Origin of the sequence: Aeromonas hydrophila subsp. hydrophila ATCC 7966 (assembly GCF_000014805.1) — a bacterium.
Lineage (GTDB): Bacteria > Pseudomonadota > Gammaproteobacteria > Enterobacterales > Aeromonadaceae > Aeromonas > Aeromonas hydrophila.
Genome location: NC_008570.1, coordinates 3,344,959 through 3,574,023, shown reverse-complemented (window position 1 = coordinate 3,574,023; position 229,065 = coordinate 3,344,959). Strand labels below are relative to the sequence as shown.

Here is a 229,065-nt window from a genome sequence, read left to right as displayed (position 1 = left end):
GACTCGAGCCCATGATCCTGCGCGGGGAGTATTTCTCCGATCAGGCACGGGAGGTGGGTATGGCGGAGGTGTCGCTCATCCCCGAATCCCGCCTGCTTGGCAAGAGCATCCGCGAGGTGGCGTTTCGCTCCCACTACGGCCTCAACGTGGTGGGCATTCGCCGCGCCGGCGAGGCGCTTGGTGGCAAGCTGGTGGACGAGGCGCTGCAGTTGGGGGATACCCTGCTGGTGGTGGGCAACTGGAGCCTGATCCGCCTGCTGCAGACCCACAGCCGCGACTTCCTGTTGCTGGGGTTGCCGGCCGAGGTGGACGAGATGGCGCCGGCCCGCAGCCAGGCCATTCACGCCCTCATCTGCCTCGGGGTGATGATCGCCCTGATGGTGACCGATCCGGTGCCCAACGTGATCGCGGCGCTGATCGCCTGCCTGCTGATGGGCAAATTCCGCTGCATCGACATGGAGAGCGCCTACAAGTCCATCCACTGGCCGACCCTGATCCTCATCGTCGGCATGCTGCCCTTCGCGCTGGCGCTGCAAAAGACCGGCGGGGTGGATCTCATCGTCGGCGCGCTGATCTCGGCGGTAGGGGAGATGGGGCCGCGGGTAATGCTGGCCAGCCTGTTCGCCCTGTGCGCCATCATAGGGCTGTTCATCTCCAACACCGCGACGGCGGTACTGATGGCGCCGATTGCGCTGGGCACGGCGCAGCAGATGGGGATCTCCCCCTATCCGTTCGCCATGACCATCGCCATCGCCGCCTCGGCGGCCTTCATGACGCCGGTCTCCTCGCCGGTCAACACCCTGGTGCTGGGCCCCGGCAACTACCGGTTCGTGGATTTCGTGCGCATCGGCGTGCCCTTCACCCTGCTGGTGATGGTGGTGAGCGTCATCGCCATTCCCTGGTTCTTCCCGTTCTGACGACAGCAAACGACATGGCGGCCTGCGGGCCGCCTTTTTATTGCCCGCAATGCTCTGACATGAAAAGGATGGCGAAAGCCGTGCATCAGCGCCGTCGCAGAGGAGGGCACGAGACACAATCATTGATATATGGCAGGCGTTGCCGGTTTGCGACGGCATGGAGAGGGGGAGGAAAACGGCAAACGCCGGATACAAAAAAACCAGCCTGAGCTGGTCTGTTTGGTACTGCTTTTGATGGTGCGGAAGGAGAGACTCGAACTCTCACGCCTAGGGCGCCAGAACCTAAATCTGGTGCGTCTACCAATTTCGCCACTTCCGCAGGAGTAATGGTGGCTATGACGGGATTCGAACCTGTGACCCCCGCATTATGAGTGCGATGCTCTAACCAACTGAGCTACATAGCCTTCTTGTGCACGACTCGCGTCGAATACAAGCAAAAATGGCTGGGGCACTAGGATTCGAACCTAGGTATGGCGAGATCAAAACCCGCTGCCTTACCGCTTGGCGATGCCCCAACAGTGTTCTTTGCAATCAGATGATTGAAGGAACGTTTTCAAAAATGGTGGCTATGACGGGATTCGAACCTGTGACCCCCGCATTATGAGTGCGATGCTCTAACCAACTGAGCTACATAGCCGTTTGTTGTCAACCACGGTGTGGAAGAGAACAGAATAATGGCTGGGGTACTAGGATTCGAACCTAGGGATGGCGAGATCAAAACCCGCTGCCTTACCGCTTGGCGATACCCCAACAGCAATGCCTGACAGAGACTATCAAACATCTTTTAAAAATGGCTGGGGCACTAGGATTCGAACCTAGGTATGGCGAGATCAAAACCCGCTGCCTTACCGCTTGGCGATGCCCCAACAGCGATGCCTGACAGAGTCTATCAAACATCTTTTAACAGTGGCCGGGATACCAGGATTTGAACCTGGGCACACTGACGAGTTCAACACCCATCACTGCTTCCCTTGACCCGTCACCGGCACGTGAATGCCGACAACTGAAATAATGGCTGGGGTACTAGGATTCGAACCTAGGGATGGCGAGATCAAAACCCGCTGCCTTACCGCTTGGCGATACCCCAACTAGAGATGGTGGCTATGACGGGATTCGAACCTGTGACCCCCGCATTATGAGTGCGATGCTCTAACCAACTGAGCTACATAGCCAACCTTGCTTCCAGTGCCTCGTTGCCTCGTCACTGTGCGGGCCGAATTATGCGTATCTGGCTCTGGGGCGTCAACCCTTTTTTTGTTTGAAAAACCGAATTTGGGTGCGTTTGGCGAGTTATTGGTCGCTGTCGTGCAAAAGCCCAACAATCTGGTTTTTTTTACGACATTTGCCAGCAGATACGGGCCTTGGCCAGTTAAAAAAGAGGCCAGCAAATGCTGGCCTCTCATGGGATTAGACGTTGAACAGGAAGTTCATGATATCGCCGTCTTTGACGATGTACTCTTTCCCTTCGGCGCGCATCTTGCCCGCTTCCTTGGCACCTTGCTCACCCTTGTAGGTGATAAAGTCTTCGAAGGCGATGGTTTGGGCACGAATAAAGCCTTTTTCGAAGTCGGTGTGGATCTTGCCGGCCGCCTGCGGAGCGGTGGCGCCGACCGGGATGGTCCAGGCACGCACCTCTTTCACGCCGGCGGTGAAGTAGGTCTGCAGCTTGAGCAGCTCGTAACCGGAGCGGATCACCCGGTTCAGGCCCGGCTCTTCGATGCCAAGGTCAGCCATGAACTCGGTGCGGTCGGCATCGTCCAGCTCGGCGATGTCAGCCTCGATGGCGCAGCAGACGACTACCACAACCGCGTTCTCGGCGGCGGCGATTTCGCGCACCTTGTCGAGGTAGGGATTGTTCTCGAAGCCATCTTCCGCCACGTTGGCGATGTACATGGTGGGTTTGAGGGTCAGGAAGTTGAGGTGGCTGACGGCGGCCAGCTCATCCTTGTCCAGCTTCATGCCGCGGATCATCTGGCCGTTTTCCAGCGCCACCTTGATCTTCTCCAGCACTTCCACTTCCAGCTTGGCATCCTTGTCGCCGCCCTTGGCGCGCTTGGACTGGCGGTTGATGGCGCGTTCGCAGGCATCCAGGTCGGAGAGGGCCAGCTCGGTGTTGATCACCTCGATGTCGTCGGCCGGGGAGACCTTGCCGGCGACGTGGACGATGTTCTCGTCATCAAAGCAGCGCACCACGTGACCGATAGCCTCGGTTTCACGGATGTTGGCCAGGAACTGGTTGCCCAGACCTTCACCCTTGGAGGCACCGGCCACCAGGCCGGCGATGTCCACGAATTCCATGGTGGTCGGCACAACGCGCTGCGGATTGATGATGGCCGCCAGCTGATCGAGGCGGGGATCCGGCATCGGTACCACGCCGGTGTTCGGCTCGATGGTGCAGAACGGGAAGTTGGCGGCTTCGATGCCGGCCTTGGTCAGCGCATTGAACAGGGTGGATTTGCCTACATTGGGCAGGCCCACGATACCGCATTTAAAACCCATGGATTGTTACCTTACGTGATGGATGCTGTGTGAGGGCCGCAGAACCTGTCCATGCTCTTGCTGCGAGGCTGTGATCAAGGCTCATGTGCTGCTCGGAATCCTCACGTATGACTATACGCTCCGGTTCCTGCGCTGCGCTTTACCTTGCTGACAACCTCTCGTTACAGAGCATGAACAGGTTCTTGGGCGACCCCGTCATATTGTTCGACCCTGACGCGTGTCAGGCATCTGTATTCAGACTTTCTCGGCCTTGAAGCTGTGCAGCCGGTTCATGGCCTTGGTCATGTCCTGCTTGAACAGAATGTCGGTGGCGCGCAGGGACTCGTCCAGTGCGGCGTCGATCAGGCTCTGTTCGCTGCTGGGGGCCTTGGTCAGCACGAAACCGGCGACCAGCTCCTTGGTGCCCGGGTGACCTATCCCCAGCCGCAGCCGGAAGAAATTATTGTTGTTGCCCATCCTGGCAATGATGTCCTTGAGGCCGTTGTGGCCACCGTGGCCGCCGCCCTGCTTGAATTTGGCGATGCCGGGGGGCAGGTCCAGCTCATCGTGGGCCACCAGCATGGCTTCCGGCTCGATCTGGTAGAAGCGGGCCAGTGCGGCCACCGCCTTGCCGGAGAGGTTCATGTAGGTGTTCGGGATGAGCAGGCGCACATCCTGGCCATCCACCTGGATGCGGGCGGTGTGGCCGAAGAACTTGGGCTCTTCGCGCAGGCTGACGTTGTGCCAGCGTGCCAGTTGCTCCACATACCAGGCCCCGGCATTGTGGCGGGTCTTGGCATATTCCGGGCCGGGATTGCCCAGACCCACGATCAGTTTGATTTGGCTTGTCACGCTTGATTTCTTCACTCGCTGCTTGCAATGGGCCGACTGCCCAGGGCAATGGGACGCAATATTCTAGCCGCCGACTGGCGATCACTCAACCAAAGCTCGGCCAGCGCCGGGGAAAAGCGGGAGAACCAGCGGCCAACGGCAGCAAAACGGGCCCCTGCGTGGGGCCCGTGGTGTGGCTTGCCGGTGGCAGAGCCGACTTACTGGACGGCCCGCACCAGGGTGACGGTCTCTTCCGCCAGCGCCGTCAGAGTCGGGCGCTGTTCGCGCACATACTGCACGAAGGAGGCGGCGTCGGTGCCGCAATCCATGCCGCTTGCCTTGCAGTCAAGCTGATGGCCGGCGGCATAGCGGGCGCTGAGCTGATCGCCGCTCTGCTCCACCCGCTCGACCGGGAACGCCGTCAACTTGCCATCCTGCCAGGCGAGATCCTGGCGCTCGGCGTGCTGGGCCTGGGCGCGAGCCAGCGCTTGCCAGCCGTCGTTGCCGTTGGCGCTGTAGGCGTTCATCACCACCCGGTAGCGCGTCGCATCCACCAGATCCTGCCACTGGCCGTCAGCGTCCTGCCACTGCAGCTGGGTCAGAGTGCCGCGCTTGCCCGGTGTGGTCTCGGTGAAGGTGTAGCGCAGGTGACCACCGTAGGGGAACTTGCCGGCGTGGGCGCTGGCGGGCAGGGTGGCGGTGATGGTCTCGGTCAAGAGGGCGCGCACGTCGGCGCCGGTCAGGGTGAGCACCGAGAGCTGGTTCTTGAACGGCAGCAGGGTGAGCGCCGCATCCCCTTCGCGCAGCTCGCCGGCCGGCAGATCGGCGCGCACGCCGCCCACCGCCAGCAGGGCGAAGTGGACCGGGCCGCCGGTCAGCGCCTGCACCGCCGGGGTATTGGCCCAGTAGTACTGACCCTCGGCCACCAGCGGGGCGACGTCGGAGCCGTGGCTGTCGCTGCCGTTGTCACCGGGGCGACGGGCATTTTGCAGGGCGGCCGGCAGGGTGGCGATGACGGGGCCGAAGGCCTGCTCGAGGGCGGGCTTGTAGTGGCTGTCGATGATGCCGCGCAGGCGGGGATCCTCATCCACGGTCACCAGGTTGGGCTGGGCGTCGATGAACTTGGCTGCCTGCTTGCCGCGGGCCTCGTCCAGTGCCTGCTTGCGAGCGGGATCGGCGAAGAAGTCGCGGCTGGCCAGCAGCTGGTTCTGGCCCTTGCAGGCGATGACCCGGCCCTGGGCATCGAAGCTCACCTGAGCCAGTCCGATGGCCTGGGCGTAGGAGCCGGCCTGCACCACGCAGGTCATGCCGACCCCGTCCGGGTTGGTGACAAGCGCCGCGTACTCGCCGGTGTTGCCCCAGCCGATGTTGCGAAAATCGCCGAGCAGGCTGTGGGAGTGACCACCGACGATGGCGTCGATGCCGTTCACCTTGGCCGCCAGCGCCAGATCCCGCTGGTTGCCGATGTGGGTAAGTGCCACGATCTGGTTGATGCCGTGCTGGCGCAGCAGGTCCACCGTCGCCTGGGCGGAGGTGATTTCGTTGCCAAAGCGCAGCTTGCCGACGTTGGGGGAGATGTTGGCCATGTCCTCCAGCACCAGCCCCATCACGGCGACCAGCTGCTTGCCCTGGGGCAGGTTGTTGAGATCGCTGACCGGGCTCTTCTGGTTGCCGTCGAAGGCGTAGATGACGAACGGCTTGAGATTGGCGGCGTGGCGCAGATCCGGATCGTCGCGGGTATCCAGGTTGGCGGCCAGCACCGGGAAGTTGACCCCCTGGATGAAGCGGGCGAGTTTCTGGTTGTCGAGATCGAACTCGTGGTTGCCAAGGGCCATGGCGTCGAGACCAAACTGGCTCAGCAGCTCGGCGTTGGCCATCCCCTCGTTGAGCTTGAAGTAGCCGCTGCCCTGCCAGGCATCGCCGCCGTGCAGCAGCAGGATCGGCTGGTTCTTGGCCAGCGCATCGGCCTGGAAGGATTTCGCCATGGTGAGCAGGCGCGGATAGCCGCCGAAGCGGGTGTAGAGGGTGTCGGTTTCCCCCTGCTTGCCAAAGATGGGCCCCTTCAGCTCGGCGTTGACCGGGTCAAACTGGGAGTGAGTGTCGTTCATGTGAGCCAGGGTCAGCACGAAGGGCTGGCCTTCATTGCCGGGCTGACAGGCGAACAGGAAGCTGCAGAAGGCAAGGAGCAGCAGCGGGCGCAAGCGATTCATGGAACAATCCTTAACCTGCGACGGGGCAGGGCAGTACCGGGTGTAACTGGGACTAAAAAGACAAAAACCGCCAGCTGGCGGTTTTTGTCACAACAGGGTCTATCAATGCTCAAACATGGCAGAGATGGACTCTTCGTTGCTGATGCGGCGAATGGCTTCGGCCAGCACGGAAGAGAGCGTCAGCTGCTTGACCTTGTCGACCGCCTTCATCTCCGCGGTGAGCGGGATGGAGTCGGTGATGATCAGTTCGTCGATCACGGAGTTCTTGATGTTCTCCACGGCGGAACCGGAGAAGACCGGGTGAGTGGCGTAGGCGAATACACGCTTGGCGCCGCGCTCCTTGAGGGCTTCTGCGGCTTTGCACAGGGTGCCGCCGGTGTCGATCATGTCGTCGACGATGATGCAGTCGCGGCCGGCCACGTCACCGATCAGGTGCATGACCTGGGAGACGTTCGGGCGGGGACGACGTTTGTCGATGATGGCGATGTCGGTATCGTCCAGCAGCTTGGCGATGGCACGGGCACGTACCACGCCGCCGATGTCCGGCGACACGACCACGGGGGATTCGAGGTTCTTGGACTTCATGTCTTCCAGCAGCACCGGGCTGCCGAACACGTTGTCGACCGGGACGTCGAAGAAGCCCTGGATTTGTTCGGCATGCAGGTCAACGGTCAGCACGCGATCCACACCGACGCTGGAGAGGAAGTCGGCGACGACCTTGGCGGTGATGGGAACACGGGCAGAGCGGACGCGGCGGTCCTGACGGGCATAACCAAAGTAGGGAATAACGGCAGTAATACGGCCAGCTGAAGCACGACGCAGAGCATCCACCATCACGATCAATTCCATCAAATTGTCGTTGGTCGGGGCACAGGTGGATTGAATGATGAAGATATCGCCACCACGTACATTCTCGTTGATCTGTACGCTGATCTCGCCGTCGCTAAAGCGACCTACGGCAGCATTGCCGAGTTTGATAAACAGGCGATCTGCGATCTTCTGGGCTAGTTCCGGCGTTGCGTTACCAGCAAACAGCTTCATGTCAGGCACGGTTTGAAACCTCGGGGTTGCATCCAGTATGTGGGGAGTCTTATTCAGACCCTTATCGTTTTGGGGCAAACGATTTATCAAGTTGACGGGTCAGACCACTATAGGCTGCTTTCAGGCCAGGTGCCTACGTTGCATGCGGCAAGTCGGTTGAGCGTCGTGCTGGTCGACGCCCCGTCATCCATGATGACCAGTGACCTTCCGACAACGAGAGGGTAACGATGGATGCTGCAACCGGCGAGGGGGAGTGTGCACTCCCGGCAAGACTGCTGCGGCAGGTGAATCGATATACCCTGTTCGATGTTCAGGAGATGGCTGGGGTACTAGGATTCGAACCTAGGAATGGCGAGATCAAAACCCGCTGCCTTACCGCTTGGCGATACCCCAATCACTGACTTGTTGCAATGCAGCGAAGAGTGGTGATATGTTCTCGCCCTTGGCGACAAACCCATCCCATCCTTTCGGCACTTTTGCCAACACTTCCCGAGCAGCCACTTCGTCTTCAAACTGAGCAAAGACGCAGGCTCCTGTGCCCGTCATTCTTGACGGCGCGTATTCTAGCAACCAGCCGAGCGCATTGGCAACCTCGGGGTGGCGCTTTTTCACCAGCAATTCGCAATCGTTTTTCCACTCCCCTTCCAGCAGATTGTGCAATGCCATTTTCGGGGTATCTCTGGGCAGGTCCGGATCCTGGAACACGGCGGCGGTCGCCACATGGCAATCGGGCTTGAGCACCAGATACCAGGCACTCGGCAGCTCGACCGGCTGCAACCGTTCACCGACCCCCTCGGCAAAGGCCGCCTTGCCGCGCACGAACACCGGCACGTCGGCGCCCAGCTGCACGCCGAGCTCGGCCAGCTCGTCTTCGCTCAAACCGGCCTGCCACAGGTGGTTGAGGGCGACCAGGGTGGTGGCGGCGTCCGACGAACCGCCGCCGATGCCGCCGCCCATGGGCAGCACCTTCTCCAGCCGGATATGGGCTCCCTGCTGGCTTGGCAGCCTGGCCTGCAGCAGGCGGGCGGCGCGGATGATCAGGTTCTGTTCGTCGGGCACGCCGGGAATGGCCGGGCTCAGGGTGAGCAAGTCGGTATCGGTGAGCGGCTCGAATTCGAGCCAGTCGCCGTGGTTGAGGAAGATGAACAGGGTCTGCAGCTCGTGGTAGCCGTCCGGGCGACGGCCGTTGACGTGCAAAAAGAGATTCAGTTTGGCCGGAGCCGGCCAGCGCATGGCGCTCATGGGGGAGTCCTTGTCGATGGCCGCCATCAGCGGGTGATGGTCCACTGGTTGATCTGCAGCTTGAGGCGACTGCCCTGGCCGGTCATGGTGAGCAGGTGCGGCAGGCGGTAGCCGTCCTGATCCCGGTAGTCGCCATAGACGATCTGCCACTGACCGTCACGGACGCTGGCCAGACTGCGGTCGGGGTTGAGCTCGAATTCGGCCTGGCCCGGCAAGCCCTTGATCCACTCCGGCAACCCGGCCACCGGAATGTTCCAGCCGGTGAGCTGATAGATGAGCGCCTCGGCATCCTGGCTCTGGTGCGGGTTGCCCTCGTTGTCGATCAGGGTGATCTCGCCCTTGCTGCGGGAGAGCTCGAGGATGTGAGTGCCGATCAGGCTGGTGAGGTTGAGGCGGTAGTCGTCGCCATCCTGCTGCCAGTTGACCCGGGCGCTGCCCTTCTGCTGGGCGGTGATGATGGCCATCTTGCCGGACAGCTGCCAGTGGCTGAGCTGCTCGAGGCGGGTACGTTCCTGCTGCCAGTTGACCTGATCACGCTGGGGTTGGGTAGTGGCGCAACCGGCCAGCAACAGCAGGCAGCCAAGGGTGAAAAGACGCAACAACAAGGTCATGCTCCGGAAAAGGTGATTTGCCACAGTATACGGGGCGGCCGTATTGCTTTTAAAGACTTACCCTTTCTCGTACAATTGGCAGCCTTTACTCCCAGCGCACAGATACGATCCACGCCCACTCATGAGTTTGCTTGCCCTCGGAATCAACCACAACACCGCCAGTGTCGCCTTGCGGGAGCGGGTCGCCTTCGGCCCGGACTGCATCGATCGCGCCTTGCGTGAGCTGGTCGCCCAACCCGGTGTAAGCGAGGCGGTGATCGTCTCGACCTGCAACCGCACCGAGCTTTACTGCAGCCTGGCGCAGGGGCAGGGCGAGCAGGTGTTGCAGTGGCTGCAGCGTTTCCACGGTCTGGATGCGGCCGAGGTGGTCTCCGCCATCTACCAGCATCAGGACGAGGAGGCGGTCCGTCACCTGATGCGGGTGGCCTGCGGGCTCGACTCCCTGGTGCTGGGAGAGCCGCAGATCCTGGGGCAGATCAAGCAATCCTACGCCCATGCCCAGCAGTCCGAGGCGGTGAAGGGATCGCTGGAGCGTTTGTTCCAGAAATCCTTCTCGGTGGCCAAGCGGGTGCGTACCGATACCGAGATCGGCGCCAGCGCCGTATCGGTGGCCTTTGCCGCAGTGAGCCTGGGGCGGCGGATCTTCTCCGATCTCTCCCAGACCAAGGTGCTGCTGGTCGGCGCCGGCGAGACCATCGAACTGGTGGCCCGCCACCTGCGCGAGCAGAACGTCACCCAGATGATGGTGGCCAACCGCACCCTGCAGCGGGCCCAGCTGCTGGCCGAGGAGTTCGGCGCCCAGGTGATGACCCTGGAAGAGATCCCGGACTACCTGCACGAGGCGGACATCGTCATCAGCTCTACCGCGAGCCCCCTGCCCATCATCGGCAAGGGCATGGTGGAGCGCGCCCTCAAGGCCCGCCGCTTCAAGCCCATGTTCCTGGTGGACATCGCCGTGCCCCGCGACATCGAGGCGGAGGTGGACGAGCTCTCGGACGCTTATCTCTACACGGTGGACGACCTGCAGGGCATCATCGAGCAGAATCTCGAGACCCGTAAACGGGCCGCCGCCGAGGCCGAGCTCATCGTGCAGGAAGAGCGCGACGACTTCATGGGCTGGTATCGCAGCCAGCACTCGGTGGATCTCATCCGCGATTACCGCCACCAGTCCCAACAGGTGGCCGACGAAGAGCTGCAGCGCGCCCTGTTGGCCCTGCAGCAGGGCGAGAATGCCGAGCAGGCGCTCAAGGCGCTGGCCCACCGCCTCACCAACAAGTTGATCCACGCACCGACCCAGGCCCTGCGCCATGCCGCGGCCCAGGGGGATCACCACCAGCTGGCCCAGTTGCGCCAGATGCTGGGGTTGTCACAAGAGTCATAGTTTTGGGGCGACCAGCCGGTCGTCCCGTCCTCCATCGAGAACACAAGATTTATGAACCCGTCACTGATCAGAAAGCTGGAAGGCCTCATCGAGCGCCACGAAGAAGTACAGGCCATGCTCGGCGAGCCGGACGTGGCCGCGGATCAGGATCGCTACCGCGCCCTGACCCGGGAATATGCCCAGCTGGAAGATATCGTTCACGCTTTCCAGCAATTCCGCCAGGCCGAAGAGAACCTGGACGCCACCCGCCAGATGCTGGAAGAGGATGATGCCGACCTGCGCGAGATGGCGCAGGAGGAGCTGCCGCTGGCCAAGGCGACCTTCGAGGAGCAGGAGCAGGCGCTGCAGGTGATGCTGCTGCCGCGCGACCCCAAGGATGACAACAACTGCTATCTGGAGATCCGCGCCGGTGCCGGTGGTGACGAGGCGGCGATCTTTGCGGGCGATCTGTTTCGCATGTATTCGCGCTACGCCGAGCGCCAGGGCTGGCGGGTTTCCATCGTCAGCTGCAACGATGGCGAGCATGGCGGCTACAAGGAGGTTATCGCCAAGGTGGAGGGCGAGCACGTCTACGGTCGCCTCAAGTTTGAATCCGGTGGTCACCGGGTGCAGCGGGTGCCGGAAACCGAATCCCAGGGTCGGGTGCACACCTCCGCCTGTACCGTCGCCGTGTTGCCGGAAGTGCCGGAAGCCGAGCAGATCGAGATCAACCCCTCGGAGCTGAAGATCGACACCTTCCGCGCCTCCGGGGCCGGCGGTCAGCACGTCAACAAGACCGACTCCGCCATCCGCATCACCCACCTGCCCACCGGGCTGGTGGTGGAGTGCCAGGATGAGCGCTCCCAGCACAAGAACCGCGCCAAGGCGATGTCGGTGCTCTCCGCCCGTCTGCAGGCGGCCGAGGATGAGCGCCACCGCGCCGCCGAGCAGAGCACCCGCCGCAACCTAGTGGGGTCGGGAGATCGCTCCGAGCGTATCCGCACCTACAACTACCCGCAGGGGCGCCTCTCCGAGCATCGCATCAACCTCACCCTCTATCGTCTCGGCGAGATCATGGAAGGGGACCTGGACTGCGTCATCAGCCCGATGATCCAGGAGTACCAGGCCGATCAGCTCGCCTCCCTGGCCGAGAGCAACTGATGCAGATCCAGCAGGCTCGCGCCCACATCATGGCGACCCTGGCAGGGGGGGAATCCCCCCGCGCCGATGCCGATGCGCTGCTCTGCCATCTGCTGGAGTGTCGGCGCAGCTACTTGATGACTTGGCCGGAGCGCGAGCTCGATGCCGCCCAGCTGGCGACCCTGCAGGGCTGGCTCGAACGCCGTCTCAATGGCGAACCCATCGCCCACCTGATCGGCGAGCGGGAGTTCTGGTCGCTGCCGCTCAAGGTGAGCCCGGCCACCCTGATCCCGCGCCCCGATACCGAGGTGCTGGTCGAGCAGGCGCTGGGGCGGCTGCCCGCAGGCCCCTGCGCCGTGCTGGATCTGGGCACCGGCACCGGCGCCATTGCCCTGGCGCTCAAGTCGGAGCGACCCGATGCCGATGTATGGGCGGTGGACAGGATGCCGGCAGCGGCAGCCCTGGCCCGTGCCAACAGCGCCGCCCTTGGCCTGCCCATCGAGGTGCGCGACGGCAGCTGGTTTGAGCCGCTGGTCGAGCCTTCGTCAAGCAAGGCGCCGCGCTTTGCCATGATCGTCTCCAACCCGCCCTACATCGACGGGGCGGATCCGCACCTCGATGAGGGGGACGTGCGCTTCGAACCCCGCTCCGCCCTGGTGGCGGACGAGCAAGGGCTGGCCGACATCCGGCTGATCGTGGCGGGCGCGCCGGCCCATCTGCTGCCGGGCGGCTGGCTGTTGCTGGAGCATGGCTGGCAGCAGGGGGAGGCGGTGCGTCAACTCCTGCTGCAACAGGGCTACCTTCAGGTGGAAACCGTGCGCGATTACGGCGATAACGAGCGGGTGACCCTGGGGCGGCTGGCTCAGTGATGATGACGGGCAGGCCGGACCTGCCTTTGTTCAAGGACACGTTATGTATTTTGCTATCAAACATCTGCACCTGCTGCTGATCGGCTTGGCCGTGCTGATGTTCATGTTGCGCTTCTATTGGCTGCAGACCGGCTCGAGCCGCGCGGCCAGCACCCGTACCCTCAGGTTGAGCGGCTGGCTCAACGGCCTGGTGGTGCTCTCCGGCGTGCTGCTGTGCATGGTGCTGGATCTCAACCCGCTCAACAACGCCACCCCCTGGCTCAGCGAAAAGCTGACCGCCATCCTGGTGGTGGCCTTTCTGGCCATGATGGCACTGCGCCTGGCCCGCAGTAACGGCATCCGCTGGTTTGCGTTTCTGGGAGCCCTCGGCTGGGTCTTCTTCATCGCCAAGCTGGCCGTCTACAAGCAGGCCAGCCTGTTCGGTTAAGGATGATGACGATGATACGCGTAGACGAATGGACCGATTTCGAAGCCCATGACATCGCCGAGCTGGCGCTGTCGGTGAGTGACGAGATCCATGGCATCAGCGGCCGCGGGACGGCTGAGCTGGCCCGGCTCGACGCCTGGCTGGACGAGGCCATCGAGGAAGGGGATTGCGACCAGGTGCGCCGCCAGCTGCTGCAGGGCTTCTACCAGACCCTAGGGTTTCACGGCGACTGGCAGGACTACTTCTCGGTGGCCAACTGCGATCTGGCCGAGGTTCTGGCCCGCAAGCAGGGCATCCCGGTCAGCCTTGGCATCCTCATCATTCAGCTGGGGCGCAAGCTCGGGCTGGACGTGGAGGGGATCTGCTTCCCCGGCCACTTCCTGGTGAGTTTTGCCGGCAGCGAGGGAGAGGTCTATGTGGACCCCTTCACCGGTGACGAGCTGAGCCTGCACCACATCGAGCTGCTGCTGCGCGGGGCCCTCGGCAACCTGGCCACCCTCAGTTCGGATCACCTGCAGCCTGCCGGCCAGTGGGAGATCATCGAGCGGCTGCTCAACGTCAGCAAGGGCGCTTTGCTGCGGGAAGACCGGATGACCGAGGCGCTGCGCTGCAGCGAACTGCTGCTGCGGATGAAGCCCGGCGACCCGCTGGAGACACGGGATCGCGGCTTCATCTACGAGCAGCTCGACTGCCCGCGCTTTGCCGCCGACGATTTTGAATACTTTATTGAACAGTGCCCGGACGATCCGGTGGCCGACGTGCTCAAGGCCCAGCTGGCCGCACTGGATCTGAGCCCCAAGCCCCTCCACTGAGGGGCGGGTAACGGCCCCGCTGCATGGCGAGGCACTGGCCGAATGAAGAGTCCCATGCCGTTGCATGCAAGGCATGGGAGATGCAACAGACGAGTATCGAGGTCGCGCTGCTTTGGGCAGCGCGGCCGGATGTGGATTCAAGCCCTGCAAGCCCTTTTACCTAAGGAAGCCTGAGATGGAACAGAAGAATATCAAGGTCAATGGCATCGACGTTGCCAACGACAAACCGTTCGTGTTGTTCGGCGGCATGAACGTGCTGGAATCGCGCGACATGGCGATGGCGGTGTGCGAGAAGTACGTGGAAGTGACCTCCAAGCTGGGTATCCCGTTTGTGTTCAAGGCGAGCTGGGACAAGGCCAACCGCTCCTCCATCCACTCCTACCGCGGTCCGGGTCTGGAAGAGGGGATGAAGATCTTCCAGGAGCTGAAAGCGACCTTCGGCATGCCGGTCATCTCCGATCTGCATGAGCCCCATCAGGCCAAACCGGTGGCCGAGGTGGTCGACGTCATTCAGCTGCCCGCCTTCCTGGCGCGCCAGACCGATCTGGTGGAGGCCATGGCCCGCACCGGCAACGTCATCAACATCAAGAAGCCGCAGTTCCTGAGCCCAAGCCAGATGAAGAACATCACCGACAAGTTCGAGGAGTGCGGCAACGACCGTCTGATCCTGTGCGAGCGCGGTGCCAACTTCGGGTATGACAACCTGGTGGTGGACATGCTGGGGCTGGGCGTGATGAAGAAGAGCACCGGCGGCTACCCGGTCATCTTCGACGTGACCCACTCCCTGCAGTGCCGCGATCCCATGGGCGCTGCCTCCGGCGGTCGCCGCGAGCAGGTGACCGAGCTGGCCCGTGCCGGCATGGCGGTCGGTCTGGCCGGTCTGTTCATTGAATCTCACCCGGACCCCAAGATTGCCCGTTGCGACGGCCCGAGCGCGCTGCCGCTGGAGAAGCTGGAAGGCTTCCTCAAGCAGATGAAGGCCATCGACGATCTCATCAAGGGCTTCGAGCCGCTCGATACTTCCATCTGAGTCAGGCCCCGCTGGCCCAATAAAAATGCCCCGCACTGCGGGGCATTTTTGTTTGCGGCCTGTTTTTATTTCTTTGGGCAGCATAAATCAATCGCAGAATAAATACAGCCAGGTTTCCGTGGTGTTAATGTTGTTAAATCTGTTGTGTGATTGATGTCTATTAATTGCTTTTTTTAACATGGGAAAGTAACCCCTGTTGTGATGAGGGAACGGCACGAACCTGGCGAGATAACACTATTTCGTCACGGATTGCTGCATGCGTATTTCTGCCATGACACATCTCATTAAATTGACAGGACGTTAAGAATGCAGAAAAGAATAGTCAGCAGCCTGTACTTTCAGGTGTTGTTAGCGATCACCCTCGGGGTCATTCTGGGACATATATATCCCGACCTCGGTGCGGACATGAAACCGCTGGGGGATGGTTTCGTTAAATTAATCAAAATGATCATCGCCCCGGTTATATTCTGCACGGTGGTGACCGGTATTGCCGGCATGGAGAGCATGAAAGCGGTGGGTAAAACCGGCGCCATCGCGCTGCTCTATTTTGAAGTGGTCAGCACCATCGCCCTCATCATCGGGCTGTGCGTGGTCAACCTGCTGCAACCGGGGGCGGGCATGAACGTCGACCCCGCCACGCTGGACGCCAGCGCCATCTCCGCCTACGCCGAGCAGGCCAAGGCTCAGGGCATCATCCCCTTCCTGCTGGACGTGATCCCGGGCAGCGTGATCGGCGCCTTCGCCAGTGGCAACATTCTGCAGGTGCTGTTATTTGCGGTGCTGTTCGGCTTCTCCCTGCACCATATCGGCGAGAAGGGCAAAGTGATATTCAATGTCATCGACAGCTTCTCCCAGGTTATTTTCGGGATCATCAACATGATCATGCGGCTGGCACCGGTTGGGGCATTTGGTGCGATGGCCTTTACCATTGGGAAATATGGTATCGGCTCGCTGGTTCAGCTCGGACAATTAATTGCCTGTTTCTACATGACCTGCCTGCTGTTTATTTTCCTGGTGCTGGGCAGTATTGCCAGAGCGAATGGATTCAGCATCCTGCGCTTTATTTCCTATATCCGGGAAGAGCTGCTGATCGTGCTGGGAACTTCCTCTTCTGAATCCGTATTGCCGCGCATGCTGGTGAAGATGGAGGCGCTCGGCTGCAAGAAGTCGGTGGTGGGGCTGGTGATCCCGACCGGTTACTCCTTCAACCTGGACGGCACCTCCATCTATCTGACCATGGCGGCCATCTTTATCGCTCAGGCCACCAACACCCCGCTCGATCTGTTCCAGCAGATCACCCTGCTGGTGGTGCTGCTCATCTCCTCGAAGGGAGCCGCCGGGGTGACCGGCAGCGGCTTCATCGTGCTGGCGGCCACCATCTCGGCGGTGGGCCACCTGCCGCTGGCCGGGCTGGCGCTGATCCTCGGCATCGATCGCTTCATGTCGGAGGCCCGTGCCCTGACCAACCTCATCGGCAACGGGGTGGCAACCCTGGTGGTGGCCCGTTACTGCGATCAGCTCAATGAGCAGCAGATGCACGAGGCGCTGAGCAACCCGCCGCAAGTCGTGAAGCTGGATCAGCATTGAGCCGCCGATGCCCGCACCGTGCGCTGCCAGCCTGTCGAGCAAGGACCGCCAACGCGGGTAGGTGAATTCAAGCCATAAAAAAACGGCCCGTTTGGGCCGTTTTTCATGATACCGGTTGGTGCAGAGCGACTTACAGGCTCTGGGTGAAGGTACGGGTCACCACATCACGCTGCTGTTCCGGGGTCAGTGCGTTGAAGCGCACGGCGTAGCCGGAGACACGGATGGTCAGCTGCGGGTACTTTTCCGGGTTGGCGATGGCGTCTTCCAGGGTCTCGCGACGCAGGACGTTGACGTTCAGGTGCTGGCCACCTTCGACAGCCGGCTCGGCTTGTACCGGCAGTTCACGGTATTCGAACTGGCCCAGGTCAGAGACGCTGACTTCCTGATCGGCGGCGAAGGTGTCGCCTTTGGCGCAGATGCAACGAGCCTGTTGCTTCTCTTCGTCCAGCAGCCAGAACGAGTTCAGCAGAGCGGCGTTGGCAGACTGGGTGATTTGGATGCCCTTGATCATGGTATGACTCCTCATAGGAAAGCGGATTCAACTGTAAGGAAATTACCCTGATGTATTTAAACCACCGGGATGATTTAAAGGGCCCTTGCCTTACACCTTTACTTTGTTGGGTCATATATACCACGATGGTAATATTACGAAAATTGATCTAAATCAAAAAATGCGCGGTTTGCGCGAGCAAGAAGGGATTAAATTATTGAGATTAATCAAAAAGAGGTCATTTTTCTGATTATGTAAGATATCTGAATTATGCATCTTCTATTAATTAAATCTAGTAATTTAACTACATGTTTTAAGGTTTGTGTCATGCATGAGCCGACCTCATCTCCTCTGTGGGGGCATCAGGGCCAAGCCTGCGGTGAAGGTGCCAGGTTTGCCCTCTCTATGCTGCTCACACTGCTATATAAGGTTGCCCTGGCATAAGGCTGTCTCAGTCGAGCGATTGCTACGGTCATCATGACCCCGCTGCCCGCAGTGGCCGGGAGAGCTGGGTGCGCGGGAGGTTGTCATACCGTTGCGATGCAGTTGCCATTCGGGGCAAGGGGACTCGGAAGAGGGTGCCAAGGTTGCGTCCCGGGGGCTGGCCCCCTATCCTGAGCCCCTTGCCGCATTAATGAGGGCATGGTGACGCCAGCACTGGGCCCAGCACCATGTCTTGCCGCATTCAGCGAGGATGGCGGCGTGCTTGCTCGCATGGCCCGGCATGGGCCAAGCCGCATGCCGCAAAACCCGCCGTATTCATCGAGGATGGTGGCGCGCCGACCCGCATCAGGCGGTGTGACCCTGCACGGGGTTACAGGGCGTCCATCCGGACAGATTCAATGAGGAGATTGGGGTGCAGACCTGGACTGATGTAATTGGCTCCGAGAAGGAGCAGGACTATTTCAAGGCGACCCTGGCGACCGTCAGGAGTGAGCGGGAGGCGGGCAAGGTGATCTATCCGCCAGCGACCGACGTGTTCAATGCCTTCAAGCTGACCGAGCTGGATCAGGTCAAGGTGGTGATCCTGGGTCAGGACCCCTATCACGGCCCCAATCAGGCGCACGGTCTCTGCTTCTCGGTGTTGCCGGGGGTGCGCACGCCCCCCTCGCTGGTCAACATCTACAAGGAGATGCAGCGGGATCTGCCGGGTTTTGTCACACCCAGTCACGGCTTTCTGGAGTCCTGGGCCAAACAGGGGGTGCTGCTGCTCAATACCGTGCTGACGGTCCAGGCGGGCCAGGCCCACTCCCATGCCCATCTGGGTTGGGAGACCTTCACCGACCGGGTCATCGAGCAGATCAATGCCAGCTGTCAGGGAGTGGTCTTCCTGCTGTGGGGCGCCCATGCCCAGAAGAAGGGTCGCTTCATCGACAGGCAGCGTCATCATGTGCTGAGCGCGCCGCATCCCAGCCCGCTCTCTGCTCATCGCGGCTTCATCGGCTGCGGCCACTTCTCCGAAACCAACCGGCTGCTGAGCCAGCAGGGGATGAGCCCCATCAACTGGCACTCGGTCTGCGAGTGAGGGGCCCGACGGCTGGCGAGCGGGGGCATGAACAGGGGGTGGCATTGTGCGTTACCCGCTGTTTTGTCTGCAGATGACTTGATTGAGTGCAAAGTTGGCGCGATAAATGACCGTATACTCGAAACAGGATCGTCTCATTTCAGCGCAAGGAGTGCCCATGCTAGCCAGTCTGCACAAGGACCATCTCAACATCGCCAGGTTGCTGGATCTGCTCAAACACAAGCTCGCCGCCATTCGCGACGAACAGCGGGTCAGCTATTTCCTGATCCGCGATGTGGTGGATTACCTGAGGGAGGTGTCGGACAAGTATCACCATCCGAAGGAAGACATCATTTATGACTACTACCTCAAGTACCGGGTCGTGGAGGGGGACGTCGCCAACCGGCTGCAGGCTGAGCATGCCAAGTTGCTGGAAGCCGGCGCCGAACTCAAGGAGATGGTGGAGATGATCCTGATGGATGCGGTGATCCCGCTCGATCAGTTTACCGCCAAGCTGGAGCAGTTCGTGGCGCTGCAGGAGGCGCACATGAACTACGAGGAGGGGGTCATCTTCCCTCATCTGCGCGATTCGCTGACCGAGGATGACTGGCGTCACCTCGAACAGATCTGGCAGAACCGCGCCATCGGGGATCCCCTGTTCGGGCCCGAGATCAGCCAGCACTTTCAGGCACTGGCCAAGCGCCTGTCGCTGCCGCTCTCTTCCTGAGGGGTGACACTCTCTTAAAAAACAAGGCCCCGGTTAACCGGGGCCTTGTTTTTACAGTTCGATCTCGTCTGAGAGACCTTCGTAGGCGATGTCGATGGATTGCAGCTCCTTCTGCAGGCGGTGCTTGTCTTTCAACGCCTCAATCTCACGCCATTTACGTTTCTTTCCCGTTGTCCCGCGGCTACGTGAACCGAGCTCAACTACATCGTCATATTCGAAGTTGAACATTTCCATGGCTCCCTCCTTGGTTATTCTCGTTTTCACCATCCGTATAACATAACGGCATTGAAAATAAAACGTTTTCGTGACGAACACATGACAAGGATCCGGCGTCCAAAAAAAACCGGGTTCCCTTGCGGGAACCCGGTTTTCATCGGCTCATGACGGCTCTCATCAGAGGCGGCTGGCCAGCATGGTTTCCAGCTTGCCCTGGTCGATAGCAAACATGCGGATGCCTTCGCCCAGCTTCTCGTGGGCCATGGCGTCCTGGTTCAGTTCCCAGCGGAATTCGGCCTCGGTCATCGGAGCCGGTTTCGCTTTGCGCTCGCCGGTGTAGTTCAGCTTGCGAACCACGGCGCCTTCGGTCTTGCTCAGCTCTTCCAGCAGGGCCGGGCCAATGGTCAGACGGTCGCAGCCGGCCAGTTCCAGGATCTCGCCGGTGTTGCGGAAGCTGGCGCCCATGACCACGGTCGGGTAGTCGTGCTGCTTGTAGTAGTCGTAGATGGAGGTGACGGAAACCACGCCCGGATCTTCGCTGGCGGTGTAGTCACGGTTGTGCTTGGCCTTGTACCAGTCGAGGATGCGACCGACGAACGGGGAGATCAGGAAGGCGCCGGCTTCGGCACAGGCACGGGCCTGGGCGAAGGAGAACAGCAGGGTCAGGTTGCACTGGATACCCTCTTTCTCCAGCACCTCGGCGGCACGGATGCCTTCCCAGGTGGAAGCCAGCTTGATCAGGATGCGATCATTGCTGATACCGGCTTCGTTGTAGAGACGGATCAGTTTGCGGGCCTTGGCGATGCTGGCCTGGGTATCGAAGGAGAGACGGGCGTCCACTTCGGTGGAGATGCGGCCCGGGACGATTTTCAGTACTTCCAGGCCGATGTTGACCGCCAGCTTGTCGCCCGCGTCGATGATTTGCTGTGCCTTGTCCTGGCTCTGGGCTTTGGCCCAGTTGATGGCGTCTTCGATCAGCGCCGCGTATTCGGGGATCTCGGATGCCTTCAACACCAGAGAGGGGTTGGTGGTGGCATCGATGGGCTGGTAGCGCTTGATGGCTTCGATATCACCGGTGTCGGCGACAACTGTGGTCAGGGCTTTCAGCTGGGTTAATTTATCGGCCATGGCAAATATCATCTCTTTATGAGGGCGCACTCTCCTGCGGAGGGTGCTGGCTCGGGGGTGGCGGGCGTGAGACGACAGTTCTGAAATAAAATTACAAAATCCCGGCGACTCAGGCTCAGAAAAGCGCGATGGGTATGCCCCATCGTCATTGCCTGCCTAATTAATACGGATGTGGCTCATCCTGCAATAGGGGGGGCTGTATGCTTATCAGCCACTCCCTGGCCGCAGTGGGAAAGAGTGGCTAAAAGTATTTGATAAAAAACGACTTTTATCCTTTTTGCCAGAGTGAATCTAGCGGCCACCAAAAACAACTTTTTTGGTTGATTATCGGTTTTGTGGCATCGATCACACAAATTGTCCGATCAGCCTCTTGAAATTTTATTACGTGTAAAACGTTTGGCGAAACAAAGGGGTTTTGGTTGCCCGGATGGGTAAACGCTTGCGTAATGGTTTGCCCCCTTCTCTGCTTGCTCTACCTCTATGTAGATAATTGCCAAAAAGTGCTCTTTTGGGTCTAATTTGTCGGCTGATTGATTGGATTCTCAGTTTTGTTGAAATTTTGCGAGTTAAATGAAGCTTTAATGCACTGGATCGCTCGTTTTTTGTTTCCGCAGTGATCCCGATCACTATTCTGAACTCCCTCGCTATGCTAGATTCCGCCCCTTTAGTGAACCGCAAATTCAGAAACAGACAGCAAGGGGTCAGCGCAGACTGGCCATGGATGTGATAACAACGAGAGAAATATGGACACCTTGATCGCAATGATTAACGACCTGATGTGGGGAGCCGTGCTCATCTACCTGCTCATCGGCGTCGGCATCTTCTTCACCTTCCGCCTGGGTTTTATCCAGATCCGCCACTTCGGCCACATGTTCTCCGTCTTGCGCAACAGCCGCAAATCAGACAACGCCGGCATCTCCTCCTTCCAGGCCCTCTGTACCAGCCTTGCCGCCCGCGTGGGTACCGGCAATCTGGCCGGGGTGGCGGTGGCCATCTATCTGGGTGGCCCGGGGGCCATCTTCTGGATGTGGCTGATCGCTTTCATCGGCATGGCGACCGCCTTCGTCGAGAGCACCCTGGCCCAGCTCTACAAGGTCAAGGATGAGGACGGCAACTACCGTGGCGGCCCCGCCTACTACATGGAGAAGGGGCTCGGCATGCGCTGGATGGGGGTGCTGTTCTCGCTCTGCCTGATCCTGGCGTTCGGTCTGGTGTTCAACGCGGTACAAGCCAACTCCATCAGCCTGGCTATGAACGTGGCCTTCGGCATCCCCGACTGGGTCAGCGGTCTGGCACTGGTGGTGCTCTCCGGTCTCATCATCTTCGGCGGCATTCGCGGCATCGCCCGTTTCGCCGAGCTGGTCGTGCCCTTCATGGCGCTGGCCTACATCCTGATGGCGCTGTTCGTGGTCGCCATGAACATCAGCGAGCTGCCGGGGGTATTCAGCCTCATCATCAAGTCCGCCTTCGGTCTTGAGCAGGCCGGCTCCGGTGCACTGGGCTACGCCATCTCCCAGGCGATGATCAACGGCATCAAGCGCGGTCTCTTCTCCAACGAAGCCGGTATGGGCTCCGCTCCCAACGCCGCCGCGACCGCGACCCCCTATCCGCCGCACCCGGCCTCTCAGGGTTACGTGCAGATGCTGGGGGTGTTCCTCGATACCATCGTCATCTGTACCTGTACTGCCGCCATCATCCTGATGTCCGGCCAGTTTGAACCGGGCTCCGGCATCACCGGGGTGGAGCTGACCCAGCGGGCGCTCTCCTCCCAGATCGGTGGCGGTGGCAACATCTTCATCGCGGCGGCCATCTTCTTCTTCGCCTTCACCTCCATCGTGGCGAACTACTCCTACGCCGAGACCAACCTGGTGTTCCTCGAGCACAACCACAAGGGCGGTCTGATGCTGTTCCGGATGTTCGTGCTGGGCATGGTGATGTTCGGTTCGGTGGGCGAGCTGCCGACGGTGTGGGCCATGGCGGACGTCTCCATGGGGCTGATGGCCATCGTCAATCTGGTGGCGATTCTGCTGCTCTCCGGGGTGGCCATCAAGCTGGCGCGGGACTACAACGACCAGCTCAAGCTGGGCAAGGTGCCCACCTTCGACGCCAACAAGTACCCCGAGATCCGCAGCCAGCTGGAAGAGGGGATCTGGGACAATCCGGCGCAAAACAGCAAGCAGGCATAAGCCTCGCAGTCGCCGTTGTCTGACAACAAGGGGAGCCACTGGCTCCCCTTTCGTTTGGGAGTTGTTTTCACCGCCGTCAGCTGTGGGCATCCCAATGCCGGCAGATCTGGTGCAACCGTCGCCGCACCTTGTGCAAGGTGTGTTGACGCTGCACTGCCGTCAGTGGCGGGCATCCCAGCGCCGGCAGATTTGGCGCAGCCGTCGTTGCAGCTGGCGCAAGGTGGGTTGACGCTACACCGCCGTCAGTACCGGGCATCCCAGCGCTGGCAGATCTGGCGCAGTCGTCGTCGCAGCTGGCGCAAGGTGCGGTGACGCTGAGCCGCCGACAAGGGGGCATAACGCCAGCGCCGGTAGAGCCAGGCGCCCTGTTGCAGCGGCCGCGCCAAGGCAGGTCTGAGGCCGGCGAGGCGCTCACACCAGCTGGCCAGGCTCTCCCCCGCCAAGGGCTGCCAGCCATGGCGGGCGGCGCGCCGGCGCAGGGGTTGCCATAGCCGCAGGGGCAGTGGAGTCGGGCCGCGCCAGATCAGCAGGCCACCCACCAGGCTGGCCACCCCCAGCACGGCGGCCAGGATCAGCCAGTGAGTATGGCCGGCCAGCACTGGCCAACGTTGTCCCAGCTGCTGCCACAGGCTGGCGGCATCATAGTTGAGCACCCAGCGGGTCCATTGGTAATCGAGATTGGCCCCCCACCAGCGCAGCTGGTTGAGCAGGGCCCAGTTGCGATAACGCTGCAAGGAGAGCGGGTCAGCGGCGGCGAACTCGCCGCCAAGGGCCGCCGGCATGCCCCCCTCGATGCGCTGAGGGGCCACTGCGGCGGTGGGATCGAGCCGCTGCCAGCGGTTTTGCTCATCCAGATACTCCACCCAGGCGTGGGCATCGAACTGATGCACCTCCAGATAGTTGCCCCTCGGATTCCACTCGCCGCCGAGGTAGCCGGTCACCAGCCGGGCCGGGATGCCGGCCGCCCGCAGCACGAAGGCGGTGGCCGTGGCGTAGTGACCGCAAAAGCCGCGCCGGCTCTCGAACAGAAAGTCATCCACCGCGTCTTGTCCCAGCCGCGGCGGCTGCAGGGTGTAGTAGAAGTCGCCTTGGCGAAACTCGCCCAGCAGGGCGGCGGCCAGCGCCTCTGGCGTCGGATGGCGAGCCTTGAGCGCCAGGGCGTGGGCCCGGGCCTTGGGGTTGCCACCGGCGGGCAACTGCAGGTTGAGGCGACGGGCAGCGTTATCGGCAGGTGGCGCCATGGCGGCCGTGCTGACCCGGTAACTGACGCGGCCATCCCCCCGATCCTGACGATAGAGGGTGGCGAGGGGGCTCAAGGTGACCGGGCCGCTCAACACCTCGGGGTCGGCCAGAGCCAGGGTCCAGCGCAGGCGCTGGGGCTCGGCGATCACCTGATAGCTACCGGGCGGCAGCGGGGTCGCCGGATTGGCCGCCGGCAGCATCTGCACGGATTGGGATTGTTGCCAGCGGCGCACCTGCTCGCTGAGCAACCAGCGCCGGCCATCGAACAGCTCCTGGCGCATCAGCGGGAAGTAGCGCTCCTTCGGCGGGGGCGGCGCAGCGGCGAAGGTGATGCGAAAGGCCAGCTCGGAGGAGTTGACCAGCTCGCTGATGTCGCCGGGGGCCACCTCCTCCGAGAGGCCGGAGAGGGCCCGGCTGCTGCTCGGCATCTGCCACAGCGGTGCCAGCCTTGGCAGCAGCAGAAACAGGGTGAGCAGCAGGGGGATGGTCAGCAGCAGGATGAGCCCGGCCCGGCGCCACAGCCGCTGGCCGAGGGGCTGCACCGCCGCCAGCAAGGTGGTGACCGCCAGCCAGAGCGCCCCCGTCATCGCCAGGGCCCACCCCATGCTTTGCCGCTGCACCAGTGCCAGCGCGACGAGAAAGAAGGCGAGCAGCAGCACCTGCTCCACATCCCGCTCTCGCCGTACCTCGATGAGCTTGAGGCCGTAGCCGAGCCAGAGCAGGTTGATGAGAGCCGGCAGGGTGCCGAGCTGGCGCCACTGCCAGCCAAGCAGCGCCACACCCAGCATGGCCAGCAGTGCCAGCGCGGCAGCGGGCGGCGGGCGCCAGCCCCGCCACAGCATCATGGCCCGCCCGCCCAGGGTGAGCAGTGAAACGGCCACCACCCAGAGTTGCAGCTGGGGCCAGAGTGCCGGGATCAGCAGCAGTTGCAGCAGGGCGAGCAGCGGCAGCAGGCGCCGGTTATCGAGCAGCATCGAGGTCGGTCTCCAGCGGCGGCTCCACGGCATCGACGCGGGCCAGCGCCAGCCGGCAGCGCTGCAAAAAGGCGGCGCCGCTGTCCGGCCCGAGCGTCTGGCCCGCCAGCGTCAGGCTGAAGGGAATGCCCCGCTTGGCATAGTCGTCACACCACCAGGCGAGTACCGCCAGCCGCTGCTCCAGATCCCGCCCGCCGACCCGCGGCAGGCTGAGGTGAGTATCGTCCTGCCCCGGCTCGCAGAACTGCTTCACCAGCAGGCCACGTCCCTGAGCGAGCTGCTTCCAGGCGACCCGGCTCAGCGGCTCCCCGCTCTGGTGGGCCCGCAGCATGTCGAAATCCCCCATCGATGCCGAGGTAGGCTGCCCCCGGTTGCCCGCCGCATCGGCCACTGCCTCCCCGCGCAGGGGGCCATACTCGGGGGCGGGGGCGAGCCAGCCTTCCAGTTGCAGGTCCAGCAGCGTCCAGCAGCGAAACAGGCCGAGGGGGTTGCGGCTCTCCACCCGTAGCCTCTCCAGCGGCAGGCGTCCGCGCCGGGGGCCCAGCACCGGCAGGAGCAGGGGTTGGGGCACCGCATCCACCTGCGCCAGCCAGAGCCGCCCTTCATTGAGGGAAAATTGCAGTGCCTGCAGCGGCCGTTCGCTGCGCACCGTGATGGGGGTGGGCAGGGGGCTGCCCGCCTCTCCCAGCACGGCGGGCCCCCCCAGCAGAGACAGCCCCAGCAGGTTGCGGTGGGTGAGCCACATGGCCACCATGAACAGGCTGCCGAGGCCGTAGGCCACCAGCAACACCAGGTTGTTCTGGTAGTTGGTGCCGAGAAGATAGATGGCAAGCATCAACAGCAGATACCAGAGGCCGAGCCGGGTGGGCAGGATGAACAGGCAGCGCCCCTGCAGGGTGATCTGGCGGGCCGGCGGGATGCGCCGGGCCAGCCAGCCTTGTTGCCACCTGGCCCTGCGCTGGCGCCAGTTCATCAGGGGCGATCCGGATCGACCCGGGCCAGCAGGCGCTGGCTCAGCGGGCAGGCTTCGCCGCGCTGCACCCCGAAGCTGCCCCTGAGCCTGTGTTCGGCCACGTAGGGGAAGACCGCCTGCACATCTTCCACGCTGACGAAGCGGCGGCCCGCCACCAGCGCCCAGGCCCGGCTCACCGCCAGCAGGGTCTGGGCGGCGCGGGGCGAGAGTGGTTGCGGCAGGTCGGCGTCGAAGCGGCTCTGCTGCACCAGCGCCAGCAGGTAGTCGAGGCTGGCATCGGAGAGGTGGATCTGCGTCGCCTCGGCCTGCAGGGCGGCCAGCTCGGCGGCGCTCAGCTGCCGCTCGAGGGGTGCGCTCTGGCTGGCCCCGCGCAGCAGTCGACGCTCCGCTTCCAGCGTGGGAAAACCGAGGGAGAGGCGCACCGCGAAGCGATCGAGCTGGGATTCCGGCAGGGGGTAGGTGCCCGCCTGATCCGCCGGGTTCTGGGTGGCGATGACGAAGAAGGGGGAGGGCAGCGGGTGGCTCTCTCCCTCTATGCTCACCTTGCCTTCGGCCATGGCCTCCAGCAGGGCGCTCTGCACCTTGGGGCTGGCGCGGTTGATCTCGTCCGCCAACAGCACTTGGGCAAAGACGGGGCCCGGGTGAAAGCGAAACTGCTGCTGGTGGGGATCAAAGATTTGCAGCCCCAGCAGATCGGCCGGCAGCAGATCGGCGGTGAACTGCACCCGCCGGCAGTCGAGCCCCAGCACCTGCGCCAGGGCATGGGCCAGGGTGGTCTTGCCCATGCCGGGCAGATCCTCGATCAGCAGGTGGCCGCGGGCCAGCAGGGTCACCAGCGCTATCTTGAGCTGCAACGGCTTGCCGAGGATCACCTGCTCCAGTGCCGTCAGCAGCCGGGTTATCTGTGGTTGTGTCTGCACGTGCGCCTCCCTGTGTGATGCCGCCCCTACAGCTTACACGCCAGCCGCATGGCAAGGAGGACAAGTCATGGATAACCCATTGAATCTGTATGATTTGGTGGGCGACTTCACACAGACTTCACCCTGCTTCATGCTTGGCACACGCTGGCCGGTTAGGCTGGCAGCTCCTGAACATACTGAGATTCTTGCCATGAAACAGACCAGAGCCCTGCCACTGCTGGCCCTCGGCACCCTGCTGCTTGCCCCGCTCTCCCTGGCGGCCCCCGTCGATCCGCTGAAGGCGGTGGTGGATGACGCCATCCGCCCCGTGCTCAAGCAGCACAGGATCCCGGGCATGGCGGTCGCCGTGCTGAAGGGGGGGCAGGCCCACTACTTCAACTACGGGCTGGCCGATGTGGCGACCGGGGCCAAGGTCAATGAGCAGACCCTGTTCGAGATTGGCTCGGTCAGCAAGACCTATACCGCCACCCTTGGCGCCTACGCCGTGGTCAAGGGGGGCTTCAAGCTCGATGACCAGGTGAGCGGGCACGCACCCTGGCTCAAGGGCTCCGCCTTCGATGGCATCACCATGGCGGAACTTGCCACCTACAGTGCCGGGGGGCTGCCGCTGCAATTCCCCGACGAGGTTGATTCGAGCGATACCATGCGGGCCTATTACCGGCACTGGACGCCGCCATATCAGGCGGGAACCCAGCGCCAATACTCCAATCCCAGCATCGGCCTGTTCGGCCATCTGGCGGCGAGCAGCCTGCAGCAGCCGTTTTCCACGTTGATGGAGCAGACCCTGCTGCCAGCACTCGGGTTGGAGCACACCTATCTGCAGGTGCCCGAGGCCGCCATGGCTCGCTACGCCTTCGGCTACTCGAAGGAGGACAAACCCATCAGGGTCAACCCTGGCATGCTGGCCGACGAGGCCTACGGCATCAAGACCGGCTCGGCGGATCTGCTCGCCTTCGTGAAGGCCAATATCAGCGGGGTTGATGACAAGGCGTTGCAACAGGCGATCGCCCTGACCCACACCGGTTTTTATCGGATAGGGGAGATGAGCCAGGGGCTGGGCTGGGAGAGCTACGCCTACCCGGTCAGCGAGCAGACGCTGCTGGCGGGCAACTCCCCGGCGGTGAGCCTCAAGGCCAATCCGGTCACTAAGTTCGAGACGCCAGCCGCGCCCGGGGCTATGCGCCTCTACAACAAGACCGGGTCGACCGGTGGCTTCGGCGCCTACGTGGCCTTCGTGCCCGCCAAAGGGATCGGCATCGTCATGCTGGCCAATCGCAATTATCCCATCGAGGCCAGAGTCAGCGCGGCCCATGCCATTTTGAGCCAGCTGGCACCCTGAGCCGGGGCTGCGAAGGGCAACCGGCCCGATCGGTGCAAGAGATGGATACAGAACAACGCCGGGCAAGTCCCGGCGTTGTTGCCTCATGGCCTCACCCTGTCGGGGCACCTTGAACCTGCTTTCCCGGTTTGCCCGCCCTCCTTGCGGCGCATTTTCATCACGAGATGAGCCCGATTTTATTGTTGCGCCATTCGGTGCGATATTTGTTGCGCAACAATATGGCGCGTCAACATATTCACGCAGTCTGATAAATGGCATACATGAATATGTTCCAAATGAAGCAATGTGACGATTCGCCTATTCAATGAATATAAAGATGCCACCTCGCAGCCAGTGATCTGGTGGTGGTTGGCATAGCTGTATTTATCACACAAACGTGCAACATCATGTCTGAAATGGAATGTTTTGACTTCTCTTTTTGTTATAGACGGCGACAGGGCACAACGACATACTTGTCGCCATCATAAAAATATATTTTGCCGCGTGTGGATATATACCGGCATACAGGCTGAACCGCTATTTTCTTACATCTCTTTTTAAATAATGGTCACATGCCGGCAGCATGTTGATGGCCAGTGTCGTCTGTATCTGAAAAACAGCCATTTGATAATTAACTTGATTGTAATGTGCGATGCTGTCGCATCTCTTGGTGTACCTGTCACCGGGTATCTATCTGTAAAGTTTGGTATCTCCTCCTGACCTCACATGAAAGGTTGTATGAATGTTTGTTGGCAAATATTCCGTTGTCCTGTTTCTGGCGATCCTGAGTGGTGGCTGTGCCAAACAGGTCATTGATGTGAATGCCTCGCAGCGGTTCGAGCTTGGCTCTGCCAGGCCGGTCAATTCCACCGAGATAACCAGCCACTTTTTCTTTTCCGATATCGACCTTGGCTTGAATGAAAAAGTTGATGCGGCAGCCATCTGTCATGGTGTCGAAAATATCATCAGCATTGAGACAAACGTTAGCTTTCTGGATTCCATGCTCAGTGGCATTACCTACGGTTTTTATACTCCACGATCGGCCAGGATCTATTGCGCCGCGTGATGACGATATAACAAGAAAGGAGAAAGGCTTGTGAAGAAGATCAACGGTCTGCTGCTGGCCGGCATCTGTGCCGGTTCGCTTTATGGATGCGGCGGGAGTGACGATAAAGGGGCTGATCCAGCCAATTCGGTACCGCCGGGCAAATCATTCGAGGTGGAACATGTGACTGTGCCCAACGCTGTGCTCTATCAGGCGAATTACATGAGCGCCGATGGTAAGGCCGGTCCGAGTGGTTATGCCCTGCAGTATGAAAAACGAGATGGCGGGACTTACCCGCGCTGGAGTGCCTGGGCCAATAACGGCGTGGTAGCCAGTTGGTGGTGGTTGAACGACGGGGATGAGACAACGACCAGCAAGCCGGCCACCGCTCGGCTTCATCGTACGAGTTACCTGGAGAGAGACAATGGCATTGCTGCAGCCCAGGCTATCCGGCAGGCCGATGTCGTTTACGAGCGTACCGTACATGCGCAACCACAGATTGTCACTGAACACCCGGTGGTCGGGGTGGCCAGCAATATTGAGCTCAATATTGCCGCAACCGGGACCGATAGCTACCCCACCTGGTCGGGCAAGGTTGTGCTGACCGAGCTCAAGACCCGGGGCGTCAATACGGGCAGCTGGCATGCAAACAACGGATATGGCACCGAGCTGCTGGGTAATGTGGAGAGCACGCGCAATGGCGACAAGGTAACCATCACGATGGAACTGCTGGCCGTCGGATGCACGCTGACGGGGGAGGGGATCTCATCCGGCCATACCCGCTTCGATCGTCTGCAGTTTACCGGTTTTGAGCGGTGCCGATTTGATCCCGCCAAGGGGGCGGATTGGACGGCGGTGGATTATCACCATAACGCCGCGCTGGCCAAGGCTAAAGAGAGTGCCCTCGGCTATGTCGCCACTTTCAAAAGTGACCATGGCTCCCGGCTGCTGGTGGTGGGCTTTCCCGAGCTGGATGGCCTGGTATGGCTGGTCAATCCGCGCTGACTGGGCGTAAAACCGCCGATTGTTGAGGGTTGGAGGTGGGCGCTATCGCATCGCGATGATCGGCCATGTACCCTGTGAAGGGAGCCTCCGGCATATTTGGTGTGCCGCAAGCTGCGGCGCGGCACACGCAGCCCGGATGAGCGGTGCCGTGACAGGAGGCCTTGAGGAGGGGAAGCATGCGAACACTGAGTGAGCTCGACTTGAATCTGCTGGTGGTGTTCAAATACCTGATGGCGGAGCGCAGCGTGGCGGGCACGGCCAAACAGCTCAGTGTGACGCCTTCCACGGTGAGCAAGGCGCTCGCCAAGCTGCGGGAGTGGTTTGCCGACCCGCTGTTCGTGCGCGGGCGCAAGGGGTTGCAGCCCACCAACCTGGCGTTGACCCTGGAAGAGGAGTTGACGGTCTGGTTCCAGCTCACCGAGCGGATCGCCGCCCTCAACAGCGAAGCGATCCCCGATGGCGCCCGCTTTAATCTGGTGATGCAGTCCCCCTTCTACAACAGCCTGCTGAGCGATCTGCCCATGACCATACATGGGACCTATCCCAACTCCGTGGTCAAGATGCTGGGCTGGAATCGCAACTCGCTGGATGACATCGTCAACGGCGATGCGGATCTCGGCGTCTGCGTGCGGGAGAGCTACAGCCGCTCCCAGCTCAAACTTCGCAATCTGCCTTACTACATCGATCATGAGGTGCTGTTCTGCGACAGGCCCGTGGTCTTCCTGCGCAAGGATCACCCGCTGCTGCTGCAGGAGTGGTCACTGGAGCACTTTCTGGATTGCCCTCACAGCAGCGTGGTGCTGGAGGTACTGGAGACCTGGGGGCTGGATCTGCTGCTGGAAGACGAGGGGCTGGCACGCCGAGTGCCGGTGATGGTCTCCAGCTTCGAGCAATCCCTGCACATTGCCTCCCAGGCCGACAATGACCTGATCGCCGTGGCTCCCTCCTATTGCGCCGGTTATGCCGCCAAATATCACCCCAACCTGATGGCCATGCCGCTCCCTCTGCCAGAGGCGCTCTATCAGCAATTGGAGTTGACCTTCATCCTGCTCTGGCACAAGCGCCACAACCAGGATGCCAAGGTGATGTGGCTGCTCAACGAGATCCGGCGGCTCTACCACCGGGAATCGAGCCCCCTGGCGCCCTGAACCTGGCGGCGTATCGGGCGCCGCACGGTTTTCCCCCAGGCCCCATAGCAAGGCTCACACTCCCATGCAGTGAGCCATCTGAAGACACCTCATACACACAACGGCAGCGAATGCATGTCTCGAGTGAACCTCTTTTCACGAGAAAAACTTATCCGCCAGAATTAGAAAATGTCACGCAATGTATAGTTACAAGTGTGATCTGTGGTTAATTCGCTTAAATTGCGGTGGATTATCATAAATAGTGACGATAGTTCGGCTTTTTAATTTAAAGCGAAAATGCCGAGCCATTTTGATGAAAGCGTGTCGCGACAGGAAAGAAAGGTCCGTTCGATGCCCGGTTCTGTGTCTGCCCGCCGACGATCAGGCAAGCAGTCATGGCGGCGCCGATGACCTGGCCGGAGAGATGGACTGTGTTGAAGCAGGTTGTCCACCCTGGCGCAACAGGCACCTTGTTCACGTCGCTCGATCCACAGCAACAAGTTTGTGACCCAGGCCGGGTAGGCTGCGGGCCCTTGATAAATAAAAAAATACATACAGACAGGTAGGTTAGCATGCGTCCATCGGCCCCGACCGGGTTGTTGCAACAGCCCAAACCCTTTTTCATGATCTTCTTCGTCGAACTCTGGGAGCGCTTCGGTTATTACGGCGTCCAGGGGATCCTGGCGGTGTTCTTCGTCCAGCAGCTGGGATTTTCACAGGAGCAGTCGTTCATCACCTTCGGTGCCTTCTCGGCGCTGGTATATGGCCTCATCTCGGTGGGCGGCTATGTGGGCGACCACGTGCTGGGCACCAAGCGCACCATGGTGCTGGGGGCCATCGTGCTGGTCATCGGCTATTTCATGACCGGCATGTCCATCTACAATCCCGACCTCATCTTCTATGCACTGGGCACCATCGCGGTCGGCAACTGCCTGTTCAAGGCCAACCCTGCCAGCCTGCTCGCCAAGTGCTATGAGCGCGGCGATCCCCGGCTGGATGGGGCCTTCACCCTGTTCTACATGTCGATCAACATCGGCTCGCTCATCTCGCTGTCGCTGGCGCCGGTCATCGCCGATCACTACGGCTATACGGTGACCTACAACCTGTGCGGGGTGGGCCTGGTCATCGCGCTGCTGACCTTCTTCGCCTGTCGTCACATGGTCAGGGACATCGGCTCCGAGCCCGACCATCTGCCGCTCGATTACGGCAAGCTGCTGCTGGTCTTGCTGGGATCGGTGGCGCTGGTCTTCTTCTGCGCCTGGCTGATGCACCACGTGGTGATCGCCAACATGGTGCTGATGACGGTGACCCTGGCCGTGGTGATCTTCTTCTTTCGCGAGGCCTTCAAGCTCGATGCGGTGGCCCGCAACAAGATGTACGTGGCCTTCGTGCTGATGCTGGAAGCCGTGGTGTTCTACGTGCTCTACGCCCAGATGCCGACCTCGCTCAACTTCTTTGCCATCAACAACATGCATCACGAGATGCTGGGGATGAGCGTCAACCCCATCAGCTTTCAGGCGCTCAACCCCTTCTGGGTGGTGGTAGGCAGCCCGGTGCTGGCGATGATCTATACCCGGCTGGGCAGCAAGGGGCGGGATCTCACCATGCCCCTCAAGTTCACCCTGGGCATGCTGTTCTGCTCCCTCGGCTTTCTCACCGCGGCGGCTTCCGGCATCTGGTTTGCCGATGCACAGGGGCTCACCTCACCCTGGTTCATGGTGCTCATTTATCTGTTCCAGAGTCTGGGAGAGCTGATGATCAGCGCCCTGGGGCTGGCGATGGTGGCGGCATTGGTGCCGCAGCGGCTGATGGGTTTTATCCTGGGGATGTGGTTCCTGACCCAGGCGATGGCCTCTTTGCTGGGGGGCTATGTGGCGACCTTTACCGCCGTGCCGCAAGGGGTCACCGATCCGCTGCAGACCCTACCCATCTACACGGACGTGTTTGGCAAGATTGGGCTGGTGACGCTGCTGGTGGCGGTGGTGATGGCGCTGATGGTGCCCTGGCTCAACCGCATGATGCATGCCGGTCAGGGTGAAGAAGGGGAGGATTTGCTCTCGCAACAGGCCAAGGCCTGATACAGGCATGGGGAGGGGCAGGATTGACCTGCCTCTCCCCCGTCTGTCAACCGTACTGCTCTTCCATCCAGGCTTCCAGGATCAGCTGGGCGGAGACTCCGTCCACGCTGCCTTTCTCCAGCGCCCGATAACCCCCCCGCTCGAACAGACGCGCCCGCGCATCCGTGGTGGTGAGCCGCTCGTCCTTGAACTCCACCTGCTTGCCGAAGCGGCCGTGCAGCCGGTTGCCGAATTTGCGGGCCCGTACCGTGATCTCCTGTTCGGTGCCGTCCATGTTGAGCGGCAGGCCGACAACCAGCAGATCCGGTTGCCACTCCTTGAGCAGCTTGTCGATGTCGTCCCAGTTGGGGATGCCGTCGTTGGCCTTGATGGCGCGCAGGGGTTGGGCCGTGCCGGTAAGCTCCTGACCGATGGCTACCCCTATGCTTTTGGTGCCGTAGTCAAAGCCCATGATACTGCGTGATGACATTGCATTGATTCCTCAAAATGCCTCGCGAAATGCGTGGCAAACGGCATCAGCTGTGGCCGATGTCGCTGGATAGATGGATGGGGTTGACCCCTATGCTGGCGGCGGCCTGCTGCCAACGCTGATGGATCGGGGTCTTGAACACCAGATCCGGATTGGGCGGGATCACCAGCCAGGCACCGTCGACCAGCTCCTGCTCCAGCTGGCCGGCGCTCCAGCCGGCATACCCGAGCGCCACCAGCCAGTGGGCGGGGGCCTCCTCGGTACCGAGGGTTTCCAATATATCCTTGGAAGTGGTGACCATGAGCTCGTCTCCCACCTGCAGGGTGGAGTTGAAGCCGGGTCGGAAGCTGTGCAGCACGAAACCGCGGTCGGCGTGCACCGGTCCTCCCTGCAGCACCGGCTGTTTGAGCTCGGGGCTGGGGGGCGGCGCCAGCTTGAGCTGGGTCAGCATGGCATCCAGCGACATGTCCACCGGGATGTTGACTACCAGCCCCATGGCGCCCTCTTCGCTGTGTTCGCACAGGTAGACCAGCGAACGCTCGAAATAGGGATCGGAGAGGCTCGGCATGGCGAGCAGGAAGTGATTTTGCAGTGTTTGCATATGGGCCAAATATTGCAAAGGTATTTGGGTCAATTATGGCAGTTCGCCGGGGCGGGCAAAACCGCTTTTTACCGCTTGCGGGCCGGTTCCCCGCCGCAGCCAGGATGGAGATAACACCATGGAAGGTATTTCGATCAGACAGAAGTTGATCCTGGGCTGTGTGGTACCCCTGCTGGCACTGGTGCTGCTGGTGATCGGGGCTGTCCAGGCGATGTCCCAGCTGATGACTGGCATGAACAGCATGTATCAGGGGGAGGTGGTGCAGCTCAAGGAGCTCAAGCAGATCGCCGATCTCTACGCGGTCAAGGTGATCGATGCGGCCAACAAGGCCAATGTGGGGGGCTTTGACCCCGCCAGATCGCGCGCAGACATGAGTGCCGCCCAGCAGGAGATCAAGCGCATCTGGCAGGGCTACCGCAGCCAGCCGATGAGCCAGGCCGAGCAGCGGGAAGCCGACCAGATGCAGGGGCTGTTTGCGGCGGCAGACCAGGAGATTGAGGCGGTGATGCAGATCCTGGCCGACATGCAGGGGAGCAATCAGGGTCAGCTGGCCGCCCATATCATGCCGCTCTATCGAGTGATCGACCCGGTCAGCGACGGGATCAGCGCCCTGGTGGAGTACCAGCTGAAGGAGGCCGAGAAGAACATGACCGAGCTCAACGGGCTCAGGGTGCAGCTCAACCGGCTGTTTATCTTGCTGCTGGTGGTTGGCGGCGCCTGCATCCTGTTCTTCGGGGTGTGGGCCGGGCGCAGCGTCAGCCAGCCCCTGGCCGCCATGGGCGGGATCTTGCGCGGCATGCAGCGGGATCTCGATCTGAGCAAGCTGGCGCCGGTGCTGCGCAAGGACGAGATGGGCGGGCTGGCCCACTCCCTCAACGACGTGATCTGCCATTTTCGCGAGCTCATCACCCAGATCAACGGCATGGCGGAGCAGCTCGCCAGGGAGTCGGCCCAGCTGGCTCATATCGGCGTCGAGAGCCGCCAGCGCTTCGCCCAGCAGCAGGCCGAGACCGATCAGACCGCGACGGCCATGAACCAGATGAGCGCGACCGTGGCGGAAGTGGCCAACAGCTCCAACAACGCTGCCGATGCGGCGCGCCATGCCGACGGGAGTGCCCGCCACGGTCACCAGATAGTGGCGGACGCCATTCAGTGCATGTCCGGCCTGTCGTCCCAGATCCAGAACACCGCCGCCATGATCACCCAGCTGGCCGACGACAGCCGCAATATCAGCAGCGTGATGGATGCCATTCGCGGCATCGCCGAGCAGACCAACCTGCTGGCGCTCAATGCCGCCATCGAGGCGGCGCGGGCCGGTGATCAGGGGCGGGGGTTTGCGGTGGTGGCCGACGAGGTGCGCACCCTGGCCCAGCGTACCCAGCGCTCCACCGAGGAGATCGGCAAGACCATCGTCAAGCTGCAGCAGGGGGCCACTCAGGCGGCGTCCAGCATGGAGCTGGGACTGGATCAGGTGGAGCAGTCCAACCGCACCGTGCTGGCCTGTGGTCAGGCGCTTGGCGAGATAGTCAGTTCGGTCAACGTGATCAACGAGATGAATACCCACATCGCCACGGCGGCGGAGGAGCAGAGCAAGGTGGCTGAGGATATCAGCCGCAACGTGGTCAATATCGCCCACATCGCCAGCGAATCGACACAGGCCGCCTCCCAGTTGAACCAGAGTTGCCACGAGCTGGAACAGCTATCCTGCGAACTCAAGGTGAAGGTGGGGCAGTTCCGCTGCTGACGGGAAGAGGCAGGAAAGAGCAAAGGCAGGATAGAAAAGAGGCGGCCCGGGGCCGCCTCTTTTTATTACCGTTCGCTCACTAGAGCGGGCAGCAATTTAACTGTGGCTGGCTCAGGCCTTGGCCAGCCGGCGCTCGATGGCATCCATCAGCATGCCGGTGATGTGCACGTCGAAGGCCGCTTCAATCTCGCGGATGCAGGTCGGGCTGGTGACGTTAATCTCGGTCAGCCGATCGCCGATGATGTCGAGGCCGACGAAGATGAGCCCCTTCTCTTTCAACGTCGGGCCCACTGCACGGGCGATGGCCCAGTCCGCTTCGCTCAGGGGACGCGCTTCGCCACGGCCGCCGGCCGCCAGGTTGCCACGGGTCTCCCCCTGGGCCGGGATGCGGGCCAGGCAGTAGGGTACCGGCTCACCGTCCACCACCAGCACCCGCTTGTCGCCATCCTTGATGGCGGGCAGATAGGTCTGCGCCATGCAGTACTGGCTGCCGTGGGCGGTCAGGGTCTCGATGATGACGCCGACGTTGGCGTCATCCTCCTTCATGCGGAAGATGGAGGCGCCGCCCATACCGTCCAGCGGCTTGAGGATCACGTCTTTGTGCTTGGCGTGGAAGGCACGCAACTTGTCGGCTCTGCGAGTGACGAGCGTGGTCGGGGTGTGCTCGGCAAACCAGGCGGTGTAGAGCTTCTCGTTGGCGTCGCGCAGGCTCTGCGGCTTGTTGACGATGAGGCAACCCTCATCCTCGGCCCGCTCCAGCATGTAGGTGGCGTAGATGAACTCGGTGTCGAAGGGGGGATCCTTGCGCATCAGGATCACGTCCAGGCTGGAGAGCGGTTGATCCACCACCTCGCCCAGCGTGTACCAGTCGGCATAGTCATATTTGACGGTGAGCGGGCGCATGGTACCGAAGGCGCGACCGGCCTCCATGTAGAGGTCTTTCATCTCCAGATAGAACAGCTCGTAGCCGCGCTTTTGCGCCTCTTCGAGCATGGCGAAGCTGGAGTCCTTCTTGATGTTGATGGCCGAGATGGGGTCCATCACGATGCCGAGTTTAATGGTCATCCGCTGTTCCTTCTTAATGGCTCGAGGGGGTTGTAGGGTCGATTAGCGCAGCGTAATCGGCCGCTTGCGGCTGCATCGAGGTTGCCATGGGGCTGCTCGATGCGGCCCATGGTATCAAGCGAGATCGCCAAAGCGGCACTGCAGCGCAGTAATCGCCGTCAGGGCGGCGGTTTCGGTGCGCAGCACCCGCGGCCCCAGCAGCATCTCTTTGAAATCTTCCTGCACGGTACGGGCGATCTCGTCGCTCGACAAGCCCCCTTCCGGGCCGATCAGCAGGCGCACGCCGTGCTCAGGGATGGGCAGGGTGTTGATGCTGTAGGGCGCGCGCGGGTGCAGGTTGAGCTTGAGTTCGTTGGTCTCTTCCGCCAGCCAGGCGTCGAGCTCCATCGGCATGCGCACCTCGGGCACGGTATTGCGGCCGCACTGCTCGCAGGCGCTGATCACCACCTTCTGCCACTGCTCGCGTTTTTTCTCCAGCCGATCAGCGGGCAGCTTGACGCCGCAGCGCTCGGAGAAGAGCGGAGTGATGCAGGTGACGCCCAGCTCCACCGATTTCTGGATGGTGAAGTCCATCTTGTCGCCGCGGCTGATCACCTGACCGAGGTGGATGGCCAGCGGGGATTCCACCGAGTGGGTGTCGCAGCGGTCGATGGTCACTTCCACCGACTTCTTGCCCACATTGGCGATGGTGGCGGGGTACTGGTTGCCGTCGCCGTTGAACAGCTCGAGCTGCTGACCCGGCTGCATGCGCAGCACCCGGCCGATGTGGTTGGCACCGTCTTCCGACAGGGCGAGGGTCTGGCCCACCTGCAGGGCGGCCGGTTCATAGATACGTGGAATGCGCATGGCTCAGTGTCAGTCTCTGGTTCAAGAAGAGGGATTTTAAATCCCTTGTGTCCATAGATGGGGTTATCGGCACTGCTTTTCAATAAAGGGGTTGGTATTGCCCTGCAGCTTGCCGATGCGGCGGTTGCGCTCGCACTCCCAGCCGTCGGCCGGGTACTGCCTATCCCAGGCTTCGAACAGTTTACGCTGTTGCGCCGCCAGACGCAGCCCATACTGCTGGCTCATGTAGAGGTAGGCGCGGGCGATCTGGCCGCGTACCAGCCCCTTGGGCGGCTGCACCTGGCGATTTTTGAAGTCCACCAGCATCCGGCACTGGCCGTACTGATCCGGGGTGCCATTCCAGTCGGAGAAGCGGAAGTTGGCCCGATCACCGTTCACCTCGCCGATGGCGGGGAAGAGGTTGTGCATGTCCCCCTCCATCTGGTTGAACTCGTCGCTCTTGCCGCAATTCTTGCGACCGCCCTGCTGCCAGCACTGCAGCTGGTGGCCGAACTCCCAGGCCGGTACCACGTGTTCCCACTCGATGCGGGCGGCGCGCTTGGGCTGCTTGCGCGGCTCATAGCCGCAACTGGCCAGATCCGGGCTCATTTTCTTGCCCTGATAGTCAATCTTGCAGCCGCAATAGAAGGTGACCGGGTGATCCTGATAGAGGCGGTTCAGATCCTGTTTGGCGGCGCGAAAAGTCTGGGCATGCAGGGGCAGGCTGACCAGCAGGGCCAGGGTGAACGAAAACAGGGGACGAAACATGAAGATCCTTGGCAAATGAGATGGTTGGCGGAAAAAGCAGAGAGGCACCCTAGCACAGGGACGCGACACCGGCTGGCTTACTGCGACGAGCCAACCCGCTCCAGCGGCTGCTTGCAGCGGCGGCAGTGATAGCGGGCCTCGCCGCGCACCACCTTGTTGTGGCGGCGCACCGACAGCTGATGCTGCTGGCAGAGGCAGCGATAGGGGATGGTCGGCTGCGCCAGTACCGCCAGATCGAAGCTGTGGGTGGTGCTGGGCTCAAGGCCGAACACCTCCCGCATCACCGATTGCCACTGGCGGCCGTGGGGCAGCACCCGCGATCTGCCACGCCCTTCGCCCCACAGGGCATAAACCAGCAGGTGGGCCACCTCGTGGGGCACCACCTCGGCCAGAAATGCCGGCTGGTTGGCCTGGTAGAGGGCGGGGTTGAAGCGCAGCTCCCAGGTTTGCAGCCGCGCCGATCCTGCCGCCCGACCGCGCATGTTGCAATGGACTTGCGGGCGGGGAAAGGGGCGGCCAAGGCGCGTTTCGGCCTGCACAAAACAGGCGTCGACACGGGCGAGCAACTGCTGGTACAGGGCGGGATCGAGGCGGGTAGCGGTGACGGACATCGGGTTCTCGGCAAATGGCGGACAAGCAAAAGGGGAGCCAGGCTCCCCTTTATACCACAAGCGTGACGCTTACAGACCGGCGGCGGAACGCAGCAGTTCGGCCTTGTCGGTCTGCTCCCACGGGAACTCGTTGCGACCGAAGTGACCGTAGGCGGCAGTGGCCTGGTAGATCGGGCGCTTCAGATCCAGCATCTGGATCAGGCCGTACGGACGCAGTTCGAAGTGCTCGCGAACCAGCTTGACCAGCAGATCCTCGGCCACCTTGGCAGTGCCGAAGGTTTCGACGCTGATGGAGGTCGGCTCGGCCACGCCGATGGCGTAGGAGATCTGGATTTCACAGCGATCGGCCAGACCGGCGGCGACGATGTTCTTGGCCACGTAGCGGGCGGCGTAGGCAGCGGAGCGGTCAACTTTGGACGGATCCTTGCCGGAGAAGGCGCCACCACCGTGACGGGCCATGCCGCCGTAGGTGTCGACGATGATCTTGCGACCGGTCAGACCGCAGTCACCCATCGGGCCGCCGATGACGAAACGGCCGGTCGGGTTGATGAAGTATTTGGTGTCCTTGTTGACCCACTCGGCCGGCAGTACCGGCTTGATGATCTCTTCGCGCACCGCTTCCACCAGATCCTTGTGGCTGATGGATTCGGCGTGCTGGGTAGACAGCACCACGGCATCCACACCGATGATCTTGCCGGCGTCGTCGTAGGCGAAGGTCAGCTGGCTCTTGGCATCCGGACGCAGCCACGGCAGGGTGCCGTTCTTGCGCACTTCAGCCTGACGCTTCACCAGCAGGTGAGAGTAGGTGATGGGGGCCGGCATCAGCACGTCGGTTTCGTTGGTGGCGTAGCCGAACATCAGGCCCTGGTCGCCCGCGCCCTGCTCCAGCGGATCGCTGCGGTCAACGCCCTGGTTGATGTCCGGAGACTGTTTGCCGATGGCGTTCAGCACGGCGCAGGAGTCGGCGTCGAAGCCCATGTCGGAGTGGGTGTAGCCGATGTCGCGCACGGTGTCGCGCACGATCTGCTCGATGTCTACCCAGGCGGTGGTGGTTACTTCACCGGCCACCATGACCATGCCGGTCTTGACCAGGGTCTCGCAGGCGACGCGGGCCTTGGTGTCTTGCTTGAGGATGGCGTCCAGGACCGCATCGGAGATCTGGTCCGCAATCTTGTCGGGATGGCCTTCGGAGACCGACTCGGAAGTAAACAGCTTTGCCATGATGGGATTCTCAGCTTGTCTGGGGTTATCGCCGCAGCAATAACCGGGTGATGATAGGATGATTGTAGAGGTATCTACATCTGGACGTCCATTTTAGTTAGCGCCCCCCTCGATTGCCAGCACTATTTTGGTTTTACCGCCCCCTGGCCGAACAAGATCCGCGCTTTACCCCATTTGGGGTGTAAAGCGGTTACGGCTCAATCGTTTGCCCCGTCAAGAAAAGCGATTGAGCTCCCAAAGCTACTTTATTCGCCCAGATAATATTTGCACGCCGCGCCCCCTGCTGGGACAATAACGCGCCTTAATCTTGGCCATCAAATGAAGCAATCGCAGGAGATACAGATGCCTTCTCGTAAAGAGCTTGCCAATGCCATTCGCGCATTGAGTATGGATGCCGTTCAAAAAGCCAACTCCGGTCACCCGGGCGCCCCCATGGGAATGGCGGATATCGCCGAAGTGTTGTGGCGCAGCCACCTCAAACATAACCCGAACAACCCCAAGTGGGCCGACCGCGACCGTTTCATTCTCTCCAACGGCCACGGTTCCATGCTGCTGTACTCCCTGCTGCACCTCTCCGGTTATGACCTCTCCATCGACGATCTGAAAAACTTCCGCCAGCTGCACTCTCGCACCCCGGGTCACCCGGAGTACGGTTACGCGCCGGGCGTTGAAACCACGACCGGTCCGCTGGGCCAGGGCATCACCAACGCCGTGGGCATGGCGATCGCCGAGAAGGCCATGGCCGAGCAGTTCAACCAGCCGGGTCACGACATCGTCGACCACTACACCTACGCCTTCATGGGCGACGGCTGCCTGATGGAAGGTATCTCCCACGAAGCCTGCTCCCTGGCCGGTACCCTGCAACTGGGCAAACTGATCGCGTTCTGGGATGACAACGGCATCTCCATCGACGGTCACGTGGAAGGCTGGTTCACCGACGACACCGTCAAGCGCTTCGAAGCCTACGGCTGGCACGTGATTGCCGCCGTTGACGGCCACAGCCCGGAAGCGATCAACGCTGCCATCGAAGCCGCCAAGGCCGAGACCGGCAAGCCGACCCTGATCTGCTGCCGCACCATCATCGGTTACGGTTCCCCGAACAAGTCCGGCTCCCACGACTGCCACGGTTCACCGCTGGGCAATGACGAGATCGCCGCTGCCCGTGCCTTCCTGAAGTGGGACCACGCGCCGTTCGTTATCCCGTCCGACATCGCTGCCGAGTGGAACGGTCAGGAGAAAGGCGCCAAGCTGGAAGCCGACTGGGCTGCCAAGTTCGCCGCCTATGAAGCTGCTCACCCGACCCTGGCTGCCGAATTCAAGCGCCGTACCGCTGGCGAGCTGCCGGCCAACTGGGCCGCTGAATCCGCCAAGATCATCGAAACCCTGCAAGCCAACCCGGCCAAGATCGCAACCCGCAAAGCCTCCCAGAATTCGCTGGAAGCCTTCGGCAAGCTGCTGCCGGAGTTCATGGGTGGCTCTGCCGACCTGGCGCCGTCCAACCTGACCATGTGGTCCGGCTCCAAGTCCCTGACCAACGACGATGCCTCCGGCAACTACATCCACTACGGTGTACGCGAGTTCGGCATGTCCGCCATCATGAACGGTATCGCCCTGCACGGTGGTTTCATCCCCTACGGCGCTACCTTCCTGATGTTCATGGAATACGCCCGCAACGCCCTGCGCATGGCCGCCCTGATGAAGCAGCGTGCCATCTTCGTTTACACCCACGACTCCATCGGTCTGGGTGAAGATGGCCCGACTCACCAGCCGGTCGAGCAGATCGCGTCCCTGCGTCTGACCCCGAACATGAGCACCTGGCGCCCGTGTGACCAGGTTGAATCCGCCATCGCCTGGAAGCACGCCATCGAGCGTACCGACGGCCCGACTGCGCTGATCTTCTCTCGTCAGAACCTGGCTCAGATGGACCGCAGCGCCCAGCAGCTGGCCAATACCGCCAAGGGTGGCTACGTGCTGAAGGATTGCGCTGGCAAGCCTGAGCTGATCCTGATCGCCACCGGTTCCGAAGTGGAACTGGCCGTTGCCGCCTATGAGCAGCTGACTGCCAAGGGCCGTGCCGTGCGCGTGGTCTCCATGCCGGCCACCGACGTGTTCGACGCCCAGTCTGCCGAGTACAAAGAGTCCGTTCTGCCAGCCTCCGTCACCAAGCGTGTGGCCATCGAAGCCGGCATCGCCGACTACTGGTACAAGTACGTCGGTTTCGGCGGCAAGATCATCGGTATGACCACCTTCGGTGAGTCCGCACCGGCCGAGCTGCTGTTCAAGGAATTCGGCTTTACCGTGGAAAACGTGGTTGCGACCGCAGAGTCCCTGTAACAGCCCCTGTAATTCCTGAACGTTGGGCCACTCTGGCCCAATAGCCGGAACGATAAAACGCCCTCCATCGCAAGATGGGGGGCGTTTTTTATGGCTGTTTGGGGATGACGAAATAGCGTGTGAGCCGATACGGGAGGTATTCAGATCGATTACTTGATCAATCTCGCTTTTTCTTTTGAATTTGCTTTCAAGTTTGGCGTCATACGATACCATGCTGGGCGGCTTACCCCCTTCATTACAAGGTATGAACCAATATTCGGTAGCGTCCATTGAACAAGCCTGGTTGGCAACGTTCGGGCTATTTGATGGTTGCTGGCTGCTTGGTGTCATGCAGCAGGGTTGTCGGGATGGTGGTCAGTTTTTCATGAAGAGTTCTTGATTATAAAAATGTCATGTGACGTATATCTGAAATGGAGTTTCCCATGTCTTGTTCCATTGTCATCAATCAGTCAGCACAGAAACTACAAGTCAATAAGGACAGCTACGATCTGGGAAGAATATCGAACGTACAGGTTCGGGTCCTTTCCTGGAAAGACAAAATACTCAATATGATTATGTTGGGGGCCATTGCTTCCAGTCTACTGTTCATATTTGTGCCAACGGATGCACAAGGTCAGGTTATTACGTGGATTCTTCCTGCTATCGCATTTTTGATTGGTGCATGTCTGGCACTGGTGATAAGTACCAAGTATGAGTTTCGGTTGGAGTTCAGGCATTCTGATGAGGTAGGGGTGCAATGGTTCACGGCTGCCAAGAGTCGAGCCGAGGGTGACTTTACATTGTTCAAACAGTGGGAAGCTGAACTGAAGCACCATATTCGATAGCGTGTTATTGGCCCGCAGGTTCGATTGGCGAAGCCTCATCGAACGTTCGCGCATCTGCGTCGATGCCATAAAAATAATATCCCTTCCTGTTACCAAAAAAGAGACCGGCCATTAGCCGGTCTCTTTTTATTATTTAAAACAAATCTTACGCCTGCGGCGGGGTACTTTCCGCATTGGAGAGCACGGCATCCATCTGCACCAGGGCGCCGGCAGGCAGTTCGCTCACGGCAATCACGGTGCGGGCGGGCAGATAGGCCGGGAAGTATTTGGTGTAGATGGCATCCACATCTGCCAGATCCGCGATGTTCTTCACCTGGATATTGACCTTGACGATATCGTCCATCACGTGGCCGATGCTCTCGACGATGGTCTTGATATGGCCGAGGCACTGGGCGGTCTGCTCCTTGACACAACCGGTCAGGATCTTGCCGGTGGTCAGATCAACCGGCAGCTGGCCGGCGATGTGGTTGTAGTGGGAGAAGGCGACGGTCTGGGTGTGCAGCGGGCTGCGCGGTGCCTTGTCGGTATTGCGGGCGCTGATCACCAGATTGTGTCTGTCTTCCACCAGTTGCGGCGGGGTGCCGTCACCGTGGGAAATGACCGCATCCATCTGCACCCGGGCGCCCAGCGGCAGGGCGGAGGCCACGATCACGCTGCGGGCCGGCAGGTAGGCGACGGCACGGGCAATGGCTGAGTCCGGGAAGAAGGTGGTGTAGACCTCGTTGACGGCGTCCAGATCGGCCAGGCTGGTCAGATAGACGGTGACCTTGACGATATCGTCAAACGGCACATCGATGCTCTCCAGCACGTGCTTGATGTTGCGCAGGCACTGGCCAGCCTGCTGCTGGATGCCGCCGGCGACCAGTTGGCCCGACGCGGCATCGACCGGCAGCTGGGCACCGATATTGTTGTAGTGGGAGAAGGCGACGGTGTGGGTCGAGAGCGGATCCTGCGGTGCCTTGTCGCTGTTGCGGGAGAGCTTCAGCAGCGGGCAGGGAGCCTGCGGGAAGGTACCTTCACCGTTGGAGATGAGCGCGTCCATCTGCACGGCGGCGCCGAGCGGCAGACCGGCCACCGCCAGCACGGTGCGGGTCGGCAGCAGGCGCGGGAAGAACTCGCCATAGACGGCGTTGACCGCGTCGAGATCGGCGATCTCTTTGAGAAACACCGTGATTTTGACCACGTCATCCATCACATGATCGATGCTCTCGACGATGGCCTTGATATTGGTGAGGCACTGTCTGGCCTGCACCTTGATATCCCCTGCGACCAGCGCGCCCGTTTTCGGGTCGACCGGCAGCTGGGCGGAGATATTGTTGTAGTGGGAGAACGCCACGCTCTGGGTGCTGGGGCTCAGATCCTGCGGTGCATTGGCGGTATTTCTGGCTGACTTGATGATGGTACCACTCATGGCGATACTCCTTTTTCGTTTTTGATGTAGGGTCAGGCCGCGTTGCTCTTCCCTGGCCGAATACGTCGCGCGGGGCGATACCCATGATGGCGGCAACAGTTGCCCGTTCCCGCCGCAGGGCGACGGGGCAAGGGACCATGGTCATCACTGTGTAAAGCCTTGTGCCGGTGCCGCAGGCGCGTGCAAACGGATAAGGGAGAAATAAATCGGCTTGATGATTCAGACGGGAGGATTCTAGGGGGCGTTCGCCAGCGGATGCAAACCGGGATCCGGTTTCTATGAGGTGGCTCAACAGAGTGAAATATATTCACTTTGCTATTCAATGCATGACCAGAATGACCAATAAAGGTGATGGCGCTCCCACTTTTTGCGATGCAGGCGGCTGATGGTGCCTTTATTCGCGTCGGTTCAGGTTACCAGCTGTAAATTCCAGGTTAATTATTCTGACCAACTTGCAGGATATTATCCCGGTTTTGCATAGCTATTTATTTTTCAGCCTGGTGAAGGGCTTTTCAGAAGGCCAAAAATATGCCTGAAGTGAGCCACAAGAGAGCCATTGAAATAACATTCAGTCCATCTGCATGGCAATAAGCTGGGGTGGCAAGAGCGGATGGAAATGAGGGGCGCCGTTCACTGCCGGATGCGGCAACCAGGCGGGCAGGACGCCACCCTGCATATGCCATATATTTTCAGCGGCGCGAACAGGACCTGACTGCGTGGGCGCCGTGCGTCAGCGCCCTGTCAGAGGGAAGGGCGCTGCGCATTTACCCGGCCCCTGACAGTCAATACTGTGTGAGCGAGTCAACCCATGATGGAGAGAGTCCCATGACCGAGAAGCTGATTGACGACAAGCAACCGACCCCGGATCCGGCGGAGCAGAATGCCTTTTTCCCTTCCCCCTATTCATTGAGCCAGTTCACTTCGCGCAAGTCGGATCTGGCGGGGGCCGACTATCCCGCCCCCTATCGTGGCGGCCGCTGGAAGATCCTGCTGATCGGGGCCGATGAGCGCTATCTGCTCACCGACAACGGCACCCTGTTCTCTACCGGCAACCATCCGGTGGAAACCCTGCTGCCCATGTATCACCTCGACAAGGCGGGTTTTGCCTTTGAGGTGGCCACCCTGTCGGGCAATCCGGTCAAGTTCGAGTGGTGGGCCATGCCGATGGAGGATGAGGCGGTGGTGGGGCTCTATGGCAAATACCAGGGGCAGTTTCGCCAGCCGGCCAAACTGGCGGATCTGCTGGCCCAGGTGCAGGCCCCCGACTCGGACTACCTCGGCGTGTTCATTCCCGGCGGGCACGGCGCCCTGATGGGGCTGCCCGAGAGTGCCGAGGTCAAGGCGCTGCTGGAGTGGGCGATGGCCCACGAGCGTTTCATCATCACCCTCTGCCACGGGCCGGCGGCCTTGCTGGCGGTAGCCAATCCGCACACCTTCGCCGGCTACCAGATCTGCGCCTTCCCCGATGCGCTGGATGAGCAGACGCCGGCGATTGGCTACATGCCGGGCCGGCTCACCTGGAAGTTTGGCGAACGGCTCAAGGGGATGGGATTTGAGATCGTCAACAGCGGCATCTCGGGGGAGGTGTGTCGGGATCGCAATCTGCTGACCGGTGACAGCCCGCTGGCCGGCAATCCGCTCGGCAAGTTGGCCGCCACTACCCTGCTGGAGGCAGTGAGCCGCCAATAGCGTCACGCCTTTGCAAGAGGGGCTGGCAGCGCTGAACAGGCAGGAGATGAAACAGCAGGGCCGTCGAGTGACGGCCCTGCTCTATTGGGTCAGGCAGGATAGAGGGCACCCAGCACGGCGGGGCGGCTGGCACCGGTGACGGCCGGCAGGTTGCCGGGTTGGCGGTGGATAAAGCGCTGCGCCAGCCAGGCAAACGCCGCGCCTTCCATCCAGTCGGGAGCGATCCCCAGCTCGGCCGTGTTGGCGATGCGCCAGCCGGGCAGCAGGCTGGCCAGCTCCGCCAGCAGCGGGGCGTTATGGGCGCCGCCGCCGCAGACATACAGCTCGGGCCGGCTCTGCGCATCCGCCAGTGTGGGCAGCTGGCGGGCGATGCTGTGGCAGGTGAGCGCCTGCAGGGTGCGCTGCACATCCGCCGGGGCATGGGCGTGGCCGGCCAGCTCGCCATCGAGCCACGCCAGGGTGAACATCTCGCGCCCGGTGCTCTTGGGGTGGGGGGCGGCAAAGTAGGGGTGGGCCAGCAGCTGCTCCAGCAGTGCAGGGATAAGCCTGCCGCTGGCCGCCCACTGGCCGCCGGCATCATAGCCGGCCCCCTGGGGGTGATGGCGGCGATACCAGCCGTCGAGCAGGGTGTTGGCCGGGCCGGTATCAAAGCCATAGACGCCGTCTGCCTGACCCGGCAGCACCGAAATATTGGCGATGCCACCGAGGTTGAGCACCACCCGCAGGGCGCCGGGGCGGGCAAAGAAGGCCTGATGGAAGGCGGGCACCAGCGGCGCCCCCTGGCCGCCGAGGGCCATGTCCATGGTGCGAAAGTCGGCCACCACATCGATGCCGGTCAGCGCCGCCAGCAGGGCCGCGTTGCCGATCTGCAGGGTAAAGCCCAGCTGGGGGCGGTGGCGGATGGTCTGGCCGTGGCTGCCGAGGGCGCGAATATCCTTGGGAGTCAGCCCCGCTTTGGCCAGCAGGGCGTGGGTGGCGGCGGCAAACTCGCGGGCGACCAGGTTGTCGGCGACCCCCATGCGGTCGATCTCGTTGTCGCCCGGGGTGCAGAGGGCGTGCAGCTCGTGCGCAGTGGGCCAGGGATGGCTGAGGGCCGCCTCGACCCGCAGTTCATCCCCCTCGATCAGCACCAGCACGGCATCGATACCGTCCATGCTGGTACCGGACATCAAGCCTATATAGCGTTCAGTCATGGGGTTTCCTTACTTGCAGGTCGGGAAAAAGTACGTGAGAGAGGAAGCGGCCCCGATCCCATGCCGTATTCTGGTACCCGGCATCAAGCCGATATAACGCTCGCTCATGACTGCTCCTTGTGGGTCTCTGGCATGGTGGCTCAGCTGCCGCCGTTGGCCCGCTTGTTCTGGGCCAGCTGCAGCTCCGGGCTGTCCAGCTTGGCCAGCTGGGGCATGGCCTGCGCCTTGAAGCTGGCCAGCGCCCGTCCGCTCAGCGTTTCGGCCTGGGGCAGGTTGAGGGTGCGCGGGTTCTTGTGCACGCCGCCCACCACGAATTCATAGTGCAGGTGCGGCCCGGTGACCCGTCCGGTCCCCCCCAGATTGCCGATGGTCTGGCCCTGTTTCACGCGCTGCCCCTTGTTGACGGTGCGCTTGGAGAGGTGCAGGTACTTGGTCACGTAGTTGCCGGCGTGCTTGATGAAGACGTAGTTGCCGTTGAACTGGTTGTAGCCGGCGGCCACCACGCTGCCTGAGCCCGCCGCCATGATGGGGGTGCCCACCGGCGCCACGTAGTCGATGCCGTTGTGGGGACGCACCTTGCCGGTGACCGGGTGCAGCCGGCGCGGATTGAAGTTGGAGCTGATGTATTTGAAGTTGACCGGCGCGCGCAGGAAGCTCTTGCGCATCGCCTTGCCATCCGGGGTGTAGTAGTTGCCATCCTCGTTCAGCACGGCGCGATAGGTGGCACCCTGGTTGACGAACTCGGCGGCCAGGATGTCGCCGGAGGCAACCCGCTCGTCATCCTGATACTTCTCTTCGTAGACCACCCGGAAGCTGTCGCCCGGCTGCAAGTCCTGGGCGAAGTCGATGTCCCAGCCGAAGATGGCGGCCAAGTCCATGATCTGATCCTCGGTCATGCCGGCGTCGACGGCGGCGCCCCAGAAGCTGGAGCGGATCTCGCCCTTGGCCACCTGTTCGCGGGTGTCGAGTTCGAGTTTGACCGGTCTGGCCACGAAGCTGTCGGCCTTGCGGCTCACCTTGAGCGCCTGCTCCAGGCTGTGGGGGTAGTAGAGGCTGTGCAGCTCGCCGCCCTTGGTGAGCTTGAAGGTGAGCTCCTGGCCTGGCTTGAGCAAGCGCAGGGTATCCGTGCCCTCGAGCTGGTCGATGAGGTGCAGATCCGTGGTGCTGAGGCCGAGGCGCTGGAAGATGACCCCCATGTTGTCGCCGCTGCGTACCTTCACCTGCTTGGTGATGTAGCTCGGCTTGGGGGGGGCGACGGGCTTGGCTTCGGCCAGCAGCGCCTCCTCGTCGACCTGCTGCTCCATGGCCAGCTCGTTGCCGTTGTCATCGACCCGGGTGGCGACCGCCTGTTCGCTGGGCCAGGCCGCCAGCATCATCACCATGATGCTCAGGATCAGCACCATCTTGCGGTGCCAGTGAGGGAGAGAGTTGAAGGCGTGCCAAATGACCATGAGAAGCAGACGAAGTTGAGCCGGGAAGAATGTCGGAGTTTACCGCCTTTCCAATTGGCCCGCCATTCCAGTAATATGTCTGGCCCTGTGGAATCGTGATTGGAGAGTCAAAAAATGTCCCAGCTCGAGGTGGCGCTAGCCGAGATCAAGCGCGGAGCGGAAGAAATTCTGGTGGAAGAAGAACTGGTCGCCAAGTTGAAGGAAGGGCGCCCGCTGCGCATCAAGTTGGGGATGGACCCGACGGCTCCCGACATTCATCTGGGTCATACCGTGATCCTCAACAAGCTGAAGACCTTCCAGGATCTGGGCCATGAAGTGATCCTGCTGATCGGTGACTTCACCGCCATGGTGGGTGACCCCTCCGGCAAGAACGCCACCCGTCCGCCGCTCTCCGAAGAGGCCATCAAGCACAACGCCCTGACCTATGCCGAGCAGGCGTTCAAGATCCTCGATCCCGCCAAGACCCGCATCGAGTACAACTCGACCTGGCTGAGCGAGCTGGGCGCGACCGGCATGATCAAGCTGGCGGCCAAGCAGACCGTGGCCCGCATGATGGAGCGCGACGACTTCAAGAAGCGCTACAGCAACGGCCAGTCCATCGCCATTCACGAATTCCTCTATCCGCTGCTGCAAGGCTATGACTCGGTCGCGCTGAAGGCGGACGTCGAGCTGGGCGGTACCGATCAGAAGTTCAACCTGCTGATGGGCCGCGAGCTGCAAAAAGATGCCGGCATGGCGACCCAGTGCGTGCTGATGATGCCGCTCTTGGTGGGCCTGGACGGCGTCAAGAAGATGTCCAAGTCCGCTGCCAACTACATCGGCGTGCACGATGCCCCGGGCGAGATGTTCGGCAAGATCATGTCCATCACCGACGATCTGATGTGGAATTACTACGAGCTGCTCTCCTTCCGTCCGCTGGCTGAAATTGAAGAGTTCAAGGCGGGCATCGCCGCCGGTACCCTCAACCCGCGTGACGTGAAGATCTGGCTGGCCAAAGAGATCATCGCCCGTTATCACGACGAAGCGGCAGCCGAAGCGGCCCACGAAGACTTCACCCAGCGCTTCTCCAAGAACGCCATTCCGGACGAAATGCCGGAAGTCGAGCTGGCACTGGAAGGCGAAGGGCTGGCCATTGCCAACCTGCTGAAAGATGCCGATCTGGTGGCCACCACCTCCGAAGCGCTGCGGATGATCAAGCAGGGCGCGGTCAAGGTTGACGGCGAGAAGCTGGAAGATGGCAAGGCACTCATCGGTGCCGGTACCGCCGTCTACCAGGTCGGCAAGCGCAAGTTTGCCCGGGTGACCGTCAAGTAAGTCGCCACCTGCGGCGGCGCCATAAGAAAGGCCTCCCTTGCGGAGGCCTTTTTGTTGGCTCATTCCTGCAAAGAGGGATCAACCCTCTGTTTTCAGGAAGTTGCGGTAGAGCATATAGAGGTGGGCCGAGCTCCAGCTGAAGTTGCTGGCCCCCTGCATGGCGCCGGTCTCCGGGTTGTAGTTCTCGCGGATGGGGCCGCTGCCCGCCAGCCCCTCGGCGTTGGCAAACAGCTTGTTGACCAGCGTCTGGGCATCGCTGCGATAGCCGTAGTTCTCCAGCCCCTTCACCCCGAAGTAGAACTGATCCAGCCAGACCCGGCCGCGCCAGTAGATGTCGGGGTCGTAGGCCGGGTTGGTCAGCGCCGCCGTGCCGAGCGGCACCTTGGTGTTGAACTCCTGGGCATTGAGCATCACCTCGCGCACCCGCGCCGCTTTCTCCTTGTCCGCCACCTCGGCCCAGAGCGGGCTCCACCCTTCCGGGCCACGGCCGCGGGCGGTCAACAGCTTGCCGACGCAGCCGTTGGCGTCGGGCAGATCCCCTTGGGCTATCTGGCGGTCGTAATAGAAGCCGGAGGCCTCATCGAACAGGCAGCTGTTGATATAGCCGGCCAGCTGGGTCGCCCCTTCGCGGTAGCGGCTCGCCTCGTCCGGCTTGCCGAGCAGCTCGGCCATGTCGGCCAGGATGCGCTTCTCCTTGGCGAGGAAGGCGTTGAGCTCCACCGACTCCTGATCGATGGAGAAGCCGATGAGGCTGCCGTCGTCCTGATGGTTTTCGAAGAAGAAGACGTTCCAGTCCTGGCGCGCCTTGGCCATGTCGCCGCCATAGGTCTTGTCGGCATAGCGCTTGAGCTGATCCGGCTCGATAAAGCCGAAGCGGGCGGCGTTGTCCATGCCGGACTCCCAGCCTGCGCCGTGCTGGGCGCCGATATCCATGTCGGCGTAGCCACCAACGCTCAATACCTGCTGATAGAGCGCCATGCCGGCGCAGCCATACCTGCCATCTCCTTCATCGGTACAGCTCGACAGATCCAGCCCGATCGGTGCTCCCGTCGGGTATTGCACCTTGAAGGTGATGTTGCCGAACTCGTCGTTGTGTTCGACGTGGCGGGTGGCGCCATATTCGATGATGCCGTTGCGGTTGTTGTCCCGCGCCCGGTACCACCAGTCGTGATAGGCCTGGATCTTCGGATACATCTCGGCGATGAAGGCTTTGTCCTTGGTGGCGCTGTAGATCTCCCAGATGGCCCAGGCGGAGAGGGGCGGCTTGGTGTCGCGCTCGTTCCAGTTGCCGCCGTCGCCACCGCGATCGGCGAGCTTGTTGTAGAAGACGGCGTCGATCACCATGCCGGCATCCTGCGGACGGACCGGGTCATCGGCCTGGATCTGGTAGTCATACATGGCGCGTACGTTGTTCTTGGCCACCTCGGGGTTGAAGTGGGCCATGGCGTAGGCGTGCTTCCAGCTGTCCCAGGCCCAGACCCCGTCGAACCAGCGAGCGGTGTTGGAGGGGGTCACCCCGTCGTGCAGGATGGCGCCGGCCGGTGAGCGCCAGTTGCCGTTGAGGGTCTCCATCGCCTTGACCGCGATGCGTCGCTCCGATTCCGGGATCCCCTGATTGGAGAGGCCGCGCGCCAGGTAATCCTCCCAGCGGCGGATGGAGTCGTCAAAATGACTGGCGGGGTCGGCCAGCAGCGCCTGGCGGCTCTGCTCGAAACGACTCGCTTCAGCACTGCTGTGGACATAGCTCTGCAGGGTGTAGATATCCTGCTGGCCCTTGGCGGCCAGGGTGAGGCTGGCCTCGCTCACGTAGCCGAGCCCCTGCTCGTCGAGGGTGGTACGGCTGGGCAGGGTGCGATCGATGCGGTAGCTGGCGCTGCCGCTTTGCATGATGTTCCAGGTGCTGCGCAGTTTGCCGAACTGGAATGCCACGCCGCGCTCGGTCTGGCTGATGGTGCGGGTCCAGGCGGGGTACTGCTCGGCGACCGTCTTGTTGGCATCCCACTGGTTGAGCAGCTCCCCCTGCCAGTTGAGCTTAAGGGTGAGGGGGGCGTCAGTGTGGTTGATGAGGCGGGTGCGAACCAGCGCAGTGCGGGCATCGCCGTAGCGCAGCTCCAGCTCCAGGGTGAAGGGGTCAAATTCGAAGCGCTGCACCAGCGCCCCCGGGATGGCGTACAGCGCCTGCTTGCTGGCGCTGGTGAGCGGGAAGGCGCGGCCGCTCTCGTCGCTCAGGGTCAGCTTGTCCAATTCGCTGGCGAAGAACAGGCTGTACTCCTCGGCGATGACCATGGGGCCGGTAAAGCCGCCCCACTCGCTGTCGCTGGCGGGCAGCAGGAAGCCGTGCCAGGCGCCGAGATCGAGCAGCGGGTTGTATTTGAGGTTGGAGTAGCTGTCAAAGTCACGAAACTGGAGCGGGGTGCCGCTGCGGTCGATCACGTTCTGATACTGGTTCGCCAGGGTGGCGCTGGGGGCGGCCGGGCTGCTGGAGTCATTGCCGTTGCAGGCAGTGAGGCCGAACAGGGCGACGCTCAGGGTGACGGATAGTAAACTTTTACGAAACATTTCTCGCTCCAATGACAGTTTTTGTAGGTTAAGGAAGGTGTTTTTTAGTGTTTATTTTAGTGAAAGCGTTTGCGAGAGCCATTATAGGGCGATTTTGAGGGGATTATTGGCGCTGCGTCACAGTGCAGGAGGGGGAGATGTGAGCCGGATCACCCGGTTACACGAGGTTACATAGCTTGGTATTTTAGTAACTATTTACTTTTCTGGTGGCAGCCAGCGCTAGGGAGGAGGGACAGGTACGCAGGTATTGATAGGGGGTCAGGCCGAACTCTTGCTTGAAGCGGGCGGCAAAGCGGCTGGGGGAGTCGTAGCCACAGGCGAGGGCCGTCTCCAGCGGCACCAGACCCTGCTGCAGCAGGGTGAGGGCGTGGCTCATGCGCACCTGGGTCAGCAGCTGGCGAAAGCTGCGCCCCTCGGCGGCCAGCTTGCGCGCCATGGAGGCGCGACTCATGGCGAAGTGCGGTGCCACCCCCTCCAGGGTGTGATCGGCGCCCGGCTCCACCCCAAGGTAGCGGGCCAGCCGCTCGCCGAGGGTCATGGTATGGGCGGGAAACAGCAGGTCGAGCCCGCCGGCGGCCTGCAGCTCGGCATAGAAGCCCTGCAGCAGCTGGGCCTGGGTGGCCTCATTGAGTCGCCGATCCGCCATGGAGCAGACCAGCTCGAAACAGAAAGCCAGCGCCGGACTGACCGTCAGGCGCGGCTCCCTGAGCGGGCCGGCCTGGGTGGCGCCGAGCCATTCGACGGGGGGCGGGGTCAGCAGGGTCAGCGCGCGGGAGCGAAACTTGCCCTGCTCCGGCTGGTTGACGAAGGTGAGCTGGTGACCGGCCGGGATCAGCAGCCAGCTCGCCTGATCAAATGCCAGGCGCTTCTCCTGCCACCACAACTGCTTGTGACCCTGCTCCACCCAGATGATGGTGGGGGCGTAGATGAGCACCCGGTGCAGCGGCTGCTGGCGGATCCCGAGATAGTGGTGCAGTTGCAGCAGCGGCGTGCTCATCCGGCTGGCTCCTAGGGGGTGACGAAGGTGGCGGTCAGGGTGGCCTTGCCAAGGGCCATGCTGTTGAGCATGTAGCCTACCATGGCGGGCGGGGTGTCTGCCTTCACCTCCAGGGCCTGGGGCAGGGCCCAGACTGTGAACTGGTAGCGGTGCATGCCGTGGCCAGCGGGCGGGCAGGGGCCGCCGTAACCCTGACTGCCGAAGTCGGTCTTAAGCTCCAGCCCCTGCTTGAGCTTGCCCGAGACATTGCTCGGCAGCTCGCTCTGACTGGCCGGCAGGTTCACCACCAGCCAGTGCCACCAGCCGCTGCCGGTGGGGGCGTCGGGGTCATAGGCGGTGATGGCGACGCTCTTGGTGCCGGCAGGCAGATCCTGCCAGCTCAGCTGGGGCGAGCGGTTGTCACCGCTGCAGCCAAAGCCGTTGAAGCTGAAGGCCTTGTCCATCAGCTGGCCTTCGTGGATGTCGCTGCTCTTTAGGGTCATGGCACTGGCGGGCAGGGCCGCCACGCACAGCAGGGAGAGCAGGGTGGTACGCTTGGCAATCTTCATGGTGAGGCTCCTCGGTGGATGATGGGATCAGTCTAGCGAAGAGGGGGAAGAGGTGAGTAACCCAACCGCTCAATATGGCCTGCTTGCTGCCATGATATGAGTCGTTGTGTTGATTGCTGGTGAGCGCTGCGAAAGTGTGGTGGCGCGCCCGGGCATAAAAAAACCGGCATCCTGGATGCCGGTTTTTTACTGTGCTGACAGTTGATCGCGCGACTTAGCGCAGGATCATCTCGTCACGGCCCGGGCCGACGGAGACCATCGGCACCGGTACGCCCAGGAGCTCTTCGATGCGCAGTACGTACTGCTGAGCCGCTTTGGGCAGCTCGGCGAAGGTACGGCAGCCGGTGATGTCTTCGCTCCAGCTTTCCATCACTTCGTAAACCGGCTTCAGACCGGCAGTTTGCGGCCAGATCGGGTTCTCGGTGTGGGCACCTTCGTAGGCGACGCAGATCTTCAGATCCGGGAGACCGGTCAGGCAGTCCAGCTTGGTCAGCGCCACTTCGTTGGCAGCCTGCAGCTCGACACCATTCTTGGTGGCGACGGCGTCGAAGTAGCCGACGTCACGGGGACGACCGGTGGTGGCGCCGAACTCGTTGGCGATCTTGCGGAACTCGTCCTGGTTTTCCATGGCGGTCAGCAGGGTGCCGGTACCGACGGAGGTGCTGAATGCCTTGGCGACGGCGATGACGCGCTCGGGACGCAGACCCGGCAGGCCGCCACCGATGCCGGCATAGGCGCCGGACACGTGGGAGGAGGTCACCCAGGGGTATTCGCCGTAGATCAGGTCACGACCGGCGCCCAGCTGGGCTTCGAACAGCAGGGTCTTGCCTTCGGCCTGCAGCGCTTTGAGCGGCATGCTGACGTTGCAGACGGAGTCGATCCAGGGGGCGGACACTTCCAGCAGCCAGTCAGCCATCTCCTGGGCGGTCTGGTTGAATTCGAAGGTCGGGTAGAGCGCTTTGAGCTGCGGCAGTTTCCAGTCGAGGAAGAATTGAATGCGCTCGACCAGTACTTCCGGCTGTTTCAGCCAGCCCACCAGGATCGCTTTCTTCATGACGCGATCGCCATAGGCGGGAGCGATGCCCTGACGGGTGGAACCGTAGGCGCCGTCGCCCAGGCGCTGCTCTTCCAGGGTATCTTCCATGGCGTGCAGCGGCAGGCAGAGGGTGGCACGATCAGAGATGGCCAGCTTGGGAGTGACGCCGGAGGCTTTCACTTCGTCCAGCTCGACGGTCAGTTTCTCGGGGCTGATCACCATGCCAGGGCCGAGCACGACCAGGCAATCCGGGTTGAACACACCGCTCGGAACCTGGTGCAGCTTGAAGGTGCCAAGGTCGTTGACGACGGTATGGCCGGCGTTGTTGCCGCCCTGGAAGCGAATGCTGGCGCCTGCTTGGCCTGCCAGATAATCCACGATGCGGCCTTTGCCTTCATCACCCCAGTTGGCACCTACGACTACGATAGACGACATGACTCTTTCTCCTAAGACGTTAGGCGATCATCCTAGGAGGCTCAGGAGGATTAGAAAAATTAATTATCTTTATAATTCCGATAAGAGAGTCATATAATTGCGGTGAATTTATCGGCAAACCGCCCCGCTGCCGTGCCGGCATCCCTGTCAGGGGCCCGTTCGGCCGTGGCGGCACAAGAGGATCCCCATGCTGGATATTCACTGGCTGCACACCTTCGTCACCCTGGCCCGGCTGCAGCACTTCGGCCAGACCGCCACCGAACTGCACATGACCCAGCCCAATGTGAGCCTGCACCTCAAGAATCTGGAGCAGGCCACCCGGGTCAAACTCATCGAGCGCAGCCCGTTTCGGCTGACCCAGGCCGGCGAGCGGCTGCTGCAAAGTGCCGAACGCGCCATCGCCGAGCTGCAGCTCTGCCAGTCCGATCTCAACGCTCTCAACCAGTTGAGTCAGGGAACGCTGGCCATCGCCGCCAGCGACATCATCTCGCGCCTGTTGCTCATTCAGCCCTTTCAGCGCTTCAAGCAGGAGTTCCCCGGCATCGACCTCACCCTATTCAACACCACCTCGGATCAGGCGGCTGAGCTGGTCAAGGCGGGCAAGGCGGATCTGGGCTTCGTGATGGCGCAAAAGCGCAGCGAGCCGTTGTTCTACACCGAGTTGCAGCAGGTGACCTGGTGCGCGCTGGGCCACGGTCTCGCTCGCTGGCAGGCGCGGGCAAAGGCGGGGGAGAGCGATCCCCTCGACGAGCCGACCCTGATCCTGCTGGGCCACGACACCCGTACCCGGGCGCTCATTGACCCCTCTTTGCCGCTGCTCGGTCTGCCCAGCTGCCGCATCATGGAAGTAGGCAGCGTGGACGCCCAGCTCGACTGGGCCGAGGCGGGTTTCGGGGTGGCCATAGTGCCGGACTTTTCCATTCACCCGCGGCTCAAGCTGACCGCCCCGGTGACCCGGCTCACCGATTTCCCCGGCACCAGCTTGGGGTACGTGGTGCGCCAGAACCAGGTGCTGTCGCGCGCCATCAAGCAACTGCTGCACTGGGTGGAGCAGGAGATCCAGCGCCCGCAGCCGTTGCCGGACGCCAGGGCTTGAGCCCACCCAATATCGAAACAAAAAGAGGCCACCCTTGGGTGGCCTCTGTCGTTGTGGCTGTTTGGCGGCCTTACTGGGCTGGCACGCCGTCCCCGGTCGGTGAGGCGGCGCTTGGTGTGGCCGGTGCCGGTGCTGTTGATGCCGGTTCGGCGGGGGCCGGCGAGGCGGGTTGTTCCCCGCTCATCACAGCAGAGGGGCTGGGTGCGGCCGTGCCCGTCAGCGTGCCGCCCTGCTCCACGGCGGCCCCTTCGAGCACGCTACTCGCACTCGGCTCAGTGGCGACGGCTGCCGAGGGGGTCGGCAGCAGGGCGCCAGGGGTCTGCCCGGACGAGGTGGCGGGCGTACCTTCCGGGGAGGGGGCGCCCGTCTCGCCGGCGGGTTGTGCCGCGTCCTCACCGGCGGGGTGTTCCACTTCGGTGGGCTGCGCCGCTGAGGTTGCCAGGGCTTCCGAGGCCGCCGGAGCCGGGTTCAGGGCTTCGGGCAGCAGGGCGGGCGGGGCATCCGCCATGCCGGCGTGGCGCGGTACTTCCGCCTCGCCCTGCATCCCCTCCAGGGTGAGGGCGGTGAGAGCCGGATGGAGGCGGGTGAACTGCTTGAGTCGCCCGCTCAGCACGTCGCGCACGGTGCGCACCTCGCCCTCCGGCAGGCTGGCCAGCGCCACCAGCTCGGCGGTGACGGCGAAGGTGTTGACGCCGCTAGGCTGGCCCGGGTAGAGGTTGGCGCCGATGCGGCTGCGCTGATAGTAGGGATGCTGTTTGAGCAGCGCGTCGACCTGCTCCCCTTCGATGGGGATGAGGCGCGCCTTGCAGCGGCCGGTGAGATCGCCGATGGCCTGATTGGGGTGGCCCGCCACCACGAAGGCAGCGTCCAGGGTGCCGTCACAGAGCCCCTCCAGCCGGTTGTTGGCCGCGGCGGGGATGACGGGGGCAAAGCTCTTGGCCTGCCAGCTCATGGCATCAAGCAGGGCCTGGCTGGTGATGTGCTCGCCGGAGCCCGGGTTGCCCAGATCGACCCGTTTACCCTCGATGTCGGCCAGGGTGTTGATGCTGCTGTTGGCGCTGGCGAGCAGGGTCAGCGACTCCTGATGAAGCCGGTAGAGGCTGCGCAGCTGCTCGTCGGGCGCCTGACCCATGAAGGGGCCGGTGCTGTGGGCGGCATGGTGCACCACATCGGACTGCACCAGCGCCAGCTGCACTTTCCCTTGATGCAGCGCCTTCAGGTTGGCAAGGGAGCCGGAGGTGCTCTGCACCGAGCAGTGCAGGCCATGGCTGGCCGTCTCTTCATTGAGCAGCCGGCAAATGGCGCCACCGGTCGGGTAGTAGACGCCGTTGAGCGGCCCAGTACCGATGGTGAGATAGGCAGGCGTGGCTGCCTGCAGGGGCAGCGCCAGGGCCGCCGCCAGCCAGGGCAGGGTGCGGCGAAGCAGGGTCGGCAAATGGTGCAAGGCTGGTTGGGGCATAGTGAACCGGATCAATGGCTGATAAAAGGGATGGGGCTGGCCCATCCCGGTTGGCATTCGGCCGCGCCAGCTGCTGGCGGCGGCACTGCACCGTATTCGGCGCCATCGACATCCCGGGTTGCGGGGCCGTGGCGGCATGTTGCGAAAATATACCCTATTGCGATCGGATACGGATCTGGCTGACTTCAATATATTGCGGGGCCGGCTGCTGCCGGCCCCGTCACTGCCCATAGGGTGAGGCCATGGGGGAGAAAGGGCGTGTTCAGCGCGCCAGAATGGCCTTCTCCATGCGGGCCAGCGCCTCGACGAGGCGAGCCCGGGTACAGCCGAAGTTGAGCCGCACGAACTGGCCGTCACCAAACTGGGCACCGGGGGAGAGCCCCACCCCGGCCTGTTCGAAGAAGGCGATGGGATCGTCCAGCCCGAGTGCGCTCATGTCGATCCAGGCGAGGTAGGTGGCCTGGTGGCGCGCCAGCTTGATGCCGGGCCAGCGGGCGACCGCCTGCTCGATCAGGGCCAGGTTGGCGGCCAGGTAGTCGAGCTGTTCGCTGAGCCACTGCTCACCGCCTTCGTAGGCCGCCTCTGCCGCCACGAAGCCCAGCAGGTTGACGTCGGCACTGATGCCGCGCATCGCCTGCTGCAGTTTGAGGCGCAGACGGGCATTGGGCACCACCGCGAAGGAGCAGCAGAGCCCGGCGATGTTGAAGGTCTTGCTCGGGGCCATCATCACCGCCGAGCGCTCGGCCGCCGCCGGGCTGATGGCGCCGTAGGGGATGTGGCGGGCGTCCTTGTCCAGCAGCAGGTCGCAGTGAATTTCATCGGAGCAGATCACCAGGTTGTGGCGCTCGGCGATGGCGTCGATGGCCAGCAGCTCCTCGCGGGTGAACACGGTGCCGCCGGGGTTGTGGGGGTTGCACAGCAGCAGCAGATCCGCCGCCGGCGCCTGGCGTTCCAGCTCCTCGATATCCAGCACCCAGCGACCGGCCTCTTCCACCATGGGCACGGTGAGCAGCGGCCGGTCGTTGAAGCCCGGCGCCTGCAGGAAGGGGTAGTAGACCGGCTTGGGGGTGATGATGCCGCGCCCGTGCTGGCTCCAGGCCTTGCAGGCGAGGTTGAGACCGGGCACCACGCCGGGCAGGAAGACGATCCACTCGGGCTGGATGGTCCAGCCATAGCGGCTGGCCAGCCGCGCGATGATGAGTTCGATCAGCCGGGGAGAGGGGCGCGAGTAGCCGAAGATGCCGTGGGCGACCCGTTGGGTGAGGGCCTCGATGACGGTAGGGGGGGAGACGAAGTCGGTGTCGGCAACCCACATGGGCAGCACGTCCTGTCCCTTGTACTTGTCCCATTTCAGGCTCATGGTGCCGCTGCGATCTATTTCCCGGTCAAAATCAAACATGTGAAATCCTTATGCTGGCCAGTGGGCTTTCACTGTACGGGGTCGGGGACGGGGTCGCAAGCCTTGAGGTGGCTCTTGATAATGACATAAAATAAGCGACGCCATTTCATGCACTTGCCGAATTTTGGCCAGTTTTCCTCCCTCCAATCAGTGGTAATTCTATGCGCTTGCTGACCGCCGCTCGCAACAGGACGGACCCCGTCTCTCTCTCTTTTCTGGCCGTGACCTTTATGACCGGGGTGGCGGTGGCACTGCAGGTGCCCACCTTGAGCCTGTTCCTGGCCGAGGAGGTGCAGGTGCGCCCCTTCCTGGTGGGGCTCTTCTATACCGTCAACGCGGTGATCGGCATCCTCATCAGCCAGTGGCTGGGCCATCGCTCCGACAACAAGGGGGATCGCAAGCGGCTGATCCTGCGCTGCTGCTTCGCCGGCGTGGTGCTCTCCTTGCTGTTTGCCTGGAACCGGCAGTACTGGCTGCTGGTGAGCCTGGGGGTGCTGCTGGCGAGCCTGGCCGCCACCGCCAGCCCCCAGCTGTTCGCGCTGGCACGGGAATACGCCGACAGCCGCAACAAGCGGGCCGACATGTTCAGCTCGGTGCTGCGGGCCCAGTTCTCGCTGGCCTGGGTGATAGGGCCCCCCATCGCCTTCGCGCTGGCCATCGGTTATGGCTTCGAGGTGATGTACCTCGCCTCCGCAGTGGCCTATCTGCTCTGCGCCTTCGTGGTGTGGCGCTGGCTGCCCTCGTTGCCGCTGCCGGTGATGGACAGCGAGGTGGAGCGGGTCAGCAGCTGGCGGGATCCGTCGGTGCGGGCGCTCTTCATCGCCTCCACCCTGATGTGGACCTGCAACAGCATGTACCTCATCAACATGCCGCTCTACATCACCCGCGAACTGGGGCTGGAGGAGAAGCTGGCCGGGGTGCTGATGGGCACGGCGGCGGCCCTCGAGATCCCCTTCATGCTGCTGGCGGGCCACTACACCCAGCGTTTTGGCAAGCGCCCCATGATGCTGCTGGCTGTGCTGGCCGGGGTCGGCTTCTACGTGGGGCTGGTGACCCTGTCGAGCCAGCATGCCCTCATTGCACTGCAACTGCTCAACGCCATCTTCATCGGCATCGTCGCCGGCATCGGCATGTCCTATTTCCAGGACCTGATGCCGGGTCGCGCCGGGGTGGCGACCACCCTGTTCGCCAACAGCATCCGCACCGGCTCCATCATGGCGGGGGCGATAGCGGGGACTGTGGCGGAGATCTGGAGTTTCCACGGGGTCTTCATGGTGGCCATGGGCCTGGCGTTGCTGGCGCTGGCCGCCTGCTGGCGGGTGCCGAACGTCTGAAGCGGAAAGGGTGAGGGGGCGAGCGGGTCGGCCCGCCTCAATGTCTGATGGCGGCGGGGAGGCGCTCTAGCGGTCGTTGTCGTTCTGGTATTCGTTGCGCAGGCAGCGCAGCAGCAGCTCGGTGGCCGGGCCCAGCGCGTCGGCCGACGGAGTCAGCAGATAGGTATAGAGGTGGCGCTCGTTGCCGCTCGCCAGATCCAGCGGTACCAGGGCGCCGCTTGTCAGCTCTTCCTGCACCAGGTGGCGCGGCAGCCAGGCGTAGCCGAGGCCGAGCTTGAGCATGGCGATCACCTCGTGGTAGTGGGTTGCCTTCCAGCCGGTGTCGTCCGCGTCGTTCCAGTCCACCGAGCGGTGAATGGGGGGATGCAGGCTGATCTGGTTGTGGCTGGCCAGCTCCTCGGCGGCGATGGCACCGCCCTGGGTGGCGAGCGGGTGCTCGGCCGAGCAGAGTGGCAGCAGGCACACCTCGTCCAGCGGCAGGCCGGTGCGATCGTGGGGCAGGTGTTCGGAGAGCATCAGATCCCCCACCTGCAGGGCGTTGAAGTGGCAGTGGATGCGCTCGTGCAGATTGACCCGGCAACCCCGGCTGCGGGGATAGAAGTGGGCCAGCGCCCGATAGAGTCGCTCGCGCGGCTGCAGCACCGACACATAGAGGTTGATCTGCGGCTCCCACTGCCGCTCCAGGTTGTTGGCCAGGTTCTCCAGCTCTTCCACCTGCTGGCTGAGCTGACGCGCCCGCTTGAGGAAGATCTCCCCCGCCGGCGTCAATACCGCCTTGCGCCCTCTCACCTCCAGCAGAGCCACACCCAGACTCTGCTGCAGCTTGGCTACCGCATGATTGAGAGAGGATTGGCTCTTGTTCAGCGCCTCAGCGGCCTGGGCGTAGCCGCCACAGTCCACCACGGCCTGAAAGATCCGCCATTGCTCAAACGTGCTCTTGGGACGAAACATATCTCAACCTGATAAGGGAGCGGATGTTGCAACAGGGTGCCGACGGCACCCTATTGAATGTAACCCCATGCGGCGCAGGGTTGCGGTTATTTTGTTGATTTATTTGGGCTGGGCCACAAAGGTCTGGCCGGTTTTGCCCCGGCTGTCCGCGCCCATCAGATAGAGATAGAGCGGCATCAGGTCGGCCGGGGTCTTGAGGTTCATCGGATCTTCGGCCGGGAAGGCACTGGCCCGCATCTTGGTGCGGGTGCCGCCCGGGTTGAGGGTGTTGACCCGCACGCCGGTATTTTCCAGCTCGTCCGCCAGCACTTCCATCATCCCTTCGATGGCGAACTTGGAGATGGCATAGGTGCCCCAGTAGGCGCGGCCATTGCGGCCCACGCTGGAGGAGGTGTAGACGATGGAGGCATCGCCCTGCTCCTTGGCGGTCTGGCGGATGAGCGGCAGCAGCGCCTGGGTCAGCAGGAATTCGGATTTGACGTTGACCTGCATCACCTCGTCCCACTCCTGCTCCTGGATGTGTTCGAACGGCGACAGGGTGCCGAGCAGGCCGGCGTTGAACAGCACGCCGTCGAGGCGGCCGAACTGCTGGGCGAAGGTCTCGGCCATGCCAAGGTAGTGGCTCTTGGTCGCCCCTTTCAGATCCACCGGCACGATGGCGGGCAGCGGGTGGCCGGCGGCCTCGATCTGGTCGTAGACCGCCTCCAGCTTGGCGCTGGTGCGGCCGAGCAGGATCACGGTAGCGCCGTGGGCCGCATAGGTGAGCGCCGCTTCGCGGCCGATACCGTCACCGGCACCCGTGACCAGAATGACCTTGTCCTTGAGCAGATCCCGGGGGGCCTGATAGTTGAACATGACAACTCCTGTTAACAATTCGTGGCAGATGCGCGCGGCAAATAGAGGGGCAAGTGTACTGATCCCGCACGGCGTTTGACCAGTATGAGATGGCAAAAATGTGAATAAATCAGAGGGGTTGTGATTGTCGATTGGCATTTTTGACGGGTTGACGCAGAGTTTTTGCGCACACCGGGCAAACTCCCTAGAATGTGAAAAAATCGTCCCCCCGGGGCACACCAGTGGAGCATCAAGTGGCATTTTTGACCGAATACGGCCTGTTCCTGGCCAAGACCCTCACCCTACTGCTCGCCATCGGCGCCGTTATCCTGATGGTGGTGAGCAGCCGTCAGCCCAAATCCCGCAAGGGGGAGCTGGTGGTGACCGATCTCTCCAGCGAGCTGGAGCAGGGACGTCACCAGTTGCAGGCCGCGCTGGCCGGCAAGGCGGAGCGCAAGCAGCTGGAGAAGGTGCGCAAGGCCGAGCACAAGGCGCGGGCCAAGAGCGAAGATGCCCGCAGCCGGCTGTTCGTCATCGATTTTCACGGCAGCATGGATGCCAAGGAGGTGGCCTCCCTGCGCGAAGAGGTGAGCGCCGTGATAGGGGTGGCCCAGCCGGGCGACGAGGTGTTGCTGCGGCTCGAATCCGGCGGCGGCGTGGTGCACGGCTACGGCCTGGCTGCTTCCCAGTTGCAGCGGCTGCGGGATCGTGACATCAAGCTTACCGTGGCCATCGACAAGGTGGCGGCGAGCGGTGGCTACATGATGGCGTGCGTGGCGGATCAGATCCTGGCGGCGCCGTTCGCCATCGTCGGCTCCATCGGGGTGATCGCCCAGCTGCCGAACTTCAACAAGCTGCTCAAAAAGCACGACATCGAGTTCGAGATGCACACCGCCGGCCAGTACAAGCGCACCATCACCATGTTCGGCGAGAACGACGAGCAGGGGCGCGAGAAGTTTCGCGAGGAGCTGGGCGCCATTCACGAGCGCTTCAAGGCATTCGTGGCCGAGCACAGACCCAACCTCGACATCGACAGCGTCACCACCGGCGAGCATTGGCTGGCGAGCCAGGCCAAGCAGCTCGGGCTGGTGGACAGCCTCTGCACCAGCGATGACTATCTGCTGGCCCAGGCCAGCCAGCACAAGGTGGTCGGCATTCGCTACAGCAAGCCAAAAAGCCTGACCCAGAAGCTCGGCCAGCAGGCCGCCGTGGCGTTGGAGTCCGGTCTTGGTCGGCTGTGGCAGCAGGGCCCCTGGCGCTGAATCAGGGCAACGTAAAACCAAATGAAAAAGCCGGGCACTTGCCCGGCTTTTTTGATGGCGTCGGCGCAGCAGGCCGATGGCGCGTCTCAGCGCTGGAACGGGTAGACGGAGCCGAGTTTGAGGATCTGGGTCAGCTCGTCCAGCGCGGTGCGGGACTCCATGACCAGCGCCGGATCCCGCAGGTCGTCCAGCGCCAGGCTGTCGCGGTAGTGGCGATCGACCCAGCCATCGAGGCGGGCAAACTGGCTGTCGGTGATGAGGCAGGCTGGGTTGACCGCAGCCAGCTCGGTGTCGTTCATGGCCACCCGCAGCCGCAGGCAGGCGGGGCCGCCGCCGTTGCGCATGCTCTGCTTCACGTCCATGTAGTGCACCCCCTTGATCGGGGTCCCCAGGGTCACCAGCTTGGTCAGATAGGCCGACACCGCCGGGTTGTCGCGACATTCGGTGGGGGCGATGATCGCCATCTCGCCGGAGGGCAGGGTGAGGATCTGGGTGTTGAACAGATAGGACTTCACCGCATCCTGTACCGACACCTCGGCAGTCGGCACCTCGATAAAGTGAAGCTCGCCGTCGCCGAACTTGGTGCGCACCTCGGCCAGCGCCGAGGCGGTGTTGAGAAACGCCTGCTGGTGGAAGAACAGCACGTTCTGGTTGCCCACCGCGATCACGTCGTTGTGGAACACCCCCTGATCGATGACATCCGGGTTTTGCTGGATGAAGACCGCGCTCTCGTCCCCCAGGCCGTGCAGGCGGGCGATGGCCTGGCTCGCTTCCAGGGTCTGGCGGGCCGGGTAGCGTTTGGGGGCGGGCTGGGAGACGTCGAAGGCGCTGCGGCCATAGACGAACAGCTCGACCCCGGACTCGCCGTAGGCGCGGCACAGCCGGGTGTGGTTGGCGGCCCCCTCGTCACCGAAGTGGTCGTTCTCCGGCAGGTGCTGATGGTGATAGAAGTGGCGGTCGTTGTTGAACACGGCGCGCAGGATGCGGCCGGTCACCTCGGGTTCGAGGGAGCGGTGAAACTTGTTGGTCAGGTTGGCGGGGGTGAAGTGGATGCGGCCATCCTGGGTATCGGCACTCGGAGAGACGGTGGCGGCGTTGGCGGTCCACATGCTGGAGGCCGAATAGCAGGCGGCCAGCACGGCGGGTGCCTGCTTGGCGGCCTGGGCCAGCACGCTGGCATCGTTGCCGGTGAAGCCGAGGCGGCGCAGGGTGGCGAGATCCGGTCGCTCCTGCGGGGCCAGCACTCCCTGGGTCATGCCGAGCTCGGTCAGTGCCTTCATCTTGCGCAGACCCTGCTTGGCCGCCTCCTTCGGATTGGACGCCTCTTTGGCATTGTTCTGGGAGGCGACGTTGCCATAGGACAAGCCGGCATAGTTGTGAGTCGGGCCGACCAGGCCGTCGAAGTTGACCTCGAAGTGCTTCATTGAGTACATCCTTTCGATTTTTATATGGGTAGCGGTTCCTTCCGCGCACAATGCTGCGGGATGCAGCCATTATAAGGAGATTTTGTCTTTTGTAACAAGCTGATAACGAAACTGGTTTGTTATGTTACAAGAGCGGTTGGTTATGTCGTTTCAAATATAAAAAGAGGGTGGATATAGCATAAAAATAAAAAAGCGGTTGCTTCCCGCGGCTCGGCTTCGCATTAATAAATAAAGAAACAAAGTGGTTCGGGCTGCCGGGCAAATTTGCTCACAAGATTGCTTTTTCCCGTCAAATCTCTTATACAGCCCCACAAAACCGCACACCAACCCCGTCGGGTGCAATGAGGATAATAGTTACAGCATGGGCAAATCACTGGTCATAGTGGAGTCTCCGGCCAAGGCCAAGACCATCAACAAATATTTGGGCAAGGACTACGTGGTGAAATCCAGCGTCGGTCACGTGCGCGATCTGCCCACCAGCGGCAGCGCCAGCAACGAGCCCAAAAAACCTGTCATTCGCGGCATCAAGCTGAGCGAAGCAGAGAAGGCTGCCAAGGATCGCAATGCCCTGTTCTCACGGATGGGGATCAATCCGACCGCAGGCTGGCAGGCCAACTACCAGATTTTGCCCGGCAAGGAAAAAGTGGTCAGCGAGTTGCAGAGTCTGGCCGAGAAGGCCGACACCATCTATCTCGCAACCGACTTGGATAGAGAGGGAGAAGCGATCGCCTGGCACCTGCGCGAGATCATCGGCGGCGACGACAGCCGCTACAAGCGCGTGGTGTTCAACGAGATCACCAAGACCGCCATCCAGGAGGCGTTTGCCCAGCCATCCGAGCTGAACATTCACCGCGTCAATGCCCAGCAGGCACGTCGTTTCCTCGACCGGGTGGTGGGTTACATGGTCTCCCCGCTGCTCTGGAAGAAGCTGGCCCGCGGCCTCTCCGCCGGTCGGGTACAGTCCGTCGCGGTGCGCCTCATCGTCGATAAAGAGCGCGAAATCAAGGCGTTCGTGCCGGTCGAGTTCTGGGATCTCAACGCCGATCTGCTGACCGCCGACAAGAGCGATCTGCGGATGGAAGTGGTCAGCCGCAATGGTGTCGACTTCAAGCCGGTGACCCAGGCCGAGACCTTCGCCGCCGTGGCCGCCCTGGAAGGGGTCGACTACAAGGTGGTGAACCGGGAAGACAAGCCGACCGGCTCCAAGCCGTCCGCTCCCTTCATCACTTCTACCCTGCAGCAGGCAGCCTCAACCCGGCTGAGCTTCGGGGTCAAGAAGACCATGATGATGGCCCAGCGCCTCTATGAAGCGGGTTACATCACCTACATGCGTACCGACTCCACCAACCTCAGCAAAGAGGCGGTCGAGGCGGTGCGGGAATACATCGGCGAGCAGTATGGCGCCGCTTATCTGCCGAGCGATCCGAACCTGTACGGCGCCAAGGCCAATGCCCAGGAGGCCCACGAGGCGATCCGCCCCTCCAGCGTGCTGGTGACTGCCGAGATGCTGGAAGGGATGGAGCCGGACGCCATGCGGCTGTATGACCTCATCTGGCGTCAGTTTGTCGCCTGTCAGATGACGCCGGCCCAGTACGACTCCTCCACCCTGACCGTCAAGGCGGGCGAGTTCGAGCTCAAGGCGCGCGGTCGTACCCTGCGCTTCGCCGGTTGGACCAAGGCGTTGCCGCCGATGGGCCGCAAGGGCGAAGACAGCCAGCTGCCGGCGGTGACCGTCGGTGAGATCCTCAAACTCGTCAAGCTGGATCCGCGCCAGCACTTCACCAAGCCGCCTGCACGTTTTACCGAAGCGGCGCTGGTACGCGAGCTGGAGAAGCGCGGCATCGGCCGTCCGTCTACCTACGCCTCCATCATCTCCACCATCGTCGACCGTGGTTATGTACGGGTCGAGAGCCGCCGTTTCTTCGCCGAGAAGATGGGTGAGATCGTCACCGACCGGCTGGTGGAAAACTTCGTCGAGCTGATGAACTACGAGTTCACCGCCAAGATGGAAGACAAGCTCGATGGCATCGCCGAAGGGAGCCTGGAGTGGAAGAAGGTGCTGGATGCCTTCTACGCCGAGTTCACCCAGGAGCTGGAGAAAGCGGACAAGGCGCCGGAAGAGGGGGGCATGCGTGCCAACCAGATGGTGCTGACCGACATCGACTGCCCGGATTGCGGCCGCAAGATGGGCATCCGTACCGCCACCACCGGGGTGTTCCTCGGCTGTTCCGGCTACGCACTGCCGCCCAAAGAGCGCTGCAAGAAGACCATCAACCTGGTCTCCGCCGACGAGTTCGTCTCCGCCACCGACGGTGAAGAGGCCGAAACCGAGGCGCTGCGTGCCAAGCACCGCTGCACCATTTGCGGCACCGCCATGGATGCCTACATCATCGACGACAGCCGCAAGCTGCACGTCTGTGGTCGCAACCCGGATTGCGATGGCTACGAAATCGAAAAAGGCCAGTTCAAGCTCAAGGGTTACGAAGGGCCGAGCATCGAGTGTGACCGCTGCGGATCCGAGATGCAGCTCAAGAACGGCCGCTTCGGCAAGTACATGGGTTGCACCAACGATACCTGCAAGAACACCCGTAAGATCCTGAAAAACGGTGACATCGCGCCGCCGAAGGAAGATCCGGTCCCGCTGCCGGAGCTCAAGTGCACCCAGTCCGACGCCCACTTCGTGCTGCGTGACGGAGCGGCCGGCCTGTTCCTGGCCGCCAGCAACTTCCCGAAATCCCGCGAGACCCGTGCGCCGCTGGTGGAAGAGCTCAAGCGCTTCAAGGAGCGTCTGTCGCCCAAGCACCAGTATCTGGCCGATGCCCCGGCGTCAGATCCTGACGGAAACGCCGCCATCGTGCGCTTCAGTCGCAAGACCAAGGAGCAGTACGTGATGACCGAGGTCAACGGCAAGGCGACCGGCTGGACGGCGCACTACGACAACGGCAAGTGGCAGGAGAGCCTGGCCAAGTCGAAGAAGGCGTGATTGCGCGCAGTTCACACTCTGATGAAAGAGGCCCCTCGCAGGGGCCTTTTTGTTTTCGGATGGCGGTATACTGAAACCGCTGCAAGGATGGCAGCGCTGGACACGGAGGTTGTGATGGAGATTAACGAGATCCGGCCGGGAATGACCTGTCTGACCCGGGAAGGAACCGCCTATGTGCTGGAAGTGGACAAGCAGAGTCTGCTGGTGCTGCTGCAGCGGGAGTACGAAACCATCCCGGTGCAGGTGCGCAGCGACGAAATCCTGGCCCCCATCACCCGGTGAGGCGGGCCGCCATCGTCAAAAGGGCAGCAGAAACAGCAGCTCGGCGAGGTCGGGCTGCCACTGCCACTCCCGCATCCTGACCCGCCCGCCAATCACGGGCACCCCCTCTTCCTGCAGCAATCCCGCCTGTCTGTCGAAGCCTGCCGACCCCTTGGGCAGTGAAATGGTGCCCGCCGCGCCCAGCACCCGGTGCCAGGGCAGCATCTTGTCGGTCTCCCGCAGCACCTTGCCCACCAGCCTGGCCCGACCGGGCAGCCCCGCCAGATCCGCCACCTGGCCGTAACTCACCACGCGACCGGCCGGGATCAGGGCGAGGATTGCCTCGATGCGGGCAACCTTGTTCAGTGGGGCAGGGGCCGATTCCATTCTCATCCGGATCACTCGTCAATAACGACAGAAGCGCCATTGTGGCGCTTCTGTCGGGTGGCTGGCAAATGGGTCAGCCGAAGGTCTGGCTGAGCCCCTTGAGCTGCTTGGCCCGCTCCAGCAGCTCCTGACTGGAGTCGTCGACCTCCTGCATCTTCTGGCTGTTGGCGTGGGAGTACTCGGAGATCTGGTTGATGCTGCGGCTGATGTCCTCCACCACCGTCTGCTGCTGCTCGGCGGCGGCGGCGATCTGGGTGGAGAACTCGGTGACCAGCTCGATCTCCTGCAGCACGGTATGCAGGCTGCTGGAGCCCTGGCGGGTCATCTCGGCGCATTCGCGGGTCTGCTGCAGGTTCTCCTGCATCATCCCCTTCCAGCGGCCCAGGGTGTGCTGGATCTGCTGGATGCTGCCCTGGATCTGCTCGGTCGCCTTGTGGGTGCGGGTCGACAGGGTACGCACCTCGTCGGCCACCACCGCAAAGCCGCGCCCCTGCTCGCCGGCCCGGGCCGCCTCGATGGCGGCGTTCAGCGCCAGCAGGTTGGTCTGGTCGGCGATGCCCTGGATCTCCCCCATCACGCTGCCGATCCGCTCCGACTCGCTGGCCAGCTCCACCGCCGAGTTGAAGGCCAGCTCCGCCTGTCTGGCGAGCTGTTCGATGCGCTGCTCGGTCTGGGCCAGCTGCTTGTCCGTGTGCTGGCAGCGGCTGCGCGCCTCGCTGACCTGACCGTTGGAGTCCTGGATGTTGCGGGCAATCTCGTGGGCCGTGCTGGCCATCTGGGTCATGGCGGCGGCCATCTGCTGGGTCTGGGCATCCTGCTCGTTGATGTCGAGGCAGGCCTGATGGGAGGCCTGTTTCAGGTTGGTGGCCAGGGTTTGCAACGGATTGGTCGCATCGTTGACCCGCCCCAGCACGGTGCGGATGCGGGCCTGCAGCATCTTGATGTGAAAGTCGGCGATGGCGCCGGGGCCGTCCCCTGAGTAGACCAGCCGGGTCAGGCTGTCGTATTCGCGACCCAGCTGCTGCAGATAGAGCGGCAGGGCGAAGAGCTCGCGCCAGTAGACACCGCCGATGAGCAGCAGGGGCAGCAGCATCAGCAGGGCGATCATCGGGCCCTGACTGCTGGCGGCCCAGCCCAGCAGGCCGAGCAGCAACAGCGCGAGCAGCGGCAGGCGGGCACGGGCGAGGGAGGGGAGGCGGCTGCTGGTGCCGCGCTCCGCCTTGAGCAGGGCCTGGTAGGTCTGGCTGGCGATGCGCTTGAGCTGGGGAGCCGGCTTGCAGCGCACCGACTGGTAGCCGCTGATCCGGTTGCCCTCGTAGATGGGGGTCACATAGGCATCGACCCAGTAGTAGCGGCCATCCTTGCAGCGGTTCTTCACCATGCCGCGCCAGGGTTTGCCCTCCTTGAGGCGGGCCCAGAGATCGGCGAAGGCGGCCTTGGGCATGTCGGGGTGGCGTACCAGGTTGTGATTGTGGCCGACCAGCTCCTCGACGGGGTAGCCGGCGATGCGGCAGAAGGCGGGGTTGGCGTAGGTGATCACCCCGCGCAGATCCGTGGTGGAAACCAGTTGTTCGTCGGCAGGAAACTCCACTTCGCTGTCCAGGGTATGGACGTCTCTGCGGGCCATAGGAATACGCTCCGATGTTCTTGTTGATAACTTTGTCGTTGTTATTGTGGCAGATCTGGAGGTGGCTGCAGGCTCGCGCCAGCAGGCGGCAGACCGGCTTCATAGGGGGCTGAATTTTGCCAACAATGGCGGATGAATGGTAGGGGCAAGTTGATGTTTTGTTGGCGAATCGTAAAAAAAAGGCGGCCATCGGGCCGCCAAGGAAAAAAGATAACACTACCTCTGTGGTACCCGGTAACGCACCTGAAGCTGGTCGAGGATCTGCAGCTGGCCCGGCAGACGGGCGGCGAAGTGCTCCCACGCCTTGCGGGCGGGGTCGCTCCAGGCCACCTCGGCGGTCGCCAGCATGCGCGGGAACAACATATAGTCGAGGCGATCGCGAGAGGTGATCAGCTCCGACCATAAGGGGCTCAGCACCCCCAGGATGTTATCGTTGGCATGGAAATCGGCTGGGGCCGGGTCACATGCGTAGACCTGCGCCAGATTGAGGGTGCCCGCCCAGTAGAGGCCGGGTTCATGGATGTCCTGGCTCCAGGCGAGATCCAGATAGAGGTGCTGGGCCGGTGCCATCACCACCGGATAACCGGCGGTGGCCGCGTCGAGCCCGGCCTGGAAGCTGGTCCAGGCGAAGATGGTGGCGTCCCGGCTCACCTTATCGCCGTGCAAAATCTCCTCCCAGCCCAGCATCCGCTTGCCCTTGCCGGCCAGGTACTGCTGGCAGTGACGCAGCAGGTGGCCCTGCAGCTCGCGGCAATCCTGATACCCCTGCTGCTTCATCAACTGCTGGCAGGCGGGACTGTCGGTCCAGACCCCGGCGGGCACCTCGTCCCCCCCCATGTGCACCAGCGGCCCAGGGAACAGTTCGCATACCTCGTCCATCACGGCTTCCAGGAAGCGGTAGGTGCCGGGCAGCGCCGGGTTGAGCACGTTGTCGTCGAAATATTGCACCGACAGGTAGCGGGAGCGGTCGGCCTCCTCCACCAGCAGCTCGGGCAGCGCCTTGATGGCGGCATGGCAGTGACCCGGGATGTCTATTTCCGGAATGATGGTGATGCCGAGCCCGGCGCCGTAGGCCACCAGCTCGCGCACCTCGCTCTGGGTGTAGTAGCCGCCGTAGGGTTCTGGGCCGCCGCTCAGCTGGGGCCCCACCGGCAGGGCGTGACCGCGCCAGGCGGCCAGCTCGGTCAGCTGGGGGAAGGCCTTGATCTCGAGTCGCCACCCCTCGTCATCGGTCAGGTGCCAGTGGAAGCGGTTGAACTTGTAGAGGCTCATCAGCCTGAGCAGGCGCTTGAGGGTGGCGAGAGAGTGAAAGTGGCGGGCACAGTCGAGAAAGATGCCGCGAAAACCGAAGCGCGGTGCATCGCTGAGCTCGATGCAGGGCAGGCTCTCGCCGTGCTGCAGATACCACTGGGCCAGGCTGACGAGGCCGTGGCGCCAGCCCGCCTCGCCGCTGGCGGCAATCACTATCTCCTCCGGGGTGATGGTCAGCCGGTAGGCCTCCGGGCCCAGACCGCTTTCAACCAGCCGGATCTCGGCGTCGTGATCCTGCGCCAGCGCGAGCCCGGTCAGTTCGTTGAAGTGGGCCAGCAGCGGGCCGAGCAGGGGGCTCGGGCCGCTAACGTGGGCGCGCTCCGCCAGCCGGAAGTTGCCCTCCAGCAACAACAGCCGATCCGGCTGGGGCACGATGCCGGCGAGGGGTTCCACCTCGGGCAGATCCGGCGCCGCAGCGGCGGATTGCGGCAGGCCCAGCTCCTCGCCGGTCAGTTCCACCGGCATCAGCTGGGGGCCGCCGTTGGCCTGGGGCAGGCTCAGGAAGAAGCCGCGCGGCATGTCGGAGAGGCGCTTGATGGGGGTGTTGCGGCAGCAGAAGCACAGCTCGCTGGCCCCCGTTTGCGGGATCAAGACCTTGTAGCTGCCGCTCTGGCGCTCCAGCTCACCCCCCTCTACCGAGCCGGGGTCGATGTGGCGGGCCAGGCAGAAGTGGAGTTTCCAAGGGGCATCCGGCAGCTGGCTCAGGCTGAAACGAAACCAGACGTCGTCACCGTCGCGTCGGTCGACCCGGGTGTGGATCAGGGGTGCAGACATGAAAATTCCTCTGATGGAGTGAAGGGGACGAACAGCCAGACAGCGTCCTTGTGGTATTGGTCAACCCCGGCAGGGAGCCGCAGGGCTGACATGGGCACCCCTCGCAGCGGGCAGACCGGGGTCAGGCCCGCACTTTGGGGTGGGGTGAATGGGGACAGATTCAGGGGTGCAGACACGGGTAGGCCTCCGATCGGGCAAACAGGATGGCCCCCTCCAGCGCGTCGGCGCCGGGACTGACCAGCGGCAGGTGTGCCAGACGGGGGGCGAGGCGCATGCCGATGCCGCCGAGCAGGGCTATCCGGTCGGCGCCCAGCTGGCGCATCCCCTCCAGCAGGGAGGCCAGCTGCTGGCAGGTCTCATCCAGCAGCTGGCAGGCAAGCTCGTCGCCGTCGCTGGCGGCATCGAACACCCAGGGAGCGAAGCGGCCGTAGTCGGCGGGAATGGCGCGGGCGGCCCAGCGCACCACCTCGGCCTGATCCCGCTTGAAGTGATCGAGCAAGCGGATGGCCAGCGTGCTGGGGGGCAGGATGCCGTCGTGGCAGAGCAGGGATTGCTGGATGGCGCGCAGCCCCAGCCAGGCGCCGCTGCCCAGATCCGAGATGGGAAAACCGCGGCCGGAGCAGGTGTGCAGCTGGCCGTGGCGATAGATGAGCCCGGCCGAGCCGGTGCCGGCGATGAGGATGGCACCCTCCTCGCCGCCAAAGGCGCCCAGACAGGCGCCGAAAGCGTCAGAGGTTAGCCGCACGCTCGCAAAGGGGAAGGGCATGGTCAGCATGGCGTGATAGCAGTCGGCCAACTCGGCGGAGGCGAGCGCCAGCCCGACCCCCATCCGTTGCTGGGCATCCTCAGCCAGGCCGGCCTCGATACGGGCCTGCTCGATAGCGGCCAGCACGTTGCCGTGGGCGAGCGCGATGCCGAGCTCCAGATTGGAGCCGGCGGCACGCCCCTCGCCGAGCAGCTTGCCGGCCCGATCCCGAATGCGGGCACGGGTGTGGGTGCCGCCGCCATCAACCCCGACCCAGTACTCAATCATGTCGACCTCCATTTCCCTGCGCACTCTGCCAGCTGATGGCCAGGGCAAACCAGGCGGCGTGGGGGATCCACTGCTCGCCCCAGCGCCAGTTCTGATCCAGCCGATCCTTGTACGCCTCTGGAATGAATGCGATCTCCGCCTCGTCATCGAAACCGGCGGTGATGCCGTTGCAGATCCCCCCCAGCGCATTGGGATAACCGGCGGTGTAGGCGGGGTTGTTGCTGCCATGGCCTGCCAGCATGCAGGCGTTGAAGGGATTCTGCCCCAGGATCCAGTCGAGCTGGTGCTGACCGAAGGTGAGAAGCGGCTTGCGCTGGCGCGGCAGCTGGGCAGCGGCGGCAAACGCCATGGCGGCCAGCGACGCCAGCCGTGCGTTCTCCCCCTGCCACCAGTAACCCGACTCGTTGTTGTGGGGCATGAAAAAGCTCACCCGGGGCGCCTCATCGACCCCCTTCACATACTGGCGGGCGAGGGTGAAGGGGTTGCCGGGGCGGGCGCAAAGTGCCAGCTCGGCGGCCAGCGCCTGTTCGATGACGCGCTGGGCCGTCCCCTGGCGCGCCGGATCCGGCTCGATGGCGAGATACTCCAGCAGCGCCAGCACTGGCAGGCCCGCCTCGGCGGCGTGGTAGTAGGGGCGCGAGCCATCCTCGTTGGCTGACCAGTAGTGGCCGAGCTCAGGGTGAGGGCGCTGGCGGGCGCACAGCCTGTCGGCCCGCACTCTGGCCTCTGCCAGCCACTCGGGGCCCAAGGTGCGGGTCAGTTCGATGGCGGCCAGCAGGGCGCAGTAGTCATCGATGATGTTCTCGACCCCGTCGTCCAGATAGGCCAGGTTTTGTTCACGCAGGTGCAGGTAGCCGCGGCGGGCCGCCTCGGCATAACGGCTGGCATCAACGTCGCCGCTGACGCTCTCGCGGGCGGCGCGGGCCAGCGCCGCGATGGCCATGCCGCCCCCTTGTCGAAAACCGGCCTGCCAGCTGGTGGACTTGAGCCCCTGCTGGGTGGCGTAGGCGCACAGCTCGCGCTGGGCGGGATCCTTGCTCCACTTGTCGAACAGGGTCATGTAGAAGAAGCCCGACTTATCCTGCATCCGGCAGAGAAAATCCGCGCCGTGCAGCGCCTCGTCGTTGAGCCGCTTGCAGAGGTTGACCCCGTCGATGTCCTGGCGCGGGGCCAAGAGTTCCCGGCACTTGAGCAGGGACCAGACCACCATGGGGGTCTGCTGGGGGTTGAGGTAGTTGGCGTAGGAGAGGTGGCTCAGGTACTTGCTCACATCCCCGCTGGCGTCATACCAGCCGCCGTGCACGTCTTTGCGCTGCTCGCTGCCAAACAGGCGGGCGCTGCGGTCGGCCCGATCGAAGGCGCCGCTGGCGCGCTGTCCCTTGAAGTAGTGAATGACATCGGAGAGGCAGCGGCTGGCCAGCAGATCCTGGCCGATGGTGAAGGGGGCGGTGCGCACGATGCGCTCCTTGGCGCCCGTCTGGATGAGGGCCTCCAGCCGGTAGTGACCGGGCTCTTTGCAGGGGGAGAAGTCGGCACGCCAGTAGTGGCGCCCCTGCCAGCCCTCGACTTGGCCGGCCGGCTGCAACGGGACTTCCAGCAGGATGCGTTCATCATCCTGGCGCAGCAGCCTGACATGGCCGCTGATAGCCAGCTGGGTGGTGGTCTGCAGCAGGGCAATCTTCTCCCCGTCGCACTGGTAACCCACCTGATTGATCAAGAGTTCCATCAACGTCTTACTCCTGTGGCTCGCCTGGCGTGGCAAGGCACATTGCGGGGCCCTGACGGCCCCGTGGCGAGGCGTGGCCGGACGCCGTGTCCGGCCAATCTGTCATTGGTAGAGGTAGCAGCGCACGAAGTGGTTGTCGGCGAGCTTGCTGACGGGGGGCAGGGTCTCCTTGCAGCGGGGCATCGCCTGATTGCAGCGCCCGGCAAAGGGGCAACCGCAGGACTCCGGCGTCCAGAGCGGGATCTCCCCTTTTCGTCCGCCCTCAAGCTCGGCGTGGATGCTCTTCTCGGGGTCGGGCACCGCCGAGATGAGCAGCTGGGTGTAGGGGTGCTGCGGGTGGTGCAGGATCTCGTCCACCTCGCCCCACTCCACCATGTGCCCCACGTACATTACCGCCAGATCTTCCGCCACATAGCGGGCGGTGGCGATGTCGTGGGTGATGTAGAGCATGGAGACCCCGAGCTCATCCTTCATCTGCTCCATCAGGTTGAGGATGCCGATGCGAATGGAGACGTCGAGCATGGAGGTGGGCTCGTCCGCCAGCACCACTTCGGCCTCCACCGCCAGGTTGCGGGCGATGTTGACCCGTTGGCGCTGGCCGCCGGAGAGCTGGTGCGGATACTTGGCCGCCGTTGCCTTGGCGGGGGTGAGTCCCACCTTCTCCAGCAGGCCATAGACCATGTCGGGCAGATCTTTCTTGTCGATCACCTTGCTGTGCAGCAGCAGGGGGCGGGCGATGTGGTGGTAGATGGTGTGGGTCGGGTTCAGCGAACCGAACGGATCTTGCCACACCATTTGCACGCTCTGACGGTAGTCGAGCAGGGCGGTGCCCTTGTTGAACTCCTCGAGGTCGCGGCCGCGATAGAGGATACGGCCGCCAGAGAGCTTGTACATCTTGGCGATGATCTTGGCGATGGTGCTCTTGCCGGAGCCGGACTCTCCCACCACCGCCAGGGCGCGGCCCCGGTGCAGGTTGAAGGTGATGTCCGAGAGGGCCCGCATCTTGCCGCTCTTGATGGCGTTGGAGTTGACGGGGAAGTCCTTGTAGAGGTGCTGGACTTCGATAATGGGGGCGTCGGTTTTGGCGATTTGCATGACAGACATCCTTAACAGCCAGCGGCCTTGTCCAGATAGATCAGGGGATCTTGTTGCTCATCCTGCGCCTCATAGAGGTGGCAGGCGGTTTGTTGGCCGGGGCGGATCTCGGCCAGTTTGGTGTACTGCTGGCGGCAGCGCTCGTGCACCCTGGCGCAGCGGGCCTGAAAGCGGCAGCCCACCGGCACCTCCAGCAGGTTGAGCGGGGTGCCCGGGATCCCTTCCAGCACCGTCTTGGGCCCGTGCAGGGGCGGGAAGGAGTTGCCGAGCCCCTTGGTATAGGGGTGCAGCGGCGCGGTCAGGATCGCCTTGGCCGGCGCCACCTCCACCAGTTCACCGGCATACATGATGCCGATGCGATCGCAGAACTCGACCATCAAGGAGAGGTCGTGGGTGATGAACAGAATGGAGAAGTTGAACTTCTCTTTCAGGGCATAGACCTTCTGCAGGATCTCCCGCTGCACCACCACGTCGAGCGCCGTGGTCGGCTCGTCCATGATGAGCAGCTCAGGGTTGAGCGCCATGGCGATGGCGATCACCAGCCGCTGGCGCATGCCGCCGGAGAACTGGTGCGGGTAGTCCTTGAGCCGGCTCGGGTGGATGTCGACGATGGCGAGCAGCTCCTGGGCGCGCTTGATCGCCTCGTAGCGGGTCAGCCCCGGGTTGTGGGCCAGCAGCACGTCGCAGAACTGCTCCTCCATGCGCAGCACCGGGTTGAGCGCGTTCATGGCGGACTGGAACACCACCGACACCTGCTGCCAGCGGTAGGATCGCAGGCGTTCGTCGCCGTAGTGGAGGATGTTCTCCCCCTTGAACAGGATCTCGCCGCCGCTGATGTAGGCGGGCGGCTTGTGCAGCCGCGCCACCGAGAAGGCGACGGTGGACTTGCCGCAGCCCGATTCGCCGGCCAGGCCGAACACTTCACCGGGGGCGATGTCGAAGCTGACCGAGTTGACGGCGCGCACGTCGCCGTTCTCGGTGATGTAGTCGACGCAGAGGTTGCGTACCGACAGCAGGGGTTGTTGCGATCTCATGCTGTCTTCTCCTGTACGGCCGGCACCGGCGTGGTGACGGGGGCGGCGAGTTTCTTCCAGCGATTGAGCCCCTTGTGGGAGCGCAGCTGCGGGTTGGCGATTTCGTCGATGGCGAAGTTGAGCAGGGCCAGGCCGGCGCCCAAGGTGGCGATGGCGAAGCAGGGGGCCAGGATCTCCCACCAGGCGCCGACCAGGATGGCGCTGGAGGTCTGGGCGTTGTAGAGCATGATGCCCCAGCTCACTACGGTGGGGTCGCCCAGGCCGAGGAACTCCAAGGTCGCTTCGGTGACGATGGCGTAGATGATGGAGCCGATGAAGCTCACCCCGATGATGGAGATGAGGTTCGGCAGTATCTCCACCAGGATGATGCGCCAGGCCGGCTCGCCCAGCACCTCGGCGGCGATGACGAACTCTTTTTCGCGCAGCGCCAGGGTCTGGGCCCGGATGACGCGCGCGCCATAGGCCCAGGAGGTAAAGCCTATGATGAGCGCGATCACCGTCGGTGACGCCTCCCCGATAAAGCTTGCCAGCACCAGCAGCAAGGGGAGGTTGGGGATCACCAGCACCACGTTCATCAGGAAGGTGAGGCACTCGTCTATGACGCCACCGAAGTAGCCGGCGGTGATGCCGACCGTGATGGCGAGGGCGCACACCAGAATGCCGGCACCGAACCCCACCATCAGGGAGATGCGGGCGCCGTTGGTGAACTGGGCCCAGATGTCGTGACCCATGCGGGTGGTGCCCATCACGTACTCGGCACTGGGCGGCTGGTGCGGGCGGGAGACTCGCTTGGTCGGCTCGTAGCTGGCCAGCAGCGGGGCGAACAGCGCCATCAGCACGAAGCTGACCACGATGAAGAGGCCGCAGGCGGCCTTCTTGTTGCCCAGCAGGATTTTCAGAATAGTCGGCATGCGCATCTTATTTGCCTCCGGTACGCAGACGGGGATCCAGGAAGACGTAGAGCACGTCGGCCAGGAAGTTGAAGCTGAGCATGGTGATGGTCATGATGAGCAGCTGCCCCTGAATGAGCGGGTAGTCGCGGGCCAGAATGCCCTGATAGAGGGTCAGACCCAGTCCCGGGTAGTTGAAGATCACCTCGGTGATGAGGGAGCCGCCGATGACGAAGCCCAGCGCCATGGAGAGGGCGGTGACGCTCGGCAAGATGGCGTTGCGGGCGCCGTAGTTGAAGATCACCCGGTTGCTGGAGAGCCCCTTGGCCTTGGCCATGGTGATGTAGTCTTCGCCCAGCAGGTTGATCATGTTGTTGCGCATGGTGATGAGAAAGCCCCCCACCTGCACCATGGCCAGGGTGCCCACCGGCATGATGGCGTGGGTCAGGATGCTCTTGATGTGCTCCCAGCCCCAGTCAGGCTTGATCTCCGGGCTGTAGGCGTAGCCGATGGGCAGCCATTCCAGGCTCACTCCGAACAGGAAGAGCGCCAGCAACGAAATGACCACCGGCGGAATGGCCTGCATCACCAGGGTGAGCGGGGAGAGGAAGCTGTCCATGCGTCCGCCCCGGTGCCAGGCGGCGAAGATGCCGACGATGGAACCGATGGAGAAGCTCAGAATGGTGGAGGTGCCCACCAGGAACAGGGTCCAGCCGATGGCGCGGCCGAGCACGTCGGCGACCGGTTGGGGGTAGTAGCGCACCGAGGTGCCGAGATCCCAGGTGAAGACACTCTTCACATAGGTGAGAAATTGGGTGCCGATGGGGCCGTCCACGAACCCGAAGGTGGCCTTGAGGGCTTCCAGGGCGGCGGGTTCCATCATGGCGCCGGCCCGGGCAAACATGACGGAGACGGGATCCCCCGGCATGGCTCTGGGTAGCAGGAAGTTGATGGTGGCGGCCACCAGAAAGGCGACCAGATAGAAGGAAAAGCGTCTCAGTATGAATCCCATGATGATACCTTTTACTGCTGGTCCGCCCCGCGCCGGGCATAGTTACCCCAACCCCGGCAGAGCCGGGAAAAAAGGGGGATGGGCGGGGAAGAGGGCCCCCCGCAGGGGGCCGGGATTGATTAGCTGTTCGGCTTGAGTGACAACACGTGCAGCAGACGCTCCGGGGTGTCCGGGTGAACCTGCGGCTTGGCGACCGGGTTGTCGGCACTGAACCAGCCGTGGAAACGCTTGGTGCTGTATTCGTACCAGGTCGGGTTGTTGAATACCGGGATGATGGTCTGGTTGGCACCGACCCTGTCCTGGATCTCGAACATGATCTCCTTCTGCTTGGCGGCATCGGCGGTCTGGGTAAAGTCGTCGATCAGCTTGTCCAGCGCTGGATCCTTGTAGCGGGGCGCCGCAAAGCGGTTGCCGCGCTCACCCATGTTGCGGGAGTGGAAGGCCGTTTCGAAGTACTTGTGCGGGTTGGCACCGGCAAAGTAACCCTGCAGGGCGACGTCGAAGTCACCGGTGATGAGGTTTTCAGTCCAGACGGTGGCTTCCGGGGTGGCGGTCTTGGCGTTCAGGCCCAGTGCTTGCAGCCCTTCCACGCCGATCTGGGCGGTGTTGACCCAGTCGGTCCAGCCGTTCGGTACCAGCACCTTGAACTCGATCTTCTGGCAGGTGGGGGTGTCGAGGAACTTGTCGCCGTCACAATCCTTGTAGCCGGCCTGTTTCAGCAGGGCCTTGGCGCCTTCCAGATCGAACTTGTTGTACTTGCCGTACTTCTTGTCCACTTCCGGGTTGTTCCAGGAGTCAAAGGCTTTGCCGAGCCCTGACGGGTACTCGTTGACGGTGGGGTAGCCATAGCCCGCGATATCCACCATGGACTGGCGATCCATCGCCATGGAGAAGGCGCGACGGAAGTTGATGTCGTTGAAGGCTTCGTGGTTGCCCGGTTTCTTGGCCTGGAAGTTGACGTTGAACGCCACCGTGCCGGAGGCCGGGAACCAGTACTTGTTGTTCTTCGGATCGTTGCCGACGTAGAGGCGCTCGATGTCCGGCACGAAGGAGCCGAACCAGTCCACGTCACCCTTCATCACCGCGGCCAGTACCTGGTCGTTGGTGGCCATCTGCGGCATGCGCAGGCAGTCGATGGAGAGGTTGGCGTTGTCCCAGTAGTGCGGGTTGCGGCACTGGGTGTAGAGCTGGGCGGAGAAGTTGTCCACTTCGGTGAAGGGACCGGTGCCGACCGGCTTGTCGTTGGTGAAGGCGACCGGATCTTTCACCGATTTCCACTGGTGCTCGGGCACGATGGGTACCAGTACCAGATCGTTCACCACGTTGGTGTTGACGTCGGTCAGCTCGAACTTGACCTTGTTGGGGGCCAGCTTCTCGACGCTCTTGATCTGGGTCCAGATTGAGCGCTCGTCCAGCGCCTTGTTGGCCTTGACCAGATTGAAGGAGAACAGGATGTCATCGGCGGTAAACGGCTGACCGTCCGACCACTTCACGCCGTCACGCAGATCGAAGGTGACGGACTTGAGGTCCTTGCTGAACTCGTAGTGGGTGGCCAGACGATAGACGGGTTTGCCACCCTGCATATCGTTGAAGATCACCAGCGGTTCATAGATGAAGTGACGAGTGGTGTGCAACAGACCCGCTTGCAGGAAGGGGTTGAAGTTTTTGACCCACGCGGTCTCCTGTTGTGCGACCAGGGTCAGCACCGTCTTGTTGTCGGCCGCCATGGCGTTGCCGGCAGCGCCGGCAAGCATCATGGTGCCCAGCATTACAGCAGTAGAGATTTTGGATACTTTGGCAAGCATATTATTTCCTTTCTTATTTATATTCCTTGTTTGGATTTGAGCACCGACTTCGCATGCTGGGGAGGTCGGCCCTCAATGTTGGCCAGGTTTTGCACCCTTGTAGTTGTGTCATCCAACGTCCCTAGCAAAGCAGAGTTAACAGGAAAACAACAACTGTTCAGATCGTCGATATCGTAAAAATCGACGCCCTCACGTCAATTTCGTCAAAACCGCTTTTAACTCGATTTAAATCATAAGGTTATGTTAATTACTTTGGCGTAATAAGTCCCTGTCAATCGACCTTCCATGACAATTGTGTGAATTGGATCGGCTCTCGTTTTGACGTATGGCGAAGGCTTAATTCTGCACAAAAAAAAACCGCCCTGGCAAGTGTGAGCCAGGGCGCAGATTGGGCGGTGGATATCAGGGCTTGCGGTTGGCGAGCTGACGCAGGGTCTGGGCGCTGTGGTGCAGCTGCTGGCGCTGTGCCTCGTTGAGTGGGCCGTGGCTCAGCACATACTCGGCGGTGGCGACCACCGTTTTCCAGCGCGGCGCCTTGGGCAGAGTATCCAGGCTCAGGTACTTGTCGAGGGTGCGGGTCTGCGGGCTGGAGCGGTCCATGTAGACCCGCCACAGCTTGCTCTTCTCCGCCAGCACTATCTTGCCCTTGCCGGTGCTCTGCTGCCAGGCATCCAGGGTGAGCCGCATGGTGTCCACCAGGGCGCGGCGCAAGGGCTCGTCATCCTGCTGGCGGATGAGGTCGTCGGCGAGCGAGCGGAACTCCCCGCCCAGCCGGCTCAGCTCGCCCAGCAGCTGGCCATCTTCGATGATGGCCTGGCGGGACAGGCTCTTGAGGGCGTTCTCCAGCGCCATCACCCGGTTCTCGTCCTGCCGCAGCTCGGTGCTGAGGGTGAGGGCAAAGGCGGCCTGGCCCCCCAGGCTGATGGGCAGGGCGCGGGCATTGAGCTCGTCTTTCTGGCCGGCCACCAGAAACGCCAGCTGCTGCTCCCCCCGATCGTGCAGATCGGGCCACTGGCTGGTCAGCGGGCTGGCCAGCCAGTCGTCAAGCGGTTGCCCCTCCATGGCTTCCGGCTCCTGGCCCAGCAGGCGGGCCAGCGCCCGCGAGGCGAACAGCACTGTGCTCTGACCATCGATGAACACCATGGGGTCGGCCCCTTCGCCGAGCAGACCCAGCAGTCGCTCCTGATCCTGATGCAACTGCTCCTGCAGCAGCAGACGGTGCTCTATCTCCTGCTTGAGCAAGCGGTTCTCTACCAGAGAAGCGCGCCCGGCGCTGGCTTCCAGCAGGGCCCTGACCCGGGCGAACAGCTCCTCCTTGCAGAAGGGTTTGACGAGATAGTCGTTGGCGCCGGCGTTGAAGCCCTCCTCGATGTCCTTGGGCTGGTTGAGGGCGGTGAGCAGCAGTACCGGCAGCTTCTCCTTCGGGTGCTGCTGGCGCAGCCGGCGGCAGACGTCGAAACCGGAGAGGGTGGGCATCATCACGTCCAGCAGGATGAGGTCGACCGGCTCCTGGGCCAGCTTGGCCAGCGCATCGTGGCCGTCGCTGCTGGGCAGGATGCGATAACCGCAGGGCTGCAGCAGGTGGCGCAGGATGTGCAAATTGATGGGCTCGTCGTCCACCACCAGGATGAGGGGCGCATCCTCGGGGGGAGGGGGGAGGTCATCGCTCTCCCAGTCCGGCAGGATCAGCGGCTGCTGGCGCACCAGCTGGTGTTCGATCTGGCGGCTGTCGAGGGTCAGGCTGCCCGCCTTGCCACTGGCGAGCGGCAGGGTGAAGGCGAAGGTGGAGCCGACGCTCGGCTCGCTCTCCACGAACAGCTCGCCCCCCATCAGGTGCACCAGCTGGCGGGTGATGGAGAGGCCGAGGCCGGCCCCCTGCTTGCTGACCTCCGGGCTCATCTGCACCAGCGGCTCGAAGATGTGCTCCAGGTGATCCGGGGCTATGCCGATACCGGTGTCGGTCACCTTGATGCGCAGGAAATTGCCCTCCACCAGGGCGCTCAGCACCACCTTGCCCTGCGGCGTGTACTTGATGGCGTTGCCCACCAGGTTGTAGAGCACCTGTTCGAGCCGCTGCTCGTCGGCCAGCACCGGCGGCAGCTCCACCGGGCTGATGTCCACCAGAGTCAGTGGCTTGGCCTGTACCAGGTGCTGGCAGAGATCCAGCACCAGCCGGATGACCCCCTTGGAGGAGACCGGCTGGGGGTGGATCTCCAGCTGGCCGTAACGCATCTGGTGGTAGTCGAGCAGATCGTCCACCAGCCGGGCCAGGCCGTCGGCGCTTTTGATGATGAGCCCCAGCTGTTTTTGCTGCCCTTCGGTCAAATCCTGCTGGCTGGCAAGCATGGACTCGGCCATCCCCTTGATGCCGTGAATAGGGGTGCGCAGCTCGTGAGAGGTGTTGGCCAGCAGTTCATCCTTGAGCTTGTCCGCCTGCTGCAGACTGAGGTTCTGCTTGTGGGTCAGCTTGACCTGCTGCTGCAGCTCCTGGGTCTGGCGCTCGATGAGTTCGATCTTGTCCTTCACCGAGCGCTGCATGTGGCGAAACGCCTGGGCGAGCCGGTCGATGTCATCGTCGGTACGTTCGATGGCGATGGGGTGATCCAGCGCGCCGTCGGCCACCTGTTCGGCGGCGGCGGTGAGGGAGCGCAGCGGCGCCGTGATGGAGTGGGAGAGCCAGCGGGAGAAGAGGATCAGCAGCAGCAGGGAGCCGGCCCCCAGCAGGATCACCAGGGTCTCCAGCTGGCGGATGGGGCGATAAGCCTCGCTGGTGGAGATCTCGGCGATGAAGGCCCACTCGGTGTCGAACACCTTCACCTGGGTGTAGGCGGCCAGCACCTCGTCATCGTGGTAGGAGCGAAACAGCCCGACCCCCTGCTCGCCGGAGAGTGCCTTGACCACCAGCGGGGTCTGCAGCGGCCGGAAGTTGGGGCGAAAGCTATTCTCCACGCTGAATTCAGGTGCCAGCCAGGCGTTGGCCCGCATCCGCTTGTCCGGGCCGATGAGGATGGTTTCGCCGGTCTCGCCGAGCCCTTCCCGCTCCGCCATGATCTGGTTGAGCTTGTCAGGCAGCAGCTCGAAGATCACCACGCCGCGCACATAGTCGTATTGCATCACTGGGGCCGCCATGTAGGCGACCACCTGGCCGGTCAGCTCGTTGCGGCCAAAATCGGTGAACTCGAAGATCTGCTGCGGCTTCTGGCCACCGTCGAGGCGGCGCTTGATCTTGGCAAAGGTGCTGCCAAGGCCGCTCGACTGGTAGGGGCCGGAGAGCAGGTTGGTGGCGAAGTTGGCGTGCTTGGTGACCGAATAGACCACGTCGCCGTTGAGATCGATGAGAAAGATGTCGCTGTAGTTGGACTTGCGCACCATGTCGGCGTAGCCGCGGTGAAAGCGCTGGTGCACCCGGCCATACATCTCGTCCGCCAGGATCAGGGCGCTGATGGAGGGTTCGATGTCGCTGGTGCTGTCGGGTTTTTGCAGCTGATCCCAGGAGCCCGGCACATAGCGGGCCTGGGCACGGGCGCGGGCCTCCTGCGGTGTGGTGCCGAGTTTCTCGAAGGCACCGGTGAAGCCATAGAAGCGACCGATACTGTTGCCGGCAAAATCCTGCTGGGAGAAGTTGATGATCTGCTCTTTGAGGTTGCCGAAATAGTCTTCCAGCTGGTTCTTCTTGATGTTGCGAACGGAAACCAGATGGTTGGAAGTCTGGGTGGTGAGATCCTTGCCGTGGCTATAGAGGAAAAACAGGGTGACGACCAGGAAGGGCACCATGGCTAGCATGAAAAATGCCAGCATCAGCTGCGGCCTGAGCCCACGGGGCTTGAAGATCCATTTCATCGGGTGATTTTCAATTGAGAATCCGGTTACTAACCGCAGCAAGTCTCTGACTAAAGGCTAATCATTTCAATGACTTTATCTCAAATTCGCCTGTGGGGTCACAGCCTGGTGCGGATTTTTTGGGCAAGCCGTCTAAACCCTGAGCAAACAGCACGGGAAAGGGCTCAAAGTGCGAAAAAAGGGTTGTGCCCGCGCTCGGGGTACGTATAATGCGCCTCGTTGTCAGGTAACTGGCAGCAAGCAGTACAGGCGGGAATAGCTCAGTTGGTAGAGCACGACCTTGCCAAGGTCGGGGTCGCGAGTTCGAGTCTCGTTTCCCGCTCCAATTTTCCATGGCACCAATCATGGATATCACTTTCAAGGCAATGCCTTGTCAGCATGGCGCGTTAGCAAAGCGGTTATGCAGCGGATTGCAAATCCGTTTAGTCCGGTTCGACTCCGGAACGTGCCTCCATCTTCTTGTTTCATCCCATAACGCATTCTCATCACAACAGCCCGGTGCGGATCGCTCTGCTCAATATCCTTGCTGCAACAACAGCTGCTCACAGCCCTGCTGCTGCCACTCCCGCTCCAGATAGCGGTTGACCTGCGTCAGGTCCTGTCCCCGGTATTGAAACTGCACTTCGGCCGAGTGTTCGGTCACATCCATCATCTTCTGTTTCAACTGGCCGCATTGCCACATGCTGACGGTCGGTGCTCCCTTGTAGGCCAGCGTGATGCTGTCGGCCTGGTTGAGCTGCCAATCCTGCCATTCCGACCAGAGCAGCAGGCCCAGTATCCCTATGATCGCCATTTCTGCGGGTTTCATCGCACCGACTCCATCTTGAGTGCCAACTCATTAAATCTGGTCGACGGGAGCTGCTTTGCCAGCTTTTGTTGCCTGTAAGTTAATGGATGTAACCCAATTTCACTTTAAGGCTTTTAAGGGATCTTTTTGCAAAAAAATGGGAATCTTGGTGTAGTAATCCTACAAATTGTGGAGTAATCTTTGCTCAGTGGTCTTACCAGTAAGGAGTTCTATCATGTTTCATCCCTATTCCCTGACTCAGATAATTCTTCGTCGCATCTATGTGCTGCTGGTGGGTATGCTGGCTTTCCCCGTGATGCTGTTTCGCAGCGATCGGGCCCGTTTCTACAGCTATCTGCACCGGATCTGGAACAAGACCAGCACCAAGCCGGTATGGCTCAAGATGAGCGAGCGTGGCGAGCGGATCTTCTACTAAGTCAGGTTTCAATTGAAAAAGACAGCTGCGGCTGTCTTTTTTGTCATTAAGTCCCGGCCGCCGATGCCTGCACGGTTGTATCGTGCCAATCAGACCCCGCCCTGTGGCGGGGTTTTTTATTGCCTGCATCCCTGGGATTGGCGGAAACAGGGTTGCGTAGAACACATCTTCATGGCGAAAGGACATTTGAAAGATGAATGAGATAACCCTTTAAAAACAGCCTGTTGCCAATTGTGTTTTTTATAGATGTGCCGATTTTGCATTTTTTTTGAAATCAATTCGCCGGCGCCCCGGTTCTATGGAGGGCATCCGGTCGTGACCGATCGGGCACACCACACACAATCAGAAGGAACAGAGAATGAACGTTAAAAAGAGCACTGCCATCGCCTCCGCCATGACCGGTCTGCTGGCCCTCGGCGCCCAGTTTATCGCCGCCCCTGCCATGGCGGCCGATGAGAAGGAGAAGTGCTACGGGGTGGTGAAGGCGAGCAAGAACGACTGCGCGACCAAAACCAGTTCCTGCGCCGGTACCGCCAAGATGGATGCTCAGGGTGACGCCTTCGTGGTGGTGCCCAAGGGGCTGTGCGAGAAGCTGGCAGGCGGCTCGCTGCAACCCAAGTAAGGCTGGGTGCCACGGTGTTGCCTCAGGGGCACCGTGGCCTTCTTTTGGCTGGTTTGCAGCGAGGCTTTGCGATGAACCCCTTGATTGGTATTGGATTGCGCACGCCCCATTACGACGAGATATTGCGCACCCTGCCGGCGGTTGGCTGGCTGGAGGTGCACAGCGAAAATTACTTTGAACGTCACAGCCGGGGTTTTCAGGTGCTGAGCGAGCTGGCCCGGCACTATCCCGTCAGCCTGCACGGCGTCGGCATGTCCTTGGGCTCGGCCGATGCACTCGACCTTGATCACCTCGCCAGCCTCTCGGCCCTGGCCCGCGCCATCAAACCGGTGCGCATCTCGGAGCACCTCAGCTGGGGCAGTATTGGAGGGCGCCACTTCAACGATCTGCTGCCGGTCCCCTATACCCGGGAGAGCCTGCTCAACATGAGCGACAAGATCATGCAGGTGCAGCAGGCGCTCGGCTGTCGGCTGCTGATCGAGAACCCCTCTTCATACCTGCAACTGGCGGGGGAGATGCCGGAGTGGGAGTTTCTGGCGGAGCTGCAGCGGCGCAGCGACTGCGCCATCCTGCTCGATCTCAACAACCTCTATGTCAGTGCCTTCAACCACGGCTTTGCGTGCAGCGACTATCTGGCTGCCATCGACATCGCTACTGTGGGCGAAATTCACCTGGCCGGTTTTATCGATCAGTCCCTGCCGCAGGGGCACCTCTATATCGACACCCACAGCGCGCCGGTGAGCGAACCTGTGTGGGCACTCTATGCCGAGATCTGCCGCCAGCGCGCCATTCCCACCCTGATCGAGTGGGATCTCGAGATACCGCCGCTCCCCGTGCTGTTGGCAGAGGCCGAGCGCGCGAGCGCCATGCTGGATGCCGCCATGGCCACCCATCTTGTGCCGGAGGCCGCCCATGTCTGAACTGGCTTGCCGGCAGCAACAGTTTGCCGAGGGGTTGCTTGGCCAGAGCGTGGCCATCCTGCCCCATATCCACTCCCGTCTCTTTACGGCGGATGCCGTGCTGCAGGTCTATCGCAACCACTTCATCCTGAGCCTTGGCGAGGTGCTGGCGGGTAGCTACCCGGCCGTCAAAGCCATGGTGGGGGAGGCGTTTTTCGACGCCGCGGCGCGCGGCTTCGTGCTGGCAGAGCCGCTCTGCGAAGGGAGCGTGATGCACTACGGTGCCGGCTTCGGCGACTGGCTTTCCCGGCTGCCGACCACCGCTGAACTGCCTTGGCTGGGGGAGCTGGCCCGCTTCGAGTGGGCACTGGAGCGCACCAGTTTGCTGGCCCCCGAGCTGCGCCGCTGGCCGGCCGAGCGGGTAGCCGCCCTGTCGCCAGCGGCCTGGCAGACGCTGGTGCTGATCCCGGCCTGCGATCTGTCTCTTTTCGACAGTCCGCGCCCGGTTGATGCCCTCTGGCAGATGGCCCTGCACAAGGGCGAGACAGTGCAGGATCTGGCGGCTCCCGCCTGGCTTGCCCTCAAGAAACAGCCCGATTGCCGGGTCTTGCCGCTGAGCCTGAGCGAAGGAGAGTGGCGTCTGCTGGATGGCTGCAGCCAGGGCATTGCCCTGTCGGCCCTGCTGGCGCGGGACTCGCAGGCTGCAGAGTCTCTGACTCGCCTCGTCACCCTGGGCCTGCTGGTCGATGTGACCTCAACGCTGGAGTAAATTCGATGACAAATCACAAGTGGACACTGATGCAACCGGTGGGCCCCGCCGTTCCCTGGTGGCTGAGCGGCGCCCTGTTGCTGCTGGCCAGGTGCTGGGCGGCGGTGGCCTTCTTTCGTTCCGGCTGGCTCAAGCTGAGCGCCTGGGACAGCACCCTCTATCTGTTCGAGTTCGAGTATCAGGTGCCCCTGCTGCCCTGGCAGTGGGCGGCCTGGCTTGGCACGGCCACCGAGCTGCTGCTGCCGGTGCTGCTGCTGGTCGGGCTCTTTACCCGGCCGGTCGCCGCCCTGTTGTTTGCCTTCAACATGGTGGCGGTGATCTCCTATCCCACCCTCTGGGCCGGCGGCTTTTACGATCACCAGTTGTGGGGCTGGATGCTGCTGACCCTGGTCGTCTGGGGCGCGGGGCCGCTGGCCTGGGACCAGTGGCACCTTGCCAGGCGGGCGTGATGTCTCCACACTGGCGCTTTGTTCAGGCGCCCGTAGGGTGCCTGTTCACCTCAACGAGCATCACAAGGAGAAGCGCCGATGATCATCCGTCAGGCAACGCAGGCAGACATTTCCGCGCTGGTGACCTTGCGCATGGCACTGTTTTGCGAGGTGGGGGAGCTGAGCGAACCGCTGGCTGACCTCGATCTCTGGCAGGCGACCAGCCGCTACTTCAGCACGGCGCAGGCCGAGGAGAGCGCCCGCTCCTGGGTGGCGGAAGTGGATGGCGAAGTGGTGGCGAGCGCGACCCTGGCCCTCTTCGTGCGCCCGCCCTATCCCGGCAACCTGGCGGGGAGGGAGGGCTATCTGCTCAACATGTATACCCTGCCGGCCCACCGCCGGCAGGGGCTGGCCGGCGCCCTGCTGGATCAGATGGCGGACTATGCCAGGGCGCAGCAACTGGGCCGGGTCTGGCTGCACGCCAGCGACGAGGGGCGCCCGCTCTATGAGCGGATCGGTTTTGTGGCCAATCCGGCTTATCTGGAGTGGCAGCCCGGGTGATCCCTCGCCGGGCCTTGCACGTATCAGGCGCAGGCTGCACTGCGAGCCCCTCGCCGGCTGTGGCAAAATCTCGGCCAAATTCTGATCGCACCACAGTGCTCAACTAAGATCAGCCTCAACAGGCTCGTGACGGTTCACCCAGCGCCGAGTCTTGTGCCCGTATCCACCTTGTCAGTACAGAGGTATGACATCCATGTTCAACAACAAGCTGAAGGCGCAGTTGCAGGCCTGCCAGGCACAGCTGGCCGAATCCCAGGGCTTCGTGGAGGCGGTCAAGGAAGGGATCGCGACCATCATGTTCACCCCGGATGGCGAGATCCTGGAGGCCAACCAGCCATTCTTGAGCCTGATGGGTTACAGCGCGATGGAGTTGCAGGGGCAGCATCACCGAATGTTTTGCAGCCCGGAGCTGACCCGTTCTGCCGATTACCAGCAGTTCTGGGCCCAGCTCAAGCAGGGTCGGGTCAAGTCCGGCATTTTCTCGCGCCTCAACAAGCGGGGCGAGTTGGTCTGGCTGGAGGCGAGCTACTTCCCGGTCAAGTCGCAGGGGCGGGTGACCCGGGTGATCAAGATCGCCAGCGACATTACTGACAAGCATCAAGAACTGTTGAGCCAGCAGGCGATCACCAAGGCGCTGGAACGTTCGCTGGCGATGATCGAGTTCACCCCCAATGGCGACATCATTTCGGCCAATCCCAACTTCCTGAGCTGTCTCGGCTACACCCTGGCTGAGATAAAGGGGCGCAATCACCGCATGTTCTGTGATGACGCCTTCTATGAAGAGCACCCCCGCTTCTGGGAGGAGCTGGCTCAGGGCCAGTTCAAGTCCGGGCTCTTCTTGCGGCGCAACAGCCATGGCGATGCGATCTGGCTGGAGGCAACCTACAACCCGATCCGCGACGAAAGCGGCAAGGTGAACCGGGTCATCAAGTTTGCCAGCGACATCACCGAGCGGGTCACCAAGAGCCACGCGGTGCGCGATGCCGCCCAGGTGGCCCATGCCACGGCGCAGGAGACCCTGCGCAGTGCCGAGCAAGGGGCGGATCTGCTGCGCTCTGTGGTGGACACCTCGTCGCTCATCAGCGAGCAGGTGGACAAGACCATCCTGCTCATCAATCAGCTCAACGAGCAGTCCAAAAACATCGAGGCCATCGTCTCCACCATCAGCAGCATTGCCGATCAGACCAATCTACTGGCCCTCAATGCGGCCATCGAGGCGGCTCGGGCCGGGGATCAGGGGCGCGGTTTCGCAGTGGTGGCCGACGAGGTGCGCCAGCTGGCGGCACGCACGTCGCTCTCCACCGACGAGATTGCCAAGGTGGTGCAGAAGAACCGCGAGCTGACCGCCAGGGTGACCGACGACATGGCCAGGGTGGCCGGCAGCGCCGAGCTCGGCAAGCAGCAGATCGACAAGGTCAACGAGGTGATGGCGGAGATCCGGGAGGAGGCCAACAACGTCTCGGCGACCGTCTCCAGCCTCTCCATCTGATGCCGGTCGGGGGGCCTGCCTTGTCAGAGGCAGGCTGTCACCCTGACCGTTATTTCGACAGGCTGTATGAATGGTGAGCAGTCGATATCCCAGTCTGAACCCCCGCTGTATCGCTCCCTGCTTGTGAATTGCCCGTCGGCGGCGGCCTGTTTAGGCTTGCCGCCTCATTATTTCTGGAGCAAGCGAAGACGATGGCAACGAGAAGACATGGCAGGGCACTGGCGCTGCTGGCGGGCATGGTGGCAAGCGTGGGGCTGAGCGGCTGCATGGGGCAGATGGGGCTCTCCTCCATGGTGACCAAGGGCAACCTCAGCGTGGTGGACAACCGTTACGGTCGGGCCGGGGTCTTCGTCCTGCTCTCGCCGGTCTACGGCCTGGCGGCCACCGCCGATCTGTTCGTGTTCAACACCATCGAATTCTGGTCTGGCAAGAACCCCATCACCGGCAAGTCGCCTGCGCTGGTGGATCAGCAGCTGGACGCCCTGATCAAGGTCAACCAGCACCTGGATCCGTCCCTCAACAAGGTGCCGCTGGCCATGCTGCCGCAAGGGGTGCGCGAGGTGGAGGTGAGCTACCCGGACGAGCGCACCGCCCAGATGGAGGTGCACTACCTGGACGGGCGCAGCAGTCTGATGCGTGGCGAGAAGCGCGGCGAGCTGCTGGACATCTACTTCGACGGCCGGCTGGTGTCGACCCTGACCCCGGCCCAGCTGGAGGAAAAAGCCCGGACTGGCAGCGCCGAGGTGTAAATTCATCTGAATCCAGATCTATTCCTCTCTGGATAAGGTATACCTAGTCAGCAGGCAAGATCGCCATGATGTCCAAGGGAGCAGGCTATGACGGTGAATGGATTGCGGTTGGCAGAGTTGATTGGTTCCCTCAGTCATGCACTCGACATGACCGAGGGGCAACCAAGAGGGCACTGCATTCGCTGTTGCTGGATAGGTTCCCGGCTGGCCGAGCGGTTGGCGCTGGATGCCCGGCAGCGCCATGATCTCTATTACATGCTGCTGCTCAAGGATCTGGGGTGCAGCAGCAATGCGGCCCGTATCTGCGAGCTCTATCTCACCGACGATCTTCACTTCAAACGCGACTTCAAGCTGGTGGATGGCTCCCTCTCGGAGGTGGTCAACTTCGTGCTGGGCCACACCGGCCTGCAGGCGGACCTGCTGGGGCGTTTTCGCAGCCTGTTCCATATCTTTCGCAACGGCGATCAGATAGCCAACGAACTGATCCAGACCCGTTGTCATCGGGGGGCGGACATCGCTCGCCAGCTGCGGTTCAGTGAAGAGGTCGCCGCCGGCATCCTCTCTCTGGACGAGCACTGGAACGGCAAAGGTCGACCGTTGCAACTGGCCGGTGACGCGATTCCGCTCTTCTCCCGCATTGCCCTGCTCTGCCAGGTGGTGGATGTGTTTCACGCCGCAGCTGGTCCAGATGCAGCCCTCAAAGAGCTGCGTGAGCGCAGCGGCAGCTGGTTTGATCCTCAATTGGTTAGCGAGTTTGAAGCGTTGGCTGATGACGACTTCTGGCAAGGACTGGCGGACCCCGGTTTGGCCGAGTGGGTGTTCGTTCACCCGGCCGGGCAGGGTGAAGTCGCTCTGGATGAAGATTATCTGGACGAGATCGCGGCGGCGTTCGGCCAGGTAGTGGACTCCAAAAGTCCCTACACCGCCGGTCATAGTGGCCGGGTGGCGCTCTATACCGACATCCTCGCCACCCAGATGGGCCTGTCCGAGCAGCGACGACGCTGGCTCAAGCGCGGCGCTTTGCTCCACGACGTGGGCAAGTTGGGGGTAAGCAACGCCATTCTCGACAAGCCGGGCAAGCTGGATGCGCAGGAGTGGGCCGCCGTGCAGATGCATGCCGCCTATACCGAGGAGATCCTGAGTCGCATCGGGGCGTTCGAGGAGCTGGCGCAAGTGGCGGGTGCCCACCATGAGCGCCTCGATGGCAAGGGTTACCCCAAAGGATTGAAAGGGGACGAGATAGCCTTGGAGACCCGCATCATCACCACGGCCGACATTTTTGATGCCATTACGGCCAAACGGCCCTATCGCGGCGCCATCCCGGTACCCCAGGCGCTGGAGATGATGGCCGAGACGCTGGGGTCGGCCATTGATCCGGACTGCTTTGCTGCCCTGCAGGCGGGGATCCAGGATTTTTCCCTCTACCTCCCGCTTGAGCAGCCGCTGGCAAACGCCAGCTAATGTTGCCGCCATACCGGGCCTCAAGTCATTGGCCTTTTAACGACAACGCCCCGCTTTGCGGGGCGTTTTGCTATGGGTGGCTCTGGCTGCGGGGCGGGTGCATCACCAGGCCCAGCAGCCTGCGCAGGTGGATGAGCTGTTCGGTGAGCTGCAGATTGAGCCACAGATAGCCGCTGATGGCGGCTTCGCCACCGGCATCGATCCGCACTCTACCGGCCGCCTCCTGCAGACGGCTGATGGCCAGCTCCGAGCCCTGCAGGTCGCCGCTCTTGAGCATCAGCGCCAGCTCGCTCATCAGCGCCTCGGTCGCCTGCTGGCAGGCGCGCAGCTCCGGGGTGCTCTGCATCAGAAAGTGGCTCTGGCGATCGCGCCAGTAGGTGTTGGCCAGCATCTCCAGGGTGCAGAGGGTGTTGCGCATGGTGGTCTGGATCGCTTCGAACAGGGCGCTGCCAAGGCGGGTCTCCTTGACGGCCGGGGTCAGCAGGGGACGCAGACTCACCATCTTGGAAAGCAATCTGGCGTGGCTGTGGGCGAGGCGTGGCCGCTCCAGCACGTTGGGGGAGAGGTGGGTGTGATAGAGCCGCTGTGCCTGCTGCAGGGTGTCGTGCATCTGCAGCCGCCAGTGGCTGTAGGCGCGCTGGGGATAGATGCTGCAAAACAGCAGCGCCAGCAATGAGCCCAGGATCACGTCTGCACTGCGCCACAGGGCGGTCTCGATGTCGCCGGGCATGGCCCCCATGGTGACGCCGAGGGTGATGCCGATGAGCAGCCCCACATAGGGGCGCTTGCCGAGCGCCAGATAGCCGCACAGAAACATGATGCAGCCGCACCACAGCAGCATCAGCGGCAGGGAGTAGAGCTCGAGATAGAGCGCCACCACCCCGCAGCTGGCGCCGAAGATGGTGCCGACCACCCGCTGCAGGGCGCGCGACAGCACATTGCCCCAGAACGAGATGGGGCCCATCACCACCACCAGGGTGATGAGGGGCCAGGTGCTTTCCGGCAGCTTGAGCTCGCGGGTCAGCAGAAAGGTGAGCATGAAGGCGAGCGCGATGCGCAGGCCATGGACGATGCGGTAGTGACCGTAGATCAGCAGATCGAGTCGGGAGAGGGGGGCATTCAGGCGCAAGGGACAAGCCTCGGATTCATGGGGGCAGCCACCCCGCCACGCCCGGCGGGGTGGAGACCGGTATCAGGCCACTCGTCCCTGGAGTGGGTGGATCCAGACCCGCTCGCCGACCGCGATGGCCGGCTGGGCGGGGACGATTTCAATCAGGCAGTTGGCATCGGCCATGGAGCTGAGGATGCCGGAGCCCTGCGGCCCGGTGGTGCGTACCCGCAGTACGCCGCTGGCATCCTGATGGAAGATGCCGCGCAGGAATTCGGTACGCCCCGGCCGGCTCTTCATCTGCTGCTCGGCCAGCGCCGAGAGGCGCAGCGGCTGCCACACCCGGCCCTGCAGGCGGGCGATGGCGGGCTCGACGAATTGCAGGAAGCAGATCATGGCGGCCACCGGGTTGCCGGGCAGGCCGAAGAAGGGGGTCTGCCCCAGCTTGCCGAAGGCGAGCGGACGGCCCGGCCGCATCTGGATGCGCCAGAAGGCGATCTGGCCAAGCTCGGCCAGCACCTGCTTGATGAAGTCGGCATTGCCCACCGACACCCCGCCCGAGCTCAGCACCAGGTCGGCATCGCCCGCGGCCTGTGCCAGCTGCTGGCGCAGGATGGCGGGATCATCGGGGATGATGCCAAGGTCCATCACCTCGCAGCCGGCCCCGGCGATGAGCGCCATCAGGGTGAAGCGGTTGCTGTCGAAGATGTGGCCGGGGGCGAGCGTCTCGCCCGGTGCCTGCACCTCGTCGCCGGTGCTGAACAGCGCCACCTTGAGCGGTGCGCGCACCGTCAGCGTTGCCTGCCCCAGAGAAGCTGCAAGCCCGAGCTGAGGGGCGCCGAGGCGGGTGCCGGCCGCGATGGCGACCGCGCCCAGCGCCAGATCTTCCCCGGCCTGGCGCACGTTCTGCCCCGCCTTGACGGGGGCGCTGACGCTGACCCATTCACCGTCAAGCCGGGTCTCTTCGCGCATCACCACGGTGTCGACGCCGGGGGGGAGCGGGGCGCCGGTCATGATCTGCACCGCCTGTCCGGCCAGTACCGGCGCGCTGCGCGGCTGGCCCGCCAGCACTTCTCCCACCAGCTGCCAGCGGCCGGCGGCGAGATCGTCGCTGCGCAGGCCAATGCCATCCATCGCCGAGTTGGCGTGGGGCGGCACATTGATGGGGCTGACGAGATCCCCCGCCAGCACGGCGCCGTGGCAGCGGGCGAGCGGCAGGTCGATGCTGCGGGTGGCGGGCTCGAGAGTGTCGAGGATGGCCTGGCGCGCCCCCTCGACCGACAGGAAACCGGCCCCCGGCGCCTGCTCCTGCTGCCGGCTCTGTACCAGGTAGGCGCAGACGAAGTCGGCGATGGCCTCCAGATCATTGATGTCGAGTCGGGGCAGGGTGGTCTCTGCGGGCTGATCGCTGGCCACGGCGATGATGTCGCGATCAAGCGGGAACAGCAGCGGCTTGCCGATGGCGGCGCGGTGCAGCTCGATTTTCGGGAAGTGCTCGTGCTTGAACCCTTCCACCAGCAGCAGGTCGAGGCTGCGTTGATCGAAGCTGGCCAGCAGCTCGCGAAAATCGGCCTCACCCAGATCGGTTTCGATGATGCGGGCGTGACGGCGGCGGGAGGCCACCATCATCTGGCTGGCACCGGCCTGGCGCAGGCGGTGACTGTCTTTGCCCGGCTGGTCGATGTCAAAGTCGTGGTGGGCGTGCTTGAGCACCCCGAGGCGCAGGCCGCGGCTCACCAGCAGGGGGATGAGTTGCTCGAGCAGGGTGGTCTTGCCGGTGCCGCTCCAGGCGGCAAAGCCGAGCAGGGGCAGGGTGGGGGCCGGGGTCATGAGGTGGCTCCTTGTCCGGTCGCGGCGTCTGGCAGGCGCGCCTCGTAGGCGGCCAGCTCGTCCGGGCTGTTGAGATTGATGAAGGCATCCGGCTGGTCGGCAAAGCTCACCACCGCCATCTGGTGGCGGGCAAACCAGATATCGATTTTGCGCTCTCCCTCCGCCAGCGCGGCGGACAGGGAGGGGAGCAGGGACTTGTGCAGCAGGGCCACCACGGGTTGCAGCCAGTCGCCGTCATGGGCCACCACCAGCTCGGTCTGCGGGGTCAGGGCGGCGCGAAAGCGGCTCATCAGATCGCGGGGCAGGGCGGGGCCGTCGCAGGGCACGAACAGCACCCAGTCGTGGCGGGCGGCGGCAAGGCCGGCCTGCATGCCCGCCAGCGGGCCGAGATAGTCGGGGCTGTCATCGCCGATGACCGGGGCCAGCGCCTGGTAGCGGGCCTGGCTGCGGTTGGCGTTGATCAGGATCTCGTCCACCTGGGGTCTTAGCCGGTCAAGCACGTGGTCGATGAGCGGGCGTCCCGCCAACTCGACCCAGCCCTTGTCGGCGCCCCCCATGCGGGTGGCACGGCCGCCGGCCAGCACCACGGCGGAGACGGGAAAGCGGTCAGTACGAGGTTCGCTGTTTGAGGTCATGTCGCTCGATGATTTTCAAAGGAGTGGGTTCGTGCAGCCGGCCCCGGGCGAGGGTCCATTGCCGCTCGCACAGGTCGGTCAGATCGTTGCTCTGGTGGCTGATGATGACCAGGCCGCTGCCCTGTTCCCGCAGATCTTGCGCCATGGCGGCCATCAGGGCAACCGAATGTGCATCCAGATTGGCTGTGGGCTCGTCCATCAGCAAAAAGGCGGGCTGCAGCGCCCAGGCGCGGGCCATGGCCAGCCGCTGGCGCTCGCCGCCAGACAAAATGCTGATGTGCTCGCGCGCCAGGCTCTCCAGTTCGACCCGGCGCAGCGCCTCGAACACCCGCACCTCGTCGGCGGCGCGATGGCCGAGGGCCCAGGCCACGTTGTCGTGCACGCTGCGATCAAACAGGTAGGGGGTCTGGTGCAGGTAGGTGACCCGGCCCGGCCCCGGATCGCGCTTGAGCCACTGGCCGAGCTTGCCGCGCCAGCCAGAGGGGAGGTTGGTGTGGCCCCGGGTCGGGGTGAGCAGGCCTGCTAGGATCTTGAGCAAGGTGGTCTTGCCCACCCCGTTCGCGCCGCGCAGCCAGATGGCGTCGCCGGCCGCGATGGAGAGCTGCTCAATCTGGAACAGGTCGCGCTCGCCAAAGCGCATCATCAGCTGGTGGGCGGTCAGGGCCATGGCGTACTCCGGTGGATGGACGGTGGGGGCATGGTCGGTTCTTCACACAACCGTGACCGCGACAGCGGTGGGGTCAACAGCATTTGGTTATGGATAATAGTGCGCTGCGCCATGGTCAGTTCTTCAGATAGCTGTGACCACGGCACGCGGTCAGCAACAGGTTGAGCAGCAGGGCCAGGGCCAGCAGCACGATGCCGAGCGCCACCCCCTGGGTGAAGGCCCCTTTCTGGGTCTCCAGCGCGATGGCGGTGGGGATGTTGCGGGTGAAGTGCAAAATGTTGCCCCCCACCATCATGGAGCAGCCCACCTCGGTGACGATGCGACTGAAGGCGCCGATCACCGCCGCCAACAGGCCGAAGCGGCACTCGCGCATCAGCCCGAGCAGCGCCCTGGGCCAGGAGAGCCCCAGGGTGCGGGCGGTCTCCCAGGCGCGCCGATCGCTCTGCACGAACGCCGCGTGGGCCATGGTGGCGATCACCGGAAAGGCGATCAGCATCTGCCCCACCACCATGGCCTGCTGGGTGAACAGCATCTTCCAGTCGCCGAAGGGGCCGGCCCGCGACAGCAGCATGTAGAGCAACAGGCCAATCACCACGGTCGGCACCGACTGCAGGGTATTGATGCAGGAGAGCCAGAGCCAGCGGGCCGGGATCGGCAGGTAGGCCAGCGCGAAGCCGAGCAGCAGGGCCGGCAGCAGCACCAGCCCGAGTGCGAGACTCGACACCGAGAAGGAGACCCCCACCACTTGCCACAGCTCGGTGTCACCACTGAACAGCAGCGAAAGCGCCGCCAGTGTGGTTTCGATCAGGGTCGGCACCGGGCGCCTCCGTCACTCAAGGTGGCGAGGGGCGCCAGGGGCAGGTCGGGCAGGGTCGGCCGTGGCATCACTGCGGCTTGGCGTCGGCCACGAACAGCGGCTGGCCGGCCACCTTGAAGTCACCGATAAGCTGCTGACCATGCTGGGAGACCAGCCAGTTCTTCAGGGTGCGGGCCCCTTCGGTGTTGAGATCCGGGTAGCGCTTGGGGTTGACCAGGATCACCTGGTAGGGATTGAACAGGCGCTTGTCCCCCTCCAGCAGCACGGCGAGATCCAGTTTGCTCTGGTAGGCGAGCCAGGTGCCGCGGTCGGTCAGGGTGTAGGCACCCAGCTCCGAAGCCATGGTCAGGGTCGGCCCCATGCCCTGGCCGATGGACTTGTAGCCGGCGAACTCAGGCTTGACGTCGGCCGCCTGCCACAGGGTCTTCTCCTTGATGTGGGTGCCGGACTCGTCCCCGCGGGAGATAAAGGTCTGCCCCTTTTCTTTGATGGCCTCCAGCGCCTTGGCGGCGTCGTGCAGCTTGCCAAGACCGGCCGGATCTTTCGCCGGGCCGACGATGACGAAGTCGTTGTACATCAGGTGCTCAGGCTCGATGCCAAAGCCCGCCTCGACGAAGGCCTTCTCGGCAGAGGGGGCATGGGTCATCACCAGATCCGCGTCGCCGTTCTCGCCCATTTTCAGGCTCTGGCCGGTACCGGCCGCCATCACCTGCACCGGGTAGCCGGTCTCCTTGGTGAACTGGGGCAGCAGCCAGCCCAGCAGGCCGGACTGTTCGGTGCTGGTGGTGGTGGCGAGGCGGATGGGCGCCTTGGTCTCGGCATGGCTGGCAGCGCTCCAGAGCGGCAGGCTGAGCAGCAGGGCGGAGGAGAGGGCAAGGGCGAGGCGTTTACGCACTGTGGCTGTGATCATGATGTCAGGGTACCCGGTGATGGAGAGAGGGCAGGACTAAGCAAGCAGGGTGCCAAGCTGACCGCATGCTTTGTTCGGACCGGTTTTTAATGTGAAAACAGTCGGTTAAGCGCACTAATTGCGTGATGGCACCGTCGCTTTTAATAAACGGAGTTGGCACTTGGGGCCGGTTAGCGACAAAATGTCCCACAGTTTATAAGGTCGGTGGGACAATCCCGGAACCTTGTCGAATCTGAGGTACTTTTTTCATGACTGCACCCGCCAGCCGCTGGTCCGCCCTCTCCCTGCTCATCGTCGACGACGAACCCGGCATGCGCAGCTTCCTCGCCAAGGCGCTGGCCCGCCGCTTCGCCCAGATAGAGACGGCCGCCAGCGTGGAGGAGGCCGAAGCCCTGCGCTGCCGCCTGCATTTTGATCTCATCATCGCCGATATCCGCCTGCCGGGGCGCTCCGGCATCGAGTGGCACGAGGCCATCGACCCCGCCACCCGGCGCAGCGACATCATCTTCATGACCGGTTTCGGCGACATGGAGACCGCCCTCAAGGCGTTGCGGCTCGGCGCCAGCGACTTCATTCTCAAACCCTTCAACCTGGATCAGATGGTGCAGGCGGTGGACCGGGTCATCGAGCGCCGCCAGATGGAGCGGGAGAACCTGCTGCTGCGCCGGGAGGTGAGCAAGCTGTTCCCGCCCACCCTGATCGGCGACAGCGCCAAGACCCGCGAGCTCAAGACGCTGATCGCCCGGGTCGCCTCCTCCAACGCCGCCGTGCTGGTGGAGGGGGAGTCCGGCACGGGCAAGGAGCTGGTGGCCCGCGCCCTGCACCAGCTCTCCGGCCGGATGGGGGCCTTCGTGCCGCTCAACTGCGCCTCCATCGCCCCCGAGCTGCTCGAAAGCGAGCTGTTCGGCCACGTGCAGGGGGCCTTTACCGGCGCCCGCAAGGGGCGCGACGGCCTGTTCCGGGTCGCCCACCAGGGGACGCTGTTTCTGGACGAGATCGGCGAGATGCCGCTCGCCATGCAGGCTTCCCTGCTGCGGGCGCTGGAGCAGAAAGCCATCCGCCCGGTGGGGGCAGAGCGGGAGCTTTCGGTGGACGTGCGCATCGTCGCCGCCACCAACCGCAACCTGAAGGCGGAGGTGGAGGCGGGCCGTTTTCGTGAAGACCTCTTCTATCGCCTCAACGTGGTGGCGCTGCCGGTGGCCCCCCTGCGCGAGCGCATCGACGACATCCCCGCCCTGGTGCACCACTTCACCCGCCAGCTCACCGCCGAGATGGGCATGGGCGCCCTGCACTGGACCCACGAGGACGTGGTGGCCATGCAGGCCTACCCCTGGCCCGGCAACGTGCGCGAGCTGCGCAACCTCATCGAGCGCTGCCTGCTGCTGGGCAAGCCGCCCGCCGAATACTGGCAGAGCGCCAAGCCTGCCGAGTCGGCACGGGGGGAGGAGGGCTATCCGCTGGAGTGGGCGCTGGCCGAGGTGGAGAAGGCCCACATCCTGCAGGTGGTGGCGAGCCATGATGGCAACAAGTCGGCCGCCTCCCGGGTACTGGGGGTGGCGCGCAAGACCCTGGAGCGCAAGTTCAAGGAGTGGGCCATCGAATGAGTCGGCTCGCCCCTTGCCGCCGGAGTGAGTCATGAGGCTGGCGCAGATCCCTGGGTTGCTCAGAACCAAGGTGCGCTGGCGTCTGCTGCTGCTCACCTCGGTGCCCATCATGCTGACCCTGGCCGGCATGATCGGGCTGACGCTTTACTGGACCCTCACCTACAGCTGGCAGAATCTGCTCACCACGGTGCGCAGCGACCTTGGCGTCGCCCACCACGCGGTGAGCGTGCAGCAGCAGCGCCAGGCCGAGCACCTCGAGCACCTGCGCGATGCCTGGGCCTTCCAGCTGCAGCTGCGTGAATCCCCCGCCCGTTTGCGCCAATGGGTGATGCCGCTGGCCGCCAACTACGGCCTCGATTTTTTGCGCCTGCGCAGCGGCAGCGAGCTGGATCTGCTGCCGGCGCAGGATCGCGCGGCCCTCGCCGCCGGGCGCAGCGTCAGCCACTTCGTGGTCTGGTCGCGGGAGCAACTGCTGGCGCTCTCGCCCGCGCTGGCCAGCCGCGCCGTGCTGGAGCGGGAATATGATCCGGTGGCGGGGCAGGAGACCCGCGGCCTGGTCAGTCTCTCGCTGACCCCGGTGATGGGGCGGGACGGCAACCTCTGGGGCGTGCTGGAGGGGGGCGAGCTCATCAACGGCAGCACCCGGCTGGTGGATGAGCTCAAGGGCCAGGTGTTTGCCAAGAACACCCTGCCGGCCGGCAGCATCGGCACCGTCACCCTGTTTCTCGGCGATCTGCGGGTGAGCACCAACGTGCCCGCCAGCAGCAGTCGCCAGCTGGGGCGGGCGGTGGGCACCCGGGTGTCGGCGCCGGTGCGCGAGCAGGTGCTGGGACGCGGTGAGCCCTGGATTGATCGCGCCTTCGTGCACGACGCCTGGTATGTGTCGGGCTACGAGCCGCTCTTGGGCGCCAATGGCGAGCGCATCGGCATGCTCTACGTCGGTTTTCTCGAGTGGCCCATCATCCGTACCTACCTCACCAACCTGCTGGAGCTGGGCTCCGGCGTGGTGGTGTTGCTGCTGCTCTCCGGCCTGCTGGTCTATCGCGGCGCGCGGGACTTGTTCACCCCCATCGAGCGGATGCACAAGGTGGTGCGCCAGGTGCAGGCGGGTCAACCGGCCCGCATCGGCGTGCTGGCCCTCGACCCCGATCACGAGCTGGCCCAGCTCGGGCGCCAGTTCGACGCCATGCTGGACCAGCAGGCGGCGCACCAGCAGCAGCTGGCCCGCAGCGCCGACGAGCTGGAGCAGAAGGTGGCCGAGCGCACCCAGAGCCTTGAGCAGAAGACCGCCGAGCTCGAGCACCACATCCACATGCTGACCCAGGCCCGCCAGCAGCTGCTGATCAGCGAGAAGCTGGCGGCCCTCGGCGAGCTCTGCGCCGGGGTGGCCCACGAGATCAACAACCCGCTGGCGGTGATCCTCGGCAATGTGGAGCTGATGAAGCTGGAGCTGGGGGAGGCGGCAGAGCCGGTGAGCGAGGAGCTGGCGCTGGTGCTGGCCCAGATCGAGCGCATTCGCGCCATCACCCGCAGCCTGCTGCAATATTCGCGCCCCGGCGACTACGAGACGGCGCCGGTGTGGCAGCACCTCACCCCCATCATTGAGGAGAGCCTGACCCTGGTGCGCTCCGCCCTGCGCCAGCAACAGGTGAACCTGGTGGCCGATCTCAGGGCCCAGCAGCCCATCGAGGCGGATCGCCAGCAGTTGCTGCAGGTGCTGATAAACCTCTTGGTCAACGCCAGCCATGCGCTGGGGGAGCAGGGGGAGATCCGGGTCGAGAGCCGCGACTGGCTGGATGACGCCGGGGCCCTGCAGGGGGCCGAAGTGCGGGTCATCGACAACGGCAGCGGCATCGAGGCGGCCATCATCGACAAGATCTTCGACCCCTTCTTCACTACCCGCGCCACCGGCACCGGGCTGGGGCTGGCCCTGAGCCACCGCATCATCAGCCGCTGGGGCGGGGAGCTGTTGGTGGATTCCTCCCCGGGGCAGGGTAGCTGTTTTACCATTCGCCTGCGCAGCCACGCCCGGCTGGCCAGCGGCGGCGAAAGCACCCGGCTGGAGGGGTGGCGCATCGCCCTCAACGCCGAGGGGCGTGAGGCCGGTGGCGACCACCCGTCTTAACCACGCCAGTCACAAAAAAGCCCGCCGAACTTGAAGGGCGCGCATTGCCCTCAATGAGGAGTGGGACTGTCGCAATTGAGAGTGAGGCACAAAAAAGCCCGCCGAACTTGAAGGGCGCGCATTGCCCTCAAGGGGAGGGGGACTGTCGCAATTGAGAGTGAGGCACAAAAAAGCCCGTCAATATTGGTCTTGGCGGGCTTTTTTACGGGCGAGTGAGGGGATACTTACTGCGGGCTCCACACCAGCTTGCCACTCTGGGTCAGGTCATAGCCGCCGAGGCGGGCCGCCAGCTCGCGCCCCTCGGGGGATTGCAGCCAGCCGATCAGCTGCTGCAGCAGGGTGCGAAAGAAGACCCCCTGCGGCATCACCAGATCGAAGCACTCCTGGGAGAGCGGCATGAAGTCGAGGCCGAACTCGGTGGCGGTGCTCTGGGCGCCGGGCCCGACTTCGGCATCGCCGCGGCTGATGGCGGCGGCCAGCTCTCGCTCGCTGTTGACCTCGATAATACGCTCCAGCCGGGTCAGCGACTCCCCCTGGGTTTGCAGCCACTCCTGCAGGGCGCGCTGGCTGCCGGCCCCCTCCTGGCGCATGGCCCAGCGCCAGTCGAGCGCCTGTCTCGCCTCTTTCGGTTGCAAGCCCCGGCGCAGCACCAGCCCCTGCACCCGCCGAAATCCATGAACGATCACCCATTGCCGGTGGCCCTGATACTGCTGTACCAGCGCCGGATGGCGCAGGTGGGCCTCTTCGGCCTGGCCCCAGTGGATGGCGCAGAGATCCACATGGCCGCGCGCCAGCATCGCCAACCCCTGACGGGTGCCGCACGGGGTGTAGCCCACCAGTGCCTGGGTGCCGAGCTGCTGGGCCAAACGGCTGCTGGCGTAGTGGAGCAGCACGTCGTCGGAGCCCGCCAGCAGCAGCCGGTCGTTCATCACCCCCTCGTGGCAGCTGCCAAGCAGCCAGCGATCGAGCAGGGAGCGGGGAAACAGCCACTTGCCGGTCGCCTTGGTGGCGGGGATGCGCGCCTCGTTGGCGAGCTGGTAGACCTTCTTCTCGTTGAGATCGAGGTATTCCGCCACCTGCTTCACGTTCATAAACTCGTTCATGGCTTGCGTTTGGCCCTCTGGCTGGTCTGATCGAGATACAGCGCGATCTGCTGGGTACTCATCAACTCGTTCATGATTTAATCCCGCATCCCGCGACCGGCTGAACCGGGCGCCAGCACCGGCGGCTTCTCGTCCAGCACGAGATGGTCGTGGCCGCTGAATACCTCGAAGTGGCGTCCCTTGGCGCGGGCAATCATGGTGATGCCGAGCTGACGGGCGAGATCCAGCCCCATCTGGGTGACGCCGGAGCGCGACAGCAGCACCGGAATGCCCATCTGCGCCACCTTGATCACCATCTCCGAGGTGAGCCGCCCGGTGGTGTAGAAGATCTTGTCGTGGCCTGCCTCGCCGCGCATCCAGAGCTCGCCCGCCAGGGTATCCACCGCATTGTGGCGCCCCACGTCTTCGACAAAGGAGAGGATCTCAGCGCCGCGACAGATGGCGCAACCATGCACGGCCCCCGCCATCTTGTAGGTTTCGTTATGGGCCGACAGCGCCTTGAGCAGGGCGTAGAGGGTGCTCTGTTTAAGCTCGGGCGCCGCCAAGACCACCCCTTCGAGCTTCTTCATCACGCTGCCATACATGGTGCCCTGACCGCAGCCGGAGGTGACCGTCTTCTTCTCCAGGGATTTGTCGAGATCGGCGGCCTGCTGGCTGCTCACCACGGCGGCGGCCTCGCTCTCCCAGTCGACGATCACCGATTCGATGGCCGCAATATCCTCGATAAAGCCCTGATTTTTGAGATAACCCAGCACCAGCGCCTCGGGGCGGGCCCCCAGCGTCATCAGGGTTACGATTTCCTTCCAGTTGAGGTAGACCGTCAGTGGTCGCTCACAGGCGATTTGGCGGGTTTGCAACTGCCCCTGCTCATCCATCACCTCGACGGCCATGGTGAGCTGGGCTGCGGCATTGCTTTTGATAAAGGTCGGTGTCATGGGCCCCTCGCGACCGGTTGCCGGGATCTAAGGGGAGGGATACAGCAAGTTTTGTTCCAGATTACTGATACAGAGTATCGATTAGGGTATTTAAGATTCATAGTCACAGGCTATAAAAACTCGAAAGTATATAAATGCTAAAATTTTCTACCTATTTATTGAGAGTGTTGATAATGTTGACAGAACGTTAGGTCGATATACTGATGTTTCGACTACCTAGCATCATTTTTAAATAAGGATATTAAGGGTGTTTATATATGGATTTTTTGAAGTTTGATTTTTGCAAACTAAATGAACAGGATGTTAGAGAGGAAATAATTGCGCCTTTGTTGAGAGAGTTGGGATATCGTTCTGGAACATCTAATAATATAATCCGAGAGCAGACATTAACATATGCCAAGTCATCTCTAGGGCGTAAAAAAGCAACAGACCCATATTTAAAAGGTCGAGCAGATTATATACTAGAGACTGAGAATAATGTCAGATGGATAATTGAGGCAAAGTCGCCAAGCTCTGACATAACCGAAGAGGATATTCAACAAGCATGGACTTATGCAAACCACCCTGAAGTTAGAGCTTATTACTATGTCTTGTGCAATGGTCTTTTTTTATATGTTTATATAACCAATAAAGGGCCTCAGAATGGAGTCATTTTTTCCTCCAGTTACGATGATCTTTCAGAAAAATTCATTCAATTGAAAAACATACTATCACCAGAAGCTATAATTCGTGATCTGAAGGACATTGAGTTGGATCTTGAGCCACCGATAGGTGAGGGGCTTAGGTCTACTGCAACAGTTGTGAATGGCCAAATAGTGTTTCGTAGTAACTCACTTCAGATGTCACATTTACAAGGGCTGACTTTATCGGTGAAAAGTGGCTTTATAAAGAGAGGGGAAGATAATAACATTATTGCTGACATACATACAGTATCACCATTTCATCAGTTACAAGAAATAAATGAAAGGCTGGGTCTGCACAAAATAAAAGCTATAGGTAAGGTTGGCACCCTATCTTCCAACAAAAACTTATTGACTGAGCTTGAGTACTTTACATCAAGTACGCTTCTTCAAGGAGAGTCAATGTTAGACTTGTCAACTATGAATACAGTAATTTTACCTATCGCAATTAATGTCGAGACAAGTACATATATTTCTGGTTTTTTAGAAAAAAGTGAATTTAAAGGTCGCTTTAGTTCGACAATGAATTATGTTGGGATAATGAGAGTATCTTTAGATGGTGAATTTAATATATTGCTGTCGTAATTGTTGATGGCGATTCGATAATTGCCATTATCTAGCTCAAGCACCGGTTGATGGGTTTTACGCCGCATATTGGGCTTCGCTGCGCTTAGCGCCAACCCATGTCCTGCACAAGGCCCTAACCCGCATCAAAGCCCCATCAACCACCAAACCGGCCTTGGCCCCACTCTTGCTAAGTCTTATCCCATTGATGGCCGTGGCTGCCCTGAATCTCCTGCTCTGATCCGCCCCGACTGGGGCTGAGCAAGAGGGAGGGCAGCCCGGCAGAGACATTCTGATGGGAGCCGTGACAGTGCAAGACACAACCAATACCTTGCCCCCGCAGCGCTGGCTGCAACTGGAGTTAAAGGCCATCGACAGCCAGGTTGGCCGCTGGCAGAGCCGCCGTTTCGAGATTGCGGCGCTCCACCCCGCCGAACCCGAGGCTGCCGGTGCCTTGCCCCTTACCCTGTTTCGCGACGAGCGGGGGGATTATCGCTTCAATTTGAGCTCCGGCTCGCCCCGCCTCTTTGTCACCGGAAGCCGCGTGGACAATGGCTTTGTGGCCGACGGCCTCACCCTGAGTCAGACCGTGGCCGCCGCCTATATGGATGGCGAGCGGCAGGTGCTCTCCTGCCCGCTGCCCGAAGCGCTGCAAGCCTGGGTGGAGGCCTTTATCGGTCGTCACGGTGAGCTGCTGGAGGCTCGTCGCAAGGGCAAGAAGGGCAAGGGGCGGGCGCAGGATCAGCTCGGTGTCGATAGCCAGGATCAAGCCAGCTGTGGCGCCGTCAAGGCCACCGGCCCCGATGGCCGCGAGCGTGGCTGCAATGCTGGAAACAGTGCCGGAACCTGTGCCGGAAACAAGGCCGGAAACAGCGCCCATGAGTGAGTTCCTCAAGCGCTGGTCGTCTCGCAAGAGTGAGGCGCGCAAGCATCAGCCATTGCAGCCACGAGAAAAAGCCATTCCCGAGGTGGTTGCAGCCCCCATCGAAGGCAGTGGTGAAGGTGAAACGCCAGTTACAGAGCTGGATGGCCGCGTAGTCAGTACTTACAGTGGGAGTGATGTTCCGCTCCCCCTCGAAGGGGACAAGCCGCGCGGATCAGAGCCGAAAACGGCCCCTTCAGAGAAGCCGGCACTCCCTGACAGGGAGGCGCTGCGCGCCATGTTTCGCAGCCACAAGCCGGATGGGCTCGACGACTACACCCAGGATTTCAGTCAGCCCGAATTGCTGCCCGCAGCCCTGAGCGCCGGGCTGCGCAACTGGCTGGTGGAGCAGGCAACGGCGCCCGATGGTGAAGCGCCTCACTTATCCTCCGCCGCACCCGAATCGGCGATTGTGGCCGCCACGGCCATAACCAGCGAGCCGCAAGGGTTGGCTGATAACCATTCTCAAAACCCTACCGACGATCGGGACATTTTGGTTGACCATGATGGACAAAATGTCCCAACCAAGGGTAGGGGAATGGAGCATTTGGGATCCTGACTCCCTGCCAGTCACTTTTTTCCTGGGGGAGTTGGCTCGGCTCTTGCTCTCCCAGCTGACCAACAAGCACGCCATCCCACGAGGTGGCGCGCACAGGAGTGCATGTGAGCATCGAACAACCCATAACAACATCCGTCACAACTCTGACCGCCAATGGCGTGGCTGCGCGCAACGAACGTGCCCGCGCCCATGCCCTGCAGCATACGGTCAAGACCGACAACCTGATCCCGGCCACCATCTCCTACCAGAGTCAGGGGCGCTTGCTGCTGGTCGGCCCGGAAGACCGCATTCGCCGCGCCGCCAGTCTGTTGCCCCAAGGCGTGATGCCGACCCTGCTGGTGACCGAATCCGTTTTTGACGCCGAGGCGGCGGATCTCGAGGCCATCTTCGAGGCTACCGCCACCCTGGATGCCCTGACCCTGCGCGAGCCGAGCCTGACCGGGTATCTCGGCCAGTTCCAGCTCACCGGCCTAAATGGTCAGGGTGAGCGTATCTCTCTGGCGGCGCTCTGTTTTCCACAACAAGCGACGGTCGGTAGCGAGCCGTGCTTCGATCTGGTGGCCGATCTGGGCCGCACCCCGCTGTTTGCGCTGGAGCGCCCGCCGGTGGGCTATCTGCATCTGGCTGATGACGATGGGCTGGCCGCACGGCTTGCCGAGATCTGTGCGCTGACCGGTATCTTCGACAAGCCGCGCTATTTTCGCCTCGACCCCGAGGCCTGCGCCTTTACCGCCCGCGGCGTGCCCGGTTGCAGCCGCTGCCTCGATGTCTGCCCGACCGATGCCCTCAAGCCCATCAATGGTCGCATCCAGATCGATCCCCATCTCTGTCAGGGCTTCGGTAGCTGCGCCTCGGCCTGTCCGACCGGGGCGATTGCCTATCACCAGCCCGACGCCAACACCAGCGGCGACTACTTGTTCCGATTGATCAAGCACTACCGGGAGGCGGGAGGCGACGCGCCCCAGTTGTTGATTGCCGCTGATAATGAGCGCGAATGGGTGGAGGCCGAGCTTGCTGCTCTGCCCACCAACTGGCTGCCGGTCTGGGTGGAGGAGAGCGCCAGCTTAGGCATCGAGAGCTGGCTGGCCGCCCTTGCCTATGGCGCGAGCGCGGTGCGCATCGCGCTCGGTGACGATGCCCCCGCCAGCGTCCGTGCGCTGGTTGAGCGGGAGCTGGCGAGCGCCGCCGTGCTGCTGGCGGGCGCCGGCCTTAGCGCCGATCGCATCGCGCTGTTTAGCGTTGATGCCGAGCAAGATAAGCCTATCTCCTGTGAGCCAGCTGTTGCCCTGCTGGACAAGCCGCTGAAAGGGGATAAACGGGAGAACCTGTTTGCCGCCTTCGACGCCCTCTGGCAGGCCAACGAGGGGAGCCGCGAGCTGCTGGCGGTGCCCCACGGCGCCCCTTACGGCAGCGTCGAGCTCAAAGGCGCTGACTGCACCCTCTGCATGGGCTGCGTGGCGGTCTGCCCGAGCCGCGCCCTGCATGCGGTGGGCCATGCCCCCGGCCTCAACTTTATCGAGCAGGACTGCATCCAGTGCGGCATGTGCGAAAAGGCGTGCCCCGAGCAGGCCATCGTGCTGATGCCCCGCCTGCAACCGGTGCCCGAGGCGCGCCGCGCCGTCCAGAGCCTCAAAGCCGAAGAGGCCGCCTGCTGCATTCGCTGTGGCAAGCCGTTTGCGCCAGCCTCCCTTATCCGCCGCATCCAGCAGAAACTGGCCGGTCACTCCCACTTCCAGAACGAAGCCGCCCAGCGGCTGCTGATGTGCGAGGAGTGCCGGGTCAAGGATGTGTTTGCGGCGCTGGCGGCGGATCCTGCCGCCCAGCTCAAGGTGTGAGGGGGCTCTGATGACTGAACAACGCAATGACTACCCGGAGGCGCCGGCAATGACCGACCTGGATCGCAATAGCGCCGACATGTACGCCCTGCTGGCGAGCCTCTGGCGCGCCGCCCCCCGAGGCGAACAGCTCGCCTGGCTGCAAGGGTTGCAGGCCATGCCCGGCCCCTTTGCCAGAGGGCTGGGGCTGGTGCAGCTGGCGGCCAGCAGCCACCACGAGAATGAGCTTGCCGAGGAGTATCAGGATCTCTTTATCGGGCTGGGGCGCGGGGAGATAGTGCCGTTTGCCTCCTGGTATCTCACCGGCTCTTTGATGGAGCTGCCGCTGGCAGTGCTGCGCGCAGACCTGCAGTCGCTAGGTTTCGAGCGCCAGAGCGGAGTGTGTGAGCCGGAAGATCATCTGGCCGCCCTCTGTGAGGTGATGGCGGTACTGATTGGCGAGCAGCACCCGGAGCACAACCGCTTCTATGAGCGCCACCTTGCCCCCTGGGTACTGGCCTGCTGCCGCGATCAGCAACAGGCGAAAGGGGGCAGCTTCTACCGGGCGGTCGGTGCCCTTGCCGAAGACTTTTTCAAACTGGAACAGGAACTGCGCCTGCCCTTTGGCAGCCCGGTGGTGACGCAGCCATGACGCTGCGCCACCCACTCATAGCAAAACCGGCTCACCGCAGCCGACCATAACAACAGAGGTCACAGAAAGATGAGCGATGAACAGCTGAAAGACCCGTCCCGCCGCAATCTGATCAAGGGGGTGGGGGTGGTTGCCACCATAGGCGTGCTGGCCGGTGCCACCGGTCGGGTGGTGGGCAAGGAGGTGCTGACCCACGACACCGAGCCCGACAAGGGCTATCGGGAGACCCCCCACGTTCACGACTTTTATCGCACCCTGCGCGGCACCGACTGAGCCGACTCAGTGAAGGAGAACTCATGAAACTGACGAAACGTGCCGAGCAGCCCCAGGCGGGCGAGCAGGGCAGCTTGCAAGGCGATTTGCAAAATAATGGGGCCGCTCGCGGTCAGGGGCTGACCCGTCGCGCCTTTATGGTCAATTCCGGTCTGGTGGCCGGCGGCGCCGTGGCGGCCGGCTGGCTGGCCCCTGCCATGATGCAGCGGGCCGAGGCCAAAACCGTGGCGGCCGACGTGCCGGTCGAGGTGAAGCGCACCATCTGCTCCCACTGCTCGGTGGGCTGCGGCGTCTATGCCGAGGTGCAAAACGGCGTCTGGACCGGTCAGGAGCCGGCCTTCGATCACCCCTTCAACTTGGGCGGTCACTGTGCCAAGGGGGCTGCCCTGCGCGAGCACGGCCACGGTGAGCGTCGCCTCAAGTACCCGATGAAGCTGGTGGGTGGCAAGTGGCAGCGCCTGAGCTGGGAGCAGGCCATCGAAGAGGTGGGCAACGAGGTGCTGCGCCTTCGCAAGGAGTCCGGCCCCGACAGCGTCTACTGGCTCGGCTCCGCCAAGCACTCCAACGAGCAGGCCTACCTGTTTCGCAAGATGGCGTCCCTGTGGGGCACCAACAACGTGGATCACCAGGCGCGCATCTGCCACTCCACCACGGTGGCCGGGGTCGCCAACACCTGGGGCTACGGCGCCATGACCAACAGCCTGAACGACATGCACAACAGCAAGTCGATCATGTTCATCGGCTCCAACCCGGCGGAGGCCCACCCGGTCGCCATGCAGCACATCCTGCTGGCGAAAGAGCGCAACGGCTGCAAGATCCTGGTGGTCGACCCGCGTCGTACCCGCACTGCCGCCAAGGCGGACATGTACCTCTCCCTGCGTCCGGGCACCGACGTTGCCTTTATCTGGGGCATGCTCTGGCACATCTTCAAGAACGGCTGGGAAGATAAAGAGTTCATCCGCACCCGCGTCTATGGCATGGACGAGGTGCAAAAAGAGGTGGCGCGCTGGACCCCGGCCGAAGTGGAGCGGGTAACCGGCCTCAACGAACAGCAGGTTCATGGCGCCGCCAAGCTGCTGGCCGACAACCGTCCCGGCTGCGTGGTCTGGTGCATGGGTGGCACCCAGCACACCACGGGCAACAACAACACCCGCGCCTACTGCATCCTCGAACTGGCCCTCGGCAACGTGGGCAAGAGCGGGGCGGGCACCAACATCTTCCGCGGTCACGACAACGTGCAGGGCGCCACCGACTTTGGCGTCACCTCCGACTCCCTGCCCGGCTACTACGGGCTGGAAGAGGGCTCCTGGAAGCACTGGGCCCGGGTGTGGGACGTCGATTACGAGTGGATCAAGGCGCGTTTTGACAACAAGGCCTACAACGGCAAGCTGCCGATGAACAACAACGGCATCCCGGTTTCCCGCTGGGTGGACGGGGTGCTGGAGAACGCCGATCTCATCGAGCAGGGTTCCAACATTCGCGCCATGTTCTACTGGGGCCATGCGGTCAACTCCCAGACCCGCGGCCCCGAGATGAAGAAGGCGATGCAAAAGCTCGACATGATGGTGATTGTCGACCCGTATCCCACCGTTGCCGCCGTCATGAACGATCGCACCGACGGCGTCTACCTGCTGCCGGCCACCACCCAGTTCGAGACCTATGGTTCCGTCACCGCCACCAACCGCTCCATGCAGTGGCGCGACAAGGTGGTCGAGCCGCTGTTCGAATCCAAGGTCGACCACGAGATCATGTATCTGCTGAGCAAGAAGCTCGGCTTTGCCGATGAGCTGTTCAAACACATCAAGGTGGAGAACAACGAGCCGCTCTTGGAAGACATCACCCGCGAATACAACCGCGGCATGTGGAGCGTGGGCTACACCGGCCAGAGCCCGGAGCGGCTCAAGGCGCACCAGCAGAACTGGCACACCTTCCACAAGACCAATCTCAAGGCCGAGGGCGGCCCGGTCAGTGGCGAAGTGTACGGTCTGCCCTGGCCCTGCTGGGGCACTCCGGAGATGAAGCACCCCGGCAGCCATATCCTCTACGACACCAGCATTCCGGTGTCGGAGGGGGGCGGCGGTTTCCGCGCCCGTTTCGGCATCGAGTATCAGGGGGTGTCACTGCTGGCCGAAGACTCCTGGCCGAAGGGGAGCGAGGTGGAAGACGGCTATCCCGAGATCACCGCCGATCTGCTAAAGCAGCTTGGCTGGTGGGACGAGCTGACCGAGGCCGAGAAGAAAGAGGCCGAGGGCAAGAACTGGAAGACCGATCTCTCCGGCGGCATCCAGCGGGTGGCCATCAAGCACGGCTTCGTGCCCTACGGCAACGCCAAGGCGCGCTGCGTGGTGTGGACCTTCCCGGATCAGGTGCCCAAGCACCGCGAGCCGCTCTACACCCCGCGCCGGGATCTGCTGGCCGACTACGCCACCTGGCCCGACGCCAAGAGCCTGTGGCGCCTGCCGACCCAGTATGCCTCGGTGCAGGAGAAGGACGTCAGCAAGGAGTTCCCGATCATCCTTACCTCTGGCCGTCTGGTGGAGTACGAGGGGGGCGGTGACGAGACCCGCTCCAACCCCTGGCTGGCCGAGCTACAGCAGGAGATGTTCGTCGAAATGAACCCGGCGGATGCCAACGACGTCGGCGTGCGCGACGGTCAGGATGTGTGGGTCGAGGGGCCGGAAGGAGGCCGGGTCAAGGTGAAGGCGCTGGTGACCCCACGGGTCAAACCTGGGCTCGCCTTTATGCCGTTCCACTTCGGCGGACACTTCGAGGGCCAGGATCTGCGCGCCAAATATCCGGAAGGGTCAGACCCCTATGTGCTGGGGGAGTCGGTCAACATAGTCACCACCTATGGCTATGACCCGGTTACCCAGATGCAGGAGACCAAGGTCACCCTGTGCCGTTTTCGCCAAGTAGGAGCCTGATCTCATGGCCAGAATGAAATTCATGTGTGACACCAAGCGCTGCATCGAGTGCAACGGCTGTGTGACGGCGTGCAAGAACGAGAACGATGATGCCCTCGAGTGGGGCATCCAGCGCCGTCGGGTGGTGACCCTCAACGACGGCCTGCCGGGGGAGACCTCCATCTCGGTGGCCTGCATGCACTGCACCGACGCCCCCTGCATGGCGGTCTGCCCGGCCGACTGCTTCTATCACACCGACGACGGCATAGTGCTGCACAACAAGGATCTCTGCATCGGTTGCGGCTACTGCCTGTTTGCCTGCCCGTTCGGGGCGCCCCAGTTCCCGAAGACCGCCGCCTTTGGCGATCGCGGCAAGATGGACAAGTGCACCTTCTGCGCCGGCGGCCCGGAGGAGGATCACAGCGAGGCGGAGCGCCAGAAGTACGGTGCCAACCGCATCGCCGAGGGCAAGCTGCCCATGTGTGCCGAGCTCTGCTCCACCAAGGCGCTGCTGGCGGGGGATGCGCAGGTCATCTCCGACATCTTCCGCGAGCGGGTCGCCTATCGCGGCGCCAAGGAGGCGGGCTGGGGCAGCGGTGAAGAGCTGTTTTACGACGCCAGCAAGGCGGGCAAGGGAGGGGCGGCATGAAAACCTGGCTAATGGCCCTGTTTGCCGCCCTGCTGCTGGTGAGTACCGCCAGCTTCGCCGACGCAGAAAAAGAGGCGGTCGGCTTTGCCGGCGCCGATTACTGGCGAGCGGTGAAGGACGGGCAGGAGGGGGTGACCACCTCCCGCTCGCCGGAGCACGGGGTGCTGATCTCGGTGCCGGGCCAGCTCTGGTTCGAGGTGAAGACCAAGTGGGTGTCGCCGCTCGGTGCCATCGCCATTTTCGGGTCGCTCGCCATGTGCGGCCTGATGTACTGGGCGGTGGGGCCGACCAAGCTCTCCAAACCGCGCACCGGGCGCAAGCTCAAGCGCTGGAGCAGGCTGGATCGGGCGTTGCACTGGACCACGGCGGGCATGTTCCTGACCCTGTCGGGGTCAGGGCTGGCCATCATCTACGGCAAGCACTTCATCAAGCCGGTGGTGAGCATAGGGGTGTGGGAGAACTGGATCTGGTTCGCCAAGGTGTTCCACAACTACGTGGGGCCGCTCTTCTTCCTCTGCCTGATGGGAGTGCTCATCAAGTGGTTTCGCCACAACATCGTCAACATGGTGGATGTGCGCTGGTTCATGAAGGCGGGCGGCATGCTGGGGCCCCACAAGGGGAGTCACCCCTCGGCGGGCTTCTCCAACGGCGGCGAGAAGGCCATTTTCTGGCTGCTGATCTGGTTTGGCGGCATCGTGGTGGCGACCGGGCTGTTTCTGGACTTCCCCATCTTCGGCCAGCTGCGCCGCCAGATGGAGTGGGCCAGCTTCATCCACATCGTCGGCGCCTTGATCCTCATCTGCGGCTTCATCTTCCATATCTACATGGGCCTGTTCCAGCTGGAAGGGGCGCTGGAGGGGATGATCAGCGGCGAGGTGGACGAAACCTGGGCCAAGGAGCACCACGATCTCTGGTATGAAGAGGTGAAGCACCAGCTCGACGAGCCCAAGGCAGGCAAGTCAGGCTGAGGCTGACCGCGACATCAGGATGAAAGAGAAGAAGGGGCGCTGCGGCGCCCCTTTGTTGTGTCTGCCGCTCAGAGCGGCGGCTGCAGCGGCAGCCGGATGCGGTAGCAGAGCCCCTCGCCGGGCGGGCTGGTGACGGCGAGCTGGCCGTGCAGATTGTTCTCCACCAGGTTGTGGATGCGACAGGCGCTCAGCCCGCAGTGGCGGGCGTCACCGCGCAGGGTGGTGAAGAAGGGCTCGAACAGGTGGGCCAGCTGCTCGGCCGCCATGCCGGGGCCGTTGTCCCGGTAGATCAGCAGCAGCTCGTTGCCGGCTCGCTCCACCTGCAGGGAGAGGTGGTGCTCCCCCGGCCCCTTGAAGGCGTGCTCCATGCTGTTCTTGATGAGCTCCTGCACCAAGTCGAGAAACAGCGACTCGGGGGCGGTCAGGGTGACCTCCTCACCGCCCAGCTCGGCGTTGACCCTAGCGATGAGAAACTCGGGGGTGAAGGCCTGCAGCAGCTTGCGCAGGCTCTTCTGTACGGCGAAGGGGGTGGCGGGCAGCTCGGTCTGATCCCGGGTCAGCTCCTTGAAGCGGGTCACCAGCAGGGCGACCCGGCGCAGGCTGGACTCCACCAGTTCGGTGCCCTCCTTGATGTCGGTGAGCTGCTGCTGGAGCAGGCGCTGCCCCAGCATGCCGTTTTGCACCGCGCTGGCCAGCAGATCGCCGGCGCCATGAATGAGGCTGGAGGCGGTGATGCCGATACCGATGGGGGTGTTGATCTCGTGGGCGATGCCAGCGGTGAGCTGAAACAGGCTCTGGTAGAGCTGCACCTTGGCCTGCTGACGTCCCAGCTCCTTGAGGCGCAGCTGGTTTTGCACCCGGGCCAGCACCTCGAGCTGGTGGAACGGCTTGGAGACATAGTCGCAGCCGCCGGCCTGAAAGGCCTGCTCGAGCGCCCCGATCCCGCTGTTGGTGCTGATGAAGAGCACCGGCAGGCACCACTGGCCCGGCAGCTGCTTGATGCGGCGGCACGCCTCGTAGCCGTCCATCACCGGCATGTTGATGTCCATCAGCACCAGATCGGGGGGGAACTCGGTGGCGGTATCCACTGCCTGCAGGCCGTCGGTGGCCTCCCGCACCCGGTAACCCGCCTCTTCCAGCAGACTGCGCAAGATGTAGCGGTTGGATGCCATGTCATCGACGATCAGGATTTCACTCATCTGTTTGTTCTCTCCTGCCCCCGGGAACCTCTCCCTGCCGGTGGCCTGCTGTTGAGCATAGTTGGCCGCTCTCTGCGGCGCGTGGCCGGTATGAGACCATCATCCACCTCGGCGCGGATTTTGGCCGCAGGGTATGCCCAAGCTCACAAAACTAAACAGGCAAACGTCATATGATTGATTTCATTATGAGTCTTGCTCTCCTGCCGAACGGCAATTTCACGTAAATCAAAGAGAATGACTATGGCTACCGGACAATATCTGCTGTGGAAAGATGCACAGGGACAAGATTTTCGCCCCGTTGCACTGACTGGCACCGATCTGCTCAACGATCGCAATCTCAACAAGGGCACCGCCTTTACCGAACAGGAGCGCGCCGACTTCGAGCTCGACGGCCTGTTGCCTCCCCAGGTGCAAACCTTCGAAGCCCAGCTGGATCGGGTCTATCAGGGCTTTCTGAGCGCCTGCAGCGACATCGAGAAGTATCAGAACCTGCGGGCATTGCAGGATCGCAACGAGACCCTGTTCTACGCCCTGCTGGCGCGCCATGTGGAGGAGATGACCCCCATCATCTACACCCCGACGGTGGGCAAGGCGTGTCAGGAGTTCAGCCACCGCTACCAGAAGGCGCGCGGCCTCTACATCACCCCGAAGAACGTCGATGACATGGGCTCCCTGGCCCGTCAGCTGGATGCCAAATCGGTGCGCATCATCGTCGTGACCGACAGCCAGGGGATCCTGGGGATCGGTGACCAGGGGGTGGGCGGCATGGGCATTCCCATCGGCAAGCTCTCCCTCTATACCCTGGCCGCCGGTATTCACCCCGCCTGCTGTCTGCCCATCGCGCTGGATGTGGGCACCGACAATCAGGCGCTGCTGGATGATCCCATGTACCTGGGTCAGCCTCACAAGCGCATTCGCGGCAAGGAGTACGACGACTTCATCGACAAGTTCGTGGCCGGGGTCAAGCGCCACTTCCCGAACGCCGTGCTGCAGTGGGAGGACTTCAGCAAGTCCAACGCCTTCAACAACCTCTCCCGCTATCAGCAGTCGCTGCCGTCCTTCAACGACGACATCCAGGGTACCGGGGCCGTGGTGCTGGCGGGCATCATAGGGGCGGTCAAGGTCAAGGGCGAGACCCTGGGCCAGCAGAACTACCTGGTCTATGGCGCCGGAGCCGGCGGGGTGGGGGTGGCGGATCAGATCTGCGCGGGCATGATCCGCGAAGGGCTGGATCCGCAGGCTGCCCGCGATCGCATCTATATCCTGGATACCCAGGGACTGGTGTGTGACAACCGCGAGGGGCTCGACGAGTACAAGCGTCGCTACGCCAAGCCTGGTTTGCTGCTGGCCGGCTGGGACACCGAGGTGCCCGGCAAGGCCAACCTGACCGACGTGCTGCGTCACGTGCCGATCACAGTGCTGCTGGGCACCAGCGGCTCGGGCGGCGCCTTCAAGGAGGAGCACGTGCAGCTGATGCAAAAACACTGCGCGCGCCCCATGGTGTTCCCGCTCTCCAACCCGACCGCCAACTGCGAGGCGTTGCCGGACGACATCTATCGCTGGAGCAAGGGCAAGGCCATCGTCGCCACCGGCAGCCCGTTCAAGGATGTGCACTACGAGGGGCAGGAGTTCCGGGTCGGCCAGGGCAACAACGTCTTCATCTTCCCGGGGGTGGGTCTGGCGGCCATCGTCAGCCAGATCCGCGAGATCACGCCGGACATCTTCACCACCGCCGCCTTTGCGCTGGCGGAGTGCGTGAGCGAGGTGGACCTCGCCAAGGGGGCCGTCTATCCGCGCATTCGCGAGCTGCGCAACATCTCGGTGCACGTGGCGACGGCGGTGCTCAAAGACATAGTGCGGCGGGATCCTTCTCATCCGCTGATCGGTCAGGATCTGCAGCAGCACATCCTCAACCACATGTGGGAGCCGGTCTACCTGCCCTATCGCCGGGTATGATGGCCGCAAGCTTGCACTTGCAATAGAAGGGGGGTGGCCATGGCCACCCCTTTTTTGTTACCTGAGCAGTCAGCTGCGCAGCGGCAGCCAGTGCCCCGCCTTGCTGCGGCAGGCGGTGTCCTGCCACTGCTGGCTGGCCTGGGCTATATAGAGCTGCTCGCGGTAGTCGCGGCACCAGAGGCCGTTGTGGTGGCGGAAGGTACGCAGTGGCGTGACGCTGCCTGAGTGGCGGTTGGCGGAGTTGAACCAGGTGAGGCTCTGGCCCTTGGGGCGGGTTTGCAGCGCCTCGGCCAGCGCCTGATTGGCGAACGCCACGTCCTGTTTGTCCATCTGGTGATAGAGCGGGGCGGCTGGCTGGGTGGCACAGGCGGACAACCACAGTGCCAGGCAGATCAGCAGATAACGGCTCATGGTTGCACCTTGCTGTTGAACCCTTGCTGGATCAGCGCTTGCTCCTGCGCATCGGTCAGGGTCTGGCCGCGATCGTCGGCCGTGCCGTCGCCCCGGATCTCGTTGCCGCTGGCATCCACGGCATCTACCCCATTGTCGTCGACCGTACCATCACCCCGGATCTCGTTGCCATTGGCGTCGACGGCGTCTACCCCGTTGTCGTCGACCGTGCCATCGCCCCGGATCTCGTTGCCGTTGGCATCGACGGCATCTACCCCGTTGTCGTCGACCGTACCGTCACCCCGGATCTGGTTGCCATTGGCGTCGACGGCATCTACCCCGTTGTCATCGAGGCCATTGCCGAGGCCACGCCCACCACCGTGACGATCGCCGCCGGCGTGGCGGTCTCCTCCGCCATGCTGCTCACCACCGGCATGCCGATCACCTCCTGCATGTTGTTCGCCGCCGGCATGTTCCCCACCGCCGTTGTCGTCACCGCCATGGCTGCTGTCGCTGCCGCCATCGTGACTGCTTCCACCACTGCTGCCGCCGCCATCGCTGTCACTGCCTCCACCACTGCTGCCGCCGCCATCGCTGTCACTGCCTCCACCACTGCTGCCGCTGCCATCGCTGTCACTGCCTCCACCGCTGCTGCCGCCGCCATCGCTGTCGCTGCCTCCGCCACTGCTTCCTCCTCCACCGTTTCCACTGCCGCCACTGCCATCGCCATCCTTGTTGTGAACGATCAGCCCATTGGCGACATAGCTGTGGCTGCCATCCAGGATCAGGTTGAACAGTGCGGTGGTGGGCGGGGCATCCAGCCAGCAGAGGGACTCCACCAGTAGCGGGGTGGGGTGAGGGGCCAGCGCCAGGTTGCCTGCGCTGCCGTGCTCCGACCAACCCAGCAGATGCATGCCGGTAAAGAGCGGCAACACGGCGAGGGTCGGGTTTTCGGTGCGGGTCATGGCCGGGGCGATGGCCGCCCAGCCGCGGGTGGTCAGAAAGGGGTGTTCGGCGGTGACGAAGGGGGCCAGCCGGTTGAGCCCGTACAGCCTGCGCTCTCCCAGCAGTACCCGCTCGATCGCCAGGATCCGGTTGCTGCGGCCATATTGATCCCGTACCCGTTCACCGACCTGCAGGGTCTCGATAGAGCGCTCCTCCCCGTCGGCCATCAGGATGCGGGTGCCGGCCACGAAACAGGACTTGGCATAGGCCTGATTCAGCTGCCATTGATGGTGGCTGAAGTCATAGCTGAGCGGGGTGGCAAACAGGGCCAGGGCGATGGCCGAGCCCACCAGCAGTCGACGCTGGCTGGGCTTGAAAGCGGGCAGTGACATGGGGGACTCCTTGTCCGGCTGGGTTCACGCCATCAAGTATAGAGGGGGCCGGTGGTGGGGCAGGGGCAACACCTGACAACAAAACAGCGTGGAAAAACGATTGGCGTCGGCCATAAAAGTGCGTAAAATCGCTTCCTCGATGCTTGTAGCAACGAATCCCGCCTAAAAAGCCAGTTTCATGCCCTCCCCAAGCAGTAAGAGGCAACAAATGACGCCGAATGGCTCATTCAGTGCCTTGAAAAAGTCTTGTGATAACTGAAAAGTGTCAAATATCCCTGTCAGTTATCAAAAAATTAAGGACATCCATGTTTTCCTTAGTCAAGCAAAGTGTCGCCGGGCTGCAAATCCTGTTTGTCGCCTTCGGTGCCATGGTTCTGGTGCCCCTGCTCACCGGACTGAACCCCTCCATGGCCCTGCTTGGCGCCGGTGTGGGCACCCTGCTGTTCCAGCTCTGCACCCGCCGCCAGGTCCCGATTTTCCTCGGTTCCAGCTTTGCCTTCATCGCCCCCATCATTTACGCCACCCAGACCTGGGGCCTGCCCTCCACCATGTTCGGTCTGTTTGCCGCCGGTTTCATGTACTTCATCCTGGCCGCGCTCATTCGCGTGCGTGGGATGGGTTTCGTGCACAAGCTGCTGCCGCCGGTGGTGATTGGTCCGGTGATCATGGTGATCGGTCTGTCGGTCGCCCAAGTGGCCTGCAACATGGCGATGGGTCGGGCCGGCGGTGAGCAGGTCGTGCCAGCCTCGGTTGCGCTGACCCTGGCCGGCATCTCGCTGGCGGTAACCCTGATTGCGGCGGTGTTCTGCAAGGGCTGGATCAAGCTCATCCCCATCCTCTCCGGCGTGATCGCCGGTTACGTGGCCGCCGTGCTGATGGGTCAGGTGAGCTTCGATGGCATGGTGAACGCCCCCTGGTTGGCGCTGCCCCACTTCGTGACCCCCGAGATCAACTGGGCTGCGGCGCTGTTCATGCTGCCGGTAGCCATCGCCCCCTGTATCGAACACATTGGCGGCGTGCTGGCCATCGGTGGCGTGACGGGCAAGGATTACACCAAGAACCCGGGCCTGCACCGTACCCTGGCCGGTGACGGCATCGGCGTCTGCTTCGCCGGCTTCATCGGTGGCCCCCCCGTCACCACCTATGCCGAAGTGACCGGCGCCGTGATGATCACTCGCAACTTCAACCCGGTCACCATGACCTGGGCTGCGGTGTTCGCCATCATTCTGGCCTTCTTCGGCAAGTTCAACGCCCTGCTCACCTCCATCCCGATGCCGGTGATGGGCGGCATCATGCTGCTGCTGTTCGGATCCATCGCCGCCATCGGTCTCAAGACCCTGGTGGAGTCCAAGGTGGATCTGGGGCTGTCGCGCAACATCGCCATCGTGGCCGTGACCCTGACCGTGGGTGTCGGTGCGCTGGAGATGAAGATCGGTGACTTCGCCCTGGCGGGTGTGGGTCTGGCCTCGGTGGCCGCCATCCTGCTCAACCTCATCCTGCCCCAGCACTCCGAAGAGGGTGCCATGGAGAGCGCCAAGGATTAAATCCCTGCGTTGACTTGCATTGAGATGATGAAAGAGAGGCCACCCCAGGGTGGCCTCTCTGTTTTGTCGGTGCGCCGGGCTCGGGGCTAAGTGCTGAGGGCTCAGGGCGCCAGCGTCAATACCCGCACCCACATGGCCCCTTCGCCCACCGGCTGGCGTGCCTGCAGGGTCAGGGCGCCGCTGGCCGGATCGATGCGGTGCAGCGCCAGCTGGTGGGAGGCCTGCCCTGCCGCCAGCAGCCAGCGGCCCTGCCCGTCGATGGCAAAGCCGCGCGGCATGGTTTCGGTGGGGAAGTGGCCGACCACGCCGAGCTCGCCATCCGGCGCAATGGCGAACTGGGTCAGCAGGCTGCTGGCCCGCTCGCTGCTGTAGAGAAAGCGCCCATCCGGCGTCACGTGCAGATCCGCGCCCCAGTACTCCCCCTGATAACCGGCGGGCAGCATCTCCAGGCTCTGGCAGAGTGTGATGTCGCCGTCGGCACTGCGCCGGTAGCGGTTGATGGTACAGTCGAGCTCGTTCAGGCAGTAGAGGTCGCCATTGCTTGGGTGCAGCGCCAGATGGCGCGGGCCGGCGCCGCTGGCGGTCTGCAGATCCCCCAGCGGATGGGGGCGCAGCCGACCCTCCCGACAGAGCACAAAGCGGCGGATACGATCCTCCTTGAGGCAGGCGACCAGCACCTCCTGCTCGCCCTGGCCGTCGGCGGCGAGCAGGGTGACCGAGTGGGCGGCCTGCAAGCCGTCGAGCTGCTGGTGGGGCGGCGCTGCCCGACCGGTGCTTCCGATGGCGGAGACGGTGACATGATTGAAGGCATAGGAGGCCGCCAGCAGGAAGCGGCCATCGGCCGAGATGGCGGTGTGGGAGGCGCTGCCCGCCAGCGGCGCCGAGCTCGGCTCGCTGAGCCGGCCATCCACGCCAATCCGGTAGCTGATGAGCGAAAAATCGGGCCGCACGGCGGCATGGAGCCAGTGCCCGTCCGGGCTGATCACCAGCGGCTGGACCTGGCCCGGGGTGTCGACCACCTGCAATGGCGCGAGCTCCCCGCTCTCGTCCAGGGCGAACACGTGGATCTGCTGGCTGGCGGGGCTCGCCACATAAACGACCTGCTGCATCTGCTCTCTACTCCTTGTGATGGGCAACGGCGGTCATCTTATCCTCTTTCGGGCCCGCACTGGCCTACTCTTTTGCCCGCCCCGGGCAGACCACCTGACGGGCCTTGAGGTGGTAGAGCTCCACCTGCGGGTGGCTGAAGAAGCCCACTTCCCACGGATTCTTCTGCACGAAGGCGGCACGGATGGGCTCGAACAGCGGGTGATCCTGCGGGATCTGGTAGGCATCGGCGGCGATGATGGTGTAGTTCCACTCGATGGCGCGGGTGTAGGTGAACACCGCCCGCGAGTCGATGGCGAAATGGCAGCGGCCGTCGCGCTTGAGCAACTGCGACTTGAAGGTCTCGGGGAAGGTGATGAAGAAGATGTCGTCCTCATCGGAGGAGAGAAACGCCAGCACTGTGGTGTGCGGCTGGGACTGGGCCCGGGTCACCAGCACCCCGATCTTGTTCTCCACTTCGCGCAGGTCAGGCACCGGCAGGCCGGTGAGCGGGGTGACCGGCAGCTCGCGGGCGGGGCGTTCATCGGCCGGATGCTGATAGTCCGGCCGGGCGAAACCATAGACCACCCGGTTGCCGTACCAGAGCTCGAACTGCAGCGGGGTGACCTGCACCTTGTCCGGGGCGGTCTTTGTTATCACCCCCTTGTAGGAGACGCGATAGACGCTCAAGGAGGCATCGTACTCGTCGACCCCGGTGCGGTTGTCCAGATGCAGGGTGATCTTCTCCCCCACCGCCAGCTGGTGCCCCTTGGGAAAGCTCAGCAGCAGCTCGTCGCCGGCCTGGATCTCGACCCCGCAGATGTAGACGCCGGTCTCCTTGCTGGCGGGATCGACATAGGTGGCGGCCACCCCGAGCAGGGGAGAGCCGAGAAAAGAGAGCAGAGAGGATTGGGAACTCATTGGCGCACCTTGGCAAATGTGGGGGTTGGCCCCTCAGTGTATCGCGGCCAGCCTGGATTGGCAGACCCCCTCACTGGGGGGTAAGCGCTTCAGGCTAGCGGCAAACGGCGTCCCATTCTGGCCGGCGTGTCACAAAACCAGCCAGATGGCTGGCCACCGACCATAAAAAAGGCCCCTTGCGGGGCCTTCGAGTGGCATGGTGTGCTGCCTTAGACGGGCTGGGCACCCGGCAGGGCGGGAGGCTGGGCGGAGTCGGACTCCACCTTCTGCTCTTCGTCCTTCATGTTCTTGATGTAGACGTCCATCTGGTTGAACGCGATCTCTATGCCGTTTTCGCGGAACAGCTGGTCTATCTTGCGGTTCAGCTCGTCCACCGCCGGGTTGCGATCGCCGAGCTCGCTCACGAAGAAGCGCAGCTCGTGATCCAGGGTGCTGGGGCCGAAGGTGAGGAAGTAGACGATGGGGGCCGGGTCTTTCAAGACGCGGCTGTTGTCGTCCGCCGCCTGTTTCAGCAGGGTACGGGTCAGCTCCAGATCCGAACCGTAGGCCACCCCCACCCGCACGATGACGCGGGTGACGGTGTCGCTCAGCGACCAGTTGATCAGCCGCTCGGTCATCAGCTGCTGGTTGGGGATGATCACCTCCTTGCGGTCGAAGTCGGTCAGGGTGGTGGCGCGAATACGGATCCGCGAGACGGTACCGGAGAAGGAACCTATGGTGACTGTGTCACCGATCCGCACCGGACGCTCGAACAGGATGATGATGCCGGAGACGAAGTTGGAGAGGATCTCCTTCATGCCGAAACCGATACCGACCGACAGACCACCGGCGACCCACTGCAGCTTGTCCCACTGCACTCCCATCATGGAGAGGGCTGTCAGCGAGCCGACCCCGATCAGCACATAGTTGAGCATGGTGGTGATGGCGTAGGCCGTGCCCTGGGCCAGGTTCAGCTTGGAGAGCACCAACACCTCCAGCAGACCCGGCAGGTTGCGGGCCAGCGACCAGGCGCCGCCCAGCAGCAGGAAGCCTATCAGTACGTCGCTCAGGCTGATCGGGAAGAGCACCGCATTGGCCCCTGTCCCTTCAGTGCGGTGCCACAGCACCATGCTGTCGAGGTAGGAGAAGACCGCCACCAGATCGGACCAGAGCCAGTAGAAGGCGACGCCGAACACCAGCAGCAGCACGGTGCGGGTCAGACGCAGGGACTGCTGGCTGACATCCTCCAGATCCATGGGCTGCTCTTCGATGGTGTCTCCCCCTTCCGCATCCTCCTGGGCCTTGTGCTCGCGCTTGGCCACTGCACGGCGATAGGCCAGACGGCGGGCCGCCAGCTCCAGCCCGCGCAGGGCGGTGCGGTAGACCAGGCTCCAGATGATGATGAGGTAGAAGGATTCGATCAGCCGGCCGGTCAGCTTGAGGGCGGTGTAGTAGTAGCCCAGTCCCACCAGCACTATCAGCGCCACCGGTGCCAGCGCCAGGGCGATGGCGGTGATGGACTGCTGCATGCTCGCCTCGCCCTTGATGCGGGCGCGGGAGATGGGGAACACCAGGTAGGCGGCCAGCCCCAGCAGGGCCAGGGTCAGCGCCTGACCCACCACGTCATTGCCCAGCGACGAGGGTTCTACTACCGCCTTGGTCGACAGCATGATGAGCGGCAGCAAGGGCACCCACAGGTAGCGCATGCTGGTGCGCTTGGCCTGCAGCTCGGCTTTCGGCATGCGGAAATGGGTCTCGGCAATGCCGCCCGGCCGCATTACCGCTAGATAGACGCTGAACACCAGGTAGCCGAGCGCCAGGTTGAGGGTGATCTGGAAAATCAGCCTGGAGCTGAGCAGACCACAGTCAGTCAGCAGCAGGCCGGCAGCCAGGATGAACAGGCTGCCCGGCAGGCGCTGCAGCACGGTAAACAGCAGGGCACGCGGGGTGTGCCACTGGCTGTCCTGGCGAAAACGTCCCAGATCCTTGGTGATCTTCTTCTGCCGCTCCACCAGCGCTGGGCGCTTCCAGATCAGCAGACCGCCCACCAGCAGCAGCGGCAGGGCCAGCAGGGTGATGGGCAGCAAGGTTTCACCCCAGCCGCTCCAGTCCGGTTTTAGCACCCAGTCGGAGGCCTGCTTGTAGGCCTGGGCCGGCCAGCTGATGAACCACTTGCCGTCGATGGGCTTGTTGCTGCTCACCCAGAAGATGTGCTGCTGCAGGGTAAATTCGATGGAGGAGTAGATCCGCGCCAGCTGCTGCTGGGTCAGCTGCAGGCTGATGGCGTTGGTCAGCTGGGCATCCAGCTGGCGGTTGAGCTGGTCGAGCAGGCTGATGCGGGTGTCGAGCAGCTTGGAGAGGCTGGTTCTGTCCTCCTCGCTCACCGGCTCGCTGCTGCTCGCGATCAGGTTGTCCAGATACTGGGTCTTCTGGAACAGCTGGTCGCGCTGCTGGCTCAGCTCGAACTGGGCCAGGTGCAGGTCGGCGATCTGCTCTTCCAGGTTCTTCACCAGCGTGGAAGGCGACGACTCCAGCTGTTGATAGAGCTGGTAGAGAATGCGTGACAGCAGCAGGTTGCCCTTGAGCATCTGCACCTGTTCGTTGAGGTTGCGCTCGGTCTGGGTGCCGCGCTCCAGCCAGCTCTTGGCCTGCAGGTTCTTCTGCACCAGCGAGTTGAGGTTGGTGGTGGCGCTGACCAGCTGCTGGCTGAGCTGATGGTTGAGCTCCTGCTCTTTTTGTACCAGCGGGTTGTCATCTGCGGCGACCAGCTCGCCGGTCTGCTCGGCGGTCTTTTCGGTGTCACCGAGGCGCTTGGCACTGCTCTGCTCTTGCAGCAGTTGCAGTTTCTGCTCTTCGCTCGCGAGGCGGGCGCTCTGGTAGTCGCGCTGCTTGACCGCCAGATCCTGCATGCTGGTGCGGTTGTCCAGCTGCTGTTGCAGGTTGGCCAGTTGCAGCTCCTGGAGGGCCAGCTCGGCGCCCAGCTTCATCTTCTCGGCACCGCTCACCCCGTCACCGGCATTGAGGCGGGTACGGATCTCCTGGCTGCGCTGATAGGCGCGGCTCATCAGGGCCTGGGCCCGCTCCGGCAGGGTTTGCAGGCTGGTGATCTGGCTGCCGATGGTGCCGAGGGCTTCCTGGGCATCCTGCATGTTGGCCATGACGTCGGGCTGGCGACTCTCCAGCTCGCTCAGACTCATGCTGGCGTATTCACTCTTGATCTGCTCGGCACTCTTGTTCTGGGTCAGGGCATCGAGCTTGGCACTGATGTCCCTGAGCTCGGCCGGCAGGGAGCGGATGCGCTCGCTCTGGCTCTTGGCCTTGCTCTTCTCCTTCTCGATGCTGTCGAGCAGGGTGAGGGTGTCGGTCAGGAATTTCTGGTCGGCCTGCTGGCTGACGGTGAGGGTATCAGACTTGCCAAGGGCATCGAGCGCCCGCTGCACACTGGCACGTGAGGGCACATCCTGCGCCATGGCCTGCGGGGCGCAGAGGCTGACGAGTAAGCAGAGCAGCGGCAACAGGGTGGCCGAGGCTCTTTTGAAGCGTGTTGAGAGCATAAAACTTCCGGGTTATTACGCGATATTTGGGAGATTTCCCACTTGGATTAAATCCGCGTGGATTCTAACACTGGGCAGGAATGGGCAGCAGGGGGGCAGATAAAAAAAACGGCGCCCGCAGGCGCCGTTTTCAGCTTGTTCAGTTCCGATTAAAGAACGTGAACAGAAGCGGTGTTGGTGGTGCCGCTCGGTACCAGGGCACCGGAGACCATGACAACCACGTCACCCTTCAGACCCATGCCGCTGGCCAGCGCCGCTTCTTTACCGATGCGATAGAAATCGTCGGTGGAGGCGATGCTGTCAACCACGTGAGCAACCACACCCTTGGTCAGTACCAGCTGGGCAGCGGTCTTCTTGTTGGTGGTGATGGCCAGGATCCAGGCTTTCGGGAAGTACTTGCGGATGGCCTTGGCAGACTTGCCGCCTTCGGTGGCAACCACGATCAGCGGGGCGTCCAGCTTCTCGGAGGTTTCTACCGCGCCTTTACATACCGCTTCGGTGATGCGCAGCTTGTTGCTGTCGTTGGCAGCAGACAGGTTGGACGGCATCACGGCATCGGTACGCTCGCAGATGGTGGCCATGATGGTCACGGCTTCCAGCGGGTATTTGCCCTTGGCGGACTCACCGGACAGCATGACTGCGTCGGTACCGTCCAGGATGGCGTTGGCCACGTCGCCGGCTTCGGCGCGGGTCGGACGCGGGTTCTTGATCATGGAGTCCAGCATCTGGGTGGCGGTGATGACCACTTTGCGGGCTTTGTTGCACTTCTCGATGATCATCTTCTGGGCGAAGATAACTTCTTCAACCGGGATTTCGACACCCATGTCGCCACGAGCAACCATGATGCCGTCGGAAACAGCCAGGATCTCGTCGAAGTTGTCCAGGCCTTCCTGGTTTTCGATCTTGGAGATGATCTGGATGTTCTCGCCACCGTGGGCTTTCAGGTGCTCACGGATTTCCAGCACGTCTTCTTTCTTGCGAATGAAGGAAGCGGCAACGAAATCAACGCCTTGCTCGCAACCGAAGATCAGGTCGCGCTTGTCTTTCTCGGCCAGGGCCGGCAGCTTGATGGAGACGCCCGGCAGGTTGATGCCCTTGTTCTCGCCCAGATCGCCGTTGTTCAGTACTTTACAGATGACTTCGCGCTCGGTGATCTCGATAACGTCCAGACCGATCAGGCCATCGTCAACCAGGATGCGGTTGCCGACGCGCAGGTCGTTGGCGAAACCGGCATAGGTCACGGCCACTTTGTCTTTGTTGCCAACCACGGTCTGGTCGGTGGTGAAGGTGAAGGTCTGGCCAGCGACCAGGGCAACGTCGTTGCCGCCTTCCAGCTTGATGGTACGGATTTCCGGACCCTTGGTGTCCAGCAGAATGGCTGCGTGCTTGCCGGTTTCGGCCATGACAGCGCGCAGGTTGCTGATGCGACCACCGTGCTCGGCGTAGTCGCCGTGGGAGAAGTTCAGGCGCATGACGTTCATGCCGGCGTCCAGCATCTTGGCCAGCATTTCTTTGGATTCGGTCTTGGGACCGATGGTGCAGACGATTTTGGTCTTTTTCATGTCAGTCTTCATGGTTAAGGAGTTTCCGCCGTGCAATATACACCAGTTTTTGGATACTTTTTATGATCCAGAAACAACGTTTTGACCAGATAACGTTTTCTTTTCAGGGATAACGTTTTCCTCTTGGCTACTTTTTAGGGCATAAATTAACTGGTCCGCGCAGATTTGGCATAAATGTCGCCATATGTATCTCGGCGCCGGCCCGCATCGTCAGATGTTGTAAAATGACGATCCCGTCCCGTCATCAAGCCGTCATCGGTCCTCGACAAGAATAGACACTCTGCTGCCACCGTAGTGCCGCGAAGAGTGTTGCAAGATGGCCCCTTATCTGTTGCTGTTGTCCCTTGCCCTGCTGGGGGTGCAGGCGCTGCCCGCCAGCTGCTGGCCAGCGGATCCCGCTCCCCGCGATGGCGCGCTGCGCGCGTTCGAGCGCCTTGAAATGCACCAGGCCCAGGCCGCCACGGCCCGCGCGCAGCAAGGCTGGCCGCGCCCCAATTCCCCGCTTGACGGGGTACATCGACAGCCCTGAGTGGCAGACGCAGAGACGAAAGAGGGAGGCTTGGCCTCCCTCTTGTTTTGGATGCGTCACCTCGCCTCGGCGGCTCAGTTTATCTTGCCCATCTCGATGGCGAAGCTGGTGGCCAGCTGGGCGAACTTGAGGGCGTGGGCAGCCGAGGGATCCGAGTTCTGCAAGGTGTCCTGGGCGGTGTGGATGTTGGGGTTGTAGTCGTTGAAGCGCGACTCGAACGGCATGGCGGCCGGGTAGCCCTGATTGTGCCAGGAGGCGTGATCCGAGCAGCCGTAACCGCAGCTGTCATAGCCGTAGCGGATCTGGGGCAGATAGGCGTCGAGCAGCTGGGCCAGATAGCCGGTCAGCCCCTTGTCGGTGTAGTCGGTCATGAAGACGATATCTTCTGCCGAGCCCTGGTAGTTGGTCATGTCCAGCTGCAGCGCCGCCAGCACCTTGGTATTGGCCGCCTTGTAGCGGGTGGCGATGTCCTTGGAGCCGCGCAGCCCCACCTCTTCCGCCGCATAGCCGATGAACTGTAGGGTGCGCTCCGGCTGGCGGCCCTGCTCGGCGATGACCCGCAGCACCTCGGTCAGGGTAGCGATGCCGGAGGCATCGTCATCGGCGCCGGGGGCCAGGGTGCGGCTGTTGGGGGCCGAGCCCGCGGTGGAGTCGAGGTGACCGCCGAGCACCACCACTTCGTCCGGGTAGCGGCTGCCCTTGAGGGTCAGCACCACGGATTGCTGTGGGTAGCCGCTGTGCTTGACCCGGCTGACGCTGGCCCAGGGCAGGGGCGCGCTCAGGGTCTGCCACTGGCCGGCCACCCAGTCCGCCGACTGCACCCCTGTGGTGGTGGTGTAGTAGCGGTTGCGCCAGCTGGCGAGCTGACTGATGGTGCCGACTATGTTGCCCTGATCCAGATAGGGCAGCAGCCGGTTGACGCTGGCCCCCTGGGTCAGCGGCGGGGCGCTGAACAGGTTCTGGCTGATGGGCTGGGCCATGCTCTGCAGGGCGTCGGCCAGGGTGCTGTGCACCACATAGCCGCCGCAGCGCTGGTGCCCTTCGTGCATCAGGTGGGAGAGGGTGCCAAGTTCGCTCGCCTCGACCTGGGCCAGCTGAACCGGGGCGCCGCTGGCGCTGAACAGGGGGGCCAGCTTGGCCTTGACCTGCTTGAGTTCGACGCCGCTGTCGGCACCGACCGTGATCCAGACGGGCTCGGCGGCCTGTACGGCGAGGGGCAGCAGGGGGAGCAAGAGGGCGGTCAACAAGGGTTTCATAGCGGATCCTTCCAGAATGAGTTGCAGGCATGTGTGCCAAGTGGGTGTCATAAGACGACTGGCCCAGTCTAGCCAAAGGGAGAAAACGGCGAATTTGCCCATCTGGCGCGACCCTACCCCCGTCCGGTGGGGGCCGCTGCAGGATCTGCTGTCTACTGCGCCCCGCTGGGGGTAACCGCTGGAGCTTTGTGCTGGCGAGGGGAAGCTGCGCAGCGCGCCCGCCGCAGAGGCGGCGTGCGGCCCTGACCTGGGGGGCTGACAAAGGGAGTCAAATTGTGCCATATCGGCGCGAGACGCCGGTGGGCATGGGTGGGGAGGCGCGCGGGCACCAAGAAGAGCGGGTGTAAAAAGAGGCATAAAAAGAGGGGCCAAGGCCCCTCTGGTTCACTGAATGGCGGTTTATGCGGTGGCCTGGGCCAGCATGCCGAGGGCTATCTCCCGCTCGCCCATGATCACCTTGTCCGCTCCCTGCTTGGTGAGGAAGCTCACCTCATCGTCGCTGTGGGCGCGGGCGATCACCCGGATCGCCGGGTTGATGAGCTTGGCCTGGGCGATGGCCTCGCCGGCCTCGAAGCTGTTGGGGATGGCCACCAGCAGCCAGCAGGCGTCGGTGATGGCGGCGCGGCACAGCACCTCGTCATCGGCCACGTTGCCGTTGACGTGGGGAATGTCGGCCTGACGCAGGCTCTCCAGCCGGTGCGGATCCTGCTCGATCACCACCAGCTCGCGCCCGGCCTGCTGCAGGCCGTTCACCAGCAGGCGGCCGACCCGGCCATAGCCCACCAGTATGGTGTGGGCCTTCATCTCCACCGCCGGGCACTTGCACTCGGCCAGCACCTTGGCGTTGTCGGCGTCCGGGTGTTTCTCCAGGTAGCGCTCGACGGCGTTGAACACCAGCGGGTTGAGCATGATGGAGAGGCTGGCACCCACCAGGATCAGGTCGCGGGCCCCTTCCGGCACTAGCTTGAGCACGATGGCCAGCCCGATGAGGATGAAGGAGAACTCGCCGATCTGGGCCAGGCTGGCGGAAATGGTGAGAGCGGTGCGCCGGCTGTAGCGGAACAGCCGCACGATGGCGTAAGCCGCCGCCGACTTGCCGAACATGATGATGAACAGGGTGGCCAGCACCGCCAGCGGCTCGGTCAGCAGCACCGCCGGGTTGAACAGCATGCCCACCGAGACGAAGAACAGCACGGCGAAGGCGTCCTGCAGCGGCAGGGTGTTGTTGGCGGCGCGATGGCTCAGCTCGGAGCGGTTCATGACGATGCCGGTGAAGAAGGCGCCGAGGGCGAAGGAGACGCCGAACAGCTTGACCGCACCGAAGGCGATGCCGAGCGAGCAGGTCAGCACCGCCAGGGTGAACAGCTCGCGCGAGCCGGTGCTGGCGGTATGGGCCAGCAGCCAGGGGATAAAGCGGCTGCCCACCACCATCATCAGCGCCACGAACAGGCTCACCTTGCCGAGGGTCCAGCCCAGATCCAGCGCTATGCTCTGCCAGCTCAGGGTCTGCTCGCCGAACTGGATGTCGGCGATGATCGGCAGCATCACCAGCGCCAGCACCATCACCAGATCCTCGACGATGAGCCAGCCGATGGCGATGCGCCCCTGCAGGGTTTCCAGATTCTGGCGGCTCTCCAGCGCCCGCAGCAGCACCACGGTACTGGCGGTGGAGAGGGCGAGGCCGAACATCAGGCCGGCGACCGGATCCCAGCCCAGCAGGGAGGAGAGCCCCATGCCGAGCAGGGTGGCGACCGCGATCTGGGCGATGGCACCGGGGATGGCGATCCGCTTCACCGACATCAGATCGCGGAAGGAGAAGTGCAGCCCCACCCCGAACATCAGCAGGATCACCCCCAGCTCCGCCAGCTCGGGCACCAGCTTCATGTCGGCCACATAACCCGGGGTGAAGGGGCCCGAGATCACCCCGGCCGCCAGATAACCCACCATGGGGGAAATCTTGAGGCGCTGGGCAAACATGCCGAGGATGTAGGCCAGCACGAAGCCGCCGACCAGAGTGGTAATCAGGGGAAGGGAGTGGTCCATGTCGTCACCTCGCTAATGGCAGTCAGGGGGCTACCAGATCACCGCGCGGGCGAAGAGGGCAGCTGTCAATGAGCAGGGGGCGAAAGAGACAGATGCTGGCCGCATGCACAGAGGGTGTGTCTGGGGGACAACAGTTGCCGTTTCTGTTGAAAAATAATACGTTTTTGGTAGAAAAACAATGTTTATCCACATTTAAGACTTAATTTGCGATTAAAACTGTATAAGTGGCTGTTTTGAGGTGAAAGCGCGCTTCTCTGGCGGTCAGGCTGGCAACAGTAATCAATCGATGATGGTTTTTCTGGCCACAGCTGGAGGAGGGTGGAGAACAAAAAAGCGGCCGACTGGCCGCTCGCTGCGTGGGGTTCCGAGTGCAGATGTAGCCGAGCTCACTGGCCCTTGGCGATCCCCTCCCGGCGCGGATCGGCGGCGCCCAGCCAGCCGCTTGCGTTGCGCTGCACGCCCTGCAGGCCCGAGGTCTGCTCGCTCAGCACCACCTCGTGTCCCTTCGCCTTGAGCGCCTCGACCACGGCGGCCGGGGTGCGACCCGCCTCCAGCTCGGTGGGGCCGTTGCGACTGCCGAAGTTGGGCAGATTGATCGCCTGCTGCAGGTTGAGCCCCCAATCCTGGGTGCCCAGCAACGTCTTGCCCACGTAGTTGATGATGGCGGAGCCCCCCGGCGAGCCCAGGCTCATCTCCAGCTCGCCGCTGCTTTTGTCAAACACCAGCAGGGGGGACATGGAGGAGCGCGGTCGCTTGCCCGGCTCCACCCGGTTGGCCACCGGCAGCCCGGCGGCGTCCAGCGAGGTGAAGGAGAAGTCGGTGAGCTGGTTGTTGAGCAGGTAGCCGTTGACCATCAGCCGCGAGCCGAAGCCGTCTTCGATGGAGCTGGTCATGGAGACCGCCATCCCCGCCTTGTCGACGATGGAGACGTGGCTGGTGGAGGGGAGCTCCGGGGTGGCATCCTGGCCGCGAGCCGGCGCCAGCGGCGGGGTGCCCGCTTTGGCCAGGCCCATGGAGCGCTCGCCGATGAGGGCGCCGCGCCGGGCCAGATAGGGCTTGTCGAGCAGGCCGCTGACGGGGACCGCCACATAGTCGCTGTCTGCCACGTACTGGTTGCGATCGGCAAAGGCGAGCCGCGCCGCCTCGCTGTAGAGGTGGATCGCCTCGGCGGAGGCGGCCGGCTGGCCCTGCTCCCCCAGCACCGGTTTGAGGGCCGCCATGTCGCGGCTCTCCAGCATGCCGAAGATCTGGCCGAGGGCGAGGGTGCCGGACGAGGGGGCCGGAAAGCCGCACACCCGGCTCTGGCGATAGTCAAAGCAGAGGCCGTCGCGCAGCCTGGCGCGGTAGCTGGCGAGATCGACCGCGCTCAGCATCCCGGGGTTGGTCGGGTGGGCGTGCACCTTGGCCACCATGGCCTCGGCCAGCGGGCCGCGATAGAAGGCGTCCGGCCCCTGGCTTGCCAGGGTTCGCAGCACCTTGGCCAGCGCCGGGTTGGTCAGTCGGGTTCCCGCCGCTTTGGGGCTGCCGTCGGCCTGATAGAAGTAGGCCCGCGCGTCCGGATCCTTGGCAAGGTAAGGGTCCTTAGCCAGCAGCGCGGCCAGCCGCGGGCTTATCACGAATCCCTGCTCCGCGAGGGTGATGGCGGGCTCGAACAGCGCAGCCCAGGGCAGCTTGCCGTAACGCTGGTGGGCCAGCGCCAGCGCCCGCACCGTGCCGGGGGCGCCCACCGAGCGCCCGCCCACCACGCCATCGTAGAAGGCCATCGGCTTGCCATCCTTCATGAACAGCTGATCGGTGGCAGCGGCGGGGGCCGTCTCGCGACCATCCACCGCCGCGACTTTCTGACCATCCCACACCAGCAGCAGGGAGCCGCCGCCGATGCCGGAGGATTGCGGCTCCACCAGGGTCAACACCAGCTGCACCGCGATGGCGGCGTCCACCGCACTGCCACCGGCCTGGATCATCTGGTAGCCCGCTTCCACCGCCAGCGGGTTGGCGGCGGCCACCATGAAGTCGCGGCCTTGCCAGCCCTGCTTGTCCTGCCAGCCGCTGGCGGCCTCCGGCGCGATCAGGGTGTGGGCGGGGGGCGCTTGCAGACTCTGCTGAGCGGTGCAGCCGGCCAGCAGTGCGAGGGCGATGGCCAGCCCCAGTGGTTTGCGCAACATGACACTATCCTTGTCTGTTTTATGAGCATGAAGGGCGACTATGTCACGATTGGCGCTAATGACTCAAGTTGTTGAATCAGATCAACAAGTTACTCATCTATCAACAAGTCGCCCCGAGCGAGCGCCCATAAAAAAACCGCCCAGAGGCGGTTTTTTGCAATCAGGCTGAGCCAATTCGCTTAGATGGATTGCTCTTCACCGCCCAGGGCGGCAAACAGGGCCGGGATGAACTGGGCCAGCTCGGCGGTAACCAGGGCGAAGTCGGCATCCAGACGGGCGGCCGGATCTTCGCTGGTGACGTCATCGTTCTGCTCGCGCAGCTCTTCGCTGAATTTCAGGCGCTTGATGGAGAGATCGTCCCCCAGCACGAAGCTCAGGGTTTCGCCCCAGTTGAGGGCCAGCTTGGTGACCAGCTTGTCGTTGGCCAGGTGGTTCTTGATCTCGTCCGTCATCAGATCCTGCTGCTTGCAGCGGATGATGCCACCGTGCTCCATGGCGCTGCGCAGCTCGGCCTCGTCCTCCAGGGTGAAGGAGGCGGGCAGGTTGCCCTCGTTCAGCCACTCGGTCATGGTTATCTCGGGCGGGTTCTTGAGGGCCACCGGCACCACCGGCAGGGTGCCGATGGATTTGCGCAGCAGGGCCAGCAGGTCGTCCGCCTTCTTGGCGGAGCCTGCGTCCACCACCATCAGGTTGTCGGCCGGATTGATCCAGGCGAAGGTCTGGCTGGTGCGGCTGAAGGCGCGCGGCAGCAAGGTATGGAGGATCTCCTCCTTGAGCGCTTCCTTCTCTTTCTTCTTGAGGGCGCGGCCCTGCTCGAACTCGATCGCTTCTACCTTCTCCGCCAGCATCTCCTTGACCACGGTGCCGGGCAGCATCTTCTCTTCCTTGCGGGCACAGATGAGGATGTGGCCGGCGGCGGAGTGGGTCAGGGTGGAGCCGAATTTGCCAAGGGGCTTGACCCACCCGAACCGGGAGATGTCCTGGCTGCCGCACGGGGTGAAGGCACAGGCTTCCAGCTGGGTTTCCAGCTGCTCGACGGTCAGCTCGAAGGGGCGGGTAAAGCGATAAATCTGCAGGTTTTTAAACCACATGGCGTCCTCGGTCTCATAGATTGTCCGGCGGGCATTGTACTAGAGAGGCGCTTTGTGATCAGCCAATCATTCTTGTTAAATAAAGGGCGATCGACTTCACAGGGAGTCATATTCGTCCCCAAAGCCGTCATCAAACTCCCCTAGACTGCGGATGTTCAGGTTGTTAACAAGGATACCAATATGCTGAGGGCGAGTCGGTCCGACGACATGGACGAGATCGTCGAAATCTGGTTGCTGGCCTCCCTGCAGGCCCACGACTTTGTCGATGCCTCCTGCTGGTGGCAGGCTCAGGAAGATCTGCGCACCCGCTATCTCGATCACGCCCGCATCTGGGTGTTCGAGGAGCGCGGCGAGCTGCTCGGTTTCATGGCGCTGGTGGATGACTACCTGGCGGCCCTGTTCGTGCGCCCCGACCGCCAGGGGCGGGGAGTGGGCCATGCCCTGCTGCAGGAGGCCAAATCCAAGGGGGCCCGGCTGCATGCGCGGGTGTTCGTGGAAAACGATCTGGCGGTGCGCTTCTATCGTCGCCACGGTTTCGTGATCGAGGGGGAGGTGGCCGATCCCCTCACCGGTCATCCCCAGTACCAGATGTGCTGCGAGCCCGCCTGAATCTGCCGGCCGCGCCGGGTATGGCTTGAAAAAGGGGAGGCATATCCTCATCTTGTCTGCATCGGGTGCCGCTGACACCTCCTCCATACGAGCCGTTTTTCATGAAGATCCTGCATACCGCCGACTGGCATCTTGGCCATCAACTCCATGGCCACGATCGCCGTTTTGAACACGACGCCTTTCTCGACTGGCTGGCCGACACCATCAAGCGCCGCGACATCGACGCCCTGCTGGTGGCGGGCGACCTGTTCGATACCGCCAACCCCCCCGCCAGCGCCTGGCAGCTGCTCTACCGCTTTCTGGCGCGGCTGCGCGCCGAGCACCCGGCACTGGAGATGGTGCTGATCGGCGGCAACCACGACTCCCCCTCCAAGCTGGATGCCCCTCACGAGCTGCTGCGCGCCTTCGACCTGCATCTGGTGGGCAGCATCAGCCGGGACGACGAAGGGCGGCTCGAGACCGAGCGTCTGCTGGTGCCGCTGCGAGGCAAAAACGGCGAGGTGGCCGCCTGGTGTGCCGCCGTGCCGTTTCTGCGCAGCAGCGATCTGCGCCCCGACGGGCTCAGCGAGGGGCAGGACCGACTCATCGAAGGGGTACGCCAGGTCTATGAGGCAGTGCTGAGCGAGGGGCGTGCGCGCTGCCATCCGGATCAGGCCCTCATCGCCATGGGCCACGCCTATCTGGCGGCGGGCCAGCTCTCCGAGCTTTCAGAGCGGCGGGTGCTCGGCGGCAACCAGCATGCCCTGCCTGCCGAGCTGTTTGCCGCCGCCGACTACACGGCGCTGGGTCATTTGCACCTGGCCCAGAGCCCGGCCGAGGGGGTGCACTACAGCGGCTCGCCGCTACCGCTCTCGCTGGCCGAGGCGAACTACAACCATCAGGTGCTGGAGGTGACGTTTGAGGGGGGCAAGCTGGCCCGGCTTGAGCGGATCCCGGTGCCCCGCGCGGTGGAGATGATCCGGCTGCCCCAGAGCGGCCTCGACGAGGCGCTCCAGGCCATCGAGGCGTTGGACCTGCCCGCTTGCCCGCAGCAGGCGCAGCCCTTCCTCGAGGTGCGGCTGCTGTTGCCCAAACCCGAGGCCCGCATCCGCGAGCGCGTGCTGGCCGCCATCGGCGACAAGCCGGTGCGCCTTGCCCGCATCACGACCAGTTATCAGGGCTCGGGCCAGGGGCTGGCGGATGGTGCCGGCCAGCGCCGGTTGGATGAGCTCTCCCCCACCGAGGTGTTTCGCCTCTGCTATCAGCGTCAGTTCGACGGGGAGCCGGAGGCCGAGCTGGTGGCGTCGTTTGAAGAGATCCTGGAGCAGGTGAAGGAGTCCAGCCAATGAAAATCTTGACCCCATCCGATGAGAATCTGATCAGAGCCAACCTGTCAGCGCAGCAAGCGGCACGGATGAAGGAGTGCAACGCATGAAAATCTTGTCGCTGTCAGGGGAGAATCTGGCCAGCCTGACCGGTCAATTCACCATCGACTTTGCCGGTGGTGCCCTGGGGGCCGCCGGCCTGTTTGCCATCACCGGTAATACCGGCGCCGGCAAGAGTACCCTGCTCGATGCCATCTGTCTGGCGCTCTACGACGAGATGCCGCGCTTTATCGCCAATCGCAAGAACGTCGCCGAAGTGGGCCGCATGGATGACGAGGAGAAGCTCAAGGCCAACGACGTGCGCGGCATCCTCAGCCGCGGCCATGCCAGCGGTTTCGCCGAGGTGCAGTTTCGCGGCTGTGACGGCCGCGTCTGGCTGGCCCGCTGGGCGGTGCGCCGTGCCCGCAACCGCGCCGAGGGGCGCTTTCAGGCCCAGGAGCGCAGCCTGACCGACGTGGCGTCGGGCCAGGTGTTCAGTGGCAGTAAGCGGGAGCTGCAGGATCGTATCGACGAGCTGGTGGGACTCTCCTGGGAGCAGTTTCGCCGCGCCGTCATCCTGCCGCAGGGAGAGTTTGCCGCCTTCCTCAAATCGAGCGCCGACGAGCGTTCGGCCCTGCTCGAACGGATGACCGGCACTGAGCTCTACTCCGCCATCTCGATTCAGACCCATGAACGGGCGCGGGAGGAGCAGCAGAAACTGGCCGCCATCGGCCAGCGGCTCGGCGACGTGGCGCTGATGGACGAGGCGACCCGCGAGCAGTGGGTGAGCCAGCAGGTGAGCCTCGCTACCAGCCTCAAGCACGAGCAGCAGCAACAGCAGCTGATGCAGGACTTGCGCGATCTCAACGGCCGCATCGCCGCGCAGTTGCAGGCCTGTCAGGAGGGAGAGGCGGCCCTTGCCGCGGCCGAGGCGGCCCATGGTGCGGCCGCCCCCGAGCGGGAGGAGTTCGCCCGCGCCGAGCAGGCCCAGGTGGCCCGCGCCGATCACGACGAGCTGGCTCGTCTCACCCTGGAAGTGCAGCAGCAGGAGAAGGCGCTGGCCGAGCTTGGCCCCGAACTTGGCAAGCTGGAGGAGCAGACCCAGCAGAGCGCCCTCACCGAACAGCAACTGCTGGCGAAGAAGATCGCCGCCGAGCGCGAGTGGGGCGCCCTGCAGCCCGAACTCAAACGGGCGCAGGAGCTCGACACCCGCATTCGGGAAAAGCAGCAGCAACTGCAGAAGATCCAGCAGGAGGGGGCACAGGAGCGGGAGGTGCAGCTCACCCTGGAGCAGGGCTGGCGCCAGCAGCGCCAGCAGGTGGAACAGCTCAAGGCCCAGCACCAGCAGTGGGGTGCCTGGCTTGAGGAGCACAAGGAACTGGCACCGGTGGCCCGCCAGTGGCAGCCCCTGCTTACCGCCATGCAGGATTGGGCCGAGGATGCCGACAGGCTCCAGCAGCTCCTTACCCTGCGCGAACACAAGCTGCGCGCCCTCAGGCAACTGCAACACCAGCTGGAGCAGGGGCAGCAGGAGCGTGACTACTGGCAGCGCGAGCAGGAGCGGCTGCAGCAGCAACAGCACGAGCTGCAGGAGCAGCAGTGGGAGGGGCGTCTGGTCAAGGCGCAGGAGCAGTGGCAAGGGCAGACCGAGCAGCTGGGCCAGCTGCGCCAGTTGCTGGAGCTGGCCGACTATGGCCACAATCACGGCGAGCAGCATGGTCGCCTGCAGCAGGAGATCGCCCAGCTGGAGCAGGCGCTCGGCAAGCTGGCCATCCTCGGCGACGAGCTGACGCCGGCCCGCGAGCGGCTCGCCCTGCAGCGGGACGAGGCGCGTCACGCGCTGGAGCAGTCCCGTGCCATCGCCAGTTTCGAGCAGCATCGCCATATCCTGCGCGACGGCGAACCTTGCCCGCTCTGCGGCGCCGAGGAGCACCCCTATCACCAGAGCCAGCCACAGGTGGCGGGCATTCTGGGGCAACTGGCGGAGCGCGTCCGCAGCCTGGAGCTCGAGTGGGAGCGGCTCAATCACCAATACATTCAGTGCGAGAGCGAGCGCCAGGAGCTGGCCCGTCAGCTGGCGGTGCGCCAGCAACATCTGCCTGAGCTGGAGACGCGCGCCGAGCAGCTGACCCAGCGCTGGCAGCAGCTGGGCGGTGCCGAGCTGCTGGGCCATCCGTTGCCGCTGCGTCAGAGACCGATCGAGTGGAACGAGTTGATGAGTACCCTGCTCGGCCGCGGCCAGAGCCTGGAGCAGGGGCTGGCTAGGAGCCAGCAGCAACTGCGCGAGGCCCAGCAGGGGCAGCAGCAGTTGCAGGCCGTGCGCCAGCAGCTGAGCCAGCTGACCAGCCAGCACCAGCAGTTCGAGCAGCAGTGGCAGGAGGCCGATCGCCAGCGCATCGCCCTGGAAGGGGAGGTGAAGGCGATGGGCGAGCAGGAAACGACCCTGCGCCAGCGCCTTGAGCAGGGGGGAAGCCGGCTCGACGAGCAGATGGGAGGCCAGCCCTGGCGTCAGTGGCTGGGCAGCCAGCAGTGGCACGAGTGGCAGCGGGCCTGCGAGGCCTGGCTGCACGGCCAGAGCGAGTGGGAGCGGCTGACCGGCGAGATTGCCAGCCTCACCCCGGCCCTGAGCGCCCAGGAGGCGCGCCTGCAGACCCAGCGCGAGCTGCTGCACAAGCTCGAGCGCGACTACAAGGAGCATGAACAGCAACGACAGGGGCTGGTCACCAGCCGCGCCACCTGTCTGGGGGGCGAGGAGATTGCCCAGGTCGAGATCCGCTGGCAGCAGCGGCTGCAGCAGCTGGCGAGCGAGCTGGAGACGATGCAGGGGGCGGCCCGCGCCTTGCGCGAGCGCCAGACCGAGCTCAAGACCCGTCTCAGCCATCTGGAGCAGGAGAAGCAGGTGAGCAGCCGGCGGCGACGGGAGGTGCTGGGGCGCTGGGCTGCCCACGCCAGCAGCCTCGGCATCGCCGAATATGACCTGCGCCGCCTGCTGGCCATGAGCCCGGATGAGCTCAAGGCGCGCCGCGCCGCCTTGCAGGCGCTGGAGGATGCCCGCGCCGAGGCGCGTACCCGTCTGACCGAGCGGCAGCGGGCGCTGGCGCTGGAGGAGAGCAAGCGAGATCGTTACCGCGAGCATCACCCCGAGCTGGCCGCGTTGGCGCCACAGGAGCTCGACAGCCGGCTGACGGCGCTGGAGGCGCACTGCCGCGCCCTCGACGAGCAGCTGTTCCAGTGCAAGAGCACGCTGGCCCAGGCCGAGGCGGCGGCCCTCAAGGCGGGTTCTTTGCAGGAGGAGCTGGCCGCCCAGCAGGCGGTGGCGGATCACTGGCAGCGGCTCTGTGATCTCATCGGTTCGGCCAGCGGCGCCAAGCTGCGTACCTTCGCCCAGAGCCTCACGCTGGAACGGCTGCTGCTGGAGGCCAACGCCCAGCTCGCCGAGCTCTCCCCCCGCTATCGACTGGAGCGGGTGCCCGGCACCGATCTGGCGCTGCAGGTGGTGGATCTCGACATGGGGGACGAGGTGCGCTCGGTGGACTCCCTCTCCGGCGGTGAGAGCTTCCTGGTGTCGCTGGCGCTGGCGCTGGCCCTCTCCAGCCTGTCGTCGCGCCAGACCCAGGTCGAATCGCTCTTTATCGACGAGGGCTTCGGCACCCTGGATCCCGACAGCCTGGATCTGGCGCTCTCAAGCCTGGATTCCCTGCAGGCGGCCGGCCGCCAGATCGGGGTCATCTCCCACGTGCAGACCCTGGTGGAGCGGATCGGCGTGCAGGTGCGGGTGGAGGCCCTCGGCGGCGGCGAAAGCCGGGTGGTACTGCCCGGCTGACGGTGTGTCATCCCTCACCATCCATGAACAAGAAGGCCCCTGTCAAAGGGGCCTTCTTGTTGGTGTGCAACCCGTCTCGCTGGCTATTTGCGTTCGGGCAGCATATTGGTCAGGGTGTTGTCCTTGAGCACATGGTGGTGGTAGATGGCTGCCGCCGCGTGCAGGGCAATCAGGGCATAGCCAATGTTGGCAAGCGTCTCGTGCAGCTCCTTGATGGTGCCCTTCAGGCCGTCGTCGGGGGCGATGAGGGCGGGGAGTTCCAGGCCGAAGAAGGGGATGGGTTTGCCGCCCGCGCTCAGCAGCAGCCAGCCCAGCAGCGGGGTGAGGATCAGGAAGCCATAGAGCGCCAGGTGGGCGAGCTTGGCCAGCGTGAGCATCAGGGGGGAGAGCTCGGGCACGATACGTGGTGAGGGGCTAGCCACGCGCACCAGCAGGCGCACGACCACCAGCGCCAGGATCAGCAGACCCACCATGAAGTGAAACTCCTTCATCAGGTCGCGACCGGCCGACCCTTTGGGGAAGATGTCCCTGAACTCCATCAGCGCATAGACGGCGATCATCAGCAGCAGGGTCAACCAGTGCAGCCCTATGCTCAGGCTGCCATAACGTTGTTCGGTATTTTTCAACATGCTCATATCCTTCTCGGGGCTCACATTGCATCAAGGGTGGTCGCATCGGGCATCCTGCCCCCGCACCATTCCTTTTCATGTTACCGCGCAGATGTGTCAAAACCTTGATCTCGGTGTGTTTTTTAACATCTTATTTGCAACTCGTCCGACACACTCGGTGCCGAGTCTATGCTTCTGATCAACAGGGCCATGCCGGCCAGGGTGGTGAGGGGTTGCATCATGAAGCATCTGAGAGTGGGCGTGCTGGCAGGCTTGATGCTGCTCGCCATGCTGCTGGGGATGACGGGGGGCGACGAGGAGCGATTGGCTGCGGCAGAACCTGGCCGACCGACTCATTTTTCAGTCTATCTTGGTTTGTTGCCGGGGCTCATCGATTCCAACGGCACAGGTCCCTTCGTCGACCTGGTCAAGGCCATCGCCGGGCTGGATGACGGGGTGGAGGTGAGCGTGATGGTCTACCCCATGTCCCGTGCCACCCGCAGCGTGGTGGTGGGGGAGGCGGACTTCAACCTGCCGGCGCTGCGCAACCCCTACATCGACGAGTCCATGCTGCCCTATCGCTTCAGCTCGGCGACCTTTGGCAAGGTGACCCACGTGCTCTACAGCAACAGTGCGGCGCCCATTACTCCCGCCATGGTGCTGGGCTACGAGTACACCAAGCGGGATCTGCTCATCGAGGGGGTGACCGACTTCTGGCCCTTCTCGGTCAAGCGCTCCCTCTCGCTCGAGCAATCCCTCGGTAAGCTGAGCCGGGGCCGCATCGATGCCTTTCTGTGGGCGCAGGAGGAGGCGGATTTCACCCTGCGCAAGATGGGGCTGACCAATATCCATCGGGTCTATTTTGGCGAGTTCGACGATGTGTTCATCATCCCCAAAGGGCCGAAAGGGGATGCGGTCGACCGCTTCCTGACCCAGTCCATCGAGCGGCTCAGAGCCTCCGGTCAGCTCGACAAGATCTACTCCGGCATTCACGGCCCCTATCAGGAGTGGCAGCCGGGAGAAAATGCTGCGACCAAGGCGGTCAGAGCCGCGCAATGAGCGCTTTACCCGCGATCAGCGCTCACTTACCTTTGAACGATACCTTGGTAAGGGAGTTACCTTGAACATCACCGATCCTGTGATCCTGACCGAGCTGCAGCAGATCCTGTTTCGCTCCTTCGACGTGATCCCGTTTCCGATCCTGATTTCGGAGTCCGCCTGCAGCGAGACGCTGGGCAGCATACCCACCCGACTGTCGGAGATCCCGGCCCGCCATCACAGGTTCGTGAACCGGGCCTTCGTGACTCAGCTGGGCTACGACCTGACGGATCTGCCCGACATGGCCAGCTGGTTTGCCACCGTCTATCGCGATGAAGAGAGCAGGGCCCAGGCGATTGAGCGCTGGAACCAGGCGGTGATGACCAGCCTGGCCAACGGCGCGGTGGTGGCCGAGATGAGCGCCTGTCTCTACTGCAAGAACGGCCAGCGGCGCTGGTTTACCATCACGGCCCAGCTGACGGCCGATGCCATGCCGGGCTGGCACATAGTGACGCTGCGTGACATTCACGACCTGCACTGCATGATAGAGGAGGTGAGCCGGCTCTCCTGCACCGATCCGCTGACCGAGCTCGGCAATCGGCGTGCCGCCGGCCAGCAGTTGCAGGCGCTCTGGCTGCAGGGGGAGCCCTTCTCGCTGATCCTGTGCGATATCGACCACTTCAAGCAGATCAATGATCGCTATGGCCATCCCGCCGGAGATGCGGCGTTGTGCGAGGTGGCCCGCATCATGACGCGGCAACTGCAGCCTGCAGAGCATCTGGCCCGCTGGGGCGGGGAGGAGTTTCTGTTGATCCTGCCTGGGGTGGATGCCGAACAGGTGGTCGAGCGAGCCGAACAGTTGCGCCGGCAGTTTGTCGGTCATGTGGTCACGTGGGAGGGGCAGAGCTTTTCCCTGACGATGAGTCTGGGTTGTGCCACTCAGGAGGAGGGACAGGGCATCGACAGCCTGTTGCTGGTGGCGGACAAGGCGCTCTATCAGGCCAAGAGCAACGGCCGCAACCGGGTGGTATTTGGCAGGGCCTAGCCGGAAAACGCCCATAAAAAAACCGAAGCCAGGGCTTCGGTTTTTTGTTGCGGCGACGGGCGCTCGGCCCATGCGGCCTTATTTCTTGATGCGGATCACCGGGGTCTCGCCCACGGTCACGGCCCCCGTCATCTTCACCAGCTCTTTGATCTCGTCCATGTTGGAGATGACCACCGGAGTCAGGGTAGATTTGGCTTTTGCTTCCAGAACGGCCAGATCGAACTCGATGATGGTGTCACCGCGCTTGACCTGTTGACCTTCCTGGGCGATGCGCTTGAAGCCTTCGCCTTTCAGTTCAACGGTGTCGATACCGAAGTGAACGAACAGCTCGATACCAGAGTCGGATTCCAGCGAGAACGCGTGGTTGGTCTCGAAGATCTTGCCGATGGTGCCGTCGCACGGAGCAACCATCTTGTTGCCAGCCGGCTTGATGGCGATGCCGTCGCCGACGATCTTCTCGGCGAAGACTACGTCGGGCACATCTTCGATCGGTACGATTTCGCCTGACAGCGGGGCAAAAATTTCGATGCCGCCGGTATCAGAACTGTCATCGGAAACCAGTTTCTTCAGTTTATCAAACAGACCCATAGTAAAAGCTCCTAGAGATGATTGTCGCTGTTTGCAGCCGATCTTAGCAGACTGCCTTCTGCTTAATAAAGTTATCTACACAGGCTTCGATTTCGGCGGCGGTGGCAAAGCTCAGCGCTTGATCAGCCATGGCCTTCACATCTTCGAAGTTGGTGTTGCGGATAAGCTTCTTGATACGCGGTACAGAGATGGCGCTCATGGAGAACTCATCCAGACCCATACCCAGCAGCAGCAGGGTGGCACGCTCGTCACCAGCCAGTTCACCACACATACCGGTCCACTTGCCTTCGGCGTGGGATGCATCGATAACCATCTTGATCAGCGTCAGGACGGAGGGTGACAGCGGGTTGTACATGGCGGAAATCATCTCGTTACCACGGTCGACAGCCAGGGTGTACTGGGTCAGGTCGTTGGTACCGATACTGAAGAAATCCACTTCCTTGGCCAGATGATGAGCCATCACGGCAGCGGCCGGGGTCTCGATCATGATACCCACTTCGATGGATTCATCAAAGGCTTTGCCTTCGGCACGCAGTTCGGCTTTCAGCGTCTCTACGGTAGCCTTCAGGCTGCGGAACTCTTCGACAGAGATGATCATCGGGAACATGATGCGCAGTTTGCCGAAGGCAGACGCACGCAGGATGGCCCGCAGCTGGGCGTGCATGATGTCGGCGCGATCGAAGAAGATCCGCACGGCACGCCAGCCCAGGAAGGGGTTCATCTCTTTCGGGAAATTCATGTAGGGCAGTTCTTTGTCGCCGCCGATGTCCATGGTACGCACGATGATCGGCTGATCCGGCATCGCTTCGGCCACTTCTTTGTAGGCTTTGAACTGCTCGTCTTCGGTCGGCAGCGCGTCACGGTCCATGAACAGGAACTCGGTACGGTACAGACCCACGCCTTCGGCGCCGTTGCGGATGGCACCTTCGGTATCCTTGACGGTACCGATGTTGGCGCACACTTCGACCTGATGGCCATCGAGGGTGATGGCAGGCAGATCTTTGAGCTTGGCCAGTTCATCTTTCTCGGCCTGGAACTGGGCCTGGAATTGCTTGGCTTCGTTCAGCTGTTCGGCAGTCGGATTGATGATGATCTGGTTGTTGATCGCGTCCAGCACCAGCACGTCACCATTCTTGACGCGCTCGGTGATGTCGTTGGTACCCACGATGGCCGGCAGCTCCAGGGAGCGGGCCATGATGGAGGTGTGGGAAGTACGGCCACCGATGTCGGTGACGAAACCCAGCACGTATTTCAGGTTGATCTGAGCGGTTTCGGACGGGGTCAGGTCTTTGGCGACCAGGATCACCTCTTCGTCGATGGTGCTCAGGTTGACAACGGCGATGCCCAGTACGTTCTTGACCAGACGGGTACCGATGTCACGGAAGTCGGTGGCGCGCTCACGCAGATAGGGGTCATCCAGCTCGGCCATCATCTTCGCGTACTGCTCGATGACCTCGTAGATGGCCTTGTCAGCGGTGGCCTTGTTGTCTTTGATGAAGGATCTGATATCCCCTTCCAGCTCTTCATCTTCGAGCAGCATGATGTGGCCTTCGAAGATGGCCTCTTTTTCTTCACCGAAGGTGCGACCGGCCATCTCTTTGATGGCTTCCAGCTGTGCGGCTGACTTGGTGCGGGCTTCGAGGAAGCGGTTGATTTCGGCATCAATCTGTTCGGCAGCAATTTTGCCCTGATTGATAACGATTTCATCTTCTTTCAGAAGAAGCGCCTTGCCGAATGCGATACCGGGGGACGCAAGAATGCCAGATATCATAATCCTTCCTATTAAAACGACTGTGGGGGAGGAATAAAGCTGGATTACTCCAGCTCGTCCATCAGGGCAACCAGCTTCTCAACGGCTTTCTGAGCGTCCGGGCCGTCGGCCTGGATGGTCACGTTGGTACCTTTGGTCAGGCCCAGGGTCTGCAGCTTGAACAGGCTCTTGGCGCTGGCGGATTTGCCACCGGAGACCACAGTGATCTCGCTTTGGAATTCTTTGGCTTCTTTCACGAACTGAGCTGCCGGACGGGTGTGCAGGCCGTTTTCAGCAGTAATAACAACAGACTTCTCGTACATGGTTTCACCCCATATTATTGATATTTTTTGGTGTGAGGGACGCTTTTGACGCTTCCTTCTCGCACCGTGTCAGTATGGATATGTTGTAAAGTAACGAAATCAGACCTGCAATGGTTTAATCCAGGTCAATTTTCTGTGCAGTATTCGGTGTCTGCCTCAACTCTTTTCTGTTATCGCTCTACAAGCCGCGTCAATGCTGGCTTGAAATTATTTTATAACGAAAAATAACACTTTGTTACTTTGTGATACCTAGTCGGCAAACACCTCGTGACGCGGCACAGGATATGAGATTTATCACAGAATGTCTGCTTTTTTTGTCGCTGGGTTGCTTGTTATTTTACCCCGAAAAATAAGGGGTCGACTGGCGCTGCCAAGTGCTCAGTCTAGCTCATAAAGAAACGGCGCTCCTGGGAGCGCCGTTGTTTTGAAATAATCCGATCACTTATTGCTGGAGTTCCTGCTCGCTGAACACCCCGGCAAACAGGGCGCTGGAGAGGTAACGCTCGGCGGCGCTCGGCAGAATGACGACGATGGTCTTGTCGGCAAACTCCGGCAGCTCGGCGAGGCGGGCTGCGGCCACCACGGCGGCGCCTGAGCTGATCCCGGCCAGGATCCCTTCCTCTTCCATCAGGCGGCGAGCCATCTCGATGGCGTCATCGCTGTTCACCTGCTCGACGCGGTCCAGCAAGGTCAGGTCCAGGTTGCCCGGGATGAAACCGGCACCGATACCCTGGATCTTGTGGGGTCCCGGTTTGATTTCAAGGCCGGCCAGACGCTGGCTGATCACCGGTGATTCGCTTGGCTCGACGGCGACGGAGACCACCGCCTTGCCCTTGGTCTGTTTCAGGTAGCGGGAGACACCCGTGATGGTGCCGCCGGTGCCGACGCCAGCCACGAACACATCCACCTGACCATCGGTGGCATCCCAGATCTCGGGGCCGGTGGTCTTCTCGTGGATTTCCGGGTTGGCGGGGTTTTCAAACTGTTGCAGCAGCACGTATTTGCCCGGCTCGGATTCGAGGATCTCGTTGGCCTTGGCAATGGCGCCCTTCATGCCGAGCGGCCCTTCGGTCAGCACCAGATTGGCGCCGAGTGCCTTGAGCAGCTTGCGGCGCTCCAGGCTCATGGTGGCCGGCATGGTCAATGTGATGGGATAGCCACGGGCGGCGGCCACGAAGGCCAGAGCAATACCCGTGTTACCGCTGGTGGGTTCGATGATCTCCTTGCCCTTGGTCAGGACGCCGCGTTTCTCGGCATCCCAGATCAGGTTGGCGCCGATGCGGCACTTGACGCTGAAGCTCGGGTTACGGCTCTCAATCTTGGCCAGCACGCGGCCCTTGGTAACACGGTTGAGACGAACCAGCGGGGTGTGACCTATGGTCTGGCTGTTGTCCTCAAAAATTTTGCTCATGGTGCTATCCCTGTTTGTTACGGCGATGAAACAAGATTACCCTGTGGTTTCTGAATGAGAAGTGACGATTTGTTATAACAATATGTTATTACAAGATATAGAGCTTATTCTTTCTTATTGAGGCCTCGATCTCAAAAAGGTCTCTCATCGTCAAAGGAATGGACGTTATGGGATTTGCAGGAAGCGATCGCTATCTCGCCTCTGAATCGCTCAAGATGGCGGTCAATGCTGCCATCGTGCTGGAAAAACCTTTGCTTATCAAAGGGGAACCCGGCACAGGCAAGACCGAGCTGGCCGAAGCGGTGGCTCGCCATCTGGGCACCGAGCTGATTGCCTGGCACATCAAATCCACTACCAAGGCCCAGCAGGGGCTCTACGAATATGATGCGGTGGCCAGGCTGCGCGACTCCCAGCTCGGCGACCCCAGGGTAGGGGAGATCAGCCACTACATCCGTCGTGGCAAGCTGTGGCAGGCCTTCACCGCCGACCAGCGCCCGGTGCTGCTCATCGATGAAATCGACAAGGCGGACATCGAGTTCCCCAACGATCTGCTGCAGGAGCTGGATCGGATGGAGTTCGACGTCTACGAGACCGGTGAGCGAGTCAAGGCCCAGCAGAGGCCGGTGGTCATCATCACCTCCAACAACGAGAAGGAGCTGCCGGACGCCTTCCTGCGCCGTTGCTTCTTCCACTACATCCGCTTCCCCGACAAGGCCGAGATGCAGGCCATCGTCAAGCTCCACTACCCCGACCTCAAGGAGAGCCTGCTCGGTGAGGCGATGGATCTCTTCTTCGAGCTGCGCGAGGTAGAGGGGCTGCGCAAGAAGCCGTCCACCTCGGAGCTGCTGGACTGGATCCGGTTGCTCTTGGCCGATGACATTGCCCCCGAGGCGATGCGTGCCCGCGAGCCAGGCAAACTGGTGCCCGCCCTCTACGGCGCCCTGCTCAAGACCGAGCAGGACCTGCATCTGTTTGAGAAGCTCGCCTTTCTGGCCCGACGCGGCAGCTGACTCATGCTGATCGACTTCTTTACTCACCTGCGCCGCCACAAGCTCCCCTGCAGTCTGCGCGAACTGCTGGACTTGCACGCGGCGCTGGCAGCCCGGCTGGCCAGCCTCGACATGGACGAGTTCTACCAGCTCTCCCGCTGCCTGCTGGTGAAAGACGAGGCCCACTACGATCGCTTCGATCGCGCCTTCGCCGAGTATTACGAGGGGTTGGCCGTCATCCCCCTGTTGCCGGAGAGTCTGCCCGAGGAGTGGCTGCGCCAGGAGTTCGGGCGGCTATTGAGCGCCGAGGAGAAGGCGTTGCTCAAATCCCTCGGCGGGCTCGACCAGCTGCTGGCGACCCTCAACCAGCGGTTAAGCGAGCAGAAGGAGCGTCACGCCGGCGGCAACAAGTGGGTGGGTACGGGAGGCAGCAGCCCGTTCGGCCACGGCGGTTTTCACCCGGAAGGAGTGCGCATGGGGGGAGAGGGCCAGCATGGCAAGGCGGTCAAGGTGTGGGAGGCAAGGCATTACCGCAACTTCAGCGATGATTCCCCGCTGGGACAGCGGGCCATCCAGCTGGCGCTGCGCAAGCTCAGGCGCTGGGTGCGCAAGGGCAACCCCGACGAGCTGGATCTCGACGACACCATCCAGAGCACGGCCAGACAGGGCTGGCTCGATGTGAAGCTCAGACCCGAGCGCCACAACGGGGTCAAGCTGCTGGTCTTCTTCGATGTAGGGGGCTCCATGGATGCCCACGTGGCCGAAGTGCAGCGCCTCTTCTCGGCCCTGCGCCACGAGTTCAAGCATCTGGAGTACTTCTATTTTCACAACTGTCTCTACGACTTCGTCTGGCAGGACAACGCCCGCCGGCACGAGGCGCGCTTCGATACCCTGCGTCTGCTGCGTACCTACGGCAGCGATTACAAGGTGATCCTGGTGGGGGATGCCACCATGGGCCCCTACGAGATCACCTGGCCCGGCGGCAGCGTCGAGTATTGGAACGAGGAGGCCGGCCAGGTGTGGCTGGCCCGCCTGCAGCAGCACTTTCCCAAGCTGGTGTGGATCAACCCCACCCCGCGCCGGGAGTGGCTCTGGCACCCCTCCATCAAGCTGATGAACGAATTGATCGGCGGGCGCATGCACCCGCTGACCCTGGCGGGTCTGGCTGCGGCCATCGACCAGCTGTGACCCTCTCTACCTGAACAGACCAACAAGCCGGGAGTGAACCCGGCGAGGAGCAAAGATGACCTCTATCGTGATCAGTGGCTCAGGCCTCTATACCCCTCCCTTTGCCGTCAGCAATGAAGAACTGGTGGCCGCCTTCAACCAGTATGTGGATCTCTACAACGAGGAGAACGCCTCCGCCATCGACGCCGGCCAGCTCCCCGCCAAGCAGCATTCGAGCAGCGAGTTCATCGAGAAGGCCTCCGGCATCAAGAGCCGTTATCTGGTGAGCAAGGAGGGGGTGCTGGATCCCGACATCATGCAGCCGCTGCTGCCCGAGCGACCCGATGACAAGCCCTCCATCATGGTGGAGATGGCGGTGGCCGCCGCCGAGCAGGCGCTGATCGCCGCCGGTCGCGAGCCAGGCGAGATCGATCTGGTCATCGTCGCCGCCTCCAACATGCCGCGCCCCTATCCGGCTCTCTCCATCGAGCTGCAGCACTATCTGGGGGCGAGCGGCATGGCGTTTGACATGAACGTGGCCTGCTCCTCTGCCACCTTCGGCATCAAGACGGCGGCAGACATGCTGGCGGCCGGCAGCGCCCGATTGGCGCTGGTGGTCAACCCGGAGATCTGCTCTGGGCACCTCAACTTCCGCGATCGGGACAGTCACTTCATCTTCGGCGACGCCTGTACCGCCATGCTGCTGGAGCGGGAGGCCGATTGCAAGGTGGCCAACCCCTGGCAACTGGTGGCCAGCAAGCTGGTGACCCAGTACTCCAACAACATCCGCAACAACTTCGGCTTCCTGAACCGGCTCAGTCCGCGCACCCGCTACGGCGATGACAAGCTGTTTCGCCAGCAGGGGCGCAAGGTGTTCAAGGAGGTGCTGCCGCTGGTGTGTGACCAGATTGCCGGCCAGCTCGACGAGCAGGGCTGGGCAGCAAACTCCCTGAGCCGGCTTTGGCTCCATCAGGCCAACCTCACCATGAACCAGTTCATTGCCCGCAAGCTGCTCGGTCACGATGCCAGCCAGCAGGAGGCGCCGGTCATTCTCGACAGCTACGGCAACACCAGCTCGGCCGGTTCCATCATTGCGTTCCACCTCCACAACGGCGACCTTCCCGCCGGGGCCCGCGGCGTGCTCTGCTCGTTCGGGGCCGGTTACTCCATCGGCAGCCTGCTGCTCACCCGTTTGTAAGGGGGGCCTAGCCGCGGCAAGCAACAAAAAACCACCCGAACGGGTGGTTTTTTTATGGCTGGCTCACTGGGCCGGCTCGATGGCGAGCACCAGGCAACTGGGCTCGCTGATGCGAAAGCGTACGTTGCAGTCAAACAGCCTGACGCCGTACTCCTTGTCGTCCGGCTTGCCCTTCTTGTAGGCGGGGCGCGGATCCTGGGCCAGCACTTCGCTCACCAGCAGACGCAGCTCGGGGTGGGCCTTGAGCCAGGGTTGCAGCTGCTGTTCCGCCTCGGGGCTGAAATTCACCGCCAGCGGCGGGGTGGGGGCATCGGGGGCGAACCCGCCGCGAGCATCCGGCAGGCTATCGGCATACGGGATATAGGGCTTGATGTCGACGATGGGAGTGCCATCGAGCAGGTCCACCGCCCCCAGCTCGAGCCAGAGTTTGCCGCGCTCACGACCGACCCCGTGCAGCTCGACCACCGAGAGGCCGAGCGGGTTGGGGCGAAAGGTGGAGCGGGTGGCGAACACCCCGACCCGCTCGTTGCCGCCCAGGCGCGGCGGGCGCACCGTCGGGTGCCAGCCCTGCGCCATGGTCTGGTGAAACACGAAGCTGAGCCAGAGGTGGGAGAATTGCTCGATGCCGCGCAGTACGTCCGGCTGATCGTAGGGAGGCCGCAGCTCGAGGCGGGCGCGGGCCGATTTGACCAGACCAGGCTGGCGCGGGATGGCGAACTTCTCCTTGTAGGGAGAACGGATGATACCCAGGGTGTCGATTTCGAACTTCATGGCGGATCCTGACTGAAAACCCCGGCAATGTAGCACAGCGGCCCTCAAAACGCAGGCTTGCCCGCCGGCCGGTGGCTGTCTGCTTGCCGTGATCCCGCTCCCATCCCGGCCGCTTCGGGGCTGTATCGCGCCGCCAAGTTGCGTAGGGTGGGCGCAGGATGAGTGAACGGCGCGTCCGCCAGCAGGGCGGCTCGCTACAACCGGCGTGACCGCAGGAGAGGGGCCGCGCCGCACAGGAGAGACAGGGATGAAACTGCTGATCATCGGCGGCACCGGTTTTTTGGGCCGCCATCTCACTGCGCTGGCGCTGGACTGGGGCCACGAGGTGACCTTGTTCAATCGTGGCCGACGCCAGCACCCGGACTGGCGCGAGCTCAGCCAGCTGCAGGGGGACCGGGATCAGGACCTGACCCCGCTGCATCGCTATCAGGGAAGCTGGGATCTGGCCATCGACACTTGCTGCTATCGTCCCGAACAGGCGGCGAGCCTCTCGGCCGCCCTGCTCGGGCACTGCGAGCGATTGATCTTCATCTCCACCATCAGCGTCTATCAGGACTTCGCCCAGCCCGGGCAGGACGAGTCGGCGCCGCTGCACGAGATTGCCGAGGGGGAGATGCCGGAGGATTACGGCCCCCTCAAGGTGCTGTGCGAGGCCACGTATCGGGCCCGTTGGGGCGAGCGGCTTTGCATCTTGCGCCCAGGTGTCTTGTGCGGCCCCCATGATCCCACCGGTCGGCTGGCCTGGTGGGTGAAGCGGGTGCAGCAGGGCGGCCCCTGGCTGCTGCCGGGGCAGGGGGAAGACCGGCTGCAATATCTGGACGTGCGCGACTGCGCCGAGTTCGTGCTGCGGGCCGCCGAGCAGCAATTGAGCGGCACCTTCAATCTGGTCAAGCCCGGTATCGCACTGAACGACTGGGTGGATCGTCTGGCCGCCAGGCTGGCTCCTGCGACCCCGCTCGTGCCGGAGTGGGCGCCCTGGCCCGCGCTGCTGGCCGCCGGGGTGGAGCCCTGGCAGAGCTATCCGACCCTGTTGCCCAATGAGCAGCCCGAATATGCCGGTTATGGTCGTATCAGCGCCGAGGCGGCCATTGTGCAGGGCCTCAATTTTCGGCCGCTGGAGGAGACAGTGGCTGATGTGGCCGAGTGGCTGGCCGGCGCGCCGGACGCTGTGGTGGCCGCTGGCATCACGGCCGAGCAGGAGACGCGGCTGCGTCAGCTTGTCCGCTAGAGGCCGGCAAGTGCCGCAGCAAAGCAAAAGGGCATCGAGAGATGCCCTTTTCTTTTCGGCGTGAGCGTAGCTACTCGGTGCGCATGGCGGCGCCGGCGGCGGTCAGTTGCTCGCGCAAGATGGCGCGATGACAGCGGGACTCCTGCTCGCAGTAACAGCCCACCGACAGGTTGGTTGTGTGGGAGAGGGCGGCCAGCAGCGCCAGATCGTGCCTGGCTGCCGGGGTTGCCAGCTCGGCCTTGTACTGTTTGCAGAAGGCGCTCCACTGGGCGGGCGTCTCGGCAGCCTGGCCCAGCTTCATGGTGTCGTTGCTGGGGGCGAGATTGGGGAACCAGACGTCGTACCAATCTTGGCTGGCAAACTCGGTTTTCGGCACGCCGCGGGGCGGGCGACGCACGGTGCCGATCCGCAGTCCCTCGTCGGGCAGGCGGGGCGTGCCGAGGCGAACGATGGCCAGTGCCATGCAGGCTCCTTGCAGTTGACGCTTATTTCTCGGTGGCGACTTTCAGCGCCTGGCCGTAGCAGATCACCTGCTTCAGGCAGCCCGGGGTGTCGCTGAATTCGGCGCACTTGTCGAAGGTGACGCCGTTGCCGCCCATGTCGGCCACGCGGCGGCGGGCCAGGGTACGGGCCTCGCCGGCGTTGGGGATCGGCTGCTTGGCATCGCTCTGGCAGGACTCCCCTTCGACGGTGCCGAGGTAGAGGTAGTTGAGATCGGCCAGCTGGCCCTGTTCATAGATCTGAACGCTGCCCGGCTTGAAGTACTCGTCGAAGTTCTCTTTGTCCAGATTGCTGTTGAAGGCAAAGTCGGCGCAGCCGGAGGCAATCAGGGGCATCATCAGGATCAGGCGTTTCATCGTCTCGTATCTTGTGTCGGTGATGAGGACAGTAGCAAGGCGCAGGCGCTCCATGTCGGCATCTTGTGGAATAACGAAGGGGCCATTATAGGGGCCAGTCGACGGTGTCGACCAGCCCCATTTTTAGCCGTATGGGCGGGGTGTGACCAGGATCCGGCCGTGTGTTGCCCGTGCAGCTTCACGCTGCCGGCAAAGATGACTGGCCTGGTGTCATGAGAGAGGGGCGCACCGGGCGCCCCTCTCTCGTTGCTCATCAGGCCGGCGCCAGCCGCTGATGCAGGCTGCGATAGTAGTCGTCCGCCAGCAGCGTCTGATGGGGGGCGCAGAGGCGGATCTGCCCCTCTTCCATCAGGGCGATCCGGTCCATCTGCTCCAGCCCCAGCAAACGGTGGGAGATGAGCAGCAGGGTGCGATCCGATCCCAGCTTGAACAGCAGATCCATGATCTCCCGCTCGGTCTGGCTGTCGAGCCCCTCGGTCGGCTCATCCAGCAGCCAGAGCGGCGCATCGTGCAGCAGGGCGCGGGCGATGCCGATGCGGCGGCGCTCGCCACCGGAGAGCGGCCGCCCGCCATCCCCCAGCCAGGCATCGAGCCCGCTGTCGCTGTGGCCGTTGTCATCTTCCAGCAGGTTGGCGAGGCCGACCTGGGTCAGCACCTGCACCAGCTGCTCGTCACTGGCATGGGGGGCGGCCAGCTTGAGGTTGCCGCGCAGGGTATCGGCAAACAGGTGCACCCGCTGGCTCACCACCGAGAGGGAGGCGCGCAGCGCCCCTTCGCTGTAGTCGGTGAGCGGCTTGCCATCGAGCAGGATCTTGCCGGCCTGCGGGTTCCATTCGCGGGTCAGCAATCCCATCAGGGTCGATTTGCCGCAGCCGGTCTGGCCCAGCAGCGCCAGTTTTTCGCCGGCCTGCAACTGCAGGGTGCAGCCGCGCAGCACCGGCTGCGGGTTGCCTGGGTAGCTGAAGTAGAGGTCGCTTATCTGCAGCGTTCCCTGTGGTGCGTGGCGCTCTTCGTGGCCCCACTCGGGGGCCTTGGCCTCCTGCAGGATCTCGTTGAGGCGGCGGGCCGAGGTGAGGCTGGTGGAGAGGTGCTGGAAGGCACCGGCCAGCGGCATCAGCGCCTCGAAGCTGGCCAGGGTGGCGAACACCATCAGTGCCGTGATGGGGTCCGGCGCGGCGCCTGCCACCCCGTGACCGGCCAGCCACAGCATCAGGGTGAGGGTCCAGCCGCTCAGCAGTTGCACCGAGCAGTTGGCCAGCCCGCTCACCCGGGCCATGCGGGCCTGGGCCTGGATCAGCGCCTGTTCGGCCTGCTGCAGTTCGTCGCGCGCCCGGGGGGCGGCGGCAAACATCTGCAGCTCGGCCTGGCCGTCCAGATAGTCCACCAGACGGGTACGCAGGTTGGACTTCTCGGCGATCAGCTGGCGACCGGGCTGGCGGCCAAGGAAGTAGAACACCAGCGGCAGGGCCAGCATGCCGAACAGCAGGATGGCGCCCAGTATCAGGGCCAGGTCGGCATCGAACAGCGAGAGGAAGAACACCAGACCGGCGGTGCTGAGCAAGGCCGCACCGATGGGAGTGACCAGCCGCAGGTAGACGTGGTCCATGGCGTCGATGTCGGCCACCAGCCGGTTGAGCAGATCCGCCTGGCGAAAGCCTGCGAGGGCGCCGGTGGAGAGTGGCGAGAGCTTTTGCCAGAACCAGACCCGCAACCGGGTCAGCACCCGGAAGGTGGCGTCGTGGCTCACCACCCGCTCACCCCAGCGGCCGGCAGTGCGGATGATGGAGAAGAAGCGTACCCCGCCAGCCGGCGTCATGTAGTTGAAGGTGTCGCGACTGGCGACCGCCATCCCCGCCACGGCGGCGGCGGAGAGGAACCAGCCGGAGAGCGACAGCAGTCCCATCCCGGCGACCAGGGTCACCAGGGCCAGCAGCAGGCCGAGGGAGAGGCTCAGCCAGTGCTGGCGATAGAGGCGCAGAAACGGCAAGAGATCAGTCATCGAGAGAACCCTCGTTACGTTGGGAGAGCAGGCGGGCGAACGGCCCCTGCGCGGTACTCAGTTGCTGGAAGCTGCCCTGCTCCACCAGCTTGCCACGCTCTAGCACCAGGATCTGGTCCATCTTGGTGAGCTGGTCGATGCGGTGGGTGATCATCAGCAGGGTCTGGCCTGCTGCGGCTTGTTCGAGCGTGGTCATGATGGCTCGCTCGGAGTGGCGATCCAGGCTGGCGGTCGGCTCGTCCAGCACCATCAGCTGGGTGGACTTGAGCAGGGTACGAGCCAGGGCTAGGCGCTGGGCCTGGCCGACCGAGAGGCCGCCGGCCTGATCCCCCACCGCATAATCGAGCCCCTTCTCCATGGCAAACTCCCACGCCTGAGCCCGTTTCAGGGCCTCCTCCAGTTCGCTGTCACTGGCGGATGGGTTGGCAAGCAACAGGTTGTCGCGCAGCGAGGCATGGAACAGCTGCGGGTTCTGGGAGAGCCAGCCCAGCTGGCGGCGCCACTGGCTCATGTCGAGGCTGGCCAGCTCCTGGCCGTTGACCTTGAGCTCGCCGCGATAGGGGGCAAAGCCGAGCAGGGCGTTGACCAGCGAACTCTTGCCGGCGCCGCTGATGCCGATGAGGGCGGTGCGCGAGCCGGACGCCAGGGTGAAGTCGATGGGACCGACCAGCACCTTGCCCTCGGCGCTCAGCACTTCAAGGCCTTTGGCTTCTACCCTGATGGGGGCGTCGGCATGAAACGGCGCATGGCCTGAGGCGGGTTCCGTCACCTCGGCTTCGAGGAACTCCAGCAGCTGTTCGGCGGCGCCGATGGCCTGCGCCTTGGCGTGGTAGTGGGCGCCGAGTTCACGCAGCGGGGCGTAGAACTCGGGGGCCAGAAACAGCACGAACAGGCCGGTAAAGAGGGTGACCTTGCTGCCATAGTGGCCAAAGTTCAGGTGATCGATATAGGAGAAACCGAAGTAGACGGCCACCAGCGCCACCGAGAGGGCGGCGAAGAACTCCAGCACGGCGGTGCTGAGGAAGGCAAGGCGCAGCACCTCCATGGTGCGTTCGCGAAAATCTTCCGACGCATCGCGAATGGCATCCCCTTCCGCCTGGGTGCGCATGAACAGCTGCAAAGTACGCAGCCCCTTCAGGCGATCGAGGAAGTGGCCGGAGAGACGGGCCAGCGCCTGGAAGTTGCGGCGGTTGGCATCGGCGGCGCCGACTCCTACCAGGATCATGAAGAGGGGAATGAGGGGCGCCGTGCCCAGCAGGATCAGGCCAGCGGCCCAGTTGACCGGGAACACGGCCACCAGGATCACCACCGGAATGAACACAGCAATCGCCATCTGCGGCAGATAGCGGGAGAAGAAATCCTGCATGTTTTCAATCTGCTCCAGCAGCAGGCTGGCCCAGCTGCCGGCCGGTCGACGCTGGATGTAAGCCGGTCCCAACCGGCCGAGGCGGGTGAGCACCAGCTCGCGGATGGCCTGGCGCACCGCGCTGCCAGCCTTGAAGCTGGCCACTTCACGGCCATAGGCCAGCACCGCCTTGCCGAGGGTGACCAGCAGCAGGGTGATGAAGAGGGGAATGGATTGCGCCGGCGTGGTGCCCTCGATGATGAAACCGTGCAGCAGGGTGGCCAGCAGCCAGGCCTGTGCCACCATCAGGATGCCCTGACCCAGGCCAAAGCCGATGGAGAGGCCGATCCAGCGCCGGCCGTGGCTCGATTGATTGCGCAACCAGCCATAGAGTCGTTTTTGCGTTTTTTTATCCATTACCACCATCCTCGCGTCGAGTGGCGCAAGACTATCCTCGCCCCCCAGGCTTGGCAACCTTGTAAATTCCGGCTTGTGAAAACGGTTGATTGAAAAAGCGGCGTGCTGCTCATTAGTTGGTCGAACAGATTGATTTACGGTAAAAAACCGTATCGAGGTGATTGCGCTCGGCGGCAAAATGCATATAGTAGAGGCCCTGACGCGGGTGTAGTTCAATGGTAGAACGGTAGCTTCCCAAGCTGCATACGTGGGTTCGATTCCCATCACCCGCTCCAAATTCCAGATAACGGTCAATGCCGTTGTCACCTCAGCCGAAACGGCTGTCTGTCGTGGGGTTTCCCCATCACACCAAGCAAGTTTTGATGCCAGGCGGGCATCGTATAATGGCTATTACCTCAGCCTTCCAAGCTGATGATGCGGGTTCGATTCCCGCTGCCCGCTCCAGCCTTCATGCAAAAAGCCCACTCCTGCGAGTGGGCTTTTTGTTGTCTGTTTTTTGATGTCGGCGAGAGTGCCAGCTTGACCAAGTTGAATGGCGCAGAAATGGAAAAGGCGCCATCGGCGCCTTTTCAACTCGGGGGAGGGAGGATTACTCCTGCTCCAGCTCGCCGCAGAAGCGATAGCCTTCGCCGTGGATGGTGGCGATGATCTCCGGAGTGTCGTTGACGCTCTCGAAGTGCTTGCGGATGCGGCGGATGGTGACATCCACGGTGCGGTCGTGGGGCTTGAGCTCACGGCCGGTCATCTTCTTGAGCAGCTCGGCGCGGGTCTGGATCTGGCCCGGGTTTTCGCAGAAGTGCAGCATGGCGCGGAATTCGGAGCGCGGCAGCTTGAACATGTCGCCAGCCGGGCTGACCAGGGCGCGGCTGTTGATGTCCAGTGCCCAGCCGTTGAACAGGTAACGCTCCACCAGCTTCTTCTCTTCACCACCGGCGGCCACGTTCATGGTGCGGCTCAGCAGGTTGCGGGCACGGATGGTCAGCTCACGGGGGTTGAACGGCTTGGTGATGTAATCGTCGGCACCGATCTCCAGACCCAGGATCTTGTCCACTTCGTTGTCACGACCCGTCAGGAACATCAGGGCGATGTTGTCGTCCTCACGCAGCTCGCGTGCCAGCAGCAGGCCATTCTTGCCCGGCAGGTTGATGTCCATGATCACCAGATTGATGGTGTGGGAAGTCAGAGCCTGATGCATCTCGTCGCCATTGTTGGCTTCGAGCACGATATAGCCCTCTGCCTCGAAGATGCTTTTCAGGGTATTGCGAGTGACCAGTTCGTCTTCGACGATCAGAATGTGTGGTGTTTGCATGAGTATTCCCAGATTCTTATCAGTTAGTTATCTAAATTTTAACACTCTTTGGCGTTACCCGACCGGTCCTGAAAATTTATTACGTCATCCTGGGTATGAATGTCAGGTCGGATTATCGCGAATTTGGCATCAGCGTTGGCAAACATCCCTGTGCCACACATAGGCTCTCAATAAGTCTGATCGAGAGAAGCCTGGAAAGGTAGTCCATTACAAAAGTGGCTGCATTTTATCAGTTAACAGGCGCATAACAACACTCTTTGCCGTCAGATAGCAACTTTTTAACTCTGGTTTGATATAGGTCAAACCCTGAGTTCACAGCATGATACTTGGGGTTGCCCCCATTTTCGCCCCTATAAAATGTAATGGAATGTAACATGTGGTTGACATGAATTTGTGGGAAAACTACAGAAAAATCTGCTTTATTGCACCTTTTTCGGCGCCGAAATGGCCTGCCTACGCCATTGTGACGGCCTGGAATCCTGCCAGTCGCCAGCTGGGAATGCGTCGCAATACCCGCCATCAGCGGGCCCTGTGGCGGGCCATTGCGGCGGTTCCTCGCTGGCAGGTGATGGGGCCTTGCCGGGGCAGTTCGCTGGATGAAAGCTGGCAGGAGTCGTCGCTGCTGCTGGCCTCCACGCGCAGCGAGGCTATCCAACTGGCGGCCCGCTTTGGCCAGAATGCCATCTACTGGGTGGAGCAGGGGGAGCTCTGGCTGTTGCCGGTGTTGCTGGCGGGGGAGCCACACCATCTGGGCAGAATTGAATCCCACTGGATTGTCAGGGACTCTGTTTGATGAAAGAATGAGCTAATTCATGTCCATGGAAGGAAACTTATGATGCTGGATCTACTGCCTGATCTCTGTGACGAGTACGGCGATGCTCTGCAGGTGGCTGAGCCGCTGTTTCAAAATTTTGGTGGCAAGGCGCTGTTTCACGGCCAGGCGGTCACTCTCTCCTGTTATGAGGACAACAGCCTGGTGCGGGAGCTGGTCAACCGGCCCGGGCAGGGGCGGGTGATGGTGATCGATGGCGGTGGCTCCCTGCGCCGCGCCCTGCTCGGTGATCAGCTGGCGATCAAGGCGGCGGAGCAGGGCTGGGAAGGCATCGTGATCTATGGCGCCGTGCGCGACGTGGGCACGCTGGCGACACTGGCGCTGGGGGTCAAGGCATTGGCGCCCTGTCCGGTCAAAACCGAGAAGCGGGGACAAGGGGAACTGGATGCCGTGGTGTCGTTTGCCGGGGTGACCATACATCCGGGTGACTACGTCTACGCCGATCTCAACGGCGTGCTGGTGAGCGCCACCCGGCTGATCTGATCCCGCTAGAAGTTGAAGCCGACCCCGACGCTGAGGGATTGTTCGGTGCTAAAGGCGCTGACACCGTAGTTGGCAGTGATGGCCAGTTGCGGGGTCAGCAGCAGGCTGGTGTTGAGCTCCAGCAGGGTGTTGGGCTTGTTCACTTCCAGCTGTTTGAGCTGGCTGCCGATGTTGAGCATGGGGGAGAGCTGATAGCGCACCCCCGAGCTCAGGTTGTAGCCGGATTGCTCGCTGCTGGGGCCGATGGCCGGGCCTGCTTCCATGTAGAGGCTGACGCCATCGTGCAGCGGATACTGATAGCCGGTATTGATGAGCCAGAGATCGAAACTGTCGTTGTGATGAGTCTGATTGCCGAGCAGCACGCCGGAGTAACTCTTGACGTAGAGCTGGCTGTTGGCGTCGTTCTTGAGGAAATCCCAGTCGGCGGCCTGAGCGGTAAGGCTGAGGCATGAGACGAGTGCGATGACGGATGATTTGACCATTCTTTTCCCCTCCCTGGGTCCGGAACAGGAATACAAGCATGGCACATGCCAGCTGGTAGTAAAGGGAACCCCGATCACAATAAAACAGTTTTGATTTGCTCCGCTCTCATGATACACAGGCCCCCATCACCATGTTTCTTCCCCTATTTTGCTGATATCAAGAGGTGAACCCATGAACAAAAAACTGACTCTGCTGGCCGTACTGGCCCTGGGAGGCTGCGCCATGGCAACTGGTTCCAAGCTGACTCAACTGCAAGCTTCCACCTGGCAACTGCAAGGGGCGAGCGGCGACACCTTCACCCTGCAAGTCGCCGGTGACAAGGTAGCGGGCAAGGGCGGCTGCAACCGCTATTTCGGCGCCATCACCCAGCAGGGTGACGGTGTGCTGGCGCTGGGCCCCATGGGTTCGACCCGCATGATGTGCATGGGCGATCTGGCCGGCAAGGAGATGCTCTATCTGCAGAAGCTGGAGAAAGTGGCTAGCTTCCAGATCAGCGGTCAGCAGCTGGTATTGAGCGACACCAACAAGGCGGCGCTGCTCACCTTCGACGCCATGCCTGCCGCCAAGTAACTGACGGTTTTGTCAGGGGCTGTCGTAGCGTGAGCTGACGGCCCAACGCAAAAGGGACGCCACGGCGTCCCTTTTGCTATTTGCACTCCCTTTTGCAACTGGGCTCCCGGATAGGCTAGCCCCCCCGCTGAAACTTGAAGCGCTTCTTGCGCCGATAGGGATAGACATCCTCGAATACCCCCTCCTTGATGTTGCTCTGCAGCATCTTCCAGTAGTTGGCATCAAACAGCTCCTTGTGCAGCTGCATCATGATGTCGCGCACCTGCGGCTTTTGCAGCAAGAAGGTGGCGAACTCTTCGGGGAAGATGTCGTTGGGGGCCACCGAGTACCAGGGTTCGGCACTCCACTCATCCTCGGGATAGCGCGGCGGCGGGATCTGGCGGAAGTTGCACTCCGTCATGTAGCAGATCTCGTCGTAGTCGTAGAACACCACCCGGCCGTGACGGGTGACCCCGAAGTTCTTGAACAGCATGTCGCCCGGAAAGATGTTGGCCGCCGCCAGCTGCTTGATGGCGTTGCCATACTCCTCCAGCGCGAGCCGGGTCTGCTGCTCGTCCGCCTTGTCCAGATAGAGGTTGAGCGGGATCATCTTGCGTTCGGTGTAGAGGTGCTTGATCACCAGCTTGTCGTCGGTGAGGGTCAGCGCAGACGGGGCCACCGTCTTGAGCTCGGCCAGCAGCTCCGGCGAGATACGATCGAGGGGAAACTCGAAGTTGGTGAACTCCTGGGTATCGGCCATTCGGCCCACCCGGTCGTGCTGTTTTACCAGCCGGTATTTCGCCTTCACCTGTTCGTGGCTCACGTCCTTGGGGGGCGTGAACTCGTCTTTGATCACCTTGAACACCACGTCATAGGAGGGGAGGGTAAACACGCTCATCACCATCCCCTTGATGCCCGGCGCGATGACGAACTGCTCCCGGCTCTGGGCCAGGTGCTGCTGATAGTGGCGATAGAGCTCGGTCTTGCCGTGCTTCTGGCAACCGATGGCGTTGTAGATCTCATAGTCCGGCTTGTGGGGCATGATCTGGCGCAGAAACAGCACAAACAGCGCTGGCATGGGGGCATAGACCATGAAGTAGGCGCGGGCGAAGCCGAACACGATGGAGGCAAGCTCAGGCTCGAAGATGACGGTGTCCACATAGATGCTCTGACCGGTACTGAGCAGCGGCAGGATGAAGGGGAAGACCTGCCCCTTGACCCGGATCAGCCCCACCAGATAGGCCCCCTTGTTGCGGTAGAACACCTCCTTGAGCAGCTCGATGGCGAACGGCTCATCGTGCAGGATGGCCGGCCCGTTCTCGGCAAGATGGCGCTGGATGTCGACAATATCCCGCTGTTTGTCCTCATAGGGCAGGGTGAAGCTGTAATCCCCCAGCAGTTGGCTCAGGGTCTGCGGCAGGTGGGCAAGATCGGTGCGATAGATGCGCAGCAGGGCGCTCAGGTCGGGGTGCTCCCCCCGGCTGCGAAACGGGTGGATATAGAGGTTCTCGTCGCGAATGTTGCGATGGCGGAAGATACGGCGATAGACGGAGTTGAAGAAGGACTCCGCCACCTCGAAGTTCTCGCACTTGGGCAGCAGATCGCTGAATGCCCCCTTCACCTGCTTGAGCAGGGCCTGGCTCGGCAGGGTTGCCCCCATCATCTGCTTGATCAGCGCCGTGGTGGCGCCGACGTGATGATCGTAGAGGCGAATACGCTCGCGCCCGGCGAGCTGCACCCCCAGCCAGTCGCTGTTCTCGAAGCGGCTCTTGCTGCCCTGGGTGATTTCGAGAAACCGGCTGTAAAACGACTCGAAGCGTTGCAGAATCGTCTCGGCGACGGCCTGTTCCAATGGCTGCTGCATCTCTCTCTTCCTTGTGATCTGTCGGGCCGATGGCGCCTGGGATTGGCTGCAATTTGTTCACATTCCCGGCCACTATGGCAACATTCAAACGTCTGTTCAAGTGGCAATTTTCGGGTGAAAACGGTAGATTGCGCCCCTGTTTTGCCGATGATCCGCTGTTGTTTGCGCGTTCGGCCCTGCCCAGGAGAAAACCCGATGAAACTCTATTTTGTGCTGGTGGCCCCCGCCCGCCCGGCCAACGTTGGCGCTGCCGCCCGCGCCATGAAAACCATGGGCTTTGATGCCATGCGACTGGTGGCAAGCCGGGTGCACGAAGAGGAGGAGGCGAGCTGGGTGGCCCATGGTGCACAGGAGGTCCTGACCCAGGCCGAGGCGTTCGACACCCTGGAAGAGGCGCTGGCCGACATGGATCTGGTGGTGGCCACCACCGCCCGCCAGCGCGGTCGTTATCAGCACTACCTCACGCCGGCCGAGATCCGTGACCAGATCAAGGCCAAGCCGTCGCTGGACAAGGTCGCCATCGTGTTTGGCTGCGAGGAGTCAGGGCTCTCCAACGAGCAGCTGGCCCAGGTCGACCTCATCAGCTATCTGCCGCTCAAGGTGAGCTACCCGTCCCTGAACCTGGGGCAGGCGATCATGCTGTACGCCTACGAGCTGAGCCAGTTGCTCGATGAGCCCGAGGTGCTAGCAGAAAATGTTGATAACGCCGGACAGGTTCGGGTGCTTAAAAGCAAAACAGCAGAAATTCTCGGTGATCTCGGGGTTTCTCAGGATGAAAAACTGCATCAGTGGGTGATGGACCGAGTGCCCATGCTGCCGCAGCGGGATTTGAATATGCTCCACCTGCTCTGCAAAGACCTTGCCCGCAAACTTGGCAAAGAGGTTTAGGTTGACAGCGCTGCGCCCGGCGCGGTATTGCTAAAAGCCAGCTTCGTTCAAGAGTGTTCGTCATGCAGTTATTCACCAATGTCATCACCACCACCATTATTACCGGTACCACCACAGGTGGCACTGGGGCCGGTTGATGCGCTGACGAACAAGCACAGAAATCAGAAAAGGCCCGTACCCACCCAGTACGGGCCTTTTTGTTGGATGATTTTCAGAACCATTTTCGGGCAAATTTGCAAAGATCACAGGGAGAGAAAGCGATGAGAGTGTTGAAGTTTGGCGGGTCGTCACTGGCCGATGCAGAGCGTTTTTTACGGGTCGCCGATATCGCGGTGAATACCCACGGCCAATCCCAGGTTGCCCTGGTGCTGTCGGCACCGGCCAAGGTGACCAACCACCTGGTGGCACTGGTAGAGCAGACCAGCCGCGGCATGGATGCCAGCAGCACATTGTTCGAGATCAACGGCATCTTCTCCCGCCTGCTGGCCGGCTTGAAGGCAGCCTATCCGGCGCTGGATGACAAGGCGCTGCAGGCTCGCTTGACCAGCGAACTGGATCAGGTGGAGCGGCTGATGCAAGGCATCCGCCTGCTGGGGCTCTGCCCGGACAATGTGCAGGCCCGCATCCTGAGCCGGGGCGAGAACCTCTCCATCGCCTTTATGCACGAGCTGCTGCGGGTGCGCGGCCTTGAGCTGGACATCATAGTACCGGAGCAGCTGCTGGTGACCGACGGCGGCTACCTGGAGGCTCACGTCGACATCGAAGCCTCCCGCCTGCGCTTCGCCGCCAAGGGCCTGCGCTCCGACTGTCTCTACCTGATGCCGGGCTTTACCGGTGGCAGCGACAAGGGTGAGACCGTGCTGCTCGGCCGTAACGGCTCCGATTACTCCGCCGCCGTGCTGGCCGCCTGCGTCGATGCCGAGTGCTGCGAGATCTGGACCGACGTTGAGGGCTGCTACAACTGCGACCCGCGCCTGGTGCCGGATGCCTATCTGCTGAAAACCCTCTCCTACAAGGAGGCGATGGAGCTCTCCTACTTCGGTGCCAAGGTATTGCACCCGAAAACCATCGCGCCGGTGGCCCAGTTCCACATTCCCTGCCTCATCAAGAACAGTTTCAACCCGCAAGGGCCGGGCACCCTCATCGGCGTCGAGCAGGGGGATGATGACCTGAAAGTGAAGGCCATCTCGGATCTTTCCGGCATGTGCATGTTCAACGTCTCCGGCCCCGGCATGAAGGGCATGGTGGGCATGGCTGGCCGCATCTTCTCCGCCGTCTCCCGCGCCGGGGTCAGCATCGTCCTCATCACCCAATCCTCCTCCGAGTACAGCGTCAGCTTCTGTATCCACAGCTATGACTGCGACAAGACCCGCAAGGTGCTGGAGCGCGAGTTCGAGCTGGAGTTCAAGAACCAGCTGCTGGATCCGCTGGAGATCATGCAGGATCTGGCGATCATCTCCCTCATCGGTGATGGCATGCGCACCTCCAAGGGGATGGCGGCCCGCTTCTTCACCTCGCTGGCTCAGGCCTCCATCAATATCGTCGCCATCGCCCAGGGTTCGAGCGAGCGCTCCATCTCTGCAGTGGTGCGGGATCGCAAGGTGGCCGAAGCCATCAAGGCATGCCACCAGAACTTCTTCGGCAGCCAGCAGTTCATCGATCTCTTCGTGGTCGGCGTCGGCGGTGTCGGCGCGGCGCTGGTGGATCAGATTGCCCGCCAGCAGCCGGTATTGGCCGAGCAGGGCACCGGTCTGCGGGTGGTGGGCATCGCCAACAGCCGCCAGATGGCGGTCAACAAGGATGGGCTGAACCTCGCCAACTGGCGTGAACAGCTGGTGGAAGCCCGTGACAGCTTCAGCCTGGAAGCGGTGCAAAAGCTGGTGGAAGAGAGCCACCTCATCAACCCGGTGATCGTCGACTGCACCTCCAGCGAGGCCATTGCCGTCCAGTACGCCGACTTCCTCGCCGCCGGTTTCCACGTGGTTACCCCGAACAAGAAGGCCAATACCGGGTCGCTCGATTACTACAAGGCGCTGCGTCGCACCGCCCGTCAGACCCGTCGCAAGTTCCTGTACGAGACCAACGTGGGCGCCGGCCTGCCGGTCATCGAGAACCTGCAGAACCTGATCAAGGCTGGCGACAAGCTGCGTGCCTTCGACGGCGTGCTGTCCGGTTCGCTCTCCTTTATCTTCGGCAAGCTGGATGAGGGTATGGCTTTCTCCGACGCCACCAAGATTGCCCGTGGCAACGGCTTTACCGAGCCGGATCCGCGCGACGATCTCAACGGCATGGACGTGGCCCGCAAGCTGCTCATTCTGGCTCGCGAGGCCGGCATGGCGCTGGAGCTCTCCGACGTGGAAGTGGAGCAGGCGCTGCCGCCGGGCTTTGACGTGAGTGGCGACGTGGAAGCCTTTATGGCCCGCCTGCCGGAGGCTGACGGCTGGTTCCGCGATCAGTTCGCGGCCGCTCAAGCTCAGGGCAAGGTGCTGCGCTACGTGGGTTCCATCGAGGGTGGCAAGTGCAAGGTCGCCATCAAGGCGGTCGGTGCCGACGAGCCGCTGTTCAAGGTCAAAGACGGGGAGAACGCGCTCGCCTTCTTCTCTACCTACTACCAGCCGATCCCGCTGGTGCTGCGCGGCTATGGCGCCGGCACCGAAGTGACCGCCGCGGGCGTCTTTGCCGACGTGCTGCGTACCCAGAACTGGAAGCAGGAGTTGTAAGCATGAGTTCAGACATGTACCAGAGCAGCAGCGTGGTGGCCTATGCCCCCGCCTCCAGTGCCAACCTGAGCGTGGGATTCGATGTACTGGGGGCGGCGCTCGCCCCCGTAGATGGCTCTTTGCTCGGGGATCGCGTTCAGGTCAAGGCTGCCGATGTGCCGTTTGCCCTCTCCTCCGTGGGCCGCTACGCCCACAAGTTGCCGGCTGACCCGAAAAAGAACATCCTCCATGACTGCTGGCTCGCCTATGGCGAGGCGCTGGAGAAGCGCGGCCTTGGTCTCAAGCCGCTCGAAATGGTGCTGGAGAAGAACCTGCCGGTGGGCTCGGGCCTGGGTTCCAGCGCCTGCAGCGTGGTGGCGGCACTCGAAGGCCTCAACGCCTTTCACGGCGCCCCCCTCAATGAACACGACCTGCTGCTGCTGATGGGGGAGATGGAAGGCAAGATCTCCGGCTCCGTCCACTACGACAACGTCGCCCCCTGCTATCTGGGCGGCATGCAGCTGGTGCTGGAAGAGCACGGCGTCATCAGCCAGGGCATTCCGGTGTTTGAGCAGTGGTACTGGGTGGTCTGCTACCCGGGTACCGTGGTTTCGACCGCCGCCGCCCGCGCCATTCTGCCGGCCCAGTATCGCCGTCAGGATTGCCTCACCTACGGTCGTCGGCTGGCTGCCTTTGTCCACGCCAGCTACACCGGGCAGGAGGGGCTGGCGGCCAGTGTATTGAAGGACGTGATTGCCGAGCCCTACCGCTCGGCGCTGATTGAAGGTTTTGCCGAGGTGCGGGCCCAGGCCGCCCAGAACGGGGCACTGGCCACCGGCATCTCGGGCTCCGGCCCCAGCGTGTTCGTCGTGATGAAGGATCTGGCCCAGGCCGAGCGGATGAAAGATTGGATGGATGCACATTTCGTGCAGAACGAAGATGGATTTGCCCGGGTTTGCAAACTCGACATGGCCGGGGCACGGGTAACAGGAAGCGAGCTATGAATCTTTACAATATCAAGGACAAGAGTGAACAGGTGAGCTTCGCCCAGGCGGTGCGTCAGGGTCTGGGCCGCGAACAGGGTCTGTTCTTCCCCGAGCGGCTCGAGCCGTTGGCCGACGTCGATGCTCTGCTCGATCTGCCGCTGGTGGAGCGTTCCGCCCGCATCCTCAGCCACCTGCTGGGGGACGAAGTGCCCGCGCCTCAGGTACACGAACTGGTCAAGGCTGCCTTCACCTTCCCGGCGCCGCTGGTGAAGCTCAAGGATGGCACCTATGCCCTTGAGCTGTTCCACGGCCCGACCCTGGCGTTCAAGGATTTCGGCGGCCGCTTTATGGCCCAGTGTTTGGCTGCGTTCCGTACCAACGACAAGATCACTATCCTCACCGCCACCTCCGGCGACACCGGCGCCGCCGTGGCCCACGCCTTCTTCGGGCTGGAGGGGATCGAGGTGGTGATCCTCTACCCTAAGGGCAAGATAAGCCCGCTGCAGGAGGCGCTGTTCTGCACCTTAGGGGGCAACATCCGCACCATCGCCATCGACGGCGACTTCGATGCCTGCCAGGCGCTGGTGAAGCAATCCTTCGATGACGAGGAGCTGAAGAAGGCCATTGGTCTGAACTCCGCCAACTCCATCAACATCAGCCGTTTGCTGGCCCAGGTTTGCTACTACTTCGAGGCGGTGGCCCAGTTGCCAAAAGCCGATCGTGCCAAGGCGGTCATCAGCGTGCCGTCCGGCAACTTTGGCAACCTCACCGCAGGCCTTATCGCCAAGGCGCTGGGGCTGCCGGTGAAGCGCTTTATCGCCGCCACCAACGCCAACGATACCGTGCCGCGCTACCTGAAAACCGGCCAGTGGGATCCGCACCAGACAGTGGCAACCCTGTCGAACGCCATGGATGTGAGCCGCCCCAACAACTGGCCTAGGGTAGAAGAGCTGTGCCGTCGCAACGGCTGGGCGCTGGAAACCCTGGGTTCTGGCATGCGCAGTGATGCCCAAACTCGCGATGCACTCAAGCGCCTGCATGAGCTGGATTACCTGTGCGAACCTCATGGCGCCATTGCCTGGGATCTGCTGGGCGAACAGCTGGCTGAGGATGAAGTGGGGGTGTTCCTCTGCACCGCCCATCCGGCCAAGTTCAAGGAGTCGGTAGACGAGATCCTGGGGTTGGACGTGCCGCTGCCCGGCCCGCTCGCCAAGCACGCCGTGCTGCCGCTCTTGTCCCACAACCTGCCGGCGGAGTTTGCTCGCCTAAGAGCCTTCCTGCTCGGTTAAGCACCCGTGAAGAAATGAACATCCCCCGCCTTTTTTATAAAGAGCGGGGGATTTTTTATCTGGCACAGGGAAGTGGCGATGCATCATAGACAACACCTACGGTATAGCGTTGCTGGCGGCAGAGGGGCCTGACGCTCGGCCTTATACCGACTGGATCTGCGATAACCAGTGCCGGGCTATCCCAGCGCTCCCATGCAAGGGGGGGAGACTGCGTGGTGCTATTGGAATCCTGCCCGTCAGGACGCTAATCTGGTCGCTGCATCACTATTGAGCAAGGCAATATCTTGTATATTCATCTACTTGCTGTGAAGCACATAGGCCTCGGCAGGATGGCGAACATTGTCGTATGTGACATGAGGCGGTCACCTTCCCGGAGCTATCCCTAGATGGACAATCACCAATAACGAGCACGGAGAATGCCAGATGAAACTCGCCCCCCTCACCATCGCCCTGCTGGCCGCCAGCTCGGTTCATGCCGTCAGCCCCGCCAAACCCAATGCCCAGACTATCTACCTCGGAGGGGACATCGTCACCGTCAACGACGCGGTGCCCACTGTCCAGGCGCTGGCCGTCAAAAATGGCCGCATTCTGGCCCTGGGAAGCGAGGCCGACATCCTCAAGCTGCGTGATGAAGGAACCCGGGTGGTCAACCTGCAGGGCAAGACCCTGATCCCGGGCTTTATCGATGCCCATGGCCACGTCTTCAACACCGGGATCCAGGCGCTTTCGGCCAATCTGCTGGCCCCGCCTGATGGCACCGTGACAGGTATCGCGGACCTGCAGCAGGCACTGCGCGACTGGGTCGCCAAGCCGCAAAACAAGGCGCACGGGATCATCCTGGGTTTCGGTTATGACGACTCTCAGCTCAAGGAAAAACGCCACCCCACTCGTCAGGAGCTGGATGTGGTCTCCCGGGATCTGCCGGTGATCATCATCCATCAGTCAGGCCACCTTGCCACCCTCAACAGCAAGGCGCTGGCACTGGCCGGCTTCGGCCCGGACAGCAAGGATCCGGAAGGGGGCAAGATCCGCCGTGAAGCAGACGGCAAGACCCCGGACGGCGTTCTGGAGGAGACCGCCTTCTTTGGCGCCTTGCTGCCGATGTTCGCCAAGTTGAACAACCAGGAAAACGAGGCGATCTTCAAGGCGGGCATGGCGCTCTACGCCAGCTTCGGTTACACCACGGCCCAGGAGGGACGAGCCTCTTCATCCGCCGTCAAAACCATGTACCAACTGGCCCAGAAAGAGAAGCTGCCCCTCGACGTGGCGGCCTATCCCGATATCCAGATCGCGCGGGACGTCATCGCCCCGCCCTATTACGCCCAGCAGTACATGAACGGCTTTCGGGTCGCCGGGGCCAAGCTCAATCTTGATGGCTCCCCCCAGGGCAAGACGGCCTGGCTGACCCAGCCCTATTTCGTTCCCCCTGCCGGGCAAAAAGCCGATTACAAGGGCTACCCCAGCATGAGCGACGAGCAGGCCGCCCACTATATCGAACTGGCCCAGCGCAACGGCTGGCAGTTGCTTACCCACGTCAACGGTGATGCGGCCATCGATCAGCTTATCAAGGGGATTGAGGCCAGCGAGAAGCAACATGGCAAGCCGGATCGTGGCTTCGTCGCCATCCATGCCCAGACTGCCCGCAAGGATCAGGTCGCCTCGTTCCAGCGGCTCGGCATCTTCCCCTCCTTCTTCCCGATGCACACCTTTTACTGGGGGGATTGGCACAGTGATTCCGTGCTCGGCAAGGAGCGGGCGCAGCATATCTCTCCCACCGGATGGGCCCGTGAACTGGGGATGATCTTCACCTCCCACCACGACTCCCCGGTGGCGCTACCTGACGCCATGCGGGTCTATTATGCGACCGTCAACCGGATCAGCCGCACCGGCCGTCCTATTGGATTGGATCAGCGGGTCTCCGCTTTGGAAGGATTGAAGGCCCAGACCCTGTGGGCGGCAACCCAATACAAGGAGGAGCGCAGCAAGGGCTCTCTGGAGGTCGGCAAGCTGGCGGACATGGTGGTGCTCTCGGCCAATCCGCTCAAGGTCAAACCCGAGACCTTGGCCGATATCCGGGTCGAGGAGACGATCAAAGAGGGTGTCTCCGTCTATCGGCGTGACGAACGGAGCGCCGGCACCTCGCAAGGGTGCACCGACTCGGCTCGTTGCAGCGCCGTTGCCACCACGGCGATGGTGGCGGCCGGCATGTTGCATCACCAGTCCCACTGAGTGCTGCGCTGATCGGGCTCGGCCCGAACGTGAAAAAGCCCGGCCGCTAATGGCGCCGGGCTTTTTTATCCAGCCCAACGGTGGGGGCCCAGATTTTTCGATAAGCCGGACAACCATCTGTACCACCCCTTGTACCAGCTGCTCACTCAGGTGCTGGCCGGCTATCCGGGCACCTTGATTTGCTCGCAACAGGCATAGGCCTGCTGCCCGCTCAGCAGGAAACGGCCAAGCGCCTTGGCAGTGTTGAGAGCGAAGCTGTCAGGCAGTGGTTGGGCATGACAGAAATAGCGCCCACTGCAAGTGGGCAATGCTGAAATCATTGTTGCGGTATGTGACATCAAAGTCTGTCGGCACAGCTCCGGCCAGCGGGATCCCCGCTTGATTGCCATCGGGTTTGAAGACGGCCTTGCTGGCATCAAGCTGATTGGGAGCAACAATCTCTACATGGCTTGCCAGCGGCAGACAGCACGCCAGCAGGGCGCAGTAGCGAACATTCATAAGGGCGCACTGTTCATTGAGCAGATGGGTGATGATGCAAAATGGCAACCAAGGTCTAGATAAAACTTCCTGCCTCCAAAGTAGCGCTATTTGGGCAGTCATCTGAGGGGGGATAGATGGTTTTGCCTGATGGCTTGATGCATTTTCCACTTTATTGATATTCAGCCTGATGCCTGACTTTCCTCCACTGTTGGCGATACCACGTTGTGGGGGAGACAATATAAAAAGAGCCCTGCGGGGCTCTTTTTATGGATCGATAGCGTGCTGCTTAATTGGCTTTGCCAATCACCTGAGGGCTCGCTTCGCAGAAGTCGTAACCGTCGCAGTACTGCACCTGATAGACATACTCTTTGCCGGGGATCAAAGGATTCTGGTCGCCGTTGATGTCGATATAGCGGTCGTCGTTGATGCCAAGTTTGGCCAGTTCGACAAACTTCTGATCTTGCGGTTTGTCGAGTTTCTCGGCGCGGGAGATGCGGGTGTATTTAAGCTGACGGGTCGTGATGGCGCTGTTGTCGGCATTGTTCCAGGCGAGCTGGACTTCGCTGACAAGATCATTGCTGGCCTTGATCCCGGCAGGCTGGTTGAATCTTGGGTACTGCACCTTGATGGTGGAGTTGGCAATGCGCAGTCTCAGGCTGGTCAATGAGTCGAAGGAGGCAATATTGCTGCCACACAGCGAGAGATATTTCGGCATCGCCTTGTCATATTTCGGTTGATCCTGCCCATCGTAGAAATGCATCGAGAGCTGGGTATTGCCGCTGGAGTAAGAGGTCGCCCGCTCGATGTTCTTGCGCTGGGACAACATGAAGTTGTCGGGTGAGCTGCTGGCCCCGACGGAGAGGGTCATAAAGGTATAAGAGTCGCTGGTGGAGGGCTGATAGAGATTATTGGTGCCCCGCAGGGAGTAGCTGCGATATTTCGGGTCCGAATACATGTAGGAGTAGAGATCCATGGTACCGGCAGAGGCACCTCCTTCCGCATTGACGCCGGTGTCATTGAAGTTGTGTCCGAACAGCAGGGTTGCGCCTTGCGGGGTATTGAGGCGATACATCTGGCAGCCATCGATGATCCGCTGGTATTCCAGTGTGGCGAAGTGATGGGCAATGGTCTGTTCGGCCATGGCGGGTGCAGTCAGCATGGTCAGAGCGGCGAAGAAAGCGCGTTTCATATAATCGAATCCCGAATGAAAAAAGAGCGCACATTCTAGATCATGTCATCCATCAATCATGCTCCATATGGGTATTGAACTATCTCTCTAGAGGTGGTTTTCGTACGAGCCTTTATGGCGACTGGGATTGGCCGACAACAGGATCTGAGCCAGATGATGTGTGTTGACCTGCCCGCATACGTCGGGTTAGCCTCTTGGCTCCTTTGATATATGAGTACTTCCTCCGATGCGCATTTAACCTGTCCGCACCCCGCTTTTGATTCCTCTCCCGCCAGGGAGATCGGGTGCGTCTTACCGTGACAGGTTGATGCTGATTCCTCTTTTTTTTCCCATGTGTGGACACGTGTCCCTGTCATTTGGCTTGGCTCTTGGCCTGCGGCTCCCGCATTGGCCCACAGGAGTTCAGATGACCCATATCGCATGTCATATCAACGCCTTGCAGCTGCCCTTCGGCGCCTGCACCGTGCCCCTTACCTTCACTTTGCCCGCTGTGGGCTGCACCCTGATCGGCCGCAACGGCATCGGCAAGAGCCTGCTGCTCGAACTGCTGGCGGGCCAGCGCCGCGCGGCTTCTGGCAAGATCGAGTGGTTTACCCCCATCAGCTGGTTGTCCCAGTTTGCGCCCGCGCAGGCTCATGATGGCGCAGCCAGCGTGGCCGACGTGATCGGCTGGGGCGAGCCGCTGCGGGCCCTTGAGCGCATCGAGCAGGGGAGCTGCGCCCAGGACGATTTCGAGCTGCTGGCTGATCGCTGGAACCTGCGCAGCGATCTTGCCGACCTGCTGGCAGAGGCGGGCCTCAGACTCGATGCCCATGCTCCGGTCAGCGCCCTGAGCGGTGGCCAGCTCACCCGTTTGCGCCTGCTGGCGCTGTTTGCGAGATCTGCTCACTTTCTGCTGCTCGATGAGCCGGACAACCACCTGGATGCCAGTGGCATCGCGTGGCTGAGCCAGCGATTGGCCAGCCACAGTGGTGGCTATCTGCTGGTAAGTCACGACCGGCGCCTGCTCAATCAGGGGAGTCAGATCCTGGAGCTGGGCGAGCAGGGGCTGCAGAGTGCCAGCCTCTCGTTTGAGGCATTTCTGGCGCAGCAGGCCGAGTTGCAGGCCGCCTGTAGCGCCCGGCTGGCGCAGGCGGAGCGCCGTGAAAAGGCTGCGGCGCGCAGCGTGCAGAAGGTACGCGAACAGGCGGCCAGACGGGCCAGCCAGGGGCGGCGCGAGCGCGGCTCCCAGGCCAAGATCCTGCTCGATTTCAAAGCGGAACAGGCGGGCAAATCCCTTGGCAAGGTGCTGGATCGCCACCAGCGGGGCCACAGTGCCCAGCTGGAGGCGTGCGCCGAAGCGGCAGCCGCACTGGCGGCAGTGCAGCCGCTTGTCATGCAATGGCCGGCGGGAAGTGAGGGCAAGGGGGCAGCCCAGCCGCTGGTGATCACGGCGGCGCGCCATAGGCGCTGGCATGATCAGCAGGTAGATCTGGTGCTGCAACGGGGGGCTCGCTGTCTCTTGGCCGGTCGCAACGGCAGCGGCAAGTCGAGCCTGCTGCAGATGCTGCGCGGTGAGCTGGCGCCCGATGCGGGCAGTTTTCGCATCAATGGCCGGATGGCCTGTCTTGATCAGGGGCTCAGCCTGATTGCGCGAGACCTCAGCCCGCTGGCCGATCTGCTGGCAGCGGCGCCGACACTGTCCGAGAGCGACGCGAGAACCCGGCTGGCGGGCATCGCCCTGCGCGGTGATCGCGCCCTGGCGCCCTGCCATGGGCTGAGCGGGGGCGAGCGACTAAAACTGGGCCTCTTGATGGTGCTGGCGCAACTGCCCGACCTGCTGCTGCTGGACGAGCCGGACAACCATCTGGATCACCCCTCGCGCCAGCTGCTCACCCAGGTGCTGGCCGACTATCCGGGCACTCTGCTGTTGGTCTCCCATGATCCCGACTTTGTGGCGGGGGTGGGGGTTGAAAGGGAGTATTGGTTGGAGGGATAGGGGGCTAAATCGTGAGCCAGCCATGTAATGGCTGGCTCAGAAAGGTGGGTGTCCTAGATTTTCTAGATTTTTGATGGCTTGAAGCTTTGATCCGAGCTAATCGATAGAAATAAAAATCTCCTGGCAACGGGGGGCATTTTCTGCAGAGAGAAAGGTGGCTCGGGAATTAGCTGCTGTTTATTAGGTGCCTATTACCTCGGCACCTTGATACTGGTCTCCCACGATCCTGATTTTGTGGGCGGAGTGGGGATTGTAGGCAGTATGGGTTGGAGGGGAGGGATAAAATGTGAGCCAGCCAATTAATGGCTGGCTCAGAAAGATGGCGTCATAAATTTTGGAATTTATCCGGGGTTTTCAGCAAGCCAAGCATCGAAAGAGTTTTTTGATGTATTTGTCAGCATGGATGAGAAAACATTCTGGTCACGCAAGTATAAACAGTGCCTAATTACAGTGTATGGATTTAGGGTGTCGTTATTTTCAGGGTTTTCTTCAAATTCTTGTTTGTATTGTTTAACTTTGGTTATTGTTGCCTTCATATATTCATTAAAGTCATTTCGAGTAATATTAGGCGCTAAAGAAACAATTTCATCGGTAAATCCATCAACTTTATAATCATCAAACTCATAATCTTTAAAGAAGTGCTTAGCTATTCTAAGAAATCCGAAAGCTGTTAGCCCCCCCCTTCCATTAGACTTTGTTGGCCTTGGTGGTCCTGGCTGATCAATTAAAAGAGGCATCGGTTCATCGACGTCATCCTCTTCAGCTTTCTTAATTTCATCATCTGTTGCAACACGGATTTCTTTAAATTCCCTGTCCGCAAGCTCAAATAATGCAGCTAATGTGTTTATTCTACGTTTTAACCTATTTGGTATGCTCTTTTTATATTTTATTTTGTGGTCTAAAACACTCCAAGAATCTTGAATTATCGTTCTTATCTGAATTTCAAAATTTACACCAACAAAAGCTTTATATTCTGGCATATCCTTTCTTGATTCGCCTAGCTTCAAGTCTAGATGTAGACCCTTATAACCAAAAGAACCCTCAGTACTTTCAATTTGTGATATTTTGTCGGTTTCGTCAATAATGTCGAAGTGTAGTTTTAAAATTTTTTTGATTTTATCAATGTCATCCTCATAGAGGCATACTACGCGCAAACCCACCAAGTCAGAGATGTGCTCTGTTATTGTGTATTCTGTTTCATCTGCTTCAAGTTTTTTTCTGTATTTAAGATTGAACTTCCTAATGCACTCTTCTTTTTCCTTTACTCTCCCTTCAACTTTAGATAGATAGATGCTTCCGTCATGTTCTAATAATGCTGAGATTAATGCTTTAAATGAAATGATGGCTCCTTCAAGGAGTTTTATATTGTCTGAATAATATTCTCTGAATGTTGATTTTTCTTTTTCGAAGTCTAAAGATGGCATTAATTAGTCCTTTGATTTTCTGCCCAACGTTTACCGAGAACACTAAATTCGGTTGCTGATTTTCTATTGCCACGATTCTAATCTTATTTTGGGAGTCATCTTTCTCATTTTTTGGGCCAACCTACGAATTGCATTAATTACAGCTCAAAGCCCACGCTGCCGCCCCTAGATTACAGCTTCCAATGCGCTCCATCGACCAGCGGGCGGGGCACCGAATGATCAGCATATCCTCAAGTCTCATACGCAAACCAGTCAGAAATTGACGTAACTATCAGGAATATCTGTGTTTTATGCGCTGGCTCAAGAAATCGCTGTGGTGGGGAACAGGATTCCCATGGCCCTTGATTTTATTGGTTTGGAGAGCGTGGCGGGGAAGAAAGGAGCAAGCTGACTGTTGAGGAAGGGTTGGCCGGGGAGAATCCCGCTTAGCCAATCAGCGCTATAGTGCGGCTATGGTGCCCTGTGCTCCGTGGCCCTGGCTGGCGAGGCGAGGGATCTGCGGCAACAATCAGCTGTTGTCATAACAGTTACTTGCAATCAGATCATCATGCAAAGAGGTCACCATGCCAACACATCACAATAAGGAACGTCATATGAAGCGTATTGCCATCCTGTTCGGCCTGCTCTGCGGCAGCGTGCTGCTGGCCAATCCGGTCTTTGCCAACGACTCGGCCCAGTTGCAGTGCGAGGCGCAGGCCGCAGCCAAAAAACTGGCGGGCGCCGCCAAGACCAGCTTTGTCGGCAAGTGCGTGAAAGATGCTGCTGGCGCCGCGACCGGCGAGTGCGAGAAGGCGGCGGCCGACAAGAAGCTGGCCGGTGCAGCCAAGAACAGCTTTATCCAGAAGTGCGTGAAGACGGGCGCGGCGATGGATCCGGCGGCCAAGTGCGAGAAGGCGGCGGCCGACAAGAAGCTGGCTGGCGCGGCCAAGAACAGCTTTGTCCAGAAGTGCGTGAAGGATAGCGCCGCCAAGTAAGGCATTTTCTCATTTGGTGTGTTTGCGGGGGGCCAGCAGGCCCCCCGCGCTTTTTGGGCGCAGGGGCGTTATCGCTGAGCGGGTGACGGGACGCTGGTCGCAAGGGTAGGGCTGAGTTGTACGGGGGCAGACAAGCGGTAGCAAAGGGGGCAAGCAGGGGCTGCCTCGGAGAAGTTGCCGGAACTGGGATCTCGATCGGGGCAACAGGACTTTTGTCCTGCAAGGGGCGAGGGGGTGGGGGCTAGGATGCCCTCATCCACACGAGTCAAACTGGAGCACAACAATAATGACCGCTCATATCAATGCCAACCCGGGCGATTTCGCCGAGACCGTCATCATGCCGGGGGACCCGCTGCGGGCCCGCTATATCGCCGAGACCTTTCTGACCGATGCGCGCGAGGTGACCAATGTGCGCAATATGCTGGGCTACACCGGCTACTACAACGGCCAGCGCATTTCGGTGATGGGCCACGGCATGGGGATCCCCTCCATGGTGCTCTACGCCCACGAGCTGGTGAACGACTTCGGGGTCAAACGGATCATCCGCATCGGCAGTTTGGGGGCGACCCAGCGCCACGTGCAGATGCGTGACGTCATTCTGGCGCAGGCGGCGGGCACCGACTCCCCGACCAATGCCAAGCGCAGCGCTGGTTACCAGATGGCCACCTCGGCCGACTTCGCCCTGCTGCACAAGGCGTTTACCAAGGCGCAGGAGAAGGCCATTCCGGTCAAGGTGGGCAATATCTTCACCGGCGACCTCTATTACGATCCGGACGAAAACCTCATTCCGGCGCTGGAGAAGTTCGGCGTGCTCGGCATCGACATGGAGGTGGCCGGTCTCTACGGGCTGGCCCATCAACAGGGGATCGAGGCGCTCGCCATCCTGACCGTCTCCGACCACTGCCTGACCGGTGAAGAGACCACTGCCGAGGAGCGGCAACTCTCCTTCAACCAGATGATCGAGCTGGCGCTGTACACCGCGCTGTAAGCGCCGCGGCCCGCCCAACCCTGCACGCACCCTGACCCCAAGAGAGATCCAATATGAACAATAAGCTCTCCCTCACTGCCATCAGCTTCCTGGCCAACTTCGTGATGGCCGGTTTTGCGACCCAGTTCGGCATGCTGATCGACCCCATCGCCGCCAAGTTCGGCGCCGACGTCAATCAGGTGGCCTCCATCTTCTCCCTGCTCAACGGCGGGGCGCTGGCGGGCACCATTGCCGCCTTCTTCCTCATCGAGAAGGTGGGCCTCAAGCGGATGACGCTGATCTGCTACGGCCTGATCGCACTGGCGGCGGCCGCGCTCCATCTGACCGGCTCGCTCTATGTGGTGATGGCGGCCATGACGGTGATCGGGCTGGCAGGACTGGGGTGGACACGGATGGGGCGGACACGGCTGGAGCGGATACGGCGGGAGCACAGCCCGCGCCATCCGACCCAGATAATCAGACCGGGCTCAGTGCGCCGGCATTGGTCTGCTCGAGGCTGGCGAGGGCCGTGCGCAGCCGGGCCAGGCCGATGGGCTTGTAGAGGCACTCGTCCATGCCGGCGGCCAGGCAGCGCTCCCGCTCGCGCGCTGTGGCGTGGGCGGTAAAACCCCAGATTGGCAGAGTGTGGCCGCGGGCGCGCAGGCGGCGGGTCAGCTCGAAGCCATCCATCAGCGGCATCTGGCAGTCGGTGATGATGAGCTCGAAGTCCTGATTCTGGATGGCTCGCAGCGCCTCGGCGCCGTTGCCGCGCACGCTCACCTCGTGGCCCAGGTGCTTGAGCTGCTGGCGCAGCAGCACCTGGTTGGCGTGGTTGTCGTCCACCACCAGCACCCGCAGCCGGCCGAGGGCGGCAGGGGTTGATGACCGCTTGGGGGAGGGCACCATGGCCGACGTGACATCGCGCGGCGCAGGCAAGGGTTCGCACGCTGGCTCTGGCGCCAGCGGGGTGAGCGGCAGCCGGATCCTGAGTTCGGTGCCGGCGCCAAGCTCGCTGCTGACCGCTATCTTGCCCCCCATCAGCTGGCACAGCATGCGGGCGATGTTGAGCCCAAGACCCGTGCCGGCGAACTGGTAGGGGTCGTGGGCGCGGTAGAAGGGGTTGAACAGCCCGGGCAGCTTGTCGGGGGCAATGCCCACCCCGCTGTCGCGGATAAGCAGGTGCAGCTGGGGTTGCTGCGCGCTCCCCACTAGGCTGGCCTGCAGGCTCACTTCCCCCCGCTCGGTGAACTTGATGGCGTTGCCGAGCAAGTTGAAAACGATCTGGCGCAGGCGCGGCCCATCGATCAGCACCCGCGGCAGGGGATCCAGCTCGACCCGGTAGCTGAGCCCCTTCTGTTTGGCCATGCCCGCAAAGGCGCGGGCCACCGAGTGCAGCAGCGGCGCCAGCTCGCACGGCTCGGGGGCCAGGGTCAGCTGGCCTGACTCGATGCTGGAGATGTCCAGCACGTCGCCGATGAGATCCAGCAGACCGTTGGCGGATTCGGAGGCGATGCGCAGCTGCTCGCCGGTGTAGGGGGCGAGGGCGGGATCCTGGCTCGCCAGCTCCAGCATGCCGAGGATGGCGTTCATGGGGGTACGGATCTCGTGGCTCATGGTGGCCAGAAAGTCGCTCTTGGCCCGGCTGGCGCGGTCGGCCTGCTCCTTGGCGCGGCGCAGCGCCTCCTCCATGGTCTTGCGCTCGGTGATGTCGATCCAGCCGTTGATCACCCCGCTGATGGCGCCGCGGTAGTCAAAGTAGGGCACCATCCAGTGGTAGACGAACTGGCGCGGGCCGCGCTGGCTGAAGATGCGATCCGACAAGATGGGGCTGCCGCTTTGCAGCACCTGCTGAAAATCCTGCTCCAGGGTGGTGATGGCCTCGGCGCCAAGCAGCCCCTTGAGCCCTTCTGCAAACGAGGTGCCGAGCACCCGCTCGATGGGGGCGTTGAGGATGGCCAGGTACTTGCTGTTGCAGAGGATCACCTTGCCGCTCTTGTCGCGCACGACGATGGGGTGGGGCAGGCTCTCGCCGAGGGCCTCGATGAAGCGCACGTGCTCCTCCAGCTGGCGGCGGGAGGCCTGCTCCGAGCGGGCCAGCCGGTTGAGCATGCGGTTGCGATAGAGCAGCAGCAGGGCGATGGCGAACAGGCCGGCCAGCAGCAGGTAGAAGTAGGGGGCGTTGCGCTCCATGAAAGTGGGGGCCGGCAGTTTGCGGTTGCGCCACTGGTAGCTCATGGTGGCCAGCTCGTTGGGGGCGATGGAGAGGATGGTCTTGTCGATGACATTCATCAGCATCCGGTTGCCCGGCAGGCTGGCAAAGCCCATCCGGATGGGCTGGTTGTCGGCGGGGCCGGCGATGCGGATCTGGCTGAGCCGGCCGCACTCCACCGCGTGCTGGGCAAAATAGAGCGGCACGATGGCGGCGTCGAGCCGGCCGTCGTCGACCGCCGCCATCGCCTCGTCGGCGCTCTCCAGATAGCTCACCCGGCTGTTGTCGAGCCGCCGGGCGATGGGGTTGTAGTGGGTGCTGCCCACCCGCTTGCCGGCGAGTTGTGCCAGATCGCCGCTCAAGGCATCCCCCTTGCGGGCCACCAGCACATAGATGTCGTCGGTGGCATAGGGCAGGGAGGGGAGCAGCCGGTAGCTCTCGGCCACCGGGCGGGAGATGGCGCCGATGAGATCCAGCTCTCCCCTGAGCAGGGCCTCGTTGCGCGCCAGCTCCGAGCCATAACTGACAAACTCGAAGCGCAGGCCGGAGCGCCGGCTGATCTTCTCCAGCATCTCCACCGACATGCCGGTGAGCTGGTTGTCGTAGTCGCGCACCCCGTAGGGGTAGAGATCGTCCATCAGCCACACCCTGACCGGGCCGGCCGTCGCCAGCCAGGCGCGCTCCTCTGCGCTGTAGAGCTCGCTGGGGCGCTCGACGATGTCGCGGATGGGGCCGTTCCACTGGCTGAAGATGAGGCTGTGGGTGATGTCGCTCACCCCCGCCAGGGCGTGATTGAGCAGCGCCAGCAGCCGGGGGCTGTCGGCCGAGACCGCAAAGCGAAAGCCGTCCGCCGCGATGGCGGGCTGCGCCTGGCTGCGCTGCCGGATCTTGTCGAAGCGCTCGCTGTTGAGGTAGTGCAGGGAGTGGGGATCGCTTAGCAGCAGCGGCTCGCGGCCGAAGAAGACCGCATCGAAGGCCGCCACGTTGGAGGGGTAATTGACCAGCACCAGATCCGGGTAGTAGCGCTTGAAGGCGGCCTCGTCCACATACCCCTGCACGGTGGCGACCCGCTGGCCCGGCAGCAGCAGCGGGCCCTGTTCGGCGGCGAGCGCCGAGAAGACCGGGGCACTGCTGAAATAGCGCTGGCTGAGGGCGATGCCCGCCTGGTCGGGGCCGCTCAGGCTGAGGTTTCCGAGATTGACGAGGTCAAGCGCCCCCGCCCGCAGCGCCGCCAGTGCGCTCTGCTTGTCGTCGAACACCCGCAGCTCGACCGGCTTTTGCAGGGTCTTGGCGACGATGTCGAGATAGTCGGCGGAGATCCCCTCGAAGTGCTCGTCCGGCCCGGTCATGGCGAACGGGCGGTAGTCGTGGCGCAGCACGCCGACGCGCAACAACTGGTGCCGGGCCAGCCACTGCTGTTCGGCCGCCTGTGTGGGGGCTGGGCTGCTCTGCAGGTAGTGACGGCTGTGCAGGGTGAGCGCCTGGGCGCAGAGGGGAAACAGCAGGCAGAGCAGCAGCAGGGGTCGAATAAGGTTCATTGCCGGCTTGTGCCCCCTCCCGCTGGTCAGATGGTGATCGAAAGCGGCGATTCTACCGAAGAGCGGCGGACAATGAACCTTTAATCAGCAGTTTGTCAGTGCCGGCGCCATAAAAATGGCGGGAAGCGACCCGCCATCTTGCGCTGTCTGGCGCTGCCAGGGCTCAACCGAAGCGGTAGGAACCCATGTAGAGGCTGCCGCCATCCCAGCTGTCGTGCAGCTTGACCGGCTTGTCCTGGCCGGCGGCGCCAAGCGCCACGAACAGCGGGCGCAGGTGATCGTCGTGGGGGTGGGATTCCACCGCCCCCGGCGCCCGTGCCCGGTAATCTTCCAGCGCGGTCCGATCGCCCTCGCTCATGGTCAGCTCCAGCCAGTTGACGAAGCTGCGGGCCCAGCCCGGCACCGGCGAGTTTTCCGGCCCCAGCGCCCGCAGGTTGTGGGTGATGGCGCCGGAGGCCAGGATGCCGATCCCCTGGGCGCGCAGCTGTTGCAGCGCTTCCCCCAGTTGCCACAGCTGGCGCGGGGTGAAGCTGGCCGGGATGGAGAGCTGCACCAGCGGGACGCTGCTGGCGGGATCCATCAGCGAGAGCGGTGACCAGACCCCGTGATCCAGCTCGCGGCGCACCGGCTCGGCGGGCAGGCCCGCCAGCAGCAGCTGATCGCTCACCGCCTCCTGCAGCCAGAGCGGGCTGCTGGCCGGCCAGCGGATGTGGTAGAGCGGCTCGGGGAAGCCGTAGAAGTCGTACATCAAGGCCGGATTGGGCTCGACGTTGATCTGCAGCTCGCTGCGGGTAAACCAGTGGGCCGAGATGACCACCAGTCCCTTGAGATCGCCAAGGCGCAGATTCTTGAGGAAATGGGTCGCCGGCTGGTCGCGCAGAACCAGATCCGGGGCGCCATGGGAGATGAACCAGACGGGGGCGATAGACATGACAGACTCCATATGCGTTGTATTGGTGCGAGGCGCACCGAAAACTGTGGGCCAGGGCGACATGCCACTGACGATATGGTCATTATCTGCTCCGACAATGAAGTTAACAATCCAGCTTGATGAATAAGCACTGTTCACTATTGGTTGATAGTGATGGGGGAGGGCGGGCGGTTTTACTCATGACAAGGCCGGCGCAATGGCCGGCCCTGAGAAAGGCGGAGAGCGTCTTGCCCCACAGCCATCAGTTCATCTTGATGCGGATTTTATCCCTAACAGCGCCACCTCGCAGGTCAGCACGGGCGCAGGGTGGGATCTGGCCGGTTTATTGAATACCCAGCAGTTCCACGTCGAAGATCAGCACGGGCGCAGGGTGGGATCTGACCGGTTTATTGAATACCGAGTAGTTCTACGTCGAAGATCAGCACGGATCCCGGCGGAATTTTGCCGGCGGCGCGATCGCCATAGGCGAGGTTGGCGGGGATGTAGAAGCGGGTCTTCTCCCCTTCCACCATCAGCTGCACCCCTTCGGTCCAGCCGGCGATCACCTGGTTGAGGCCAAACTCGATGGGCTCGCCGCGGGCGACCGAGCTGTCGAAGATGGTGCCGTCCAGCAGCTTGCCCTCGTAGTGCACCTTCACCTTGCTGGTGGCGGTGGGGTGAATTGTGCCGGTGCCCGGGGTCAGCACTTCATACTGCAGGCCGGAGGCGGTGGTGGTCACCAGGGGTTTTTCCTTGTTGGCGGCGAGGAACTCGGCGCCCTTGCGCACGTTTTCCACGGCCTGCTTCTTGTTGTTGCTGCTCGAGTAGAAGTAGTAGGCGACGCCGGCAACCAGCAGCGCGATCAAAACGAATTTCATCGGGTATCCCTATGTCGTGAAATGCCGAGAGGGCAGTGAGAGCGTCATCTTATCCCAGCCGGGGGGCGAGGGCGAGCCGGCCGGCGGGCGGCAAGATGTGACTGGACGGGCAAAGCCAGAGTTAGAGCCAGAGCCGAGGGACGCAGCGCATCCCCCGGCCCCTGTCGTTACTTGGCGGCCACCATCATCAGGGCGGGCAGGGCGAAGAAGAGGCCCGCTACGTAACCGAGCGCCAGCAGCTTGTTCTCGCTGCCGACCCGGGCCAGCCCCTCGGCCGCCTTGACCGGCAGCTCGCGCAGGAAGGGCACCCCGTAGATGAGCACCACGGCGAACAGGTTGAATAGCACGTGCACCAGGGCGATGGTCAGCGCCAGCTTGGCACCGGCGCCGCTGATGGCGGTGGCGGCCAGCAGGGCGGTGATCGTAGTACCGATGTTGGCGCCCAGGGTGAAGGGGTAGAGCTGACGGGTGCTGAACACGCCGCCGCCGGCCAGCGGGATCATCAGGCTGGTGGTGGTGGAGGAGGACTGCACCATCACGGTGACCAGGGTGCCGGAGGCAATGCCGGTCAGCGGGCCGCGACCCAGCGCCCGGTGCAGCAGATCCCTGGCACGGCCCACCAGCACCCGTTGCAGCACCTTGCCGAGCCAGGTGACGCAGCCGAGGATCAGCAGAATGCCGATGCAGATGGTGGCGATGGCGGGCCCTTTGCCCGGCAGGAAGGCCACCAGGCCGTCGATGAAGGTGAGGGCCGGGGAGAGCAGCGGCTTCATGAAGTCCATCCCCTGCATCGACATGTCGGCGGAGCCCGCCAGCAGGTCGGCCAGCGCCTCGGCGCTCTTTTGCAGCAGGCCGAACATCAGCTCAAGGGGCAGGAAGATGAACACCGCCAGCAGGTTGAAGAAGTCGTGCACGGTGGCGGCGGCAAAGGCGCGGCGAAACTCGCCCCGATCCCGGATATGGCCGAGGGAGACGATGGTGTTGGTGATGGTGGTGCCAAGGTTGGCGCCCATCACCATGGGGATGGCCATGCCTATGGGCAGGCCGCCGGCCACCAGGCCGACGATGACCGAGGTCACCGTGCTGGAGGATTGCACCAGGGCGGTGGCCAGGATGCCGAGCAGCAAGGCGACGAAGGGGTTGCTTGCGAAGGCGAAGATCTGGGCCGCGCCCTCGGCACCGCCGGAGAAGCCCTTGAAGCCGTGGGAGACGGCGCCAACGGCAACCAGGATCAGGTAGATCAGAGCGATGACAGCGAGCCAGTTGAACAGTGGGCCGGTACGACGGATCTGCTGTTGTGCGAAAGATGGGGTGCTGTGCATGAAGCCTCTTGGGACAGTCTGCGTGAAAATGGACGGGCGCATTAGACCAAGGCTCCATGACAGAAATATGACAAAGTGACACTTTTATGATGCTTTGATGACATGAAAGGCGGGGCCCATTGGACAGGAGGTGTCGGAGCAGGCCAGGATCCCGCCCGGTTTGGCTGCAGATCCCCTGCGCGGCTTGCAGCCGGGAGTCAGGGCGCTATGCTGCCCCCTTTCCTTCCCTCAACGAGAGTGATGTTGTTATGCGTGCATGGGTGCTGTGTCTGTCCCTGGGTCTGCTGTCTGCCGGTGCGCAGGCGAGCGTGTTCAAATCCGAGTGCAACCTCGACAAGGCGGTGAAGAACGAGGCGCTCAATGCGACCCTGGGGGTCAAGGGCAACTGCGATACCGACAAGCTGGTGCGCCAGCAGAAAGAGAAGGCCAAGGCCGAGGTGAAGAAGAACACCACGGACGTGCTGGACCAGAAGACCGCCGGCCTCAAAGAGGGCAAGAGCCAGCTGCAGGGGACTCAGCAGAAGGTCAATCAGGCCGGTCAGCAGCTCAAGCAGACCCAGCAGGATGTGAAGGCGGTGGCCAAGGATCCGCTCAAGGCGGCCGCCACTGCGGTGATCAATCAGGGCTGATCAGCCTGCCTGCTTTGGGCGGGGCTGCGAGCGCGGCGTGCACAGCAAGAAGGGGAGCCATGGCTCCCCTTCTGCATTTGTGCGTCTGCTCGTCACCCTTACTGGGTGTCGGCCGCCTCTTCGTACTGACGGAAGGGGATACGGAACACCGCGAGGCGCAGGAACAGATAGGTGACGCCGAGGCCGGCCCAGATCAGACCCAGCTCCAGCGAGCTCTGCTCCAGGTTGATCCAGAGCGCGCCTATGGTGGCGGCGCCCAGCAGCGGTAGCACCAGGAACAGCAGGTGTTCCTTGAGGCTCTTGTTGCGCTTCTCGCGCACCCAGAACTGGCCGATGACCGACAGGTTGACGAAGGTGAAGGCCACCAGGGCACCGAAGTTCACCAGTGCCAGCGCCATGTCCAGATCGAACGACACCGCGGAGAGCGCCAGGGCGCCTACCATCAGCACGTTGATGGCCGGGGTGCGGAATTTCGGGTGGATGTAGCCGAACACCCGCTCCGGGATCATCCGGTCACGCCCCATCACGTAGAGGATGCGCGACACGCCGGCGTGGGCAGCCATGCCGGAGGCCAGCACCGCGACTGTGGTGCACACCAACACCACGCTCTGGAACAGGGTGCCGCCAACGTAGAGGGCGATCTCCGGCAGCACGGCGTCCGGTTCCTTGAAGCGGGCCAGATCCGGGAAGTAGAGCTGCAGGAAGTAGGAGACGGCCACGAAGATGATGCCGCCGATCAGCGCGGTCAGCACGATGGCGCGCGGGATCACCTTGCCGGCGTTGGGGGTCTCTTCGGAGAGCGAGCTCAAGCCGTCGAAGCCCAGGAACGAGAAGCAGAGGATGGTGGCGCCGGTAAACAGCGGCACCATGCCGGCCGACTCGAAGTGGAACGGCCGGCTGCTCAGCAGGGTCGCCGCCCCTTCACCGTGATAGATGCCCCAGCCCATCAGGCCGAGGAAGACGGTGATGATGGCGAGCTGGATGAAGACGATGACGCCGTTGAAGTTGGCCACCAGGTTGATGCCGCGCAGGTTGAGGAAGGTCATCACGGTTACCAGACCGAAGATGAAGATCCAGGGCTCGACGCCGGGGAACATGGCGGTCAGGTAGATCTTGGCCAGCAGGATGTTGATCATCGGCATGAACATGTAGTCGAGCAGGGAAGACCAGCCGACCATGAAGCCGATGTAGGGGTTGAACACCTTCTGGGCATAGGTATAAGCCGAGCCCGCGGAGGGGAAGCGGCGCACCAGATGGCCGTAGCTGAAGGCGGTCAGCAGGATGCCGCCGAGCGCCAGCAGATAGGCGGTGGCGACGCGGCCTTCGGTAATGTCACCGACGATGGCAAAGGTATCGAATACCGCCATGGGTGTGAGGTAAGCCAGACCCATCACCACTACCTGGAAGAGGGTGAGCGTCTTGAGCAGCTTGGCACCGGCCATCACGCTTTCTCCTCTGCGATCGCCAGGTTGGCGAAGGGGGACGGGATCAGGGACGCAGCGCGTCGCTGGACACAGGGGACGCCGGTCTGCGGCACAGACGGGTGGCGTACGCCGGCGGGCACCGGCAGGAAAGCAGTGAAATGCCCCATGTTTTTCCTCACAACGTCGGGAGATTGCCTGGCAATCTCGATATCAATTCCGGTACAAAGTCCGGCCTCTTGGTGAATGTGGTTTTCCCCTAAAAAACGAAGAACCGATGCTGCAAAAAACATCGGCTCTCAGGGGCGGCGTATTGTGCCCTCAGGGGGGGGAGGACACAAGCAAAAAAGCCCCTGTCGGGGGATTTTGTTGACCTGGGTCAGGTCGGGCTGCGCCACCGGGCTGGCAGCCAGTGTTGACGGGGGCTGCAGCGACGCAGGTCACGCGCGAAAAAGGCCGTTGCGCAGGGCTGACAGGGGTAAAAAAAAGCGCCCGCAGAGGGCGGGCGCTGTGAACGCAAAGAAGGCTCAGGAGGCGTCGGTTTCGGGCCGGCGCAGCTGGACCCGGAACACGGTGAGGCGCAGCAGCAGATAGAGGGCGCCGAGGGCGGCCCAAATCAGCCCCAGTTCGAAGGAGGCCGGCTCCAGGTTGAGCCAGAGCACGCCGATGCAGGCGGCCCCGCACAGGGGCAGCAGCAGGAACACCAGATGGTCCCGCAGCGTCTTGTTGTGACCGAGCTTGACGTAGAAGTGGGCGATCACCGCCAGGTTGACGAAGGTGAAGGCCACCAGGGCACCGAAGTTGATCAGCGCCAGCGCCATCTCCAGGTCGAACGACACCGCCGAGAGTGCCAGTACCCCCACCAGCAGCACGTTCAGGGCCGGGGTCTGCCAGGTCGGGTGAACGTAGGCGAAGAAGCGGCTCGGTAGGGCGCGATCCCGCCCCATCACGTAGAGCAGGCGCGACACGCCGGCGTGGGAGGCGAGCCCGGAGGCCAGCACCGCCACCGTGGTGCAGACCAGCACCACAGCCTGGAACAGCTTGCCGCCCACATAGAGGGCGATCTCCGGCAGCACCGCATCCGGTTGCTGGAAGCGGGAGATGTCCGGGAAGAACAGCTGCAGGAAGTAGGAGACGGAGATGAACAGCACGCCGCCGATCAGCGCCGTCAGCACGATGGCGCGGGGGATCACCCGGGAGGCGTCCGGGGTCTCTTCACTCAATGTGGTGATGGCGTCAAAGCCGAGGAACGACAGGCAGAGAATGGAGGCGCCGGTCAGCAGAGGGGCCACATTCATGTGCTCGGAGAAGAAGGGACGGCTGCTCGCCACCGTGCCGAGCCCCTCGCCATGGTAGACACCCCAGGCGATGAGGCCGATGAAGACGGCGATGATGCTGAACTGCATGATGACGATCAGGCTGTTGAAGTTGGCCACCAGCTTGATGCCGCGCAGGTTGAGCAGGGTCATGACGGTGGCCAGGCCGAGGATGTAGGTCCAGGGTTCCACGCTCGGGAACAGGGCCTCCATGTAGATCTTGGCCAGCAACATGTTGATCATCGGCATGAACATGTAGTCGAGCAGGGAGACCCAGCCCACCATGAAACCCACGTAAGGGTGAAACACCTTCTGGGCATAGGTATAGGCGGAGCCTGCCGAGGGAAACTTGCGTACCAGGTGGCCGTAGCTCATGGCGGTGAACAGCATGCCGATGAGGGCGAACAGGTAGGCGGTGGGCACATGGCCTTCGGTGATCTCGGTGACGATGCCGAAGGTGTCGAACACGGCCATGGGGGTCAGGTAAGCCAGCCCCATGATGACCACGTGCCACAGTTTGAGGCTTTTTTTCAGGCCGACGGGTTGGGCATTCATTGTGCTTTCCCCTCAATCCGGGCCGAAGGGATCAGGCTGACGGTATCAACCTGGGCATAGGGGGCGCCAGAGACGCGGCGCAGACCGGCGTGGGCCGGCAGGAAAGCAGTGAAATACCCCATGGTGTTCCTCACTAGAGAAGCGGGTGTCGTGAGATGGCAACCCATCTCGCTATCATTTCCGGTCGGTTCCGGCCTCGTTGTGGATTTGTTTGCCGCAAAAAAAGAACCTGACTCAGCAAGTGGTCGGTCCTTTGTTGCGGCGGCGCATTGTGCATTCGTGTTGCCCCCTTGACAAGCATATCAAGGGGGCAAAAACGCATTTTTTTGCACTGATGAGCGGATGTTACGGTTCTGATCAGCCCTGGGCTGCCAGCAGGGCCTGCTCGAGCAGATCCAGCCCCTCGTCGACGAGGGCCGGCGAGGCCGTCAGCGGCGCCAGGAAGCGGATGACGTTGGCGCGCACACCGCAGGCCAGCAGCACCAGTCCACGCTTGCCCGCCTCGGCCACCAGTCGCTTGGTGAGGTCGGCATCCGGTCTGGCCGCATCGCGCTGTTTGACCAGCTCCATGGCCACCATGGCGCCGGGGCCGCGGATGTCGCCGATGCAGTCAAAGCGCTCCGCCAGCTGCTGCAGGCGGGCCTTGATCTGCTCGCCCTGAGTATTGGCCCGTTGGTTGAGCTGCTCCTCTTCGATCACCTCCAGCACCGCCAGGGCGGCAGCGCAGGCGATGGGGGAGCCGGCATAGGTACCGCCCAGACCACCCGGCTTGGCGGCGTTCATCACCTCCGCCTTGCCCACCACGGCGGAGAGCGGGAAGCCGCCGGCCAGGCTCTTGGCCAGGGTCATGATGTCCGGCTCGATGCCGGCATATTCGGTGGCGAAGGTCTTGCCGGTGCGACAGAAACCGCTCTGGATCTCGTCGCAGATGAGCAGGATGCCGTGCTGATCGCACAGCTGGCGCAGGCGCTGCATGAAGCTGGCGGAGGCGGGGTAGAAGCCCCCTTCACCCTGCACCGGCTCGATGATGATGGCGGCCACCCGGGTTGGCTCGATATCCGAGCTGAAGCAGAGATCCAGCGCAGCCAGCGCATCGGCCTCGCTCACCCCCAGATAGTCGCTCGGGAAGGGCAGGTGATAGACCTCTCCCGGGAAGGGGCCGAAGCCGGTCTTGTAGGGCACCACCTTGCCGGTGAGCGCCATCCCCATCATGGTGCGGCCGTGAAAGCCCCCCTTGAAGGCGATGGTGCCGCTGCGGCCGGTGTGGGCGCGGGCGATCTTGATGGCGTTCTCCACCGCCTCGGCGCCGGTGGAGAGAAACAGGGTGCGTTTCGGGGTGGGGCCGGGCACCAGGGCATTCAACTTTTCCGCCAGCTCGATATAGCCGGGGTAGGGGGTGACCTGGAAGCAGGTGTGGCTGAATTTTTCCAGCTGCGCGCGCACCGCCGCCACCACTTTCGGGTGGTTGTGGCCGGTGTTGAGCACGGCGATGCCGGAAGCAAAATCGATGTAGCGGTTGCCCTCCACATCCCACAGCTCGGCGTTTTGCGCCCGCTCGATAAACACCGGCAGCAGGGTGCCGACGCCGTTGACCACGGCCGCTTCGCGGCGCGCTTGCCACGCCTTGTTTGATGCTGACTGACTCATCTTTCCTCCCTGAGGGGCCGGGGGCCCCTGTCTCAATGTGGCGAGGCCCCCTTGGGAGCACTCACTTCGTCCTTGTGAACTGATATGGCTGCGCCGGCGGGTGGCTGGCCCCTGTTGCAGGCCCGGCCGCCGGCGCAAGATGTGACGGCCTAGCGGATGCCGCCGAAGCAGAGGTATTTGGTCTCGAGGTACTCCTCCAGCCCCTCGGCCGCCCCTTCACGGCCCAGGCCCGACTCCTTGATGCCGCCAAAGGGGGCCAATTCGGTCGAGATGATCCCCTCGTTGATGCCGACCATGCCGTATTCGAGCTGCTCGGCCACCCGCCAGACGCGGGCGATGTCGCGGCCATAGAAGTAGGCGGCCAGACCATAGGGAGTGTCGTTGGCCAGGGCTATGGCCTCTGCTTCGGTCTCGAAGCGTACCAGCGGCGCCACCGGGCCGAAGATCTCCTCCTGCAGGATGGGGTTGGCTTTATCCACCTTGCCCAGAATGGTGGGCTGGAAGAAGAGCGGGCCGGCGGGGTGTGTTTCGCCCCCCAGCAGCAGCTCGGCGCCGGCGGCGGTGGCCTGTTTGACCAGCTCGGCCACCTTGCTGGCGGCGGCCGGGTTGATGAGCGGGCCTATCTGGGTGCCCTCGCTCATGCCGTCGCCCACCTTGAAGGCCTTGACCGCGGCTGTGAGCTTCTCGGCGAAGGCGTCGTAGATGCCGGCCTGTACCAGGATGCGGTTGGCGCAGACGCAGGTCTGGCCGGCGTTGCGGTATTTGGAGGCGAGTGCGCCGGCGATGGCGGCATCGAGATCGGCGTCGTCAAACACGATGAAGGGGGCGTTGCCGCCGAGCTCCAGCGACAGCTTCTTCATGGTGTCGGCGCACTGGCGCATCAACAGCTTGCCGATGCGGGTGGAGCCGGTGAAGGAGAGCTTGCGCACCGTCTTGTTGTTGCACAGCTCGTTGCCCACCGCCGCAGCCTGATGGCTGGTGACGATGTTGATGACCCCGGCCGGGATGCCCGCCTGCTCCGCCAGTGCCGCCAGCGCCAGCGCGCACAGCGGCGTCTCGGCGGCCGGCTTGATGACGATGGTGCAACCGGCGGCCAGCGCCGGACCCGCCTTGCGGGTGATCATGGCGATGGGGAAGTTCCAGGGGGTGATGGCGGCGACCACCCCGACCGGCTGCTTGATGGTGGCCAGCCGGCGGTCGCTGGAGAAACCCGGAATGGTGCGGCCGTAGGCGCGTTTGCCCTCTTCCGCGAACCACTGGATGAAGCTGGCGCCGTAGGCCACTTCCCCCTTGGCCTCGGCCAGCGGCTTGCCCTGCTCGCAGGTCATGATGCGGGCCAGCTCCTCCTGGTTGGCCATGATGAGCTCGAACCAGGCGTAGAGCCGGTTGCTGCGCTCCTTGGCGGTGAGCGCGGCCCAGCCGGGCTGGGCTGCGTGGGCGGCGGCGATGGCGCGGCGGGTGTCGCCTTCGTCCATGTCGGGCACCTGGGTAATGACCTGACCGGTGGCCGGGTTGTGCACCTCGAACCGGCGTCCGCCGCCGGCTTCACACCAGCGGCCATCTATATAGGCAAGGGATTTGATCAGGGAGAGTGCGGGTTGTGATGCTGACATAGATAGCAAGCCTCGATTGTGGGTCAGGGGGCCGGCTCATCCTGTGCCGCCACCGTATAGAATAATAAGCACAGGAAGACCATAAATTGAGCTGAAATGTTTTTCAAGTGTTAAATATATTTGAGTAAACTGTGTCTCGCATGCTAGAAATGGAGCTGTTGGAGCGATTTTACCGGTTTTTGCGGTGCAGGGTGTGCAAAATAATGAACGGTATGCACTGTGCAGGATAACAAACAGGCCGGTTGGATTGACTCGCTATTTTAACCGGGTGCCCAGCTGGCACCTGACAGGCACACAGGGAGGTGGCCGAATGCAGCAACCACAGGGCGAGACGCGCTGGCAGTCCATGACCGACAACCCCATGACGGACAAGGGCGTGGCGCAGAGCATGGGCGAGCGTCTGGCGGCGACCCGCCGGCGGCTCGGGCTCTCCCAGCGACGGGTCGCCGAGCTGAGCGGGCTGACCCATGGCGCCATCTGCATGATAGAGCAGGACAAGGTGAGCCCCTCGGTGGCCTCTTTGCAAAAACTGCTCAGTGTCTATGAGCTGCCGCTGTCGCGCTTCTTCGCGGAAGAGGAGGGCGGTACGCCGAGCGTGGTGATCAAGGCCGAGCAGCTGATCGAGCTGGGCAGCCAGGGGGTCTCCATGAAGCTGGTGCACAACGGCAACAACCGCCGCCAGCTCGGCTTCATGCTGGAGACTTACGCCCCCGGTACCGACACCGGCGGCCAGGTCACGCATCTGGGGGAGGAGGTGGGCACCGTGCTGGAGGGATCGGTGATCCTGACGGTGGCGGGCCAGGCCTATCCACTCAGCGCCGGGGACAGCTACGTGATCGACACGGGCGAGCCCCACAGTTTCAGCAATCCGTCGGGGCAGGTCTGCCGCATCGTCAGCGCCCACACCCCGGCCAACTTCTAGTGCCGAGACATCGTCTCGTTTGGGAAAAGAACCGGTAAGGAAACAGGGATCATGACCGAACATGTAAACAGTTACTACGCAGCCAGTGCCAACAAACACGCGCCCTATCCGACGCTGACCGAACAGCTGGAGTGCGACGTCTGCGTCATCGGGGCGGGTTATACCGGCCTCTCCAGCGCGCTGCACCTGGTGGAAAAGGGCTATTCGGTGGTGGTGCTGGAGGCGGCCCGGGTGGGTTTTGGCGCCAGCGGTCGCAACGGTGGCCAGATCGTCAACTCCTACAGCCGCGATATCGACACCATAGAAGCGAACTGCCCGCCGGATCAGGCCAGGCTGCTCGGTTCCATGCTGTTTGAGGGGGGCCAGATCATCCGCGAGCGGATCAAGCGCTACAACATCCAGTGTGATCTGCAGGAGGGCGGGGTGTTCGCCGCCGAGACCGAGAAGCAGCTGCACGAGCTCAAGGCGCAGAAGGCGCGCTGGGAGAAGTGGGGCAACGACAAGCTGGAGCTGCTAGATGCCGACGGCGTGCGCGAGGTGGTGGCGAGCGATCGCTACGTCGGCGCCCTGCTCGACAAGAGCGGCGGCCACATCCACCCCCTCAACCTGGCGCTGGGTGAGGCGGAGGCCATCCGCTTGCAGGGGGGCAAGATCTTTGAGCAATCCGCCGTCATCAGCATCACCCCGGGCACGCCTGCGCTGGTCAAGACCGCCAAGGGGGCGGTGAAGGCGCGCTTCGTGGTGGTGGCCGGCAACGCCTATCTTGGCAATCTGGTGCCTGAGCTCGCCGGCAAGAGCATGCCCTGCGGCACCCAGGTGATCGCCACCGAGGTGCTGGGAGAGGAGCGGGCCCGCTCGCTGCTGCCGCAAAACTACTGCCTGGAAGATTGCAACTACCTGCTCGACTACTACCGTACCTCCGGTGATCACCGGCTGATCTATGGCGGTGGCGTGGTCTATGGGGCGCGGGATCCGGCGGACATCGAACGGCTGATCATCCCCAAGATGCTGAAAACCTTCCCGCAACTGGCGGACGTCAAGGTGGAGTACACCTGGACCGGCAACTTCCTGCTCACCCTGTCGCGTCTGCCACAGTTTGGCCGTATCGGCTCCAACATCTACTACATGCAGGGCTACAGCGGCCATGGCGTCACCTGTACCCATCTGGCGGGCAAGCTGCTCTCCGAGGTGTTGAGCGGTCAGGCTGAGCGCTTCGATGCGTTCGCCAAACTGCCGCACTACCCCTTCCCGGGTGGCCGCCTGTTCCGCATCCCCTTCACCGCCGCCGGCGCCGCCTGGTACACCCTGCGCGACCGGCTGGGGGTGTGATTGCCAGGCAGTCCATAGTAGCAACAAGGCCACCCCTGGGTGGCCTTGTTGTTTTGCGGCTAAGTTGCCTGTGAGCACAGGCTGCGAGTCAGTGGTTACTGCGCCCGTAGCGGGGTGGCCGGCCAGAACCTGTGGTAGAAGTCGAGCCAGCCCTCAAAGTGGCCCTGCAATAGCTCGGGGTGGGGGGAGTGCTGGAAGATGGCGATCTGCTCTGGCGTGATCATCTGCCAACCGTAGTTGAGGGGCATGCTGAAGGTGCCCTCCACCTGATTGATGTCGCTCAGCGCCGATTGCTTGTCGGGTCGCTCGATGAGGGTGCGATCCGTCACCAGAAAGATGAGCTGGTTGCCGAGCACCGCCTGATAGGCGCTCACCATCCACTTCGCCTTGGTGTAGCGGTCGCGCTCGATGACGGTGAACTTCCCCGCCCGGCAGACGGCGTAGTAATCCGCCTCCTTGGAGGAGAGGTGCATCTCGTAGTTGCAGCCCAGGCTGTTGATGAACACCAGGCCCACCAGCACCATGCCGGTAGCGCTGAGCCCGAAGAGCAGGCGGATCAGAGCGGCGCGTCTCATGGCTTCTTCTCCTCGAATTTGGCCTGATCTTCCCCGACCATCAGCCAGATCTCGCCGGCAGCCGGAGTGGGCAGATGGGATGCCGCTTTCTGGGTTCGGCAGAGGGTGCCCTGACCGGCCGGCTCGCAGCGCACCGAGACCCAGGTTGCGCTCAGGTAGAGGCCGGTGAGCAGCAGCAAGGTGAGAAACAGCCCCATCACCCCGAGCAGCAGCCGTTGTTGCCAGCGTGGCAAAGGGATGGGCACGGCATCCCGGGAAGCGGCAACCGGCTCGGTGGCGACAGGCTCGCCCGCCTCCGGCAACGGCGCTGGGTCGGCAGCAGGTTCGCTCAGGGAGGGTGTGCTGGCTGTGGGGATGGCTTGCATGGCGGCGGGCGACAACATCAACAGATAGCCCTGGCGGGGCAAGGTGCGGATCACCGCCTCCTGCTCCGGGGTATCCAGATAGCGGCGCAAGTTGGCAATGGCCACGGGCAGAGAGCTGGCACTCACCGGTCGTCCGTCCCAACCGATGGCGAGCAGGGTCTCCTTGCTGTGCAGGCTGCCGGCATGGGTCAGGAAGAAGTGCAGCAGTCGTGCCTCCGCGGCAGACACACGCACGCTGGTTGGGTTCCCATCATGGGAGCGGGTCAGGGTGAGCTGTTTCGAATCCAGAACAAAGCGACCGAAGGCATGCAGGTGAGGGGCGTGATCCGGATCCATGGCGCGGTGATCGTCTCGCAGATGATGTTGCTTATTAATAGGTAGAGAGTGAAATCTGACGGGGGCGCCACCCCTTGTCAAGGGATAGATGGGAGTCGCAGAGGCTGGCTCCCCACGAGTGTGAGAGGCAGGGGACAGGCACTGGATGAACAAGCGCTCGCCCCGTGGCAGGATGGTGCTGCTCAATGGACTACATACATGCCGAGCAAGGTGCCAGCACCACTGAAGAGACACGCGAAGAAGGTGTCAGACGGTAAAAAAGGCGTGCTTGCCATGCTCGTTTTGCCAACCATCGACCAGCTGAAATACATATTCAGCCAGTGTGGCAGTAGTTTCAGTTTCTTGTTCACCATTTAATTCATTGCGATTGAATGCACTGTTGTTGTCATCATTTATTTTATTTTTACGATGATGGCCAGAGTAATAATCGAGGGCGCTGGCAGCCTCGAATCAGTGGTGCCAACAAGCGCATTATGACTCTTTATATTCTGGCAGCGGGTGCTGGGAAGGCTTGATGGGATCATCAATACCAAATGTGTACGCATATTTAAACCCTGTGAGCCTGAAGGGGTTATAACCTGATGTTGTGGCCTGCAGAGTAACTGCCCGGTCCAGTCGAACGCCAACGAAAGATCATTATTAAAAACTATTAAAGTGCATAAAATCAATGGGTTATGCACATGTTGTTCCATTGCAGCACCAAGTCTGGCGGTGCTGCCGTGTCAGGCGCTGCTGGCCAGCCGGCTGCGGGCAGTGGAGGGCTGGTGCAGTATTGGTAACCAGTGTGCAATGCGAGGTTGCCCGTTAATAGTTTTTAATAATGTTTATTGTATTGCCGGATAGCAGCTCATCAATATATTTTCAAGTGACTCGCTTTGACTAGAATATTGAACAATAACTGTAAGAGAAGATTACCCTTCAACCCATCAGCTATCTGGCAATGCCAAGAGGTAAATTATGAACTGGTATTTCAATGCGTTTAAAAACTATTTCAATTTCAGCGGGCGGGCATCCCGCCAAGAATATTTCATGTTCCTGCTGATCAATACCGTGATATGCGTTGCCCTGTCGCTGGCGTTCAACGCTCCTGAGCAGCTCAATTATCCCTTGGGTGTATATGGCTTGCTGACGCTGATCCCGACCGTGGCGCTGGGGGTACGCCGCTTGCACGACACCAATCGCACCGGCTGGTATCTGCTGGTGGGGGCCATTCCGGTGCTGGGTTTCCTGATCCTGCTCTTCTTCAAGCTGCAAAAAGGCTCGACTCTGCCCAACCGCTACGGTGCCGCCCTGTTGTGAGCCCGTCTGCACCAACCTTGCATAAAGAAGAACACCGCCAGTTGGCGGTGTTCTTCTTTATATGGGCTCTTATTGAGCCAGGGATTTCAGTTGCTGCTTGTCCGGCGGGTTGTTCCAGTCGATGGGGCCGTGGGTAAAGCGGTATTGCAGGCGCGGCAGGCTGGTTTCCAGCCACTCTTCGCGAAAATAGGCGTAGCCCTGATCCCAGTCCGGGTCGTTGGCCCAGCCGGTTTGCAGAAAGTAGAGCCGGGTGCCCTGGCCTTCCGGAACGAACCGCAGGCTGACCTGGGTTTTTTGCAGGCGGATGTGGGGCAGGGAGGGCGGGAAATTCCAGCTGAAGCTGAGCAGGTCGTGGGGCATGACGGCCATCACCCGGCAACCTTCGCTGCCACGTTCACCCAGCGGGGCATCGGGTCTGAAATAGATTTCGAAGGGACCATTCGGTTCGGGCACCATCAGGCACTCCGGCGCCAGAAAACTGCGCAGGCCACTCTCGGTTGTCCAGGCGCGCCAGACATCGTCGATATGGGCCGGAACAAAGATGTTGCCTTCTATCTGCTTGTTATCCATAAATCAGCGAGCCTCAAACCATCCATACATGGGACTCAGGCAGTATAGTCCCATGGCTTATGAAATGGACAGAGGTGTGTCACACCCCTGCCATCGCCGAGAGACTATTATGCCCGTGCGATTTGACATGGTGCCTGTGTTCCATCGAGAGTGGGGTCAGGCAGTCACAATGACAAGGACGCTTTGATGATCAGAGTCATGCAAGAGACGGATATTCCCCAGCTGGCGCAGCTGTTTCTCAAAGGGCGGCGGCAGACGTTTCACTGGGTCGATCCCGCGCATTTTCGGTTGGAAGATTTTGACGAGCAGACCCGGGGCGAGCAGATCTGGGTAGCCGAGCAGGGGGGAGCGCCTTGCGGGTTTGTCTCCATCTGGGGAGATGAAAGCTTCGTTCACCATCTCTATGTCTCGGCCGACTGGCATGGGCAGGGGGTAGGGCGGGCCCTGCTGAGTCACGGGTTGGCCTCTTTTCAAAAGCCCGCCTCGCTCAAGGTGGCGACCCACAACACGGCGGCGCTGGCCTTTTATCATCGGCTGGGGTGGCAGAATACGGCAGAAACCGGCCACTGCGAGATCACCGGCCCCTGGCGGCGGTTGATCCTGGAATAGGGCGCCAGCGCCCTGCGACTGATCAGATCATGGTTGCAGAGCTGCATTGCCGGCAGTAACGAGCGGATGCTGCCGGTAATATATAGTGTCAATCGTCTACCTTGAGTCTCATGTGGGTGAGTCAGGTTTTAACAACCGTGGCCAATTGTAAAAATAGCGGTCGCAACTGTGATGGAAAATATAACGGGGTACATCTGCGCTATTTGCCATACCCGGTATGGGGAATTGCATGGCAAAAGATGAGCTGGTGTGACGTAATGGGTAATGGCTGAATAAAGTCAGCGGTATATTCAGCCGCACTTTTTTGTTAAGAAAGTGACAGCGGCTATAAAATCATTATGTTGTCATCAAACAGCCGTGCTATTCTCAAGCTGTGTTATCCCTGTGACAAACAAAAATAATTCTGTGAGGAAGTAATGAACGAGTTTCTGAAAGTTCTGCTGAACATTCGCAGCCTGCGCGCTGCCATCCGTGAATTGCCGTTTGAACAGCTGCAAGAAGCAAAAGAAAAGTTCGAGCTGGTATATAACGAGCGTGCCGAGTCTGTTGAACAAGAGCGTGCCGAACAGGAAGAGCGTCAGCGCAAGCTGAGCGAGTTCACTGAAATGCTGCAGCAGGCCGGTATCGATCCCCGTGAGCTGCTGAACAGCGCCGCCGCCCCGGCTGCCACTGCTGGTGCGACCAAGAGCAAGCGCGCCCCGCGTCCTGCCAAGTACAAGTACCAGGAAGATGGCCAGGAGAAAACCTGGACCGGTCAGGGCCGCATGCCGAAAGCCATTGCCGAACAAGTGGCACTGGGCAAGGATCTGAATGATTTCCTGATCTGATCCACGGGATCAGTCATGAATGATGCCGCCCATGAGGCGGCATTATTATTTGTGCTCACCAAAAATATCTTCTGTCAATTCCCCAACTCCCCTGATACGACCTTCTTGTGTCGCATTCAGACCGGTGCTCTGCACGTCAATTGGTCGCCCCATGATGGAATGATTAATTGGAAATGATCGTACCGATGGCTCCCTGTACGCGTTTTTGCTGTCACGCGATCATCGGAATGTCAGCCATATCTGGACTCATATAGCCCGTCAGGTATTAGCTGGCTGACGATGTGGCAATGGGAAAAGCATTAAGTCAGTCGCAGGGCGTATCTCTTTTTTGCTCCGCAACCCGCCGGATTTTACTGCGTGGTTATCCACCCTGACCGGGGGCAGACTGCTGGTCTGCGGCGTACAGGTGGTAATACCTGAGCCAACATATTATTAATTCCTGCCGGATCCGAATGTCAGCGTACTTTGCATGGAAAAAGAGTGAGCTGGTCATTTAATCGGTAGACCAGAGCGGTCGACAGGGCAGGAATATCGGCAAAATAATAAGGCTCCCGTTATGGGAGCCTTATTGCCGATGCTCGTTCAACTGGCCAGCTGGGCATGCCAACGGGCGATGTCCGGTTGTGCCCGGCCAGGGTGCTGGCGCCGTGTCTCGACGGCCTCTGCCAGCATGGCGAGCAGGGTCTGGGTATCGTCCCAGCACAGGCAGGCATCGGTGACCGACTGGCCATACACCAGCTCGGCCAGCGGCGCCGGTTTCTGGCTGCCTCCCTGCAGGAAGCTCTCGACCATGACGGCGGCGATGGCGTCGCTGCCTTCCACCAGCTGGCGGCAGAGCTCTCCTGCCACCCGGATCTGGTTCTTGTGCAGCTTCTGGCTGTTGCCGTGGCTGCAATCCACCATCAGCCGAGGCGTGAGCCCCTGCCGTGCCAGTCGCTCGGCCGCCTCTTCCACGTCGCTCTGGTGATAATTGGGGCGGGTGCCGCCGCGCAAGATGATGTGGCCGGCCGGGTTGCCCTCACTCTTGATCACCACCATGCCGCCCTGGCTGCCGGGGACGGTAAACAGGTGGGAGGCTTCACTGGCCTGGATGGCATCGATGGCCACCCGGATGTTGCCATCGGTACCGTTCTTGAAGCCGATGGGGCAGGGCAGGGCCGAGGCCAGCTGCCGGTGCACCTGTGACTCCGTGGTCCGGGCGCCGATCGCTCCCCAGCTGATGAGATCGGCTAGGTAGAGGAAGCTGGTGGTGTCGAGAAACTCGGTGGCGGTAGCCAGCCCCAGCCGGTTGATGTCGAGCAGCAGCTGGCGTGCCAGCTGCAGGCCATGGCCTATGTCGTTGCTGCCATCCAGATGGGGGTCGAACACCAACCCCTTCCAGCCCACCGTGGTGCGGGGTTTCTCGAAATAGGTGCGCATCACTATCTGCAGCCGATCCCGATAGTCGTGGGCTAGCGCTGCCAGCCGCCGGGCGTAATCGAGGGCGGCGAGGGGATCGTGAATGGAGCAGGGACCGATGACCACCAGCAGGCGATCGTCATCCCCGCTCAGGATCTGGCGAACCTGCTGACGGTGCTGATCGATCCCGGTTGCCAGGTCGGCTGGACAGGGGTGAAGTGCCAACAGGTCGGCAGGAGTGGGGAGAGCCTCCACCGCGAAGGCGCGCATTACCGAGTTCAAGACTGCCATCTGGATTACCTTGCTGTGCAAATGGAGTGAATGACGTGCACTCCACACCGGGACCCGGACGAGGGAGCTGCAATGGGGCGTCATCACCTGTTATTGTTGAGAGTGATTATCATTATCTTGTTGTCGGCCGCAAATGCAAGCACAACCGAGTGGCATACCAGAATGGGGGGGGGAGAGCAGGCGGGTGGCATTGCACCAATGGCAATCAAGCCCATGGCCGGTAGACCATGAGCTTGATATTTCAGGACAAAATCAGCTGATTCAGCTGTCCATCACGTCGTGACGCGCATGGTGATAGGCCTCTTCATCTTTGCCGTGGCGCCAGTAGGGCACGGCGTAGACCCGGGTGCGATCCACCTCGAGTGTGCGCCGTACGTGGCGGCGCATGGGGACCACCAATCCCTCTTCCCCGCCGAACCAGAAGTAGCTCTGTTGCTCTTCCAGCGGCAGGGAGGTGAAATACTCCACCAGCGGCGCCGTCTCTTCAGGGGAGCCGACAAACCAGCGCAGGGTCACCCCGGCGGGCAGCGACAGATCCTGCACATCTTCCTGATAGGGCACCAGCAGGGCGATGTGGCCGCGGGCATCGGCGGGCATCACCTCGGCCATGGCGCTGATGGCGGGCAGGGCGGTGAGATCCCCCACCATGTAGTAGTGGCTGGCAGGCTGCAACATGGGGTCCGGACCACCTGGGCCCGAGATGGCCAGCAGGTCGCCTGGCTTGACCTCGTTGGCAAAGCGGCTGGCGGGGCCGCCATCGCCGTGCAGGGCGAAGTCGATATCCAGCTCCAGCGCCTCGCGGCGAAATGCGCGAATGGTGAAGGTACGCATGATGGGGCGCTGGCTCGGATCTTCCCAGCGCGGCCCCTGCGGGGTGGGTGTGGGCAGTACGGCATGGGCCTGGCCCGGCTGGGGCAGCATGATCTTGATATGGGCGCCGCCACAGGTGAAGGGGTAGTCAGCGAGCTCCGGGCTGGTCAGGCAGATCCGGCGCAGGTGCGGGCTCACATCCTGAATGTGCTTGACCGTGAGCAGACGGGGACGATTGACCGGGGCGGACTGGGACATGGGCATACTCCTGACTGATAATGGCGCCCATTTTTCATTAAATGAAAATTATTATCAATTGCTTTGTGTGCCAGCGGTCAGACCCTGGCCGAGGGGAAAAGGCACACAAGGGGAGAAATAAGGGAGATGTCTCATGCCCTCGAGCGGTGCGAGGGCATGAGACAAGGCGGGTCAGCTGCGATCGCTCCCTCCCAGTGCCTTGTAGATCCTGGCCATGGTGTTGAGCTGCTCCTTCTGCTGGCCGAGCAGGGCGAGCTCGGCATCCCACAACCGGTTCTGCTCATCCAGCCAGGGTTGTACTCCGGTGGCGCCAGCCTGATAGCGGGCTCTGGCCAGCCGCTCCGCCTCCTTGGCAAAGTCCAGCTGCTCAGCCAGGTAGTTCAGGCGCTGCTCGCCGTGGTGGCGGGTGGCCAGACCATCCTCCACCTCCACCAGCGCGCCATAAAGCTGCTTGCGAAACTCCGCTTCGGCTATCTGGTAATCGAGCCTGGAACCCGCGATGGCGAGCCGGGTCTTGTTGTATTCGAGGAAGGGCAGCGCCAGCGTGGCACCCAGGGTACCCACCGGGTTTTGCAGCACCTGGGTCAGGGTGTCCGAGCTGCTGCTGGCCCCGCCGGTCAGGCTCAGGGTGGGGTAGAAACCTGTGCGGATCTCGTCCCCTTTCGCCAGGGTCTTGCGCAGGCGCAGCTCGGCGGCGCGCACGTCGGGGCGCCGCGCCAGCACATCGGCCGGAATGCCGACCGCCAGCGTGGGGATGGGGGCCGTCGGCAGCGCCTTGGGTTCGAACGCCAGCGGGCCGCTGCTGCGGCCGAGCAACAGCCGTAGGGCATTGCGGGCCTGCTCCTGCTGCATCAGGAGCGAGCTGAGCTCCGCCTGCTTGCCGGCTTTTTGCTGGCTGGCCTGCACCAGGTCGAGTCGGGTCACGGCGCCGGCCCGGTACTTGGCCTGGGTCAGCTGCTCGGCACGCTCATAGTTGGCGAGCTGCTGCTGGCCGAGGGTGATGGCCGAGCCGAGATAGGCCAGTTGCCAGTACTGCTCCAGCGCCTTGCCGATCAGCATCAGGCGGGTGGCCGCCAGATCCTGGGCGGAGGCCTCGGCCTCCCAGCTCGCCTGATCCCGCACCGAGGCGAGCCGGCCCCACAGATCCACCTCGTAGCCGAGGGTCAGGGAGGGACCCATGCTGCCGCTGGCCTTGCCGCTTTTCAGGTCCTTGGTGCCATTGCCGCTGATGCCGGCATTGACCGAGGGGGTCAGGTTGGTATCGGCCAGATCGGCGCCGAGCAGGGCACTGCGCAGGCGCAGACCGGCTACCTGCATGTCCGGGTTGGCGGCCAGCACGGCCTCGATCAGCCGATCCAGCTCGGGGTCGTGGAAGCCTTGCCACCAGGGGCCGGCCTGCTGCCGGGTGAGGCCGTCGTCCGGCTGTTGCCAGTGGTCGGCCAGCGCCAGCTCTTGCCGCTGATAGCTGCTCTGCTGGCTGCAGGCGCCGAGACCGAGCGCCAGGGTGAGGCAGAGCCCCAGTTTGGATAAGTGGTACATCGTCATTCCCTCGCCAGCGCCTCGACCGGGTCGAGCCGGGCGGCATTGCGGGCGGGCAGGTAGCCAAACAGGATCCCGATGAGCGAGGAACAGCCAAACGCCATCAGGATGGAAAAGAGCGAGAAGTGCATCTGGATGCTCTCCACGAACAGGGAGAAGAGCAGACCGATGAAGAGGGAGACGCCGACCCCGAGCATGCCGCCCAGCAGGCTCACCATCACCGCCTCGATCAGAAACTGCTGCAGTATGTCCGACTGGCGGGCGCCGACCGCGATGCGGATGCCGATCTCGCGGGTACGCTCCACCACCGACACCAGCATGATGTTCATCACCCCGACACCGCCGACGATGAGGGAGATCACCGCGATGGCGGAGACCAGCAGTGTCATGGTAGCGGTGGTCTTCTCCACTGACTTGATGATGCTGTCGCTGCTGAAGGTGAAGAAGTCCTTCACCCCGTGGCGCTGGGTCAGCAGCTCGATGGCGGCCTGTTCGGCCAGCGCCGGTTGCACCCCGTCCTTGACCCGGATGGTGAGCTGGCTGAAGTGGTTCTGGGAGATGAGGCGGCTCATCACGGCGCTGTAGGGCAGCCAGACGTTCACCGACTGGCTGCTGCGGCCAAATCCGGTCTCCTCTTCCACCACGCCGATGATGCGCACCGGCAGGGTGCCGACCAGTACCACCTGGCCGACGGGATCCTGCTTGCCGAGCAGGCTCTCGATGGTCTTGCCGTCCACCACCGCCACCGCTGCCCGGTTCTGGATGTCACGCTCGTCGAACAACCGGCCGTTGGTGAGCTTCATCCCCTTGACCCGGAAGAAGTCGTTGCCGACCCCCACTATGCTGCCGCTGCTGGTCTTGTTGCGATAACGCAGCTGGCCGGGGGCGGCTATCTGGGGACTGGCCCCTTCCAGGTAGGGCTGACCGAGCAGGGCGTCGAGATCCCGCTTGTTGAGGGTCTGGATGCTGGCCGCCTTCTCGTCCCCCCAATCCTTGCCGGGGAAGATGTCGATGGTGTTGGTGCCCATGGCGTTGATCTGATCGATCACCTTGGCGCGGGCCCCCTGACCGAGCGCCACCACGCTCACCACGGCGGCGATGCCGATGATGATGCCAAGCATGGTGAGGAAGGTGCGCATGCGGTGGGCCAGCATGGCGTGCAGCGCCATGCGCGCCGCTTCCCGGTAGCGATCCCAGTCGTGGCCTACCCCTTCCTTGCCGGCAGGGGCGGCGGTCGGGGTCACGGGGACGGCCGCCGGCTTGCGGCCGCTGTCCTCCTGCACCCGGCCATCTTTCAGGGTGATGATCCGGTCGGCGTGGCTGGCCACCTCCATGTCGTGGGTCACCAGAATGATGGTGTGGCCCTGGGCGTGGAGCTCTTTGAGAATGGCCATCACCTCCTTGCCGCTCTGGCTGTCGAGGGCCCCGGTCGGTTCGTCCGCCAGGATCACCTCGCCGCCGTTGGCCAGCGCCCGGGCGATACTGACCCGCTGCTGCTGGCCGCCGGAGAGCTGGCTCGGGGTGTGATGGCTGCGATCGCTGAGCCCCAGCCGGGTGAGCAGCGCCTGGGAGCGGGCCTGGCGCTCGGCCCGCGACGTACCGGCGTAGACGGCCGGGATCTCCACGTTGGCGGCGGCATTGAGGTGCGGCAGCAGGTGGTAGCGCTGAAAGATGAAGCCGAAGTGATGGCAGCGCAGCCGGGCGAGGGAGAGGGCATCCAGGGTCGCGGTATCCTGGCCGCGGAACAGGTACTGGCCGCTGCTCGGCCGATCGAGGCAGCCCAGCAGGTTCATCAGGGTCGACTTGCCGGAGCCGGAGGCACCGACGATGGCGATCATCTCCCCCGCCTCGATGGTGAGGTCGAGCGGATGGAGCACGGTCACTTCCTGCTCCCCGCTCTGATAGCGGCGCTCGATCCCCTTGAGCTGGATCAGCGGCTCGCTCACAGCATGATCTCCACGTCATTGTTGCTGGCCGGTTTGCCCTGACCCAGGGTGACCTTCTCCTGCTCGCTCAGGCCGCTGACCACTTCGATCTTGATGTCGTCCTTCATGCCGGTCTTGATGCGGCGGGTCTCCTTCTGATCGTCCTCCTTGAGCAGGGTGACCTCGTACTCGTTCTCCCCGAGCTTCTTGCCAAGGGCGGTCTGCGGAATGGTCAGCACCTGCTTGCGCTCGCCGAGCACGATAGTGACCTGGGTGGTCATGGCGACCCGCAGGGTGTGATCCGGGTTTGGCACGTCGAATAGGGCGTAGTAGTAAACGGCGGCGTTGCTGGTGGTCGTGGTGCTGGTGGCCTGCTCGTTGATGTTGGTGGGAGCCAGCTCGACGGTGCGCAGGGTGCCGTGGTAGCGGGTATCCGGGTCTCCCATCAGGGTGAAGTAGACCGGCATGCCGGCCTTGACCCGGGTGACGTCCGCTTCCGAGATCTGCGCCTTGACCGTCATGGTCTCTAGGTTGGCGAGCTTGAGCAGGGTCGGCACCGTCTGGCTGGCGGCCAGGGTCTGGCCCTGACGGGTCACAATGCTGACGACGGTGCCATCCATGGGGGCCTGAATGCGGTTGTAGCCGAGCTCGGTCTTGGTGCGTTCCACCTTGATCTGGGCATTCTCGACCTCGGCCTGGGCGCTTTGCAGCTCGGCTTTGGTCACGGCCAGGAGGGCTTCGGCGCTCTCCAGATCGGCGCGCGAGCTCGCCTCCTGCCTGAACATCTGCTGCTGACGGCGCCAGCTCAGCTCATTCTGCTTGAGCTGGGCCTGCTTGATCTTGAGCTGGGCGCGGCGACTGGCGAGATCCGCCTCGGCGGTCTTGAGGTTGTTCTGGGCGATCAGCGGGTCGATTTCGGCCAGCAAATCCCCCTGCTTGACCTTCTGGCCCGCTTCCACCGCGAGATAGGTGACCTGGCCGGAAACCTGGGCACCAACGTCCACCTGCTCGATGGCCTGCAGTACCCCGCTGGCCAGCACGGTCTGCTCTACGTCCTGGCGAGTCACCTGGGCGGTCAGCACCGGCTCGGGCGTCTTGCTCGGCCAGATCAGCCAGCCGATGGCGAGCAAGAGGACGAGGGCGAGCAGGGCAATTTTTCTCTGCTGGGGAGTTATGTTCATGTTTCACCTGAAAGAAGCGAACGAAGGCGTGCAAGGGCAATATCCTGCAGCAAACGAGGCTTAAAAAACAGCGATGAATATGTAAGGAAACATGTAGATAGCCTTGTCATTAGGCCGGGGAATGAGGAGGGCAAGCAGGGGATGGCGGGGTAAAAAGGACCCCGAAAGGGAGCTGGCAACAGGGTGCCCACCTCGCGGGTGGGCACCCCGGTCATCAACCGACGGCTTTGAGCTGCTCGCTGTAGGGCTCGTGGCAGATCTGGATGTCGATCGGCAGCTTGTAGATGAGCAGGCGGGCCAGGGAGCCTTCCATCCAGTGGTGGCGGCTGCCGACCAGCAGCAGATCGGTCGGGTTGGCGGCCAGCCAGCGTTTCAGGTCGGGCACCACGTCATCGACCACCAGACACTGGTAATCCACCGGGTGCTGCAGGGTGGTGATGAGCTCGCTGATGATGGCCTTGGCATCCAGCGTGCCTTGGGCGCTGCGCTCCTCTTCCGACAGCGACAGGCTCTTGCGGCGCATCTTGCTGCTGTGGGTCAGGTGCAACAGGGTCAGCTCGCCCCCCATGGCTTGTGCCAATTGACTCGCTTTGGCCAGCGTCTCCTGCTCGTAATCCTTGCCTTCCAGCAACAGCACAATATTGGTTGAGGTCATAAGCAGTTCTCCCTTGGCATGGCGCGGGTCACCCGGGACAAACGGCCTGTCCCATACCACTGTGTGCCCGCTATGTGTCGCATAGCACGAACCTGGCTCTCTGTGCGGCAGGCGTCACCTCGTGTCAGTGATGCATCGCCAGGCCATGTTCGTTTACATCATCATAACAGACTGAGTTGAATGGAAAATGAAGGAAAACCGGGTTTTGGCGGGAAAATGGGGTACGAGGCGGTAAAAGTGTGAGCAAAGCATGAGTTGCCTGGCCGGGAGGCGCCGTGAATGGGCCGGTGAGGCTGGTGGTGAGGGGGCTGAAAAGAGGAGTGGGCGGCAAGCCGGCAGAGGCCGGCCCGCCGCCTGGGGTCAGATCTGCTCGCCGGAGAGATAGCGGGTCAGCCAGGGCAATCCCTCCTTCTTGCGGCTGACGGCACCAACCAGATGCGTCGGCTGCTCGGGCAGAATGCCGTTGCTGGCGAAGTAGAGCTGGCTGCCCCCCTTGGCCAGATCGGTCAGCATCAACACATAGGCATCCAGTTCGTCCTGCATCAGCCGCGCTTGCATGGCTTGTTCCAGCTCGGCCTGGCGGCTGTGCAGCTGGGCGGGATCCATCACGCAGATCTGGCTGACATAGAGCTGGTAGCCGGCGATCTGGTAGGCCTTCTCGTCGGCGGCAAGCAGCTCGGTCATGGGGGCGTCACCGAGCTGGGTGCGCCGTTCCAGCAGGGTCTGGGCAAAGGGCTCCAGCGCCAGATCGGCCAGCGGCAGCAGGGCATGGACGGCGGCGCGGTCGCGGGCCGTGGTGGTGGGCGAGGTGAGGCTGAAGGTATCGCTGATGATGGCCCCCAGCAGCAGGCGAGCCTGGGCGCGGGAGAGGGTGTCATAGCCCATCAGCTCCAGCAGCACGGTGGCGCTGCACCCGACGGCCCGGATCCAGGCATCGAGCGGGCCCCGGGTGATGAGGGTACCGATGCGATGGTGATCGATGAGGCCCTGCACGTCCGCCTCGGCCAACCCTTCGGGGCCCTGCTCCAGCTCGCTGAAATCCACCAGGAATACCTCCTTGTTGGCCACGCTGCCATGCAGCAGAGGCGGGGCGACAACGCCGGCGGTTTCCAGAATGAAGCGGGTTTCTGCGATGGGCTCGCCGAGGGCGTAGGCCTGGGCCGCTCGGCCCTGACGATTGAGCCAGTCGGCGGCAACCAGAGCGGTACAGATACTGTCGCTGTCGGGATTCTTGTGACCAAACACGTGGAGCATGGTGCCATTCCTGCGGTTGATGACGTACCTGAGGCAAGATCAGGTATGCGGGGCAAATGGGAAAACAGGGGCTGGCCCCGGCTCTGGTTTCACTCTATGCGCCGTCCCCGCTCATGGCAACCGGCGCAAGCCGCTCTGCGGCGGGTGAAACCCTGTGGTCAAAGGGGCGCACACACCTGCTGCTGAATCGTCTGGGGGCAGGGAGGCAGACCAGGGCAGCAGATTAGGGCGGGGAGGCAAACCCGGACAGGGAGACAAGCGAAAGGAGATAGCCGCGTGGCAAGCGCCGGCGGGCTCGCTAATCGCCTCAAGGTTCATGCCGCAGACGTTGAAGAGGAGATGCGGGCAAGCAAAGTGATGAGACTGTGGTTCGGGTTGGTTAGCGACAAGGATGCTCCAACCCGGTCAAGCAAGCCGTGACCATGCAAGCCGCCAGGGGGTGACCCTTCAGGATGCGGCAACGGCGGCATGGTGATGATGCTCCAGCCGCTAAGCCGCAAACCGCCGTCACCAAGGGGCTGGGTTACGCGGGGTACCCGATCCTCACCGTGGGCCCCGCGTGCAGATGGCTGACCTTTGCCTCAGCAGGCCAGCAGTTCGCGGGCGTTGGCCAGGGTATTGTCGGTGATCTGATCCCCCCCCAGCAGGCGGGCCAGCTCGTTGAGACGGGCCCCTTGATCCAGCGCCTGCATCTGGGTTTCCGTGGTTTTGCCGTCGGTGTGCTTGCTGACCACCATGTGCTGATGGCCCTTGCCTGCCACCTGCGGCAGGTGGGTGACCACCATCACCTGGGTGGATTCACCCAGCTGGCGCAGCAGGCGCCCCACCACGGCGGCGGTCGGGCCACTGATCCCCACGTCCACCTCGTCGAAGATCAGGGTGGGGGTGGAGACCTTGCGGGCGCTGATGACCACGATGGCCAGGCTGATGCGCGACAGTTCACCGCCGGAGGCCACCTTGCCGAGCGGCTGGATGGGCTGGCCCGGGTTGGTGGTGACCATGAACTCCACCCGATCGATGCCAAGGGGCGAGAGACTGCTCTGGGCATCGGGGCGTACCTCGATGGCAAAGCGGCCATCCGGCATCGCCAGCTCGTGCATGCTGGCACTCACCTTGGCGCCGAGCTCCTCGGCGTAGCGCTGGCGACTCTGGCTCAGGGCCTCGGCGGCCTGCACAAAGGCCAGGCGGGCCTCGGCCAGCTCGTCTTCCATCCCCTCCAGCCGCTCCTCGTCGGAGTTGAGGCGCGCCAGATCGGCGGCCAGCTCCTGATGGTGCAGGGCCAGCTCGGCCGGTTTGACGTGGTGCTTGCGGGCGAGATTGATGGCCTTGGAGAGGCGGGCTTCCAGCTCGTTGAAACGCTCGGGGTCCAGCTCCAGCCGATCCAGATAATTGCGCAGCTCGCTGTGGCTCTCCTGCACTCCGATCAGCGCCTCGTTGAGCATGCCGAGCACGTCGCCAAGCCGGCTATCCATGGCGACCAGGCTCTCGGCCCGATCGACGACGGTCTGCAGCAGGCCGGCGATGGTGGTCTCCTCGTTGTCATAGAGCAGGTCGAGACAGGCGCCGCACTCCTGCATCAGCTCGGTGCCGTTGGCCAGCCGCTGATGCTCCTCTTCAATCTCTTCAAACTCCCCGGGCTGCAGGGCGAACTCGTCCAGCTCCTGCACCTGATATTCGATGAGCTGGCGACGGGCCTCCCGCTGCTGCTGCTCGGCCTTGAGCCGGTTGAGTTCATTCTGCAGCTGGCGCCACTGCTGGTAGTGGCGACGCACCTCATCGAGCAGCAGATGGTGGCCGGCGTAGCCATCGAGCAGGGCGAGCTGGTAGTCGGGTTTGAGCAACATCTGGTGGGCATGCTGGCCATGGACGTTGACCAGCAGCTGGCCCAGGTTCTTGAGCTGGGTGAGGGGGACGGGCACGCCGTTGATGTAGCTGCGTGAGCGCCCCTCGGCGGAGATGACCCGCCGCACGATACACTCCCCTTCGTTTTCCAGCTCGTTGGTGGCGAGCCAGGCGCGGGCGGCCGGGTTGCCGTCCAGCAGGAAGCGGGCGCTGACCTCGCTCTTGTCGCTGTCCGGTCGCACCATGCCGGCCTCGGCCCGTTCCCCCAGGCACAGGCCCAGGGCGTCGATGGCGATGGATTTACCGGCCCCGGTCTCACCCGTGATGCAGGTCATGCCTGGTTGCAGATCGAGTTCGAGAAACTTGACGATGGCGAAGTTGTTGACGGTCAGCTGGGTCAGCATGGTCTCATCCTGTATGGGCCAACATTACTGTGTATGTATCCAGTATATACTGGTTTTCCATACAGTAAAGAGTCGACCTGCAACAGGATGCGCAGGAACGTCAAGCGTGGGTCAGAACAGCTTGCTGCCCCAGCCGAGCTTGTTGCGCAGCACGTGGAAGTAGCTGTAGTCGAGCGGATGCACCAGATGCAGCTTGTGGCTGCTCTTCTTGATGAGGATCTCGTCCCCCGGGTGGACTGCCAGGGTCACCTGGCCGTCGCAGCTCACCTGCATGGCGTCGTCTTGATTGTCCGGTGAGACCAGCAGCCGCACTTCGCTGTCGGCGTCCAGCACGATGGGGCGGCTGCTCAGAGTGTGCGGGAACATGGGCACCAGCGTGATGGCATTGAGCTTGGGGGTGAGGATGGCCCCCCCCGCCGACAGGGAGTAGGCGGTGGAGCCGGTGGGGGTGGCCACTATGATGCCGTCCGAGCGCTGGCTGTACATGAAGCTGCCATCGATATAGACCTCGAACTCGATCATGTGGGCAATCTTGCCCGGGTGCAGCACCGCCTCGTTGACCGCCAGGTTGTTGGACTTGCGCTCGCCGTGGCGATAGACCGCCGCCTCCAGCAGGAAGCGGTGCTCGCTCTTGTAGTGGCCGCACAGCACCTGCTCCAGCGGCAGCAGGTAATCCTGCGGCGAGAGATCGGTGAGAAAACCGAGGTTGCCCCGGTTCACCCCGATCACCGCCACGTCGAAGCGCGACAGCACCCGCGCGGCCCCCAGCATGTTGCCGTCACCGCCGACCACGATGGCGAGATCGGCCTGCTGGCCCAGCTGCACCAGGTCCATCACGTTCTCGTCCATGATGCCGAGGGCATGGGCCACCCGGCTCTCCACCAGGACCCGAAAACCTCGGGTGGTCAGGTATTGATGCAGGCCGGTCAGGGTCTGGTTGGCCCCTTCGTGGTGGGGTTTGCCAATCAGGGCGATGGTTTTGAACGGAGAATCCATAGTCTGTCGGGTCTGGGATGAGTATTGGGGGGAGTATACCGTGCTTTGGGGGGGATTTGTCTGCCACCGGCTGGTCCGGCCGCAGCGGATGCCGGGAAAAAGCCCCAAATTGCCCGCTACCGCACGCTCTTGGCGATAATGGCGCCCTTTTCCCCTTGAAAGCCGGGGATCCATCCCCATAATAGCGCCAACATAGTCGGCCCATTGCCGTCCGGTCGCTCAACCGGGTGGTCGGGCCCTCAATAAGTAACCCCGGAATTGGAGATGTCATGAACCACGAAGAACAAAAGGTTGAAGCGATGGAGCAAGTGGAAGCCCAGCCAGTCGAGCCGACCGATGTAGACAGTGAAGTGACAGCCGAGCAGGCCCGCATTGCCGAGCTTGAGGCACAACTGGATGCCGCCCAGCAAGCCTCCCTCGAGGAGCGCGAGCGTGCCATTCGTGCCGTCGCCGAGATGGAAAACCTGCGTCGCCGTGCGGCCCAGGACGTGGAGAAGGCCCACAAGTTCGCGCTGGAGAAATTCGCCGCCGAGCTCTTGCCGGTACTGGACAACCTGGAGCGTGCCATCGAGCTGGCCGACAAGGAAAACGAGGCGCTCAAGCCGATGATCGAAGGGGTGGAGCTGACCCTGAAATCCATGCAGAGCTCGGTCGGCAAGTTCGGCCTCAATCCGCTGGACCCGCTCAATCAGCCGTTCGACCCCAATGCCCATCAGGCGATGAGCATGATCGAAAACGCCGAGCTTGCCCCCAACACCGTCATTGCGGTGATGCAGAAGGGTTACGAGCTCAACGGCCGCGTCATTCGTCCGGCCATGGTGATGGTTTCCAAGGCCCCGGCCTGAGCCCCATCGCTGTGCTGAGCCCGCCGCTCGGCGGGCTTTTTATTGGCAAGTGCCCCGGACGTGTGGTCGCCGGGGGCACGGATAGCCGGTCTTCATCCTGCCAATGGCAATGAATGAAGGCAGGTTTTTTCAGGGCGGGGCTTGAAGCGGCGGCTTGCGACCCCATATAGGATGCAAGGCCACGGCGGCACAAAAAATTTGATGCCGGGAGCTTGAAAGCCAGATTGGCAGCCCCCACCTAGCCGTTAACGCATTAAGGCGAGCCCCTCGCCAGTTTATTCAAAGTATTTGGAGATTCGTCAAATGGGTAAAATCATCGGTATTGACCTGGGTACTACCAACTCCTGCGTCGCTATTCTGGATGGCGACCATGCTCGCGTGATCGAGAACGCGGAAGGCGACCGTACTACTCCGTCCATCATTGCCTATGCCGATGACGGCGAAATCCTGGTTGGTCAGCCGGCCAAGCGCCAAGCCATCACCAACCCGAAGAACACGCTGTTCGCCATCAAGCGTCTGATCGGCCGTCGTTTCGAAGATGACGAAGTACAGCGCGATCTGGAGATCATGCCGTACGCCATCGCCAAGGCCGACAACGGTGACGCCTGGGTAGAAGTCAAAGGCAAGAAAATGGCACCGCCGCAGATCTCTGCCGAAGTGCTGAAGAAAATGAAGAAGACCGCCGAAGATTATCTGGGCGAGCCGGTGACCGAAGCCGTCATCACAGTGCCGGCCTACTTCAACGATGCCCAGCGTCAGGCTACCAAGGATGCCGGTCGTATCGCCGGTCTGGATGTAAAACGCATCATCAACGAACCGACTGCCGCGGCTTTCGCCTACGGCGTCAACAAGGTCAAGGGCGAGCGCAAGGTTGCCGTCTATGACCTGGGTGGCGGTACTTTCGATATCTCCATCATCGAGATCGACGAAGTCGAAGGCGAGACCACCTTCGAAGTACTGGCGACCAACGGTAACACCCACTTGGGTGGCGAAGACTTCGACAACCGCGTCATCAACTACCTGGTTGAAGAGTTTAAGCGCGAGCAGGGTATCGACCTGCGCAAGGATCAGCTGGCTCTGCAACGTCTGAAAGACGCGGCTGAAAAAGCCAAGATCGAGCTCTCTTCCGCCCAGCAGACCGACGTCAACCTGCCGTACATCACTGCAGATGCCACCGGTCCGAAGCACATGAACATCAAGGTGACCCGCGCCAAGCTGGAATCCCTGGTGGAAGACATGGTGAAAGACTCCCTGGAGCCGGTCCGTGTCGCTCTGAAAGACTCCGGTCTGGCCGTTGGCGAGATCGACGACGTCATCCTGGTAGGCGGTCAGACCCGCATGCCGATGGTGCAGAAGGCCGTTGCCGACTTCTTCGGCAAAGAGCCGCGCAAAGACGTCAACCCGGACGAAGCCGTGGCCATGGGTGCTGCCATTCAGGGTGCCGTACTGTCCGGTGACAAGACCGACGTACTGCTGCTGGACGTGACCCCGCTCTCCCTGGGTATCGAAACCATGGGCAGCGTGATGACTGCGTTGATCGAGAAGAACACCACCATTCCGACCAAGAAGTCCCAGGTGTTCTCCACTGCCGAAGACAACCAGTCTGCCGTGACCATTCACGTGCTGCAGGGTGAGCGCAAGCGCGCCAGCGACAACAAGTCTCTGGGCCAGTTCAACCTGGAAGGCATCCGTCCGGCACCGCGTGGTCTGCCGCAGATCGAAGTGACCTTCGACATCGACGCCAACGGCATCCTGCACGTCTCCGCCAAAGACAAGGAGACCAACAAGGAGCAGAAGATCACCATCCAGGCCTCCTCTGGTCTGTCTGATGACGAGATCGAACGCATGGTACGCGAAGCCGAAGCCAACGCGGCCGAGGACAAGAAGTTCGAAGAGCTGGTGCAGACCCGCAACCAGGCTGATGGTCTGGTCCACTCTGTCCGCAAGCAGATCACCGAAGCCGGTGAAGCCCTGCCTGCCGACGACAAGACCAAGATCGAAGCCGCGCTGAGCGAGCTGGAAAGCGCCATCAAGGGTGACGACAAGGCTGCCATCGAAGCCAAACAGCAGGCACTGCTGGAAGCGTCCCAGAAGCTGATGGAAATTGCCCAGCAGCAGGCTCAGGCGCAAGGTGCCGCCGGTGCTGATGCCGGTCAGTCCTCTTCTTCCGCCAAGGCTGACGACGACGTGGTCGACGCCGAGTTCGAAGAAGTGAAAGACGACAAGAAGTAAGCCCGACCCAGATGGGCGAAGCAGGCTTCGCCCATCGGCTCAGAATCTGTTCACGGTCTGTCGCGAGAGGCCGTCAGCAAGGTAAAGAGCAGCGCAAGAACCGGAGTGTATGTGAATACATGAGGATTCTGAGCAGCACATGAGCCTTGATCACGGCTTCGTAGTAAGAGTGTGAGCAGATTCGTCAATGAATTTACGGGCGTTGGGTGACCAACGCCCGTCTGCGTAACTGCTGATATAGCAACAGGATAAGTATGTCGAAGCGCGATTTCTACGAAGTGCTCGGGGTATCCAAGGATGCCGACGAACGCGAGATCAAGAAGGCGTACAAGCGTCTGGCCATGAAGTATCACCCTGACCGCAACCAGGGCGATGCCGGGGCCGAAGAGAAGTTCAAAGAGGTCAAGGAAGCCTACGAGATCCTGACCGATGCCAATCTGCGTGCCCGCTATGACCAGTACGGTCACGCTGGCGTGGATCAGAGCCAGGGTGGCGGTGGCCACGGCGGCTTTGGCGGCGGCGCCGATTTCGGCGACATCTTCGGCGACGTGTTTGGCGATATTTTTGGTGGCAGCCGTGGCGGCGGCCGTCGTGGCCCTGCCCGTGGCTCCGACCTGCGCTACACCATGGAGCTGACGCTGGAAGAGGCGGTACGCGGGGTCTCCAAGGAGATCAAGGTGCCGACCCTGGTCCACTGTGAAGTCTGTAACGGCTCCGGTGCCCACACCGGCAGCTCGGCCCAGACCTGCCCGACCTGCCACGGCTCCGGCCAGGTGCAGATGCGTCAGGGCTTCTTCGCGGTGCAGCAGGCCTGTCCTCACTGTCACGGTCGCGGCAAGATCATCAAGGATCCGTGCCGCAAGTGCCATGGCGAGGGTCGCTACCAGAAAACCAAGACCCTGTCGGTCAAGATCCCGGCTGGCGTCGACACCGGCGATCGGATCCGTCTCTCCGGCGAAGGGGAAGCGGGGGAAGCCGGCGCACCGGCGGGCGATCTGTACGTACAGGTGCACGTCAAGGAGCACGAAATCTTCGTGCGTGACGGCAACAACCTCTACTGCGAAGTGCCCATCAGCTTTACCGCGGCAGCCCTGGGTGGCGAGATCGAAGTGCCGACCCTGGATGGCCGGGTCAAGCTCAAGGTCACTCCGGAGACCCAGACCGGCAAGATGTTCCGCATGCGGGGCAAGGGCGTGAAGTCCGTGCGCTCCGGCCAGGTGGGGGATCTGATGTGCAAGGTGGTGGTGGAGACCCCGGTCAAGCTGACCGAGTCCCAGAAAGAGCTGCTGCGCCAGCTGGACGAGTCCTTCAGCGGCGCCGCCGCCAAGACCCACAAGCCGAAATCGGAAGGCTTCTTCGAAGGGGTGAAACGCTTCTTCGACGATCTGACCAGCTGATTTTCGCGACCCAGATATAAAGAGCCGGCCCTGTGCCGGCTCTTTTTTTGCCCCTGTTTTAGCAAGATCCCCGCTTATTGAGTGGATCCCGATGAGGGATCTTCCTCACAACTTCCGCCAATTCCTGCTGTACGAATGTTATCCCGCTCACATTGCAGCTGAAACGGTTTAGCTGGTGTATTGAGTTAGCTAAATTGGTTTAGCTATGCTTTCGTCGTCGATAACAACAGGCCCGACCGGGCAACAGATGACAGGTGAGGACGATGACGATGTGCAAGAACAAGTTGGCGCTGGCGGTAGCGCTGGGATTGGGGATGAGCAGCCCGCTGTGGGCGGCGGATGGCAGTATCGAGGCCCGTCTGGCGGCGCTGGAGGCGCGGGTGCAGGCAGCCGAGGCGCGAGCCACCGCCGCGGAAGCGCGGGCCGATGAGGCCCAGAGCAAGGCAAACGAAGCCCGCGAAACGGCCGTGGTGGCCAAGGCCCAGAGCGAGAAGGTGGACAAGCAGACCGCCGGGGCCCAGGGCTTCGAGTTCCACGGTTATGCCCGCTCGGGCCTCTTGGTCAACGGCAATGGCAACGGGGGCCGCGGCGGCCCCTACGTCACCCCGGCCGGCTCGGTAGGCGGCGCCGTGGGTCGCCTTGGTAACGAGGATGACACCTACATGGAGGCCAACCTGCTGAAGACCCAGACCTTCGCCGATGGTAGCTGGGCCCGCTACAAGCTGATGCTGGCGGACGGGGTGGAGACCAGCAACGACTGGACCGCCAGCGATTCGAGCCTCAACACCCGTCAGGTGTTTGCCGAGATCGGCAATCTGGCGAGCTTCGACGGCCCCTTCAAGAATGCGGTGCTGTGGGCGGGCAAGCGCTTTGACCGGGACAACTTCGACATCCACTGGCTCGACTCGGACGTGGTGTTCCTGGCCGGTACCGGCGGCGGCGTCTACGACGTGCAGCTGGCCGACAGCTGGAAGGCCAACTTCTCTCTCTACGGGCGCGATTACGGCGACATCAGCGCCAGCGGTCTCTCGGACATAGAGAGCCATATCCTCACCATAAACAACCGCTTTGGCAACTGGCAGTGGATGCTGAATGGCCTCTCCGCCAAGGATAACGAGACCCGCATCAACGACGGCGGCGCCGGCAGCGAAGCGGCGAACAAGGGGGCGCACACCCTGCTGGCCTACCACGGCGACAGCTTCTTTGGCATCAACCCCGGCTTCTCCAAGGCGGCCGTGCTGTATGGCCATGGTCTGGGTGCCGAGCTCAAGGGGCTGGGCTCCGACAGCGAGCTGTTGCCGGATGCCGATGCGGTGCGGGTCGCCGTGTTTGGTGCCACCGATCTTGCCCCGCGCTGGCGTATCGCCCCGGCCCTGCTGGCCGAGCAGAGCAAGGATCGCTACGTGAAGGGGGACGAATACCGCTGGGTGACCCTCAATGGCCGGCTGGCCCAGGTGCTGAGCCAGAACGTCGAGCTGGTCTACGAGGCCACCTGGCAGTACATGGACCTGGATCCCAAGGGCTACAAGGGCCGCCAGGCGGTGAGCGGCGATTTCACCAAGCTCACCTTCGCCCCCACCTTCAAGGCGCAGACCGCCGGTTTCTTCGAGCGGCCCGAGCTGCGGGTATTCGCCACCTGGATGGACTGGTCTTCCGAGCTCGACCACTACGCCAGCAACGATGCCATGGGCCAGAGCAACTTCACCGCCGGCGGCGAGTGGAACTTTGGCGTGCAGATGGAAACCTGGTTCTAGTTCGTTATCCCGATCACAAAAATGGCAGCCGGTGCCGGGATCTATTGGTTGGCTAAAACGGTTTAGCTGATAATGTCAGCCAACAGAACAGAGTCCGGGTTTGGCAGTCGATCCGATGCAGCAGTGGAGTAGCAAGGTGACGAATCGTGTGTGGGTAATGGGGGATGCGGTAGTGGACTTGATCCCGGAAGGGGAGAGGCACTACCTCCAGTGTCCGGGTGGCGCACCCGCCAATGTGGCAGTTGGCGTGGCACGGCTTGGTGGCGATGCGGCCTTTATCGGCCGGGTCGGCGGCGATCCGTTCGGCCGCTTCCTGGCCAAGACCCTGAGCGGGGAGGGGGTGGATATCGCTGCGCTGCGGCTCGATCCTGACCATCGCACCTCTACCGTGCTGGTGGCACTGGATGAAGAGGGGGAGCGCAGCTTCACCTTCATGGTGCGCCCCAGCGCCGACCAGTTCCTCACCCCGAATGAGTTGCCCCGCTTCGACGTCGGTCAGTGGCTGCTTACCTGCTCCATTGCGCTTGCCAACGAACCGGTGCGCGGCAGTTGCCTGCAGGCTATGGCTGCCATCAAGGCGGCCGGGGGACGGGTCTGCTTCGACCCCAACCTGAGGCCCGAGGTATGGGGCAACCCGGCCGAGATGCTGCCGCTGGTGCGCGAAGCCATCGCGCAGGCGGACGTGGTCAAACTGTCGGTGGAGGAGCTGCAACTGCTGAGCGGTCTGGATGATCTGGCGGCGGGGCTCGCCACCATGGCGGGGCCGGCGCTGGTGCTGGTGACCCGGGGGGCGGCCGGTGTGGTGGCCCGTTTGGATGGCGAGTTGCTGGAGTGGGTGGGGCCCAAAGTGACGCCCATCGACACCACGGGGGCGGGGGATGCCTTCGTCGCCGGTCTGCTGGCGGCCCTGGCCGGGCGTTCGTCGCTGCCGACGCTGGCCGAGCTGCCTGCCATCCTGGTACAGGCCCACGGCTGCGGGGCGCTCGCCACCACCGCCAAGGGGGCGATGACGGCGCTGCCGACTCGTACCGAACTGGATGAATTTTTGCGATCAGGCACAAGCGGCTGTTGATCCGCGGCTAGAAGCCCGGCTCGACAGCCCCTACTCTCATGTGACAAGGGCCCGCCAGCGCGGCGGATCATAAGAGGAAAAATATGAATATCAGTGCGATAGCCAAGGATCTGGTGCCCCTGCTCGGGGGCAGGGAGAACATCGTCAGCGCCGCTCACTGCGCCACCCGGCTGCGGCTGGTGCTGGCGGACGACAGCAAGGTGAACAAGGCCGCCATCGACAAGCTGGAGGGGGTCAAGGGGTGCTTCAGCAACGCGGGCCAGATCCAGGTGATCTTCGGCACCGGCCTGGTCAACAAGGTCTATGCGGAGTTCGTGGCGCTGACCGGCACCGGCACCGCCAGCAAGGCGGAGCTGACCGACATGGCGACGGCCAAGCTCAACGTGGCTCAGCGGCTGGCACGGACCCTCTCCAACATCTTCGTGCCGATCATTCCGGCCATCGTCGCCTCGGGTCTGCTGATGGGGCTGCTCGGCATGGTGCGCACCTACGGCTGGGTCAATGCCGACAGCGCCCTGTTCGTCATGCTCGACATGTTCAGCTCGGCAGCCTTCATCATTTTGCCGATCCTGATCGGCTTTACGGCGGCGCGGGAGTTTGGCGGCAATCCGTACCTCGGGGCGACCCTCGGCGGCATCCTCACCCACCCGGCGCTGACTAACGCCTGGGGGGTGGCCGGTGGCTTCAAGACCATGGACTTCTTCGGGCTGGACGTGGCCATGATCGGCTATCAGGGCACCGTCTTCCCGGTGCTGTTGGCGGTCTGGTTCATGTCGCACCTGGAGAAACAGCTGAGAAGGCGCATCCCCGACACGCTGGATCTGATCCTCACGCCGTTTTTGACCGTCATCATCACCGGCTTCGTGGCGCTGCTCTTCATCGGCCCTGCCGGGCGGGTGCTGGGGGATGGTATCTCGTTCGGCCTGAGCGCCCTCTATGAGCAGGCGGGTTGGTTGGCGGGGCTGGTGTTTGGCGGCACTTACTCGCTTATCGTCATCACCGGCATCCACCACAGCTTCCACGCCATCGAGGCAGGGCTGCTGGCCAATCCGCAGATCGGCGTCAACTTCCTGCTGCCCATCTGGGCCATGGCCAACGTGGCTCAGGGGGGAGCTTGCCTTGCGGTCTACTTCAAGACCCGGGATGTGAAGATCAAGGCCATCACGGTGCCGGCGGCCATGTCCTGCCTGCTCGGCATCACCGAGGCGGCGATCTTCGGCGTCAACCTGCGCTACATCAAACCCTTCCTGGCCGGCCTGTTTGGCGGGGCTTGCGGCGGCGCCTACGTGGTGGCGGCCAAGGTGGGTATGACGGCGGTGGGGCTGACCGGTATTCCAGGCATGGCCATCGTCCAGCCCATGAGCCTCATCCACTACATCGTCGGGTTGGTGATCGCCTTTGGCGCCGCCTTCGCCGCCTCCTACCTGCTCAAGTACAAGGTGGAGTGATGAAGGACGTCGCATTGCTCAACCAGATTGTCCGGTCGCTGCTGGCCGGACAGCTCAAGGCGGCGGCCGATCCCCATCGGCCCCGCTGGCATCTGGCAGCCCCGGTGGGGCTGCTTAACGATCCCAACGGCTTTATCGAGCACGACGGGCGCTACCACCTCTTCTACCAGTGGAACCCGCTGGGCTGCGAGCACCGCAACAAGGGCTGGGGCCATGTCACCTCCACCGATCTGCTGCACTGGCAGCACGAACCGGTGGCGCTGCTGCCCACCGAGACCTATGAGAGCCACGGCTGCTACTCGGGCTCGGCGGTGAGCGACGAGCAGGGGCGCCTGACCCTCATCTATACCGGCAACGTCAAATACCCGGACGGCAGCCGCACCGCCTACCAGTGTCTGGCCCGTGCCGACGGTGAGGGGGGCTTTGCCAAGCTGGGCCCCGTGCTGGACCTGCCCGCAGGCTACAGCGGCCATGTGCGCGACCCCAAGGTGTGGCACGACGGCGGGCAGTGGCTGATGGTGCTGGGGGCTCGCACCCTGGATGACAAGGGCGAAGTGCTGCTCTATCGCGGCGACACGCTGGATGCCTGGACGCTGGTGGGCCCCATCGCCGGTAGCGGGCGCGGGGGGCTGGGGGACTTTGGTTATATGTGGGAGTGTCCGGACCTCTTCCCCCTGGCAGATCGTCATGTGCTGATCAGCTGCCCGCAGGGGATTGCCCCCCGGGGAGAGGACTATCGCAACCTCTACCAGTGCGGCTGGCTGGCGGGCAGTTTCGATGGCATGCACTTCGTGCACGGGGCTTTCCACGAGCTGGACAGTGGCTTCGAGTTCTATGCCCCCCAGACCACCCAGGACAGCCAGGGGCGGCGCCTCTTGTTTGGCTGGCTGGGACTGCCGGAAGAGAACGAGATGAGCCAGCCCACCATTCCCTATGGCTGGCTGCACCAGATGAGCTGCCCGCGGGAGCTGTTCTGGCAAGGCGACTGGCTCTGCCAGCGGCCGGTGGCGGAGCTGGCGGCACTGAAGGGGGAGCAGACCCGCTTCGAGGGGACGCTCGGCGAATTTCCGGGGCTGGCCATCGACTCGGCCTGGCTCGATCTGGCGCTGTGCGGCGAGGGGAGCCTCTGGTTTGGCGCCGTGGCCGAGCTGTGCTGGCAGCCAGGGCGCCTGGTGCTGCGCCGTCTGAATTGGCAGAGCGGGGCGTGGGAGGAGCGATGCTGCCCCTGGCAGGGCGGCGGCATCACCGTCTTGTGCGATCGATCCAGTCTCGAGTGTTTCGTCGATGGCGGCCGCCATACCCTGTCGGCGCGCTACTTCCCGGGACCGGGGCCGCAACTTGCGCCGGGCAAACCGGTCGCGGGCGGCAAAATTTGCCTCGATCACTGGCCGCTGGCGGCCTGCCTAGTACAATAGCCCGGTATCAGTTTGCCGGGAGGCCAGGTGGAGAAGAAGAAACGGATCACGATTGCCCAGATAGCCGAGTTGGCGGGGGTGTCCAAGGCGACCGCCAGTCTGGTGCTCAACGGCAAGAGTGCGGAGTACCGCATCGCCGATGACACCCGCAAGCGGATCCAGGTGGTGGCGGACGAGTGCCACTACCAGCCGAGCTTTCATGCCCGCGCCTTGCGCGAGACCCGCAGTTACACCTGGGGGCTGGTGATCCCCGACCTCACCAACTTCGGCTTTGCCAGCATCGCCCGCGCCCTCGAGGCGCACTGCCGGGAGGCGGGGATCCAGCTGCTCATCGCCTGCTCCGAGGATGATCCCACCCTGGAGCAGCGGGTGGTGGACAACCTCATCAGCCGCCAGGTGGACGGTCTCATCGTCGCCTCCAGCGGCCACAGCGACGATATCTATGCCCGCATTCACGACCGCTTGCCGGTGGTGCAGCTCGACCGTCACATCGGCGAGTCACGCCTGCCCATGGTGATCTCCGATGCTTGCAAGGCCACCGCCGAGCTGGTGCAGGAGATGGCCGGCCAGTGCGGCGAGGAGATTTACTACTTCGGCGGCCTGCTGGATCTCTCCCCCAGCCGTCACCGGCTGGCAGGCTATGAGCTGGGGCTGCACCGCGCCGGGCTGGAGGCGGACCCTACCCGGGTGCGCCACCGCGACTACCAGCCAAGCTCGGGCTATCAGTTGATGGCCGAGCTGGTGGCCGAGCTCGGCGCGCCCCCCAAGGGGCTCTTCACTGCCTCCTTCACCCTGCTGGAGGGGGTGCTGCGCTACCTCAACGAGGCGGGGCTGATGGAGACGGGCATGCGGCTGTGTACCTTCGATGATCACGACCTGCTCGACTGCATCCCCATGCACATCGACTCGGTGGCTCAGGATTGTCCGGCCCTGGCTCGGGCGACCTTCGAGCTGATGCAAAAGCTTATCGCGGGCAACCCGCCGCCCCAGACCGCCCAGGTGATCAATCCGCGCATTCGCTGGCGCAGTCAGCGGGCTGCCCGGGTCGCCTGAGTTCCCCGCATCCTGAAAAGCAAAAGCCCCGCCGGCAGTGGCGGGGCTTTTGCGTTTTCAATGGCGGAGTCTGGTGTCAGTCGGTGGTACTGGCGCGCCAGAACACCTGCTTGATGTGGGGGTGGATGCCGAGCTTCACCATCAGGGCGTCGAGCTCGTCGCCATCGATGGAGGTGGCCAGCAGCACCGCGGAAATTTCCAGATCCCGCTCGCCGAAGGGCTCGATGTCGAGCTCGCTCAACGGGTAGTTGGCCTGCTCCAGCATCTCTTCCAGCCAGTGCAGCACCTCCTTCTGGTGCTCGCGCTGGGTGAGGGCGGTCACCCGGTAGGTCACCTCGGTGTCGGTGTTGTCCACCGGACGGCGGTTGATCTGGTTGACCAGCGGGCGCAGCAGGGTGTTGGCGGCCAGCACGAACAGGGCGCCGAGGATCGCCTCCATGGCCAGCCCGGCCCCGCTGGCGGCGCCAACCGCCGCCACGCCCCACAGGGTGGCTGCGGTGTTGATGCCGCGGATGTTGCCGGATTCACGCATGATGACGCCGGCGCCGAGAAAGCCGATACCGGAGACGATGTAGGCCACCACGTGCACCACACCATAGGTGCCGCCGTGCAGGTCATAGATGCGCTGGGCCAGGTTGACGAACAGGGCCGCGCCCACCGCCACCAGCACGTTGGTGCGCAGGCCCGCGGTGCGCTGGCGATACTGGCGCTCCAGCCCCACCAGGCTGCCCAGCACGAAGGCCAGCAGCAGGCTGGCCAGGGTGTCGAGCAGAGAGATCATGTCGAATTGCTGCCACATTCTCATGGCGTACTCCTTCTGTTGCAGATGGCCTTTCTGAAGGCGGGCGAGGGGACGGTACCCCCGCCAACGGCCCCGTGCGTGCAGGCCATGAATTGACGAGAAACACGCACGAGGCGCCCGGCCCGTCCATCCAGGATGGCGGGCAGGGCGGTGAAACGGATTGAAAGGGGCCAGCATGGCTGGCCCCGGATATCAGTCGTGCACGATCAATTGAGCACGAGTTCGGGGTCGCGGCGGGGATGCAGCTCCCAGCGAACCGGGTGATGGACCCCCACCTGATGCACGAACTGCACCAGATAGCGACGCTGGGGCGGGGTGCAGTGCAGGTTGAGCACCAGCTCCCGCCCGCCGCTGCGACCGGGTCGCAGGGACTGCAGGGGTTGCAGGCCCGCCGGTTGCAGGGTGTGGTTCACCAGATCCAGCACCTGCTCCATGTCGGCCCGATCCTCGCAACGGATCTGCAGCCGGTAGTGGTGCTGGCGCGGTTTACCACGCAGCCAGAGCGGCAGCAAGCCGCGGCCCAGCCTGCTCAGCAGGGGGTGAGTCCGGTTGGATACGGACAGAGTTGAAATAAAACGCATAGCAGCCTCCTTGTGGGAAGCAGAAACTATGCAGGCAAGGTGTCATGGCAAAGCCAGGTCACCTGACGTCAAGTGTAAAAAAGAGAAGAGGGGAGTGGATTTCCGCTTCTCGCAGGGCTGCGAGCATGCGGCAGAGGAAGACCTGCGGCTAGCTCGCGACCCGGGTACCGACGACGAGGGTCGGTCTACAACTGTCACTTGATGAGTTGCCCACTGATGGTCTCCGCTGTTGATTGACGGCCTGATGGTACTCATCCAGAGCGGTGAGGTAAAGCCTCATCACCCTTTCAGCAACATTTAGATACAAGTTTGTCAATAATCGGGGCCGGCTGGCTACCGCCAGGACGATGAAAGGGCGGTGAGCACCCTCACCGCCCTCGTTCCACCTTCTGCTCTCCCCCATCGTCACTCGTCACGCTATTTCATCCCCAGCCGCTTGAGGAGCATCGCGGCCGGACAGAAACCGGTGAAGGCGCTCTGGATCAGGTTGACCCCGACAAAGACGCTCAGCCAGACAAACCCCGGGTGTACCCAGGTGGTGAGCAGCAGCGAGAGCAGCAACATGCAGCCCGCGACGACTCTGACTCCGTTATCTACCGTCATGACCTTCTCCTAGTTAATTTAGGTATTGCTAATTTAGTGTCACTTTATACAATAGAACCAAATATCAGCAATTGCTAATTTACTGCCATGAGCCAATTCGACGAGATGAACAGACACGCGACAGCCGCCGCCTCCCTGCTCAAGGCGCTGGCTCATCCTGAGCGGCTGCTGGTGCTCTGCCAGCTGGTGGAGGGGGAAAAGGGGGTTGGGGAATTGCTGGCTCACAGTCAGCTCGGCCAGTCGGCCTTCTCCCAGCAACTGTCGGTATTGAAGCGCCAGGGCCTTATCCGCTCGCGCAAGGTCTCCCAGCAGATCTACTACTCGCTGGTGAGCGAGGCGGCCGTCGATGTGCTGGCGGCGCTGCAAACCCATTTTTGTCACTCAGAAAATAAGGAATCTCGATGATGGAAAGCCAATGGCTGCTCTCTCTGGGCGGCGGCATGCTGGTGGGGCTCGCGGCCCTCATTCTGATGCTGTTCAACGGCCGGGTGGCCGGGATCAGCGGCATTCTGGCCGGTGCGCTGCAACACAGGGCACCCTGGCGACTGCTCTTCTTGCTGGGACTGGGGGCGGGGGCCTGGCTGGCGCTGAGCCTGGGGTGGGCCAGCATGCCCGCATTCAGCACCCTGCCAGGTTGGCCACTGGTGCTGCTGGCCGGGCTGCTGGTCGGCATCGGCACCCGCCTTGGCAATGGCTGCACCAGCGGCCACGGCATCTGCGGCATGGGGCGGCTCTCCCTGCGCTCCATCGTCGCCACTCTCACCTTTATGGCGGCCGGCTTCATCACCGTCTTTCTCACCCACCACGTTTTATAACAGGTTGATCATCATGGCATTGTTGACAAGTTTGCTTGCGGGTCTGCTGTTTGGTCTGGGTCTTGCCATCTCCGGCATGATAGATCCGGCCCGGGTCATCGGGTTTCTCGACCTGGCGGGTCACTGGGATCCCAGCCTGGCGTTCGTGATGGGCGGGGCACTGCTGGCGTTCATGCCGGGTTACTTCCTGCTGGTCAAACCGCTCAAGCGCAGTTTGCTGGGGGAACCCATGGCCAGCGTGCCGGCCCCCAAACTGGACCGCCGCCTCATCGGGGGCTCTGCCCTGTTCGGCATTGGCTGGGGGTTGGCGGGGATCTGCCCGGGGCCAGGCTTGAGTCTCATTTCCAGCGGCCAGCCCATGGTACTGTTGTTTGTCGCCGCCATGGTGGCCGGGATTTTGCTTGTTGATCGGGTTTGGGTGAAGGTGCGGGAGAAGCGCTGCCACCCCCGCTCGGCCTGAACGGATTGCCCCTGGTGTCGGGGAAGGAGGAATATCATGGAACAGATCCGCGTGCTGGGGGCCACCATGCTGGTCGTGGTCTCCGCTCTTGTCTCTCCGATAACATCGTCTGCCGAGGTGAATGGTGATGCAACCCTGACCCTTGCCCCTCGTCAGGTGACCGACTGGCTCACCCTGGATGGCACAGTCACTGCCATCCATCAGGGGACGGTGGCGGCCCAGACCAGCGGCCGGGTCTCCCGCATGCTGGTGGATGTGAACGATCAGGTGGTGGCCGGGCAACCCCTGCTGGAGATCAGCGGCAAGGAGCAGTTTGCCGCCGTCACGGGTGCCCAGGCGCGATTGGCCCGGGCACAGGCCCAGCAGGTGGAAGCCGAGCGCCAACTCGCCCGCTTTCAGGCACTGATCGCCAAAGGGGTGATCACCCGCGCCCAGCTCGACAGTGCCCAGGCGACTGACCGGGCCGCCCGCGCCGAGGTGAACGCCGCCGATGCGGCCCTCACTCAGGCTCGCGAGGCCTACGGCTATACCCGCATTCTGGCTCCTTACGCCGGAGTGGTGACCAAGCGGCTGGTGGAGCTGGGGGAGACGGTAGCTCCCGGTACGCCGCTGCTCTCCGGCTTCTCTCTTGATGCGCTGCGGGTGGAGGTAGATCTGCCCCAATCTGCGCTTGCCCTTGCCAGTCAGCCAGCGGATGTGCAGGTACTGCTGCCCGATGGCAACACCGTTACCCCCCTCAAACTGACCCGCTTCAACTATGCCGACAGCCAGAGCCACGCCTTCAGGTTGCGCCTCGACTTGCCGCCGCAAACCGCGGGGGTGCTGCCCGGCATGTGGCTCAAGGTGCAGCTCAAACAGGGCGAACGTCAGCTGCTGCAAGTACCGGAGCAGGCCCTGCTCAGGCAGGGGGAGTTCAGCGGTCTCTACCTCAAACAGGGGGATGGCTGGGCGCTGACGCCGGTGCGGGTGGGTCACTGTCAGGGGGCGCAGTGTGACATCCTGGCGGGCGTCCAGAGCGGCGATCAGGTCGCGGCGGATGGCTGGGCACGCCAGCAGGCGGTGGCCCATGAGTAACGAGCTGAACGGCAACAAGGAGAGGCTGGGGCCTGCCGGTCGGCTGGCGGCACTGTTTCAGGGCTCGGCCATCACTCCGCTGCTGGCGCTGGTGGGGCTGTTGCTCGGCCTGTTTGCAGTGCTGGTGACCCCCAAGGAGGAGGAGCCGCAGATCGATGTCACCTTCGCCGATGTCTATATCCCCTTTCCGGGCGCCACCCCGGCAGAGGTGGAGTCTCTCGTCACCACCCCTGCCGAGCAGGTGGTCTCCCAGATCAAGGGGGTCGATACCCTCTACTCGTTCTCTCGCCCCGATGGCGCTCTGCTGG

192 protein-coding genes and 13 tRNA genes (2 of these 205 cut by a window edge) are annotated in these 229,065 nt (G+C 62.6%); 93 read left to right on the top strand and 112 right to left on the bottom strand.

The window, feature by feature from the left end; all coding sequences use genetic code 11:
• On the top strand, positions 1-917 hold the 3' portion of the coding sequence (locus AHA_RS16025) for an SLC13 family permease (RefSeq protein ID WP_011706943.1). 916 nt of this gene lie to the left of the window's left edge; the window shows 917 of its 1,833 coding nt (coding positions 917-1,833); its start codon lies off the left edge, out of view; the stop codon is at positions 915-917.
• Between the two features lie 235 nt (positions 918-1,152).
• Here AHA_RS16025 and AHA_RS16020 read toward each other — a convergent pair.
• From AHA_RS16020 to lolB, 15 genes are all read right to left on the bottom strand, one after another.
• A tRNA-Leu gene (locus AHA_RS16020) sits at positions 1,153-1,236 on the bottom strand.
• Between the two features lie 8 nt (positions 1,237-1,244).
• Positions 1,245-1,321, bottom strand: a tRNA-Met gene (locus AHA_RS16015).
• A 36-nt stretch (positions 1,322-1,357) separates the two neighbouring features.
• Positions 1,358-1,432: transfer RNA gene (locus AHA_RS16010), tRNA-Gln, on the bottom strand.
• Positions 1,433-1,477: 45 nt separating this feature from the next.
• A tRNA-Met gene (locus tag AHA_RS16005) sits at positions 1,478-1,554 on the bottom strand.
• 38 nt (positions 1,555-1,592) lie between these two features.
• Positions 1,593-1,667, bottom strand: a tRNA-Gln gene (locus AHA_RS16000).
• Between the two features lie 41 nt (positions 1,668-1,708).
• Positions 1,709-1,783, bottom strand: a tRNA-Gln gene (locus AHA_RS15995).
• Between the two features lie 146 nt (positions 1,784-1,929).
• Positions 1,930-2,004 (bottom strand) — tRNA-Gln (locus AHA_RS15990).
• 8 nt (positions 2,005-2,012) lie between these two features.
• Positions 2,013-2,089, bottom strand: a tRNA-Met gene (locus AHA_RS15985).
• A 235-nt stretch (positions 2,090-2,324) separates the two neighbouring features.
• Entirely contained in the window at positions 2,325-3,416 is a 1,092-nt protein-coding gene (gene ychF, locus AHA_RS15980) for a redox-regulated ATPase YchF (protein ID WP_011706942.1), read from the bottom strand.
• A 234-nt stretch (positions 3,417-3,650) separates the two neighbouring features.
• A complete protein-coding gene (gene pth, locus AHA_RS15975; RefSeq protein WP_011706941.1) occupies positions 3,651-4,247 on the bottom strand; it encodes an aminoacyl-tRNA hydrolase in 597 nt (198 codons plus the stop codon).
• Positions 4,248-4,444: 197 nt separating this feature from the next.
• Positions 4,445-6,436 (bottom strand): bifunctional metallophosphatase/5'-nucleotidase, encoded by a 1,992-nt coding sequence (locus AHA_RS15970; protein WP_011706940.1) that lies wholly within the window; start codon positions 6,434-6,436, stop codon positions 4,445-4,447.
• A 102-nt stretch (positions 6,437-6,538) separates the two neighbouring features.
• Complete coding sequence (locus AHA_RS15965) at positions 6,539-7,486, bottom strand: ribose-phosphate pyrophosphokinase (RefSeq protein WP_005298464.1); 948 nt, start codon at positions 7,484-7,486, stop codon at positions 6,539-6,541.
• Positions 7,487-7,795: 309 nt separating this feature from the next.
• Positions 7,796-7,870 (bottom strand) — tRNA-Gln (locus tag AHA_RS15960).
• Complete coding sequence (gene ispE / locus AHA_RS15955; RefSeq protein ID WP_011706938.1) at positions 7,850-8,719, bottom strand: 4-(cytidine 5'-diphospho)-2-C-methyl-D-erythritol kinase; 870 nt, start codon at positions 8,717-8,719, stop codon at positions 7,850-7,852. The genes AHA_RS15960 and ispE overlap by 21 nt, the downstream gene beginning before the upstream one ends.
• A gap of 26 nt (positions 8,720-8,745) precedes the next feature.
• On the bottom strand, positions 8,746-9,330 hold the full coding sequence (lolB, locus tag AHA_RS15950; protein WP_011706937.1) for a lipoprotein insertase outer membrane protein LolB: 585 nt from the start codon (positions 9,328-9,330) through the stop codon (positions 8,746-8,748).
• A 121-nt stretch (positions 9,331-9,451) separates the two neighbouring features.
• Between lolB and hemA the strand changes: the two genes are divergently transcribed.
• From hemA to AHA_RS15915, 7 genes are all read left to right on the top strand, one after another.
• On the top strand, positions 9,452-10,711 hold the full coding sequence (gene hemA, locus AHA_RS15945; RefSeq protein ID WP_164927715.1) for a glutamyl-tRNA reductase: 1,260 nt from the start codon (positions 9,452-9,454) through the stop codon (positions 10,709-10,711).
• A 51-nt stretch (positions 10,712-10,762) separates the two neighbouring features.
• On the top strand, positions 10,763-11,851 hold the full coding sequence (gene prfA, locus AHA_RS15940; RefSeq protein WP_011706935.1) for a peptide chain release factor 1: 1,089 nt from the start codon (positions 10,763-10,765) through the stop codon (positions 11,849-11,851).
• The gene (prmC, locus tag AHA_RS15935; protein WP_011706934.1) at positions 11,851-12,699 is read left to right on the top strand and encodes a peptide chain release factor N(5)-glutamine methyltransferase; all 849 of its coding nucleotides are present in this window, start codon (positions 11,851-11,853) and stop codon (positions 12,697-12,699) included. The genes prfA and prmC overlap by 1 nt, the downstream gene beginning before the upstream one ends.
• Before the next feature lie 43 nt (positions 12,700-12,742).
• On the top strand, positions 12,743-13,126 hold the full coding sequence (locus AHA_RS15930; RefSeq protein WP_011706933.1) for a SirB2 family protein: 384 nt from the start codon (positions 12,743-12,745) through the stop codon (positions 13,124-13,126).
• A gap of 11 nt (positions 13,127-13,137) precedes the next feature.
• Complete coding sequence (locus tag AHA_RS15925; protein ID WP_011706932.1) at positions 13,138-13,938, top strand: SirB1 family protein; 801 nt, start codon at positions 13,138-13,140, stop codon at positions 13,936-13,938.
• A 175-nt stretch (positions 13,939-14,113) separates the two neighbouring features.
• Positions 14,114-14,968, top strand: coding sequence for a 3-deoxy-8-phosphooctulonate synthase (gene kdsA / locus AHA_RS15920; protein ID WP_011706931.1), 855 nt, complete (start codon positions 14,114-14,116; stop codon positions 14,966-14,968).
• Positions 14,969-15,274: 306 nt separating this feature from the next.
• A complete protein-coding gene (locus AHA_RS15915; RefSeq protein WP_011706930.1) occupies positions 15,275-16,555 on the top strand; it encodes a dicarboxylate/amino acid:cation symporter in 1,281 nt (426 codons plus the stop codon).
• A 130-nt stretch (positions 16,556-16,685) separates the two neighbouring features.
• On the opposite strand, the gene grcA is transcribed toward AHA_RS15915, so the two are convergent.
• Positions 16,686-17,066 carry an autonomous glycyl radical cofactor GrcA gene (grcA, locus tag AHA_RS15910; protein WP_011706929.1) on the bottom strand — a complete coding sequence of 127 codons (381 nt, stop codon included), beginning with the start codon at positions 17,064-17,066 and terminating at the stop codon, positions 16,686-16,688.
• 835 nt (positions 17,067-17,901) lie between these two features.
• Here grcA and ung point away from each other — a divergent pair.
• Both ung and AHA_RS15900 read left to right on the top strand, forming a co-directional pair.
• On the top strand, positions 17,902-18,570 hold the full coding sequence (ung, locus tag AHA_RS15905; RefSeq protein ID WP_011706928.1) for a uracil-DNA glycosylase: 669 nt from the start codon (positions 17,902-17,904) through the stop codon (positions 18,568-18,570).
• Positions 18,571-18,727: 157 nt separating this feature from the next.
• A complete protein-coding gene (locus tag AHA_RS15900) occupies positions 18,728-19,276 on the top strand; it encodes a hemerythrin domain-containing protein (protein ID WP_011706927.1) in 549 nt (182 codons plus the stop codon).
• Positions 19,277-19,327: 51 nt separating this feature from the next.
• Here AHA_RS15900 and AHA_RS15895 read toward each other — a convergent pair whose 3' ends face one another.
• Positions 19,328-19,510, bottom strand: a complete 183-nt coding sequence (locus AHA_RS15895) for a DUF3545 family protein (RefSeq protein WP_016351599.1) — start codon at positions 19,508-19,510, stop codon at positions 19,328-19,330.
• A gap of 159 nt (positions 19,511-19,669) precedes the next feature.
• A complete protein-coding gene (gene tal / locus AHA_RS15890) occupies positions 19,670-20,620 on the bottom strand; it encodes a transaldolase (protein WP_016351598.1) in 951 nt (316 codons plus the stop codon).
• Positions 20,621-21,363: 743 nt separating this feature from the next.
• Between tal and AHA_RS15885 the strand changes: the two genes are divergently transcribed.
• Complete coding sequence (locus AHA_RS15885; RefSeq protein WP_011706925.1) at positions 21,364-22,806, top strand: alanine/glycine:cation symporter family protein; 1,443 nt, start codon at positions 21,364-21,366, stop codon at positions 22,804-22,806.
• Between the two features lie 242 nt (positions 22,807-23,048).
• Here AHA_RS15885 and AHA_RS15880 read toward each other — a convergent pair whose 3' ends face one another.
• From AHA_RS15880 to AHA_RS15870, 3 genes are read right to left on the bottom strand one after another with little or no spacing between them, the layout of a single operon-like run.
• Complete coding sequence (locus AHA_RS15880) at positions 23,049-25,022, bottom strand: transglutaminase TgpA family protein (protein ID WP_011706924.1); 1,974 nt, start codon at positions 25,020-25,022, stop codon at positions 23,049-23,051.
• Entirely contained in the window at positions 25,009-25,995 is a 987-nt protein-coding gene (locus tag AHA_RS15875; protein WP_011706923.1) for a DUF58 domain-containing protein, read from the bottom strand. Before AHA_RS15875 ends, AHA_RS15880 begins: the two co-directional genes overlap by 14 nt.
• Positions 25,995-26,915, bottom strand: coding sequence for an AAA family ATPase (locus AHA_RS15870; RefSeq protein ID WP_011706922.1), 921 nt, complete (start codon positions 26,913-26,915; stop codon positions 25,995-25,997). Before AHA_RS15870 ends, AHA_RS15875 begins: the two co-directional genes overlap by 1 nt.
• 190 nt (positions 26,916-27,105) lie before the next feature.
• Between AHA_RS15870 and AHA_RS15865 the strand changes: the two genes are divergently transcribed.
• The 5 genes from AHA_RS15865 (at position 27,106) to dtpB (ending at position 33,488) form a co-directional block, all read left to right on the top strand.
• Positions 27,106-28,254 carry a cephalosporin-hydrolyzing class C beta-lactamase CepS gene (locus AHA_RS15865; RefSeq protein ID WP_063843235.1) on the top strand — a complete coding sequence of 383 codons (1,149 nt, stop codon included), beginning with the start codon at positions 27,106-27,108 and terminating at the stop codon, positions 28,252-28,254.
• A 721-nt stretch (positions 28,255-28,975) separates the two neighbouring features.
• A complete protein-coding gene (locus AHA_RS15860) occupies positions 28,976-29,299 on the top strand; it encodes a Bor/Iss family lipoprotein (RefSeq protein WP_043121263.1) in 324 nt (107 codons plus the stop codon).
• Between the two features lie 30 nt (positions 29,300-29,329).
• Positions 29,330-30,283 (top strand): hypothetical protein, encoded by a 954-nt coding sequence (locus tag AHA_RS15855; protein WP_164927714.1) that lies wholly within the window; start codon positions 29,330-29,332, stop codon positions 30,281-30,283.
• 176 nt (positions 30,284-30,459) lie between these two features.
• A complete protein-coding gene (gene yidZ, locus AHA_RS15850; protein ID WP_011706919.1) occupies positions 30,460-31,431 on the top strand; it encodes an HTH-type transcriptional regulator YidZ in 972 nt (323 codons plus the stop codon).
• Between the two features lie 551 nt (positions 31,432-31,982).
• Positions 31,983-33,488 carry a dipeptide/tripeptide permease DtpB gene (gene dtpB, locus AHA_RS15845; RefSeq protein WP_011706918.1) on the top strand — a complete coding sequence of 502 codons (1,506 nt, stop codon included), beginning with the start codon at positions 31,983-31,985 and terminating at the stop codon, positions 33,486-33,488.
• A 46-nt stretch (positions 33,489-33,534) separates the two neighbouring features.
• Here the strand turns inward: dtpB and ruvX are convergent, their stop codons facing one another.
• Complete coding sequence (ruvX, locus tag AHA_RS15840; RefSeq protein ID WP_011706917.1) at positions 33,535-33,957, bottom strand: Holliday junction resolvase RuvX; 423 nt, start codon at positions 33,955-33,957, stop codon at positions 33,535-33,537.
• A 46-nt stretch (positions 33,958-34,003) separates the two neighbouring features.
• Positions 34,004-34,558 carry a YqgE/AlgH family protein gene (locus AHA_RS15835; RefSeq protein ID WP_016351591.1) on the bottom strand — a complete coding sequence of 185 codons (555 nt, stop codon included), beginning with the start codon at positions 34,556-34,558 and terminating at the stop codon, positions 34,004-34,006.
• A 118-nt stretch (positions 34,559-34,676) separates the two neighbouring features.
• On the opposite strand from AHA_RS15835, the gene AHA_RS15830 reads away from it, so the two are divergent.
• Positions 34,677-36,302, top strand: a complete 1,626-nt coding sequence (locus tag AHA_RS15830) for a methyl-accepting chemotaxis protein (protein WP_011706915.1) — start codon at positions 34,677-34,679, stop codon at positions 36,300-36,302.
• Positions 36,303-36,413: 111 nt separating this feature from the next.
• Here AHA_RS15830 and gshB read toward each other — a convergent pair whose 3' ends face one another.
• The 5 genes from gshB to metK form a co-directional block, all read right to left on the bottom strand.
• Positions 36,414-37,367, bottom strand: a complete 954-nt coding sequence (gene gshB, locus AHA_RS15825) for a glutathione synthase (protein WP_011706914.1) — start codon at positions 37,365-37,367, stop codon at positions 36,414-36,416.
• A gap of 114 nt (positions 37,368-37,481) precedes the next feature.
• Positions 37,482-38,213, bottom strand: coding sequence for a 16S rRNA (uracil(1498)-N(3))-methyltransferase (rsmE, locus tag AHA_RS15820; protein ID WP_011706913.1), 732 nt, complete (start codon positions 38,211-38,213; stop codon positions 37,482-37,484).
• Positions 38,214-38,276: 63 nt separating this feature from the next.
• Positions 38,277-38,960 (bottom strand): endonuclease, encoded by a 684-nt coding sequence (locus AHA_RS15815; protein ID WP_164927713.1) that lies wholly within the window; start codon positions 38,958-38,960, stop codon positions 38,277-38,279.
• Positions 38,961-39,037: 77 nt separating this feature from the next.
• Positions 39,038-39,571: a SprT family zinc-dependent metalloprotease gene (locus tag AHA_RS15810; protein WP_011706911.1), complete on the bottom strand. Its 534-nt coding sequence runs from the start codon at positions 39,569-39,571 to the stop codon at positions 39,038-39,040.
• 69 nt (positions 39,572-39,640) lie between these two features.
• Positions 39,641-40,792 carry a methionine adenosyltransferase gene (gene metK, locus AHA_RS15805; protein ID WP_011706910.1) on the bottom strand — a complete coding sequence of 384 codons (1,152 nt, stop codon included), beginning with the start codon at positions 40,790-40,792 and terminating at the stop codon, positions 39,641-39,643.
• Between the two features lie 342 nt (positions 40,793-41,134).
• On the opposite strand from metK, the gene tkt reads away from it, so the two are divergent.
• Positions 41,135-43,126, top strand: coding sequence for a transketolase (gene tkt, locus AHA_RS15800; protein ID WP_011706909.1), 1,992 nt, complete (start codon positions 41,135-41,137; stop codon positions 43,124-43,126).
• Positions 43,127-43,548: 422 nt separating this feature from the next.
• Complete coding sequence (locus AHA_RS15795) at positions 43,549-43,950, top strand: hypothetical protein (RefSeq protein ID WP_024945982.1); 402 nt, start codon at positions 43,549-43,551, stop codon at positions 43,948-43,950.
• 145 nt (positions 43,951-44,095) lie between these two features.
• On the opposite strand, the gene AHA_RS15790 is transcribed toward AHA_RS15795, so the two are convergent.
• Complete coding sequence (locus tag AHA_RS15790) at positions 44,096-45,361, bottom strand: RidA family protein (RefSeq protein ID WP_011706908.1); 1,266 nt, start codon at positions 45,359-45,361, stop codon at positions 44,096-44,098.
• A gap of 825 nt (positions 45,362-46,186) precedes the next feature.
• Here AHA_RS15790 and hchA point away from each other — a divergent pair.
• Positions 46,187-47,050 (top strand): glyoxalase III HchA, encoded by an 864-nt coding sequence (gene hchA, locus AHA_RS15785; RefSeq protein WP_011706906.1) that lies wholly within the window; start codon positions 46,187-46,189, stop codon positions 47,048-47,050.
• 89 nt (positions 47,051-47,139) lie between these two features.
• Here hchA and AHA_RS15780 read toward each other — a convergent pair whose 3' ends face one another.
• Both AHA_RS15780 and AHA_RS15775 read right to left on the bottom strand, forming a co-directional pair.
• Positions 47,140-48,243 carry an anhydro-N-acetylmuramic acid kinase gene (locus AHA_RS15780; RefSeq protein ID WP_011706905.1) on the bottom strand — a complete coding sequence of 368 codons (1,104 nt, stop codon included), beginning with the start codon at positions 48,241-48,243 and terminating at the stop codon, positions 47,140-47,142.
• 140 nt (positions 48,244-48,383) lie between these two features.
• Positions 48,384-49,694 (bottom strand): peptidoglycan DD-metalloendopeptidase family protein, encoded by a 1,311-nt coding sequence (locus AHA_RS15775; RefSeq protein WP_011706904.1) that lies wholly within the window; start codon positions 49,692-49,694, stop codon positions 48,384-48,386.
• Positions 49,695-49,808: 114 nt separating this feature from the next.
• Here AHA_RS15775 and tyrS point away from each other — a divergent pair, with 114 nt between their 5' ends.
• The gene (gene tyrS, locus AHA_RS15770; RefSeq protein WP_010633247.1) at positions 49,809-51,008 is read left to right on the top strand and encodes a tyrosine--tRNA ligase; all 1,200 of its coding nucleotides are present in this window, start codon (positions 49,809-49,811) and stop codon (positions 51,006-51,008) included.
• A 78-nt stretch (positions 51,009-51,086) separates the two neighbouring features.
• Here the strand turns inward: tyrS and ygjK are convergent, their stop codons facing one another.
• The 4 genes from ygjK to AHA_RS15750 all read right to left on the bottom strand — a co-directional run bounded on the left by ygjK (position 51,087) and on the right by AHA_RS15750 (position 56,583).
• Positions 51,087-53,567 carry an alpha-glucosidase gene (ygjK, locus tag AHA_RS15765; RefSeq protein ID WP_011706903.1) on the bottom strand — a complete coding sequence of 827 codons (2,481 nt, stop codon included), beginning with the start codon at positions 53,565-53,567 and terminating at the stop codon, positions 51,087-51,089.
• 184 nt (positions 53,568-53,751) lie between these two features.
• Entirely contained in the window at positions 53,752-54,564 is an 813-nt protein-coding gene (locus AHA_RS15760) for a helix-turn-helix transcriptional regulator (RefSeq protein ID WP_011706902.1), read from the bottom strand.
• 11 nt (positions 54,565-54,575) lie between these two features.
• Positions 54,576-55,112, bottom strand: coding sequence for a YbhB/YbcL family Raf kinase inhibitor-like protein (locus AHA_RS15755; RefSeq protein WP_011706901.1), 537 nt, complete (start codon positions 55,110-55,112; stop codon positions 54,576-54,578).
• Positions 55,113-55,326: 214 nt separating this feature from the next.
• Positions 55,327-56,583, bottom strand: coding sequence for an adenylosuccinate synthetase (locus AHA_RS15750; RefSeq protein ID WP_005303296.1), 1,257 nt, complete (start codon positions 56,581-56,583; stop codon positions 55,327-55,329).
• 187 nt (positions 56,584-56,770) lie between these two features.
• Between AHA_RS15750 and AHA_RS15745 the strand changes: the two genes are divergently transcribed.
• Positions 56,771-57,679: a LysR family transcriptional regulator gene (locus AHA_RS15745; RefSeq protein WP_011706900.1), complete on the top strand. Its 909-nt coding sequence runs from the start codon at positions 56,771-56,773 to the stop codon at positions 57,677-57,679.
• Between the two features lie 70 nt (positions 57,680-57,749).
• Here AHA_RS15745 and AHA_RS15740 read toward each other — a convergent pair whose 3' ends face one another.
• Both AHA_RS15740 and AHA_RS15735 read right to left on the bottom strand, forming a co-directional pair.
• A complete protein-coding gene (locus AHA_RS15740; protein ID WP_164927712.1) occupies positions 57,750-59,138 on the bottom strand; it encodes a TAXI family TRAP transporter solute-binding subunit in 1,389 nt (462 codons plus the stop codon).
• A gap of 262 nt (positions 59,139-59,400) precedes the next feature.
• Entirely contained in the window at positions 59,401-60,537 is a 1,137-nt protein-coding gene (locus tag AHA_RS15735) for a MalY/PatB family protein (protein WP_011706898.1), read from the bottom strand.
• Between the two features lie 161 nt (positions 60,538-60,698).
• On the opposite strand from AHA_RS15735, the gene AHA_RS15730 reads away from it, so the two are divergent.
• The gene (locus AHA_RS15730; protein WP_005303290.1) at positions 60,699-61,871 is read left to right on the top strand and encodes an MFS transporter; all 1,173 of its coding nucleotides are present in this window, start codon (positions 60,699-60,701) and stop codon (positions 61,869-61,871) included.
• A 66-nt stretch (positions 61,872-61,937) separates the two neighbouring features.
• On the opposite strand, the gene AHA_RS15725 is transcribed toward AHA_RS15730, so the two are convergent.
• Both AHA_RS15725 and AHA_RS15720 read right to left on the bottom strand, forming a co-directional pair.
• Positions 61,938-62,822, bottom strand: coding sequence for a LysR family transcriptional regulator (locus AHA_RS15725; protein ID WP_011706897.1), 885 nt, complete (start codon positions 62,820-62,822; stop codon positions 61,938-61,940).
• Positions 62,823-62,921: 99 nt separating this feature from the next.
• On the bottom strand, positions 62,922-63,677 hold the full coding sequence (locus AHA_RS15720) for a YciK family oxidoreductase (protein ID WP_011706896.1): 756 nt from the start codon (positions 63,675-63,677) through the stop codon (positions 62,922-62,924).
• A 233-nt stretch (positions 63,678-63,910) separates the two neighbouring features.
• Between AHA_RS15720 and sohB the strand changes: the two genes are divergently transcribed.
• Complete coding sequence (gene sohB, locus AHA_RS15715; protein ID WP_011706895.1) at positions 63,911-64,918, top strand: protease SohB; 1,008 nt, start codon at positions 63,911-63,913, stop codon at positions 64,916-64,918.
• Between the two features lie 86 nt (positions 64,919-65,004).
• Here the strand turns inward: sohB and astB are convergent, their stop codons facing one another.
• Complete coding sequence (gene astB / locus AHA_RS15710; protein ID WP_011706894.1) at positions 65,005-66,342, bottom strand: N-succinylarginine dihydrolase; 1,338 nt, start codon at positions 66,340-66,342, stop codon at positions 65,005-65,007.
• A gap of 361 nt (positions 66,343-66,703) precedes the next feature.
• Between astB and topA the strand changes: the two genes are divergently transcribed.
• Both topA and AHA_RS21725 read left to right on the top strand, forming a co-directional pair.
• Positions 66,704-69,325 (top strand): type I DNA topoisomerase, encoded by a 2,622-nt coding sequence (gene topA / locus AHA_RS15705; RefSeq protein ID WP_011706893.1) that lies wholly within the window; start codon positions 66,704-66,706, stop codon positions 69,323-69,325.
• 114 nt (positions 69,326-69,439) lie between these two features.
• Positions 69,440-69,607 (top strand): hypothetical protein, encoded by a 168-nt coding sequence (locus tag AHA_RS21725; protein WP_005303277.1) that lies wholly within the window; start codon positions 69,440-69,442, stop codon positions 69,605-69,607.
• A 15-nt stretch (positions 69,608-69,622) separates the two neighbouring features.
• Here the strand turns inward: AHA_RS21725 and AHA_RS15700 are convergent, their stop codons facing one another.
• The 11 genes from AHA_RS15700 to AHA_RS15650 form a co-directional block, all read right to left on the bottom strand.
• The gene (locus AHA_RS15700; RefSeq protein WP_011706891.1) at positions 69,623-69,979 is read right to left on the bottom strand and encodes an MGMT family protein; all 357 of its coding nucleotides are present in this window, start codon (positions 69,977-69,979) and stop codon (positions 69,623-69,625) included.
• Between the two features lie 67 nt (positions 69,980-70,046).
• Complete coding sequence (locus tag AHA_RS15695; RefSeq protein WP_011706890.1) at positions 70,047-71,600, bottom strand: methyl-accepting chemotaxis protein; 1,554 nt, start codon at positions 71,598-71,600, stop codon at positions 70,047-70,049.
• Between the two features lie 216 nt (positions 71,601-71,816).
• Entirely contained in the window at positions 71,817-73,685 is a 1,869-nt protein-coding gene (locus AHA_RS15690; RefSeq protein ID WP_011706889.1) for a beta-N-acetylhexosaminidase, read from the bottom strand.
• 160 nt (positions 73,686-73,845) lie between these two features.
• On the bottom strand, positions 73,846-74,718 hold the full coding sequence (locus AHA_RS15685; protein WP_011706888.1) for a BadF/BadG/BcrA/BcrD ATPase family protein: 873 nt from the start codon (positions 74,716-74,718) through the stop codon (positions 73,846-73,848).
• A complete protein-coding gene (locus AHA_RS15680) occupies positions 74,711-76,444 on the bottom strand; it encodes a glycoside hydrolase family 9 protein (RefSeq protein ID WP_011706887.1) in 1,734 nt (577 codons plus the stop codon). Before AHA_RS15680 ends, AHA_RS15685 begins: the two co-directional genes overlap by 8 nt.
• A gap of 102 nt (positions 76,445-76,546) precedes the next feature.
• A complete protein-coding gene (locus AHA_RS15675; RefSeq protein ID WP_011706886.1) occupies positions 76,547-77,539 on the bottom strand; it encodes an ABC transporter ATP-binding protein in 993 nt (330 codons plus the stop codon).
• An 11-nt stretch (positions 77,540-77,550) separates the two neighbouring features.
• The gene (locus tag AHA_RS15670; protein WP_011706885.1) at positions 77,551-78,573 is read right to left on the bottom strand and encodes an ABC transporter ATP-binding protein; all 1,023 of its coding nucleotides are present in this window, start codon (positions 78,571-78,573) and stop codon (positions 77,551-77,553) included.
• The gene (locus AHA_RS15665; protein WP_011706884.1) at positions 78,570-79,490 is read right to left on the bottom strand and encodes an ABC transporter permease; all 921 of its coding nucleotides are present in this window, start codon (positions 79,488-79,490) and stop codon (positions 78,570-78,572) included. Before AHA_RS15665 ends, AHA_RS15670 begins: the two co-directional genes overlap by 4 nt.
• A 1-nt stretch (position 79,491) precedes the next feature.
• Positions 79,492-80,475 carry an ABC transporter permease gene (locus tag AHA_RS15660; protein WP_011706883.1) on the bottom strand — a complete coding sequence of 328 codons (984 nt, stop codon included), beginning with the start codon at positions 80,473-80,475 and terminating at the stop codon, positions 79,492-79,494.
• A 119-nt stretch (positions 80,476-80,594) separates the two neighbouring features.
• Positions 80,595-82,280 (bottom strand): ABC transporter substrate-binding protein, encoded by a 1,686-nt coding sequence (locus AHA_RS15655; protein WP_011706882.1) that lies wholly within the window; start codon positions 82,278-82,280, stop codon positions 80,595-80,597.
• Positions 82,281-82,682: 402 nt separating this feature from the next.
• Positions 82,683-86,120 (bottom strand): ATP-binding protein, encoded by a 3,438-nt coding sequence (locus AHA_RS15650; RefSeq protein WP_164927711.1) that lies wholly within the window; start codon positions 86,118-86,120, stop codon positions 82,683-82,685.
• A 249-nt stretch (positions 86,121-86,369) separates the two neighbouring features.
• On the opposite strand from AHA_RS15650, the gene AHA_RS15645 reads away from it, so the two are divergent.
• Together AHA_RS15645 and AHA_RS15640 are read left to right on the top strand one after the other, a co-directional pair.
• Positions 86,370-86,445 (top strand) — tRNA-Gly (locus tag AHA_RS15645).
• 55 nt (positions 86,446-86,500) lie between these two features.
• Positions 86,501-86,574, top strand: a tRNA-Cys gene (locus AHA_RS15640).
• 60 nt (positions 86,575-86,634) lie between these two features.
• Here the strand turns inward: AHA_RS15640 and AHA_RS15635 are convergent.
• A complete protein-coding gene (locus AHA_RS15635; protein ID WP_011706880.1) occupies positions 86,635-86,928 on the bottom strand; it encodes a hypothetical protein in 294 nt (97 codons plus the stop codon).
• Between the two features lie 214 nt (positions 86,929-87,142).
• Here AHA_RS15635 and AHA_RS15630 point away from each other — a divergent pair, with 214 nt between their 5' ends.
• From AHA_RS15630 to AHA_RS15590, 9 genes are all read left to right on the top strand, one after another.
• Positions 87,143-87,343, top strand: coding sequence for a YbfA family protein (locus AHA_RS15630; protein WP_011706879.1), 201 nt, complete (start codon positions 87,143-87,145; stop codon positions 87,341-87,343).
• Positions 87,344-87,701: 358 nt separating this feature from the next.
• Complete coding sequence (locus AHA_RS15625) at positions 87,702-87,965, top strand: BufA1 family periplasmic bufferin-type metallophore (protein WP_011706878.1); 264 nt, start codon at positions 87,702-87,704, stop codon at positions 87,963-87,965.
• Positions 87,966-88,036: 71 nt separating this feature from the next.
• The gene (bufB, locus tag AHA_RS15620; protein WP_011706877.1) at positions 88,037-88,885 is read left to right on the top strand and encodes an MNIO family bufferin maturase; all 849 of its coding nucleotides are present in this window, start codon (positions 88,037-88,039) and stop codon (positions 88,883-88,885) included.
• Positions 88,878-89,633, top strand: coding sequence for an HvfC/BufC N-terminal domain-containing protein (locus AHA_RS15615; RefSeq protein ID WP_011706876.1), 756 nt, complete (start codon positions 88,878-88,880; stop codon positions 89,631-89,633). Before bufB ends, AHA_RS15615 begins: the two co-directional genes overlap by 8 nt.
• 5 nt (positions 89,634-89,638) lie before the next feature.
• A complete protein-coding gene (locus AHA_RS15610) occupies positions 89,639-90,082 on the top strand; it encodes a DoxX family protein (RefSeq protein WP_011706875.1) in 444 nt (147 codons plus the stop codon).
• A 78-nt stretch (positions 90,083-90,160) separates the two neighbouring features.
• Entirely contained in the window at positions 90,161-90,622 is a 462-nt protein-coding gene (locus AHA_RS15605) for a GNAT family N-acetyltransferase (protein ID WP_011706874.1), read from the top strand.
• Between the two features lie 193 nt (positions 90,623-90,815).
• Entirely contained in the window at positions 90,816-92,111 is a 1,296-nt protein-coding gene (locus AHA_RS15600) for a methyl-accepting chemotaxis protein (RefSeq protein WP_164927710.1), read from the top strand.
• Between the two features lie 128 nt (positions 92,112-92,239).
• Positions 92,240-92,860 (top strand): DUF3332 domain-containing protein, encoded by a 621-nt coding sequence (locus AHA_RS15595; RefSeq protein WP_011706872.1) that lies wholly within the window; start codon positions 92,240-92,242, stop codon positions 92,858-92,860.
• Between the two features lie 87 nt (positions 92,861-92,947).
• The gene (locus AHA_RS15590) at positions 92,948-94,321 is read left to right on the top strand and encodes an HD-GYP domain-containing protein (RefSeq protein WP_011706871.1); all 1,374 of its coding nucleotides are present in this window, start codon (positions 92,948-92,950) and stop codon (positions 94,319-94,321) included.
• A 70-nt stretch (positions 94,322-94,391) separates the two neighbouring features.
• Here AHA_RS15590 and AHA_RS15585 read toward each other — a convergent pair whose 3' ends face one another.
• The 6 genes from AHA_RS15585 to AHA_RS15560 all read right to left on the bottom strand — a co-directional run bounded on the left by AHA_RS15585 (position 94,392) and on the right by AHA_RS15560 (position 100,288).
• A complete protein-coding gene (locus AHA_RS15585; RefSeq protein WP_011706870.1) occupies positions 94,392-95,450 on the bottom strand; it encodes an FUSC family protein in 1,059 nt (352 codons plus the stop codon).
• Positions 95,451-95,513: 63 nt separating this feature from the next.
• Entirely contained in the window at positions 95,514-97,259 is a 1,746-nt protein-coding gene (locus tag AHA_RS15580) for a bifunctional molybdopterin-guanine dinucleotide biosynthesis adaptor protein MobB/molybdopterin molybdotransferase MoeA (protein WP_011706869.1), read from the bottom strand.
• Entirely contained in the window at positions 97,256-97,894 is a 639-nt protein-coding gene (gene mobA, locus AHA_RS15575; protein ID WP_011706868.1) for a molybdenum cofactor guanylyltransferase MobA, read from the bottom strand. Before mobA ends, AHA_RS15580 begins: the two co-directional genes overlap by 4 nt.
• Positions 97,866-98,561: an energy-coupling factor ABC transporter ATP-binding protein gene (locus AHA_RS15570; protein ID WP_005303221.1), complete on the bottom strand. Its 696-nt coding sequence runs from the start codon at positions 98,559-98,561 to the stop codon at positions 97,866-97,868. The genes mobA and AHA_RS15570 overlap by 29 nt, the downstream gene beginning before the upstream one ends.
• Before the next feature lie 115 nt (positions 98,562-98,676).
• Positions 98,677-99,378 carry an ABC transporter permease gene (locus tag AHA_RS15565; protein WP_011706867.1) on the bottom strand — a complete coding sequence of 234 codons (702 nt, stop codon included), beginning with the start codon at positions 99,376-99,378 and terminating at the stop codon, positions 98,677-98,679.
• Positions 99,379-99,445: 67 nt separating this feature from the next.
• Complete coding sequence (locus tag AHA_RS15560) at positions 99,446-100,288, bottom strand: substrate-binding domain-containing protein (RefSeq protein WP_011706866.1); 843 nt, start codon at positions 100,286-100,288, stop codon at positions 99,446-99,448.
• A 248-nt stretch (positions 100,289-100,536) separates the two neighbouring features.
• Here AHA_RS15560 and AHA_RS15555 point away from each other — a divergent pair, with 248 nt between their 5' ends.
• Positions 100,537-101,892: a sigma-54-dependent transcriptional regulator gene (locus AHA_RS15555; protein WP_011706865.1), complete on the top strand. Its 1,356-nt coding sequence runs from the start codon at positions 100,537-100,539 to the stop codon at positions 101,890-101,892.
• Positions 101,893-101,923: 31 nt separating this feature from the next.
• Complete coding sequence (locus AHA_RS15550; protein WP_011706864.1) at positions 101,924-104,017, top strand: sensor histidine kinase; 2,094 nt, start codon at positions 101,924-101,926, stop codon at positions 104,015-104,017.
• A gap of 224 nt (positions 104,018-104,241) precedes the next feature.
• Here the strand turns inward: AHA_RS15550 and AHA_RS15545 are convergent, their stop codons facing one another.
• Positions 104,242-105,108 (bottom strand): helix-turn-helix transcriptional regulator, encoded by an 867-nt coding sequence (locus AHA_RS15545; RefSeq protein ID WP_164927709.1) that lies wholly within the window; start codon positions 105,106-105,108, stop codon positions 104,242-104,244.
• An 89-nt stretch (positions 105,109-105,197) separates the two neighbouring features.
• Positions 105,198-106,055 carry a formate dehydrogenase accessory sulfurtransferase FdhD gene (locus AHA_RS15540; RefSeq protein ID WP_011706862.1) on the bottom strand — a complete coding sequence of 286 codons (858 nt, stop codon included), beginning with the start codon at positions 106,053-106,055 and terminating at the stop codon, positions 105,198-105,200.
• Between the two features lie 257 nt (positions 106,056-106,312).
• On the opposite strand from AHA_RS15540, the gene AHA_RS15535 reads away from it, so the two are divergent.
• From AHA_RS15535 to AHA_RS15495, 9 genes are all read left to right on the top strand, one after another.
• A complete protein-coding gene (locus tag AHA_RS15535; RefSeq protein ID WP_164927708.1) occupies positions 106,313-107,320 on the top strand; it encodes a type I restriction enzyme HsdR N-terminal domain-containing protein in 1,008 nt (335 codons plus the stop codon).
• Between the two features lie 274 nt (positions 107,321-107,594).
• Complete coding sequence (locus tag AHA_RS15530; protein WP_011706860.1) at positions 107,595-108,185, top strand: DUF3305 domain-containing protein; 591 nt, start codon at positions 107,595-107,597, stop codon at positions 108,183-108,185.
• Positions 108,178-108,780, top strand: coding sequence for a DUF3306 domain-containing protein (locus AHA_RS15525; protein WP_165444136.1), 603 nt, complete (start codon positions 108,178-108,180; stop codon positions 108,778-108,780). The genes AHA_RS15530 and AHA_RS15525 overlap by 8 nt, the downstream gene beginning before the upstream one ends.
• A gap of 104 nt (positions 108,781-108,884) precedes the next feature.
• The gene (locus AHA_RS15520; RefSeq protein WP_011706858.1) at positions 108,885-110,615 is read left to right on the top strand and encodes a 4Fe-4S binding protein; all 1,731 of its coding nucleotides are present in this window, start codon (positions 108,885-108,887) and stop codon (positions 110,613-110,615) included.
• A 10-nt stretch (positions 110,616-110,625) separates the two neighbouring features.
• The gene (locus AHA_RS15515) at positions 110,626-111,246 is read left to right on the top strand and encodes a TorD/DmsD family molecular chaperone (protein ID WP_011706857.1); all 621 of its coding nucleotides are present in this window, start codon (positions 110,626-110,628) and stop codon (positions 111,244-111,246) included.
• A gap of 69 nt (positions 111,247-111,315) precedes the next feature.
• Positions 111,316-111,519, top strand: a complete 204-nt coding sequence (locus AHA_RS15510) for a transcriptional initiation protein Tat (RefSeq protein ID WP_005303194.1) — start codon at positions 111,316-111,318, stop codon at positions 111,517-111,519.
• 23 nt (positions 111,520-111,542) lie between these two features.
• On the top strand, positions 111,543-114,443 hold the full coding sequence (locus AHA_RS15505; RefSeq protein WP_011706856.1) for a formate dehydrogenase subunit alpha: 2,901 nt from the start codon (positions 111,543-111,545) through the stop codon (positions 114,441-114,443).
• A 4-nt stretch (positions 114,444-114,447) separates the two neighbouring features.
• Positions 114,448-115,071 (top strand): formate dehydrogenase FDH3 subunit beta, encoded by a 624-nt coding sequence (fdh3B, locus tag AHA_RS15500; protein ID WP_011706855.1) that lies wholly within the window; start codon positions 114,448-114,450, stop codon positions 115,069-115,071.
• Entirely contained in the window at positions 115,068-116,039 is a 972-nt protein-coding gene (locus tag AHA_RS15495; RefSeq protein ID WP_011706854.1) for a formate dehydrogenase subunit gamma, read from the top strand. The genes fdh3B and AHA_RS15495 overlap by 4 nt, the downstream gene beginning before the upstream one ends.
• Positions 116,040-116,107: 68 nt before the next feature.
• On the opposite strand, the gene AHA_RS15490 is transcribed toward AHA_RS15495, so the two are convergent.
• Positions 116,108-117,238, bottom strand: coding sequence for a hybrid sensor histidine kinase/response regulator (locus AHA_RS15490; RefSeq protein ID WP_011706853.1), 1,131 nt, complete (start codon positions 117,236-117,238; stop codon positions 116,108-116,110).
• 240 nt (positions 117,239-117,478) lie between these two features.
• Between AHA_RS15490 and AHA_RS15485 the strand changes: the two genes are divergently transcribed.
• Positions 117,479-119,194 (top strand): NAD-dependent malic enzyme, encoded by a 1,716-nt coding sequence (locus AHA_RS15485; RefSeq protein ID WP_011706852.1) that lies wholly within the window; start codon positions 117,479-117,481, stop codon positions 119,192-119,194.
• Positions 119,195-119,263: 69 nt separating this feature from the next.
• Here the strand turns inward: AHA_RS15485 and AHA_RS15480 are convergent, their stop codons facing one another.
• Together AHA_RS15480 and AHA_RS15475 are read right to left on the bottom strand one after the other, a co-directional pair.
• A complete protein-coding gene (locus AHA_RS15480) occupies positions 119,264-119,605 on the bottom strand; it encodes an RT0821/Lpp0805 family surface protein (RefSeq protein ID WP_011706851.1) in 342 nt (113 codons plus the stop codon).
• A complete protein-coding gene (locus AHA_RS15475) occupies positions 119,602-120,921 on the bottom strand; it encodes a Hint domain-containing protein (RefSeq protein ID WP_011706850.1) in 1,320 nt (439 codons plus the stop codon). The genes AHA_RS15480 and AHA_RS15475 overlap by 4 nt, the downstream gene beginning before the upstream one ends.
• Before the next feature lie 305 nt (positions 120,922-121,226).
• Here AHA_RS15475 and AHA_RS15470 point away from each other — a divergent pair, with 305 nt between their 5' ends.
• The gene (locus AHA_RS15470) at positions 121,227-122,465 is read left to right on the top strand and encodes a uracil-xanthine permease family protein (RefSeq protein WP_016351527.1); all 1,239 of its coding nucleotides are present in this window, start codon (positions 121,227-121,229) and stop codon (positions 122,463-122,465) included.
• A gap of 101 nt (positions 122,466-122,566) precedes the next feature.
• Here the strand turns inward: AHA_RS15470 and pgl are convergent, their stop codons facing one another.
• The 4 genes from pgl to pykF all read right to left on the bottom strand — a co-directional run bounded on the left by pgl (position 122,567) and on the right by pykF (position 129,567).
• Positions 122,567-123,574: a 6-phosphogluconolactonase gene (pgl, locus tag AHA_RS15465; protein ID WP_011706848.1), complete on the bottom strand. Its 1,008-nt coding sequence runs from the start codon at positions 123,572-123,574 to the stop codon at positions 122,567-122,569.
• Positions 123,575-123,638: 64 nt separating this feature from the next.
• Positions 123,639-124,472 carry a hypothetical protein gene (locus tag AHA_RS15460; RefSeq protein WP_011706847.1) on the bottom strand — a complete coding sequence of 278 codons (834 nt, stop codon included), beginning with the start codon at positions 124,470-124,472 and terminating at the stop codon, positions 123,639-123,641.
• 209 nt (positions 124,473-124,681) lie between these two features.
• On the bottom strand, positions 124,682-128,005 hold the full coding sequence (mscK, locus tag AHA_RS15455) for a mechanosensitive channel MscK (RefSeq protein WP_011706846.1): 3,324 nt from the start codon (positions 128,003-128,005) through the stop codon (positions 124,682-124,684).
• A 149-nt stretch (positions 128,006-128,154) separates the two neighbouring features.
• Positions 128,155-129,567 (bottom strand): pyruvate kinase PykF, encoded by a 1,413-nt coding sequence (pykF, locus tag AHA_RS15450; protein ID WP_010633307.1) that lies wholly within the window; start codon positions 129,565-129,567, stop codon positions 128,155-128,157.
• 316 nt (positions 129,568-129,883) lie between these two features.
• Between pykF and AHA_RS15445 the strand changes: the two genes are divergently transcribed.
• A complete protein-coding gene (locus AHA_RS15445; RefSeq protein WP_077392290.1) occupies positions 129,884-130,096 on the top strand; it encodes a hypothetical protein in 213 nt (70 codons plus the stop codon).
• Between the two features lie 74 nt (positions 130,097-130,170).
• On the opposite strand, the gene AHA_RS15440 is transcribed toward AHA_RS15445, so the two are convergent.
• The 4 genes from AHA_RS15440 to rdgC form a co-directional block, all read right to left on the bottom strand.
• Positions 130,171-131,352: a M28 family metallopeptidase gene (locus AHA_RS15440; protein WP_162901836.1), complete on the bottom strand. Its 1,182-nt coding sequence runs from the start codon at positions 131,350-131,352 to the stop codon at positions 130,171-130,173.
• 399 nt (positions 131,353-131,751) lie between these two features.
• The gene (ybaL, locus tag AHA_RS15435; protein ID WP_011706843.1) at positions 131,752-133,395 is read right to left on the bottom strand and encodes a YbaL family putative K(+) efflux transporter; all 1,644 of its coding nucleotides are present in this window, start codon (positions 133,393-133,395) and stop codon (positions 131,752-131,754) included.
• A gap of 386 nt (positions 133,396-133,781) precedes the next feature.
• Positions 133,782-135,560, bottom strand: a complete 1,779-nt coding sequence (gene ggt / locus AHA_RS15430) for a gamma-glutamyltransferase (protein ID WP_011706842.1) — start codon at positions 135,558-135,560, stop codon at positions 133,782-133,784.
• 179 nt (positions 135,561-135,739) lie between these two features.
• On the bottom strand, positions 135,740-136,651 hold the full coding sequence (rdgC, locus tag AHA_RS15425; protein ID WP_011706841.1) for a recombination-associated protein RdgC: 912 nt from the start codon (positions 136,649-136,651) through the stop codon (positions 135,740-135,742).
• Between the two features lie 180 nt (positions 136,652-136,831).
• Here rdgC and AHA_RS15420 point away from each other — a divergent pair, with 180 nt between their 5' ends.
• The 3 genes from AHA_RS15420 to AHA_RS15410 all read left to right on the top strand — a co-directional run bounded on the left by AHA_RS15420 (position 136,832) and on the right by AHA_RS15410 (position 142,426).
• The gene (locus tag AHA_RS15420; RefSeq protein WP_011706840.1) at positions 136,832-137,260 is read left to right on the top strand and encodes a GNAT family N-acetyltransferase; all 429 of its coding nucleotides are present in this window, start codon (positions 136,832-136,834) and stop codon (positions 137,258-137,260) included.
• A 101-nt stretch (positions 137,261-137,361) separates the two neighbouring features.
• Entirely contained in the window at positions 137,362-138,588 is a 1,227-nt protein-coding gene (locus AHA_RS15415; RefSeq protein ID WP_011706839.1) for an exonuclease SbcCD subunit D C-terminal domain-containing protein, read from the top strand.
• Between the two features lie 82 nt (positions 138,589-138,670).
• Positions 138,671-142,426: an AAA family ATPase gene (locus AHA_RS15410; RefSeq protein ID WP_011706838.1), complete on the top strand. Its 3,756-nt coding sequence runs from the start codon at positions 138,671-138,673 to the stop codon at positions 142,424-142,426.
• A gap of 83 nt (positions 142,427-142,509) precedes the next feature.
• Here AHA_RS15410 and AHA_RS15405 read toward each other — a convergent pair whose 3' ends face one another.
• Positions 142,510-143,055, bottom strand: coding sequence for a cytochrome b (locus AHA_RS15405; protein WP_011706837.1), 546 nt, complete (start codon positions 143,053-143,055; stop codon positions 142,510-142,512).
• Between the two features lie 219 nt (positions 143,056-143,274).
• On the opposite strand from AHA_RS15405, the gene AHA_RS15400 reads away from it, so the two are divergent.
• Both AHA_RS15400 and AHA_RS15395 read left to right on the top strand, forming a co-directional pair.
• Positions 143,275-144,093 (top strand): type 2 periplasmic-binding domain-containing protein, encoded by an 819-nt coding sequence (locus tag AHA_RS15400; RefSeq protein WP_011706836.1) that lies wholly within the window; start codon positions 143,275-143,277, stop codon positions 144,091-144,093.
• A gap of 61 nt (positions 144,094-144,154) precedes the next feature.
• The gene (locus AHA_RS15395; RefSeq protein ID WP_164927707.1) at positions 144,155-145,117 is read left to right on the top strand and encodes a sensor domain-containing diguanylate cyclase; all 963 of its coding nucleotides are present in this window, start codon (positions 144,155-144,157) and stop codon (positions 145,115-145,117) included.
• 78 nt (positions 145,118-145,195) lie between these two features.
• Here AHA_RS15395 and crr read toward each other — a convergent pair whose 3' ends face one another.
• The 4 genes from crr to cysK all read right to left on the bottom strand — a co-directional run bounded on the left by crr (position 145,196) and on the right by cysK (position 149,189).
• Positions 145,196-145,705 carry a PTS glucose transporter subunit IIA gene (gene crr / locus AHA_RS15390; protein ID WP_005303134.1) on the bottom strand — a complete coding sequence of 170 codons (510 nt, stop codon included), beginning with the start codon at positions 145,703-145,705 and terminating at the stop codon, positions 145,196-145,198.
• A 43-nt stretch (positions 145,706-145,748) separates the two neighbouring features.
• The gene (ptsI, locus tag AHA_RS15385) at positions 145,749-147,476 is read right to left on the bottom strand and encodes a phosphoenolpyruvate-protein phosphotransferase PtsI (RefSeq protein ID WP_011706834.1); all 1,728 of its coding nucleotides are present in this window, start codon (positions 147,474-147,476) and stop codon (positions 145,749-145,751) included.
• 44 nt (positions 147,477-147,520) lie between these two features.
• Positions 147,521-147,778 (bottom strand): HPr family phosphocarrier protein, encoded by a 258-nt coding sequence (locus AHA_RS15380; protein WP_005303128.1) that lies wholly within the window; start codon positions 147,776-147,778, stop codon positions 147,521-147,523.
• A 442-nt stretch (positions 147,779-148,220) separates the two neighbouring features.
• On the bottom strand, positions 148,221-149,189 hold the full coding sequence (gene cysK, locus AHA_RS15375; RefSeq protein WP_011706833.1) for a cysteine synthase A: 969 nt from the start codon (positions 149,187-149,189) through the stop codon (positions 148,221-148,223).
• 167 nt (positions 149,190-149,356) lie between these two features.
• On the opposite strand from cysK, the gene AHA_RS15370 reads away from it, so the two are divergent.
• From AHA_RS15370 to AHA_RS15360, 3 genes are read left to right on the top strand one after another with little or no spacing between them, the layout of a single operon-like run.
• On the top strand, positions 149,357-150,199 hold the full coding sequence (locus tag AHA_RS15370; protein ID WP_011706832.1) for an AAA family ATPase: 843 nt from the start codon (positions 149,357-149,359) through the stop codon (positions 150,197-150,199).
• A gap of 3 nt (positions 150,200-150,202) precedes the next feature.
• Positions 150,203-151,366, top strand: coding sequence for a vWA domain-containing protein (locus AHA_RS15365; protein WP_011706831.1), 1,164 nt, complete (start codon positions 150,203-150,205; stop codon positions 151,364-151,366).
• A 55-nt stretch (positions 151,367-151,421) separates the two neighbouring features.
• Positions 151,422-152,543: a beta-ketoacyl-ACP synthase III gene (locus tag AHA_RS15360; RefSeq protein ID WP_011706830.1), complete on the top strand. Its 1,122-nt coding sequence runs from the start codon at positions 151,422-151,424 to the stop codon at positions 152,541-152,543.
• 63 nt (positions 152,544-152,606) lie between these two features.
• Here AHA_RS15360 and tsaA read toward each other — a convergent pair whose 3' ends face one another.
• Positions 152,607-153,314: a tRNA (N6-threonylcarbamoyladenosine(37)-N6)-methyltransferase TrmO gene (gene tsaA, locus AHA_RS15355; protein ID WP_011706829.1), complete on the bottom strand. Its 708-nt coding sequence runs from the start codon at positions 153,312-153,314 to the stop codon at positions 152,607-152,609.
• Positions 153,315-153,561: 247 nt separating this feature from the next.
• On the opposite strand from tsaA, the gene AHA_RS15350 reads away from it, so the two are divergent.
• On the top strand, positions 153,562-154,542 hold the full coding sequence (locus tag AHA_RS15350) for an NAD-dependent epimerase/dehydratase family protein (RefSeq protein ID WP_011706828.1): 981 nt from the start codon (positions 153,562-153,564) through the stop codon (positions 154,540-154,542).
• 70 nt (positions 154,543-154,612) lie between these two features.
• On the opposite strand, the gene AHA_RS15345 is transcribed toward AHA_RS15350, so the two are convergent.
• The 4 genes from AHA_RS15345 to cydD all read right to left on the bottom strand — a co-directional run bounded on the left by AHA_RS15345 (position 154,613) and on the right by cydD (position 159,160).
• A complete protein-coding gene (locus AHA_RS15345; protein WP_011706827.1) occupies positions 154,613-155,005 on the bottom strand; it encodes a DUF488 domain-containing protein in 393 nt (130 codons plus the stop codon).
• A gap of 22 nt (positions 155,006-155,027) precedes the next feature.
• On the bottom strand, positions 155,028-155,399 hold the full coding sequence (gene rcsF, locus AHA_RS15340) for an Rcs stress response system protein RcsF (protein WP_010633326.1): 372 nt from the start codon (positions 155,397-155,399) through the stop codon (positions 155,028-155,030).
• 253 nt (positions 155,400-155,652) lie between these two features.
• Complete coding sequence (gene cydC / locus AHA_RS15335; RefSeq protein ID WP_011706826.1) at positions 155,653-157,398, bottom strand: heme ABC transporter ATP-binding protein/permease CydC; 1,746 nt, start codon at positions 157,396-157,398, stop codon at positions 155,653-155,655.
• Positions 157,391-159,160, bottom strand: a complete 1,770-nt coding sequence (gene cydD / locus AHA_RS15330) for a heme ABC transporter permease/ATP-binding protein CydD (protein WP_011706825.1) — start codon at positions 159,158-159,160, stop codon at positions 157,391-157,393. The genes cydC and cydD overlap by 8 nt, the downstream gene beginning before the upstream one ends.
• Positions 159,161-159,361: 201 nt before the next feature.
• Here cydD and AHA_RS15325 point away from each other — a divergent pair.
• Positions 159,362-159,435: transfer RNA gene (locus AHA_RS15325), tRNA-Gly, on the top strand.
• A 94-nt stretch (positions 159,436-159,529) separates the two neighbouring features.
• A tRNA-Gly gene (locus tag AHA_RS15320) sits at positions 159,530-159,604 on the top strand.
• A 145-nt stretch (positions 159,605-159,749) separates the two neighbouring features.
• On the opposite strand, the gene arcA is transcribed toward AHA_RS15320, so the two are convergent.
• Positions 159,750-160,469 (bottom strand): two-component system response regulator ArcA, encoded by a 720-nt coding sequence (gene arcA, locus AHA_RS15315; RefSeq protein ID WP_011706824.1) that lies wholly within the window; start codon positions 160,467-160,469, stop codon positions 159,750-159,752.
• Positions 160,470-160,845: 376 nt separating this feature from the next.
• On the opposite strand from arcA, the gene AHA_RS15310 reads away from it, so the two are divergent.
• Together AHA_RS15310 and AHA_RS15305 are read left to right on the top strand one after the other, a co-directional pair.
• Complete coding sequence (locus AHA_RS15310; RefSeq protein ID WP_011706823.1) at positions 160,846-161,262, top strand: DUF3293 domain-containing protein; 417 nt, start codon at positions 160,846-160,848, stop codon at positions 161,260-161,262.
• 42 nt (positions 161,263-161,304) lie between these two features.
• Positions 161,305-161,784, top strand: a complete 480-nt coding sequence (locus AHA_RS15305; protein ID WP_011706822.1) for a putative 4-hydroxy-4-methyl-2-oxoglutarate aldolase — start codon at positions 161,305-161,307, stop codon at positions 161,782-161,784.
• Positions 161,785-161,789: 5 nt separating this feature from the next.
• Here AHA_RS15305 and AHA_RS15300 read toward each other — a convergent pair whose 3' ends face one another.
• Entirely contained in the window at positions 161,790-162,266 is a 477-nt protein-coding gene (locus AHA_RS15300) for a hypothetical protein (protein ID WP_011706821.1), read from the bottom strand.
• Positions 162,267-162,438: 172 nt separating this feature from the next.
• Here AHA_RS15300 and AHA_RS15295 point away from each other — a divergent pair, with 172 nt between their 5' ends.
• Positions 162,439-162,837: an META domain-containing protein gene (locus AHA_RS15295; RefSeq protein WP_115586420.1), complete on the top strand. Its 399-nt coding sequence runs from the start codon at positions 162,439-162,441 to the stop codon at positions 162,835-162,837.
• 115 nt (positions 162,838-162,952) lie between these two features.
• On the opposite strand, the gene aceK is transcribed toward AHA_RS15295, so the two are convergent.
• Positions 162,953-164,680 (bottom strand): bifunctional isocitrate dehydrogenase kinase/phosphatase, encoded by a 1,728-nt coding sequence (gene aceK / locus AHA_RS15290; RefSeq protein ID WP_011706819.1) that lies wholly within the window; start codon positions 164,678-164,680, stop codon positions 162,953-162,955.
• Positions 164,681-164,875: 195 nt separating this feature from the next.
• Here aceK and AHA_RS15285 point away from each other — a divergent pair, with 195 nt between their 5' ends.
• From AHA_RS15285 to AHA_RS15265, 5 genes are all read left to right on the top strand, one after another.
• On the top strand, positions 164,876-165,568 hold the full coding sequence (locus AHA_RS15285; RefSeq protein WP_011706818.1) for a tRNA/rRNA methyltransferase: 693 nt from the start codon (positions 164,876-164,878) through the stop codon (positions 165,566-165,568).
• A gap of 260 nt (positions 165,569-165,828) precedes the next feature.
• Entirely contained in the window at positions 165,829-168,288 is a 2,460-nt protein-coding gene (thrA, locus tag AHA_RS15280) for a bifunctional aspartate kinase/homoserine dehydrogenase I (protein ID WP_011706816.1), read from the top strand.
• A gap of 2 nt (positions 168,289-168,290) precedes the next feature.
• On the top strand, positions 168,291-169,271 hold the full coding sequence (gene thrB, locus AHA_RS15275; protein WP_011706815.1) for a homoserine kinase: 981 nt from the start codon (positions 168,291-168,293) through the stop codon (positions 169,269-169,271).
• Complete coding sequence (thrC, locus tag AHA_RS15270) at positions 169,268-170,542, top strand: threonine synthase (protein ID WP_011706814.1); 1,275 nt, start codon at positions 169,268-169,270, stop codon at positions 170,540-170,542. The genes thrB and thrC overlap by 4 nt, the downstream gene beginning before the upstream one ends.
• A gap of 423 nt (positions 170,543-170,965) precedes the next feature.
• Positions 170,966-172,771, top strand: a complete 1,806-nt coding sequence (locus tag AHA_RS15265; protein ID WP_011706813.1) for an amidohydrolase — start codon at positions 170,966-170,968, stop codon at positions 172,769-172,771.
• 258 nt (positions 172,772-173,029) lie between these two features.
• Here AHA_RS15265 and AHA_RS21915 read toward each other — a convergent pair whose 3' ends face one another.
• Both AHA_RS21915 and AHA_RS15255 read right to left on the bottom strand, forming a co-directional pair.
• The gene (locus tag AHA_RS21915) at positions 173,030-173,488 is read right to left on the bottom strand and encodes a hypothetical protein (protein WP_237701909.1); all 459 of its coding nucleotides are present in this window, start codon (positions 173,486-173,488) and stop codon (positions 173,030-173,032) included.
• 49 nt (positions 173,489-173,537) lie between these two features.
• Positions 173,538-174,440: a hypothetical protein gene (locus AHA_RS15255; protein ID WP_011706812.1), complete on the bottom strand. Its 903-nt coding sequence runs from the start codon at positions 174,438-174,440 to the stop codon at positions 173,538-173,540.
• A gap of 406 nt (positions 174,441-174,846) precedes the next feature.
• On the opposite strand from AHA_RS15255, the gene AHA_RS15250 reads away from it, so the two are divergent.
• Positions 174,847-176,418 carry an ATP-binding cassette domain-containing protein gene (locus tag AHA_RS15250; protein WP_011706811.1) on the top strand — a complete coding sequence of 524 codons (1,572 nt, stop codon included), beginning with the start codon at positions 174,847-174,849 and terminating at the stop codon, positions 176,416-176,418.
• A gap of 341 nt (positions 176,419-176,759) precedes the next feature.
• On the opposite strand, the gene AHA_RS15245 is transcribed toward AHA_RS15250, so the two are convergent.
• Complete coding sequence (locus AHA_RS15245) at positions 176,760-177,842, bottom strand: GTP pyrophosphokinase (RefSeq protein WP_011706810.1); 1,083 nt, start codon at positions 177,840-177,842, stop codon at positions 176,760-176,762.
• Between the two features lie 593 nt (positions 177,843-178,435).
• On the opposite strand from AHA_RS15245, the gene AHA_RS15240 reads away from it, so the two are divergent.
• Positions 178,436-178,816: a hypothetical protein gene (locus AHA_RS15240; RefSeq protein WP_164927706.1), complete on the top strand. Its 381-nt coding sequence runs from the start codon at positions 178,436-178,438 to the stop codon at positions 178,814-178,816.
• A 286-nt stretch (positions 178,817-179,102) separates the two neighbouring features.
• Positions 179,103-179,804 (top strand): purine-nucleoside phosphorylase, encoded by a 702-nt coding sequence (gene deoD / locus AHA_RS15235; protein WP_011706808.1) that lies wholly within the window; start codon positions 179,103-179,105, stop codon positions 179,802-179,804.
• Between the two features lie 456 nt (positions 179,805-180,260).
• On the opposite strand, the gene AHA_RS15225 is transcribed toward deoD, so the two are convergent.
• The 4 genes from AHA_RS15225 to AHA_RS15210 all read right to left on the bottom strand — a co-directional run bounded on the left by AHA_RS15225 (position 180,261) and on the right by AHA_RS15210 (position 186,640).
• A complete protein-coding gene (locus AHA_RS15225) occupies positions 180,261-183,530 on the bottom strand; it encodes a response regulator (protein ID WP_011706807.1) in 3,270 nt (1,089 codons plus the stop codon).
• A 163-nt stretch (positions 183,531-183,693) separates the two neighbouring features.
• Positions 183,694-184,461 (bottom strand): DODA-type extradiol aromatic ring-opening family dioxygenase, encoded by a 768-nt coding sequence (locus tag AHA_RS15220; RefSeq protein ID WP_011706806.1) that lies wholly within the window; start codon positions 184,459-184,461, stop codon positions 183,694-183,696.
• A 386-nt stretch (positions 184,462-184,847) separates the two neighbouring features.
• Complete coding sequence (locus AHA_RS15215) at positions 184,848-185,318, bottom strand: FKBP-type peptidyl-prolyl cis-trans isomerase (protein ID WP_011706805.1); 471 nt, start codon at positions 185,316-185,318, stop codon at positions 184,848-184,850.
• Between the two features lie 167 nt (positions 185,319-185,485).
• Positions 185,486-186,640: a sodium:phosphate symporter gene (locus tag AHA_RS15210; RefSeq protein ID WP_011706804.1), complete on the bottom strand. Its 1,155-nt coding sequence runs from the start codon at positions 186,638-186,640 to the stop codon at positions 185,486-185,488.
• A gap of 248 nt (positions 186,641-186,888) precedes the next feature.
• Here AHA_RS15210 and AHA_RS15205 point away from each other — a divergent pair, with 248 nt between their 5' ends.
• Entirely contained in the window at positions 186,889-187,269 is a 381-nt protein-coding gene (locus tag AHA_RS15205) for a hypothetical protein (protein WP_016351481.1), read from the top strand.
• A 98-nt stretch (positions 187,270-187,367) separates the two neighbouring features.
• Here AHA_RS15205 and AHA_RS15200 read toward each other — a convergent pair whose 3' ends face one another.
• From AHA_RS15200 to AHA_RS15185, 6 genes are all read right to left on the bottom strand, one after another.
• On the bottom strand, positions 187,368-188,711 hold the full coding sequence (locus AHA_RS15200) for an APC family permease (RefSeq protein ID WP_011706802.1): 1,344 nt from the start codon (positions 188,709-188,711) through the stop codon (positions 187,368-187,370).
• Positions 188,711-188,860, bottom strand: coding sequence for a hypothetical protein (locus tag AHA_RS21720; RefSeq protein WP_162847489.1), 150 nt, complete (start codon positions 188,858-188,860; stop codon positions 188,711-188,713). The genes AHA_RS15200 and AHA_RS21720 overlap by 1 nt, the downstream gene beginning before the upstream one ends.
• A gap of 357 nt (positions 188,861-189,217) precedes the next feature.
• Complete coding sequence (locus tag AHA_RS15195; RefSeq protein ID WP_011706801.1) at positions 189,218-190,561, bottom strand: APC family permease; 1,344 nt, start codon at positions 190,559-190,561, stop codon at positions 189,218-189,220.
• Entirely contained in the window at positions 190,558-190,683 is a 126-nt protein-coding gene (locus tag AHA_RS21970) for a hypothetical protein (protein ID WP_254902341.1), read from the bottom strand. Before AHA_RS21970 ends, AHA_RS15195 begins: the two co-directional genes overlap by 4 nt.
• Before the next feature lie 235 nt (positions 190,684-190,918).
• Positions 190,919-192,208: a 4-aminobutyrate--2-oxoglutarate transaminase gene (gene gabT, locus AHA_RS15190; protein ID WP_011706800.1), complete on the bottom strand. Its 1,290-nt coding sequence runs from the start codon at positions 192,206-192,208 to the stop codon at positions 190,919-190,921.
• Positions 192,209-192,357: 149 nt separating this feature from the next.
• Positions 192,358-193,821, bottom strand: a complete 1,464-nt coding sequence (locus tag AHA_RS15185) for an NAD-dependent succinate-semialdehyde dehydrogenase (protein WP_011706799.1) — start codon at positions 193,819-193,821, stop codon at positions 192,358-192,360.
• Between the two features lie 310 nt (positions 193,822-194,131).
• Between AHA_RS15185 and puuR the strand changes: the two genes are divergently transcribed.
• Positions 194,132-194,743: an HTH-type transcriptional regulator PuuR gene (gene puuR, locus AHA_RS15180; RefSeq protein ID WP_011706798.1), complete on the top strand. Its 612-nt coding sequence runs from the start codon at positions 194,132-194,134 to the stop codon at positions 194,741-194,743.
• 51 nt (positions 194,744-194,794) lie between these two features.
• On the top strand, positions 194,795-196,072 hold the full coding sequence (locus tag AHA_RS15175) for an NAD(P)/FAD-dependent oxidoreductase (RefSeq protein WP_011706797.1): 1,278 nt from the start codon (positions 194,795-194,797) through the stop codon (positions 196,070-196,072).
• A 95-nt stretch (positions 196,073-196,167) separates the two neighbouring features.
• On the opposite strand, the gene AHA_RS15170 is transcribed toward AHA_RS15175, so the two are convergent.
• Both AHA_RS15170 and AHA_RS15165 read right to left on the bottom strand, forming a co-directional pair.
• Positions 196,168-196,647 (bottom strand): hypothetical protein, encoded by a 480-nt coding sequence (locus tag AHA_RS15170; RefSeq protein ID WP_077392382.1) that lies wholly within the window; start codon positions 196,645-196,647, stop codon positions 196,168-196,170.
• Positions 196,644-197,348 carry a winged helix-turn-helix domain-containing protein gene (locus AHA_RS15165; RefSeq protein ID WP_077392381.1) on the bottom strand — a complete coding sequence of 235 codons (705 nt, stop codon included), beginning with the start codon at positions 197,346-197,348 and terminating at the stop codon, positions 196,644-196,646. Before AHA_RS15165 ends, AHA_RS15170 begins: the two co-directional genes overlap by 4 nt.
• Before the next feature lie 957 nt (positions 197,349-198,305).
• Here AHA_RS15165 and AHA_RS15160 point away from each other — a divergent pair.
• Complete coding sequence (locus AHA_RS15160; protein WP_011706795.1) at positions 198,306-198,647, top strand: DUF805 domain-containing protein; 342 nt, start codon at positions 198,306-198,308, stop codon at positions 198,645-198,647.
• A gap of 69 nt (positions 198,648-198,716) precedes the next feature.
• On the opposite strand, the gene AHA_RS15155 is transcribed toward AHA_RS15160, so the two are convergent.
• On the bottom strand, positions 198,717-199,217 hold the full coding sequence (locus tag AHA_RS15155; protein ID WP_011706794.1) for an SRPBCC family protein: 501 nt from the start codon (positions 199,215-199,217) through the stop codon (positions 198,717-198,719).
• Positions 199,218-199,403: 186 nt separating this feature from the next.
• On the opposite strand from AHA_RS15155, the gene AHA_RS15150 reads away from it, so the two are divergent.
• The 3 genes from AHA_RS15150 to AHA_RS15140 all read left to right on the top strand — a co-directional run bounded on the left by AHA_RS15150 (position 199,404) and on the right by AHA_RS15140 (position 200,830).
• Entirely contained in the window at positions 199,404-199,826 is a 423-nt protein-coding gene (locus tag AHA_RS15150) for a GNAT family N-acetyltransferase (protein WP_041213686.1), read from the top strand.
• Between the two features lie 416 nt (positions 199,827-200,242).
• Positions 200,243-200,653, top strand: a complete 411-nt coding sequence (locus AHA_RS15145; protein ID WP_011706792.1) for an H-NS family histone-like protein — start codon at positions 200,243-200,245, stop codon at positions 200,651-200,653.
• 15 nt (positions 200,654-200,668) lie between these two features.
• Complete coding sequence (locus AHA_RS15140) at positions 200,669-200,830, top strand: hypothetical protein (protein ID WP_164927705.1); 162 nt, start codon at positions 200,669-200,671, stop codon at positions 200,828-200,830.
• Positions 200,831-201,235: 405 nt separating this feature from the next.
• Here the strand turns inward: AHA_RS15140 and AHA_RS15135 are convergent, their stop codons facing one another.
• From AHA_RS15135 to nadK, 9 genes are all read right to left on the bottom strand, one after another.
• Positions 201,236-202,342: a 3-deoxy-7-phosphoheptulonate synthase gene (locus AHA_RS15135; protein WP_164927704.1), complete on the bottom strand. Its 1,107-nt coding sequence runs from the start codon at positions 202,340-202,342 to the stop codon at positions 201,236-201,238.
• 261 nt (positions 202,343-202,603) lie between these two features.
• Positions 202,604-203,410: a siderophore-interacting protein gene (locus AHA_RS15130; protein ID WP_011706790.1), complete on the bottom strand. Its 807-nt coding sequence runs from the start codon at positions 203,408-203,410 to the stop codon at positions 202,604-202,606.
• Between the two features lie 171 nt (positions 203,411-203,581).
• On the bottom strand, positions 203,582-204,955 hold the full coding sequence (locus tag AHA_RS15125) for an efflux transporter outer membrane subunit (protein ID WP_011706789.1): 1,374 nt from the start codon (positions 204,953-204,955) through the stop codon (positions 203,582-203,584).
• Positions 204,952-206,895, bottom strand: a complete 1,944-nt coding sequence (locus AHA_RS15120) for a MacB family efflux pump subunit (protein ID WP_011706788.1) — start codon at positions 206,893-206,895, stop codon at positions 204,952-204,954. Before AHA_RS15120 ends, AHA_RS15125 begins: the two co-directional genes overlap by 4 nt.
• Positions 206,892-208,055: a macrolide transporter subunit MacA gene (macA, locus tag AHA_RS15115; protein WP_011706787.1), complete on the bottom strand. Its 1,164-nt coding sequence runs from the start codon at positions 208,053-208,055 to the stop codon at positions 206,892-206,894. The genes AHA_RS15120 and macA overlap by 4 nt, the downstream gene beginning before the upstream one ends.
• 214 nt (positions 208,056-208,269) lie before the next feature.
• Positions 208,270-208,710 carry a universal stress protein gene (locus AHA_RS15110; protein WP_011706786.1) on the bottom strand — a complete coding sequence of 147 codons (441 nt, stop codon included), beginning with the start codon at positions 208,708-208,710 and terminating at the stop codon, positions 208,270-208,272.
• Positions 208,711-209,070: 360 nt separating this feature from the next.
• The gene (locus AHA_RS15105) at positions 209,071-209,964 is read right to left on the bottom strand and encodes a DHHA2 domain-containing protein (RefSeq protein WP_011706785.1); all 894 of its coding nucleotides are present in this window, start codon (positions 209,962-209,964) and stop codon (positions 209,071-209,073) included.
• Positions 209,965-210,545: 581 nt separating this feature from the next.
• Positions 210,546-212,210, bottom strand: coding sequence for a DNA repair protein RecN (recN, locus tag AHA_RS15100; RefSeq protein WP_011706784.1), 1,665 nt, complete (start codon positions 212,208-212,210; stop codon positions 210,546-210,548).
• 111 nt (positions 212,211-212,321) lie between these two features.
• The gene (gene nadK / locus AHA_RS15095) at positions 212,322-213,206 is read right to left on the bottom strand and encodes an NAD(+) kinase (RefSeq protein WP_005303013.1); all 885 of its coding nucleotides are present in this window, start codon (positions 213,204-213,206) and stop codon (positions 212,322-212,324) included.
• Positions 213,207-213,475: 269 nt separating this feature from the next.
• On the opposite strand from nadK, the gene grpE reads away from it, so the two are divergent.
• The 8 genes from grpE to AHA_RS15055 all read left to right on the top strand — a co-directional run bounded on the left by grpE (position 213,476) and on the right by AHA_RS15055 (position 224,422).
• Positions 213,476-214,051, top strand: coding sequence for a nucleotide exchange factor GrpE (grpE, locus tag AHA_RS15090; protein WP_011706782.1), 576 nt, complete (start codon positions 213,476-213,478; stop codon positions 214,049-214,051).
• A 303-nt stretch (positions 214,052-214,354) separates the two neighbouring features.
• Entirely contained in the window at positions 214,355-216,283 is a 1,929-nt protein-coding gene (gene dnaK, locus AHA_RS15085; protein ID WP_011706781.1) for a molecular chaperone DnaK, read from the top strand.
• Positions 216,284-216,537: 254 nt separating this feature from the next.
• Positions 216,538-217,680, top strand: a complete 1,143-nt coding sequence (dnaJ, locus tag AHA_RS15080) for a molecular chaperone DnaJ (RefSeq protein WP_011706780.1) — start codon at positions 216,538-216,540, stop codon at positions 217,678-217,680.
• A 263-nt stretch (positions 217,681-217,943) separates the two neighbouring features.
• Entirely contained in the window at positions 217,944-219,434 is a 1,491-nt protein-coding gene (locus AHA_RS15075) for a carbohydrate porin (RefSeq protein WP_011706779.1), read from the top strand.
• Positions 219,435-219,549: 115 nt separating this feature from the next.
• Entirely contained in the window at positions 219,550-220,506 is a 957-nt protein-coding gene (locus AHA_RS15070) for an aminoimidazole riboside kinase (RefSeq protein ID WP_011706778.1), read from the top strand.
• 83 nt (positions 220,507-220,589) lie between these two features.
• Positions 220,590-221,954 (top strand): sucrose-specific PTS transporter subunit IIBC, encoded by a 1,365-nt coding sequence (locus AHA_RS15065; RefSeq protein WP_011706777.1) that lies wholly within the window; start codon positions 220,590-220,592, stop codon positions 221,952-221,954.
• Complete coding sequence (locus tag AHA_RS15060) at positions 221,954-223,369, top strand: glycoside hydrolase family 32 protein (RefSeq protein WP_011706776.1); 1,416 nt, start codon at positions 221,954-221,956, stop codon at positions 223,367-223,369. The genes AHA_RS15065 and AHA_RS15060 overlap by 1 nt, the downstream gene beginning before the upstream one ends.
• Positions 223,370-223,396: 27 nt before the next feature.
• Positions 223,397-224,422 (top strand): substrate-binding domain-containing protein, encoded by a 1,026-nt coding sequence (locus tag AHA_RS15055; protein WP_011706775.1) that lies wholly within the window; start codon positions 223,397-223,399, stop codon positions 224,420-224,422.
• Positions 224,423-224,498: 76 nt separating this feature from the next.
• Here the strand turns inward: AHA_RS15055 and AHA_RS15050 are convergent, their stop codons facing one another.
• The 3 genes from AHA_RS15050 to AHA_RS15040 all read right to left on the bottom strand — a co-directional run bounded on the left by AHA_RS15050 (position 224,499) and on the right by AHA_RS15040 (position 226,408).
• On the bottom strand, positions 224,499-225,227 hold the full coding sequence (locus AHA_RS15050) for an MgtC/SapB family protein (protein WP_011706774.1): 729 nt from the start codon (positions 225,225-225,227) through the stop codon (positions 224,499-224,501).
• Between the two features lie 203 nt (positions 225,228-225,430).
• Positions 225,431-225,805, bottom strand: coding sequence for a hypothetical protein (locus tag AHA_RS15045; protein WP_011706773.1), 375 nt, complete (start codon positions 225,803-225,805; stop codon positions 225,431-225,433).
• Positions 225,806-226,222: 417 nt separating this feature from the next.
• On the bottom strand, positions 226,223-226,408 hold the full coding sequence (locus tag AHA_RS15040; protein WP_011706772.1) for a YgaP family membrane protein: 186 nt from the start codon (positions 226,406-226,408) through the stop codon (positions 226,223-226,225).
• A gap of 87 nt (positions 226,409-226,495) precedes the next feature.
• Between AHA_RS15040 and AHA_RS15035 the strand changes: the two genes are divergently transcribed.
• The 5 genes in view from AHA_RS15035 to AHA_RS15015 are tightly spaced (at most 36 nt apart) and all read left to right on the top strand, a layout consistent with a single transcriptional unit that may run on beyond the window.
• Complete coding sequence (locus AHA_RS15035) at positions 226,496-226,813, top strand: ArsR/SmtB family transcription factor (protein ID WP_011706771.1); 318 nt, start codon at positions 226,496-226,498, stop codon at positions 226,811-226,813.
• Positions 226,810-227,223 (top strand): YeeE/YedE family protein, encoded by a 414-nt coding sequence (locus tag AHA_RS15030; protein WP_162517969.1) that lies wholly within the window; start codon positions 226,810-226,812, stop codon positions 227,221-227,223. Before AHA_RS15035 ends, AHA_RS15030 begins: the two co-directional genes overlap by 4 nt.
• A gap of 13 nt (positions 227,224-227,236) precedes the next feature.
• Positions 227,237-227,683, top strand: coding sequence for a YeeE/YedE family protein (locus AHA_RS15025; protein WP_045789350.1), 447 nt, complete (start codon positions 227,237-227,239; stop codon positions 227,681-227,683).
• A 36-nt stretch (positions 227,684-227,719) separates the two neighbouring features.
• A complete protein-coding gene (locus tag AHA_RS15020) occupies positions 227,720-228,757 on the top strand; it encodes an efflux RND transporter periplasmic adaptor subunit (RefSeq protein WP_011706768.1) in 1,038 nt (345 codons plus the stop codon).
• On the top strand, positions 228,750-229,065 hold the start of the coding sequence (locus AHA_RS15015) for an efflux RND transporter permease subunit (RefSeq protein ID WP_011706767.1). Its footprint extends 2,894 nt past the window's final position; 316 of the gene's 3,210 nt are visible here — the first part of the coding sequence; it begins with the start codon at positions 228,750-228,752; the stop codon falls past the right edge of the window. Before AHA_RS15020 ends, AHA_RS15015 begins: the two co-directional genes overlap by 8 nt.

What these genes read in the sequence shown, in the direction of transcription:
- ychF (WP_011706942.1), bottom strand. Translation starts at nt 3,416, where the DNA reads ATGGGTTTTAAATGCGGTATCGTGGGCCTGCCCAATGTAGGCAAATCC.
- AHA_RS15970 (WP_011706940.1), bottom strand. Translation starts at nt 6,436, where the DNA reads ATGAATCGCTTGCGCCCGCTGCTGCTCCTTGCCTTCTGCAGCTTCCTG.
- ispE (WP_011706938.1), bottom strand. Translation starts at nt 8,719, where the DNA reads ATGAGCGCCATGCGCTGGCCGGCTCCGGCCAAACTGAATCTCTTTTTG.
- lolB (WP_011706937.1), bottom strand. Translation starts at nt 9,330, where the DNA reads ATGACCTTGTTGTTGCGTCTTTTCACCCTTGGCTGCCTGCTGTTGCTG.
- hemA (WP_164927715.1), top strand. Translation starts at nt 9,452, where the DNA reads ATGAGTTTGCTTGCCCTCGGAATCAACCACAACACCGCCAGTGTCGCC.
- prfA (WP_011706935.1), top strand. Translation starts at nt 10,763, where the DNA reads ATGAACCCGTCACTGATCAGAAAGCTGGAAGGCCTCATCGAGCGCCAC.
- prmC (WP_011706934.1), top strand. Translation starts at nt 11,851, where the DNA reads ATGCAGATCCAGCAGGCTCGCGCCCACATCATGGCGACCCTGGCAGGG.
- AHA_RS15930 (WP_011706933.1), top strand. Translation starts at nt 12,743, where the DNA reads ATGTATTTTGCTATCAAACATCTGCACCTGCTGCTGATCGGCTTGGCC.
- AHA_RS15925 (WP_011706932.1), top strand. Translation starts at nt 13,138, where the DNA reads ATGATACGCGTAGACGAATGGACCGATTTCGAAGCCCATGACATCGCC.
- kdsA (WP_011706931.1), top strand. Translation starts at nt 14,114, where the DNA reads ATGGAACAGAAGAATATCAAGGTCAATGGCATCGACGTTGCCAACGAC.
- AHA_RS15915 (WP_011706930.1), top strand. Translation starts at nt 15,275, where the DNA reads ATGCAGAAAAGAATAGTCAGCAGCCTGTACTTTCAGGTGTTGTTAGCG.
- grcA (WP_011706929.1), bottom strand. Translation starts at nt 17,066, where the DNA reads ATGATCAAGGGCATCCAAATCACCCAGTCTGCCAACGCCGCTCTGCTG.
- AHA_RS15900 (WP_011706927.1), top strand. Translation starts at nt 18,728, where the DNA reads ATGCTAGCCAGTCTGCACAAGGACCATCTCAACATCGCCAGGTTGCTG.
- AHA_RS15895 (WP_016351599.1), bottom strand. Translation starts at nt 19,510, where the DNA reads ATGGAAATGTTCAACTTCGAATATGACGATGTAGTTGAGCTCGGTTCA.
- tal (WP_016351598.1), bottom strand. Translation starts at nt 20,620, where the DNA reads ATGGCCGATAAATTAACCCAGCTGAAAGCCCTGACCACAGTTGTCGCC.
- AHA_RS15885 (WP_011706925.1), top strand. Translation starts at nt 21,364, where the DNA reads ATGGACACCTTGATCGCAATGATTAACGACCTGATGTGGGGAGCCGTG.
- AHA_RS15880 (WP_011706924.1), bottom strand. Translation starts at nt 25,022, where the DNA reads ATGCTGCTCGATAACCGGCGCCTGCTGCCGCTGCTCGCCCTGCTGCAA.
- AHA_RS15875 (WP_011706923.1), bottom strand. Translation starts at nt 25,995, where the DNA reads ATGAACTGGCGCCAGCGCAGGGCCAGGTGGCAACAAGGCTGGCTGGCC.
- AHA_RS15865 (WP_063843235.1), top strand. Translation starts at nt 27,106, where the DNA reads ATGAAACAGACCAGAGCCCTGCCACTGCTGGCCCTCGGCACCCTGCTG.
- AHA_RS15860 (WP_043121263.1), top strand. Translation starts at nt 28,976, where the DNA reads ATGTTTGTTGGCAAATATTCCGTTGTCCTGTTTCTGGCGATCCTGAGT.
- yidZ (WP_011706919.1), top strand. Translation starts at nt 30,460, where the DNA reads ATGCGAACACTGAGTGAGCTCGACTTGAATCTGCTGGTGGTGTTCAAA.
- dtpB (WP_011706918.1), top strand. Translation starts at nt 31,983, where the DNA reads ATGCGTCCATCGGCCCCGACCGGGTTGTTGCAACAGCCCAAACCCTTT.
- ruvX (WP_011706917.1), bottom strand. Translation starts at nt 33,957, where the DNA reads ATGTCATCACGCAGTATCATGGGCTTTGACTACGGCACCAAAAGCATA.
- AHA_RS15835 (WP_016351591.1), bottom strand. Translation starts at nt 34,558, where the DNA reads ATGCAAACACTGCAAAATCACTTCCTGCTCGCCATGCCGAGCCTCTCC.
- AHA_RS15830 (WP_011706915.1), top strand. Translation starts at nt 34,677, where the DNA reads ATGGAAGGTATTTCGATCAGACAGAAGTTGATCCTGGGCTGTGTGGTA.
- gshB (WP_011706914.1), bottom strand. Translation starts at nt 37,367, where the DNA reads ATGACCATTAAACTCGGCATCGTGATGGACCCCATCTCGGCCATCAAC.
- rsmE (WP_011706913.1), bottom strand. Translation starts at nt 38,213, where the DNA reads ATGCGCATTCCACGTATCTATGAACCGGCCGCCCTGCAGGTGGGCCAG.
- AHA_RS15815 (WP_164927713.1), bottom strand. Translation starts at nt 38,960, where the DNA reads ATGTTTCGTCCCCTGTTTTCGTTCACCCTGGCCCTGCTGGTCAGCCTG.
- AHA_RS15810 (WP_011706911.1), bottom strand. Translation starts at nt 39,571, where the DNA reads ATGTCCGTCACCGCTACCCGCCTCGATCCCGCCCTGTACCAGCAGTTG.
- metK (WP_011706910.1), bottom strand. Translation starts at nt 40,792, where the DNA reads ATGGCAAAGCTGTTTACTTCCGAGTCGGTCTCCGAAGGCCATCCCGAC.
- tkt (WP_011706909.1), top strand. Translation starts at nt 41,135, where the DNA reads ATGCCTTCTCGTAAAGAGCTTGCCAATGCCATTCGCGCATTGAGTATG.
- AHA_RS15795 (WP_024945982.1), top strand. Translation starts at nt 43,549, where the DNA reads ATGTCTTGTTCCATTGTCATCAATCAGTCAGCACAGAAACTACAAGTC.
- AHA_RS15790 (WP_011706908.1), bottom strand. Translation starts at nt 45,361, where the DNA reads ATGAGTGGTACCATCATCAAGTCAGCCAGAAATACCGCCAATGCACCG.
- hchA (WP_011706906.1), top strand. Translation starts at nt 46,187, where the DNA reads ATGACCGAGAAGCTGATTGACGACAAGCAACCGACCCCGGATCCGGCG.
- AHA_RS15780 (WP_011706905.1), bottom strand. Translation starts at nt 48,243, where the DNA reads ATGACTGAACGCTATATAGGCTTGATGTCCGGTACCAGCATGGACGGT.
- AHA_RS15775 (WP_011706904.1), bottom strand. Translation starts at nt 49,694, where the DNA reads ATGGTCATTTGGCACGCCTTCAACTCTCTCCCTCACTGGCACCGCAAG.
- tyrS (WP_010633247.1), top strand. Translation starts at nt 49,809, where the DNA reads ATGTCCCAGCTCGAGGTGGCGCTAGCCGAGATCAAGCGCGGAGCGGAA.
- ygjK (WP_011706903.1), bottom strand. Translation starts at nt 53,567, where the DNA reads ATGTTTCGTAAAAGTTTACTATCCGTCACCCTGAGCGTCGCCCTGTTC.
- AHA_RS15760 (WP_011706902.1), bottom strand. Translation starts at nt 54,564, where the DNA reads ATGAGCACGCCGCTGCTGCAACTGCACCACTATCTCGGGATCCGCCAG.
- AHA_RS15755 (WP_011706901.1), bottom strand. Translation starts at nt 55,112, where the DNA reads ATGAAGATTGCCAAGCGTACCACCCTGCTCTCCCTGCTGTGCGTGGCG.
- AHA_RS15750 (WP_005303296.1), bottom strand. Translation starts at nt 56,583, where the DNA reads ATGTCGTCTATCGTAGTCGTAGGTGCCAACTGGGGTGATGAAGGCAAA.
- AHA_RS15745 (WP_011706900.1), top strand. Translation starts at nt 56,771, where the DNA reads ATGCTGGATATTCACTGGCTGCACACCTTCGTCACCCTGGCCCGGCTG.
- AHA_RS15740 (WP_164927712.1), bottom strand. Translation starts at nt 59,138, where the DNA reads ATGCCCCAACCAGCCTTGCACCATTTGCCGACCCTGCTTCGCCGCACC.
- AHA_RS15735 (WP_011706898.1), bottom strand. Translation starts at nt 60,537, where the DNA reads ATGTTTGATTTTGACCGGGAAATAGATCGCAGCGGCACCATGAGCCTG.
- AHA_RS15730 (WP_005303290.1), top strand. Translation starts at nt 60,699, where the DNA reads ATGCGCTTGCTGACCGCCGCTCGCAACAGGACGGACCCCGTCTCTCTC.
- AHA_RS15725 (WP_011706897.1), bottom strand. Translation starts at nt 62,822, where the DNA reads ATGTTTCGTCCCAAGAGCACGTTTGAGCAATGGCGGATCTTTCAGGCC.
- AHA_RS15720 (WP_011706896.1), bottom strand. Translation starts at nt 63,677, where the DNA reads ATGTTCAACTATCAGGCCCCCCGGGATCTGCTCAAGGACAAGGTCATT.
- astB (WP_011706894.1), bottom strand. Translation starts at nt 66,342, where the DNA reads ATGAAGCACTTCGAGGTCAACTTCGACGGCCTGGTCGGCCCGACTCAC.
- topA (WP_011706893.1), top strand. Translation starts at nt 66,704, where the DNA reads ATGGGCAAATCACTGGTCATAGTGGAGTCTCCGGCCAAGGCCAAGACC.
- AHA_RS21725 (WP_005303277.1), top strand. Translation starts at nt 69,440, where the DNA reads ATGGAGATTAACGAGATCCGGCCGGGAATGACCTGTCTGACCCGGGAA.
- AHA_RS15700 (WP_011706891.1), bottom strand. Translation starts at nt 69,979, where the DNA reads ATGAGAATGGAATCGGCCCCTGCCCCACTGAACAAGGTTGCCCGCATC.
- AHA_RS15695 (WP_011706890.1), bottom strand. Translation starts at nt 71,600, where the DNA reads ATGGCCCGCAGAGACGTCCATACCCTGGACAGCGAAGTGGAGTTTCCT.
- AHA_RS15690 (WP_011706889.1), bottom strand. Translation starts at nt 73,685, where the DNA reads ATGTCTGCACCCCTGATCCACACCCGGGTCGACCGACGCGACGGTGAC.
- AHA_RS15685 (WP_011706888.1), bottom strand. Translation starts at nt 74,718, where the DNA reads ATGATTGAGTACTGGGTCGGGGTTGATGGCGGCGGCACCCACACCCGT.
- AHA_RS15680 (WP_011706887.1), bottom strand. Translation starts at nt 76,444, where the DNA reads ATGGAACTCTTGATCAATCAGGTGGGTTACCAGTGCGACGGGGAGAAG.
- AHA_RS15675 (WP_011706886.1), bottom strand. Translation starts at nt 77,539, where the DNA reads ATGCAAATCGCCAAAACCGACGCCCCCATTATCGAAGTCCAGCACCTC.
- AHA_RS15670 (WP_011706885.1), bottom strand. Translation starts at nt 78,573, where the DNA reads ATGAGATCGCAACAACCCCTGCTGTCGGTACGCAACCTCTGCGTCGAC.
- AHA_RS15665 (WP_011706884.1), bottom strand. Translation starts at nt 79,490, where the DNA reads ATGCGCATGCCGACTATTCTGAAAATCCTGCTGGGCAACAAGAAGGCC.
- AHA_RS15660 (WP_011706883.1), bottom strand. Translation starts at nt 80,475, where the DNA reads ATGGGATTCATACTGAGACGCTTTTCCTTCTATCTGGTCGCCTTTCTG.
- AHA_RS15655 (WP_011706882.1), bottom strand. Translation starts at nt 82,280, where the DNA reads ATGCTTGCCAAAGTATCCAAAATCTCTACTGCTGTAATGCTGGGCACC.
- AHA_RS15650 (WP_164927711.1), bottom strand. Translation starts at nt 86,120, where the DNA reads ATGAAATGGATCTTCAAGCCCCGTGGGCTCAGGCCGCAGCTGATGCTG.
- AHA_RS15635 (WP_011706880.1), bottom strand. Translation starts at nt 86,928, where the DNA reads ATGAAACCCGCAGAAATGGCGATCATAGGGATACTGGGCCTGCTGCTC.
- AHA_RS15630 (WP_011706879.1), top strand. Translation starts at nt 87,143, where the DNA reads ATGTTTCATCCCTATTCCCTGACTCAGATAATTCTTCGTCGCATCTAT.
- AHA_RS15625 (WP_011706878.1), top strand. Translation starts at nt 87,702, where the DNA reads ATGAACGTTAAAAAGAGCACTGCCATCGCCTCCGCCATGACCGGTCTG.
- bufB (WP_011706877.1), top strand. Translation starts at nt 88,037, where the DNA reads ATGAACCCCTTGATTGGTATTGGATTGCGCACGCCCCATTACGACGAG.
- AHA_RS15615 (WP_011706876.1), top strand. Translation starts at nt 88,878, where the DNA reads ATGTCTGAACTGGCTTGCCGGCAGCAACAGTTTGCCGAGGGGTTGCTT.
- AHA_RS15610 (WP_011706875.1), top strand. Translation starts at nt 89,639, where the DNA reads ATGACAAATCACAAGTGGACACTGATGCAACCGGTGGGCCCCGCCGTT.
- AHA_RS15605 (WP_011706874.1), top strand. Translation starts at nt 90,161, where the DNA reads ATGATCATCCGTCAGGCAACGCAGGCAGACATTTCCGCGCTGGTGACC.
- AHA_RS15600 (WP_164927710.1), top strand. Translation starts at nt 90,816, where the DNA reads ATGTTCAACAACAAGCTGAAGGCGCAGTTGCAGGCCTGCCAGGCACAG.
- AHA_RS15590 (WP_011706871.1), top strand. Translation starts at nt 92,948, where the DNA reads ATGACGGTGAATGGATTGCGGTTGGCAGAGTTGATTGGTTCCCTCAGT.
- AHA_RS15580 (WP_011706869.1), bottom strand. Translation starts at nt 97,259, where the DNA reads ATGACCCCGGCCCCCACCCTGCCCCTGCTCGGCTTTGCCGCCTGGAGC.
- mobA (WP_011706868.1), bottom strand. Translation starts at nt 97,894, where the DNA reads ATGACCTCAAACAGCGAACCTCGTACTGACCGCTTTCCCGTCTCCGCC.
- AHA_RS15570 (WP_005303221.1), bottom strand. Translation starts at nt 98,561, where the DNA reads ATGGCCCTGACCGCCCACCAGCTGATGATGCGCTTTGGCGAGCGCGAC.
- AHA_RS15560 (WP_011706866.1), bottom strand. Translation starts at nt 100,288, where the DNA reads ATGATCACAGCCACAGTGCGTAAACGCCTCGCCCTTGCCCTCTCCTCC.
- AHA_RS15555 (WP_011706865.1), top strand. Translation starts at nt 100,537, where the DNA reads ATGACTGCACCCGCCAGCCGCTGGTCCGCCCTCTCCCTGCTCATCGTC.
- AHA_RS15550 (WP_011706864.1), top strand. Translation starts at nt 101,924, where the DNA reads ATGAGGCTGGCGCAGATCCCTGGGTTGCTCAGAACCAAGGTGCGCTGG.
- AHA_RS15545 (WP_164927709.1), bottom strand. Translation starts at nt 105,108, where the DNA reads ATGAACGTGAAGCAGGTGGCGGAATACCTCGATCTCAACGAGAAGAAG.
- AHA_RS15540 (WP_011706862.1), bottom strand. Translation starts at nt 106,055, where the DNA reads ATGACACCGACCTTTATCAAAAGCAATGCCGCAGCCCAGCTCACCATG.
- AHA_RS15535 (WP_164927708.1), top strand. Translation starts at nt 106,313, where the DNA reads ATGGATTTTTTGAAGTTTGATTTTTGCAAACTAAATGAACAGGATGTT.
- AHA_RS15530 (WP_011706860.1), top strand. Translation starts at nt 107,595, where the DNA reads ATGGGAGCCGTGACAGTGCAAGACACAACCAATACCTTGCCCCCGCAG.
- AHA_RS15525 (WP_165444136.1), top strand. Translation starts at nt 108,178, where the DNA reads ATGAGTGAGTTCCTCAAGCGCTGGTCGTCTCGCAAGAGTGAGGCGCGC.
- AHA_RS15515 (WP_011706857.1), top strand. Translation starts at nt 110,626, where the DNA reads ATGACTGAACAACGCAATGACTACCCGGAGGCGCCGGCAATGACCGAC.
- AHA_RS15510 (WP_005303194.1), top strand. Translation starts at nt 111,316, where the DNA reads ATGAGCGATGAACAGCTGAAAGACCCGTCCCGCCGCAATCTGATCAAG.
- AHA_RS15505 (WP_011706856.1), top strand. Translation starts at nt 111,543, where the DNA reads ATGAAACTGACGAAACGTGCCGAGCAGCCCCAGGCGGGCGAGCAGGGC.
- fdh3B (WP_011706855.1), top strand. Translation starts at nt 114,448, where the DNA reads ATGGCCAGAATGAAATTCATGTGTGACACCAAGCGCTGCATCGAGTGC.
- AHA_RS15495 (WP_011706854.1), top strand. Translation starts at nt 115,068, where the DNA reads ATGAAAACCTGGCTAATGGCCCTGTTTGCCGCCCTGCTGCTGGTGAGT.
- AHA_RS15490 (WP_011706853.1), bottom strand. Translation starts at nt 117,238, where the DNA reads ATGAGTGAAATCCTGATCGTCGATGACATGGCATCCAACCGCTACATC.
- AHA_RS15485 (WP_011706852.1), top strand. Translation starts at nt 117,479, where the DNA reads ATGGCTACCGGACAATATCTGCTGTGGAAAGATGCACAGGGACAAGAT.
- AHA_RS15480 (WP_011706851.1), bottom strand. Translation starts at nt 119,605, where the DNA reads ATGAGCCGTTATCTGCTGATCTGCCTGGCACTGTGGTTGTCCGCCTGT.
- AHA_RS15475 (WP_011706850.1), bottom strand. Translation starts at nt 120,921, where the DNA reads ATGTCACTGCCCGCTTTCAAGCCCAGCCAGCGTCGACTGCTGGTGGGC.
- AHA_RS15470 (WP_016351527.1), top strand. Translation starts at nt 121,227, where the DNA reads ATGTTTTCCTTAGTCAAGCAAAGTGTCGCCGGGCTGCAAATCCTGTTT.
- pgl (WP_011706848.1), bottom strand. Translation starts at nt 123,574, where the DNA reads ATGCAGCAGGTCGTTTATGTGGCGAGCCCCGCCAGCCAGCAGATCCAC.
- AHA_RS15460 (WP_011706847.1), bottom strand. Translation starts at nt 124,472, where the DNA reads ATGAGTTCCCAATCCTCTCTGCTCTCTTTTCTCGGCTCTCCCCTGCTC.
- mscK (WP_011706846.1), bottom strand. Translation starts at nt 128,005, where the DNA reads ATGCTCTCAACACGCTTCAAAAGAGCCTCGGCCACCCTGTTGCCGCTG.
- pykF (WP_010633307.1), bottom strand. Translation starts at nt 129,567, where the DNA reads ATGAAAAAGACCAAAATCGTCTGCACCATCGGTCCCAAGACCGAATCC.
- AHA_RS15445 (WP_077392290.1), top strand. Translation starts at nt 129,884, where the DNA reads ATGGCCCCTTATCTGTTGCTGTTGTCCCTTGCCCTGCTGGGGGTGCAG.
- AHA_RS15440 (WP_162901836.1), bottom strand. Translation starts at nt 131,352, where the DNA reads ATGAAACCCTTGTTGACCGCCCTCTTGCTCCCCCTGCTGCCCCTCGCC.
- ybaL (WP_011706843.1), bottom strand. Translation starts at nt 133,395, where the DNA reads ATGGACCACTCCCTTCCCCTGATTACCACTCTGGTCGGCGGCTTCGTG.
- ggt (WP_011706842.1), bottom strand. Translation starts at nt 135,560, where the DNA reads ATGTTGCGCAAACCACTGGGGCTGGCCATCGCCCTCGCACTGCTGGCC.
- rdgC (WP_011706841.1), bottom strand. Translation starts at nt 136,651, where the DNA reads ATGTGGTTTAAAAACCTGCAGATTTATCGCTTTACCCGCCCCTTCGAG.
- AHA_RS15420 (WP_011706840.1), top strand. Translation starts at nt 136,832, where the DNA reads ATGCTGAGGGCGAGTCGGTCCGACGACATGGACGAGATCGTCGAAATC.
- AHA_RS15415 (WP_011706839.1), top strand. Translation starts at nt 137,362, where the DNA reads ATGAAGATCCTGCATACCGCCGACTGGCATCTTGGCCATCAACTCCAT.
- AHA_RS15410 (WP_011706838.1), top strand. Translation starts at nt 138,671, where the DNA reads ATGAAAATCTTGTCGCTGTCAGGGGAGAATCTGGCCAGCCTGACCGGT.
- AHA_RS15405 (WP_011706837.1), bottom strand. Translation starts at nt 143,055, where the DNA reads ATGTTGAAAAATACCGAACAACGTTATGGCAGCCTGAGCATAGGGCTG.
- AHA_RS15400 (WP_011706836.1), top strand. Translation starts at nt 143,275, where the DNA reads ATGAAGCATCTGAGAGTGGGCGTGCTGGCAGGCTTGATGCTGCTCGCC.
- crr (WP_005303134.1), bottom strand. Translation starts at nt 145,705, where the DNA reads ATGGGTCTGTTTGATAAACTGAAGAAACTGGTTTCCGATGACAGTTCT.
- ptsI (WP_011706834.1), bottom strand. Translation starts at nt 147,476, where the DNA reads ATGATATCTGGCATTCTTGCGTCCCCCGGTATCGCATTCGGCAAGGCG.
- AHA_RS15380 (WP_005303128.1), bottom strand. Translation starts at nt 147,778, where the DNA reads ATGTACGAGAAGTCTGTTGTTATTACTGCTGAAAACGGCCTGCACACC.
- cysK (WP_011706833.1), bottom strand. Translation starts at nt 149,189, where the DNA reads ATGAGCAAAATTTTTGAGGACAACAGCCAGACCATAGGTCACACCCCG.
- AHA_RS15370 (WP_011706832.1), top strand. Translation starts at nt 149,357, where the DNA reads ATGGGATTTGCAGGAAGCGATCGCTATCTCGCCTCTGAATCGCTCAAG.
- AHA_RS15365 (WP_011706831.1), top strand. Translation starts at nt 150,203, where the DNA reads ATGCTGATCGACTTCTTTACTCACCTGCGCCGCCACAAGCTCCCCTGC.
- AHA_RS15360 (WP_011706830.1), top strand. Translation starts at nt 151,422, where the DNA reads ATGACCTCTATCGTGATCAGTGGCTCAGGCCTCTATACCCCTCCCTTT.
- tsaA (WP_011706829.1), bottom strand. Translation starts at nt 153,314, where the DNA reads ATGAAGTTCGAAATCGACACCCTGGGTATCATCCGTTCTCCCTACAAG.
- AHA_RS15350 (WP_011706828.1), top strand. Translation starts at nt 153,562, where the DNA reads ATGAAACTGCTGATCATCGGCGGCACCGGTTTTTTGGGCCGCCATCTC.
- AHA_RS15345 (WP_011706827.1), bottom strand. Translation starts at nt 155,005, where the DNA reads ATGGCACTGGCCATCGTTCGCCTCGGCACGCCCCGCCTGCCCGACGAG.
- rcsF (WP_010633326.1), bottom strand. Translation starts at nt 155,399, where the DNA reads ATGAAACGCCTGATCCTGATGATGCCCCTGATTGCCTCCGGCTGCGCC.
- cydC (WP_011706826.1), bottom strand. Translation starts at nt 157,398, where the DNA reads ATGACTGATCTCTTGCCGTTTCTGCGCCTCTATCGCCAGCACTGGCTG.
- cydD (WP_011706825.1), bottom strand. Translation starts at nt 159,160, where the DNA reads ATGGATAAAAAAACGCAAAAACGACTCTATGGCTGGTTGCGCAATCAA.
- arcA (WP_011706824.1), bottom strand. Translation starts at nt 160,469, where the DNA reads ATGCAAACACCACACATTCTGATCGTCGAAGACGAACTGGTCACTCGC.
- AHA_RS15305 (WP_011706822.1), top strand. Translation starts at nt 161,305, where the DNA reads ATGCTGGATCTACTGCCTGATCTCTGTGACGAGTACGGCGATGCTCTG.
- AHA_RS15300 (WP_011706821.1), bottom strand. Translation starts at nt 162,266, where the DNA reads ATGGTCAAATCATCCGTCATCGCACTCGTCTCATGCCTCAGCCTTACC.
- AHA_RS15295 (WP_115586420.1), top strand. Translation starts at nt 162,439, where the DNA reads ATGAACAAAAAACTGACTCTGCTGGCCGTACTGGCCCTGGGAGGCTGC.
- aceK (WP_011706819.1), bottom strand. Translation starts at nt 164,680, where the DNA reads ATGCAGCAGCCATTGGAACAGGCCGTCGCCGAGACGATTCTGCAACGC.
- AHA_RS15285 (WP_011706818.1), top strand. Translation starts at nt 164,876, where the DNA reads ATGAAACTCTATTTTGTGCTGGTGGCCCCCGCCCGCCCGGCCAACGTT.
- thrA (WP_011706816.1), top strand. Translation starts at nt 165,829, where the DNA reads ATGAGAGTGTTGAAGTTTGGCGGGTCGTCACTGGCCGATGCAGAGCGT.
- thrB (WP_011706815.1), top strand. Translation starts at nt 168,291, where the DNA reads ATGAGTTCAGACATGTACCAGAGCAGCAGCGTGGTGGCCTATGCCCCC.
- thrC (WP_011706814.1), top strand. Translation starts at nt 169,268, where the DNA reads ATGAATCTTTACAATATCAAGGACAAGAGTGAACAGGTGAGCTTCGCC.
- AHA_RS15265 (WP_011706813.1), top strand. Translation starts at nt 170,966, where the DNA reads ATGAAACTCGCCCCCCTCACCATCGCCCTGCTGGCCGCCAGCTCGGTT.
- AHA_RS15255 (WP_011706812.1), bottom strand. Translation starts at nt 174,440, where the DNA reads ATGAAACGCGCTTTCTTCGCCGCTCTGACCATGCTGACTGCACCCGCC.
- AHA_RS15250 (WP_011706811.1), top strand. Translation starts at nt 174,847, where the DNA reads ATGACCCATATCGCATGTCATATCAACGCCTTGCAGCTGCCCTTCGGC.
- AHA_RS15245 (WP_011706810.1), bottom strand. Translation starts at nt 177,842, where the DNA reads ATGCCATCTTTAGACTTCGAAAAAGAAAAATCAACATTCAGAGAATAT.
- AHA_RS15240 (WP_164927706.1), top strand. Translation starts at nt 178,436, where the DNA reads ATGAAGCGTATTGCCATCCTGTTCGGCCTGCTCTGCGGCAGCGTGCTG.
- deoD (WP_011706808.1), top strand. Translation starts at nt 179,103, where the DNA reads ATGACCGCTCATATCAATGCCAACCCGGGCGATTTCGCCGAGACCGTC.
- AHA_RS15225 (WP_011706807.1), bottom strand. Translation starts at nt 183,530, where the DNA reads ATGAACCTTATTCGACCCCTGCTGCTGCTCTGCCTGCTGTTTCCCCTC.
- AHA_RS15220 (WP_011706806.1), bottom strand. Translation starts at nt 184,461, where the DNA reads ATGTCTATCGCCCCCGTCTGGTTCATCTCCCATGGCGCCCCGGATCTG.
- AHA_RS15215 (WP_011706805.1), bottom strand. Translation starts at nt 185,318, where the DNA reads ATGAAATTCGTTTTGATCGCGCTGCTGGTTGCCGGCGTCGCCTACTAC.
- AHA_RS15210 (WP_011706804.1), bottom strand. Translation starts at nt 186,640, where the DNA reads ATGCACAGCACCCCATCTTTCGCACAACAGCAGATCCGTCGTACCGGC.
- AHA_RS15205 (WP_016351481.1), top strand. Translation starts at nt 186,889, where the DNA reads ATGCGTGCATGGGTGCTGTGTCTGTCCCTGGGTCTGCTGTCTGCCGGT.
- AHA_RS15200 (WP_011706802.1), bottom strand. Translation starts at nt 188,711, where the DNA reads ATGGCCGGTGCCAAGCTGCTCAAGACGCTCACCCTCTTCCAGGTAGTG.
- AHA_RS21720 (WP_162847489.1), bottom strand. Translation starts at nt 188,860, where the DNA reads ATGGGGCATTTCACTGCTTTCCTGCCGGTGCCCGCCGGCGTACGCCAC.
- AHA_RS15195 (WP_011706801.1), bottom strand. Translation starts at nt 190,561, where the DNA reads ATGAATGCCCAACCCGTCGGCCTGAAAAAAAGCCTCAAACTGTGGCAC.
- AHA_RS21970 (WP_254902341.1), bottom strand. Translation starts at nt 190,683, where the DNA reads ATGGGGTATTTCACTGCTTTCCTGCCGGCCCACGCCGGTCTGCGCCGC.
- gabT (WP_011706800.1), bottom strand. Translation starts at nt 192,208, where the DNA reads ATGAGTCAGTCAGCATCAAACAAGGCGTGGCAAGCGCGCCGCGAAGCG.
- AHA_RS15185 (WP_011706799.1), bottom strand. Translation starts at nt 193,821, where the DNA reads ATGTCAGCATCACAACCCGCACTCTCCCTGATCAAATCCCTTGCCTAT.
- puuR (WP_011706798.1), top strand. Translation starts at nt 194,132, where the DNA reads ATGCAGCAACCACAGGGCGAGACGCGCTGGCAGTCCATGACCGACAAC.
- AHA_RS15175 (WP_011706797.1), top strand. Translation starts at nt 194,795, where the DNA reads ATGACCGAACATGTAAACAGTTACTACGCAGCCAGTGCCAACAAACAC.
- AHA_RS15170 (WP_077392382.1), bottom strand. Translation starts at nt 196,647, where the DNA reads ATGAGACGCGCCGCTCTGATCCGCCTGCTCTTCGGGCTCAGCGCTACC.
- AHA_RS15165 (WP_077392381.1), bottom strand. Translation starts at nt 197,348, where the DNA reads ATGGATCCGGATCACGCCCCTCACCTGCATGCCTTCGGTCGCTTTGTT.
- AHA_RS15160 (WP_011706795.1), top strand. Translation starts at nt 198,306, where the DNA reads ATGAACTGGTATTTCAATGCGTTTAAAAACTATTTCAATTTCAGCGGG.
- AHA_RS15155 (WP_011706794.1), bottom strand. Translation starts at nt 199,217, where the DNA reads ATGGATAACAAGCAGATAGAAGGCAACATCTTTGTTCCGGCCCATATC.
- AHA_RS15150 (WP_041213686.1), top strand. Translation starts at nt 199,404, where the DNA reads ATGATCAGAGTCATGCAAGAGACGGATATTCCCCAGCTGGCGCAGCTG.
- AHA_RS15145 (WP_011706792.1), top strand. Translation starts at nt 200,243, where the DNA reads ATGAACGAGTTTCTGAAAGTTCTGCTGAACATTCGCAGCCTGCGCGCT.
- AHA_RS15140 (WP_164927705.1), top strand. Translation starts at nt 200,669, where the DNA reads ATGAATGATGCCGCCCATGAGGCGGCATTATTATTTGTGCTCACCAAA.
- AHA_RS15135 (WP_164927704.1), bottom strand. Translation starts at nt 202,342, where the DNA reads ATGGCAGTCTTGAACTCGGTAATGCGCGCCTTCGCGGTGGAGGCTCTC.
- AHA_RS15130 (WP_011706790.1), bottom strand. Translation starts at nt 203,410, where the DNA reads ATGTCCCAGTCCGCCCCGGTCAATCGTCCCCGTCTGCTCACGGTCAAG.
- AHA_RS15125 (WP_011706789.1), bottom strand. Translation starts at nt 204,955, where the DNA reads ATGACGATGTACCACTTATCCAAACTGGGGCTCTGCCTCACCCTGGCG.
- macA (WP_011706787.1), bottom strand. Translation starts at nt 208,055, where the DNA reads ATGAACATAACTCCCCAGCAGAGAAAAATTGCCCTGCTCGCCCTCGTC.
- AHA_RS15110 (WP_011706786.1), bottom strand. Translation starts at nt 208,710, where the DNA reads ATGACCTCAACCAATATTGTGCTGTTGCTGGAAGGCAAGGATTACGAG.
- AHA_RS15105 (WP_011706785.1), bottom strand. Translation starts at nt 209,964, where the DNA reads ATGCTCCACGTGTTTGGTCACAAGAATCCCGACAGCGACAGTATCTGT.
- recN (WP_011706784.1), bottom strand. Translation starts at nt 212,210, where the DNA reads ATGCTGACCCAGCTGACCGTCAACAACTTCGCCATCGTCAAGTTTCTC.
- nadK (WP_005303013.1), bottom strand. Translation starts at nt 213,206, where the DNA reads ATGGATTCTCCGTTCAAAACCATCGCCCTGATTGGCAAACCCCACCAC.
- grpE (WP_011706782.1), top strand. Translation starts at nt 213,476, where the DNA reads ATGAACCACGAAGAACAAAAGGTTGAAGCGATGGAGCAAGTGGAAGCC.
- dnaK (WP_011706781.1), top strand. Translation starts at nt 214,355, where the DNA reads ATGGGTAAAATCATCGGTATTGACCTGGGTACTACCAACTCCTGCGTC.
- dnaJ (WP_011706780.1), top strand. Translation starts at nt 216,538, where the DNA reads ATGTCGAAGCGCGATTTCTACGAAGTGCTCGGGGTATCCAAGGATGCC.
- AHA_RS15075 (WP_011706779.1), top strand. Translation starts at nt 217,944, where the DNA reads ATGACGATGTGCAAGAACAAGTTGGCGCTGGCGGTAGCGCTGGGATTG.
- AHA_RS15070 (WP_011706778.1), top strand. Translation starts at nt 219,550, where the DNA reads ATGCAGCAGTGGAGTAGCAAGGTGACGAATCGTGTGTGGGTAATGGGG.
- AHA_RS15065 (WP_011706777.1), top strand. Translation starts at nt 220,590, where the DNA reads ATGAATATCAGTGCGATAGCCAAGGATCTGGTGCCCCTGCTCGGGGGC.
- AHA_RS15060 (WP_011706776.1), top strand. Translation starts at nt 221,954, where the DNA reads ATGAAGGACGTCGCATTGCTCAACCAGATTGTCCGGTCGCTGCTGGCC.
- AHA_RS15050 (WP_011706774.1), bottom strand. Translation starts at nt 225,227, where the DNA reads ATGAGAATGTGGCAGCAATTCGACATGATCTCTCTGCTCGACACCCTG.
- AHA_RS15045 (WP_011706773.1), bottom strand. Translation starts at nt 225,805, where the DNA reads ATGCGTTTTATTTCAACTCTGTCCGTATCCAACCGGACTCACCCCCTG.
- AHA_RS15040 (WP_011706772.1), bottom strand. Translation starts at nt 226,408, where the DNA reads ATGACGGTAGATAACGGAGTCAGAGTCGTCGCGGGCTGCATGTTGCTG.
- AHA_RS15035 (WP_011706771.1), top strand. Translation starts at nt 226,496, where the DNA reads ATGAGCCAATTCGACGAGATGAACAGACACGCGACAGCCGCCGCCTCC.
- AHA_RS15030 (WP_162517969.1), top strand. Translation starts at nt 226,810, where the DNA reads ATGATGGAAAGCCAATGGCTGCTCTCTCTGGGCGGCGGCATGCTGGTG.
- AHA_RS15025 (WP_045789350.1), top strand. Translation starts at nt 227,237, where the DNA reads ATGGCATTGTTGACAAGTTTGCTTGCGGGTCTGCTGTTTGGTCTGGGT.
- AHA_RS15020 (WP_011706768.1), top strand. Translation starts at nt 227,720, where the DNA reads ATGGAACAGATCCGCGTGCTGGGGGCCACCATGCTGGTCGTGGTCTCC.